General features: G+C 56.5%; 208 protein-coding genes, 1 tRNA gene and 1 pseudogene (1 of these 210 cut by a window edge). 112 read left to right on the top strand and 98 right to left on the bottom strand.

The genetic code is table 11. From position 1 onward, the window contains the following. Both MARLIPOL_RS04275 and MARLIPOL_RS04270 read right to left on the bottom strand, forming a co-directional pair. On the bottom strand, positions 1 to 635 hold the 5' portion of the coding sequence (locus tag MARLIPOL_RS04275) for a branched-chain amino acid ABC transporter substrate-binding protein (RefSeq protein ID WP_012136860.1). It extends 478 nt beyond the left edge of the window; the window shows 635 of its 1113 coding nt (coding positions 1–635); its start codon is at positions 633 to 635; the stop codon falls past the left edge of the window. Between the two features lie 130 nt (positions 636 to 765). Beyond that, positions 766 to 1644, bottom strand: a complete 879-nt coding sequence (locus tag MARLIPOL_RS04270; RefSeq protein ID WP_036190705.1) for a tetratricopeptide repeat protein — start codon at positions 1642 to 1644, stop codon at positions 766 to 768. Between the two features lie 346 nt (positions 1645 to 1990). Between MARLIPOL_RS04270 and MARLIPOL_RS04265 the strand changes: the two genes are divergently transcribed. After that, positions 1991 to 2485: a MarR family winged helix-turn-helix transcriptional regulator gene (locus MARLIPOL_RS04265; RefSeq protein WP_036190703.1), complete on the top strand. Its 495-nt coding sequence runs from the start codon at positions 1991 to 1993 to the stop codon at positions 2483 to 2485. A 168-nt stretch (positions 2486 to 2653) separates the two neighbouring features. Here MARLIPOL_RS04265 and lon read toward each other — a convergent pair whose 3' ends face one another. Then, positions 2654 to 5104 (bottom strand): endopeptidase La, encoded by a 2451-nt coding sequence (gene lon / locus MARLIPOL_RS04260; protein ID WP_012136857.1) that lies wholly within the window; start codon positions 5102 to 5104, stop codon positions 2654 to 2656. A gap of 194 nt (positions 5105 to 5298) precedes the next feature. On the opposite strand from lon, the gene trxA reads away from it, so the two are divergent. After that, positions 5299 to 6162 (top strand): thioredoxin, encoded by an 864-nt coding sequence (gene trxA / locus MARLIPOL_RS04255; protein WP_012136856.1) that lies wholly within the window; start codon positions 5299 to 5301, stop codon positions 6160 to 6162. A gap of 31 nt (positions 6163 to 6193) precedes the next feature. Here trxA and MARLIPOL_RS04250 read toward each other — a convergent pair whose 3' ends face one another. After that, positions 6194 to 7288, bottom strand: coding sequence for a fatty acid desaturase (locus MARLIPOL_RS04250; protein ID WP_012136855.1), 1095 nt, complete (start codon positions 7286 to 7288; stop codon positions 6194 to 6196). Between the two features lie 136 nt (positions 7289 to 7424). On the opposite strand from MARLIPOL_RS04250, the gene MARLIPOL_RS04245 reads away from it, so the two are divergent. Further along, the gene (locus MARLIPOL_RS04245; RefSeq protein WP_012136854.1) at positions 7425 to 8447 is read left to right on the top strand and encodes an AraC family transcriptional regulator; all 1023 of its coding nucleotides are present in this window, start codon (positions 7425 to 7427) and stop codon (positions 8445 to 8447) included. 37 nt (positions 8448 to 8484) lie between these two features. Here MARLIPOL_RS04245 and MARLIPOL_RS04240 read toward each other — a convergent pair whose 3' ends face one another. Then, on the bottom strand, positions 8485 to 9849 hold the full coding sequence (locus MARLIPOL_RS04240) for a KamA family radical SAM protein (protein WP_012136853.1): 1365 nt from the start codon (positions 9847 to 9849) through the stop codon (positions 8485 to 8487). Positions 9850 to 10487: 638 nt separating this feature from the next. On the opposite strand from MARLIPOL_RS04240, the gene aceE reads away from it, so the two are divergent. Together aceE and aceF are read left to right on the top strand one after the other, a co-directional pair. Then, positions 10488 to 13157 (top strand): pyruvate dehydrogenase (acetyl-transferring), homodimeric type, encoded by a 2670-nt coding sequence (aceE, locus tag MARLIPOL_RS04235; protein WP_012136852.1) that lies wholly within the window; start codon positions 10488 to 10490, stop codon positions 13155 to 13157. A gap of 10 nt (positions 13158 to 13167) precedes the next feature. After that, a complete protein-coding gene (gene aceF, locus MARLIPOL_RS04230; RefSeq protein WP_012136851.1) occupies positions 13168 to 14832 on the top strand; it encodes a dihydrolipoyllysine-residue acetyltransferase in 1665 nt (554 codons plus the stop codon). A 43-nt stretch (positions 14833 to 14875) separates the two neighbouring features. Here the strand turns inward: aceF and MARLIPOL_RS18765 are convergent, their stop codons facing one another. Together MARLIPOL_RS18765 and MARLIPOL_RS18760 are read right to left on the bottom strand one after the other, a co-directional pair. Next, complete coding sequence (locus MARLIPOL_RS18765) at positions 14876 to 15454, bottom strand: MBL fold metallo-hydrolase (protein ID WP_228677569.1); 579 nt, start codon at positions 15452 to 15454, stop codon at positions 14876 to 14878. A gap of 6 nt (positions 15455 to 15460) precedes the next feature. Beyond that, positions 15461 to 16738, bottom strand: a complete 1278-nt coding sequence (locus MARLIPOL_RS18760) for a Clp1/GlmU family protein (RefSeq protein WP_228677568.1) — start codon at positions 16736 to 16738, stop codon at positions 15461 to 15463. Positions 16739 to 16934: 196 nt separating this feature from the next. Here MARLIPOL_RS18760 and MARLIPOL_RS04220 point away from each other — a divergent pair, with 196 nt between their 5' ends. After that, on the top strand, positions 16935 to 18200 hold the full coding sequence (locus MARLIPOL_RS04220) for an NADH:flavin oxidoreductase/NADH oxidase family protein (protein WP_012136850.1): 1266 nt from the start codon (positions 16935 to 16937) through the stop codon (positions 18198 to 18200). 521 nt (positions 18201 to 18721) lie between these two features. Here the strand turns inward: MARLIPOL_RS04220 and MARLIPOL_RS04215 are convergent. After that, positions 18722 to 19861 carry a DcaP family trimeric outer membrane transporter gene (locus tag MARLIPOL_RS04215; protein ID WP_012136848.1) on the bottom strand — a complete coding sequence of 380 codons (1140 nt, stop codon included), beginning with the start codon at positions 19859 to 19861 and terminating at the stop codon, positions 18722 to 18724. A 390-nt stretch (positions 19862 to 20251) separates the two neighbouring features. On the opposite strand from MARLIPOL_RS04215, the gene MARLIPOL_RS04210 reads away from it, so the two are divergent. From MARLIPOL_RS04210 to astB, 5 genes are all read left to right on the top strand, one after another. Then, positions 20252 to 21475 (top strand): aspartate aminotransferase family protein, encoded by a 1224-nt coding sequence (locus MARLIPOL_RS04210; protein WP_036190701.1) that lies wholly within the window; start codon positions 20252 to 20254, stop codon positions 21473 to 21475. 168 nt (positions 21476 to 21643) lie between these two features. Then, a complete protein-coding gene (locus MARLIPOL_RS04205) occupies positions 21644 to 22660 on the top strand; it encodes an arginine N-succinyltransferase (protein ID WP_012136846.1) in 1017 nt (338 codons plus the stop codon). Between the two features lie 46 nt (positions 22661 to 22706). Next, on the top strand, positions 22707 to 23795 hold the full coding sequence (astA, locus tag MARLIPOL_RS04200) for an arginine N-succinyltransferase (protein ID WP_012136845.1): 1089 nt from the start codon (positions 22707 to 22709) through the stop codon (positions 23793 to 23795). After that, positions 23776 to 25251, top strand: coding sequence for a succinylglutamate-semialdehyde dehydrogenase (astD, locus tag MARLIPOL_RS04195; protein ID WP_012136844.1), 1476 nt, complete (start codon positions 23776 to 23778; stop codon positions 25249 to 25251). Before astA ends, astD begins: the two co-directional genes overlap by 20 nt. An 11-nt stretch (positions 25252 to 25262) precedes the next feature. Further along, on the top strand, positions 25263 to 26603 hold the full coding sequence (gene astB, locus MARLIPOL_RS04190; RefSeq protein ID WP_012136843.1) for an N-succinylarginine dihydrolase: 1341 nt from the start codon (positions 25263 to 25265) through the stop codon (positions 26601 to 26603). A gap of 103 nt (positions 26604 to 26706) precedes the next feature. On the opposite strand, the gene MARLIPOL_RS04185 is transcribed toward astB, so the two are convergent. Next, complete coding sequence (locus MARLIPOL_RS04185) at positions 26707 to 27366, bottom strand: TetR/AcrR family transcriptional regulator (RefSeq protein ID WP_012136842.1); 660 nt, start codon at positions 27364 to 27366, stop codon at positions 26707 to 26709. A gap of 221 nt (positions 27367 to 27587) precedes the next feature. Between MARLIPOL_RS04185 and MARLIPOL_RS04180 the strand changes: the two genes are divergently transcribed. After that, positions 27588 to 28610 carry an efflux RND transporter periplasmic adaptor subunit gene (locus tag MARLIPOL_RS04180; RefSeq protein ID WP_407638039.1) on the top strand — a complete coding sequence of 341 codons (1023 nt, stop codon included), beginning with the start codon at positions 27588 to 27590 and terminating at the stop codon, positions 28608 to 28610. Further along, positions 28610 to 31636: an efflux RND transporter permease subunit gene (locus MARLIPOL_RS04175; protein ID WP_012136840.1), complete on the top strand. Its 3027-nt coding sequence runs from the start codon at positions 28610 to 28612 to the stop codon at positions 31634 to 31636. Before MARLIPOL_RS04180 ends, MARLIPOL_RS04175 begins: the two co-directional genes overlap by 1 nt. Before the next feature lie 16 nt (positions 31637 to 31652). Here MARLIPOL_RS04175 and astE read toward each other — a convergent pair whose 3' ends face one another. The 6 genes from astE to MARLIPOL_RS04145 form a co-directional block, all read right to left on the bottom strand. Continuing rightward, positions 31653 to 32699: a succinylglutamate desuccinylase gene (gene astE, locus MARLIPOL_RS04170; RefSeq protein ID WP_012136839.1), complete on the bottom strand. Its 1047-nt coding sequence runs from the start codon at positions 32697 to 32699 to the stop codon at positions 31653 to 31655. A 165-nt stretch (positions 32700 to 32864) separates the two neighbouring features. Continuing rightward, entirely contained in the window at positions 32865 to 33587 is a 723-nt protein-coding gene (locus MARLIPOL_RS04165; protein ID WP_012136838.1) for an ABC transporter permease, read from the bottom strand. Between the two features lie 3 nt (positions 33588 to 33590). Then, positions 33591 to 34295, bottom strand: coding sequence for an ABC transporter permease (locus MARLIPOL_RS04160; RefSeq protein WP_012136837.1), 705 nt, complete (start codon positions 34293 to 34295; stop codon positions 33591 to 33593). A gap of 50 nt (positions 34296 to 34345) precedes the next feature. After that, positions 34346 to 35098 carry a transporter substrate-binding domain-containing protein gene (locus MARLIPOL_RS04155; RefSeq protein WP_012136836.1) on the bottom strand — a complete coding sequence of 251 codons (753 nt, stop codon included), beginning with the start codon at positions 35096 to 35098 and terminating at the stop codon, positions 34346 to 34348. A gap of 100 nt (positions 35099 to 35198) precedes the next feature. Further along, complete coding sequence (locus MARLIPOL_RS04150) at positions 35199 to 35969, bottom strand: ABC transporter ATP-binding protein (RefSeq protein ID WP_012136835.1); 771 nt, start codon at positions 35967 to 35969, stop codon at positions 35199 to 35201. Between the two features lie 152 nt (positions 35970 to 36121). Then, a complete protein-coding gene (locus tag MARLIPOL_RS04145) occupies positions 36122 to 36880 on the bottom strand; it encodes an FCD domain-containing protein (RefSeq protein WP_036190337.1) in 759 nt (252 codons plus the stop codon). Between the two features lie 262 nt (positions 36881 to 37142). On the opposite strand from MARLIPOL_RS04145, the gene dctP reads away from it, so the two are divergent. The 8 genes from dctP to MARLIPOL_RS04105 all read left to right on the top strand — a co-directional run bounded on the left by dctP (position 37143) and on the right by MARLIPOL_RS04105 (position 45524). Beyond that, positions 37143 to 38279, top strand: a complete 1137-nt coding sequence (dctP, locus tag MARLIPOL_RS04140) for a TRAP transporter substrate-binding protein DctP (RefSeq protein ID WP_012136833.1) — start codon at positions 37143 to 37145, stop codon at positions 38277 to 38279. Positions 38280 to 38379: 100 nt separating this feature from the next. Beyond that, a complete protein-coding gene (locus MARLIPOL_RS04135; RefSeq protein ID WP_012136832.1) occupies positions 38380 to 39084 on the top strand; it encodes a TRAP transporter small permease subunit in 705 nt (234 codons plus the stop codon). After that, entirely contained in the window at positions 39081 to 40616 is a 1536-nt protein-coding gene (locus tag MARLIPOL_RS04130) for a TRAP transporter large permease (protein ID WP_012136831.1), read from the top strand. Before MARLIPOL_RS04135 ends, MARLIPOL_RS04130 begins: the two co-directional genes overlap by 4 nt. Positions 40617 to 40637: 21 nt before the next feature. Beyond that, positions 40638 to 41063, top strand: coding sequence for a GlcG/HbpS family heme-binding protein (locus tag MARLIPOL_RS04125; protein WP_012136830.1), 426 nt, complete (start codon positions 40638 to 40640; stop codon positions 41061 to 41063). A gap of 40 nt (positions 41064 to 41103) precedes the next feature. Next, a complete protein-coding gene (locus MARLIPOL_RS04120) occupies positions 41104 to 42576 on the top strand; it encodes an FAD-linked oxidase C-terminal domain-containing protein (protein WP_012136829.1) in 1473 nt (490 codons plus the stop codon). After that, positions 42569 to 43633 (top strand): glycolate oxidase subunit GlcE, encoded by a 1065-nt coding sequence (gene glcE / locus MARLIPOL_RS04115; protein ID WP_012136828.1) that lies wholly within the window; start codon positions 42569 to 42571, stop codon positions 43631 to 43633. The genes MARLIPOL_RS04120 and glcE overlap by 8 nt, the downstream gene beginning before the upstream one ends. A 190-nt stretch (positions 43634 to 43823) precedes the next feature. After that, on the top strand, positions 43824 to 45032 hold the full coding sequence (gene glcF / locus MARLIPOL_RS04110; protein WP_012136827.1) for a glycolate oxidase subunit GlcF: 1209 nt from the start codon (positions 43824 to 43826) through the stop codon (positions 45030 to 45032). Between the two features lie 51 nt (positions 45033 to 45083). Next, complete coding sequence (locus MARLIPOL_RS04105) at positions 45084 to 45524, top strand: DUF4124 domain-containing protein (RefSeq protein ID WP_012136826.1); 441 nt, start codon at positions 45084 to 45086, stop codon at positions 45522 to 45524. Between the two features lie 27 nt (positions 45525 to 45551). Here MARLIPOL_RS04105 and MARLIPOL_RS04100 read toward each other — a convergent pair whose 3' ends face one another. Continuing rightward, positions 45552 to 46523, bottom strand: a complete 972-nt coding sequence (locus MARLIPOL_RS04100; protein ID WP_012136825.1) for a calcium/sodium antiporter — start codon at positions 46521 to 46523, stop codon at positions 45552 to 45554. Between the two features lie 90 nt (positions 46524 to 46613). Further along, on the bottom strand, positions 46614 to 47234 hold the full coding sequence (gene rhtB, locus MARLIPOL_RS04095) for a homoserine/homoserine lactone efflux protein (protein WP_012136824.1): 621 nt from the start codon (positions 47232 to 47234) through the stop codon (positions 46614 to 46616). Positions 47235 to 47321: 87 nt separating this feature from the next. On the opposite strand from rhtB, the gene MARLIPOL_RS18620 reads away from it, so the two are divergent. Continuing rightward, the gene (locus tag MARLIPOL_RS18620; protein WP_012136823.1) at positions 47322 to 47477 is read left to right on the top strand and encodes a hypothetical protein; all 156 of its coding nucleotides are present in this window, start codon (positions 47322 to 47324) and stop codon (positions 47475 to 47477) included. Between the two features lie 55 nt (positions 47478 to 47532). Further along, positions 47533 to 48630, top strand: a complete 1098-nt coding sequence (locus MARLIPOL_RS04090) for an MFS transporter (RefSeq protein ID WP_012136822.1) — start codon at positions 47533 to 47535, stop codon at positions 48628 to 48630. Between the two features lie 40 nt (positions 48631 to 48670). Here MARLIPOL_RS04090 and MARLIPOL_RS18240 read toward each other — a convergent pair whose 3' ends face one another. Beyond that, complete coding sequence (locus MARLIPOL_RS18240; RefSeq protein ID WP_012136821.1) at positions 48671 to 48841, bottom strand: DUF3012 domain-containing protein; 171 nt, start codon at positions 48839 to 48841, stop codon at positions 48671 to 48673. 120 nt (positions 48842 to 48961) lie between these two features. On the opposite strand from MARLIPOL_RS18240, the gene MARLIPOL_RS04085 reads away from it, so the two are divergent. Then, positions 48962 to 49714: an NYN domain-containing protein gene (locus MARLIPOL_RS04085; protein WP_012136820.1), complete on the top strand. Its 753-nt coding sequence runs from the start codon at positions 48962 to 48964 to the stop codon at positions 49712 to 49714. Positions 49715 to 49776: 62 nt separating this feature from the next. Here MARLIPOL_RS04085 and MARLIPOL_RS04080 read toward each other — a convergent pair whose 3' ends face one another. Further along, positions 49777 to 50844, bottom strand: a complete 1068-nt coding sequence (locus tag MARLIPOL_RS04080) for a hypothetical protein (protein WP_012136819.1) — start codon at positions 50842 to 50844, stop codon at positions 49777 to 49779. A gap of 285 nt (positions 50845 to 51129) precedes the next feature. After that, entirely contained in the window at positions 51130 to 52134 is a 1005-nt protein-coding gene (locus MARLIPOL_RS04075; RefSeq protein WP_012136818.1) for an AraC family transcriptional regulator, read from the bottom strand. Positions 52135 to 52454: 320 nt separating this feature from the next. Here MARLIPOL_RS04075 and antA point away from each other — a divergent pair, with 320 nt between their 5' ends. From antA to MARLIPOL_RS03990, 17 genes are all read left to right on the top strand, one after another. Then, on the top strand, positions 52455 to 53849 hold the full coding sequence (antA, locus tag MARLIPOL_RS04070) for an anthranilate 1,2-dioxygenase large subunit (protein WP_012136817.1): 1395 nt from the start codon (positions 52455 to 52457) through the stop codon (positions 53847 to 53849). A gap of 3 nt (positions 53850 to 53852) precedes the next feature. Then, positions 53853 to 54341, top strand: a complete 489-nt coding sequence (gene antB / locus MARLIPOL_RS04065; protein WP_012136816.1) for an anthranilate 1,2-dioxygenase small subunit — start codon at positions 53853 to 53855, stop codon at positions 54339 to 54341. Between the two features lie 100 nt (positions 54342 to 54441). Further along, the gene (antC, locus tag MARLIPOL_RS04060) at positions 54442 to 55461 is read left to right on the top strand and encodes an anthranilate 1,2-dioxygenase electron transfer component AntC (RefSeq protein WP_012136815.1); all 1020 of its coding nucleotides are present in this window, start codon (positions 54442 to 54444) and stop codon (positions 55459 to 55461) included. Then, positions 55430 to 55813 carry a 2Fe-2S iron-sulfur cluster binding domain-containing protein gene (locus MARLIPOL_RS04055; RefSeq protein ID WP_012136814.1) on the top strand — a complete coding sequence of 128 codons (384 nt, stop codon included), beginning with the start codon at positions 55430 to 55432 and terminating at the stop codon, positions 55811 to 55813. The genes antC and MARLIPOL_RS04055 overlap by 32 nt, the downstream gene beginning before the upstream one ends. Continuing rightward, on the top strand, positions 55810 to 56733 hold the full coding sequence (locus MARLIPOL_RS04050; protein ID WP_012136813.1) for a catechol 2,3-dioxygenase: 924 nt from the start codon (positions 55810 to 55812) through the stop codon (positions 56731 to 56733). Before MARLIPOL_RS04055 ends, MARLIPOL_RS04050 begins: the two co-directional genes overlap by 4 nt. An 88-nt stretch (positions 56734 to 56821) precedes the next feature. Beyond that, positions 56822 to 58282: a 2-hydroxymuconic semialdehyde dehydrogenase gene (locus MARLIPOL_RS04045; protein ID WP_012136812.1), complete on the top strand. Its 1461-nt coding sequence runs from the start codon at positions 56822 to 56824 to the stop codon at positions 58280 to 58282. 94 nt (positions 58283 to 58376) lie between these two features. Continuing rightward, entirely contained in the window at positions 58377 to 59162 is a 786-nt protein-coding gene (gene dmpE / locus MARLIPOL_RS04040; RefSeq protein WP_012136811.1) for a 2-oxopent-4-enoate hydratase, read from the top strand. A 19-nt stretch (positions 59163 to 59181) separates the two neighbouring features. After that, a complete protein-coding gene (locus MARLIPOL_RS04035) occupies positions 59182 to 60093 on the top strand; it encodes an acetaldehyde dehydrogenase (acetylating) (RefSeq protein ID WP_012136810.1) in 912 nt (303 codons plus the stop codon). 15 nt (positions 60094 to 60108) lie between these two features. Beyond that, entirely contained in the window at positions 60109 to 61137 is a 1029-nt protein-coding gene (gene dmpG, locus MARLIPOL_RS04030; protein WP_012136809.1) for a 4-hydroxy-2-oxovalerate aldolase, read from the top strand. Further along, entirely contained in the window at positions 61137 to 61928 is a 792-nt protein-coding gene (gene dmpH, locus MARLIPOL_RS04025; protein ID WP_012136808.1) for a 2-oxo-3-hexenedioate decarboxylase, read from the top strand. Before dmpG ends, dmpH begins: the two co-directional genes overlap by 1 nt. Before the next feature lie 49 nt (positions 61929 to 61977). Then, positions 61978 to 62169, top strand: coding sequence for a 2-hydroxymuconate tautomerase (locus tag MARLIPOL_RS04020; protein ID WP_012136807.1), 192 nt, complete (start codon positions 61978 to 61980; stop codon positions 62167 to 62169). Positions 62170 to 62480: 311 nt separating this feature from the next. Then, a complete protein-coding gene (locus MARLIPOL_RS04015; protein ID WP_036190333.1) occupies positions 62481 to 63470 on the top strand; it encodes a TRAP transporter substrate-binding protein in 990 nt (329 codons plus the stop codon). 62 nt (positions 63471 to 63532) lie between these two features. After that, on the top strand, positions 63533 to 64081 hold the full coding sequence (locus tag MARLIPOL_RS04010; protein ID WP_012136805.1) for a TRAP transporter small permease: 549 nt from the start codon (positions 63533 to 63535) through the stop codon (positions 64079 to 64081). Next, complete coding sequence (locus MARLIPOL_RS04005; protein WP_012136804.1) at positions 64078 to 65337, top strand: TRAP transporter large permease; 1260 nt, start codon at positions 64078 to 64080, stop codon at positions 65335 to 65337. The genes MARLIPOL_RS04010 and MARLIPOL_RS04005 overlap by 4 nt, the downstream gene beginning before the upstream one ends. 38 nt (positions 65338 to 65375) lie before the next feature. Next, a complete protein-coding gene (locus MARLIPOL_RS04000; protein ID WP_012136803.1) occupies positions 65376 to 66320 on the top strand; it encodes a ketopantoate reductase family protein in 945 nt (314 codons plus the stop codon). A 481-nt stretch (positions 66321 to 66801) separates the two neighbouring features. Continuing rightward, on the top strand, positions 66802 to 67698 hold the full coding sequence (locus tag MARLIPOL_RS03995; RefSeq protein ID WP_012136802.1) for a metal-dependent hydrolase: 897 nt from the start codon (positions 66802 to 66804) through the stop codon (positions 67696 to 67698). Positions 67699 to 68171: 473 nt separating this feature from the next. Continuing rightward, positions 68172 to 68666, top strand: a complete 495-nt coding sequence (locus tag MARLIPOL_RS03990; protein ID WP_012136801.1) for a hypothetical protein — start codon at positions 68172 to 68174, stop codon at positions 68664 to 68666. Positions 68667 to 68952: 286 nt separating this feature from the next. On the opposite strand, the gene MARLIPOL_RS18235 is transcribed toward MARLIPOL_RS03990, so the two are convergent. Continuing rightward, positions 68953 to 69384, bottom strand: a complete 432-nt coding sequence (locus tag MARLIPOL_RS18235; protein WP_407638038.1) for a very short patch repair endonuclease — start codon at positions 69382 to 69384, stop codon at positions 68953 to 68955. Positions 69385 to 69499: 115 nt separating this feature from the next. Here MARLIPOL_RS18235 and MARLIPOL_RS03985 point away from each other — a divergent pair, with 115 nt between their 5' ends. The 6 genes from MARLIPOL_RS03985 to MARLIPOL_RS03955 all read left to right on the top strand — a co-directional run bounded on the left by MARLIPOL_RS03985 (position 69500) and on the right by MARLIPOL_RS03955 (position 77569). Further along, a complete protein-coding gene (locus MARLIPOL_RS03985) occupies positions 69500 to 71077 on the top strand; it encodes a DNA cytosine methyltransferase (RefSeq protein WP_012136799.1) in 1578 nt (525 codons plus the stop codon). A gap of 463 nt (positions 71078 to 71540) precedes the next feature. After that, complete coding sequence (locus MARLIPOL_RS03975) at positions 71541 to 73412, top strand: hypothetical protein (RefSeq protein ID WP_012136797.1); 1872 nt, start codon at positions 71541 to 71543, stop codon at positions 73410 to 73412. Further along, positions 73409 to 74170, top strand: a complete 762-nt coding sequence (locus MARLIPOL_RS03970) for a hypothetical protein (RefSeq protein ID WP_145768730.1) — start codon at positions 73409 to 73411, stop codon at positions 74168 to 74170. Before MARLIPOL_RS03975 ends, MARLIPOL_RS03970 begins: the two co-directional genes overlap by 4 nt. Beyond that, complete coding sequence (locus MARLIPOL_RS03965) at positions 74163 to 74906, top strand: hypothetical protein (protein ID WP_012136795.1); 744 nt, start codon at positions 74163 to 74165, stop codon at positions 74904 to 74906. The genes MARLIPOL_RS03970 and MARLIPOL_RS03965 overlap by 8 nt, the downstream gene beginning before the upstream one ends. Positions 74907 to 74996: 90 nt before the next feature. Next, positions 74997 to 76211, top strand: a complete 1215-nt coding sequence (locus tag MARLIPOL_RS03960; RefSeq protein ID WP_012136794.1) for a hypothetical protein — start codon at positions 74997 to 74999, stop codon at positions 76209 to 76211. Continuing rightward, complete coding sequence (locus tag MARLIPOL_RS03955) at positions 76208 to 77569, top strand: hypothetical protein (protein WP_012136793.1); 1362 nt, start codon at positions 76208 to 76210, stop codon at positions 77567 to 77569. The genes MARLIPOL_RS03960 and MARLIPOL_RS03955 overlap by 4 nt, the downstream gene beginning before the upstream one ends. 72 nt (positions 77570 to 77641) lie before the next feature. On the opposite strand, the gene MARLIPOL_RS03950 is transcribed toward MARLIPOL_RS03955, so the two are convergent. From MARLIPOL_RS03950 to MARLIPOL_RS03935, 4 genes are all read right to left on the bottom strand, one after another. Further along, positions 77642 to 77717 (bottom strand) — tRNA-Phe (locus MARLIPOL_RS03950). A 120-nt stretch (positions 77718 to 77837) separates the two neighbouring features. Next, positions 77838 to 78110 (bottom strand): oxidative damage protection protein, encoded by a 273-nt coding sequence (locus tag MARLIPOL_RS03945; RefSeq protein WP_012136792.1) that lies wholly within the window; start codon positions 78108 to 78110, stop codon positions 77838 to 77840. Positions 78111 to 78192: 82 nt separating this feature from the next. Beyond that, positions 78193 to 79257 carry an A/G-specific adenine glycosylase gene (gene mutY / locus MARLIPOL_RS03940; RefSeq protein ID WP_012136791.1) on the bottom strand — a complete coding sequence of 355 codons (1065 nt, stop codon included), beginning with the start codon at positions 79255 to 79257 and terminating at the stop codon, positions 78193 to 78195. Continuing rightward, a complete protein-coding gene (locus tag MARLIPOL_RS03935; RefSeq protein ID WP_012136790.1) occupies positions 79254 to 81476 on the bottom strand; it encodes an AsmA family protein in 2223 nt (740 codons plus the stop codon). Before MARLIPOL_RS03935 ends, mutY begins: the two co-directional genes overlap by 4 nt. Before the next feature lie 193 nt (positions 81477 to 81669). Between MARLIPOL_RS03935 and MARLIPOL_RS03930 the strand changes: the two genes are divergently transcribed. From MARLIPOL_RS03930 to hisF, 5 genes are all read left to right on the top strand, one after another. Then, positions 81670 to 82131 (top strand): SRPBCC family protein, encoded by a 462-nt coding sequence (locus MARLIPOL_RS03930; protein ID WP_012136789.1) that lies wholly within the window; start codon positions 81670 to 81672, stop codon positions 82129 to 82131. 114 nt (positions 82132 to 82245) lie between these two features. Next, positions 82246 to 82839: an imidazoleglycerol-phosphate dehydratase HisB gene (gene hisB, locus MARLIPOL_RS03925; protein ID WP_012136788.1), complete on the top strand. Its 594-nt coding sequence runs from the start codon at positions 82246 to 82248 to the stop codon at positions 82837 to 82839. 27 nt (positions 82840 to 82866) lie between these two features. Further along, positions 82867 to 83508, top strand: a complete 642-nt coding sequence (hisH, locus tag MARLIPOL_RS03920) for an imidazole glycerol phosphate synthase subunit HisH (RefSeq protein WP_012136787.1) — start codon at positions 82867 to 82869, stop codon at positions 83506 to 83508. Next, a complete protein-coding gene (hisA, locus tag MARLIPOL_RS03915) occupies positions 83502 to 84239 on the top strand; it encodes a 1-(5-phosphoribosyl)-5-[(5-phosphoribosylamino)methylideneamino]imidazole-4-carboxamide isomerase (RefSeq protein WP_012136786.1) in 738 nt (245 codons plus the stop codon). The genes hisH and hisA overlap by 7 nt, the downstream gene beginning before the upstream one ends. Positions 84240 to 84251: 12 nt before the next feature. Then, positions 84252 to 85025 carry an imidazole glycerol phosphate synthase subunit HisF gene (gene hisF / locus MARLIPOL_RS03910; RefSeq protein ID WP_012136785.1) on the top strand — a complete coding sequence of 258 codons (774 nt, stop codon included), beginning with the start codon at positions 84252 to 84254 and terminating at the stop codon, positions 85023 to 85025. Positions 85026 to 85159: 134 nt separating this feature from the next. On the opposite strand, the gene MARLIPOL_RS03905 is transcribed toward hisF, so the two are convergent. The 4 genes from MARLIPOL_RS03905 to gpmM all read right to left on the bottom strand — a co-directional run bounded on the left by MARLIPOL_RS03905 (position 85160) and on the right by gpmM (position 90187). Beyond that, positions 85160 to 85987 carry a divergent polysaccharide deacetylase family protein gene (locus MARLIPOL_RS03905; RefSeq protein ID WP_012136784.1) on the bottom strand — a complete coding sequence of 276 codons (828 nt, stop codon included), beginning with the start codon at positions 85985 to 85987 and terminating at the stop codon, positions 85160 to 85162. Next, positions 85987 to 87387: a S41 family peptidase gene (locus MARLIPOL_RS03900; RefSeq protein ID WP_012136783.1), complete on the bottom strand. Its 1401-nt coding sequence runs from the start codon at positions 87385 to 87387 to the stop codon at positions 85987 to 85989. The genes MARLIPOL_RS03905 and MARLIPOL_RS03900 overlap by 1 nt, the downstream gene beginning before the upstream one ends. A 110-nt stretch (positions 87388 to 87497) precedes the next feature. Further along, positions 87498 to 88631, bottom strand: coding sequence for a murein hydrolase activator EnvC family protein (locus tag MARLIPOL_RS03895; protein ID WP_012136782.1), 1134 nt, complete (start codon positions 88629 to 88631; stop codon positions 87498 to 87500). A gap of 8 nt (positions 88632 to 88639) precedes the next feature. Then, complete coding sequence (gene gpmM, locus MARLIPOL_RS03890; protein ID WP_012136781.1) at positions 88640 to 90187, bottom strand: 2,3-bisphosphoglycerate-independent phosphoglycerate mutase; 1548 nt, start codon at positions 90185 to 90187, stop codon at positions 88640 to 88642. A gap of 143 nt (positions 90188 to 90330) precedes the next feature. Here gpmM and MARLIPOL_RS03885 point away from each other — a divergent pair, with 143 nt between their 5' ends. Continuing rightward, positions 90331 to 90747, top strand: coding sequence for a rhodanese-like domain-containing protein (locus tag MARLIPOL_RS03885; protein WP_012136780.1), 417 nt, complete (start codon positions 90331 to 90333; stop codon positions 90745 to 90747). A 62-nt stretch (positions 90748 to 90809) separates the two neighbouring features. Continuing rightward, the gene (secB, locus tag MARLIPOL_RS03880) at positions 90810 to 91310 is read left to right on the top strand and encodes a protein-export chaperone SecB (protein ID WP_012136779.1); all 501 of its coding nucleotides are present in this window, start codon (positions 90810 to 90812) and stop codon (positions 91308 to 91310) included. 80 nt (positions 91311 to 91390) lie between these two features. Here secB and trmL read toward each other — a convergent pair whose 3' ends face one another. The 4 genes from trmL to traF all read right to left on the bottom strand — a co-directional run bounded on the left by trmL (position 91391) and on the right by traF (position 95632). Continuing rightward, positions 91391 to 91855, bottom strand: a complete 465-nt coding sequence (trmL, locus tag MARLIPOL_RS03875; RefSeq protein WP_012136778.1) for a tRNA (uridine(34)/cytosine(34)/5-carboxymethylaminomethyluridine(34)-2'-O)-methyltransferase TrmL — start codon at positions 91853 to 91855, stop codon at positions 91391 to 91393. Between the two features lie 4 nt (positions 91856 to 91859). Then, positions 91860 to 93038 carry an acetyl-CoA C-acetyltransferase gene (locus MARLIPOL_RS03870; RefSeq protein ID WP_012136777.1) on the bottom strand — a complete coding sequence of 393 codons (1179 nt, stop codon included), beginning with the start codon at positions 93036 to 93038 and terminating at the stop codon, positions 91860 to 91862. A gap of 123 nt (positions 93039 to 93161) precedes the next feature. Then, the gene (locus tag MARLIPOL_RS03865) at positions 93162 to 94283 is read right to left on the bottom strand and encodes a polynucleotide adenylyltransferase/metal dependent phosphohydrolase (protein ID WP_012136776.1); all 1122 of its coding nucleotides are present in this window, start codon (positions 94281 to 94283) and stop codon (positions 93162 to 93164) included. A gap of 83 nt (positions 94284 to 94366) precedes the next feature. Further along, positions 94367 to 95632 (bottom strand): conjugal transfer protein TraF, encoded by a 1266-nt coding sequence (traF, locus tag MARLIPOL_RS03860; RefSeq protein WP_012136775.1) that lies wholly within the window; start codon positions 95630 to 95632, stop codon positions 94367 to 94369. Between the two features lie 257 nt (positions 95633 to 95889). On the opposite strand from traF, the gene MARLIPOL_RS03855 reads away from it, so the two are divergent. Together MARLIPOL_RS03855 and MARLIPOL_RS03850 are read left to right on the top strand one after the other, a co-directional pair. After that, complete coding sequence (locus MARLIPOL_RS03855) at positions 95890 to 96423, top strand: LPP20 family lipoprotein (RefSeq protein WP_012136774.1); 534 nt, start codon at positions 95890 to 95892, stop codon at positions 96421 to 96423. A gap of 52 nt (positions 96424 to 96475) precedes the next feature. Then, positions 96476 to 97669: a flagellar assembly protein T N-terminal domain-containing protein gene (locus MARLIPOL_RS03850; protein ID WP_051123083.1), complete on the top strand. Its 1194-nt coding sequence runs from the start codon at positions 96476 to 96478 to the stop codon at positions 97667 to 97669. On the opposite strand, the gene MARLIPOL_RS03845 is transcribed toward MARLIPOL_RS03850, so the two are convergent. The 8 genes from MARLIPOL_RS03845 to trhP form a co-directional block, all read right to left on the bottom strand. Beyond that, complete coding sequence (locus MARLIPOL_RS03845) at positions 97670 to 98131, bottom strand: SufE family protein (RefSeq protein ID WP_012136772.1); 462 nt, start codon at positions 98129 to 98131, stop codon at positions 97670 to 97672. Continuing rightward, positions 98132 to 98674: a putative Fe-S cluster assembly protein SufT gene (sufT, locus tag MARLIPOL_RS03840; protein WP_012136771.1), complete on the bottom strand. Its 543-nt coding sequence runs from the start codon at positions 98672 to 98674 to the stop codon at positions 98132 to 98134. A 60-nt stretch (positions 98675 to 98734) separates the two neighbouring features. Further along, on the bottom strand, positions 98735 to 99088 hold the full coding sequence (locus tag MARLIPOL_RS03835; protein ID WP_012136770.1) for a HesB/IscA family protein: 354 nt from the start codon (positions 99086 to 99088) through the stop codon (positions 98735 to 98737). Positions 99089 to 99101: 13 nt separating this feature from the next. After that, positions 99102 to 100355: a cysteine desulfurase gene (locus MARLIPOL_RS03830; protein WP_012136769.1), complete on the bottom strand. Its 1254-nt coding sequence runs from the start codon at positions 100353 to 100355 to the stop codon at positions 99102 to 99104. 6 nt (positions 100356 to 100361) lie between these two features. Next, the gene (sufD, locus tag MARLIPOL_RS03825; RefSeq protein ID WP_012136768.1) at positions 100362 to 101660 is read right to left on the bottom strand and encodes a Fe-S cluster assembly protein SufD; all 1299 of its coding nucleotides are present in this window, start codon (positions 101658 to 101660) and stop codon (positions 100362 to 100364) included. 11 nt (positions 101661 to 101671) lie between these two features. Continuing rightward, entirely contained in the window at positions 101672 to 102448 is a 777-nt protein-coding gene (sufC, locus tag MARLIPOL_RS03820) for a Fe-S cluster assembly ATPase SufC (RefSeq protein ID WP_012136767.1), read from the bottom strand. A gap of 65 nt (positions 102449 to 102513) precedes the next feature. Beyond that, positions 102514 to 103962, bottom strand: a complete 1449-nt coding sequence (gene sufB / locus MARLIPOL_RS03815; protein ID WP_012136765.1) for a Fe-S cluster assembly protein SufB — start codon at positions 103960 to 103962, stop codon at positions 102514 to 102516. Between the two features lie 468 nt (positions 103963 to 104430). Beyond that, complete coding sequence (gene trhP / locus MARLIPOL_RS03810) at positions 104431 to 105762, bottom strand: prephenate-dependent tRNA uridine(34) hydroxylase TrhP (protein WP_012136764.1); 1332 nt, start codon at positions 105760 to 105762, stop codon at positions 104431 to 104433. 156 nt (positions 105763 to 105918) lie between these two features. Here trhP and MARLIPOL_RS03805 point away from each other — a divergent pair, with 156 nt between their 5' ends. Then, the gene (locus MARLIPOL_RS03805; RefSeq protein ID WP_012136763.1) at positions 105919 to 106275 is read left to right on the top strand and encodes a helix-turn-helix transcriptional regulator; all 357 of its coding nucleotides are present in this window, start codon (positions 105919 to 105921) and stop codon (positions 106273 to 106275) included. On the opposite strand, the gene fabB is transcribed toward MARLIPOL_RS03805, so the two are convergent. Both fabB and fabA read right to left on the bottom strand, forming a co-directional pair. Beyond that, a complete protein-coding gene (gene fabB / locus MARLIPOL_RS03800; RefSeq protein WP_012136762.1) occupies positions 106262 to 107473 on the bottom strand; it encodes a beta-ketoacyl-ACP synthase I in 1212 nt (403 codons plus the stop codon). The two genes, MARLIPOL_RS03805 and fabB, sit on opposite strands and share 14 nt — an antisense overlap. 11 nt (positions 107474 to 107484) lie before the next feature. After that, positions 107485 to 107994: a bifunctional 3-hydroxydecanoyl-ACP dehydratase/trans-2-decenoyl-ACP isomerase gene (gene fabA / locus MARLIPOL_RS03795; RefSeq protein ID WP_012136761.1), complete on the bottom strand. Its 510-nt coding sequence runs from the start codon at positions 107992 to 107994 to the stop codon at positions 107485 to 107487. Positions 107995 to 108189: 195 nt separating this feature from the next. Between fabA and MARLIPOL_RS03790 the strand changes: the two genes are divergently transcribed. Then, a complete protein-coding gene (locus MARLIPOL_RS03790; protein ID WP_228677566.1) occupies positions 108190 to 108711 on the top strand; it encodes an SRPBCC family protein in 522 nt (173 codons plus the stop codon). 79 nt (positions 108712 to 108790) lie between these two features. Here the strand turns inward: MARLIPOL_RS03790 and MARLIPOL_RS03785 are convergent, their stop codons facing one another. Further along, on the bottom strand, positions 108791 to 109975 hold the full coding sequence (locus tag MARLIPOL_RS03785) for an NnrS family protein (RefSeq protein ID WP_012136759.1): 1185 nt from the start codon (positions 109973 to 109975) through the stop codon (positions 108791 to 108793). Positions 109976 to 110105: 130 nt separating this feature from the next. On the opposite strand from MARLIPOL_RS03785, the gene MARLIPOL_RS03780 reads away from it, so the two are divergent. Then, positions 110106 to 110477, top strand: coding sequence for a SirB2 family protein (locus MARLIPOL_RS03780; RefSeq protein ID WP_012136758.1), 372 nt, complete (start codon positions 110106 to 110108; stop codon positions 110475 to 110477). A gap of 22 nt (positions 110478 to 110499) precedes the next feature. On the opposite strand, the gene MARLIPOL_RS03775 is transcribed toward MARLIPOL_RS03780, so the two are convergent. From MARLIPOL_RS03775 to MARLIPOL_RS03750, 6 genes are all read right to left on the bottom strand, one after another. Further along, positions 110500 to 111330, bottom strand: coding sequence for an ion transporter (locus MARLIPOL_RS03775; RefSeq protein ID WP_012136757.1), 831 nt, complete (start codon positions 111328 to 111330; stop codon positions 110500 to 110502). Positions 111331 to 111408: 78 nt separating this feature from the next. Beyond that, positions 111409 to 111864, bottom strand: coding sequence for an EVE domain-containing protein (locus tag MARLIPOL_RS03770; protein WP_012136756.1), 456 nt, complete (start codon positions 111862 to 111864; stop codon positions 111409 to 111411). A gap of 85 nt (positions 111865 to 111949) precedes the next feature. Then, on the bottom strand, positions 111950 to 113311 hold the full coding sequence (locus MARLIPOL_RS03765) for an MFS transporter (protein ID WP_012136755.1): 1362 nt from the start codon (positions 113309 to 113311) through the stop codon (positions 111950 to 111952). A gap of 90 nt (positions 113312 to 113401) precedes the next feature. After that, positions 113402 to 114994, bottom strand: coding sequence for an MFS transporter (locus MARLIPOL_RS03760; protein ID WP_012136754.1), 1593 nt, complete (start codon positions 114992 to 114994; stop codon positions 113402 to 113404). Between the two features lie 340 nt (positions 114995 to 115334). Then, on the bottom strand, positions 115335 to 116021 hold the full coding sequence (gene trhA / locus MARLIPOL_RS03755) for a PAQR family membrane homeostasis protein TrhA (RefSeq protein ID WP_012136753.1): 687 nt from the start codon (positions 116019 to 116021) through the stop codon (positions 115335 to 115337). A gap of 107 nt (positions 116022 to 116128) precedes the next feature. Continuing rightward, positions 116129 to 116830, bottom strand: a complete 702-nt coding sequence (locus tag MARLIPOL_RS03750) for a Crp/Fnr family transcriptional regulator (RefSeq protein ID WP_012136752.1) — start codon at positions 116828 to 116830, stop codon at positions 116129 to 116131. Between the two features lie 179 nt (positions 116831 to 117009). On the opposite strand from MARLIPOL_RS03750, the gene MARLIPOL_RS03745 reads away from it, so the two are divergent. Next, positions 117010 to 117930, top strand: coding sequence for an AEC family transporter (locus MARLIPOL_RS03745; protein ID WP_012136751.1), 921 nt, complete (start codon positions 117010 to 117012; stop codon positions 117928 to 117930). On the opposite strand, the gene MARLIPOL_RS03740 is transcribed toward MARLIPOL_RS03745, so the two are convergent. The 5 genes from MARLIPOL_RS03740 to MARLIPOL_RS03720 form a co-directional block, all read right to left on the bottom strand. Continuing rightward, entirely contained in the window at positions 117896 to 118561 is a 666-nt protein-coding gene (locus tag MARLIPOL_RS03740) for a cation diffusion facilitator family transporter (RefSeq protein ID WP_012136750.1), read from the bottom strand. The genes MARLIPOL_RS03745 and MARLIPOL_RS03740 overlap by 35 nt on opposite strands. Positions 118562 to 118641: 80 nt before the next feature. Further along, positions 118642 to 119106 carry a Cd(II)/Pb(II)-responsive transcriptional regulator gene (cadR, locus tag MARLIPOL_RS03735; protein WP_012136749.1) on the bottom strand — a complete coding sequence of 155 codons (465 nt, stop codon included), beginning with the start codon at positions 119104 to 119106 and terminating at the stop codon, positions 118642 to 118644. A 26-nt stretch (positions 119107 to 119132) separates the two neighbouring features. Then, positions 119133 to 120191: a TPM domain-containing protein gene (locus MARLIPOL_RS03730; protein ID WP_082446035.1), complete on the bottom strand. Its 1059-nt coding sequence runs from the start codon at positions 120189 to 120191 to the stop codon at positions 119133 to 119135. A gap of 13 nt (positions 120192 to 120204) precedes the next feature. Continuing rightward, positions 120205 to 121551, bottom strand: a complete 1347-nt coding sequence (locus MARLIPOL_RS03725; protein ID WP_012136746.1) for an ATP-binding protein — start codon at positions 121549 to 121551, stop codon at positions 120205 to 120207. Then, positions 121538 to 122203 (bottom strand): response regulator transcription factor, encoded by a 666-nt coding sequence (locus MARLIPOL_RS03720; RefSeq protein WP_012136745.1) that lies wholly within the window; start codon positions 122201 to 122203, stop codon positions 121538 to 121540. The genes MARLIPOL_RS03725 and MARLIPOL_RS03720 overlap by 14 nt, the downstream gene beginning before the upstream one ends. 154 nt (positions 122204 to 122357) lie before the next feature. Here MARLIPOL_RS03720 and MARLIPOL_RS03715 point away from each other — a divergent pair, with 154 nt between their 5' ends. The 9 genes from MARLIPOL_RS03715 (at position 122358) to MARLIPOL_RS03675 (ending at position 131177) form a co-directional block, all read left to right on the top strand. Beyond that, a complete protein-coding gene (locus MARLIPOL_RS03715; RefSeq protein WP_012136744.1) occupies positions 122358 to 122954 on the top strand; it encodes a cupredoxin domain-containing protein in 597 nt (198 codons plus the stop codon). Beyond that, the gene (locus MARLIPOL_RS03710; RefSeq protein WP_012136743.1) at positions 122951 to 124666 is read left to right on the top strand and encodes a copper resistance system multicopper oxidase; all 1716 of its coding nucleotides are present in this window, start codon (positions 122951 to 122953) and stop codon (positions 124664 to 124666) included. Before MARLIPOL_RS03715 ends, MARLIPOL_RS03710 begins: the two co-directional genes overlap by 4 nt. Continuing rightward, entirely contained in the window at positions 124663 to 125406 is a 744-nt protein-coding gene (locus MARLIPOL_RS03705) for a copper resistance protein B (RefSeq protein WP_012136742.1), read from the top strand. Before MARLIPOL_RS03710 ends, MARLIPOL_RS03705 begins: the two co-directional genes overlap by 4 nt. Positions 125407 to 125610: 204 nt before the next feature. Next, on the top strand, positions 125611 to 125838 hold the full coding sequence (locus MARLIPOL_RS03700) for a DUF805 domain-containing protein (RefSeq protein WP_012136741.1): 228 nt from the start codon (positions 125611 to 125613) through the stop codon (positions 125836 to 125838). Further along, a complete protein-coding gene (locus tag MARLIPOL_RS03695) occupies positions 125831 to 127795 on the top strand; it encodes a copper-transporting P-type ATPase (RefSeq protein WP_012136740.1) in 1965 nt (654 codons plus the stop codon). Before MARLIPOL_RS03700 ends, MARLIPOL_RS03695 begins: the two co-directional genes overlap by 8 nt. A 58-nt stretch (positions 127796 to 127853) precedes the next feature. Continuing rightward, complete coding sequence (locus MARLIPOL_RS03690) at positions 127854 to 128312, top strand: hypothetical protein (RefSeq protein WP_012136739.1); 459 nt, start codon at positions 127854 to 127856, stop codon at positions 128310 to 128312. 212 nt (positions 128313 to 128524) lie between these two features. Then, the gene (locus MARLIPOL_RS03685; RefSeq protein ID WP_012136738.1) at positions 128525 to 129046 is read left to right on the top strand and encodes a hypothetical protein; all 522 of its coding nucleotides are present in this window, start codon (positions 128525 to 128527) and stop codon (positions 129044 to 129046) included. A gap of 78 nt (positions 129047 to 129124) precedes the next feature. Beyond that, positions 129125 to 130744 carry a BCCT family transporter gene (locus MARLIPOL_RS03680; RefSeq protein WP_012136737.1) on the top strand — a complete coding sequence of 540 codons (1620 nt, stop codon included), beginning with the start codon at positions 129125 to 129127 and terminating at the stop codon, positions 130742 to 130744. Further along, positions 130716 to 131177 (top strand): universal stress protein, encoded by a 462-nt coding sequence (locus tag MARLIPOL_RS03675; RefSeq protein WP_012136736.1) that lies wholly within the window; start codon positions 130716 to 130718, stop codon positions 131175 to 131177. The genes MARLIPOL_RS03680 and MARLIPOL_RS03675 overlap by 29 nt, the downstream gene beginning before the upstream one ends. Positions 131178 to 131198: 21 nt before the next feature. Here MARLIPOL_RS03675 and MARLIPOL_RS18230 read toward each other — a convergent pair whose 3' ends face one another. Further along, positions 131199 to 131348, bottom strand: a complete 150-nt coding sequence (locus tag MARLIPOL_RS18230) for an oxidoreductase FAD-binding domain-containing protein (protein ID WP_012136735.1) — start codon at positions 131346 to 131348, stop codon at positions 131199 to 131201. 175 nt (positions 131349 to 131523) lie between these two features. On the opposite strand from MARLIPOL_RS18230, the gene MARLIPOL_RS03670 reads away from it, so the two are divergent. Both MARLIPOL_RS03670 and MARLIPOL_RS03665 read left to right on the top strand, forming a co-directional pair. Beyond that, entirely contained in the window at positions 131524 to 133212 is a 1689-nt protein-coding gene (locus MARLIPOL_RS03670; protein WP_012136734.1) for an HAD family hydrolase, read from the top strand. Positions 133213 to 133350: 138 nt separating this feature from the next. Then, the gene (locus MARLIPOL_RS03665) at positions 133351 to 134787 is read left to right on the top strand and encodes a carbohydrate porin (protein ID WP_012136733.1); all 1437 of its coding nucleotides are present in this window, start codon (positions 133351 to 133353) and stop codon (positions 134785 to 134787) included. A gap of 28 nt (positions 134788 to 134815) precedes the next feature. Here the strand turns inward: MARLIPOL_RS03665 and MARLIPOL_RS03660 are convergent, their stop codons facing one another. Continuing rightward, positions 134816 to 136348 carry a cryptochrome/photolyase family protein gene (locus MARLIPOL_RS03660; protein ID WP_012136732.1) on the bottom strand — a complete coding sequence of 511 codons (1533 nt, stop codon included), beginning with the start codon at positions 136346 to 136348 and terminating at the stop codon, positions 134816 to 134818. A 222-nt stretch (positions 136349 to 136570) separates the two neighbouring features. Here MARLIPOL_RS03660 and hemN point away from each other — a divergent pair, with 222 nt between their 5' ends. Continuing rightward, positions 136571 to 137980 (top strand): oxygen-independent coproporphyrinogen III oxidase, encoded by a 1410-nt coding sequence (gene hemN / locus MARLIPOL_RS03655; RefSeq protein ID WP_012136731.1) that lies wholly within the window; start codon positions 136571 to 136573, stop codon positions 137978 to 137980. A 284-nt stretch (positions 137981 to 138264) separates the two neighbouring features. Here the strand turns inward: hemN and moaA are convergent, their stop codons facing one another. Both moaA and MARLIPOL_RS18960 read right to left on the bottom strand, forming a co-directional pair. Then, the gene (gene moaA / locus MARLIPOL_RS03650) at positions 138265 to 139257 is read right to left on the bottom strand and encodes a GTP 3',8-cyclase MoaA (protein WP_012136730.1); all 993 of its coding nucleotides are present in this window, start codon (positions 139255 to 139257) and stop codon (positions 138265 to 138267) included. Continuing rightward, positions 139239 to 139625, bottom strand: a complete 387-nt coding sequence (locus MARLIPOL_RS18960; protein ID WP_407638017.1) for a hypothetical protein — start codon at positions 139623 to 139625, stop codon at positions 139239 to 139241. The genes moaA and MARLIPOL_RS18960 overlap by 19 nt, the downstream gene beginning before the upstream one ends. Positions 139626 to 139675: 50 nt before the next feature. On the opposite strand from MARLIPOL_RS18960, the gene MARLIPOL_RS03645 reads away from it, so the two are divergent. Both MARLIPOL_RS03645 and MARLIPOL_RS03640 read left to right on the top strand, forming a co-directional pair. Then, positions 139676 to 140101 carry a YbaN family protein gene (locus tag MARLIPOL_RS03645; protein WP_228677565.1) on the top strand — a complete coding sequence of 142 codons (426 nt, stop codon included), beginning with the start codon at positions 139676 to 139678 and terminating at the stop codon, positions 140099 to 140101. 30 nt (positions 140102 to 140131) lie between these two features. Beyond that, entirely contained in the window at positions 140132 to 140569 is a 438-nt protein-coding gene (locus MARLIPOL_RS03640) for an Rrf2 family transcriptional regulator (RefSeq protein WP_012136728.1), read from the top strand. A gap of 1 nt (position 140570) precedes the next feature. Here MARLIPOL_RS03640 and MARLIPOL_RS03635 read toward each other — a convergent pair whose 3' ends face one another. Both MARLIPOL_RS03635 and MARLIPOL_RS03630 read right to left on the bottom strand, forming a co-directional pair. Next, the gene (locus tag MARLIPOL_RS03635) at positions 140571 to 141656 is read right to left on the bottom strand and encodes a fatty acid desaturase family protein (protein ID WP_012136727.1); all 1086 of its coding nucleotides are present in this window, start codon (positions 141654 to 141656) and stop codon (positions 140571 to 140573) included. Positions 141657 to 141680: 24 nt separating this feature from the next. Further along, on the bottom strand, positions 141681 to 142784 hold the full coding sequence (locus MARLIPOL_RS03630) for a ferredoxin reductase (protein WP_012136726.1): 1104 nt from the start codon (positions 142782 to 142784) through the stop codon (positions 141681 to 141683). Positions 142785 to 142973: 189 nt separating this feature from the next. Here MARLIPOL_RS03630 and MARLIPOL_RS03625 point away from each other — a divergent pair, with 189 nt between their 5' ends. After that, positions 142974 to 143603: a TetR family transcriptional regulator gene (locus MARLIPOL_RS03625; RefSeq protein WP_012136725.1), complete on the top strand. Its 630-nt coding sequence runs from the start codon at positions 142974 to 142976 to the stop codon at positions 143601 to 143603. Between the two features lie 20 nt (positions 143604 to 143623). Here MARLIPOL_RS03625 and MARLIPOL_RS03620 read toward each other — a convergent pair whose 3' ends face one another. After that, a complete protein-coding gene (locus MARLIPOL_RS03620; protein WP_012136724.1) occupies positions 143624 to 144394 on the bottom strand; it encodes a class II aldolase/adducin family protein in 771 nt (256 codons plus the stop codon). 138 nt (positions 144395 to 144532) lie between these two features. Beyond that, the gene (locus tag MARLIPOL_RS03615) at positions 144533 to 145987 is read right to left on the bottom strand and encodes a WS/DGAT/MGAT family O-acyltransferase (RefSeq protein ID WP_012136723.1); all 1455 of its coding nucleotides are present in this window, start codon (positions 145985 to 145987) and stop codon (positions 144533 to 144535) included. Positions 145988 to 146245: 258 nt separating this feature from the next. Here MARLIPOL_RS03615 and MARLIPOL_RS03610 point away from each other — a divergent pair, with 258 nt between their 5' ends. From MARLIPOL_RS03610 to MARLIPOL_RS03590, 5 genes are all read left to right on the top strand, one after another. Continuing rightward, positions 146246 to 147133, top strand: coding sequence for a bile acid:sodium symporter family protein (locus tag MARLIPOL_RS03610; RefSeq protein ID WP_012136722.1), 888 nt, complete (start codon positions 146246 to 146248; stop codon positions 147131 to 147133). A 107-nt stretch (positions 147134 to 147240) separates the two neighbouring features. Next, positions 147241 to 148365 carry a putative solute-binding protein gene (locus MARLIPOL_RS03605; RefSeq protein ID WP_012136721.1) on the top strand — a complete coding sequence of 375 codons (1125 nt, stop codon included), beginning with the start codon at positions 147241 to 147243 and terminating at the stop codon, positions 148363 to 148365. A 3-nt stretch (positions 148366 to 148368) separates the two neighbouring features. Continuing rightward, a complete protein-coding gene (locus MARLIPOL_RS03600; protein WP_012136720.1) occupies positions 148369 to 150510 on the top strand; it encodes a TRAP transporter large permease subunit in 2142 nt (713 codons plus the stop codon). Between the two features lie 48 nt (positions 150511 to 150558). Further along, a complete protein-coding gene (locus MARLIPOL_RS03595; protein WP_012136719.1) occupies positions 150559 to 150939 on the top strand; it encodes a CidA/LrgA family protein in 381 nt (126 codons plus the stop codon). Next, complete coding sequence (locus MARLIPOL_RS03590) at positions 150932 to 151681, top strand: LrgB family protein (protein ID WP_012136718.1); 750 nt, start codon at positions 150932 to 150934, stop codon at positions 151679 to 151681. Before MARLIPOL_RS03595 ends, MARLIPOL_RS03590 begins: the two co-directional genes overlap by 8 nt. Here MARLIPOL_RS03590 and MARLIPOL_RS03585 read toward each other — a convergent pair. The 4 genes from MARLIPOL_RS03585 to tmpT all read right to left on the bottom strand — a co-directional run bounded on the left by MARLIPOL_RS03585 (position 151663) and on the right by tmpT (position 157619). Beyond that, positions 151663 to 153225: a SpoVR family protein gene (locus MARLIPOL_RS03585; protein ID WP_012136717.1), complete on the bottom strand. Its 1563-nt coding sequence runs from the start codon at positions 153223 to 153225 to the stop codon at positions 151663 to 151665. The two genes, MARLIPOL_RS03590 and MARLIPOL_RS03585, sit on opposite strands and share 19 nt — an antisense overlap. After that, positions 153222 to 154508: a YeaH/YhbH family protein gene (locus tag MARLIPOL_RS03580; RefSeq protein WP_012136716.1), complete on the bottom strand. Its 1287-nt coding sequence runs from the start codon at positions 154506 to 154508 to the stop codon at positions 153222 to 153224. The genes MARLIPOL_RS03585 and MARLIPOL_RS03580 overlap by 4 nt, the downstream gene beginning before the upstream one ends. Positions 154509 to 154547: 39 nt before the next feature. Then, the gene (locus MARLIPOL_RS03575; protein WP_012136715.1) at positions 154548 to 156470 is read right to left on the bottom strand and encodes a PrkA family serine protein kinase; all 1923 of its coding nucleotides are present in this window, start codon (positions 156468 to 156470) and stop codon (positions 154548 to 154550) included. 495 nt (positions 156471 to 156965) lie between these two features. Next, positions 156966 to 157619 (bottom strand): thiopurine S-methyltransferase, encoded by a 654-nt coding sequence (tmpT, locus tag MARLIPOL_RS03570; protein ID WP_012136714.1) that lies wholly within the window; start codon positions 157617 to 157619, stop codon positions 156966 to 156968. Positions 157620 to 157695: 76 nt separating this feature from the next. Here tmpT and MARLIPOL_RS03565 point away from each other — a divergent pair, with 76 nt between their 5' ends. The 3 genes from MARLIPOL_RS03565 (at position 157696) to MARLIPOL_RS03555 (ending at position 161432) form a co-directional block, all read left to right on the top strand. After that, on the top strand, positions 157696 to 158628 hold the full coding sequence (locus MARLIPOL_RS03565) for a D-2-hydroxyacid dehydrogenase (protein WP_012136713.1): 933 nt from the start codon (positions 157696 to 157698) through the stop codon (positions 158626 to 158628). Between the two features lie 149 nt (positions 158629 to 158777). Next, complete coding sequence (gene malE, locus MARLIPOL_RS03560; RefSeq protein WP_012136712.1) at positions 158778 to 159995, top strand: maltose/maltodextrin ABC transporter substrate-binding protein MalE; 1218 nt, start codon at positions 158778 to 158780, stop codon at positions 159993 to 159995. A 117-nt stretch (positions 159996 to 160112) separates the two neighbouring features. Then, positions 160113 to 161432, top strand: coding sequence for a YihY/virulence factor BrkB family protein (locus tag MARLIPOL_RS03555; RefSeq protein WP_012136711.1), 1320 nt, complete (start codon positions 160113 to 160115; stop codon positions 161430 to 161432). Between the two features lie 35 nt (positions 161433 to 161467). Here MARLIPOL_RS03555 and MARLIPOL_RS03550 read toward each other — a convergent pair whose 3' ends face one another. From MARLIPOL_RS03550 to MARLIPOL_RS03535, 4 genes are all read right to left on the bottom strand, one after another. After that, complete coding sequence (locus tag MARLIPOL_RS03550; RefSeq protein ID WP_012136710.1) at positions 161468 to 162487, bottom strand: HDOD domain-containing protein; 1020 nt, start codon at positions 162485 to 162487, stop codon at positions 161468 to 161470. A 96-nt stretch (positions 162488 to 162583) separates the two neighbouring features. After that, entirely contained in the window at positions 162584 to 163813 is a 1230-nt protein-coding gene (locus MARLIPOL_RS03545; RefSeq protein WP_012136709.1) for a DUF445 domain-containing protein, read from the bottom strand. 133 nt (positions 163814 to 163946) lie between these two features. Next, the gene (locus tag MARLIPOL_RS03540; protein WP_012136708.1) at positions 163947 to 164681 is read right to left on the bottom strand and encodes a 16S rRNA (uracil(1498)-N(3))-methyltransferase; all 735 of its coding nucleotides are present in this window, start codon (positions 164679 to 164681) and stop codon (positions 163947 to 163949) included. Positions 164682 to 164683: 2 nt separating this feature from the next. Next, positions 164684 to 166033: an adenosylmethionine--8-amino-7-oxononanoate transaminase gene (locus MARLIPOL_RS03535; protein WP_012136707.1), complete on the bottom strand. Its 1350-nt coding sequence runs from the start codon at positions 166031 to 166033 to the stop codon at positions 164684 to 164686. Between the two features lie 210 nt (positions 166034 to 166243). Between MARLIPOL_RS03535 and MARLIPOL_RS03530 the strand changes: the two genes are divergently transcribed. After that, positions 166244 to 166732 carry a DUF2505 domain-containing protein gene (locus MARLIPOL_RS03530; protein WP_012136706.1) on the top strand — a complete coding sequence of 163 codons (489 nt, stop codon included), beginning with the start codon at positions 166244 to 166246 and terminating at the stop codon, positions 166730 to 166732. Here MARLIPOL_RS03530 and MARLIPOL_RS03525 read toward each other — a convergent pair. Next, positions 166724 to 169966: a type I restriction endonuclease subunit R gene (locus tag MARLIPOL_RS03525; protein WP_012136705.1), complete on the bottom strand. Its 3243-nt coding sequence runs from the start codon at positions 169964 to 169966 to the stop codon at positions 166724 to 166726. The genes MARLIPOL_RS03530 and MARLIPOL_RS03525 overlap by 9 nt on opposite strands. Positions 169967 to 170173: 207 nt before the next feature. Between MARLIPOL_RS03525 and MARLIPOL_RS18755 the strand changes: the two are divergent. The 6 genes and pseudogenes from MARLIPOL_RS18755 to MARLIPOL_RS03500 all read left to right on the top strand — a co-directional run. Next, positions 170174 to 170398 (top strand): annotated as a pseudogene (locus tag MARLIPOL_RS18755) (PAAR domain-containing protein); the annotation flags it as partial. Positions 170399 to 170653: 255 nt separating this feature from the next. Then, positions 170654 to 171667 (top strand): hypothetical protein, encoded by a 1014-nt coding sequence (locus MARLIPOL_RS18225; protein WP_228677581.1) that lies wholly within the window; start codon positions 170654 to 170656, stop codon positions 171665 to 171667. Continuing rightward, positions 171660 to 172058, top strand: coding sequence for a hypothetical protein (locus MARLIPOL_RS03515; RefSeq protein WP_012136703.1), 399 nt, complete (start codon positions 171660 to 171662; stop codon positions 172056 to 172058). The genes MARLIPOL_RS18225 and MARLIPOL_RS03515 overlap by 8 nt, the downstream gene beginning before the upstream one ends. A 20-nt stretch (positions 172059 to 172078) precedes the next feature. Then, the gene (locus MARLIPOL_RS03510; protein ID WP_012136702.1) at positions 172079 to 172513 is read left to right on the top strand and encodes an ABZJ_00895 family protein; all 435 of its coding nucleotides are present in this window, start codon (positions 172079 to 172081) and stop codon (positions 172511 to 172513) included. A gap of 68 nt (positions 172514 to 172581) precedes the next feature. Continuing rightward, on the top strand, positions 172582 to 172851 hold the full coding sequence (locus MARLIPOL_RS03505; RefSeq protein ID WP_012136701.1) for a hypothetical protein: 270 nt from the start codon (positions 172582 to 172584) through the stop codon (positions 172849 to 172851). Next, on the top strand, positions 172841 to 173374 hold the full coding sequence (locus tag MARLIPOL_RS03500) for a hypothetical protein (RefSeq protein WP_012136700.1): 534 nt from the start codon (positions 172841 to 172843) through the stop codon (positions 173372 to 173374). The genes MARLIPOL_RS03505 and MARLIPOL_RS03500 overlap by 11 nt, the downstream gene beginning before the upstream one ends. On the opposite strand, the gene MARLIPOL_RS03495 is transcribed toward MARLIPOL_RS03500, so the two are convergent. Further along, the gene (locus MARLIPOL_RS03495; protein WP_012136699.1) at positions 173364 to 173921 is read right to left on the bottom strand and encodes a DUF6933 domain-containing protein; all 558 of its coding nucleotides are present in this window, start codon (positions 173919 to 173921) and stop codon (positions 173364 to 173366) included. The genes MARLIPOL_RS03500 and MARLIPOL_RS03495 overlap by 11 nt on opposite strands. 178 nt (positions 173922 to 174099) lie before the next feature. Here MARLIPOL_RS03495 and MARLIPOL_RS03490 point away from each other — a divergent pair, with 178 nt between their 5' ends. Both MARLIPOL_RS03490 and MARLIPOL_RS03485 read left to right on the top strand, forming a co-directional pair. Next, a complete protein-coding gene (locus MARLIPOL_RS03490; protein WP_228677564.1) occupies positions 174100 to 174924 on the top strand; it encodes a HipA family kinase in 825 nt (274 codons plus the stop codon). Beyond that, positions 174921 to 175775 (top strand): DUF3037 domain-containing protein, encoded by an 855-nt coding sequence (locus MARLIPOL_RS03485; RefSeq protein WP_012136697.1) that lies wholly within the window; start codon positions 174921 to 174923, stop codon positions 175773 to 175775. The genes MARLIPOL_RS03490 and MARLIPOL_RS03485 overlap by 4 nt, the downstream gene beginning before the upstream one ends. A gap of 136 nt (positions 175776 to 175911) precedes the next feature. Here MARLIPOL_RS03485 and MARLIPOL_RS03480 read toward each other — a convergent pair whose 3' ends face one another. From MARLIPOL_RS03480 to MARLIPOL_RS03435, 9 genes are all read right to left on the bottom strand, one after another. Next, positions 175912 to 177318: a restriction endonuclease subunit S gene (locus MARLIPOL_RS03480; RefSeq protein WP_012136696.1), complete on the bottom strand. Its 1407-nt coding sequence runs from the start codon at positions 177316 to 177318 to the stop codon at positions 175912 to 175914. Between the two features lie 125 nt (positions 177319 to 177443). Next, positions 177444 to 178880, bottom strand: coding sequence for a type I restriction-modification system subunit M (locus MARLIPOL_RS03475; RefSeq protein ID WP_012136694.1), 1437 nt, complete (start codon positions 178878 to 178880; stop codon positions 177444 to 177446). Between the two features lie 141 nt (positions 178881 to 179021). Beyond that, on the bottom strand, positions 179022 to 179768 hold the full coding sequence (locus tag MARLIPOL_RS03470; RefSeq protein WP_012136693.1) for an amino acid ABC transporter ATP-binding protein: 747 nt from the start codon (positions 179766 to 179768) through the stop codon (positions 179022 to 179024). Between the two features lie 13 nt (positions 179769 to 179781). Next, positions 179782 to 180453, bottom strand: coding sequence for an amino acid ABC transporter permease (locus tag MARLIPOL_RS03465; protein ID WP_012136692.1), 672 nt, complete (start codon positions 180451 to 180453; stop codon positions 179782 to 179784). Positions 180454 to 180523: 70 nt separating this feature from the next. Continuing rightward, positions 180524 to 181282 (bottom strand): transporter substrate-binding domain-containing protein, encoded by a 759-nt coding sequence (locus MARLIPOL_RS03460; RefSeq protein WP_012136691.1) that lies wholly within the window; start codon positions 181280 to 181282, stop codon positions 180524 to 180526. A 282-nt stretch (positions 181283 to 181564) separates the two neighbouring features. Then, positions 181565 to 182434 carry a methylenetetrahydrofolate reductase [NAD(P)H] gene (gene metF, locus MARLIPOL_RS03455; protein ID WP_012136690.1) on the bottom strand — a complete coding sequence of 290 codons (870 nt, stop codon included), beginning with the start codon at positions 182432 to 182434 and terminating at the stop codon, positions 181565 to 181567. 12 nt (positions 182435 to 182446) lie between these two features. Next, complete coding sequence (gene ahcY, locus MARLIPOL_RS03450) at positions 182447 to 183841, bottom strand: adenosylhomocysteinase (protein WP_012136689.1); 1395 nt, start codon at positions 183839 to 183841, stop codon at positions 182447 to 182449. A gap of 350 nt (positions 183842 to 184191) precedes the next feature. Next, the gene (gene metK, locus MARLIPOL_RS03440; RefSeq protein WP_012136688.1) at positions 184192 to 185382 is read right to left on the bottom strand and encodes a methionine adenosyltransferase; all 1191 of its coding nucleotides are present in this window, start codon (positions 185380 to 185382) and stop codon (positions 184192 to 184194) included. A 148-nt stretch (positions 185383 to 185530) separates the two neighbouring features. After that, positions 185531 to 186532, bottom strand: coding sequence for a metalloregulator ArsR/SmtB family transcription factor (locus tag MARLIPOL_RS03435; RefSeq protein WP_036190325.1), 1002 nt, complete (start codon positions 186530 to 186532; stop codon positions 185531 to 185533). Between the two features lie 191 nt (positions 186533 to 186723). Between MARLIPOL_RS03435 and tkt the strand changes: the two genes are divergently transcribed. The 4 genes from tkt to fba all read left to right on the top strand — a co-directional run bounded on the left by tkt (position 186724) and on the right by fba (position 192246). After that, the gene (gene tkt / locus MARLIPOL_RS03430) at positions 186724 to 188724 is read left to right on the top strand and encodes a transketolase (protein WP_012136685.1); all 2001 of its coding nucleotides are present in this window, start codon (positions 186724 to 186726) and stop codon (positions 188722 to 188724) included. After that, on the top strand, positions 188724 to 189758 hold the full coding sequence (gap, locus tag MARLIPOL_RS03425) for a type I glyceraldehyde-3-phosphate dehydrogenase (RefSeq protein ID WP_012136684.1): 1035 nt from the start codon (positions 188724 to 188726) through the stop codon (positions 189756 to 189758). The genes tkt and gap overlap by 1 nt, the downstream gene beginning before the upstream one ends. 28 nt (positions 189759 to 189786) lie before the next feature. Beyond that, positions 189787 to 190947 carry a phosphoglycerate kinase gene (locus MARLIPOL_RS03420; RefSeq protein ID WP_012136683.1) on the top strand — a complete coding sequence of 387 codons (1161 nt, stop codon included), beginning with the start codon at positions 189787 to 189789 and terminating at the stop codon, positions 190945 to 190947. A 234-nt stretch (positions 190948 to 191181) separates the two neighbouring features. Continuing rightward, the gene (fba, locus tag MARLIPOL_RS03415; RefSeq protein ID WP_012136682.1) at positions 191182 to 192246 is read left to right on the top strand and encodes a class II fructose-bisphosphate aldolase; all 1065 of its coding nucleotides are present in this window, start codon (positions 191182 to 191184) and stop codon (positions 192244 to 192246) included. A 47-nt stretch (positions 192247 to 192293) separates the two neighbouring features. Here fba and MARLIPOL_RS03410 read toward each other — a convergent pair whose 3' ends face one another. Genes MARLIPOL_RS03410 through MARLIPOL_RS03395 form a run of 4 tightly spaced genes read right to left on the bottom strand, consistent with a single transcriptional unit; the run spans position 192294 to position 196169 of the window. Further along, positions 192294 to 192914 (bottom strand): DUF2894 domain-containing protein, encoded by a 621-nt coding sequence (locus MARLIPOL_RS03410; protein WP_012136681.1) that lies wholly within the window; start codon positions 192912 to 192914, stop codon positions 192294 to 192296. Next, positions 192914 to 193567, bottom strand: a complete 654-nt coding sequence (locus tag MARLIPOL_RS03405) for an OmpA family protein (protein WP_012136680.1) — start codon at positions 193565 to 193567, stop codon at positions 192914 to 192916. The genes MARLIPOL_RS03410 and MARLIPOL_RS03405 overlap by 1 nt, the downstream gene beginning before the upstream one ends. Continuing rightward, positions 193567 to 195480: a coiled-coil domain-containing protein gene (locus tag MARLIPOL_RS03400; protein ID WP_012136679.1), complete on the bottom strand. Its 1914-nt coding sequence runs from the start codon at positions 195478 to 195480 to the stop codon at positions 193567 to 193569. Before MARLIPOL_RS03400 ends, MARLIPOL_RS03405 begins: the two co-directional genes overlap by 1 nt. Beyond that, positions 195477 to 196169 (bottom strand): DUF3348 family protein, encoded by a 693-nt coding sequence (locus MARLIPOL_RS03395; protein ID WP_012136678.1) that lies wholly within the window; start codon positions 196167 to 196169, stop codon positions 195477 to 195479. Before MARLIPOL_RS03395 ends, MARLIPOL_RS03400 begins: the two co-directional genes overlap by 4 nt. 227 nt (positions 196170 to 196396) lie before the next feature. On the opposite strand from MARLIPOL_RS03395, the gene MARLIPOL_RS03390 reads away from it, so the two are divergent. After that, positions 196397 to 197368 carry a DnaJ C-terminal domain-containing protein gene (locus tag MARLIPOL_RS03390; RefSeq protein WP_012136677.1) on the top strand — a complete coding sequence of 324 codons (972 nt, stop codon included), beginning with the start codon at positions 196397 to 196399 and terminating at the stop codon, positions 197366 to 197368. A 15-nt stretch (positions 197369 to 197383) separates the two neighbouring features. Then, entirely contained in the window at positions 197384 to 197728 is a 345-nt protein-coding gene (locus tag MARLIPOL_RS03385) for a chaperone modulator CbpM (protein WP_012136676.1), read from the top strand. A 12-nt stretch (positions 197729 to 197740) separates the two neighbouring features. Here the strand turns inward: MARLIPOL_RS03385 and MARLIPOL_RS18510 are convergent, their stop codons facing one another. After that, on the bottom strand, positions 197741 to 197914 hold the full coding sequence (locus MARLIPOL_RS18510; protein ID WP_012136675.1) for a DUF6435 family protein: 174 nt from the start codon (positions 197912 to 197914) through the stop codon (positions 197741 to 197743). Between the two features lie 211 nt (positions 197915 to 198125). Here MARLIPOL_RS18510 and MARLIPOL_RS03380 point away from each other — a divergent pair, with 211 nt between their 5' ends. From MARLIPOL_RS03380 to MARLIPOL_RS03370, 3 genes are all read left to right on the top strand, one after another. Continuing rightward, entirely contained in the window at positions 198126 to 199559 is a 1434-nt protein-coding gene (locus MARLIPOL_RS03380; RefSeq protein ID WP_012136674.1) for a DUF5666 domain-containing protein, read from the top strand. A gap of 81 nt (positions 199560 to 199640) precedes the next feature. After that, positions 199641 to 200510 (top strand): DUF6502 family protein, encoded by an 870-nt coding sequence (locus MARLIPOL_RS03375; RefSeq protein WP_012136673.1) that lies wholly within the window; start codon positions 199641 to 199643, stop codon positions 200508 to 200510. A gap of 3 nt (positions 200511 to 200513) precedes the next feature. Continuing rightward, the gene (locus MARLIPOL_RS03370; protein ID WP_012136672.1) at positions 200514 to 202031 is read left to right on the top strand and encodes a DUF5666 domain-containing protein; all 1518 of its coding nucleotides are present in this window, start codon (positions 200514 to 200516) and stop codon (positions 202029 to 202031) included. Between the two features lie 71 nt (positions 202032 to 202102). On the opposite strand, the gene MARLIPOL_RS03365 is transcribed toward MARLIPOL_RS03370, so the two are convergent. Beyond that, a complete protein-coding gene (locus tag MARLIPOL_RS03365; protein ID WP_012136671.1) occupies positions 202103 to 203068 on the bottom strand; it encodes an NAD(P)H-dependent flavin oxidoreductase in 966 nt (321 codons plus the stop codon). A 120-nt stretch (positions 203069 to 203188) separates the two neighbouring features. Here MARLIPOL_RS03365 and MARLIPOL_RS03360 point away from each other — a divergent pair, with 120 nt between their 5' ends. From MARLIPOL_RS03360 to MARLIPOL_RS03350, 3 genes are all read left to right on the top strand, one after another. Beyond that, positions 203189 to 203923, top strand: a complete 735-nt coding sequence (locus tag MARLIPOL_RS03360) for a DsbA family protein (protein ID WP_012136670.1) — start codon at positions 203189 to 203191, stop codon at positions 203921 to 203923. Positions 203924 to 204037: 114 nt separating this feature from the next. Then, positions 204038 to 205057, top strand: a complete 1020-nt coding sequence (gene trhO / locus MARLIPOL_RS03355) for an oxygen-dependent tRNA uridine(34) hydroxylase TrhO (RefSeq protein WP_012136669.1) — start codon at positions 204038 to 204040, stop codon at positions 205055 to 205057. Between the two features lie 12 nt (positions 205058 to 205069). After that, complete coding sequence (locus MARLIPOL_RS03350) at positions 205070 to 205798, top strand: DUF481 domain-containing protein (RefSeq protein ID WP_012136668.1); 729 nt, start codon at positions 205070 to 205072, stop codon at positions 205796 to 205798. Between the two features lie 49 nt (positions 205799 to 205847). On the opposite strand, the gene MARLIPOL_RS03345 is transcribed toward MARLIPOL_RS03350, so the two are convergent. The 5 genes from MARLIPOL_RS03345 to MARLIPOL_RS03325 all read right to left on the bottom strand — a co-directional run bounded on the left by MARLIPOL_RS03345 (position 205848) and on the right by MARLIPOL_RS03325 (position 212284). After that, a complete protein-coding gene (locus MARLIPOL_RS03345; RefSeq protein ID WP_012136667.1) occupies positions 205848 to 206795 on the bottom strand; it encodes a YbgA family protein in 948 nt (315 codons plus the stop codon). Positions 206796 to 206878: 83 nt separating this feature from the next. Beyond that, positions 206879 to 209128, bottom strand: a complete 2250-nt coding sequence (locus tag MARLIPOL_RS03340; protein ID WP_012136666.1) for a glycosyltransferase — start codon at positions 209126 to 209128, stop codon at positions 206879 to 206881. Beyond that, a complete protein-coding gene (locus MARLIPOL_RS03335) occupies positions 209125 to 210183 on the bottom strand; it encodes a lysylphosphatidylglycerol synthase transmembrane domain-containing protein (RefSeq protein WP_012136665.1) in 1059 nt (352 codons plus the stop codon). The genes MARLIPOL_RS03340 and MARLIPOL_RS03335 overlap by 4 nt, the downstream gene beginning before the upstream one ends. After that, entirely contained in the window at positions 210180 to 210866 is a 687-nt protein-coding gene (locus tag MARLIPOL_RS03330; protein WP_012136664.1) for a GntR family transcriptional regulator, read from the bottom strand. Before MARLIPOL_RS03330 ends, MARLIPOL_RS03335 begins: the two co-directional genes overlap by 4 nt. Positions 210867 to 210910: 44 nt before the next feature. Then, the gene (locus MARLIPOL_RS03325) at positions 210911 to 212284 is read right to left on the bottom strand and encodes a S41 family peptidase (protein ID WP_012136663.1); all 1374 of its coding nucleotides are present in this window, start codon (positions 212282 to 212284) and stop codon (positions 210911 to 210913) included. Between the two features lie 211 nt (positions 212285 to 212495). On the opposite strand from MARLIPOL_RS03325, the gene gloA reads away from it, so the two are divergent. Continuing rightward, positions 212496 to 213044 (top strand): lactoylglutathione lyase, encoded by a 549-nt coding sequence (gloA, locus tag MARLIPOL_RS03320; RefSeq protein ID WP_012136662.1) that lies wholly within the window; start codon positions 212496 to 212498, stop codon positions 213042 to 213044. Here gloA and MARLIPOL_RS03315 read toward each other — a convergent pair whose 3' ends face one another. The 5 genes from MARLIPOL_RS03315 to atzF form a co-directional block, all read right to left on the bottom strand. Continuing rightward, a complete protein-coding gene (locus MARLIPOL_RS03315; protein WP_012136661.1) occupies positions 213045 to 213980 on the bottom strand; it encodes a DMT family transporter in 936 nt (311 codons plus the stop codon). Positions 213981 to 214098: 118 nt separating this feature from the next. Next, entirely contained in the window at positions 214099 to 214368 is a 270-nt protein-coding gene (locus MARLIPOL_RS03310; protein ID WP_012136660.1) for a ComEA family DNA-binding protein, read from the bottom strand. A gap of 428 nt (positions 214369 to 214796) precedes the next feature. Next, positions 214797 to 215519 (bottom strand): GntR family transcriptional regulator, encoded by a 723-nt coding sequence (locus tag MARLIPOL_RS03305; RefSeq protein ID WP_012136659.1) that lies wholly within the window; start codon positions 215517 to 215519, stop codon positions 214797 to 214799. 159 nt (positions 215520 to 215678) lie between these two features. Continuing rightward, positions 215679 to 219311, bottom strand: coding sequence for an urea carboxylase (gene uca / locus MARLIPOL_RS03300; protein ID WP_012136658.1), 3633 nt, complete (start codon positions 219309 to 219311; stop codon positions 215679 to 215681). Between the two features lie 13 nt (positions 219312 to 219324). Next, a complete protein-coding gene (atzF, locus tag MARLIPOL_RS03295; RefSeq protein WP_012136657.1) occupies positions 219325 to 221169 on the bottom strand; it encodes an allophanate hydrolase in 1845 nt (614 codons plus the stop codon). Positions 221170 to 221516: 347 nt separating this feature from the next. On the opposite strand from atzF, the gene urtA reads away from it, so the two are divergent. From urtA to MARLIPOL_RS03260, 7 genes are all read left to right on the top strand, one after another. Next, positions 221517 to 222827 (top strand): urea ABC transporter substrate-binding protein, encoded by a 1311-nt coding sequence (urtA, locus tag MARLIPOL_RS03290; RefSeq protein ID WP_012136656.1) that lies wholly within the window; start codon positions 221517 to 221519, stop codon positions 222825 to 222827. Positions 222828 to 222942: 115 nt separating this feature from the next. Then, positions 222943 to 224601 carry an urea ABC transporter permease subunit UrtB gene (gene urtB, locus MARLIPOL_RS03285; protein ID WP_012136655.1) on the top strand — a complete coding sequence of 553 codons (1659 nt, stop codon included), beginning with the start codon at positions 222943 to 222945 and terminating at the stop codon, positions 224599 to 224601. A gap of 3 nt (positions 224602 to 224604) precedes the next feature. After that, positions 224605 to 225756 carry an urea ABC transporter permease subunit UrtC gene (urtC, locus tag MARLIPOL_RS03280; RefSeq protein WP_012136654.1) on the top strand — a complete coding sequence of 384 codons (1152 nt, stop codon included), beginning with the start codon at positions 224605 to 224607 and terminating at the stop codon, positions 225754 to 225756. After that, the gene (urtD, locus tag MARLIPOL_RS03275; protein ID WP_012136653.1) at positions 225753 to 226577 is read left to right on the top strand and encodes an urea ABC transporter ATP-binding protein UrtD; all 825 of its coding nucleotides are present in this window, start codon (positions 225753 to 225755) and stop codon (positions 226575 to 226577) included. The genes urtC and urtD overlap by 4 nt, the downstream gene beginning before the upstream one ends. Continuing rightward, on the top strand, positions 226577 to 227275 hold the full coding sequence (urtE, locus tag MARLIPOL_RS03270) for an urea ABC transporter ATP-binding subunit UrtE (protein ID WP_012136652.1): 699 nt from the start codon (positions 226577 to 226579) through the stop codon (positions 227273 to 227275). Before urtD ends, urtE begins: the two co-directional genes overlap by 1 nt. 548 nt (positions 227276 to 227823) lie before the next feature. Continuing rightward, positions 227824 to 229503, top strand: a complete 1680-nt coding sequence (locus MARLIPOL_RS03265; protein ID WP_012136651.1) for a competence protein CoiA family protein — start codon at positions 227824 to 227826, stop codon at positions 229501 to 229503. A gap of 250 nt (positions 229504 to 229753) precedes the next feature. After that, positions 229754 to 230659 (top strand): hypothetical protein, encoded by a 906-nt coding sequence (locus MARLIPOL_RS03260; RefSeq protein ID WP_012136650.1) that lies wholly within the window; start codon positions 229754 to 229756, stop codon positions 230657 to 230659. Positions 230660 to 230686: the final 27 nt, after the last annotated feature.

Below are 230686 nucleotides of genomic sequence, written 5' to 3'. Positions count from 1 at the left end.
TTGGTAATCAGGGATGAGAAGTCCTTGTCACCGGCGGTGATGCCTTCAAACATGGCAATTTCAACACCAGCGTTCTTCAGAGTGTCGCGGACTGCTGTGGCAATGCCTTCACCATATTGCTGCTTGTCGTGAATGATCGCGACGCGTTCGGGGTTGAGGCTGGCGAGGTACTCCCCGGCAACCGGTCCCTGCATACTGTCGAGACCGATGGTGCGAAATACCAGTTCATATCCGCGCTCAGTGATGTCCGGGCTGGTGGAGGCCGGGGTCACCATCAGGATGCCTTCATCCTCGTAGATATCGGAGGCGGGCTGGGTAGAACTGGAGCACAGGTGACCAACCACAAAGCGAACGCCATCATTCACCAGGCGGTTTGCTACGGTGACTGCCTGCTTGGGATCGCAGACATCATCCACTTCGACGGCTTCCAGCATTTCACCGTTGACTCCGCCATCTGCGTTGATGCGTTCAATGGCCATACGAGCACCGGAGAACTGCATGTCACCATACTGTGCAACTGGGCCTGTCATCGGGCCGGCAATGCCAATCTTGATTTCAGCGGCGGCATGACCTGCGCCCATCAGGGCAATGGAAGTACTAACAGCGGTTACGAGTTTCTTTACTGACGTTGTCATTGGGTCTGTCCTGTCGTGTTCCGGGTTATTCTTATGTTCTCAGATAGTTAAACAAACACCACGCCCTGCAACTTGTCAAGCTGATTGGGCCAGTCTTTGCCCCGACGCAAAGATTGTGCCTGGTCCCGCCCTAAGCGTCTGTATTGTTCTCTTCCGTGTCCGGGAAAATGAGCGCCTTGAAGCTGTCGTGATCCCGAAGTTGCTCGAAACTAGGGTCCACAGAGGCGTCATCACGGTAGGCTTCGGATATATCGATGGCCTTCTGCAGGGTTGTCACGGCGTCTTCCCATCGCCCTATTTCGGCGTAGGCGCATGCCAGTTGATAGTGCGCGTGGCCATTATCCGGTGCCAGTTTGAGGGCGCGTTGACACAGGCTGATCGCCCACAGCGGTTCCTGCATTTCAAGCACCGCATCGGCCTTGTAACTCAGAGCCTCCACATCGTCCGGTCGCAAATCCAGAATCTGGTCGTAGGCGGAAATCTTGTTTTGCTGGGACGTTTCCTGGCTGGCTTTGAGCCACAGGGAGTGCACTTCGTTAGTGCGCTCAATTTCCGCCTGGTTCTGGTGGATGATGTCGGATTTCTGCTGCAGCTGTTCCTCAATGGATTTCAACCGCTTCTCGTACTCAATGACCAGTTCGTTCACCCGTTTCTCGGCCAGGCTGGTGAGCTGGTTACGCATGTCGCGAATGGAGTTCCAGCCGATCACGACGAGGATGGAGGTTGCACCGGCGATCAGGTAGAAGAAGTAAGTTACCGTGTCGGTGGCGTAGGACATGGTTTTATCGGCAACGGACAGTTCCTTGTCCACGACTTTCTCAATCAGCTCCGCACGTGTGTTCTGCATCTCCTTGCGCAGGGCTTTGCTCTCCTCAAGCAGGTAGAGTTCCACGAACGGGGTATACATGGGCTTTTCAAGGTTCTCAATGCGTTGCTCGACATCCTCTGCGCTCAGGTCATCGGGTGGTTCCGCGGATTGCTGTGCCTGGGTGCCGGTGGCGATGAACATGGATAGAAAGAAGCCTGCGAGCAATGGCAGCAATCGGGAATTTGCCTGGAGAGCCTGTTTGATGAAATGCGTGATCATTGAGCCTTGTCCATGTACGGAATGTCTGAAAACGGTGACCTTAGCATAGTGGCCGTATGAAAAAATGCGGGAAGATCGAATAGCTGGGTAAAATGCCAACTTGCAATTGCAGGAGTAAAGACCTCTAATAGTTAGTGGTATAAATAAATTGACTGCAAGGACAGTGAGGCTGAAGCCGATGGCGAGTAGCGAAGCGCTTTACTCGAAACCGCTCAACGCCTCCGATTTCAAACAGAATGTGGCCGTGGGCCCGGATCGGAGTAGTGCCGTGAACAATTATGAACAGGTGCTGGTGGCACTGAGGCGCGTTATTCGTGCAACTGACCTGCATTCCAAGCGCCTGAGCAAGCATGCGGGCCTGACGGGGCCGCAATTGCTGATCATGCGAACGATCCGTGATCTGGGCGAGGTGACCATTGGCACGATTGCCGACAAGGTGAGTCTCAGCCAGGCGACGGTGACCACCATCCTGGATCGCCTGGAGCACCGTCAGCTGGTCTATCGGGTTCGTAGCACCCGGGACAAGCGCAAGGTGCATGCGCACCTGACTGAGGGCGGTGCGGATATCCTTGCCCGCGCGCCCCAGCCCCTGCAGGAGGACTTTATCAAGAAGTTCCAGAGCCTGCATGAGTGGGAGCAGACCATGATCATCGCGTCGCTTCAGCGGGTGGCCAACATGATGGACGCCGACGATATCGATGCCTCGCCGGTGCTCGATGTCGGGCCGGTATTGAAGGACGACGGCTGGAAGGAGAAGGCCTGAGTCGTTGGTTGGGGGCTGGTGTCAGGGTGGGGTACCTTTTCTTTCGGGAAAAGAACTCGCTGCGCTCAGACACCTTTGTCCCTGCAGAAAAGGTACCCCACCCTGACACCGATCAGACATTCAGCCACGTAGGTCGGATTAGCGAAGCGTAATCCGACAAACTATCCATCAATGCACCGAGGCCCCTTTCTTCGGCTTGTCGCCAAAACACACCTGGAACACATCGCTATACTGCTTGGCGAAATTCACCGTCAGCCCCTCCTTCAGGTAGTCTGGCAGTTCCTCGTAATCCCCCCGGTTCGCCTCCGGCAGGATCAGGTTGTTGATTTTCTGCCGGCGGGCAGCGATTACTTTTTCGCGAATTCCGCCTACCGGCAGCACCTGACCTGTCAGTGTCAGTTCACCGGTCATGGCGATGTTTTGCTGCGGTGCTTCGCGGCGTGCGATGGACAGCAGGGCGGTGGCCATGGTGACGCCGGCACTTGGGCCATCCTTGGGTGTTGCCCCTTCCGGCACGTGCAGGTGCACGAAGGATTTGTCGAAGAATGTGGGGTCGCCCTTGAAGCGTTTTAGGTTCGACGACACGTAGCTGTAGGCGATTTCCGCTGACTCTTTCATCACATCCCCGAGTTGTCCGGTCAGCTTGAAGCCACGCTGGGAGCTGTGAATGCGGGACGCTTCGATGCTCAGGGTGGCGCCACCCATGGCGGTCCAGGCCAGGCCCGTGACCACGCCGGTGCCCTTGAGGGATTTTTCCTTACGGAAGGAAGGTTGGCCAAGATAGGTCGCCAGGTCTGCCACACCCACCTTCACCGGCGTGTCCGGATTTTCCAGCAATCGAACGATGCCCTTGCGGATGATCTTGTGCAGCATCTTTTCCAGGTTACGTACCCCGGCTTCACGGGCGTAGCCCTCAATGACCTGCTTCACAGCGGCATCGGTGATGTTCAGCTGTTTTTTCAGCAATCCCACCCGTTTCAGCAGGCGTGGTATCAGGAAGTGCTTGGCAATGGCCAGCTTTTCCTCAGCGATGTAACCGGACAGCCGGATCACGTCCATCCGGTCCAGCAGGGGGCGGGGAATGGTGTCCAGTTGGTTGGCGGTACAGATGAACAGGACCTTCGACAGGTCCATGCGAACGTCCAGGTAGTGATCCAGGAATTCCCGGTTCTGCTCCGGGTCCAGGGTCTCCAGCAGGGCGGAGGCCGGATCCCCCTGATAAGAGGCCCCGATTTTGTCGATCTCGTCCAGCATGATCACCGGGTTGGATACTTTGGCGTCTTTCAGTGCCTGCACGAACTTGCCGGGCATGGCGCCGATGTAGGTGCGGCGGTGGCCCTTGATCTCGGCTTCGTCCCGCATGCCGCCGACGCTGAAGCGATAGAACTCGCGGCCAAGGGCATCCGCCACCGAATGACCGATGGAGGTTTTGCCGACGCCGGGAGGGCCCACCAACAACAGGATCGAACCGCTGACCTCTCCTTTGAAGGTGCCCTCGGCCAGGAACTCGACAATACGGTCCTTGACGTCATCCAGGCCATCGTGGTCGCGGTCCAGTATCCGGCGGGCCTCCGTTAGATCGAAGTGGTCTTCGGATGTCAGGCCCCACGGTACCTGGGTCAGCCAGTCCAGATAGTTTCGGGTGACGCCGTATTCCGGCGAGCCCTGTTCCAGCACCTGCAATTTTTCGATCTCGTCGTTGAAACGTTCGCTGACCTGTTCCGGTGGATTCAGTTTTTCCATGCGGGCCTGGAAACGCTCCACGTCGGCGGTTTTGTCATCCTTGGCCATGCCCAGTTCGCGCTGGATCACTTTCAGCTGCTCGCGCAGGAAGAACTCGCGCTGGTGCTTCTGCACCTTGTCGTTTACTTCCTCACTGATTTCCGCTTGCAGTCGTGCAACCTCCTGTTCCTTGCGCATGAGCAGCAACACTTTCTCCATGCGGCGGAGCAGGGGAACGGTGTCCAGTACTTCCTGGAGTTCCTGACCCTTGGCGCTGGTCATGGAGGCGCCGAAATCGGCCAGGGGGGAACTGTCGTCCGGACCGAAGCGGGACAGGTATTGCTTTACCTCTTCCCCATACAGCGGGTTGGTGCGAAGAAGATCCTTGATGGCGCTGATGATGGCGAGGGTGTAAGCCTTGAGTTCGTCAGCCTCTTCCTCCGGCTCATTGGGGTACTCCACCTCCACCAGGTAGGGCGGCTTCCGACGCAGCCACTGGACAATACGGAACCGTTGCAGGCCCTGGGCAATAAACTGGACCTTGCCATTCTCCTGCTGGGCGTGGTGAACCCTGACGGCACAGCCCATGGTTTCCAGCTCTTCGCTGGCGGGGATGTTTCGTTCACGATCCGGGCCGTCGACAAAACAGATACCGAGTACCTTGTGGTCGGTTTCCCCCACACGCTTGAGGGTTTCGTTCCAGGGATCCTGGTTGACCACCACCGGCTGGACCTGCGCCGGAAAGAATGGACGGTTGGACACCGGCAGGACATACATGCGCCGTTGCATCAGTTGCTGGGGCAGGGCCAGGCCCTTGCTGTTCTCATCTTTACCGATGTACTCGGTGACGTCTTCCTCGAATTCTTCAAGAGAGTCATTACGGTTATCTTCGTTCATACCGCGCCAGTATCCATCCGGAAAGTTGGGTGAGGGAGGCAAGTCCCTACGTATCATTAATAGCTTATGTAACGTCAGTTGTGGGTATTTCAAGGACCTCCGCTGAAGATGTGCAAGAACCTTGAAATCCTTCGGTTTGCCCCCAATACCATGGCAAACCCAAAGAACTTTCCCAACCCGTTCAGGTGCCACTGATGAGCAATTCGCCTTTTATCTTTGAAGCCAACATGGAGAACTTCCAGCAGAAAGTGATGGAAGCGTCTTCATCCACCCCCGTTCTGGTCGATGTCTGGGCGGAGTGGTGCGCACCCTGTAAGCAGTTAATGCCTTTGCTGGAAAAACTGGCGGAGGAGTATCAGGGAGGCTTCATGCTGGCCAAGGTCAATGCCGACGAACAACAGCAGCTGACCGCCTCGTTAGGTGTACGCAGCTTGCCCACGGTCATTCTGGTGAAGGACGGCCAGGCCGTGGATGGCTTCAATGGCGCCTTGCCGGAGAGCGAAATCCGCAAGGTGCTGGACAAGCACGTGGAAGCCCCGGAGGAAGACCCCTACGAAAAGGCTCACCGCCTCTGGGAGAGTGGTGACGTGGAGGGTGCGTTAGCGATCCTGACGGAAATGAACCAGAAAGATCCGGACGACCTCAAGGTCCTGATCGACCTGGCTCAGCTGAAAGCGGAGATGGGAGATCTGGAAACCGCCGAGCAGGTGCTCGAAAGTCTGCCGCCAGAGGAAAAGATGCAGCACCAGGCCAAACAGTTGGCCGCTCGCATCAAGTTTCTGAAACAGTCCGCGGAATTGCCGCCCATCAAGGATCTGGAAATGGCGCTGGAGCAGGATCCGAAAGATCCCCACGCCCTGCATCAGTTGGCGCTGCACCATATCCTGAAAGAAAACAACGCCCAGGCGATGGAGCTGCTTATCCGCCTGATGCAGTCGGACAGCAAATACAAGGATGAAGTTGCCAAGACGACACTGATCGAACTGTTCGACAAGCTTGGCAACAACAACCCGGACGTGAGGACCTACCGGCGCAAGCTGTACACCCTGATGCACTGATCCGTTCGGCCAGCCTGAGCCATTTCCGGGTTCAGGCTGCCTGGCGTTCCTCTTCAGAAGTCTCCGTGTAGAAGCGGTTCCCTCTCAGGAAAGTCCCGTAATCGTTGAAACGAACCCCCATCTCTCTCATTACCTTGTGGGCGGTCGGTGCAGTCCACTGCCGGATATAGAAAGGCTCCCGTACCGCAAAGTGGTGAATCGCATGGGTGCTGCCGAAGTTGAAGCAGAAAACCTGCATCGGCATCAGCCACCAGGGGTTGAGGACCTGGCATTGCTGCATCACGTTTCTGGCTTCGACATCGCCGTAATAGTGCATGTTGGAGCTGATGAAGTGCAGGCAGAATGTTCGCAGGAAAGAGGGCAGCATATACACCACCGCAAACGTGTTCAGGGCGTTCATCGCAGTGGACAGCTCGGTGGATAACGTGAGCGGGTTGCCGCTGAGTTGGGCGGTGAACAGGACGGCGTGGATGATTACCCAGCCGTGGAACAGGAAGTAATAGATGTTGCCAAGCGGAGCATAGGCGAGCAGTTGTTGAATGCTCATCTTTCTGGCTTCGCTGCGTGAAGCTGGCTTCTGGGAGCGGATGTACTGGCGCACGGCGCGCTGCATGGCAAATGGGCGGAGGAAAATCGCCATCATGTTGTCCCCGGTCATCAACAGGCGCCGTAGGCCCCACCGCTCACCATTGGTAATGCCCCGCTCTTCCAGATCGCTCTCGGTGCCGCTGAATTTGTGGTGGTGAAGGTGAAGCTTGCGTCGCACAAACGGGCTGACGGTACTGGCCCGTGCCAGCCAGCCGAGCGCCAGCATCAGGTCGTTGGCCCAGGGGCGGTTCTTGAAGTACATCAGATGGATCAGGTCATGCTCCAGTTCATGGATGAAGGAGGCAAAAATGGCCGTTACTGGAATGCACGCCCACCAGGGAATAACGCCCATGATGTAAAGCGTTCCGCTGGCGATCATGCCCAGCAGCGAAACGGCCATAATCGTTGCGCCGATCAGGTTCTGGTGTTTTTCAAGCCAAGGGTGACGACGACGAAGTGCGCGCCCCTCTTCAAGGATGCTTTTGCGGATGTGATCGGTTTTCTCCGCATCGGTCATGGTGCTTGGATCAACAGACATGGTTTTGACCTTTTTAACGGTTGTGGTTGGCAGTCAGGCACCTGTACCTGGTGTAATCTGCTGCTATTGTGAGTGTGTCCATACCGAATCCGGGTATGATTGCACGACAAAAAACGATCATTAGACGACAATTACAATGACAACCGTTTCCATTGTTTCCAGTCAGCCGACTGTTCCTGGCACCTATGTTCTGCTGCTGATAGATGTTGTAGAGCGGTGGAATGTCACTGTGGAACAGCTGTTGTCGGACGAGGGGCTGGCGCTCGAGGATCTCCTGCGCAGCGGCTTCCGCCTACCCAGAGAAGGCTTTTCACGGCTTATCCAGCGGGCAATCTCGCTCACCGGTGAGCCTGGCATCGGTTTCCTGTTAGGGGTGCAGATGCGAGTGTCGTGTCATGGGGTCGTCGGCCAGGCTGCCATGGTGGCAAAAACTTTGGGAGAGGCGCTGGATATTGCCATTGCCTACTTCAGTGTGCCTTCATCCGATCTTGAATTGTGTCTCGAGCGGGAGGGCGGCAAAGCTCGCCTTAGTCTGAGCGAGAAGGATGGGCGCTATCAGCTTGGTGGGGTCGGGGCGCAGTTTCTGCTGACAGGGTTTGCCTCCATGGCCGAAGCGCTTACCGGCCGGAAGCTCAGTGGTGAGGGTGTTGTGCGATTTCCGAAGCCACCCTACATGCACCGCTTTGAGCATCTGATCGCAGGTCGGTTGACGTTTGGTGGCGAGTTCAATGGTTTCATTTTTGATGCGTCAATCCTGGACTATCCGCTGGTTATGGCCGATCCGGTGGCCGCCCGAATTGCGAGGGAGCAGTGCAAGGAGGAGCTCGGTCGGCTTGGCGGCGGGCGAACCCTGACGCAACAGGTGCGGGATCTGGCATTCGATGAAGAATTGGGCTTTGCCTCCATTGAGGAGGTGGCGGGTAAGCTGAATGTCACTCCCCGTACACTGCAACGGCGGTTGCAGGCTGAAGGTGTGGTGTTCCGGGAATTGGTAGAGTCGATCCGTCAGCAGCATGCCAGACGTCTGCTTGCTGTCCGGCAGAAAAGTATTGGTCAGGTGTCGGATTTGCTGGGCTATTCCGATGTCACTAATTTCAGTCGCGCGTTTCGACGCTGGACAGGCTGTTCACCGCGGGATTACATGAAGGCGCCGGACTAGCGGCGCCTTCAATGCAGAATGGAGGGAGGGGGTGGCCTCAGCCATTCCCCTTTTTCATCTGTTCGTACTCATCCTCAAAGAAGAACTTCTCCTCTCCGAGTGCCGGCTCCAGCTCGTGCAGCCACGTGGCGGTCTCGCTGTATTTCGCGAAGAACGGGCGCTGCACCCATTCCGGATTGCGTCCCTGCAGGAAGCGCAGAACGAAAACCTTCTCGCCATTGATCTCGGTGATGCCCTGCACCTCTACCTTGCCGGGGCCAGCGCTCATGCTGGGGCCGCGCGCGGTACGGGCCAGGCCTGAGACCTTTTTCATGGCTTCGCGGTAGATCTGGAAGGCTTCGGCCAGCGGCACTTCGAAGTAATTCTTGGCACCGGTGTCCCGCTCTACAAACATGTAGTAGGGGATGATGCCCAGCTGAACTTCTTTCTTCCACAGCTTGGCCCAGGCTTCGGCATCGTCGTTGACGTGTTTGATCAGCGGGCCCTGGGCGCGAATTTCGGCACCGGTCGCGCGGATGCGACGGATTGCTTCTTCGGCGATGTCGGTGGTGATTTCCTGCCAGTGGTTGTAGTGCGCCATGATCGCCACGTGCTTGCCGGCATCGACCAGGCGGGCAAACAGATCGATCAGCTCGTCCGCGTCCTTGTCAGTCACGAAGCGATACGGCCAGAAGGTCAAGGCTTTGGTGCCGATACGGATGGTCTGGATGTGATCGAATTCCGGCTGCAGCAAGGGTTCCAGATACTGCACCAGGTTCTTGGTTTTCATCACCATGGGGTCACCGCCGGTAACCAGCAGGTCGGTAACCTCGGTGTGTTCCTGCAGGTAGCCATGAAGCTTCTCGGCTTCGGTGCTGGCCATCTTCAGGTCCTTGTCACCGACAAACTGTGCCCAGCGGAAGCAGAAGGTGCAGTATGAGTGGCAGGTTTGTCCCTGGGCCGGGAAGAACAATACGGTTTCCCGATACTTGTGCTGGACTCCGTCCAGAACCTCGCCGTCCAGCTCGGGCATGTTCATTTCCATCTGGCCGGCAGGGTGGGGGTTCAGCTCGTCACGGATTTCCTTGGCAACGGCCTGGATTTCTTTCTTGTCAGCACCTTCCCGGTGCATCTTTGCCATGCGCTCGAAATGTTCGTCCTTCAACATGCCTTTTTGAGGGAAGACAAGCTGGTAGATGGGGTCGTTTGGTACCTTGTCCCAGTTGATCAGTTCGTTGATCACGTACTCGTTGACCCGGAACGGCAGTACGCTGGCGACGACCTTCATTTCGAACAGGGTGTCTTCAGGGAGATTCTGGATAACCTCAATCTTGTCGAGCTGGCGGTCTGTGTAGACCTTGAAGCGCCGCTCTTCGAACTCGGCAGTCGGGATGCGGTTCGGGAACGTGACGATGGAGTTCATAGATCGCCCTCTGGTTGAATGCCAATGTCAGGAGGATGGGCGCTGCCAACGCTCCTCTGGTTAAAAAACGGGCAGGCAAGTATACATAAATCGATATTTATTTTCAGGTCTAATTAAAAAATCCTGGTATTTTTGTGGTAATGACCAATCAAATTCGCTGAAATTCTTGAAAAATCATCTAAATGTGCCGAAAGGTAATTATTGTCAGGGTGCTAATTCGTTTAGCGTGATAAGGATAGGTTGCCCTCCGTAGGAATACTACGACATTGGTCTAGGCTTGGTTGTTTGATGTTCGAAAAAACGTCATTATTGCGTAAGTAATCGCAAGAAAAGGTTTTGGCTTTCCTTTATTGGCCCTCATAGTTGAATGTTTCTCTGGTTTTGTAGTAATAAAACTACATAATGGTGGGTGAGATCCAAGCAGTTTCACGCCAGGCTTGCACCTTTTGGCCAAAAGCCGCGAATACAAAGGTGCCCAGGCAGTAAAGATGGCCAAGCTGTTCTATGCTTGATGACACTAGTCAGGCTGAATTATCCAAAACAACAGATTCTGCAATTCACCGCAGCGAATGACACCGTAGGCGCCAGGCTGCTGATCGTGGCCCGAGCGGCCTTTTTAATGCCAAGGGGAGGGTTTGATGTACCAGGACGATGATCCCATCGAGACCAGTGAATGGCTAGACGCACTGGAATCTCTTATCGAACAGGAAGGCGTGGACCGCGCCAAGTATATTCTGGAACGGCTCTCCGAACGAGCCAGTCGCGACGGTACCGAGTTACCGTATTCGATCACCACCCCATTCCGTAACTCCATCCCTGTGACCCAGGAAGCCCGCATGCCGGGTGACCTGTTTATGGAGCGCCGTATTCGCTCGCTGATTCGCTGGAACGCCATGGCCATGGTGTTGCGGGCCAATCAGCGCCCGGGTGAGCTGGGCGGCCACGTGTCCTCGTTCTCCTCGGCGGCCACTCTATACGATGTCGGCTTTAACTACTTCTTCCATGGTGGTGATGAAAAGCGGGAATCGGACCTGGTGTATTTCCAGGGTCACTCCGCACCGGGTATTTACGCCCGGTCCTACCTGGAAGGTCGCTTTGACGAATCACAGCTGGACAAATACCGGGAAGAAGTGGACGGCAATGGCCTGTCTTCCTACCCGCACCCCTGGCTGATGCCGGACTACTGGCAGTTCCCCACGGTATCCATGGGGCTGGGCCCGATCCAGGCCATCTACCAGGCCCACGTCATGAAGTACCTGCACAGCCGCGAGCTGATCGACATGGGCGACCGCAAGGTGTGGTGCTTTATTGGTGACGGCGAGTGTGACGAGCCGGAAACCCTGGGCTCCATCTCCATGGCCGGTCGCGAGAACCTGAGCAACCTGGTCTTTGTGGTGAACTGCAACCTGCAACGTCTGGACGGCCCGGTGCGGGGTAATGGCAAAATTATCCAGGAACTGGAAGGCGTGTTCCGCGGTGCCGGCTGGAACGTACTGAAAGTGGTCTGGGGCCGCATGTGGGATCCGCTGTTCGAGCAGGACAAGGACGGGCTCATGCAGCGGGTGATGGACGAAGCCGTGGACGGCGACCTGCAGAACTTCAAGAGTAACGGACCGGCTTATACCCGCAAGCACTTCTTCGGTAAGTATCCGGAGTTGTCCAAACTGGTGGAAAACCTCACCGACGAGGACATCAACAAGCTCAACCGTGGTGGCCACGATCCGTACAAGGTATACGCAGCCTACCATCATGCCATCCACAACAATGGCGGACGGCCCACGGTAATCCTTGCACACACCATAAAGGGTTATGGTTTCGGTAGCGCCGGTGAGGCCCAGAATACCGCACACTCCCTGAAGAAGCTCGACATCGAGCAGCTCAAGGCCTTCCGCGATCGTTTTGCCGTGCCGCTGAAGGACGAAGAGCTCAAGGACGTGCCTTATTACCGACCGGCGCCGGACAGCCCGGAAATTGTCTACATGAACAAGCGCCGGCAGGAGCTGGGTGGTTTTTATCCGAAGCGCCGCAAGGACTGTCAGCCGCTGCAGACACCGCCGCTGAACACCTTCAAGGCATTGCTGGACGGTTCCAATGGCCGTGAGATCTCCACTACCATGGCCTTCGTGCGTCTGCTGACGGCGCTGACCAAGGACAAGCGCATTGGTAAGCGGATAGTGCCAATCGTGCCGGACGAGGCCCGTACCTTCGGTATGGAAGGCATGTTCCGTCAGCTCGGTATCTACACGTCGGAAGGCCAGAAGTATGTGCCGGAAGATCGTGACCAGATCATGTACTACAAGGAAGACAAGAAAGGTCAGATCCTTGAGGAAGGGATCAACGAGGATGGTTCCATGGCAGCCTGGATGGCGGCGGCGACCTCCTACAGCACCAACAACTTCCCGCTGGTGCCGTTCTACATCTTCTATTCCATGTTCGGCTTCCAGCGGGTGGGCGATCTGGCCTGGGCGTCTGGTGATATCCAGGCCCGAGGCTTCCTGGTCGGTGGTACCGCCGGGCGCACCACGCTCAACGGTGAGGGCCTGCAGCATCAGGACGGCCACAGCCACATCCTGGCGCAGACCATTCCCAGCTGTAAGGCCTACGATCCGGCCTATGGCTATGAAATGGCCGTGGTGATCCAGCATGGCATCAAGGAAATGTTTGAAGACAATCAGAACGTCTTCTATTACCTGACCATCGAAAACGAGAATTACGAGCAGCCAGCCATGCCGAAAGGCAAGAAGGTGGAAGACGGCATCATCAAGGGCATGTACCTGTTTGAGTCCGTCGAAACCAAGGGCCGTAAAAAGACGCCGCGGGTGCAGTTGATGGGCTCCGGTGCCATCCTCAATGAGGTTCGCGCCGCCGCGCAGTTGCTGAAAGACGATTTCGGCGTTGCCAGTGATGTTTGGAGCGTGACCAGCTTTAACGAGCTGGCCCGCGACGGTCTGCACATCGAACGCTGGAACCGCCTGCACCCGGATGACACGCCCAAGAAGGCGTACATCACCCAGTGCCTGGAGAAACAGCAGGGGCCGGTGGTGTCGTCCACCGACTATATCAAGCTGTTGTCCGAGCAGGTGCGTGCCTATATTCCCAAGACTTACCTGACACTGGGGACCGACGGCTTCGGTCGCAGTGACACCCGCGAGAAACTGCGGAGCCACTTCGAGGTGGATCGCTTCTACGTGGCGGTCACCGCGCTCTCGGCCCTGGCACGGGATGGTGAAATCAAGGAAGAGGTGGTTCTCGAAGCCATGCGCAAGTACGGAATCGATCGCAACAAAACGAACCCGGTGCTGAGCTAAGGAGACCGCCATGAGTGAACAGGAAATCAAGGTTCCGGATCTCGGCGGTGCAGACGAGGTCGAGGTTATCGAAGTTCTCGTCAGCCAGGGGGATTCGGTTGAGGAAGAAGATCCGATACTGACTGTTGAGTCCGACAAGGCGTCGGTTGAATTGCCATCGCCCGGTGCCGGCAAGATCACCAAAATTACCGTCAAGGTGGGTGACAAGGTCAAGGAAGGCGACGTTGTCGGCATGATGGAGGCTGCCGGCGACGCCGGTGGTTCGGATGACGACAAGGGCACTGGTGAACAAGCTGGCACCGACAAGGACCAGGAAGCCAAAGCCCAATCGGAAGACAAGGCTGAGGAAACAAAGCCGGCGCCGAAGAAGTCCGGCGGTTCCCGCAAGGAAACCGTGAAAGTTCCGCCGCTGGACGGCTTTGACAATGTGCCGGTCATCGAGATCAATGTCAGCGTAGGCGACGAGGTTGAGGTTGATGACGCGCTGGTCACCGTGGAATCCGACAAGGCCACGATGGAGATACCGTCTCCGTTTGCCGGCAAGATCGGCAAGATCCTGGTGTCCGAAGGTGACAAGATCTCCGAAGGCCTGGACCTGGTAGAAATGACTGTCGTGGAAGAAGGCGGTGAAGAGCCGGCTTCTGAAGCTGAGGAGCCTTCGGGTGATGCCAGGCAGGAAGGCAAGTCCGAGCCTGCAGGCAAGCCTGAGGAGCCAAAGCCAGCACCGGCTTCTGCGACCTACGAGCCGCCAACCCCGGGTGCCAAGGTGCACGCTGGTCCGGCGGTGCGCAAGCTGGCCCGTGAATTCGGCGCGGACCTGACTCGCATCAAGGGCTCGGGGCCGAAAGGGCGCATCCTGAAAGATGACGTGCAGGCCTATGTGAAGAGCCAGCTGCAGCAGACGCAGCAGGGCAGCACAGTGGCTGGCGGCGGTGGTGCCGGCATTCCCGTTGTGAAGCTGCCGGACTTCAGCCAGTTTGGTGACATTGAGCGCGAATCCATGTCGCGCGTGATGTTCGCGACGGCCAACAACATGCAGCGCAGCTGGCTGAACGTGCCTCATGTCACCCAGTTCGAGGACGCGGACATCACCGACATGGAGTCTTTCCGCAAGGCGCAGAAGGCGGCCGGTGAGAAGAAGGGCGTGAAGATGACGCCGCTGCCGTTCCTGCTGAAGGCCTGCGCCACGGCGCTGGCGGAATTGCCGCAGTTCAACGTGTCCCTCGACATGGAGCGCAAGGAGGTGGTCCGCAAGCAGTACATTCACATCGGGATTGCGGTGGATACGCCCCACGGGCTGATGGTGCCGGTGATCCGCGATGTGGACAAAAAGGGGTTGTGGGAACTGGCTGCGGAAAGTGCGGAGCTGGCCCAGAAGGCCCGGGACAAGCAGCTGAAACCGGCGGAGATGCAGGGTGCCTGTTTTACCATTACCAGTCTGGGTGGTATCGGTGGCACGGCGTTTACGCCGATTGTGAATACGCCGGAGGTGGCGATTCTTGGTGTGTCCAAGGCGGCGATGAAGCCGGTCTGGGATGGCAAGGACTTCCAGCCACGGCTGATGCTGCCACTGTCGCTGTCCTACGATCACCGGGCGGTGAACGGGGCGGATGCGGCGAGGTTCACGACGCTGCTGAGTCAGCTTCTTGGGGATATTCGGTCCCTGCTTCTCTAAACCCTGGCGGTATTGCTCCAGTAGCCTTCGGGCTACGGAGCGATCAACCGGGGGGCGGTGTACGTTTCCTCGGGATCACCAGCCTGTCAGTATATTTCTGTAGTTCCTGGTACACCCGGTCCCTCTGTTTTTCATAGCGGTGGGAGAAGTGAAAGGCAACCAACTGCCTGACGTCGGCCAGGTTGGCGATACGGGCACAGGTCTCGGTGGTCAGGTGCTGTGTGCGTTCGGCCTGGTCTCTGTCGGCGACCAGGAATGAAGCCTCGCAGAAGAGAGTGTGGGCATCTCGCGCCAGCTCGCTCAGCTTGCGAATGTTGTCCGGGCTGTCCCGGAAATCAGTGGCGTACACGACTTTCTCACCAGGTTCCTTCTCCAGGACATCCATCTGATCTCCACGTACCTTGGGCCGACAGCGGGGCTCGTAGGCGTAGGCCATTACCGGGACCCCATGGTCAAGTTGGGTGGCGCGGACAACAAAGCCCGCTTCCTGGTGTACAACGCCGTCCTGGATGACCACGGTTTCCAGGGGCATGGCCCGGGTTTGGCCAGCGGTGATCTGCCAGCGCTTGAGGTGGTCCTCGTACCATTCGTGGACGATGAACTTCGGGGCGCGATCCTCCACCCGGTCCTATAGAATGCCATTCACCATACCTGACACATGCTCATGCAAGCCTGGCGGGCCATATAGGCGGCAAGGCGGATAATGTCCGATGCGGCACCGGATCAGCCACAGTAAGCCGCCAATATGGTCAGCGTGGGCATGGCTGATAAACACATCGCTGATTTGGTGGGCGGCCCGCAGCGGCATCCGGCCGGTATCGCCAATATCGAATAGCAGGCTGCGGGCCTGGTGTAGCATCCGCAGCTGTAGCAAAGGGTCACCGGTAACACCGTTGACCAGGGTGGCTACGGTATTTCCTACCCGCACCGCCACCTGGGGCTCGCTGGTGATGCTGGTGAGTGCACCCAGTTCCACTTTCACTTCTGTGGCGCCAGCGGTTGAAGGGCGTGGAGGCTCGGGTGCGGGAGACCGTTTGGGGGCAGTGCGCAGTCGGTTGTCCCGATACACGGTGTCACGCACCAACAATTGGTCGACGTTGACGGGCCGGCTGGCGGCCTTTACCTGTATGAGTGTCGGCGATGCTTCCAGTACTTCGCCCAGGGTTTGGAATTGGCGCCGATGGAATAAGGCGACCTGGCGGCCACGCCAGGCCTTCGGGTTGTCCAGGGGCGGTGGCGTGCCCAACAGGGTGAGTGGTTCGGGTGTCAGGGTGACAGTGTTGCCCTCGCCCAGGTGCTCTGTCCAGAGTTGGCTACGCTGAAGAACCCGCTGGGTCCGTGGCAGGGGGGTGGCCTGGGGAGGAGAGGTCATGGTGATGACCCTGGCCTGTAGGGATTCCAATTCGTTAACCAGTGGTGGTGGATGGCCTTCGTGGGCCAATGCCAGGCACAGGTCGATATGACCCGTGGCGGCCAGTGCAAGGAGCAATTCGGCGCCTCCGACGCCACGAACCAGCCCGGGGGAGTCCAGAAACAGGGTGGCGTTTTGAATTTGTGGTGCTTGTTGAGCCTGTGGTAACTGCGCCAACAACCGGTTGACGGCCATCATCAGGGGCATTCGAAAACGACCAGCATCCAGGGTACACAGTGGCTCGCTAGCCAGAATTGACCAGTCATCGCCGTCGAGGCGAGCCAGCGCGAGGGTGCCTGGCACCCCAAAGCCGGGCAGGCCGGGATCGCAGTTCAGGCAATAGCTGGCGCGTCCCCTGGTGGTGAGTTCGATCATCAGCCGGCGGATCAGGGTGGTTTTGCCGCTACCGGATTCCCCCACCACCAACACCCGGTGATTGGCGTGACAAAGCCGGTCCAGCAGTTCTGCCTCTGTCGGTTGGTATGGATCAATCACTCCACATCCTCCCTGACGTTCAGTATTCAGGTCCTTTCTATGTTACGCCTGTGTGGCATAGGCTGCAGTCTGGACATTTTGCTTGCGGCAAGAACCGTCGGGGCTGACGGTATTACGGCCAATGCAGCCAACCTGTTTCCTCTCCATGATCGGCGCTTGCTTCGGATAAACTCATGCATCCTACGGAGACCGATCAATGAACGCCGCTGAACAGCTCTCGCAACCCCTGACACTGAAGAATGGGGCAATTATTCCCAATCGCTTTGCCAAGTCCGCCATGAGCGAGACCCTGGGTACCATCGATAACCGTGTCACCAAGGATCTGGTGAGGCTATACCGCACCTGGGCCGAGGGCGGAACCGGACTATCGATTACCGGAAACGTGATGGTGGATCGCCGGCACATTGGTGAGCCGCAGAACGTGGTGTTGGAGGATGAGCGGGATCTGGAGTTGTTGCAGGCCTGGGCGGAGGCCGGGAAGGTCGGGGGGAACCAGATCTGGATGCAGCTGAACCACCCGGGCAAGCAGAGCCCGAAGATGTTGAACAAGGATCCGGTGTCGCCCAGTGCGGTGCCATTTCGCAAGGAAATGCGGAGTATGTTTGCGACGCCGAGGGCGCTGACCGGGCCGGAGATTGAGGACATTGTCCGGCGCTTCGCGACCAGTGCGGCGATTGCGGAGAAGGCGGGCTTCAGTGGGGTGCAGGTTCACGGCGCCCATGGTTATCTGGTGAGCCAGTTCCTGTCGCCGCATCATAATCAGCGCACGGATGAGTGGGGTGGTACGGCTGAAAAACGGATGCGCTTTGTGCTGGAGGTGTATCAGGCGATTCGGGAGGCAACCGGGGAAGGCTTTAATGTGGGGATCAAGCTGAATTCGGCGGATTTCCAGCGGGGTGGCTTTACCGAGGAAGAATCCCTGGCGGTGATCGAGGCGCTGGCGGAGAAGGGCATTGATCTGGTGGAGATCTCCGGTGGCAACTATGAGAATCCGGCGATGGCCAAGGGGGCGGGGGTTGCTAAAGAGAGCGGTGAAGTGAAGCAGAGTACGCTGGCGCGGGAGGCGTATTTTCTGGAGTTTGCCGAGAAGGTGCGTGAGCGGGTGGATGTTCCCTTGATGGTCACCGGTGGCTTCCGCACGGAAACCGGGATGGCGGATGCTATTGCTTCTGGAGCAACCGACCTGGTTGGTATCGCTCGGCCGCTGGCGGTCGAGCCGGATTGTCCGAAGCGGATTATGGCCGGTGAGTCATTTACCAGTGCGGTGAAGCCGATTAGAACCGGTATCCGGTTGATTGACGATATGGCGTTAATGGAAGTGAGTTGGTACACCCGGCAGCTTGGCCGTATGGGGAAGGGCAAGGCGCCGCGTACTCATGATCGGGGGGTGCTTTCTTTGATGGAGGTGATTGGGGTGATGGCTTCGCGTGGGGTTCGGACTCGGTTGCGGGCCGGGGAGTAGGCCTTCCTTCGGCGGATAGGGCGCGGGTGGGGGTGTCTGGAAAAAAGACTCGCTTGAACTCGCTGCGCTCAGACAGGCGATCCTTTTTTCCAGACACCCCCACCCACACCTTGTCGGACTTTGGGTGTGGGGGCCCTTTTAATTTGCGAAGTACATTCCTTCGAAGTAGTCGCGGAGATCCTGTATGACGGCGGCTTCGAAGGGGTGGGTCAGTTCGAAGAGCAGGCTGTAATCGGTTGATGTTTTCATGGTGTCACCTCTGTTGGGTTAAAACAGTGGCGGAGTGTGGTCCGTCACTCTGAGTTCAATAGATGTTCTTGCATCAGGTGTGCCAGATGGCAGAAGTTCCTGCAGGCTGTTGAATAGGCGAGAAATTGGGTTTGTCAGGGAAGAAAGAAGGGTAGCGGTGGTGCTGTGGATTGGTGCGTTTGATCCTGGATGGGGCGTACAAAGTGGGGAGTACAAAAAAAGAAACCCCGGCACTCGGCCGGGGTTTCTCCTGAGTTAACTTCTAAAGGCGCTTAGAAGTTGTACTGGGCAGCGAACAGAATGCGGCTTGCATCGCCGTCGTCACCACTGACGTTTTCACGCTTCAGGAACTGGTATTCAACGCCCATCATGACGTTCTGTACCGGAGTCCACTTGTAGTTGGCCATGGCGGCAGAGTTGGTTTCGCTCTGATCTGCAACAGCAACGCCATCGTCTTCAGCGTCGTCCCAGTCTACTTCGACCAGACCGTAACCGATGTTGACGCTGCGACCGCCACCCAGGTCGATACCTGCACCAATGGTGCCGCCGTAACCAGAGATGGTTTCAACATCACCGCTTCCATCAACGTAGGCACTTGCAGCGCCGAAGTTGTCGCCAGAACGATACAGGTAGCTGTTGGCACCATCGGTATAGCTGAGAGAGCCCTGAACAGTGATCATGTCACTCAGTGCCATCTTGGCAGCAACGAAAGTAGCAAAACCAACGGCGCTTTCGTCGTCACTACCGGTGTCATAGCCTACCTGATGAGCGAGAACCGCAGCAGAGTAGGACATGCCGCCGGCCGAATCCTCAAGGCGAGCGGTCAGAGCTGGGAGCGCATCCTTTTGGGCAAGGTTGGCCGCATCAGAAACGAAAGAACTGTTCGGCTCTTCCAGGGCGATGGACAGGGGACCTGAGGTGTAACGCGCTTGCGCGGTACGTGCCTGGTAGCCAGCAGCACCAGGCATGGAGTCAAAGTCCAGCGTTGCAGTGTTACCCACGAAGCTGGTGAAGTTGGACCAGGTCTGGCCCATCAGAACACCATTGTATTCACCATACGCGTGACGAAGGCGCAGTGAGCCGCCACCGCTGCCACGGAAGTCGCCTTCGACGTTAATCTTTACACCTTGAGGTGTCATGGTGGTTACGCCAATACGGCTCTGGAAGGCATCTGCACCAAAGTGCCCGTCAGGTGCATCGTCGTTGTTTACAAGGCCGTCGAAAGAACCAGAGCGCGTGCTCAGAGCCTGGTCACTGTCTACGTCGTAAGAAGCATTTAGGCGTGCGTAGCCATACACGCTCATCTCATAGTCGCCAGCGTTGAAGCTGACTGCTCCGGCTTGTCCAGCTACCCCCAATACTGCTGCTGCTGCCGTCGCGCGAATTGCCATTCTCAGTTTGTTGCTTTGCATCGTTGTTGTCTCCACACATTATTTTTGTTGGACCCACTTCAAAGTAGTTACCAATCTGTGACATTTCAAATAAATTTGCTCATTAATTAGACGAATGTCTATGTCCGTAATTCGTTGCTTTACAGTCATCTGCGATTCGCAGTTCGGAGTAACATTAAACAATACCCTCCAAAAGTACTGATTCAGGAGCTATTACGCTCGCTTTTCCGGATATCGGAGCTACCAGTGAAAGTCCGGATCGTGACCGGATTACCGGAGCTGATATTCGTTGCTGATGCTTAGGTAAAAGGGTGGTAGGTGTCAGGTGTTGCCCGGGCGGATGTGCTCATGGCCCCAGTGGCGTATGATAAATACAGCTTTAATTCTTTGAACCGTTTTCGAGAGAGCCCGATGAACAGAGAACCCGTCAGTCGCGAACTTTTTGATGAAGTCATGGTGCCGAACTACGCTCCCGGCTCAATCATTCCGGTGCGTGGAGAAGGCTCCCGCATCTGGGATCAGGATGGCCGTGAGTTTGTGGATCTTCAGGGTGGTATTGCGGTGACCTGCCTTGGTCATTCCCATCCTGGCCTCGTGGGCGCGTTAACCGATCAGGCCGAGAAAATCTGGCACTTGTCCAATGTCATGACCAATGAACCGGCGCTTCGCCTGGCCAAGACCCTGTGTGATCTGACCTTTGCCGAGCGTGTGTTTTTTGCCAACTCCGGTGGTGAGGCCAACGAGGCGGCGTTCAAACTTGCCCGGCGCTATGCCTGGGAACATTTCGGTCCCGAGAAGAACGAGATCATTTCCTTCACCAGCTCCTTTCACGGCCGCACCCTATTTACCGTCAGTGTGGGTGGCCAGCCCAAATACCTGGAAGGTTTCGAGCCGGCGCCCGGTGGTATTCACCATGCAACGTTCAATGATCTGGAGTCGGTCCGGAAACTGATCTCAAAGGAGAAAACCTGCGCTGTCGTGGTTGAGCCCATTCAGGGCGAAGGCGGTGTAATGCCCGCAGATCCCGAGTTCCTGAAAGGCCTGCGTCAGCTCTGCGACGAGAATGATGCGTTGCTGGTGTTTGACGAAGTTCAGAGTGGTGTCGGGCGCACCGGCCATTTGTATGCATACGAAATGTACGAGGTGATCCCGGATATCCTTTCCAGCGCCAAGGGCCTTGGTGGCGGATTCCCGGTGGCGGCAATGCTGACCACGGCCAAAGTGGCTGCAAGCCTGGGTGTCGGCACCCATGGCAGCACCTACGGCGGCAACGCGCTGGCCTGCGCCGTCGCCCAGAAAGTCATCGACACCGTCAGCCAGCCCGAGATTCTTAAGGGCGTCAAGGCTCGTTCCGAGCGCCTGCAAAAAGGCATGATGGCCATTGGCGAGCGTTACGGTGTGTTCAGCGAGGTTCGTGGGGCCGGTTTGCTGTTGGGCTGCGTTCTCACCGAAAAGTGGCAGGGGCGGGCCAAGGATTTCCTCAACGCCGGTCTGGACGAAGGTGTCATGGTCCTGGTGGCCGGTGCTAATGTTGTTCGATTGGCGCCGTCCCTGATCATTCCGGAACCTGATATCGAAGATGCTCTCGAGCGTTTCGAAGCGGCAGTGAAGAAGGTAACTGAAACCAGTAAATAACACGGCAGCTGGTTCAGAGAAAGCCAGCACAGGGATAGAAGTGCGGGTGGGGTGACGACTATTTTTTTGAGCCGCCTGTCTGAGCGCAGCGAGTTCCGAGGCACAAAAAAATAGTCGTCACCCCACCTGCACCACCCCCAAAAAGCATCTATCAACAAGGGAGGCCTTATGTGGTTGGTCCGTCCGATTGAAATGGATGACCTGCAAGGCGTACTGGGCATCTCCGGCGAGCAGGGTGCAAAGCTGTCATCGACCCTGCCAAAACAGGAAGACGCACTGGCGGCCAAGATCGGCCACTCCACTCGTTCTTTCGCCGATAAACTCAAGAACGGAGAGTCCGCCCGCTTTCTGTTTGTGCTTCAGGACACCGCCACCGGCAAGATCCATGGCGTAGCGGGTATCGATGCCCGGGCTGGCAACGGCCAGCCATTCTATAATTACCGCCGGGATGCACTGATACATGCGTCCCATGAGCTGGGCGTGTCCCGCCGGGTTGAGGTGCTGTATCCGTCCCATGCGTTGACCGATACCTCGCTCTTGTGTGCCTTCGCCATCGACCCCGAACTGAAGGGCACCGATGCCTTTGAACTGCTCTCCCGTACCCGCTTGATGTTCATTGCCGAGCACCGGGAATGGTTCAGTAGCCGCATGGTGGTGGAAATTCAGGGTGTCCAGACCAGTCATGGAGAAGTGCCATTCTGGGACAGCCTCGGTCGGCACTTTTTCGACATGGATTTTGAAACCGCGGACCAGTATTCGGGCCTGCTGAGTAAAACCTTCATCGCTGAACTGATGCCGCCTAATCCGATCTACGTTACTTTGCTATCCAGTGCCGCCCGGGAGGCACTTGGGCATCCCCATGAGCTTGCCAGTCCAACCTATGAGCTGCTTCAGCACGAAGGCTTCAGCGCCGGGTGTTACGTGGACATTTTTGACGCCGGCCCCGTACTTGAAGCTCGTACCGACTGCCTGAGAACCGTTGTGACCAGCCGCCGTGCCATACTGCATGGCAGTCCTGCCGATACCGGCGATATCTGCCTGATCTCTGCCGGGAGTGGAGAGGATTTCCGCTGCACCCTGACACCCTTGGGTGAAACCCTCAAGAATGAAATCAGGGTGCCGGTGAGTACCTGGAAATGCCTGGAGTGCAGCTCTGGTGATGATGTAAGGGTGGCGCCACTATGACCGTCAATATGACCATCAAAAAGTCTGCAAACTCAGGGAGGTCGCCATGCTGGTAATTCGTCCATTGCAGGAGACCGATCTGGATGCGTTGTACGACATGGCCCAGAACGCAGGGAAGGGACTGACTACCTTGCCCGCGGATCGGGCGTTACTTGAACGCAAGATCCAGCATGCCCGGGATACCTTCAACCAGCGATGTGCACCGGAAGCTGGCCTGTACCTGTTCGCTCTGGAAGATACTGAGCTCAAACGCTGTGTCGGTATCAGTGGCATCCAGGCCCGTGTCGGGCTGGATGAAGTGTTCTATAACTACCGCTTAAGCGTGACGGTCAATGCTTCGCGAGAGCTTGGTGTACATGTGCGGACGCCGACCCTGCAACTGTCCAACGACATGACCGACACGACGGAAATATGCTCCCTGTTACTGTCTGACAGTCATCGCGGTGGCGGAAACGGGCTGCTGCTATCCCGGTGTCGATTCATGTACCTGGACAGTTTCCGCAAACATTTTTCGGAGAAGGTCTTCGCGGAAATGCGGGGAGTGTCGGACAAGCATGGGCGGAGCCCGTTATGGGATGCGCTGGGTAGTCAGTTTTTTGATATGGAATTCAGTGAGGCCGATATGTTGTCGGGCCTTGGCAACAAGTCCTTTATTGCTGAGTTGATGCCGAAATACCCCATCTATGTGCCGATGCTGCCTGACGCGGCCCGGGCCGTTATCGGCAAGGTTCACGACAACACTGCCCCTGCTCTCAGAATGCTGCAGGCAGAAGGATTCAACTTCAACGGACTGGTTGATATTTTTGATGGTGGCCCTGTGGTGGAAGCCTTTGTGCACAATATTCGCACCGTGCGGGAGAGTATCAGTCGGCATGTGCTGATCAGTCACAAACAGATGGACCTGAGTTTGCCAGCATCGGAGCGTGTGATGGTTTCCAATGTCTCCTTCAGGGACTTTCGGGTAACCACCATACCGGTGGAATGTATAGGGCCCGATACTGTCACCCTTAGTAAAGAGGTTGCGGACATTCTGTTGGTGGAATCCGGCGATCAGGTTCACCTGGCCCCTTTGAAAGACACCATATCCAAGACTCACGTACCGGGAGGTGCACGTTATGGCAAACCTGACAGGTGAATTGTTCATTGATGGTCTGTGGCTGCAGGGCCACGGCTTACCGTTTGAGTCGATCCAGCCGGTCACCGGCGACACCGTTTGGGATGGCGAAAGCGCCAGTCTGGAAGACGTGGATGCGGCGGTTCGTGAAGCCCGCAAAAGCTTTTTGAATTGGCGCAGGAAGTCGTTTGTTGAACGCAAGGCCCTGGTTGAGGCGTTCGGTGAAAAGCTTGAGGAGCACAAGGAAGAACTGGCTCATCAGATTGGGCTGGAGACCGGCAAACCGCTTTGGGAGTCCCGCACCGAAGTGGCCGCGATGATTGGCAAGATCGGTATTTCTGTGAAGGCCTACAATGAGCGTACTGGTCATTCGGAGTCCGAGGTGGCTGGTGGTCACGCGGTGTTGCGTCATCGTCCCCATGGTGTGGTCGCGGTTTTTGGCCCCTATAACTTTCCCGGCCACCTGCCCAACGGTCACATTGTGCCGGCGTTGCTGGCGGGTAACACCGTGGTATTCAAACCCAGTGAGTTAACGCCCGGGGTCGCCGAACTTACTGTGAAACTCTGGGAACGCGCTGGCCTGCCGGACGGTGTTATCAATCTGGTGCAGGGTGCGGCTGCTACAGGTAAATCCCTTGCCAGTCACCCGGGTATTGATGGTCTGTTCTTTACTGGCAGCTCCACGGTTGGTCACTTGCTACACGAACAGTTCGGCGGTCAGCCGGAGAAAATCCTGGCTCTGGAGATGGGTGGCAATAACCCCCTGATTGTTCAGGATGTTGCGGACGTTGATGGTGCTGTCCATCACGCCCTGCAGTCCGCATTTCTGTCGGCGGGTCAGCGCTGCACCTGCGCTCGTCGCTTGTTGGTTCCCAAGGGTACAAAAGGGGATCACTTCATCGATCGCCTGACGGAAGTCGCGGCCCGAATCCAGGTAGGAGAATTCGACGCCGAGCCGCAGCCGTTCATGGGGTCAGTCATCTCTGCCGAAGCGGCGGAAAAACTGTTGGCGGCGCAGGGCAATATGATTGAGAAAGGCGCTCGCTCACTGCTGGAGATGAAACAACTCAGACCCAACACCGGTTTGTTGTCTCCTGGCATTCTGGATGCGACCGGCCTGGACGTGAGTGACGAGGAATTTTTCGGTCCGTTGTTGACGGTCTATCGTTACAAGAGTTTCGATGAAGCGCTGGAGTTGGCGAACAATACCCGTTACGGCCTGTCCGCCGGAATTCTCACCGATGACCGCAAGCTCTATGAGCGGTTGGCCGACGAAGTGCGGGCCGGTATCGTCAACTGGAATCGTCCGTTGACCGGTGCCAGCAGTGCGGCCCCCTTTGGTGGTGTGGGGGCCAGTGGCAACCATCGCCCCAGCGCCTATTACGCGGCGGATTACTGCGCCTGGCCGATGGCCTCTCTGGAAGCGAAGAAGAGTGAGGTGCCGGACAGCCTGGCGCCCGGGTTAAATTTCGATTGATGGACTGACACATGCCTAAACATGCAGTTGAAGCCAATTTCGATGGCCTGGTTGGCCCCACCCACAATTACGCTGGCTTGTCCTGGGGGAATGTGGCATCCAAGTCCAATGTGAATGCTGTCTCCAACCCCAAGGAAGCCGCGCTTCAGGGGCTGGCGAAGATGAAGCGGCTGGCGGACCGGGGTTACGTTCAGGGCGTTTTGCCGCCCCATGAGCGGCCCCATATTCCCACCCTGAAAGCGCTGGGATTCACCGGATCGGACAAGGCCGTGCTGGCGGCTGTTGCCAGGGAGAATCCCTCAATTCTGGCGGCCGCGTCCTCCGCTTCGGCGATGTGGACCGCCAACGCAGCCACGGTGTCACCCAGCGCCGATACGTCCGATCATCGCGTGCACTTCACGCCGGCCAACCTGAGTGCCAAATTTCACCGCTCCATTGAGCATGTGGTGACCGGCAGGGTGCTGAAATCCATTTTTGCGGATGATGCCTGGTTTGCCCATCATCCGGCGTTGCCGTCGGTCAGTCATTTTGGTGATGAAGGAGCGGCCAACCATACCCGTTTGTGCAGTCGTTACGGTGAGCCGGGGGTAGAGTTGTTTGTCTACGGCCAGGTAGCGTTCAATGAACAGGCGCCGGCTCCGGCGAAATACCCGGCGCGACAAAGTCTTGAGGCTTCTCAGGCTATCGCCCGCCTGCACGGTTTGAAGGACAGCCACGTGGTCTTCGCCCAGCAGAATCCGGCGGCCATTGATGCCGGCGTGTTCCATAACGATGTGATTGCCGTGGGAAATGCCAACACGCTGTTTTACCACGACATGGCGTTCCTGGAGGAAGAAAAGGTACTGGCTGACATCCGCAGCCGGTTAACCGGTACTGAGTTACAGGCGGTGCGCGTCAGTAGTGCTGAGGTGCCTATTGAGGATGCGGTGCAATCGTACCTGTTCAACAGCCAGTTGCTGAACACCGCCGACGGTATGTTGCTGGCGGTGCCGGGGGAGTGTCGTGAAGTGTCTTCGGTAAGCCGCTATCTGGATGACCTGGTGAAAGGCGATGGCCCAATCACCTCAGTAGAGGTCTTTGACGTCAAACAGTCCATGCGCAACGGTGGTGGTCCGGCATGTCTGCGCTTGCGCGTGGCACTGAGTGACGACGAACTGAAAGCCATGCACCATGGTGTGCTGCTGAATGATGCCCTGTACGAGCGCCTCACAACCTGGGTTGAGGCCCATTACCGCGAGGAACTGTCAACGGAAGATCTGGCGGACCCAATGCTGCTGGATGAAGTTCGCAAGGCCCTGGATGAGCTGACCGGTATTCTGGGGCTGGGTTCCATCTACGATTTTCAGATTTGAGTTGCTTTGTCGGATTACGCCTGCGGCTAATCCGACCTACCTTACGCCGCCCAATCATTGCTCCACGTAGGTCGGATTAGCGAAGCGTAATCCGACAATATTCTTAAGAAGCAATAGAAGAAGTCAGCATCTCCATGGTGTGACGAATCAGTGCGTCTGCGGAGAAAGCCGTGGGCGCACCTCGGGATTCGTCGCCGTCCTGCTCTACCATTTCACTCTGACACAACAGAATCACACCGTGCAGCGCTCCGCGAAGGTAAAGCGCTGTTTGTTCGGGGTCCTGAATCCGCGCGCGATTCATGGTGCCATCCTCCAGCCCCAGGCGAATCGCCCCCACCATCAGCTCCATCAGCTCGGATTTCGAGCACAGCATATCCATGGCCTGTTGTTCGTCCGCTTCCGTCATAGCGGTGGACGCCTTGGTCATGGCTGAAAAGTAGTCAGGTTCTTCCAGGTAAAAGTGGTAGTAGGCTTCGCCCATGGCAGTGATCTGCGCCAGGCCCGTGGTGGCGGTATCCCGCGCTTGCTCGAAACGGCGGCACAGGCTCTGGCCCGCACGCAGCATGATGCCTCGCTGGATCGCCGCCTTGTCCTTGAAGTACACATACAACAGTGCGCGGCTGAGGCTGGCGGTGCGGGCGATGTCATCCATGGAAGTACGGTCGTAACCCTTCTCCGAGAATACCAGTTCAGCGGCATCCAGGATGGCGTCGTAGCGGGCCTGTTTTTCCCGCTCTCTGCGTGTTTTCAACTTCTCGCTCATTCTCGTGTCCGGTCGGTGGGAACTGCTCGTTCATCATACCTTATGACAGATAAAAACCGATTATTGACAATTTGTCAAAGAATGACATTATGTCTGTTAACAACGATTGCTGCCAGGGATTTCGGAGCAGACAAACACCACTAACACGGAAGGAAGGGCCGGTCATGAATCCGAATCGAATCGTCGTCAAACCTTTTCTGATTGCTGCCGTCGTGCTGATCATGGCGGGCTGCAAAGTCCAGGAAACTTCGCATGAGGGCGCCGCCCAGGCTGTCTCCGTTCGAACGGCAGAAGTGGCAGGTGGCCAGACTGAGGGTATTCCACTGAGGTTTTCCGGGATTATCCGTGCTACCCAGCGGGCAACCCTGACGTTCCAGGTGAGCGGAACTCTGCGAGAGCGTGATGTGGAGCTTGGTCAGGAAGTCGCTGAGGGCGATTTACTCGCACGAGTGTATAACCCGGCTCTTGAGCCGGCCCGCGATTCAGCCCGTGCCCGGCTGGACGAACTGAATACCCAGTACGATCAGGCAAAACGGGAGTGGGAGCGTTCGAGCCGATTGCATGAGCGAGGGGTGGTTTCCGAGCAGACTCTGGAACAGATTGCTGCCCGTCGGGATGGCCTGAGAGCCAGTGTTGCCACGGCCCGCGCATCGCTGGCGGAGGCGTCTCGATTGCTGGAAGAGAGCGTGTTGAGAGCGCCGTTTAACGGCAGTGTAGAGGCGGTGCTGGTTGAGCGGGATGAGTTCGTTGCTGCCGGTCAGCCGGTGATAAGGCTGTCCTCCCCCAAGGGCCGGGAAGTGGAAGTCCGGGTGCCGGCTTACATGCTGAGCCACGTCAGTCTGGATCAACTGCTGCCGGTTTGGTCCGTACAGGATCGGAACCGCAAGCCGGAGACCGGTTCCGTCGTCGAGATTGCGCAGGCCGGTGGCGTGCGAGGGGAGTTGCACCCGGTACTGGTGAGCCTGCCCGCTGATACCCTGGAGCCGGGGGAGCCGGTAGAGGTTGGTATTACGCCGACCGAGGTGGTGGCCACCACGGTTCCCCTGCTGTCAGTCATGAAATCCCCCAGCGGTGCCAGTGTGTTTCGGGTGTCGGATGGTATTGCGCGCCGTGTGCCTGTCCAGGTTCAGCGTGTGATCGGTGAGCGTGTGGTGGTCGATGCCCAAGATCTGGAAGCCGGCGATCAGGTCATATACGCGGGCATGACACGGATAGCCGATGGTGACGCCGTGGAGGTGCACTGATGGCTTCCCGGCTGCTGAACTACCAGCGTCTTCTGGGCATGGTGGTGACCATGCTTTGCCTGTTGGGGATCGCCGCCTACAGCACAATGCCAAGGCAGGAAGATCCGTCGTTCCCCTATCGGGCCGGAATGGTGACCGTGAACTATCCCGGCGCCAGTGCGGATGCCGTTGAACGTCTGGTGCTGAATCCACTGGCTGACGAGTTGCGGCAGGTGGAGGAAGTCGATTTCACCCAGGCCACTGCGCGAACCGGAGTGGCCATCGTCCGGGTTCGTCTTAATGACACCATATACGATACCGATTCGGCCTGGGACCGGGTGCGCCAGGCCATGGATCGGGCCCGGCTCGAGTTCCCTGCCGATGTTGGGCAAATGGCGCTGGATGATCGGCTGATCGACATTCCGGCCATCGTACTGGCGGTAGGTGGCTCTACGTCGGTAACCGAGTTGAGCGAAGTGGCGGAACGCCTGAAGCAGAACCTGGCGGATATCCCCGGTGTTTCCAGGATTGAACTGGAGGGGGACGCCGATGAGCAGATCACCCTGGCCCTGGACGATGCAGCCATGTTTCGCCTGGGCATCTCGCCGGCCCGGGTGATGGATACCCTGGCCCGGCGAAACCAGACTATTCCCGGTGGTTTCGTGGTGGTGGACGGCCGTCGCATGTCGGTATTGCCCAACAGTGAATTTGCGGATATCGATGCCATTCGGGCGACACCAATTGAACTGCCGGACGGTTCACAGGTACCGCTGGCCGCAGCCGCCGAGGTGTGGCGTGGTCCGGAAGAACCGCGGCAACCGGAAACCTGGTTTGACGGTGAGCGGGTGGTGCTGGTATCCGTCATTATGGAAGAAGACTCCACCGACGCCATTCGCTTTGGAGAGCGGGTGAGGAAAAGACTGGATGCCATCCGTGGTGACTTTGCTCCATACCAGATACGTGAAATGTTCTTCCAGCCGGACAAGGTGGAGCAGCGCCTGGACAACCTGGCCTGGAGCCTGGTGTTGTCCGTGATCATTATTGTTGCGGTGGTAGTTACCGGCATGGGCATTCGCATGGGGATTCTGGTGGCTTCCATCCTGCCGATGGTGGCATTGATCAGTATTGGTCTGTATGACCTGGGCGGTGGTGTGCTGCATCAGATCGCGGTGATTGGCATGGTGATCTCCCTCGGGATCCTGATCGACAATGCCATTGTGATCGTAGAGAGCATCCAGGGGCACCTGGATAATGGCATCCGCCGGCTGGATGCCCTCAAGCAATCGGTTCGGGAGCTGGCCGGCCCCCTCGGTGCCTCCACCGGAACCACCCTGGCAGCCTTTGCGCCGCTGTTATTGTCCAAGGGTGGGACCGCAGATTTTACCCGGGGTGTCCCGGTGATGATCATGCTGACATTGTCAGTCAGCTATCTGTTGGCCATTTCCGCGGTACCATTGCTGGCTGCGCGGTTCCTCAAACCCCGCAAAGCCACCGGGCAGGATCGCCTGGTGGGGTTGGCTCGCTTACTTGGCGGACTGGTGTATCGCATGCCCGGAAAGCTGATGCTGGCGGGCCTGGTTCTGGTGCTTGTCAGCCTGGCGTTGACCCCCTTCATGAAACAGCAGTTCTTCCCCAATGCCGACCGTCCACAGGTTATTGTAGAACTCTATATGCCGGAAGGCACCGATCAGGAGCGTACCTCAGCCGTAGCCGCCGATCTTGAGCGGGCTATCCGTGAGCGACCCGAGGCGGTCCAGATTCATCGTTTCACCGGGTTCACCGGACCGAGTTTCTATTACAACCTGCAACGCTCGCCCCAGGCACCCAACCGGGGGCGCATTGTGGTGTCGACACCGACACTGGCCGATACCACAGAACTGATTCCCTGGATCCGTGACTACGCGAACATCCATTTGCCGGAACTGAACCTGTCGGTGGGTATCCTGGGACAGGGGCCGCCCCGGGCTGCCCCGGTGGAAGTCAGGGTTTACCATGCCGACGATGACATCAGGGCGGCGGCCGTCGAGCAGGTATTTTCGGCTTTGCGGCGGGTCAAAGGCACGGTGGACGTGCGTCACGACCTGGATATTGGCGTGCCCAGTATTTCTATCAACGTGGATGACGCCAGTGCGGCGCGTTACGGCATCAACCGTTCCGATGTCGCCCAGGGGCTGTACGGCCAAAGCTTTGGTGTGGTTGCGGAACAGTATCGCCAGGAGGAAGACCCCATACCCCTGGTGCTGCGATCCCGGGAAGGCACCAACCTGTCGCTGTCACGCCTGTTGTCGATAAACATCTACAACGACCAGGGTGACGCCGTTCCCCTGTCTGCCGTGACCTCGGTGGAAACCTCCTGGGAACCGGCAGCGCGCTACCTGCGAAACGGGGTGCGAATGAACACCGTCACCGCCAATCTACTGGCCGGTTACTCCTTCAGCCAGGCCTTGCAGGGGCTGGAGGCTGCGCTGGAAGAAAAGCCGCTGCCTGCGGGAACGCGACTGGCCATGGGCGGTGACGCGGAAGGCTCCGACGATGCCAACAATGCGCTGCTGACAACCGCTCCGATTGGCATATTGCTGTTGCTGTTCTTCCTGCTGATCCAGTTCAACTCCTTCCGCCGCGTGGGCATCATTCTGCTGACGGTACCGCTGGCAACAGTAGGCATCTTCCCCGGCCTGGTGTTGTCCGGATCGCCGTTCGGGTTTCAGTCATTACTTGGGGTGATCGCCCTGGTGGGCATCGTGGTGAACAACGCCATCGTGCTGCTGGACGTGATGGATCGCCAACTGGAAAAAGGTGAGGGTATTCGAGAGGCAGTACGCACCGCAGTGGAACAGCGCACGCGCCCGATCCTGTTGACCACCGCCACCACCGTAGCGGGCCTGCTGCCTTTGGCATTCTCCAGCTCAACACTGTGGCCGCCCATGGCCTGGGCCATTATCTCCGGCCTGCTGGCCTCCACCGTACTGACCTTGCTGGTCATTCCCTCGGTCTGCAGCAAGGTTATCCGCTGCAGGGTCGCCGAACCCGAAAACGCGCCGGCCTAAACAGCAGCAGGTGGGATCAGGCCCCGAGCGATTGCCGGGGCCTGATCAGCAACCCGACCCGCTGACCCACCGGTACATTGCGGTTGGGAAATACAATCGACTCCGGCGAATGCCCCACCCGATACTCCATCTCCGCATCCTCCCAGATCAGTGTACCGGGCGCATACTCCGTAAAATTGGCCACATCATCCGGAACATGAAAGCGGAAACTGTCGCCGGAATTGATGATCTCATGCACCACCTCAAACACTGCCAGGTGGTCGCGAGGTGGCGTGGGCGGAACCGGCGGCAGCCCGCTCATGCGCCGACGCAGAGCAGTGCTGATCCCGGTGAATCGGCTCAGATCGTTCTGCCCGAAAGGGCGAACCTTCCCCAGCTCCACCGTAAAACTCTCAGCCTTCAACACAGAAGACGAAAAAGACGAAAACGTCGTCCCTTCCCGATGCTGCAACAGCAACGTTTCGACCCCGGCCTCCAGCAAAAAGTCACACTGAGCCCGCGGTACTTCCCGCCCTGCCACAAACGGGTACAACGCAAACTTCTCCCGACGGGATGGCCGAATCGCCGTATGCAAATCGTAGTGACACAGATTGTGCGGGTGCTGCGCGGCAAACTGCCGGCACGCCTCTTCCAGAAACTGTGCCCGGGCTGCCTCAGGCAAGCCGTGGTATTCCTCTTTGCCGTGAGCACCATGGAACAGCCGGTTCATATTCGCATCAATAAAGCGATCACCGGCGAGCATGGCTGGCGGATTCCCCAGAATCAGCAGCACCGGACAGGCCAGCGTCCATTGCCCGTTCAACAGCTCCGTCACCAGACCGTTCAACACCTCAATGGGTGCGGTTTCATTGCCATGGACGCCGGCAGAAATGATCAATGCTTCATGATTGGGATTAGGACGATCGGTTGGGGGGCAGAGTTCGAGAACCCCAACGGCCCGGCGAATGGCGCGAGTGCCATCAGGCAATTGGGTTTTTACTTCGGGAAGCGGATTAGTGCAGTTGGCGAGTGTATTGACCAACCAGTCGGCATGAGCATCAAAGAGACAATCACTGGCTTTCATAGAATCCCCGCAAAGAGTCTGGGGCCAGCCGGCAGGAGCGCCTCCCGGGAATCTTGAAGGCCAGGGACGGCCTGAAAGAAGCGCACATGGATGTGCTCGTAGCGGTTCCCGGGAGGCGCTCCTGCCGGCTGGCCATGCACCATTGGCGGACCGTTAAAGTTATTGTCAGGAACTCAAAGGCCGCTGATGCTTCAGCAAATGATTTTCCAGCTTGCGGAACGCGAACACCAGTGCAAACGTCAGCAGCATATAGAGCAGAGCCACAAACAGGAAAGCATCAAACGGCGCATAAAACCGCGAGTAAATGTTCCGCGCAGCACCGGTCAGATCCACAATGGTTACCACACTGGCAATCGCACTCGCATGAAGCATGAAAATCACCTCATTGGAGTAAGCCTGCACTGCCCGCCGCGCCGCACTCGGCAACACAATGCGCCGCATCCGCAGGAACCAGTTCATGCCATAGGCCTTAGCCGCCTCAATCTCACCATGGGGCGTCGACACAATGGCACCGCGGATAATCTCGGTCGTGTAAGCCGCCGTATTCAGCGTGAACGCCAGCAGGGCAGGGTAGAAAGGCTCGCGGAAAATTTCCCACCAGAAGGTTTCCTGAATGCCCTCAATCTGCGCCAGACCGTAATAGATAATATAAAGCTGAATCAGCAGTGGTGTACCACGAAACAGATAGGTGTAGAGCCACACTGGTCCCGAGACAAGGGGATTTCTGACCGTCCGCATGATTGCCAGTGGGACGGCAACCACCAAGCCGATCACCAGGGACAAAAACACCAGGTGAACCGTCGTGACCAGACCGTCCCAGTATTCCATGATGGTCATGGCAGTAAAGATGTCGTTCTGGTTCAGCCACTGGGCAATAAAATCAGGCATCACTTAACTCTCCTGAACCACGCCGACATTGGCACGCTTGTTAAGCCACTTGATAAACAACTCCGAGCCCGCAGTCAGGGTCAGGTACACAAACGCCACCGGAATGAAAAAGTGAAACGGCATGCGCTCCGCCTTGGCGGCTTCCTCGGCCACACGGACCATATCCGTCAACCCGATAATGGACACCAGGGCCGTGGTTTTGAGCAGCACCTGCCAGTTGTTGCCGATGCCGGGCAGGGCATGGCGAAGCATCTGGGGAATCATGATCCGGCGGAATGTGTGCCAGCGTGTGAAACCGTAGGCGCGGGCGGCTTCGATCTGCCCGGATTCCACCGCCAGGAATGCCCCGCGGAAGGTTTCGGTCATGTAGGCGCCGAAAATCAGTCCAATCGTGATCACCCCGGAGATGAACGGATCGAACTGGAAGAAAAAGTCGATTTCGTAAGCGTCCCAAAGGTAATCCGAGAGCATATTCACGACAACCTGACCGCCGTAATAGAACAGCAGCATCATGACCAGGTCGGGTACGCCGCGGATCAGCGTGGTGTAGGTGGTGGCCGCACCTTTGGCCGCCCGACTGTTTGACAGCTTGGCAGAGGCGCCGATCAGGCCGAGGGCCACGGCCAGGGCCAGGGAGAGGAAGGCCAGTTCAATGGTGACAACCGCCCCTTCCATCAGGGCCGGGCCATAGCCTTTCAAATCGAGCATGGGAACGTCCGGTAAGCAGGGGCGGTCATTGTGACCGCCCCGAAGCAATTTTACATCTTGATGTCGTAAGCGAAGTACTTCTTCATGATGGTGTCATAAGTACCATCTTCTTTCAGGGTGGCCAGGGCCGCGTTCACTTCCTCAGCCAGGTCCTTGTCACGCTTGCGCATGGCAACACCGACGCCCTCACCGAGCTTGACCGGCTCCGCCACTTCCTTGAAACCTTCTTTGCTCAGGACGGTCTGCTCACCCACTGGGTAGTCCACGAAGACAACGTCCAGACGCTGACCTTCCAGATCCAGCACCATGTCATCAGCGGTGGTGTAGCGCTTGATAGTGACAATGCCGCCCATGTTTTCGGTGACGTAGGTGTCCATGGTCGTGCCACGCTGAACGCCTACGGTCTTGCCTTTCATGGCGTCCATATCGGTAACGTCGGTAGAGAAACTCTCAGGACCGAACCAGCCACCCGGGGTGTTGTAGTATGGTTCGGAGAACAGGACCCGCTCGGCGCGTTCCGGAGTGATGGACATGGAAGACATGATCAGATCGAACTTTCGCGCCAGCAGACCGGGAATCATGCCATCCCATGCCTGGATAACGAATTCGCAGTTGGCGTTCATTTCTTCGCACATGGCTTCGGCCAGTTCAACCTCGAAACCGGTCAGCTCGCCATTGTCGTCCTTGTATTCGAACGGCTCGTAGGGAACATCAAATGCGATACGGAGGTCGCGTTCCTGGGCCTGCACCCCGCCTGCAATCATCGCCAGGGCACAGCTTGCTGCAAAAATCAGATTTTTCATGTGTCACTTCTCCAGTGGTTTGCCTTGTGGGCTTTATTTTTTCTGGAAGTTCGTGGTTCCAGCTTTTTATTTCTTCACCGGTTCAAGATAGCACCGAGTGTCAGAAGTTGGGAGCCAGGAACTGTTTCATGCGTTCCGAATCCGGATTATCAAACACTTTGTCGGGCGTACCCTGTTCCTCAATCACGCCCTGATGCAAAAACAGGACCTGTGTTGACACATCCCTTGCAAATGCCATTTCGTGGGTGACCACGATCATGGTTCGGCCTTCCTCAGCCAGGCTTTGCATAACCTTCAGTACTTCGCCGACCAGTTCCGGGTCCAGCGCTGACGTCGGTTCGTCAAACAGCATGACTTCGGGTTCCATGGCCAGTGCGCGGGCAATCGCCGCCCGCTGTTGCTGACCGCCCGACATCTGGGCCGGGTAGTAATCCTTGCGCTCGTAGATTCCGACTTTGTTCAGGTAGGCTTCGGCGCGCTCAATGGCTTCCTTTTTCGGAACCTTGAGGACATTGATTGGCGCTTCAATGATGTTTTCCAGCACGGTCATGTGGGACCAGAGGTTGAAGCTCTGGAAGACCATGGACAGCTTGGCGCGGATTAATTCAACCTGCTTGTTGTCAGCGGGAATGCGCTCGCCCTTGCGGTTTTTAGTGAACCGGATTGGGTCGCCGTGCACGATGATGTCGCCGGAAGTCGGGGTTTCGAGCATGTTGATGCAGCGCAGAAATGTGCTTTTCCCGGAGCCGGAACTGCCAATCAGTGACACCACATCACCTTTACGAGTTTCCAGCGAGATCCCCTTGAGCACTTCAAGCTGGTCAAAGGTTTTGTGAATATCCCTGCAGATCAAAGGCGCTTGTTCCGCCATGGGCGACTCCTGAGGCTGTCATTCAAAGGCGCATGTTTTACGGACTGTGGCATCGGAAATCAATACCCCTAACGAAGGGTTTTGCCGAGAATCACGACAGATACCGCCAAATCATTGTGTCGCACTGTCCGCACAATGCAAGTTTTTGCCGTTCAGACTGACGGTGTCGCGCCGGAGTTTGTATGCTCTGTATCAATGGGCATCCGAATGACTTCTGCTCCCTGGCTTTCCAGATCCCTCATGGAGTCTGCGACAAAGCGAACGTGATCTATGGCCGCTTTTCTGGCAGAGGCTGGTTTTCCCGCCAAAATAGCCTGATAGATCCGACGATGCTGCTTCATTATTGAATGCCGCATTGCTTCTCGGGGATTGAGATTGGCGACCGATGCCTGTACCGACAACAGCATCATGTTTTTCAGGCCCTTGAGCATGTGTACCAGGATGGGATTGTGGGATGCCTCGACAATAGCCTGGTGGAAGCCGTGATCCGGTTTGGCATTGCTCAGCGGATCGGTTTCTTCGAGCATCCTGAACGCTTTCGTGAGACGGTGGCGGTCTATGTCGGTTGCGCGCTGGGCGGCCAGGAATGCTGCCTGCCCCTCCAGTTGTTCTCTGACTTCGAGGAGGTCATACATTGTCCGGGGATGACCTGCAAAAAGATGCATGAGCGGGCCGTTGTCATCAAGATCCCTGGTTGCCGGAACGATGCTGGCAACAAAGGACCCTTTGCCGTGAAAGGTATCGATCACACCGCGTCCCTGTAACTCATGCAGTGCCTCCCGGATAATGGCTCTGGAGACCCCCAGCCGATCGGCCAGTTGGCGCTCCGAGGGGATCTTCTGATCCGGAGCGAGACCGCCATCCAGAATCAGTTGCTCCAATCGGTACGAAATTTCCTGAGATCTTCCCATCGTTTTTGTCCGTTAGCTTCCACTGGTCTGACCACTGATATGACTTTATGCGTGTGCCAGGTCCTTCTGCCTGATTGCCTTGTAGCCCTTTAACTATGGCTTATCGGAGTGTTCACGTCTATTTCTCACAATTTAAAAACTGGTCAGACCAGTTGGTAATTTTCTGGACTAAACGTGAATCGCCTACGAAGATCTTTTTAATACCGGCACCCGCTGGTGTTGGCCTCACTCTGAGAACAACAATGTCAACGGAGATGTGTCAATGAACATCAAGTGGAACAGGAAATCTGAATGTGATGAGGGCAATCTTCTGCCGCGCAGGAGCTTCCTGAAAAGCATAATGGTCGGCGCTACTTTGTGTGGCGCTCTTCTAATGGGGGCGAGCCAGGCCCAGGCTGCAACAACATGGAAAATCCAGTCCGTGTGGGATGCCGGCACCGTCGGATACGATTTGTTCGAGGAATGGTGTAACAGCATGGAGGAAAAATCCGGCGGCGAGCTGATTTTCAAGCCGTTTCCGGCCAAGGCCGTTGCTGCGGACAACAACGCGCTGTTTGATGCGGTTCGGAATGGCGTACTGCAGGGGATGAACCCGTTCACCCTGTACTGGTCTGGCAAAATCCCGGCTTCGGTGTTCCTGTCGTCCTACCCGGCGGGTCCGGATCAGCCGCACCAGTGGGACACCATGTTCTATTCCATGGGTATGCTCGAGAAGACCCGGGAGATCTACAAAAAGTTTGGTCTCTTCTATGTGGGACCGATCCAGCACGACGCGAACATCATTCATTCCAAGAAACCGGTGAATAGTCTGGCTGATCTCAAAGGGATGAAAATCCGTGTGCCGGGCGGCATGGTGGCAGAGGTGTTTCAGCAGTTTGGTGTTTCCACTGTGAGCCTGCCGGGTTCCGACATCTTCCCTGCTCTTGAGAAGGGCACCATTGATGCGGCCGATTATGTGGGGCCGGCGGTGAACTGGGAGCTGGGTTTTTCCCAGGTAACCGACTACATCCTGTTCGGACCTCCCGGTGTGATGTCCGTTTACCAGCCGGTGGATCTGATGGATCTGACCGTCAACCTGCGGGCCTGGAATTCCCTGGATCCGAAACTCCAGCAGCTGGTTGAGGATGAAGTACGTAACTACTCACAGAAACACTACCTGACCATCCAGAAGCGCAACATTGAGGCCATGAAAAAGTTCAAGGAAGCGGGCGATACGGTCAGTCGGCTGAGCCAGGCGGATCTGGAAGAGTTCCGTCGTAAAGCCATCCCGATCTGGTACAAGTGGGCCAACAAAGACGACGATGCCCGCGCGATCTTTGACATGCAGCTTGAGTACATGATGAACGAAACCGTTGGTTACATCAGCGAGGAAGACCTTGAAGGTGTGCCCGGCAAGTAACGCTGTATGGCATCAATAAAAACAAAACATGGGGAAGGGCCGGGACTGCTCCAGAGGAGATGTCTCACCTTCCCCGTTTTGTGGCTGAGGAAGTAACAACATGTCTGATCTTGAAGGCTTCGGTTTCGTTTTGCCGCACTGGTTTTACTGGGGCTGGCTTGCCGTCATGCCACTGATCATGATGGCCTGGGACAAGTGGAGCAGTCGCCGTGGCGACGAGACTGCCGAATCCGAGTTAACGCCTGCAGAGATACAGGCGAAAGAAGACGACCCGCTGGTATACCTTCAGTTCGAGGGGAACTGGTTTACCCGGATTGTTGACTGGATTTGTGATAAATCCGGTTTGTTCGTGTCCTTCTGGACGGTGAACGCCGTCGTGTTCTATTTCTTCGAAGTGGTCATGCGTTATCTGTTCAACATGCCGACTATCTGGGTGCACGAATCCAGCTTCCTGTTGTTGGGGATGCAGTACCTGCTCGCCGGGGCATTCGCCATGCTCCATGGTGCCCATGTACGGGTCGATGTGATGTACAACTTATTGCCGGTGCGAGGAAGGGTCGGTATGGACATCTTTACGTCGATGTTCTTCTTCATGTTCGCCCTGGTGCTGCTGACCACCTCCTGGACCTTTTTTCAGAATTCCTACTCCATGGGCGAGACTACAGTTGAAACCTGGGGCATTCAGTACTGGCCAGTTAAAGGCATGATGGTATTGGGGTCGTTCCTGCTTCTACTCGCAGGCATCTCCAAGCTGATCAAGGATATCGTTCTGTTCGTCCGTCTTGGCCGGGAGCGCACTGCATGAGTATCAATACAGTATCAGCTCCAGGCAGCAGCCTCGTGGGCAAGCTGAGTACATGGGTGATGGTAATCGCCACCGTGGCACTGGCATTCGTCATCTGTGTCGAGATGATCAACATTCTTTTCTACGATCCGTACAGCGACGAGAAATTCCTCTTCAAGCTGTCGGGCAGTCTTTCTGATGTCAGGATCGGGCCACTGACGTATCTGATGTTCGGCTCCCTGGCGGTGGCGCTGATGATGGGGTTGCCTTTGGCGTTTGTCACCGGTGGCCTCGGGGTGATGTTCGTCTACCTGGTCGGCGACTCGCTGATGCTGAACATTGTGCCGAGCCGGATCTTCCCGATGATGACCAACTCCGATCTGGCCGCGATACCCCTGTTCATTTTCATGGCGTCCATGCTCGAACGTGCGGGCCTGATCGAGGAGATGTTCAGTGTGGTTTACAAGTGGATGGGTGGCCTGAGTGGTGGTCTGGCGACCGCAACCATTCTTGCCTCCACCATCCTTGCTGCGATGGTGGGTGTGATCGGAGCCGCCGTGGTCACTATGGGCATCATTGCCCTGCCGGCAATGCTGAAGCGGGGTTATGACCAGAAGATTGCGCTGGGTTCGATTATGGCCGGAGGAACCCTAGGCATCCTGATCCCCCCATCGATCCTCGCAATCCTGTATGCCGTTGTGGCACAGCAATCTGTTGGGGAACTGTACCTTGGTTCAGTTCTTCCGGGGCTGTTGTTGTCCGGGCTGTATATTGCCTATGTGCTGATTCGCAGCTGGATAAACCCGAAACTGGGTCCTCCAGTACCGGAGGAAGAGCGCATTTCATTGTTGGAAAAGCTGATTCTTCTGAAAAGCCTGATTGCGCCATTGATTCTGGTGGGGCTGGTTTTGGGGCTGCTGTTCGGTGGTATTGCTACACCCGTTGAGGCTGCAGGTATCGGATCCTTCGGAGCCATCGTGGTAGCCATGATGCATGGCAAGTTCTCCATCGGGGGCTTGCGGGAGGCATCAGTGACCACTGCCAAGGCCTCGGCCATGGTGTTGTGGATTATGTTCGGTGCGTCTGTCTTTGTGGGATTCTATATCCTGCAGGGCGGCCAGCAGTTTGTCACCGACGCTATCCTTGGGACAGGTCTCTCCGCCTACGGCATCCTGTTCCTGTTGATGGTGCTGCTGGTGATACTGGGTATGTTCCTGGACTGGGTCGGTATCCTGCTGCTTGCAGTGCCGATTTTTATCCCGATTGTGGAGGCGCTGGAGTTCCCTGGACTACTCGGCTTTCCACCGGTGGCGGGCGAGGACGTCGTGCTCTGGTTTGGCGTGCTTTACCTGGTCAATATGCAGATGTCGTTTCTCAGCCCTCCGTTCGGTTATGCCCTGTTCTACATTCGCGGGGTCTGTCCACCGGAAATTTCCATGGGCACCATCTTCAAGGCTTCTCTGGTGTTCCTGGCCATCCAGGCGTTCGGGCTGTTCATGTGCATCCTTCTGCCCGGCATTGTGACCTGGCTGCCGGGGCTGGTTTACGGTTAATAAATTCAAGGAGTAACTATTATGCTCACAGTCAATAGATTGGATCTGTCTGACGCTCGAATCCTGATTGCAGGGGCTGCCGAAAAAGCCAGGGAAATTGGCGTGCCCATGTGTATCGCAATCGTGGATGAGTCCGGAAACCTGATCGCTTTCGAGCGAATGGATGGCGGCAAGATTACCAGCGTTACCATCGCGCAGGACAAGGCTTTTACAGCGGCCGCTGCAAAGAAAGCCACCCACGACTACAACAAGGTGAACGTACCGGGCAGTCTGGCGTTCGGTATTCATACCGAAGTGGGTGGCCGCATCAGTTCTGTCGGGGGCGGACTGCCAGTGATTGTCGACGGCGAAGTGGTGGGCGGTATTGGCCTGAGTTCCGGTACCCCGCAGCAGGACATGGACTGTGCCCAGGCGGGTATTGACCATTTTGAAACCAAACGCGGTTAATGACTGTCACAGCTACAGCAACGCATACCCAGAGACTGATATGACAATCAATCCGAAAGTCAGCAAAGCCGAACTGGCGGAGCAGTTCCGGACGTTTATCGATCCGGAATACGTCATTACCGATGACGAAACCATGAAGCCCTACGAGTGCGACGGCATGTCCATGTATTGCGAGATGCCGTTACTGGTGGTGCTGCCGGAAACGGTGGAACAGGTACAGCGGGTGATGCGTATCTGCAATGAAAACGCCGTCCCGGTAGTGGCTCGTGGCGCAGGTACCGGACTCAGTGCCGGGGCCATGCCGAACAAGGAAGGCGTGGTGCTGTCGCTGGCCAAGTTCAACCGCATCCTCGACATCGACCCACTGGCTCGCACGGCCAGCCTGCAGCCGGGCGTTCGTAACCTCGCGATTAGCGAGGAAGCGGCCCAGTACGGCCTCTATTATGGTCCCGATCCCTCCTCGCAGATTGCCTGCACCATCGGCGGCAATGTCGCAGAAAACTCTGGCGGCGTGCATTGCCTGAAGTATGGCCTGACCGTGCACAATATCCTGAGTGTGGAAATGGTTACCGCCGAAGGGGATCTGGTCACCGTCGGCAGCGATGGCCTCGATAGTTGCGGCATGGACCTTCTTGCACTGATGACTGGCTCTGAAGGCTTGCTCGGAGTGGTCACGGAAGTGAAGGTTAAGTTACTACCCAAGCCGGAAGTAGCCCAGGTGGTGATGGCCGGTTTCGACAGCGTACAGAAAGGCGGTGATGCGGTGGGTGGCATCATTGCCCACGGTATCATCCCCGGCGGTCTGGAAATGATGGACGGCCACGCCATTATCGCCGCCGATGACTTTGCCCAGGCTGGTTATCCCCGTGATGCCAAAGCCTTGCTACTGTGCGAAGTGGACGGTACTGAAGAGGAAGTCCATGAGCACATCGCCGAAGCGGAAGACGTCTTTCGCAAGCTGGGCGCTACCTCGGTGCGCACTTCCCAGAGTGAGGAAGAGCGAGCGTTGCTGTGGAAGGGGCGCAAGTCCGCCTTCCCGGCCGTGGGCCGCATCTCCCCGGATTACTACTGCATGGACGGCACCATTCCCCGCCGGGAAATCGCCCGCGTTCTGACCGAGATGGAGAAAATGTCGGAAGAGTTCGGCCTGCGGGTGGCCAATGTATTCCACGCCGGAGACGGCAACCTGCACCCGCTGATCCTGTTCGATGCGAACGTGCCCGGCGAGTTTGAACGCACCGAAGCCTTTGGCAGCAGCATCCTGTCCCTGTGTGTGGAAGTGGGTGGCTGTATTACCGGGGAACACGGCGTGGGTGTTGAGAAAGTCCGCCAGATGGCTGTGCAGTTCAACGATGAAGAGCTGCAGCAGTTCCATGACCTCAAAGCTGCATTCGACCCGAAGGGCATCCTGAACCCCGGTAAAGGCGTCCCGGCTTTGCGGTTCTGCCAGGAATACCGCTCACTCGAATACAAATTACACAAGCACGACCATACGGAAGCCGCCCATGGCTGATAATCTCCAGATATTACAGGAGCAAGTGCTCCACGCCCGCGATGGCGGGCACAAACTCAACATTGTTGGCGGTGGCACCAAGGCCTTCATGGGCCGTGCCGCCGATCCGGATGCCGGTACTCTCAATGTGGGAGAGCACACCGGAATCGTCGACTACCACCCGGTGGAACTGGTACTCACCGTGCGCGCCGGCACCACCCTGCAAGAAATTGAAGCAACCCTGGCCGAAGAGGGGCAGGCATTACACTTTGAACCGCCGCACTTTGGTGAAAACTCCACCATCGGCGGCACCCTGGCCTGCAACCTGTCGGGTCCGGCACGCCCCTGGGCCGGTTCCGTGCGTGATCAGGTGCTCGGTGTACGGCTGATCAATGGCAAGGGCGAGCATCTGCGCTTCGGTGGCCAGGTAATGAAAAACGTGGCTGGCTACGATGTGTCCCGACTCCAGGCCGGAGCCATGGGCACCCTCGGCGTGCTGACCGAAATCAGCATGAAAGTCATGCCCAAACCCGCCGCTACCCTGACCCTGGTGCAGGAGATGCCCGCGGACGAGGTCATCCACTATATGAACAGCCGCGCGGCTGAACCCAAGCCGATCACCGCCGCCTGCTGGCTCGATGACAAAGTCTATCTCCGCCTGTCCGGCGCCCGCTCGGCGGTGGACGCAACCGCGCAGAAATGGTCCGGCGACGTGATGGAGAACGGCGACCAGTTCTGGCGCCAGATCCAGGATATGGGCCATGAGTTCTTCACCGGTGACGACCCAGTATGGCGGTTCTCCGTCGGCTCCACCGCCGCTAACTTCAACCTAGACGGCCCCTGGCTGATTGACTGGGCCGGTTCCCAACGCTGGTATCGGGGCGACGCCGAATTGAAACGGATGGAAGCGCTGGCGAAAGAGGCTGGAGGCCAGGTCAGCCTGTTCCGTGGCGGCGACCGTGAGGGTGAAGTGATGCACCACCAGCCGGATGCCCTGAAAGGCATACAGCGGCGTGTGAAAAACTCGTTCGATCCCGATGGCATTTTTAACCCGGGCCGGCTCTACAGCTGGTTGTAACGAATTGAACTGTCCGGAAAAGGAGAGAGGAAGCCCTCTTCGATGCCCGGGAAGCGGGTGGGTAGATCTTCTCTGAAACTGTGCGGAGCCATGGATGGCGGAGCCCAAGCACACATGGATGTGCTTGAAGCGTGTTTCAGAGAAGATCTACCCGCGCGCTTGTGCTCCAAAACATAAAAGCAGGTAAAAAATGCAAACCAATTTAGTTCAACAATTTGCCAACACCAAAGAAGGACAGGAGGCCGAATCTATCCTGCGGGCCTGCGTCCACTGCGGATTCTGCACGGCAACCTGTCCCACCTACCAGGAACTCAATGACGAGCGTGACGGCCCCCGTGGCCGCATCTACCTCATGAAAATGTTCCTCGAAGGCCAGGAAGTCACCGAAAAAACCCGCGAGCACCTGGACCGCTGCCTCACCTGCCGTAGCTGCGAAACCACTTGTCCCTCCGGCGTCCAGTACGGTCGCCTGGTGGATATCAGCCGCGGTCTGATCGATCAGGAAATGCCGCGTCCACCGAAAGACAAGTGGGTTCGCTGGGCACTGGCACGAGTTCTTCCCAACCGCAAACTGTTCGGTTTGCTGCTGCGCCTTGGCCAACTGTTGCGTCCGGCGTTGCCGGAAAAACTCCGCACCAAAGTGCCGCCGAGAAAAGAAGCCAGCCCCTGGCCCGCGGCAAGCCATAGCCGCATCGTGCTGGCGCTGGCCGGATGTGTGCAGCCCTCCGCGACACCCAACACCAACGCCGCTGCTGCCCGTGTACTTGATCGCCTCGGTATCACCATGGTGGAAGCGCCGGAAGCTGGCTGCTGTGGCGCGGTTAACTATCACCTTTCCGAACATGAGAAAGGCCTGGAGCGCATGCGCCAGAACATCGATGCCTGGTGGCCCGCCATTGAAGCCGGCGCCGAAGCCATCATCATGACCGCTTCCGGCTGTGGCGCCATGGTGCAGGACTATGGCCACCTGCTGAAGGACGACCCGGTGTACGCCGCCAAGGCGAAAAAAGTGAGTGAACTGACCATCGATCTGGGCGCGTTCCTGCTCAAACAGGATCTGGAAAAGCTCAAAGTGACCCAGAGCCCGGGTAAAGTGGCATTCCATTGCCCCTGCACCCTGCAGCATGCCATGAAGCAGAATGGTGTGGTGGAGCAGGTCCTGACCAAAGCGGGCGTGAACCTGGCCGCCACCAAAGACAAGCACCTGTGCTGCGGGTCAGCCGGTACCTACTCGATACTACAACCGGAGATGAGCCAGAAGCTGCTGGGTAACAAGCTCAAGGCGCTGACCATCGATCATCCGGATCGCATTGTCACCGCCAACATCGGGTGCCAGATGCACCTGGAAACCAAAGCGGATGTACCAGTTCAGCACTGGATCGAATTACTGGATCAGTAACCTCTGCTATAGTCCCTGGCCTAAAACTGAAACCACAGGGAGTGGAATCATATGCCAGGGAGTTTGGCCGCTTTTCTTATTGTTTCATTGTTCGCATCATCGGTGTCAGCTGGTGTTTACACCTGGACGGACGCCGATGGTGTGGTGCACTTCAGTGATAGACAACCGCTGAGTCGTAATCACGATATCGTAACGCTCACCGAACCTTCGGTGGTGCCCATGTCCGAGAACATCGAACAGGGCCGGCGGGTATCCACCATTAACCAACAGGTAAGTCGCAGCCTTGAGCGATCAAGTTCGGATGGGCGTTCTTCGGGCACTGGAAAGAAAGCGGATGCGCGTCACCAGAAAACATGTGATGGATACCGTAAGCGACTGGCCAGAATTCAGCAGCAACTCAGGGCTGGTTACAGTAACGACAGGGGCAATCGCCTGCGGCGTCAGCGCAGGGAAGTGAGTCAGGCCCTCAGCCGTGAATGCCTGTTGCGGTAATGCGCTTCATTATCGGATTCGGGCAGATTACTGCCCGAATGTCGTGGACACCAGATAGGCGGTGTAACCAATAAAGCACGCTATTAACAGAGTGCCTTCTGCTCTGTTGATCCGGCCCGGACCACGAAAGCCATAGCCAATCACGAACAGCGCAAAGGTAAGTCCTGCCATTACCGGAAGGTCCCGCACCAGTACTTCGCCTGCTACCGGCATTGGCGCAATCATACCGGCAATGCCCACCACCGCGAGGGTGTTGAACAGATTGGAACCGAGAATGTTGCCCAGGGCCAGTTCATGCTCACCCTTGCGGGCAGCAATGACAGACGATGCCAGTTCGGGTAATGAGGTTCCAACGGCGACAATGGTCAGGCCGATGATCAGATCGCTTACGCCAAACGCAGTGGCCAGGTCCACCGCACCCCATACCAGAATGCGGGAGCTGATGATCAGCAGGATCAGCCCGGCCACCAACCAGAACACCGCCTTGCGAATGGACATGGCATGCGCGTTCAGCTCTGCGCTCACTTCACCGGCAAGAGGGTCATCCGGTTTTTTCATGCCCGACCAGATGCTCCAGGCAAGCAGTACCGCGAAGGTCAGGAGCAGGCCAATGGCATCCAGCCGACTGAGGGAACCGTCCAGAAGCTGCCATACCGCCAGAAGCGTCACCAGAATAAGAATGGGCAGTTCCTTTCGCATGACCTGGGAATGCACGGTAATGGGAGAAATCACCGCGGTGATGCCCAGAATCAACGCAATATTGGTGATGTTGGATCCATAGGCGTTACCCAGCGCCAGCCCCGGGTTGCCTTGAGAGGCGGCCAGAGCCGAAACCACCATCTCCGGCGCGGAGGTGCCGAAACCAACCACCACCATCCCGATCAGCAGCGGCGGCATGCCAAAATGCCCTGCAGTGATCGCCGAACCCTCAACAAACCGGTCCGCGCTCCAGACCAGCAGGGCGAGACCGGCAAAAATGGCAAGCAAGGCAATGAGCACGGTGGTGAACTCCTGAATCAAGGATGGTGTATTTCACGGCAGGCGCGTGACCAGCGCAATTACACAATCTACCTACATCCGACCGGTAAATCAGCTGCGTTTGAAACTGGCTAAAGCCACCGCTGCGGTCACGAACAGGCCGCCGAACACCCGGTTCATCTGCCGCTGGCGGTAAGGCGTGGTCATAAAACGGAAGAGCTGGCTGGCCAGCAGGGTGTAGCCCAGCATCACCAGACAATCCACCAGAATGAGGGTGGTCCCCATAGTAATCAGTTGCGGACCATGGGGTTGCCCGGCAATCAGGAACTGCGGGAGCAGAGCGACCAGGAAAACCGTGGCCTTGGGGTTGGTCAAATTGACCAGGGCCGATTGCCAGAAACGTTTTTGTCCGCTCATTGTGGGCTGATCGTCTGCCACACTCTCGACCACCGGCTCGCGCCATTTCTGGATGCCCAGCCAGACCAAATAGCCTACTCCCAGCCACTTGATAACCGCCAATGCCCACACGGACGAGGCGACCAGGGCTCCCAGACCTGCGCCAACCAGTAGGATCTGGGCACCATAACCCAGCTGCAGCCCGAGTATGGCAGGCATTGATTGCTTCACGCCATAGCGGAGTCCATTGCTCATGGTATTTACTGCGCCAGCACCCGGTGAAATGCTGATAAGAACCGCCGCCACCAGAAAAGTCAGCCAGAGTGTGAGTGACATCCCTTATAGTCCCTTTGCTGAAGTGTTAATGGAAGGTGCTAAACTTGGCACCGCAAAGCTATGATAGCGCCAACCGGAGAAATCACCATGGCTAAAAAACGGGCAAAGCCCACACAACACAGCGCTGTGCAGCGCGAACTGAGAACCCCGAAGTATCACATGCGGGTGGTGGAAGACAAAAGCAAGTACAAGCGCAAGCGTGACAAGGCGGTGAGAATCGAGGATTTCCGCAAAGCTGCCTGATGGGTGGTTTTACGGAAATCCTTGATTCTCCTTCCCGCAGAGCGCTCACGTTTTTATGCCCCAGATTCAGTTGGCGATTCTATTGGGAATGACGGTCGCACTGGGACCGTTGGCACTGGACGCCTACCTGCCAGCCTTTCCGGACATCTCTGATGGCCTGGGCGCCTCCGACGGACAGATTGGGTTAACCCTCAGTGCCTACGTCGGCGCATTGGGGCTGGCGCAACTGGTTGGCGGGCCGTTATCCGATCGTTATGGTCGCCAGCAGGTCCTGTTGGGCGGGCTCTCCATATTTGGTGCAGCGGCCCTGATGGTTGCCCATGCCGACACGATTGGTCAGATGTTGTTCTGGCGGGTAGTCCAGGGTATTGGCGGTGCTTTCTGCGCAGTATCGGTTACGGCGATTGTCCGGGATCAGAGCCAGGGTTCCGAGGCGGCCCGATTGTTCGGGCTCATCGGGTTAATCATGTTTATCGCCCCGGCGCTTGCGCCCTCCATAGGATCATTGCTGCTGACCATCAGTGACTGGCCGGCCATCTTCCTGATGCTGACGGGGTACGCGATGGTGCTGGCGGTCATCCTGCATTTCGCGTTGTTCCGGCGCCTGCAGGCGCTGTGTTTCAGCGCCATGCTGGTGTTCATTACCCATGCGTCCTTCATTTACCAGGAGTGGTTTGGATTATCCAAAGCCATGTTCTCAGGCCTGTTCGCCGCCAACATCGGAGCCATGGCCTGTGTTAACCTGTTGAACCGCCGGCTTCTGAATCGTTTTGAGTCCGTCGATATTCTCAGGATGTCGGTTCTTCTGCAGACCATCGCAATTATCGCACTGGTACTTTGCGCTTGGGCCGCGGCTCCTTATTGGGCTGTCGCAGCCTGCATAATCGTTGCCGTGGCCTTCATGGGCGCCATCGTGCCCAACAACATGGCCAACGCCCTGGAGTTCTTCCCGCACCTGGGCGGCACGGCAGCTGCCTTGCTGGGCGCTGCGCAATTCACCATCGCCGGCGCCATCAGTGCGATATCAGCCACGCTCAGCGGCGGTTCACTGCTGCCCATCGTGCTGACCATGGCCGTTTGTGTGTCAGGAGCTGCGGTTCTTGCAGCAGGCGCGCCGCGGGCAGTTCGGCGGGAATTGGCCTTGTCGCGGTAATGTCCGAATACGCCCGCTGTCACACGGGCGGTACAAACTCTTAACGGAAAATGCAGTGCTTGGCAAAATCGCCAGCTTCGTTCGTCGTCCAGTCTCCCTTCGGCTTATCTTCCATATCCACGCACCAGGCTTCACTGCCGACCTCCGGGCTGCAGGCGGTCAGGATGAATATTGCGGTGACTGCGGCAAATGCCTTCAAGGCTGTTGTCATGGGAACTCCCCCTGTTGAAAAGGCGGCATTATGGCAATTTCCGAGGCAGGATGGGAGAGTCTTTCCCCTGAAGACGTGTATGCTCAATGTCTGGAATACAACAACAAAGGAAGGGTGCCGTTGAAAGATCTTGAACAGCATAAAAAGATTGCCGTATTGATCGATGCTGACAACGCCCAGTTGTCGAAATTGCCGTTGATCATTGAGGAGCTGTCCTCTCATGGGCATGTGGTTGTGAAACGGGCTTATGGCGATTGGTCGGTGGACAGTCTCAAGAACTGGAAGACCGTGCTCAATGAACTGGCCATCCAGCCTATCCAGCAGTTCGCCTACACCAAGGGCAAGAACGCGACCGATGCATCCATGATCATTGATGCCATGGACCTCCTTTATTCCTCCAAGTTCGACGCTTTTGCTCTTGTTTCCAGCGACAGCGACTTCACCAAGCTGGCGTCCCGGCTGAGGGAGTCCGAGATCTATGTATTCGGGTTTGGCGAGAAGAAGACCCCGGTTTCGTTCCGCAGTGCCTGTGATGACTTTTTGTTTACGGAAAACCTGGAGTATCCGGAGGAAGTGGCGCCAGATGAAACGGCCAAAACCGAAAAAGAAACCCCTAAAAAGAAATCTGAAAAGCTCCCTGAGGAAGTGGCGCTGCTCAAACGAGCCTGGGAACAAACCCAGGACGATCAGGGATGGGCGACTTTGTCCGCAGCCGGCTCATTCCTCAAGCGCACCCGCCCGGATTTCGATCCCAGGACCTATGGAGCCAAGAAGTTTTCTGATTTGTTGGTCGCGAGATCCGAGTATTTTTCGGTCAAGAAGGGCGCTGACGGGCAGGGGTATCGGGCGTATAAGCCCATAGGTCAGAAGTAAGAGGATTCCATAAACAACAAAGCCCACACAAGGCGGGCTTTGTTCCCAGTATCTTCCTTTTGTCAGAAGCTATATTTTGCCATCAGTTCGACCTGCTGTCCGGCAGGACGGGTCGAATGAGTTGCAACATTCTGGTCGCGCCACTCGACACCAAAATCCAGTCCGGGCAGATAGGTATAAACCAGATTTACGTGAGTCAGTTCAAGGGTATCTTCTGTCCCGGGAGTGGTCTCATCGGCCTTGATTTGGGAATAGCGGACAGCTCCGCGGAGGTTGTCCATAAATTTATGGGATATCCCGCCGACGAGTCCGGTTGTTTTGATGAGCTCGCCATCGGCATTTGCGTCGACAGCCGGCCTGAGGGCTGGATGCCAGGCACCGCCAAAGCCGAAGCCCGAGTATACGCCCTGTCCTTCGCCCGTGTAGCCGTTAAGGTGCAGCGTGGTGTTACCAATACTGTATTTCCCGGCCAGTAATACTGCGCCACCAAACTCTGAATCCGAAGAGTCGTTAGTCACATTACTTTTGGCGACATCACGCCCGGTCACGGCAACACTGATTGCGCTGCCTTTTTCAAACTTTTTGGCATAATTTATGACGAAATCCGGGTAGCCCGCCTCTGCGTTTATCGGATCCTGCATCGTGAATTTAAAGTCGCCCATGTTATATCGCACCACAAGATCTGGACGAACAACCCCACCATTGCCGCCGGCATTCCCCCGGCCTGCGTTAAAAAAGTCGAGGTGTGGTGCGTCATATGGCACAACAGCAAGGAATTGCCCGCTCCAGGTCTGACCGATTGTCAGGTCGTCCACCTGTAAAAAAGCATGACGAACGCGCCAGTCATAGGTAGTGCCAGAGGCATTGCTTCCATAAAAATCGCCTTCGAAGAATCCACTCACTTTATGGTCTCCGATGTCTTTGGAAGCCTTGAAGTTGAGTCTGGACTGCCGGATAGAACCCAGGAATTTGCTGTCATCCTCGTCAGGATTGGAAAAAATCCCTTCAGCTTTAATGTAGCCCCCAATGTTGAACTTTGCGCCATTGAGCTCACCCAGATCCACTGCCAGTGAATGGGATGATGCGGATGCCATCGCGAACGCCAGGAGAAGTTTCTTTGTTTTTGTCATCTGTACTGAGCCTCGGTTTGTTTGATGTTGTTCCTCAAGCAGGGCTCAGTATTCCAACCGTTAGCATTGTCATCTATCCGGATTATCCAGCTTGATTATCCGGAAATTGTCGAGATTTGGTGAGTTAGGGAATAACCGTTGGATGGCGGTAAGTTGCGGCGAGTGTTTCAGCGGTTAACGGTCACCTGCCGAGTAGTGAATCGGCGGGTGACTTTGAGTCGGAAGCAGTAACGTTGCAGAGATTCATTTGCCAGAAGCCGACCGGAAATCATTCGGTGTCGGCACTTATATGTTCGGCTTGGTTCTTTGCAATGTCTCGGAGGGGGATTCGTTAAACTGTTTCTTATAGTCGGCGGAAAACCGGCCCAAGTGATTGAAGCCCCAATTCATTGCGATACCTGAAATGTTTTCGTAAGCCCTGTCCTCAAGAATATCCTGCCTGACACCTTCCAGGCGTATACGTTTCAAGTAGGCGGTTGGAGGAGCACCAAAATACTTCTTGAAGTCGGCATAGAGTTTATTGCGAGAAACCCCGGCAGTGCTCTCTATGTCCTCAATGCTGATGTTCTCTCTGGCTTGGTCACGTATGAAGTTGACCGTTTGCGCCAGATAGCATGGCAGTGACTGACAGACAGTCTGGTTAATGGTTTCTGAATAGTTGCTCGGCTGCGACAGCAAGACCCCTTTGATCAGCGCCTGTTCCATGTCCCGAATAAAGTGGGCGCTCGAATAAAGGCTGTCGGCCTTTCTGAGTTCCGATTCGATATGGCGGACGGTTCGCCACCAGGCGCTGGCCCGACCAATTGCCGCTTCCATATGCGGGCTAAAAACCAGGGGAGCCGTGACTTGACGGTGGATCAGTTTTTCCAAGCCTGCTTCCATTGCCTGACGGGAAATCCGCACCAGGAGTTTGCTGCAATCGCCGCTCATTTGAAGGAGGCAGGGTTGAGCTGGCGAGATGATGATGCCATTTGCCCTGTCCGACGCAGCCTGATCGTTTGCAGTCTGTAATTCCTGAGATCCCTTCAGCGGCAAGCTGATGCTGTAGCTGTTCTGAAGGTCATCGATTTCTATCTCTACGTCAGTGCCGTATTCGATCCGTCCAACGGTTGTAGTGGTTGACGAAAGAAAGGTGCCAATGTGACGGAAGCGCACCGCCTTCGAGTTCCGGACCCGCAGAAAATGGGGACCACAAATAGACTCCATCCATGAGCGTGCCGCATCCGTGTCGAGGATGTCGGTTTTAATCCCTTTTGCGCTGTCGCTAACAGAGCTGGGAGTAATCAGCATGAAAAAAGATCCCCGAATTATTGTTGTTTTCGGTATTGGATGATGTCCTGTGCCTCCCTGAGTGGCGGAACCACGCGTAGGCATATTTATAAGCTACGACTTGTCAAGTGCAAAAGTCAACAAACATTAAAAATGCTCTTCGGGTGGCTCAAAATAACCTGGATAGTTTGTGGGAGTGGCAGTGAAAAGGGGATAAAGCTTCAGGAATATCAGGATAGAGCTAATGGCAGAGACTCTGGTTTCATAGATCCATAGGTGCCGCGAAGTAAACAAATAACGGCATCAACCTCAGAAAATGAGAGTGTTTGGAGACTGAAATCATGAGTAATAACAACAAGCAAGAGCTCCTTAACTGGCGCGACAAGATTGAGAGCTGGGTGGACTTTCGCCCGGAAGAGAATGTGTTCAAGGTCGCTCGCGATATGTTTACCGATCGTGAATTGTTTGACCTTGAGATGGAGCTGATTTTCGAAAAAACCTGGATATTCGCCTGTCACGAAAGCCAGATTCCAAATCCGAACGATTTCTTCACCATGCAGGCAGGTCGTCAGCCGATGATCATTAGCCGTGACAGCAAGGGCGAACTGCATGCCCTGGTAAATGCCTGTCAGCATCGTGGCGCAACCCTGACTCGGGTTTGCCGCGGCAACCAGTCCACGTTCACCTGCCCATTCCATGCCTGGTGCTACAAGTCCGATGGCCGTCTTGTAAAGGTCAAGGCTCCAAGTGAATATCCCGAGGATTTTGACAAGTCCAGTCGTGGACTTCGTAAGGCGTTGATAAGCTGCTACAAAGGTTTCGTTTTTATCAATCTGGATGTCGAAAGCGAGCAGAGTCTGGAAGATTATCTGGGCGATGCACGCATCGGCCTGGACATGATGGTGGCCCAGTCCGAGACCGGCGAACTGGAAGTGCTGCCGGGCAGTTCCTCCTACACGTATGACGGTAACTGGAAACTGCAGAACGAAAACGGCCTGGATGGATACCACGTCAGTACCGTTCACTATAACTACGTCGCCACCGTTCAGCATCGGCAGCAGCTTGAAGCGGAGAACAACAATACCGGCAAGAAGGTTCTGGATTACAGCAAACTCGGTGCCGGGGACAAGGAAACCGACGATGGCTGGTTTGCCTTCGAGAATGGCCACACCATCCTGTTCAGTGACATGCCCAACCCTGAGGTGCGACCGGGTTATGCATCGGTGATGCCCCGCCTGATCGAGGAACATGGCGAGGAGCGTGCCCAATGGATGATGCACCGCCTGCGCAACCTCAATCTTTACCCAAGCCTGTTCTTCATGGATCAGATCAGTTCTCAGCTTCGCATCGTCCGTCCAGTGGCCTGGAACAAGACCGAGGTCCACAGCTTCTGCCTGGGCGTGAAGGGGGAGTCCGATGCGGATCGTGAGAACCGCATCCGTCAGTTTGAGGATTTCTTCAACGTCTCCGGGATGGGGACCCCCGACGACCTGGTCGAATTCCGTGAAGCGCAGCGAGGCTTCGAAGGTCGTCGGGCAAAGTGGAATGACATTTCTCGGGGGTGCGAGAAGTGGACCCGCGAGCCCACCGCCAATACTGAAGCCCTCGGTATTCGTCCTGCACTGACCGGGACCGAGTTCACCCATGAGGGTCTGTACGTCAATCAGCATTCGAACTGGCAGCGCTACCTGCTGGCTGGACTGGACGCAAAACTGAACCAGGCAAAGGAGGACTGATCCATGAGCAACGTGATTTCCAGCATCGAGCAGTTCCTCTACCGCCTATCCGAATACTGCGACCGGCAACAGTGGGATGAGTATTTGGCGATGTTCGACGAGGACGCCGAGTTCCACATTCCGCAGTGGGATTCGGAGCATGTCCACACCACCGACCCGAAGCGGGAAATGTCGTTGATGTACTACCCCAGTCGCGCCGGCATCGAGGATCGTGTCTACCGCATTCGCACCGGAAAATCGGCGGCCTGTACGCCGATGCCACGGACCTTGCACCTGATTAACAACGTCCAGGCGGACGAACAGGAAGACGGTACCTACCTGGCGAAAGTGAACTGGGTGACTCATTACTTCCGTTTCGGCGAGTCCGAGCTGTTCTTCGGTCGCGCCGAATATCGCCTGCGCCCGGATGGGGACAGTTGGAGGATCTGTCGCAAGCAGGCAATTCTGCTGAACGACAAGATCCGCCACGTTCTGGATTTCTATCACGTTTAACGGGAAGAGGGCGCTTTCAGAACGCCCTCGTTCTTTGAGGACAGCGATCGTAACGGCAAGGAAGCCGGTCAGATCCCCAGTGATATAGCAGAGAAAGCTTATGAACAAAGTAGCCTTGAGTTTCAGTGACGGCCGGACCCACTTCATCGGCGTCAAGTTTGGAGAGACCGTACTCGATGCGGCGCTGCGTCAGGGAATCACTATTCCGGTTGACTGCCGCGAAGGCGTCTGCGCCACCTGTAAAGGAACCTGTCAGTCCGGCAGCTACGACCTTGAATATGTCGATGAGGACGCATTGAGCGAAACCGAGCTGGATAAGGGGGCGGTATTGACCTGTCAGATGCGGGTCGACTCCGACTGCGCCATCCGGTTCGATTTCGATTCCACCCTCTGCACCAGTGCAGGGCCGGAGGAGATCGAAGCCATCATCAAAGAGGTCAACGTTGTTTCCGATTCGACCGCCGTGGTCCATATCGACGCCGGCTCCAGGGCCGGGCAACTGGATTTTCTGCCCGGGCAATATGCCCATGTGCAGGTACCCGGCACAGAAGAATGGCGTTCCTACTCCTTTGCCTGCTCTCCCAACGACGGCAATCAACTCCAGTTCCTGATTCGGCTGCTGCCGCAGGGTGTCATGAGTGATTACCTGCGGGACCGGGCCAAGCCAGGCGACAGAATGCGCCTCAAGGCTCCTCTCGGCGCTTTCTACCTGCACAAGATTTCTCGCCCGTTGATCCTGGTCGCAGGTGGCACCGGACTGGCAGCGTTTCTCGGCATGCTTGATGAAATGGCGGCGGCCCCATCACGTAGCAACCAGCCGGTCACGCTGTTCTATGGCGTAACCCAGGTTGCTGACCTTTGCGAGATGGAGCGTATTCAGGGCTATGCCGAGAAGCTTCCGAATTTCAGCTACCACAGCATTGTGATGAAGGAAAACGATGATTGGCAGGGGCCTGTCGGTGTGGTGACTGATCTGTTCGAAGAGCATCACTTCAACGGAGGCGAAATCGATGCCTACTTGTGTGGCCCGCCTCCGATGGTAGATGCGGTCAAGGGCTGGCTGGATCAGCGAGAGATGAGCAACAGCGATGTCCATTACGAAAAATTCTCAGCCAGCTGATCCGGCACCGTTGAAGCGTTTCCGGGTTTGGGTCGCCAACCGGCAGCAGAGTTTCACCGTGACTTCGGATCAGAGCCTGTTGGCTGCCATGGAGCAGTCCGGGGCTCAAGCGATTGATGTCGGTTGTCGCTGCGGTGGGTGTGGCCGGTGCCGGATACAGGTACTGCATGGTCAATATGAGAGCAAGCGAATGAGTAGGGCGCATGTCAGCGAGCACGATGAGGCCCAGGGTCTTGTCCTGGCATGCAGGATACTTGCCCGGAGTGACTTGGTGATCGAATCCGATCAATTTCAGGATCCACGGCAAGCAACCGTCGAGCCGAACAATAACAATGAGGAGTGCAAGCAATGAGAAAAGGTGTGATGAGACCTGGTCACGTCCAGATTCGCGTTCTGGACATTGAAGAAGCCCTGGAACACTACCGCGATCTGATGGGGTTGATTGAGGTCGAGACTGACAGTCAGGGCCGTGTCTATCTGAAGGGCTGGACCGAAGTGGACAAGTTCTCCGTGGTGCTGCGCGAAGCGGATGCTCCGGGAATGGACTTCATGGCCTTCAAGGTGCTGAACAACCAGATACTGGAACAGTTGGAAGGGGAGCTGATCGAGTATGGTTGCGACGTAGAGAAAATTCCCGCAGGAGAACTCAGTGGTTGTGGCCGCCGTATTCGTTTTGTGGCACCCACCGGTCACTCCTTCGAGCTGTTTGCCGAGAAAGAGCAAACCGGTCGCTATGGTATCGGCAATCACAATCCGGAGGCCTGGCCGCGTGACTTGAAGGGCATGAAGGCCCAGCGCTTCGATCACTGCCTGCTGTACGGTGATGACCTCGATGGCACCTATAAGTTGTTCCATGAGGTTCTTGGCTTCGACATCTGTGAGCAAGTCGTCGATCCGGACGGTAATCGTTTGGCTCAGTTCCTGAGTGTGTCGATGAAGGCCCATGACGTTGCCTTTATCAAACACCCGGAGAAGAACAAGTTCCACCACGCCTCGTTCTTCCTGGAAACCTGGGAAGACGTGCTGCGTGCAGGCGACCTGATCTCGATGACTGACACCTCCATCGACATTGGCCCTACCCGCCACGGTATCACCCACGGCCAGACCATCTACTTCTTCGACCCCTCCGGGAACCGTAACGAGGTGTTCTGTGGCGGTGACGCTTTCTATCCAGACCATGCCCCGATTACCTGGGACGCTGACAAGCTGGGCAAAGCGATCTTCTACCACGATCGTCAGCTAAATGAGCGATTCCTGACCGCACTGACGTGATCGTCTGCGCGGGCCTGAACCGGGAGCGGCTGTGTCCCTGCGGTTCAGGCAGGTTTCAACCAACTAGCCATCTGCATGAGAGATTGAAATGAAAGAGTTTAAGCACTTCATCAATGGCGAGTATGTCGGCTCGGCCAGTGGCAAGACCTTCGAGAATCGCAATCCGGTTGATAACAGCCTGATTGGTATGGTTCACGAAGCGGGACAACCGGAAATCGATGCGGCAGTCGCGGCGGCAAGAGCGGCCATGAAAGGTCCCTGGGGCAAGATGACCCAGACTGCCCGCATCGACCTGCTGAACCGGGTTGCTGATCGCATTAACGAGCGCTTCGAAGAGTTCCTGGAGGCCGAGTGCAAGGACACCGGTAAGCCCCGCAAGGTTGCCTCTCACATTGATATTCCACGGGGCGCAGCCAACTTCAAGGCGTTTTCGGAAACCCTGGCCAATCATCCGACCGAAGCGTTCAAGATGGACACGCCGGATGGCCGTGGTGCCCTGAACTACGGTCACCGCAAGCCCAAAGGCGTGATCGCTGTGGTCAGCCCCTGGAACCTGCCGCTGCTACTGATGACCTTCAAAGTGGGTCCAGCCCTGGCCTGCGGCAATACGGTGGTGGTCAAACCCTCGGAAGAAACACCGGCCACTGCGACCCTTCTGGGGGTGGTGATGAATGAATGCGGCGTACCCGCAGGTGTGTATAACGTGGTTCACGGCTATGGGGGCGATTCCGCCGGCGAGTTCCTCACGTCTCATAAGGGCGTGGATGCCATCACTTTCACCGGAGAGACCCGAACCGGCGAGATCATTATGCGTGCCGCATCGGTTGGGCTACGCAATATTTCAATGGAATGTGGCGGCAAGAACCCGGGCATCGTGTTTGCCGACTGTGACATGGATAAAGCGATTGAGGGCACCATGCGCTCTGCATTCGTGAACTGTGGTCAGGTTTGTCTGGGCACCGAGCGTGTTTATGTAGAGCGACCGATCTTCGAGGAGTTTGTCCGGCGCCTGAAAGAGGGGGCGGAGAAGCTGAAGATGGGACGTCCCGAAGACAAAGCGGTCGACTTTGGGCCGCTGGTCAGCCAGGAGCACAAGGAGAAAGTGCTGTCTTATTACCGGCTCGCCGTTGAGGAAGGCGCCACCGTGGTAACCGGTGGGGGCGTACCCGACATGGGGGAAGCACTGAATGCCGGCGCCTGGGTCGAACCCACCATCTGGACCGGTCTGGCCGACGACTCCCGCACCGTAAACGAAGAAATTTTCGGCCCCTGTTGTCACATCCGCCCGTTTGACACCGAAGAAGAAGCGATCGCGCTGGCCAATGACACCGATTATGGCCTGGCGGCAACCATCTGGACAGAAAACACCACCCGTGCCAGTCGCGTCGCGGAGGCGATGGATGTTGGTCTGGCCTGGGTGAACAGTTGGTTCCTGCGAGACCTGCGGACTGCCTTCGGCGGCGCCAAGCAGTCAGGTATCGGGCGGGAGGGGGGCGTGCATGGCCTCGAGTTTTATACCGAACTCAAGAACGTGTGCATAAAGCTGTAGCTATGTGCGATGGGTTGCATACCTGGCCCCAAACCCCGAATTTCATCAGCCCATAGCAGCACGCTGCTATGCAGGCAGAGACGGAATAACGACTATGAATAAAGAAGACATTATCCAGTGTGGTGACCAGTTGTTCGACGCCATGCGTGAACGCACGACGTTACGCCCGTTCACCGAGCGGTTCGCTGATATCACCATCAAAGATGCCTACAACATTTCCCTGCGGATGATCGACCGTCGTGTCGAGACTGGCGAAAAAATCATCGGCAAGAAAATTGGTGTTACCTCCAGGGCCGTGCAGCGGATGCTGGACGTGCACCAGCCGGATTTCGGCTACCTGACCGATCAGATGGCGTTCAACCAGGGCGAGGAGATGCCGATCAGCGAACGGCTGATCCAGCCTAAGGCGGAAGGTGAGATCGCCTTCATCCTGAAAAAAGATTTGATGGGCCCGGGTGTGACTAACGCCGATGTATTGGCTGCCACCGATTGCGTCATTCCCTGCTTTGAAGTGGTCGACTCCCGTATCGAGAACTGGCAGATCCGCATTCAGGACACTGTGGCGGATAACGCTTCCTGCGGCCTGTTCATCCTTGGCGATAAAGCGGTCAACCCGCGCAAGGTGGATCTGGCCACCTGCGGCATGGTGGTGGAGAAAAACGGTTCCGTCATCTCCACCGGAGCAGGCGCAGCAGCATTGGGCAGCCCGGTGAATTGCGTGGCCTGGCTGGCTAACACTCTGGGTGAATTCGGCATTCCGCTAAAAGCCGGAGAGGTGATCCTGTCCGGTTCGCTGGTGCCGTTGGAGCCTGTGAAGGCGGGCGATCATATGAGCGTCAATATCGGCGGCATTGGTTCTGCCTCCGTGCGTTTCGTTTAACTGGTTCAGGGGAATAACAATGAGCAAAAAACTAAAGGCTGCCATCATCGGACCGGGCAACATCGGCACCGATCTGTTGATGAAAATGCAGCGCTCTGAGTGGATTGAGCCTGTCTGGATGGTGGGCATCGATCCGGAATCCGAAGGTCTCAAACGCGCCGGGGAAATGGGAATCAAGACCACCGCAGAAGGTGTGGACGGTTTGTTACCGCATGTACTGGAGGACGATATCCGTGTCGCCTTCGACGCTACCTCCGCATACGTCCATGCCGAAAACAGTCGGAAGTTGAACGAGCTTGGGGTGGTCATGGTTGACCTGACCCCCGCCGCAATTGGTCCTTTCTGTGTACCACCAGTCAATCTGGCGGACCACGCCAAGAACCTGGAAATGAACGTCAATATGGTTACCTGTGGTGGCCAGGCCACCATTCCGATGGTAGCCGCAGTTTCACAGGTTCAGGCAGTGGAATACGGCGAAATCATTGCAACCGTATCTTCCCGTTCCGTGGGGCCGGGAACTCGTAAAAACATCGATGAATTTACTCGTACGACTGCCGGCGCAGTCGAGAAAGTGGGGGGCGCCCAGAAGGGTAAGGCAATCATCATCATTAATCCGGCCGAGCCGCCACTGATTATGCGAGACACCGTCCATTGCCTGGTCGAAGGCGAACCGGATCAGGCGGCAATTACCGAGTCGATCCATGCAATGGTGAAGGAAGTGCAGAAGTACGTACCTGGCTACCGCCTGGTTAATGGGCCCGTATTTGATGGCAAGCGGGTATCCATGTTCATGGAGGTTGAGGGCCTGGGGGACTTCCTGCCGAAGTACGCCGGTAACCTCGATATTATGACCGCTGCTGGCCTGCGGACTGCAGAGATGTTCGCGGAAGAAGCGGCGAATGGCGTCATTACTTTACCAGCGCGTAACTGAGTGGAGGAGCAAACGATGAACCTGAAGGATAAAAAAGTAACGCTCCACGATATGAGTCTGCGGGACGGTATGCACGCCAAGCGTCACCAGATTTCTTTGGAGCAGATGGTGGATGTCGCCACTGGCTTGGACGAGGCGGGCATGCCGCTGATCGAAGTCACTCATGGTGATGGTCTGGGTGGCGCTTCCGTCAACTACGGGTTTCCGGCGCATTCGGATGAGGCGTATCTGGATGCCGTCATTCCGAAAATGAAGAACGCCAAGGTGTCTGCGTTGCTGTTGCCTGGTATCGGAACCGTTGAACATCTGCGCATGGCCAAAGACCTGGGGGTCAACACCATTCGTGTGGCAACCCACTGCACCGAAGCGGACGTATCGGAACAGCACATCGGCCTGTCCGCCAAGCTGGGTATGGACACGGTGGGGTTCCTGATGATGGCGCACATGGCCACGCCGGAGAAGATCCTCGAACAGGCCCGGCTAATGGAGTCGTACGGCGCCAACTGCATTTACTGCACGGATTCTGCCGGGTACATGCTGCCGGATGAAGTAAGCGAAAAAATCGGTCTGTTGCGCGCCGAACTGAATCCAAAAACGGACATCGGTTTTCATGGCCACCACAATATGGGAATGGCGATTGCCAATTCTCTGGCGGCGGTTGATGCGGGCGCGGTCCGAATCGACGGTTCCGTAGCCGGGTTGGGTGCCGGTGCCGGTAACACTCCTCTGGAAGTTTTAGTGGCGGTTCTTGAGCGTATGGGGGCCAAGCACGGTATTGATCTTTACAAGATCATGGATGTGGCAGAGGACCGTGTCGTGCCGCTGATGGATCAGCCAATCCGGGTTGATCGTGACGCGCTGACGCTGGGCTACGCCGGTGTGTACAGCTCCTTCTTGCTGTTCGCCCAGCGTGCCGAAGCGAAGTATGGCATTCAGGCACGTGACATTCTGGTGGAGTTGGGCCGCAGAGGCACGGTGGGCGGCCAGGAAGACATGATCGAAGACCTGGCGTTGACCATGGCAAAAGAGAAAGGGCTGGTGTAATGGGTAATCTGAACAAAGAGCAGATCGAAAAACTGGCGGCGCATCTGGAAAGCGCTGAACTGGAAGCACACGACGTCACCAAGATTACCGACGACTACCCGGAGATGACCTACGAGGATGCGTTTGATATCCAGTGGGAGATCCGTCGCCGCAAGGAAGAGCGGGGTAACAGGATCGTCGGCATGAAGATGGGGCTGACCTCCTGGGCCAAGATGTCCCAGATGGGCGTCGAACAACCGTGCTATGGCTTCCTGGCGGACTACTTTTCCGTGCCTGAAGGTGGCGAGATCAAACGCGATGAGCTGATTCACCCGAAAATCGAGGCCGAATTGGCTTTCGTCACCAAGGCGCCGCTGAAGGGGCCGGGTGTGCATATCGGTGATGTGTTGCGTGCCACCGATTTCGTGTTGCCGGCGGTGGAAGTCATCGATTCTCGCTACCGTGACTTCAAGTTTGATCTCAAGAGTGTGATTGCCGACAACTCTTCCTCTTCCCGATTCATCACCGGCGGCCGCATGGCGGATGTCGCCGACCTGGACCTGAAGAGTCTGGGCGTGGTGATGGAAGTAAATGGGGAAGTGGTCGAGGTTGGTGCTGGTGCCGCAGTTCTGGGGCACCCGGCCGCCTCTGTGGCGATGTTGGCGAACATGCTGGGGGAGCGTGGAGAAGAACTACCCGCGGGCTCTTTCATCATGATCGGTGCAATTACAGCTGCTGTGCAGATGAACAAGGGGGATTCCTTCTGCGTACGTTACCAGGACCTGGGGACCATCTCTGGCAAGTTCGTCTGACGGTGTGAGCGGGATACACCTTGGCTTTATTCATAGAGGAGTGGCGGTTATGCCAATTGCACAGATCAATATCATGGAGGGCCGCAGCGACGAACAAAAGGAAGCGCTGATTGTGGAGGTTACTGCAGCAATTAGCCGCGCGTTGGATGCGCCTGAACAGAACATTCGAGTGTTAATTCAGGAGCTTCCCAGGCAGAACTGGGGAATTGCAGGCCAGTCAGCAAAGAAGCTTGGGCGATAGCGATCGAGTTAAGTCGAAAGTTGTGCTCTCTTGGCCCCTTTCGGGGCCTTTTTTGTGTCCGGCGTCGCTGTTCTGTCGCGGATAAGCTACTTTGAAACGCCCTATTTCCTTCTGGTTAAAGGCATTTTCCGGGCAAAGAATAAGTGGATAGAGGAAGTGGATTATCAGGATAGTCCTGCTGCACAGACTTCTGTTTGAATGAAGGTCGGCTAACCACCGAATGGTTAATGGGAAGAGACGGTTGGCCAGGCCAGTGCTGTCCTCTTCCTGAAAAGTCACATAGTAAGAAAACAAAAACAATGGAGTTCACGATGATACCAATTAAACGTTTGTTCCTGTCTGTGACCACATCCGCGGCCCTTCTGGCTGGAGGTGTCACTGCTGAGGCTCGTGATTTCCGGCTTGGCCTGATCACACCACCGCCCCACATCTGGACGCAGGCCGCGAATGATTTTGCTACTGAACTGAACGAGAAATCCGACGGTGAGCACCGCGTATCTGTTTTCCCTGCGCAGCAATTGGGTAATGAGGCTCAGATGGTGCAGCAGTTGCAGACTGGCGCGCTGGATATGGCGTTTCTGACCATCGCGGAAATGTCCAATCGAGTTCCGGATTTCGGTGCTCTTTATACGCCTTACCTGGTTGAGGATATCGATCAGGCTGCGGCTCTGTTGCGATCGGATGCGGCAAGTAAACTATTGGATCAACTTCCAGGCGGAGTGGGAGTGGTTGGCATTGGCTACGGTATGGCTGGCATGCGGCAAGTATTGAGTCGTGAATCGGTCGACGGGCCTGTTGACCTTGAAGGAAAGAAGCTGCGTATTACGCCGTTCGAGCCGATCCGCGATTTTTATAATGTCGTTGGCGCAGCGCCGACACCACTTCCTCTGCCGGGCGTATACGATGCCCTTGCCAATGGGCAGGTCGACGCCATCGACATGGACTTCGACTCCATCCTGATTCTGAAGTTCTACGAACGTGCCGACAACCTGCTGATTTCCAATCACATGATGTTTCCCATGGTCGGTGTCGTCTCAGGGCGCGTCTGGCGACAGCTCAGTGATGAGGATAAGAGCCTGATTCAGACGACGATGAAGACTCATCTGGATAGCGTGATAGATCGTTTTCAAGCCCAGGAGAAGGATCAGGAACGGCAACTGCGTGAGCTGAATATCAATATCAGCGAAGCTGATCGGAGCATGTTCTCTGAAGCCATTGAAAGCTGGGAAAGTATCTGGTCTGAGAAGGCTCCGGCATTGGACTCGCTTCGCCAGGCTGCGGGTGAGCTCAAGGGTAGCTGAGGCCTCAGTCAAAATGAAAATAGCCCTGGCGCCAAACGGCGCCGGGGTAATAGGGGGACCTCATGCTGAAAGCCGTTTCGGATCTCATTTCTCGTGTGGAGGTTGCTATAGCAGCCTTTATGGCAGGCGCGGTCACGCTGCTGATTCTATTGAATATCGCCACTCGCTCTGCTGGCTATGCCATTTACTGGGTCGACGAGCTGGCCATCTACTGCATGATATGGATGACCTTTCTTACAACATCGGTGTTGTTAAAAAGACGGCAAAGTGTCGCTGTTACAATCCTCACCGATCTGTTTAAAGGGACTACCCGTTATGTCCTCGCTGTTTTCAGCGATTTGATGGTGTTGGTATTCGCGTTGCTGCTGGCCTGGCTGTGCTGGCGGTGGTATGACCCGGTAGCACTCTATCAGGCCGGCTTTGATTTTCAGACGTTTCAGTCTGAAACCTTCAATTTCATGTATGCGGAGAACACCAATACTCTGGGCGTGAAAAAATTCTGGGTCTGGATTGCCTTGCCTGTATTCTCTTTTTCCCTCTCCTTGCATGCCTTCAGTAATCTTTTTGACAAGCAGCGGTTTTCAGATAAACCGGCGGGAGAATCGGAATGACGTTTGTCGTATTTCTCGGCCTCTTATTCCTGGCAGTGCCGATATCATTGGTGTTGGCACTGACCGCACTCTGGTATATCTATGACTCCGGCAATGCAGTATTGCTGGATTCCTATCCCCAACAACTGTTTGGCGCTATAGAAAGTTACGGCCTGCTCGCCATTCCCTTGTTCATGTTGGCCGGGGAGTTGATGAACGAAGGCGGATTAACTGCCCGGTTGATAAACCTGGCTCGTATTATGGTTGGTGGGTTCCGGGGCGGTCTGGCCTACATCAATCTGGTCGCCAACATGATGATGGCGGCAATAATGGGATCGGCCGCATCGCAGATTGCTATCATGTCGCGCGCGATGGTGCCGGCAATGGAAAAAGAGGGATATGACAAACCTTACTCTGCGGCGATCACGGCGGCAGGGGGGCTGCTGTCACCGATTATTCCGCCATCGATGCTGTTTGTGCTGTTCGGGGTGCTGGCTCAGGTGCCGATTGCCGAGATGTTTATCGCAGGTATTATTCCGGGGCTGATCATGGCTTTCCTGTTCTTTCTCGCGATCAGCCTGATGGGATTGGTATACCAGTACCCGAAAGGGGAGTGGCCGAGCCGTCAGCAGGCAAAGGAATATATCCTGATGGGCCTGCCGGCGGGCCTGATTCCGTTGATTATTATTGGTGGGATACTCACCGGGCTGGCAACCCCCACTGAATCCGCAGCACTGGCCTCGCTTGGGGCTCTACTGATTGGCAGATACGTTTACAAGGATCTTCAGTTTTCACATCTCTTCGAGATTCTAAAGCGTACGGCCTTCAACTCCGGCATGGTGATTATGTTGATTGCTGCAGCGGGTGTTTTTGGCTGGGTGATCATATTTGAAGAAATCCCGCAGAGTGCCGCAGCCTGGATCGCTATCCAGACCGCTGATCCATTCATGTTCCTGTTGATGGTCGTTGGTATCCTGTTGCTGGTTGGAATGGTTATTGATGGCATTGCCGCGCTGATTCTGGTGGTTCCGATACTGCTGCCCATCGCCCAGACCCAGTTCGGGATCAGTCCCTATCAGTTTGGTGTGGTGGTATGTCTTACTCTGGTTCTGGGCTTGCTGACACCGCCAGTGGGGGCTGGACTCTTTATCGCCTCAACCATGACGGGCTCGCCGCCAATGGCTATTTTCCGGGCGCTGATTCCGTTTCTGCTAGCAACCTTGTTGACGCTCGTATTGCTCAGCTGGAACGCCGAACTGGTACTTATGCTCGTTTAGCCGCTGCCGTTGCTACGATTTCAACTAGAGATGCTGTTATGAGTCTGACACTCCTGATCATCGGTGCCGGTGGTATTGGTGGTTACTACGCTGCTCGCTTGCTGAGCGCTGGCCATGAGGTGGTGCTGACAGCACGGGGGGAACACTTGAAGGCTATTCAGGGACGCGGCCTGAGAGTGGATTACGAAGGCGGCCAGTTTCACCATCCGGTGAAGGCCTATAATCATGAAGACTTGGTTAGAGCCTTCTACCCGGATCATTTTGACCTGGTTCTGATAGCTCTGAAATCGACTGCTACGGAATCGGTGATGGATGAACTGGCGGGCTGGCTTGAAACTGGTGCCGTGCCTGTCCTGTCTCTGCAAAACGGCGTAGATAATGAACTACTGATTGCTGATGTGATCGGAACGCAAAGGGTTCTGGGCGGGCTCGCTGTTCGTATTGGTGGGCACATTGTTGCACCCGGTGTGGTTACAGCGGAGGGTGTGGCGCAGATTGTCATGGGGGCGTGGCCCTACGTCGCTCCCGACGACGACCCGAGGACCACCCTTCTACAGCGTCTGGAACAGGCGTTCTGCGACGCAGGCATTCCCTCCATCGTCAGCGCGGATATTCGCCGGGAGCTATGGCGAAAGTTGGTGATCAACAATGGGGTTAACCCGCTGTCCGCTCTGACCGGTCTGGATACCCGAACACTGACTCATCATCCCGAGTTAAGCCGGATTGTTTATGGCATGATGGCCGAGACGGTGCAGAGCGCCAAAGCCGATGGAGTTAATCTTGTCCGAAAAGATCTCGATGAGATGTTCGACCTGATCAGCAATTTCAACGCGATCAAAACGTCAATGCTGGTCGACAGAGAAAAGGGCAGGCCGCTGGAACTGGACAGCATATCGGGTGCTGTTCTCCGGCGTTGTCGCGTCCTTGGTATTGAGGCTCCCTACACAGCCACCGTCCATACCCTCCTATCCCTGGCAGGGTAAGGTTAGCCCTGACTGCCCTACATTTCCCATTGGCGACAACCCCTTTTCAGCCAAGCTGAAAGCCTTTAAGGAGTTTGGTGCCGGTGAAAAGTTCTGTGTATCAAATGCTTGGGGTAAACCGAGTAGATCTTATTTGATTGTCTTGAACTCAGTTCAGTAAGCGCTTGGCGCTGTTTTTATGGGTTGGCGTCACCAGGCGTTGTTGGCCAGCGTAAGCTTTAGTGCGTGTCATAGGGGGACAATCTTGATGGGGCAATTGAGGCAGATGTCTGTAATTGTTTGTATTAAAAGATTTTTGTCTTGTTGATTTTATGTGTGTTGGGCGTTTTTGCTAGCCGTTTGGTGCTTTTTCCCATTCCTTTAAGTTCAAGTCGGCCTCTATGATGAATCTCAGTACTCCCAAGGCTGAAGGCGAAGTATTGCCCGTTTCCTACTTGTAGCCTCGGCTAGTATTGGCCTCTCAACGAAGAAGGTTCTTATCATGAGCAAAATAACAAGCATTGAGCCATTCTTGAAAATGGCGAAGCGTAAGCGTTCTGGCCGCCCCATGCTGATCCCTGTGCGCAGAGACCTGGATTTCAAATTGGATGAGAACAAAATCTCAGACTGGAATACAGCGGGTGGTCCGGTATTCACTGCGTTTCTGAATACTTTTTCGGCAATACTCCCTGTGGGCGAGCGGTTCTTTATTGACAGCGTCCGTGCGTATCGAGACCAGATTACCGATCCGGAACTGAAGAAGGCCGTTTCGGCATTTATCGGGCAAGAGGCCATGCACGGCAGGGAGCATGAGGTCTACAACTCGGCCTTCTTTAACAAAGTACCGGCTGCAGCTCGATTCGAGAAGCGGGTCAAGAGGATTCTTGATGGCTTCACCAAGCATTCCAGGCCCGTGTCGTTGAGTGGCACGATTGCCCTTGAGCACTTTACTGCCTTGCTGGCGGACAGTGTGCTAAAAGAGCCCCGTTTGACCAATGGCGCTGACCCAAAATACGCGGCACTCTGGCGTTGGCATGCCCTGGAAGAAACCGAACATAAGGCGGTAGCCTTTGATGTTTTCGAAGCAGTGATGGGGACCGGCATTAAGGCATATAGTCTGCGAAGCTTTGGCTTGGTCCTGGCAACCCTTGTCTTCTGGGGACTGATCATACCGGTTTTCATCGAGGCTCTGCGTGCAGAAGGGCATCTGGGGAACCTGAAGGGGTGGCGCCAGTTCTTCCGTTATACCTTTGGTGATATCGGTATGCTGCGAAAGCAGATCGGAAACTACCTTGATTACTTCCGTCCGGGTTTCCACCCGTGGGATCATGACAACCGAGAATACCTCAAGGAAATCGATGCTTTCCTGGCAGAGCAGGAGCAACTGGCCACCGCGTGAGCCTGGAGGCGGCGTGGGAATTGGCGTTTCGTGAACGCCAGAAACAACAAAGCCCGCACAAGGCGGGCTTTGTCAGAATTCTTAATGGTGCCCGGAGGCGGAATCGAACCACCTACACGGGGATTTTCAATCCGGTGCAGCAACACCTTATTTGTACACAGTGCTGAACAATCAACAATTTACGAAATTTTAGAACCGCTTTAACCCACATAAAAACGTAGTTGCGTGGACACCTGATGGACGCGTTGTAGTTTTCACAACGCTTTTTCTCGGATGGGCCTTTGCAGTTTTCCTTTGATCTGCTATCTTTTTGAATGGCTTTCGAGTGAGCCTGCGGATCCGCAAACGCAAAGCGTAAAAGCAACTCCTGTCTATCCCGTTTCATTTTGCTCATCAGCGTCTGGTGAACTTGGTACGGCTTGCGGATCAGCCACCTAGTCTTCGCGAACCAGATGCTGCAAGGAGAAAATGAAATGCGTATCTTTATTTCTCGTCAAAGCTTCATCAACAATCTTAAGAGCGCGGCAAAAGCTGAAAAGCGGTGTTCGCAGGCTTCTAAGGCGCTTTCCTGGTATCTCGATAAAGCCGCTCGCTCAGCAGGGTTTCAATCCTGGGGCTGGCTGCACAGAAAGCTCCAGGTTGCATCGTCGATTGAATTTGACCACATTCACGCTACGATCGGTCGGAATATCGGCAGAACTTTTCCTAATGCCGCAGCAAAGTACGTTGAGAAGGACGTCATAGGCTGCATCAAATCTCAATTCGAGAGGTGCGAAGAGTTTTCAGCGCCGGTTAGTGGTAGTCAAAATGGCTATTCCCATCCCTCGGTGTCGATCGAAAAAGAGGTAAAGAGCCTGTTTTCGGGGATATACCCTGAAATACTTCTAAGCTCCGCGATTGACCGATTGAAGGATTTGGGACCTTGGTGCGAGGACGATTCTGAGGTCATGTTTGAATACGAATTCTGATTCTGAATAATGTTTGGCCACCCCTTGTTTTGGGGTGGTCTCTTTATGTAGAGGTCTGGGCAATCTTCTCTATAATAGATACGTGCCTGTTTTAAAGGCACTCTCTGGGGCTTGGGGCTTTTCTCTCGGTGTTCTGTGGCGGCAGCGGGAATTGAGCCCGATACCGCAGGCTTTCCTTGTGCCAAATAAAACAATATCCAAATATAAATCAACAATATACAAGAGTCATCAACCACAGGTCAGCACACAAAGCCGCAAACGCGTAGATGCTTTTTTGACACATTGGCTATTGAGATCTGGTTGGGAAAGAGCCAGAGAATTCCGCATATTCTGCCGGGCCTTTTATCCAAGCTTCGAGATCGCTTAGAAGGTTTGCAACCTGCTCGGAGGATTTTGAGCGAAGAGCACACTCCCAGATTACGCAGATTCGCCAGTTATTCTCAGCGAGTAGAGCGAGGTTCCGTTTGTCTCTCTCCATATTTCCATGAATCTTCGTCTTCCAGAATTCTTCCCGGGTGTTGGGCCATTTGAAAAGAGCGCACATGTGACCATGCCAGAAGCATCCGTTTATCTGAATTACTGCTTGGTATCGAGGAAGAACAATATCCGGACGACCCGGAAGGTCCTTTCTGTGAAGCCTGAAACGAAATCCCAACCCGTGTAAAGCAGAGCGAATGACCAACTCCGGTTTTGTGTTTTTTCCTCGTATCCCGGACATCATTCGCGATCGGGTCTGAGAATCGACAATATCACTCATAGATCAGCTCTAAGACCTGGTTTTATAGGGCAGTACTGGTATCCTACTACCTTTTTGAAGGGGCGCTCAGCCTGAAATGAGTAGCAAGATTCATATCGTAGATCTGTTTGCCGGTCCTGGGGGCTTAGGCGAAGGCTTTTCATCATTCGAAGATGCGGAAGGCAGAAGGCCGTTCAAACTGGTCGCTTCGGTTGAGAAAGAAGCCAGTGCCCACCGGACGCTAACTTTGCGGGCCTTCTTTCGTCAATTTGAGAAAGGCGAAGTCCCGAAAGCGTACTACGACTATGTGAAAGCTGGCGACCCCAAGCTCCGGAAGGAGTTGTTTGATGCTTTCAAATCTCAAAGTGAAGCTGCCATAGAGGAGACGCTGGGGACACCCCGGGCATTGGGCTCCGAAGATCACTATGCCATCTTTGATCGTATCAAGGCCGTAAAACAACAGCACCGGGGGCCCTGGGTGGTTATCGGTGGTCCTCCCTGTCAGGCATACTCTGTGGTTGGGCGAGCTCGCAACAGGGGGGTTGAGGGTTACCAGCCGGAAAATGATCCGCGACATTTTCTCTACAAGGAATACCTCAAGGTATTGAGAGAGGTTGAGCCTGAAGTCTTTGTCATGGAAAACGTTCGCGGCATTTTGACTGCCAAAGTTCATGGAAGCCGGATATTTGATTCGATTCTCAGGGATCTCAGGAATCCGGCAAAAAGTCTGGGCGAGTCGTTCGGGGTAGAGTACGACATTTACTCATTATCTATGCCGCTTCCTTACCCCGACGCATTGGGGGATAGGACCTATCAGTCAAATACGGATTACCTTATCAAGGCTGAAGAGTTTGGGATTCCTCAGACTCGTCATCGGGTGATTCTGCTGGGTGTTCGCAAGAATGTTTTAAAAGAGGGAGAGAGCCCACGAATGCTTTCTCGTAGGGAGCCTCCGTATTTTAGAACATCGGATGTAATTAGAGATCTGCCTCCACTAAGGAGTGGTTTGACGAAGATCGAAAACACCTCTGAAAACTGGCACCAAAACCTTCAACAAGCTGCAAAAGCCGTCCAACCTTGGCTGGAGGAGTGTGGGATTGAGTTGCCTCGTGACTTTCTCTTAAATGCGGTGAAGAGCTCTCTCGATTCGCAAGGCGCCAATTATGTTCCCGATAAGAGAGGCAGAAAGGTCGGTTCCTCGCTGCCCACGGAACTGAAAAACTGGTTTTTCGATGAGAATCTTGAAGGGTGCCTAAACCACTTTGCTCGCAGTCACATGCCCTCCGATATTTTTCGGTACCTCTTCGCTAGTAGTTTTGCAGAACACAAAGGTGGGGCCTCGCCAAAGTCTGGAGACTATAATCATCCTGATTCGATTCCCGCCCATAAGAATTGGGGATCGGGGCATTTCGTGGACCGATTCAAGGTTCAGGCTAGAGATCGAACGCCTAGTACTGTAACCAGCCACATCGCTAAGGATGGGCACTATTTCATTCACTATGCCCCCTCGCAATGCAGGAGTCTAACGGTTCGGGAGGCAGCTCGAATACAAACCTTCCCTGATAACTACTTTTTCGAAGGCAACAGAACTCAGCAGTACGTCCAGGTCGGCAACGCGGTTCCTCCGCTGCTTGCAAATCAGATTGCTGATGTTGTTTACGATCTTCTCAAGTAATTGATTTTCCCGGGCCAGCTCTGGCCCAGCGTTTCCCTTTCCTGTTTCTGCGTTTATTGTCAGATACGTTAGTCATCGTAATTTGTCTTATGCTCCTCGTTCTGAACCCCTTTCTTGCTTGTCAAATATTTTAGAGAAAATCGAATTATGGTTGACCTTGGTGGTCTATGTTTCGTACATTTTCAAAATATACTCGTACATATGGTGGATTATGATGGAGACATCTAGAGAAAAGTTTGTAAGGCTAGCGGAGTCTAGGGTCAACAATATTGTCAAAACAATGAGGTTGCTGGGCAATCTTTCCAATAAAAGTAACTACACCTACACTGACAAAGATGTAGAAAAAATATTCAGGACTCTGGAGAGAGAACTTAAAAGCGCCAAAGCGAGGTTTACAGCAGACGGCGCGTCAGAAGAATCGGTGTTCAAACTCGACTAACTCCAGTGATGAAGGGAGGCAATAATGGCCTGGCAGTTCATTCCACAGCTCGCCTGTTACGTTGAAAACGGCGTCACACAGCGGGATCAGTTCCGAAATGATGAGGTTGAGCTTTCCGACACCATCGTGAGGGAGTCGATTCAGAACTCATTGGATGCGACTCTTCCCGGAGAAACCACGCATGTTCGGTTCAGTTTTGTCGATGGAGACAGGCTGGATCCCTCATTCGTTAAGAATATTTTTAAAGGGCAACTTGAGCACGCTGAAGCTGCGGGACGTGATATCCAGGAGGTGGACTTTAGTGCGCCTTCGGCCTTGGTAATTGAAGATTTTGGTACCAAAGGGCTTACTGGCAAAACGAACACCAAGGATAGCGATAATTTCAGTGACTTCTGGCGACGCCATGGCAAGTCTCACAAAACGGGAACAAGTCGTGGGCGATGGGGGTTGGGAAAGCTGGTGTATTCGAGCTCTTCCATGCTGGGGGTGTTTTTTGGATTAACTGTTCGGAATGATGACCCGGACCGCTACCTTATGGGCCAGACTGTTCTGGACCTCCATACCCATGAAGGCGCTGAATACCCCGCCCATGCTTACTATTGTGACATGGAAGGAGAGGGCGATATCTTTCAGCAGATGCCAGTGCCACTGAAAGGGGCTGAGTTTGTAGAAAGCTTCGTAAACCAATTTGGAATTTCTCGCCAGCGGGAATCTGGTTTGTCGATTGTAATTCCGTTCCCCTATGAGGGGCTTCGCCCTGAAAGCATGATTGGGGTGGCAATAGAGAATTATTTTTACCCAATTCTCACGGGGCAGCTCATTCTGCAGTTTGGAGACGTAAGGCTTACGGCAGAGAATATTCGTGAGTTGGCATATAAGCACGCCGATGGAAAAAAACTGAAGGACATCGATGCGCTGTTTGATTTCATTGAAGAAGCCAATCGGTGCATTAACTCTGAAAGCTTTGTTTCGTTGAAAGAGTCGTGGATCAATGACACGCGTTTGGACGAGGATGACTTCGAAGAAGAGGAGCTGGAATCCCTTCGTGAACGATTCTCAAACGGGGATGTGGTTGGTGTCAGGCTTCCCCTCTCTATTAAAACCAAGCCGGCAAAGCAGACCATTCCTACTCAGTTCTATGTGTTTGTTCAGCGCCCGGAAAACATAGAAAAAGGGGTAGATCTCTATGTTAGGGGAGGGCTGACACTTCCTGCGGAATCCAAGTTTGGTGATCGCAAAGCTTTTGGAGCGATGATAGCCAATGACGAAACCATATCGGCGTTTCTTGGTGATGCTGAAAATCCAGCTCATACGAAGTGGATATTCAATGCAGAAAAACTTCGGAAAAACTATGTATCGCCTGGAGATCGGCTCAAAGTAATCAAGCATGCGGTGATCAATTTCTATGACATGTTGATCCAGGCGGAAGAGGAAGAGGACGAAAAAGCGTTGGCAAAGTTCTTTTTCACCGAGGGAACTGCGACCCCCAAGAAAAAAGACCCGAAACCCGATGTGCACCCGCCTGAGCCACCGGAGGATATTCCAGCACCTAGGCCTAAGGTTGCGAGGATCGAGACTACTGCTGATGGTTTTGCAATCCGGCCAGCTAACGGAGCTTCGGAAGCTGAGTACCCCATGACATTTAAAGTCTTGGCCGCATATGACACTGCAGCAGGTAACCCCTTCAAAAAATACAACCGGCTTGATTTTGACTTTGCCAAGCGAAACAGCGCCAAGGTCGAAAGCGGTTCAGATTGTGTAAGCTTGGTGGACGTCAGAGAGAACAGGATTGAGTTTGAAGTGACAGGTCCGGAGTTCAGTGTAGAGGTTACTGGATTTGATCCCCACAGAGATTTGAAAGTGAAGCTGAACGCTGTTGCGCTGGAGGAAGAATGATGCAGATATCCAGGCACATAAACCATACTGGTCGCCAACACATCAAGCGAACAGAAGTTCAGATTGAGCTTTTGGAAGACAGGGATACACCGGAATTTCGGGTTAACCTGAAGCTCGATAGGTCTAAGCTGCCTCCAGACGCTGACATTTATATAGAAGCCTACCATCGGAATACATCTCAACGGTTCGAGTTTGGCACGGTTGCGGCCCCGATACCGCCCGATCATCTTAAGCTGGACCAGATCGATCTGTCCGGGCCTACGCTTTTTCGAGTCAAAGTGGTGGATAATTCCGAACATATCGGTCGGCTTATTGCTTCTGCGGAAGGACTCTCTCCAAGAGCTGAAGATGGTGAGAATAACGAATCACTGATGATATTCAGAAGTGCGCCGGATATGGGCAATCTTACGTGGAAGATGTCATTTGAGGATCAAAAGCCGGTTCTTTGCATCAATAACAAGATTCCTGAAGCAAAGTCACAGCTACTTGAGAATCCCTTTTTCCAGGCTCTGATCCTGCCAGCAGCTTTCCGTGAAGTCCTGTTCTTCATTTACATGAATGACGACCTTCAGGAAGAGGAAGGCTGGCAAAGTGATTGGGTCCGTTTCGCAAATAAAATTGCTCCCGAAGAACTACTCGATGATGAAGACCCTGATAGGGTTGTAGGCTGGGTCAACGATGTAGTCTCTGCTTTCAGCAACCAGCATCACCTTTGTCATCATCTGATAACACGGATGGAGGAGCAGGCCCATGGTTGAAGTAAGACGTCTTAATGAGCAGGGTATTGAGGCCTTTGAAAACTACATTCGGGAATTGTCAGGGGATGGCGGCCTTGCCGTCCCGGTCGGTTATTTGACTGATGACCGGACCTCAGAGTCTTTGGGTGTTGAGCTGAGGCTGGATGAGAGCACGAAATTTGAAACCCGTTATGACATGGGAATCTACCTAGTAGAGCTGTTGAAAAACGTGCGCTCTCAACAGTTGCTGGGAGATGTTGGGTTCTGGACTTGGCTCGCACTTTACTGGTTTGAGCAACTTTGTCCTCTTGATTCAAAAGGCAAAAGAAATCCGAAAAAACCATACAACTACGTACTGAGCCAGAACTGGAATCACAGGCCTAGACATGCGCTTTACACAACTTGGATGCTTGTAGCGAATCATGGAGAGAATGCGCTATTTATGCTCAGTAAGAAGCCGAGTGATCGTGGTGAGTTGATAGAGCAGCTTGCCGCGAGGCAATATTTTATGTCCTGTTGTGGGGTTATTGAAGCTGCCCGCAGAATATACTTTGACCCGGATCGGCGAACATTCAAAAGAGGTTCCACTTCGCAGACACGAGGGGGGAATATACGAAGGTTTGTTTCCTATCTTCAGCAGTTGGATCTGACCTATGACTTGGGAACTGTGACTTCGGACTCTTTGATGTCAATTTTGCCACCTGAATACGACGGCTTCTTGGCGGATCACTCTGGTCGAAATAGCGCTAGCGCTTAATTGGTAACTGATTTTAATAGTGACAGTGTCAGATTGTCGTACAGATAATTTAAATCTCCGGCAATAAAGCTACCACAATTAAGGAAAATAATGAGGCTAAAAATACTAGATTGCAAATCAGAGGATGATGCCAAATGTTATCTTTGTAGGGTGAGTTTGTCGGATTATATAAGATCGATACCAACGGATTATAAGGAATTTGATGTCCAGAGAGGGATTGTAAGTAATAGGTATTTAGATAACTTGGTTGAGACTGTCAGAGAGAAGCGGCATATCCCCCCTATAGTTCTTGTTTCTGGAGGCGAGACAGTCAATGAAGAAAGTATTGAGCTAAAGGGCTATAGGATTCTAGATGGGCTTCAGAGAACGCATCGGCTAAAAGTGATACACGATGCTATAGACGTTGTTATATCCAATAAAAACGAAGGTCTCTCAGAAGAAAATATTAATTCTTATTATAGGAGATTTTCTTCAGAATTCAAGAAGGTAGGGGCTACTCGGAAGCTTGTAAAAATGTTGTTTGATTTTCAGGTTTCTAAGCTTGATTCTGCGATTGAATTTTTTGAAGGGAACTCATTATGGCTTGAGGTTTGGTGTGGGTTATCTAGTGATAATCAAATTAAAAAAATGCTTTTGTTGAATGCTGGGCATAAATCGGTAAACATCAAGCATCAACTTGAACTTTTGTTTTTGGGTACGCTTTTTAAGTTAGAGGAGATATCCAATGACCACATTGAATTTAAAAGAGAGAGGGAGGTTAGCGCTACCCAGTACAGTAAGAGTCGGGGGCTTGGGCAGTATCATTTTTCGCATATAATATCTGCACTCATATCTCTTTCTGCTGGTAAAGTCGTGAATACAAACTCGGATTTTATTAGCGGTCTGCAGTCTGGAAACCTTCCAGAAGTTGAGCTTATTGAAGGGTTTAATATAGAGTTTCTTCGGAAGTTTATCGAATTTGTCTATAAGTTGGACGCATCCCTTAATGAAAATTATGGCGTAGATGGTCTCAGATGGCTTGGGAGGGAAGTGGTTCTTGTCGGTGTTTTCGGAGCCATAGGAGCTTCTTCGAAAGAGAGAGGAGTGGGCCTCTATGAGTTTTTTGATGGTTTAATTTCATCGGTTGATCAAATGGTTAGAGAGCTGTCAGTTGATGAATTTGAGCATCACAGAAATAGGGTTGAGTTAAATAAAGTAAATGTAGGGTCTATAAACAAAAAGGCTGTTTATAAGGCTGTTTATGATATTGTTTCAGGGAGGGGGTTTGCATCTTGGGAGGAATACTTCGGAGGTGCGTTGAAGTGAAATATAAGGATATACTTTACCCTGCTGCCATTGGCTGGATTGATAGGCTGCTCGCTAGTGTTGACGAGTATTTTGAAGTTAATGAAGACCCCGAAGAGTTCGTAGAAAATTCATACGATATATTGGATAGCTGCAGAGATAAGATTGATAATGTCTATATGGAGGATCTAGGTGATCCGTGCATGATGGCAGTTCTTGATGAGTTAGAGGGTGAGTCTTGCTTTGATGGTTTTCCCATTGAAGAGGATTTCATAAGGCTAAAAAAAGTTCTTCAGCTATCTGGTTTTATCGAGAGTGATGGTGATATTGATTTAGATGACGACATAGTTTTTGATGATGCGGCGTTTTCTCTCTCTGAGTGTAGAGGGGCGTTCAGTAATTTTTCTATATTTGGATACCATAACAGTGCAAGGTTAAAAGATTCTCTGGTGTTTATTGATCTAAGTGCGCGAGATCTTCATTCAAATATGGAGGATTCTGGTTTATCTAACGGATTGATAGCTTTGTTGATTAAAGTAATGTCGAAGATCGAGGAGGATGAGGGGCTGGACTTTTCAAAAGCATATATTCTTTTCTCGAGCGAAGGGTCTAGTATGTGTGCCGAGTCAGCTCTTAGAATGCATGCAGCTTTGCAGGGAAAAATAATCCATACAGAAATTTCCGCAAACTCATTGACTTCATCCTCTGTTTATTTGGACAGAATTTCCCCGCGTGATCCCTATTCCCAGTTTGAAGAAACTCTAATCGTGCTGAGTGAGTTTAATAGTGCTAGTGATTTACTTAGAAAATATATTTCTTTGTATCATGTTATAGAGAATTTCATGTTTAAGGTTCCTCTTGCTAATTTGGGTAGAGATAATAATGGAGATGTCTTCTCTCTAAGGGACTTTCGTCGACTGAGTGAGGCTGTTCAAGGGAGGGAGCTAGATGCATTGACCAACGTATTCAAAAAAGAAAGTTATGGTAATTTCTGGAAGAGATCTGTTAATGGAGACTCCTTCGAGAATATAGTAAATGGTTCTATAGCTAGGCTTACTGCTATTCAAGGCTGGGATACAGTTGATTGCAATCAATTTCTTTCTAGGCTTGCTATAAGAGGGATTTCCTCATATACGAATCTGTGTAACGATCTAAATGTAAGAAAATATTGCGAAATTGTTTATAAGGTTAGGTGTTCAGTAGTCCATAACAAAGAGACCGAGCTACACCTTTCGTATTCCAACATGAATCCGACAATTGCGGTTTTTATCGAAGAGGCCTTGATGAAGCCATTGTATGCTTTGATTAGTGATTTATTGACGGATAAAAATAGTAAAGTTTGGTATACGGGGCCTGAACTAAGGCTCTATCCAACATAAGGTATTTTGTTATCGGCGAGGATGCTAGAAACAACAAAGCCCGCACAAGGCGGGCTTCGTCAGAATTCTTAATGGTGCCCGGAGGCGGAATCGAACCACCGACACGGGGATTTTCAATCCCCTGCTCTACCGACTGAGCTATCCGGGCGTGTTGCGCTACTGCTGTGCAACGGGGCGCTATTAAACCGGTTTCGTTGTTTTGAGTCAAGGCTGAGGGGTAAAAATTTCCGGATCTTTTGCGGATTGCTCAGCCTTTGATCAATAAGGCTTATTTTTCCGGCGGTACGTAGCCTTCGGCCTTGTCGAACGGCTCGTTGTTGAAGAAGCGCTCCATCTGGGCCTGCAGGTACTTGCGAGTGTTGGGGTCCATCAGGCTCAGGTGTTTTTCGTTGATCAGCATGGTTTGCTGATTCTGCCATTCTTCCCAGGCTTTCTTTGAGACGGTTTCCCAGATTTCCTGGCCTTTCTTGCCGGGCATGGGCGGGAAGTCCAGTCCTTCCAGTTCTTCCTGGTACTTGCGACAGAAAACGGTGCGGCTCATGTCTGCTCCTGTTGGAATTGGCCGAGTTAATAACTGGCGTCGATGATAACAGATCGGGGCGGGGGCCGGTCAGTGTGTGAACTCAGAGCAGGGCGGTCTGCTCCGGGTTGGTCAGCAGAGTGCGTATCGGCGCAGGAAGGCCCAGGGTGAGAGCCTGATCCCGGTGGAGCCAGCGCTGGCTGTCATTGTCGGCGATGTTGCTGCTGGCTGTGACTGAAAGCCTGGCGGGCTGGATGTGCAGGTGGTAGTGGCTGAAGGTGTGGCGAAAGCCACCTATCAGTTCGGCATCACTGCAGTCAAAGCCAAAGGCCTGCTCACAGGCCTCAGGAAGCTCATCGGGGCTGAATGCGGGGTCAAGCTCGGGCAGGCTCCACAAGCCACCCCAGATGCCGCTGGGAGGGCGTCGTTCCAGCATGATCCTTCCGTCGCTGTCTTCGAGGATGACCATCCAGGTGGTTTTCTCCGGTTTGGCCTTTTTGGGCTTGGATCCCGGGTAAAGGCTGACTTCGCTATTCCTGTAGGCAAGGCAGCCGCTTTGCAGTGGGCAGGACTCACACGCGGGGCGCGAGCGTGAACACACCATGGCACCCAGATCCATGATGGCCTGGGTATAGTCCCGTACCCGGGTATCCGGGGTGTGTTGTTCGGCATGTTCCCACAGCGTATTGAGTACTCTGGTTTGCCCCGGCCAACCGGGGACGGCGTGGTAGCGGGCGAGTACGCGTTTGACGTTGCCGTCGAGAATGGCCGCCCGTTTGCCGAAGGCCTGGGCCAGGACAGCAGCCGCTGTGGAGCGACCGATACCGGTGAGGGATTCCAGCTTTTCCTGGTCAGCCGGGAATTCACCGCCAAAGTCGTTCACCACGGTTCTGGCGGCTTTTTGCAGGTTGCGGGCGCGGGCGTAGTAGCCAAGGCCGGACCAGTGGCTGAGTACGTCATCCTCCGGCGCTTCCGTCAGGGCTTGAACATCCGGAAACCGTTGCATGAAGGCCCGAAAGTAGGGGATCACCGTGGTGACCTGGGTTTGCTGCAGCATGATCTCCGATACCCAGACCCGGTAAGGGGTGCGGTTGTGGTGCCACGGCAGGTCATGCCTGCCGTGTTCGTCGTACCATGCGAGCAAATCCCGGGCGAAACGGTCACTCATCGGTTGAACAGCCCCTTCACCGCGTCCTTGATCTTGTCGCCTTCCTCGCCCAGTTGTTCGTCGATCTTTTCCTGAACTTTTTCCTTGGCTTTTTCTTTGGCGCGATCGGTCTCTTCCTTGACCTTTGCCTTTGCAGCATTGGCGGCAATGTCCTTCAGGGTGTCGCGGAAGCGGGAACCGTCGAAGGAGCACAGGCCGGCAGGGTCTTCGGAGAAGTTACCGCGGCACTCAACCGGGATGACGGCGTTTTTGACGTATTCCGTCACGCGGCACGCTTCGTCGCGGTGAATCTCGCCGACGACCCTCAGGCCCAGTTCATAGTCCAGATCGGTTTGCTTCAGGTCGACGGTGCCGTTGCCTTCCAGGCGCATGCCGGCCAGGGCGGCCACCAGGTCGGTGTTGTTAAGGGTGTTGCCGTCGATTTTCAGTGTGCCCTTCATATCGTTGAAGGGGGTTGTGGTGCCCCAGTCACTGGTACTCAGGGTGTCCTGGTTTGCCAGTGCAATGCCCTGGCACGCCATGCGAGTCAGGTTCATTTTGCGGAACTCGCCTTTGGCCAGGTTGAAGCCGACTTCGCCTTTGGCGTTGTCACGCAGCACGGAAATCCGGTTACCGGTGGTTTTCACGTCCACGGACAGGTTGGCGCCACCGGCGAGCATGTCGACTTCGGCCAGGTCCGTCAGCAACGGTAGTGTTTGTACATTATTTACCTTGGAGCCAATCGCCCATTTCGGGTTATCCGTGCGGGCATCCAGGGTGACGTTGGCGCCGAAGCTGCCGTCGTACAGCTTGCCGCTGAACTCGTCCACTTTCAGCACGCCGTTTTTGGCGGTAATGGAAGACTTGATCTCGTTGATGGTGAGATTGCTGATGATCAGTTGGCCCAAGCCGAGATCAATATCCAGCAGCAGGGTGCGCAGGGTTTCCAGGGGCAGCAGGTCGCTTTCCTCGGCAGATGCCTGAGCTGTGCCGCCGGTCTTCTCCCCGCTGTCTTTTTCTTCCTCGCTGGCGGCTCCGCTGTGGTCCTCTTCCGGCGTGGGCGGCAGGTAGCGGTCTGCATTAATGGCGTCCCCTTGCAGGTTCAGGGCAACGGCGCTGTTGCTCAGGGTGTAGCTGCCACCGCCGGTGAAGGTGGTGTCATCAAGACCGATGGATAGGTCACTCAGAGCCACCGAGCCGGCTGGGCCGCCGATTTTGGTGGAAAAGGATATGGCCTTGAGGACTTCCGGATCCTCGGTTTCGATGGCTGGCTGCCCAAGGGCTGCCAGCAGTTCCCTGAGTGAGAATTCGTCAATGCTGAGTGTGCCCTCCAGCTTTGGCTTGTCGCCAAAACCCTGAACCGACAGGTCGGTGTTGAGCTTCAGGTCAGCGAGGCTGGCGGTAAAACCATTGATATTGGCTGTCTCGTTCTCAAGGTTGGCTTCGATGGCACCGGCCAGTTTGGCGGTCACTGCCTTTCCGCCAAACGGTTCGCCCTTCATGTCGAATACCGCTTCGAGGTCAGAGATGCCAAATTCGTTGAGGGCTTCGTTTGCGGCGAGAAGGGCGCTCAGGCGGCCATCCACTTCCAGCTGGGGTTGATTGGTTTCAACGCGGAAGCTGATGTCCAGCGGAAAGCTGCTACCCAGGGTGATATCGCTCGCATTAACGGTGAAGTCTTCCAGGGTCACGGACTGGCCAGTGCTTGCATCGTTGTAGTGAACCTGGGCGTTGCTGATTTCCACGTTCTCCACGTTGAAGTTCAGCGGCTCGCTGCCCCCGGCTTCGGTATCCTCCTGGGCTTGCTCGCTTTGCTGCTCTTCAGCCGGTGTCTGGCTTTCATCCGCCTCACCTTCCGGCATTATGCGGGTCCAGTTGTCGTTGCCGTCTTTATCCACATTCAGGCGTGCGTCCAGGCCATCCAGCAGGAAAGTGTTTACTCGGGGTGACATGGCGATCAGTGACCAGAAGTCTAACTGAGCCACCAGTCGGTCCAGTTTTACAAAGCGTTCGCCCTCAAGCGTGGCTTCCACATCATTGAGTTCCAGGCCGAGGGGGATGAAAGACCAGCCGATGTCACCCTCGAGGATGAGGTCGAGGTTGGTGTTGTCTTCGGCGGCTTTTTCGATTTGGGGTTTGTAATCGTTGGGGTCGATGACCATTACGGCGACCGCAACAGCAGCAATTGCCAGGATAATCAGGCCGACGATGGCGAAGGCGATGTAGCGAACAGCTTTCATAATTCAGGCTTCCTTCCATTTTATGCGTTCGGGCAGCGCAGGGCGAACAGCCTTAAGGATAACGCAGGGTTAACAAAATAAAAGCGTGTATGTATGACAATACGTTAGTGATAGGCCAAAATAGCGAACTGTTTTCTGACAATAACGTGTAATAACTTTAATAACTCTACAGAGACAAAAAAAGGAGCTGGCTGTGGCTATCACTGTATCGATCGAGCTGAACCGGGAACTGGACATACCGGGCAGTTACGATGATGTATTCGACCTTCTCGCCGACGTGCCCCGTTCTGCCAGCCACTTTCCGAAAGTGGACAAGTTGGTGGACCTTGGAGACAACACTTATCGCTGGGAAATGGAGAAGGTGGGTGTCGATAAACACGCTATCCAGTCCGTCTATGCGTGTAAGTATTCCGCGGACAAGAGCAGTGGCACGATTGCCTGGGAGCCGGTGAAAGGTGAAGGCAACGGTGTGGTTCGTGGATCCTGGACCATTACCTCCAAGGGGGATGACGTTACTGCAGTCAAGTTCAAGACCAATGCCGAGCTCACCGTGCCGCTGCCGAGCCTGTTGAAGCTGGCGATCAGTCCTGTCATCAAACACGAGTTCAACAGTTTGGTGGATACGTACATGAGTAACCTGAAAAAAGCCTTCTGACCGTTGGGCTATCGACGCCATTGAAGGTCATGGTAGGACTCGGGGATGCAGAAAAGGTATAATCCGCAAATAATCAGTTTCCGGCACTTTGCCTATTCATAACCTGGAGTCCCCATGGCCGAACGTAAGGCTCGGGTAGAGAGAAATACCCTTGAAACGCAGATCACCGTTGAGATCAATCTCGACGGTACTGGGCAATCCACCTTTGATACCGGTGTGCCCTTCCTTGAGCACATGATGGACCAGATCGCCCGCCATGGCCTGGTGGACCTGAATATTGTCTCCAAAGGTGATCTGCACATCGATGACCACCACACTGTGGAAGATATCGGCATCACCCTGGGTCAGGCCTTCAAACAGGCTGTTGGCGACAAGAAAGGTATTCGTCGTTACGGCCACGCCTATGTGCCACTTGATGAAGCCCTCTCACGGGTCGTTATTGACCTGTCGGGCCGGCCTGGCCTGATGATGGACGTTCCCTACACCCGGGCTGCCGTGGGTGGATTTGACGTGGACCTGTTCGAGGAGTTCTTTCATGGCTTCGTGAACCACTCCATGGTGAGCCTCCACATCGATAACCTGAAGGGCAAGAATACCCACCACCAGATTGAGACGGTATTCAAGGCCTTCGGTCGCGCACTGCGTATGGCTATCGAGATGGACGAGCGTATGGCGGGTATCACCCCGTCCACCAAAGGCTCACTGTAACCGGTCACCGAAGGACACCGCATTACCATGAAAACCGTTGCCATTATCGACTACGGCATGGGCAACCTTCACTCTGCTAAAAAAGCGGTAGAGCACGTAGCCCCGGACACCACCGTACTGGTCACTGACAATGCCGATCAGATCCGCGAAGCCGACCGGGTGATTTTGCCCGGTGTCGGTGCCATCCGCGACTGCATGGCTGAAATCCGCCGTTTAGGGGTCGACACCCTGGTGCGCGAAGTGTCGCAGGATCGCCCGTTCCTGGGCATCTGCGTTGGTATGCAGGCGCTGATGTCCCGCAGTGAGGAAAACGGCGGGGTCGACTGTATCGACCTGTTCCCGTCTCAAGTGCGTTACTTTGGTGACAATCTGACGGAAAACGGCGAACGCCTGAAGGTGCCACACATGGGCTGGAATGAGGTCTATCAGACTATTGAGCACCCGCTCTGGCACAACATTCCGAACGGTGACCGTTTCTATTTTGTGCACAGTTACTACGTCGAAGCCGAAGGCAACGCTGACATCGCAGGCCGCAGCCGTTACGGCGTTGATCTCGCCGCAGCGGTGGCGAAGGACAATATCTTTGCAGCGCAGTTCCACCCGGAGAAAAGTGCCCGGGCGGGGCTGCAGTTACTGAAGAACTTTACTGACTGGACTGGAAAATGCTGATTATCCCCGCCATTGATCTGAAAGACGGCAAATGTGTTCGCCTGCGCCAGGGTCGCATGGACGATTCCACCGTATTCGGTGACGACCCCGTCGATATGGCCACCCGCTGGGTGGAAGCCGGCGCCCGTCGCTTGCACCTGGTCGACCTGAACGGTGCCTTCGCAGGTGAGCCGGTCAACGGTGAAATCGTCCAGGCCATCGCCCGCAAGTACCCGGATCTGCCTATCCAGATTGGCGGCGGCATTCGCTCGGCAGAGACCATCGAAGCGTACCTGAAAGCTGGCGTACAATGGGTGATTATTGGCACCAAGGCGGTGAAAGAGCCGGACTTCGTTACCGAAATGTGCAAGAAATTTCCGGGACACATCATTGTTGGGCTGGACGCCAAAGATGGCCGTGTCGCGACCGACGGCTGGGCGGAAGTGTCCGAAGTCATGGCCACTGACCTGGCGAAACGCTTTGCCAACGACGGCGTCGATTCCATTGTCTATACCGACATCAGCCGTGACGGCATGATGCAGGGAGTGAACGTCGAGGCGACTGCGGCGCTGGCGGAAGCCGGCGGTATCCCGGTCATTGCCTCGGGCGGCGTCACCAACATGGATGACCTGAAGCGCCTGGCGACCGTGGCAGACAAAGGCATCCTCGGCGCTATCACCGGTCGCGCCATTTATGAGGGTACCCTGGATGTGGCAGAGGCCCAGGCCTACTGCGACAGCCTCAAGGCATAAGGACACACGACTATGGGCCTGGCCAAACGTATCATTCCCTGCCTGGACGTGGATAAGGGCCGCGTCGTGAAAGGCGTGAACTTTGTCGATATCCGCGACGCGGGTGACCCCGTTGAGGTGGCTCGCAAGTACAACGAGCAGGGTGCGGACGAGATCACCTTCCTGGACATCACCGCCAGCCATGAAAGCCGTGACACTACCTATGAAACCGTGGAACGTATGGCGGCGGAAGTCTTTATCCCGCTGACCGTGGGTGGTGGTGTGCGAACCGTCGAAGATATCCGCAAACTGCTGAACGCAGGGGCAGACAAGGTATCCATCAATACCGCTGCCGTGTTCAACCCGGAGTTCGTGCGGGAAGCCGCCGACCGCTTCGGCAGCCAGTGCATTGTGGTAGCGATTGATGCCAAGCGGGTATCGGCCGAGGGTGAAGCGCCGCGCTGGGAAATCTTCACCCACGGCGGTCGCAAACCGACCGGACTGGATGCAGTGGAATGGGCCCGCAAAATGACCGCACTGGGCGCCGGGGAACTGCTACTGACCAGCATGGATCGGGATGGTACCAAGATTGGCTTTGATCTCGGCTTGACCCGTGCGGTTAGTGACGCGGTATCGGTACCGGTGATTGCATCCGGCGGGGTTGGGGAGCTGCAGCATCTGGCGGACGGGGTAACAGAGGGAGGCGCGGACGCGGTGTTGGCGGCCTCGATTTTTCACTTTGGTCAGCACACGATTCCTGAGGCCAAGGCGTTTATGAAAGCTCAGGGGATTGAGGTCAGGGAGTAGGCCGAAGGTTTTGTCGGATTACGGCTTTGCCTAATCCGACCTACTCTCGGAATCGGTTTGTAGTTTGGTGGGCCCCACCGTAGGTCGGATTAGGCGAAGCCGTAATCCGACAATCCAGGCTTAATTTTGTAGACCTACTCGCCCTTGGCGTAGGTTGTCCGGATCGGCTGTTTCTCACCTTCCGCAAACATCTGCTGGTTGTTATTTCGTATCGCCCACAGACCACTCACCGTTGCGACCGCGATGCCCTGCTCATCCAGCATCGGCAGGTTTTTCTCAAGGTAGTCCACCGTCACTTTGTGTGGGTGGCCAATACCGATGGCGCTGCCATTTTCCCTGGCGCGCTTGATCAGTAGCTTGAACTGCCGGTCCACGTACTCTTCGGTTTGCTCGTGATCCAGAAAGACATCCCGGGTGAGGGTTGGAATGCGGTAGGCGTCAGCCACCTGGCCGGCGATGGACGAGGCGATGGTGCGGCTATCGACAAAATACACCGGATAAAGGTCCAGTTCGGACATCACCCAGTCCATGGGCTGTAACTGCTGGGTCAGCAGGCTGCCCATGTGATTGTTCACGCCTTTGACGTGAGGAATTGACTGCAAGGCCCGGCGGAGGGTGGTTTTCAGGCTTTGCCTGTCCATATCCGGCGTTAGCCCGCCGGGGCCGAGCCCGAAGTTCCGGGTATTCGCCATCGGAGCATGAAGCATGATTTCCTTGTGCATCCGGTGAGCCTGCTTTGCCAGGGCGACGGTGTGCCGCCGATAGGGCAGGAAGGCCAGGGTGACCGGTTGCTCCAGATTGATCAGGCGTTTGCCCTCATGCAGGTTATGCCCCATGTCATCAATGATGATGGCGATGGTCGGTGGCATCTCTCCCTCGCGGGTTGGTCCGGGTTCTTCAGCCCGGGCCACGGATGTCAGCAGCGTTACAATCAGCAGTGGTATCAGCAGTCTCAAGGGCATTATTCCGCTTGGTCGGCGCGGGCCTTGTTACCGCGCTTATCCAGAATCTTCAGGCCTTTGAGCAGGTTCAGCGCTGAGCGTAGCTGGAAATCCTGTTCTGCCGCGGACGTATCCTGTTGCTGTTTTGTTGTCGGGGCTTCCTCTCCCTCATTCTGGCCTTCCAGGTGGCCGCTCAGGTCCGCTTCGGTGAAGAATGGCCGGCCATCAATCTCCTGAAGTTCCGCGGGCTTGACTTCAATGTCTGGTTTGATGCCTTTGGCCTGGATGGAGCGACCATTCGGGGTGTAGTAACGGGCGGTGGTCATCTTGATGGCATGGGTCTCGTCCAGGGGAATGACGGTTTGAACGCTGCCCTTGCCGAAGGATTGGGTGCCCATGACGACCGCGCGCTCATGATCCTGAAGTGCGCCGGCGAGGATTTCCGAAGCGGATGCGGAGCCGCCGTTGATCAATACCACGATCGGTGTGCCTTCCATAATATCACCGGCCTTGGCATTGAATCGCAGGCGGGAGCTCTGGATGCGGCCTTCGGTATAGACAACCAGGCCACCGTCAAGAAGGGCGTCCGCCGCCTCAACGGCCGCCTGCAGGACTCCGCCCGGGTTGTTGCGAAGGTCAATTACCAGGCCGTCAAGGTCGTCGCCGTACTCTTCTTCCAGTTTATTGAGCGCATCGACAAACTGACTGCCAGTATCAGCCTGGAACTGGGTAATGCGGAGATAGCCATACCCGTTATCGATCATGCGGGACTTGATGCTGGTTACCTTGATGATGTCTCGCTCGACATCGATTTCGATCGGGGCGCTCTCGCTTTCACGCATGATGGTCAGGGTCAGAATGGTGCCGGGTTTTCCGCGCATCAGCTTGACCGCTTCTTCCAGGGACATGCCCTTGACCGGCTGGTCGCCGAGTTTGATGATCAGGTCGCCAGCCTGCACGCCTGCTTTTTGTGCCGGAGTGTCGTCAATGGGTGCAATCACTTTGACGAAGCCGTCTTCCATACCGACTTCAATACCGAGGCCGCCGAATTCACCGGACGTACTTTCTTCCAGTTGCTCGTAGTCTTTGGGAGCAAGGTAGGTGGAGTGGGGGTCCAGCTCGGACAGCATGCCTTTGATCGCGCTTTCCAGCAGTTCCCGATCTTCTACTTCCTCAACATACGCGTCCTTGATGCGGCTGAAGACTTCGGTGAACTTGCGAAGGTCGTCGAGGGGGAGCTGCTTTTCGGGGTCGGGGAGCTGGATCTGGACCCGTTCGCCATTCTGGACGCCCTCCGGAAGTTCGCCGGTGCGGTCATCGGTTTCCTGGGCATGAATCAGGCCGGGAAAAGCAATAAAGCAGGTAATCAGAGTCAATGCGCGGATGGTTTTGGCGTTTTGTGTACTTCTGGCCCGTCTCATTCACTTATCCTGTGTTTATTCCGATGGTTGAGCAGTCCCCTGCATACCGGGACAGTATGGCGTCACTGGTCGGGTTTGTCAGCCCTCGCTCCCGATAACCGGAAGTGTGTCTATTTTGCCAGCCAGCTACGGGGATTCACCGGCTTACCATTATGGCGAATTTCAAAGTACAGTGCCGGATCCTCTGTGCCGCCGGTGCGTCCGGCAGCGGCAATGGCCTGGCCGGGGGACACCCAGTCACCGGGGCTGGTGTATAGGCTGCTGCTGTGGCCGTAGAGCGACATGTAGCCATCGCCGTGGTCGACAATCGTCATCAGACCGAAGCCTCGTAGCCAGTTGGCAAAGACGACCCTGCCAGAGTGTATGGCCTTTATGTCTGCGTTTTCGGACGTGTTCATCATCAGGCCGTTGCGGCGGAGTTTGCCCTCGGCATAAGGCGCGCCAAACCCACTGAAGACCTTGCCTTTGGCGGGCCAGGGTAGTTTGTTCCTGAGTGACTTGAACGGAGCGGACTCGTTGGGTACCGGGATGTTGGCAATGGCCTCTTCTACCTCGCGCAGCAGCTTCTCCAGACGCTCCCGGTCAGCTTCCAGTTCCTGGCGTTCATCTTTCCTTGCGCTGATTTTATTATCCAGGGCGGCGAGTGTCTGTTTACGTTGAGACTTGTTGCTGGTGAGTTCTTTCTGGCGCTCTGCCACATCGGCTTCCAGCTTGGCCAACCGAACGCGGGCGGCTTCAGCTTCCTGTTGGGTTTCTCTCAGCTGGCGCAGATTGGCATTGAACACCTCAAGGCGCCGGACGGTGTCCTGGCTGAGGTATTCGTAATAGGTCATGGTACGGGCAATCTTGTCGGGATCGATTTCATTGAGCAGCACCTTCACCGCAGGTGCATCGCCTTCCATCCAGGCGGCTCGAATCTGCCTTTTCAGGCTCTCGCGCTGGCTGGCCAGGGTCTGATTCAGGTCTTTTTCTTGCTGCTGCAATTCCGCCAGGCGCTGTTGCTGCACTTCCGTCTGTTGGCGCAGTTCCCGGCGCTCCCGGGTCAGGCGGCTGATAGCTTGCTCGATACCGGTCAGTTGCCGTTCCAGGGATGATCGGTCCTTTTCGGCTTTGGCCAGCCATTGGTCAATGTCGGCAATCTGTTCTTTCAGCTCTTCAATCTGGCCGGGAGTGACTTCCTGGTTGGCCAGCACTGGCAGCGCACTGAATATCAGTGCCGCTGCCAGTGTCCGTGGGGAAAGCAATCGAACTCTCAATCGATGGTTACCAGGCTGTGCCCGGTCATTTCCGCTGGCGGTTCCAGACCCATCAGGGTCAGCAGGGAGGGCGCTACGTCGCTCAGGCTGCCGTCGTCCTTCAGGGTGACCTGACGGGGGCCAGTGTAGATCAGTGGCACGGGGCCAATGGTGTGGGCAGTGTGAACCTGCCCGGAACTGGGGTCCGTCATCTGTTCGCAGTTGCCATGGTCCGCCGTGATCAGCGCTTCGCCACCCACTTCGTCCAGCGCTTCCACGATGCGCTTCACGCACTGGTCAAGGCACTCTGCAGCCTTGATGGCGGCGTCGAGTTTGCCCGTGTGGCCAACCATATCGCCGTTGGCGTAGTTGCATACCACCAGGTCGTACTTGCCGCTCTTGATGGCTTCCACCAGTTTGTCCGTGACTTCCGGTGCACTCATTTCCGGCTGCAGGTCATAAGTGGCCACTTTAGGCGACGGCACCAGAATGCGCTCTTCTCCCTCAAATGGTGTTTCAAGTCCACCATTGAAGAAGAAGGTAACGTGGGCGTATTTCTCGGTTTCCGAAATGCGCAGTTGGGTTTTGCCCAGTTTGGATACGTATTCACCCAGGCCGTTGACCAGCTGCTCGGGCGGATAAGCGCAGGATGTTTTGATATCGGCGGCGTACTCGGTGAGCATGACAAAATCAGCCAGCTCCGGGTGCTTACGGCGTTCAAAACCATCGAAGTCCTTGTCCACGAAGGTGCGGGTCATTTCCCGGGCACGGTCAGCGCGGAAGTTCATGAACAGCACGGCGTCACCATCGTTAATGGTACCTTCCGGTTCGCCTGCTTCATGGATGCGTGTCGGTGCGACGAATTCATCGTTCTCGCCACGCTCGTAAGCCAACTCCAGGGCGGACATTGGGTTTGTGGCTGTAAACGCGGAATCACCGGTGGTCATCAGGTTGTAGGCGGCTTCCACGCGGTCCCAGCGGTTATCGCGGTCCATGGCGTAATAGCGCCCGACAATAGAAGCCACACGACCAACGCCCAGGCTTTTCATCTTGGCAGCGGCTTTCTCCAGGGATGGCTTGGCGCTGCGCGGCGGCATATCGCGGCCATCGAGGAAGGCGTGAATGTAGACTTCTTTTGCACCCCGGGCCGCGGCCAGTTCGGCGGCGGCCAGAATGTGTTCTTCGTGGCTGTGTACGCCGCCGGGCGACAACAGGCCCATCAGGTGCACAGCTCGACCGCTGCTGACGGCCTTGTCGATGGCATTGCACAGGGTCGGGTTGCTGGCGAAGGTGCCGTCTTCCAGATCCTTGTCGATGCGGGTCAGGCTCTGATACACAACGCGGCCGGCGCCAAGGTTCATGTGGCCGACTTCGGAATTACCCATCTGGCCCTGTGGCAGCCCTACAAACATACCGGAGGTGTTGATCAGGGTTTTGGGTTGCTGCTGCCAGAGCTTGTCCCAGAACGGGGTGTTGGCGTTGCTGATGGCATTGTCTTCGGCGGGGTCGCGGTGGCCCCAGCCGTCCAGAATAATCAGTGCAGTCGGCTTACGCGTTGCGGTCATCACTCAATCCGGTATGTTTTTGAAGTTTGTAAACAGGAGTGCAGATTCTAACCGTTTTCATTCCGCTAGGCCACGGAGGTCTGCCTTCTGTCACTGGTTCAGGGTGTGTATAATCCCGCCAAACTAATTAACTGGGTGTTTTCATGGACAGGTTTATTGAATTTGCCGTCAACCACTACGTTCTGGTTTCGCTGTTTGTGGCGTTCCTGCTAGCGATTCTTGTGCTGGAGTCCCGTCGTGGCGGGCAGAAAATCTCAGCCCAGGGTGCGGTAAGCCTGATCAACCGTGATGAAGCCGTTGTCGTGGATATCCGGGATCGCAAGGAGTTTGGTGAAGGCCGTATTGCCGGTTCTGTGAACATTCCGCTCAATGCGATCAAGAGTCGCGCCAGTGAGTTGAAGAAGTTCAAGGATAAGCAGATCATTGTGGCGGATAAAATGGGCCAGCATTCCGCTATGGCGGTGAAACAGCTGAAAGCGGAAGGATATGAGAACGTCGTCCGCCTCAATGGTGGCATTGCCGACTGGAAAGGCAGTAACCTTCCTCTGGTCAAGAAGTAAATTACTTAATATAAAAATGGGCCCCCTGGCGGTCACTATCAGAGAAACGAAAAGGATTGAACATGGCTGAGAATCAGCAAGGCGCAGCAGGCAGCGACAACCAGAACCAACCTCAGTTCGCGCTTCAGCGTATCTATGTGAAGGACCTGTCCTTCGAATCGCCGAATTCACCGCTGGTTTTCCAGGACCAGTGGAAGCCGCAGGTGAACCTGGATCTGAATACCTCTCACAATAAGGTAAGCGACAATCAGTATGAAGTAGTGCTGTCGCTGACAGTGACTGCGAAGGTGGGCGAAAAAGTGGCCTACATCGTAGAGATTCAGCAAGCGGGTGTGTTCATGGTTCAGGGTATTGAGGGCCCTCAGTTGGGACAGATGCTGGGTGCCTACTGCCCGACGATTCTGTTCCCCTACGCCCGTGAGTCAATCGACGGCATCGTTAACAAGGGCAGCTTCCCGGCCCTGATGCTGGCGCCAGTGAACTTTGATGCGATCTACGCCCAGGCGCTCAAGCGTAAGCAGGAAGAGGGCGAAGGAACAGGAAAAGAAGAGCAGACTCACTGAGGTTATTGTTCAGGTATCTGCTTTCATAAAAAAACCGGCTTTTGCCGGTTTTTTTATGTCTCGCCGACGTGAGTCGGGGGTCAGAGCGCACCTTCAAATCCCAGTTGTCGCCAGGCTTCGTAAACCACCAGTGCGGCTGTGTTGGACAGGTTCAGGCTCCGGCTTTGTGGTCGCATGGGCACCCGCAGGCGATGTTCCGGCGGCAGTCCGTTCCGAATGTCCTCCGGCAGCCCGCGGGTTTCCGGGCCGAACATCAGGTAATCGCCATCCTGGAAACGGGCTTCATGATAGTGCTGGCTGCCCTTGGTGGTGAGCCCGAACAGCCTTTCTGGCTGTTCGCTATCCAGGAAGGCCTGATAGTTTTCATGCACTTTCACCGTGGCGTATTCGCTGTAATCCAGGCCGGCCCGTCGCATCTGTTTGTCCTCCAGGTTAAAGCCCAGGGGTTCAATCAGGTGCAGTTGGCACCCGGTATTAGCGCAGAGCCGGATGATATTCCCGGTGTTGGGCGGAATCTCCGGCTCGTACAGCACCACATGCAGCATGCAATCAGCGCTCGACCGCCAGGGCAACACCCATGCCGCCCCCAATGCACAGGGTGGCCAGCCCCTTCTTCGCGTCGCGGCGCTGCATCTCGTGCAGTAGCGTGACCAGAATGCGGCAGCCGGAGGCACCAATCGGGTGGCCGATGGCAATGGCGCCGCCGTTTACGTTGATCGTGCTGGTATCCCAACCCAGTTCTCGGTTAACGGAGATCGCCTGGGCGGCGAAGGCCTCGTTGGCTTCCACCAGATCCAGATCATCGACACTCCAGCCGGCCAGTTTCAGGCAGCGCTGGCTGGCGGGAATCGGGCCGGTGCCCATAATGGTGGGGTCAACGCCCGCGTTGGCGTGTGCCTTGATGGTAGCCAGGGGGGTCAGGCCCAATTCCTTGGCTTTCTCGGCGCTACACACGATAACGGCCGCTGCACCGTCGTTCAGCGATGACGCGTTGCCGGCTGTCACTGTGCCATCCTTCTGGAAGGCAGGGCGCAATTTGCCCAGGCCTTCGGCAGTGACACCTTCACGGGGATTTTCGTCCGTGTCGATGACGATCGGATCGCCTTTGCGTTGAGGGATGCTGATCGGAACAATCTGGCTGTCGAAATAGCCGGCCTGACGGGCTGCAACCGCTTTCTGCTGGGATGCAGCCGCAAACGCGTCCTGCTCTTCGCGGCTGATGCCGTACTTGCCGACAATATTCTCGGCAGTGACGCCCATGTGGTAATCGTTGAATGCATCCCACAGGCCGTCCTTGATCATGGTGTCGACCATGTTCCAGTCACCCATGCGTTGACCGTTGCGGCTATTGGGCAGCACGTGGGGCGCCTGGCTCATGCTTTCCTGGCCGCCGGCAATCATCAGTTCCGCGTCACCGGTGCGGATGGCCTGGACCGCCATGTGAACGGCCTTGAGGCCGGAGCCGCAGACCTTGTTGATGGTCATGGCGGGCACCGAAGCCGGAATACCGGCATTGATTGAGGCCTGGCGAGCCGGATTCTGGCCGCAGCCGGCGGTCAGAACCTGTCCCAGGACAACCTCATTGATCTGTTCCGCCGGCACGCCGGTTTCTTCAAGCAGTGCCTTGATAACAGCGGACCCCAACTGGTCGGCGCGCAAGCTGGAAAGGCCTCCGCCAAAGCTTCCTACGGCGGTACGTTTGGCAGCTACGATGACAACATCACGCATGGATTCTCTCCGGTTCTGAAAGGCGCAGGGCTAACCTGGTGTCCCGCGCAGGCAGGATGAAAACTGACCACATTGTAGCGGAAAGCGGGTGCGCACCAAAGCCACGGCGTGAGTTCCCGGGGTTTAGTGCGGGTGTTTTGGTATCAGTCCGGCGATGCGGCGCAATCGTTCCTGCCGGATCGCTTCCCCCAACGCCTTGCCCTTGTGGCCCTGGGCCATCAGCTCCCGCGCATTGACCTCGGACGCTGCGTTGGCAGACTCCTGCAGCAGGGTAATGGCAGTACCATATTGGCCGGGCTGCAGGCAGGTGAGTGCAGTCAAAAGTCGCACGAACCGTTCAGGGCGCCGCCAGACATCCGCCTCATCGAGCAGGGTCAGGATGCCCTGCTCAGTCATTCCTGTGTCCGACTGTTCGTGAAGTTGCGGTGCGAGACGGCTGGCAAGGCGTGCCAGATCCTGGCAATCGTTGGGTGCCTTGAGTGCTTGTGCACGTTGACTGGCCCGGGTTTCGGGCAGGTGGGCGAGCAGCACCGCGAAGCGGGTCGCTGTATCTGCATCCCTGGCACAAGCGCAATTCAGTGATCTCAACGCTGATGCCAGTGTAGGAGGGGCGGAGAGTTCTGGGGCCAACACCGAAAGGGCGTCGCTGGCCTGGAGCACCTCAAAGAAGGTGCCTGGATCGTTTTCATGAAGGGCTCGCTGTATCTCCTGCCAGACTCGCTCCGGTACTAGGTGGTCCACCTCACCGGATGCGGTCATCTGCCGCATAAGCGTCATGGTGCTGTCGGCGACGCGGAATCCCATTGGGGCCAGGCGGGCCGCGAAACGGGCGGTACGGAGTATTCTCAGGGGGTCTTCCGCAAAGGCTTCTGAAACGTGGCGCAGTTGCCGTGCCTTAATATCGGCTTTGCCGTTGAAAGGGTCTATCAGTTCCCCTGACGTGGACCTGGCCATGGCGTTGATGGTCAGGTCGCGACGTTTGAGGTCGTCTTCCAGGGTAACGTCGGGTGCGCTGTAGACCGCAAAGCCGTGATAGCCCCGGCCAGCCTTGCGTTCGGTTCGGGCCAGAGCATATTCCTCGCGGGTGTCGGGGTGCAGGAATACCGGGAAGTCAGCGCCGACCTGTTTGAAGCCCTGTTTCAGCATTTCTTCAGGTGTGGCGCCAACAACAACCCAGTCACGGTCCTTGACCTCGAGGCCCAGCAGTTCATCTCGTACCGCGCCACCAACCAGATAGGTTTCCATGGGTCCCGAAGTTCTCCAATGCCGGAAATTGATCCGGGGATTATCGGTGGTAGCGCGGGTCGAGGCAAACCATTCTCCTGGTTTTAGAAGGCCACTCCCAACTCGATGGCGGCGCCCAGATCCGCATCACTGAACAGCGCGCCGATATCCAGGCGAGCGCCAAATGGCGACAAACCAATACCAGCGGTGAACTGGGTTTCTTCCTCAATGCCCTCGTTGTCATCGTTGCTGGCCAGATTCTGTCGAACGCCGGCACGCAGCTGGGCATAACGGAGCACATCGAATTCCGCACCGAGGGCCAGCCACTGGGTATCATCCTCGTAGCCAAAGGCCTCCTTCTCGGTCAGGTCCAGTTCGGCGGTCAACACATGGAAGTCGCCTCGGTGGGCAATACCGGCGGTGACCATCGGATGGAGCTTTAGCTTTCGCTTTTTTTCACCCAGCTCAGGACGGCTGGCTGCCGATTCCAGATCCATCGGGATCACATTCTTTACAACGGCGCCGGTGGTCCATTCGTTGTCGTCGCCAAAGGTATAAGCCATCCCGAGATCGAAGTTCAGCCCGCTCTTGGTGGTTTCGGATTCGCTGCTGTCGAAATCATCATCGTCGAAGCCGGATACCCGCTCAGTGTACTGGAAGGTGCGAAGTTGAACGTACTTTGGCGAAAAACCGATCTGTAAGGTATTGCCATCTGACAGTTCCATGGATCGGGCGAGAGAGACGCCAACCTCAATCACTGCCGAGGCCAGAATGCTGCCGCGGGACTGCAGGTCACGGTCCAGATCAGCCGTTGCCAATGTCAGCTCGTCTGCTGTTTCCAGCTCCCGGAGAAACGCATCGTCCTGATCATCCAATTCGCCGCGAACCGTTGTCCGCAAGTTGCCGGTGGTGAAAAAGCCGATCGAGTACTCGTCAGTAGGAATGGCAGCAGCAATGGTCAATCCGGCATCAACCCGAACAGTGTCTTCATCGAACTCATTGAGTTGGCGGCGCAGGTCACCTGCAATGCGACGGGCCTCGTCGGATTCCGATACACGATTCAGCTCCTGAAAGTCATCGATGGTGTCCTGGATATCGTCAATCTGATCGATAGTCTCTTCTTCATCCGCGAATCGGGCGTTGACGGAAGGCAGAATCAAACCAAAATCATCGGACCAGTTATGCTGATCGGCAGCCAGCATTGCGGGGTTGGATAACCCTGCGGATGCGGGATGTGCCACGGCCACACCGGTGCCACCCATAGCGAAAGAACGGGAGGACATGGGTTGTTGGGGGCTGGCTATGGCAGTGGTGGTGGCCAGTGAGATTCCGATAGCAATAGCCAACTTGGTCAGGTGGTTTTCGGTCATGTATTTTCCTGTTGTGTCTTTATAGTTTTCATGGGGGTCAGACGTCACACGAGGTTCAGATTAAGGAAGTTCCTGATATTTCGCATCGGTGAACCGGTAACGGTTTGTTTTATTGGTGTAAGTGGCGGTGGATTTTTGCCGCTTATGATGGAAAGAAAAGGGGGCTTTTCGGTTTATTTAAAAATTATCAAGCACCTATGTGACATGGCGTGATTTTTTCATGGTGTCATGGAAATAAGCGTTTGCGGAGAATGAACATGACCCTGCGATGGATATTCGTATCGGTATTGGCTGCTGTAATGATTGGGTGCGCGCCGGTCGGCCAGTATCAGAATGGTAGCGACAATCGCGATCTGGAACCGATAACGGTTCGGGTCAGCGGTTTCGGAACCTATGAGGATGCGTCCAGGGACCGTTCGAACACCCGCAAGAGATTGCTTGCACGTCGTGCGTCTCAACTCGATGCCTATCGCAATCTGGCGGAGCGGGTCTACGGGACCGTCATCTTCGGTAGCTCTACCGTCAGTGACTTTGTGCTGAGCAATGACATGTTCCGTACCTACGTGGACAGCTATATCCGTGGCGCAAAAATGGTGGCGGTCAATGAACACAGTGATGGTGTGTTCGAAACTGTGATGGAGCTGAAACTGGAGACGGAATTTCGTTCCTGTGTGGCTCAGGTGTCCGACATTCAGGTTCAGGACCTGTGTCCGATTCCCGTGCCTCGTGACAGTGACAGTACGGGGGATGTGCAAGCCCGCAGCGTTGACTCCCTGTACTATCTTGATTAACCAGCTTGATTGATCCGCTCGCCTGAAAGTCCGATTGGGTAACTGAATGAATATGAACACCATCCGTTTACTGCTTGTGCTGATCCTGCTGGTTACACCGATGGCAAATGCCGTTGTGCTGGAGGGGGTGGGGCATGCCACCATCTACAGCGGTAACGTGGACGCCGCCCGGGACAAGGCCCGCGAAGCCGCATTGCGGGACGTCGCGTTGCAGTACGAAGCACAAATCACCAGCCGCGACACGATGGAAAACGGTGTCATCACGGAATCCCGCCTGCGGGTGGCGTCTTCTGCCCGTGCCCGGGATGCCCGTATCGTCGATGAGTACCGTAGTGGGGATTTACTACGCATAACAGTCAGGGCGGAAGTGTCTGAAAGCAGCCGGTGTAGTGCCGGAGACGCAGCTGGCCTGAAAAAACGGGTGGCCGTCACCGGCTTTCCGATTCTGTATCCGGATCAGGCGAGAGTTGGCCGCATTGGTGACGCCGGCGAAATCTTGCCGCAGCAGTTGCAGGCATCCCTGAGAGAGAGCGGTCGCCTTCAGGTCTACGGCGCCACAACTTCCCGTCTGTTCCAGGATCTTTTGAATGCACCTACTCAGCAGAAATTTGATAACCGGCTGACCAATGTCATCCAGGTGGCCCGCGAGCTGGATGTACAGTTCGTGGTAACGGGCGTGATTCGCGATCTCGGTGTGTCGGATCCTTCGGCCTGGGGTACGTCGGTTCTGGACAGGATGCAGCGTGGTGTTGGTATGGCTAATCAGAACCGGCGCTTTGTAGCGGACATGATGGTGTTTGACGGATTCAGCGGTGCGCCGGTCTATCAGCAACGTTTTGCCACCGAAGCACAGTGGGATGCCGGTCCCGGTGTGTCTGCCGGTTTCGACTCGGCGGGCTTCCAGGAAACCCAGTACGGTCAGGCGGTGGATAAGGTAATGGCGAACATGGGCGCGGCGGTTCAGGAAGCTCTGGCTTGCCAGCCATTCATCACTCGCATCACTCGTGTCGATGGCAGCAAGGTGACGCTGGCATCCGGCGCTACGGCCGGGCTGCGTCCGGGGGACGAGCTGCATTTGTATCGGAGTGAGAGTTTCTTCGATTCGCTCGGGGGAACGCCGGAGCTGTCTGACAGCCAAACCCGGCTAACCCTGAACAACGTCCACCCGGATTTCAGTAACGGCACGATGCCGTTGTCCGGCGGTGAGATCAATATTCAGCGGGATGATGTTGCCATCGTCTGGTGATCAGGCGGTGGCAACCCTGGCAGCGGTATCGCGGATTTTGCCCACCATGGCACGCAGGCCGTTGCCTCGGGTCGGGGAGATGTGGCGGAACAGGTCCAGCTGCTCGAACAGCTCATCAATGTCCGTGGCCAGCAGGTCCCTTGGGGTCTTGCCGTTCAGTGCCACCAGGATGATGGCGGCCAGGCCGCGCACGATCATGGCATCCGAGTCGATCAGCAGATACAGTTTGCCGCTTTCTTCATCGTAGTGATGAATCAGCCAGACCTGGCTCTGGCAGCCGTGCACATAATTTTCCTCGGTACGGGCTTCATCAGGGAATGACGGCAGTTGCTTGCCAAGGTCAATGATAAAGGCGTAACGCTCTTCCCAGTCGTCCAGAAACTCGAAGCCATCCAGAACATCTTCCAGGGTGGTGTCTTTTCCGAGCGGATTGTTCAGAAACGTTTGTTCGCAGGCAGTCATTTACAACATCCCCAGTTCAAGCTTGGCTTCGTCGGTGAGCATGTCGTTGTTCCAGGGCGGATCAAAGGTCAGCTCAACCGTCACCTTGTCGACGTTGGGGACGTACTCGACCTTGCGCTGGACATCATCGGTGATCACCGGACCCATGCCGCAACCCGCGGCGGTGAGGGTCATTTTGATGTAGACGTGGTTGCCATCTTCGGTGCCATTCTCGATCTTGCATTCGTAGATCAGGCCGAGGTCCACCACGTTGACCGGAATTTCCGGGTCGTAGCAGTTACGCATGGCTTCCCACACCTGGTTTTCGTTAACGGTGCCGTCTTCCGGGGTATCAAAACTGCTTTCCAGAGGCTGTTTGCCAAGGGCATCGGCGTCGTGGCCCTCAATGCGGGCAAGGTTGCCGTTAACCGCAACGGTAAAGGTGCCGCCCAGTGACTGTGTGATGGTCACAAAGGTATCCGACGGAATCATGATTTCGGTTCCGGCAGGAACAAGGCGGGCTTCCACCTCGCGTTTGGTCAGGACAACTTCCCGTTCTTGCATGCCTGTTCTGGCCTCGCTGTTTTCTGTCTTTGGTGTCGGATTACGCTACGCTAGTCCGACCTATGCTACGGTAAAACTCTCGCCACATCCGCACTCGGCGGTCGCATTCGGGTTGCGGAACTGGAACATGGAGTTCACACCTTCGGTGACGAAATCAATCTCGATGCCGTTCACCAGCGGCAGGTGTTCCTCTTTGACGTACACGTCCACGCCATCAATGTGAAACACCTTGTCATCGGAGGCGGCTTCTTCCACCCAATGTGTCTCGTACTTGAAACCGGAGCAGCCACTTTTCTTGATGGCCAGCCGGATACCCTTGGCGTCCGGCTTCTTGTCCAGTTGTTTGCGCACGTGTTTGACCGCACTTGGCGTCATGGTGACGGCAACGGTCGGGGTGAAGACTTCGGCTGTCATAATTCCACCTCCATCAGGCAAACAGACGCTGGATTTTCTGCAGGGCTGTGAACAATTGTTCCACCTCATCCAGCGTATTGTAAAATGCAAAGGAAGCCCGGGCTGTACCGGGAACTCCGTAGAAAGCCATCAGCGGCATGGCGCAATGGTGACCGGTGCGGATTGCGATGCCTTGCTGATCCAGCAATGTTCCTATATCGCTGGGGTGTAACCCGGCGATTTTAAAGGACATGACCGGTGCCTTATGCTTCGCGGTGCCAATGATTTCCATGCCAGGCACGGTTTCCACCAGCTGATTGGCGCGGTCCAGAAGGGCCTTCTCGGCGATTTCCATGGCGCGGCGGTCCAGACGACCCACATAGTCGATGGCGGCGCCCAGGCCGACAGCTTCGGCCACCGCTGGTGTGCCGGCCTCAAACTTGTAGGGCAGGGTGTTCCAGGTGGTGCCCTCAAACGACACACGCTCAATCATCTCGCCGCCACCCTGATAAGGGGGCATTTCTTCCAGAAGCTGCGCCTTGCCGTACAGCACACCGATGCCGGTCGGTCCGAACAGCTTGTGGGCAGAGAACGCGTAAAAATCGCAGCCCAGTGCCTGAACATCCGGCTGATAATGTGGCACTGCCTGGGCGCCATCGACCAGGGTGATAATGCCCCGGGCCTTGGCTTCCTTGATCAGCGTGGCCACCGGGTTGACGGTGCCAAGCGCGTTGGATACGTGAGTAATGGCAAATATACGGGTACGTTCATTCAGCAGGCTGTTGAATGAATCCAGATCCAGTTCGCCTTCAGGTGTGATCTGAATCGGCACGACTTTGGCGCCGGTTCTCTCGGCCACCATCTGCCAGGGCACGATATTGGCATGGTGCTCCATCTGGCTTACCAGGATCTCATCACCGGCTTTCAGGCGAGGGGCCAGGCCGTTGGCTACCACGTTAATGGCTTCGGTGGTGCCACGGGTCCAGATAATTTCCCGGGTACTCTCGGCATTGAGGAAGCTACGGACGGTTTCCCGTGCGCCTTCGAATGCCGCTGTGGCGCGGTCGCCCAGGGTGTGGGCGCCACGGTGAACATTGGAGTGCATCTCCCGGTAATAACGGTCCATGGCATCCAGCACGGCCACCGGCTTCTGGGCTGAGGCACCATTGTCCAGATACACCAGCGGCTTGCCGTTCACCTGCTGTGACAGGATCGGAAAGTCACGGCGAATGGCGTCAACGTCAAACGCTGTTTTCTTGGCTGTGTTGGCCACGGACAGATCTGTCATAACCGGTCACGCCCCCTCGAAGGTCTGATCAAAGAACTGGTTCAGTCGGGTGTGGGCGGTATCCCGTACCTGCTCCACCGGAATCTGCTCAACCAGTTCATTAATGAAGGCCATGGTGAGCAAAACGTTGGCTTCCCGCCGGCCTATGCCGCGGGATACCAGGTAGAACAACGATACTTCATCCAGTTGCCCTATCGTTGCGCCGTGAGCACACTTGACGTCGTCCGCGTAGATCTCAAGCTCAGGCTTGGTATCTATCTCTGCACCGTTAGACAGCAGCAGGTTCTTGTTGTTCATGTCCGCATTGGACTTCTGGGCGTCCTGATGAATATGGATGCGGCCATTGAAAACGGCATGTGACTGGTCGGCTGCAATGTTGCGATAGGTTTCTTGGCTGTTGCAGTGGGCCGCCACGTGCTCGATGGTGGTGTGGTTGTCGTAGTGCTGTTTGCCCTGGGTAACAACCACGCCGTTGAGCTTGCACTCTGCGCCTTCGCCTTCCAGGCGAACCTGCAGATCGTGCCGGCGCAGTGGGCCGCCAAAGCCGACGCAGTGGCTTTCAAAGCGCGAATTGCGCTGTTGACTCACACCGGTTGCTCCGATGTGCTGAACATTTTCGCCTTCCATATTGAGGCGGACGCTGGTGACATTGGCGCCGTCCCCCAAAGTGAACTCCGTGACGGTGTTCACCATGACGGGCTCACCGCCGCTGGAGATATACTCCTCCACCAGGGTGATCTGGCTGTGACGACCGGCATCCACGAATATGCGGGGATACGCGGAACCACTGGCATCGGCGTTGACTTCATGAACGATGAACAACGGCTGGTCCAACACGGCATTTGGCTTCAGGCGGATCAGCAGGCCGTCCTCGAAACGGGCGGAGTTGAGCCGGGCCATCTGCACGACGCCCTTGTCTGAAGAGCTGTTCAGCGTGCTGTCCATGCGATCCGCCAGGCTGGCGGCCTCGACGTCATCCAGGTCGCCAAAGCGTTCAATGGAGATGCCGTCCAGGTCCGGGTAATCACTGGCTTCCGGCAGCATTACGCCGTTCAGGAAGGCCACCTTGTAACCAGGTACTGCCAGTCCGCTACCGGTTTTACCCTCGGCGGGCAGCGAGATGGCCATGTCGTCGGTCAGCTTCAGGTACTTGCTGGAGTACTTCCAGTTCTCAGTTTTGCGAGTCGGCAGTGGCATGTCGACCAGTGCTGTACCCCTTTGTTTACGCAGCGCCAACAGCGGCTCAGGCAGGGATTGCCCGGCCGGATGAAGGAACGCGGCAGAAAGTGTTGGTGCTGGTTTCATTCCGCTCTCCCTCAATTGGCTGAGTTGGCTGCTGCTTCTTCTTCGTCTTTGATGCCGAGCCAGCCGTAACCGCGCTCTTCCAGTTCCAGGGCCAGTTCGCGACCACCAGACTTGACGATCTTGCCGCCGGCCAGCACATGAACGTGGTCCGGCACAATGTGGTTCAGCAGGCGCTGGTAGTGAGTCACCATCAGGATGGCGCGATCCTCAGCGCGCAGGGCGTTGACGCCATTGGACACCACCTGCAGGGCGTCGATGTCGAGACCGGAATCGGTTTCGTCCAGGATCGCCAGCTTCGGTTGCAGCAGCAGGGCCTGCATGATTTCGTTGCGTTTTTTCTCACCACCGGAGAAGCCTTCGTTAACGCCACGCTTGAGGAAGGCCGGGTCCAGATCGACCTGCTTCGACACTTCCTTCGCCAGTTTCATGAACTCAGCGGCGTTCATTTCGGCCTCGCCCTTATGATGGCGCATTGCGTTCACAGCGGTACGCAGGAACTGAAGGTTGCTGACGCCGGGAATCTCCACCGGGTACTGGAACGCCAGGAATATGCCTTCACGGGCACGCTCCTCGGTTTCCAACTCCAGCAGGTTTTCACCGTTCAGGGTGATTTCACCTTCGGTAATCTCAAATGCCTCATTGCCTGCCAGCACCTGGGACAGGGTACTCTTACCAGAGCCGTTGGGGCCCATGATGGCGTGAACTTCCCCGGCCTTGATTTCCAGGTTGATGCCCTTGAGGATTTCCTTGCCCTCAACGGAGGCGTGCAGGTTCTTGATACTGAGCATTTGTCGGGTTCTCTCTTCTCTAAACTGTATGAGTTCGTTTTTCTGCCGGTGTGTGCAGACCGCTGTTAACCAACGGAGCCTTCAAGGCTCACTTCCAGCAGCTTGCCGGCTTCAACCGCAAATTCCATCGGGAGCTCTTTGAACACTTCTTTACAGAAGCCGTTCACGATCATGGATACCGCCTGCTCCGGATCGATACCACGCTGACGGCAGAGGAACATCTGCTCGTCGCTGACCTTGGAGGTGGTGGCCTCGTGCTCAACAATGGCGGATTTGTTCTTGCTCTCGATATACGGGAACGTGTGGGCGCCGCAGCGGTCACCGATCAACAGCGAGTCACACTGCGTAAAATTGCGGGCGCCTTCCGCGCCGGGGCCGAATTTCACCAGGCCGCGGTAGGCGTTGGAGCTTTTACCAGCAGAAATACCCTTGGAGATGATGGTGCTGGAGGTGTTTTTGCCCAGGTGAATCATCTTGGTTCCGGTATCCGCCTGCTGGTGGTTGTGGGTCAGTGCCACCGAGTAGAACTCGCCGACGCTGTTATCACCACGCAGCACGCAGCTCGGGTACTTCCAGGTCACGGCGGAACCGGTTTCGACCTGGGTCCAGGAGATCTTGGAGTTCTTGCCAATGCAGGCACCGCGCTTGGTCACGAAGTTGAAGATGCCGCCTTTACCATTCTCATCACCGGGATACCAGTTCTGAACGGTGGAGTACTTGATCTGGGCGTCATCCAGGGCAACCAGTTCCACAACAGCAGCGTGCAGCTGGTTTTCGTCGCGCATGGGCGCAGTACAGCCTTCCAGGTAGCTGACGTAGCTGCCTTCGTCGGCGATGATCAGGGTGCGCTCGAACTGCCCGGTGTTAGCCGCGTTAATACGGAAATAGGTGGACAGCTCCATGGGGCAGCGCACGCCCTTGGGCACATAGACGAAGGTACCGTCGGAGAATACGGCAGAGTTAAGTCCGGCAAAGAAGTTGTCACCGTGAGGCACAACTGAGCCCAGATACTTCTGTACCAGTTCCGGGTAGTCGCGGATGGCCTCGGAAATGGAGCAGAAAATCACCCCGGCCTTGGCCAGTGGCTCCTTGAAGGTGGTGGCCACCGATACCGAGTCGAACACGGCATCAACGGCGACGCCGGCGAGCTTTTCACGCTCGTGCAGCGGAATGCCCAGTTTTTCGTAGGTTTTCAGCAGTTCCGGATCCACTTCGTCCAGACTCTGGGGCATGTCTTCCTTACGCTTGGGCGCGGAATAATAGGAAATCGAGTTGTAGTCGATCTTCGGATAGCCCACGTGAGCCCAGTTTGGCTCATCCATTTCCTGCCAGCGACGATAAGCTTTCAGGCGCCATGCCAGCATCCATTCCGGTTCTTTCTTGATCCCGGAAAGGCGGGCGATAACGTCTTCATTCAGTCCGGGCTCGAACGTATCGGATTCGATGTCTGTTACGAAACCGTGTTCGTATTCCCGTTTGATCAGCTCGTTCACCTCTTGGTCGGTGGTCGCCATGATCGTCGCTCCGTATTCTCTCATCGTGGGCTTGTAGCCCTTGGTGTCGCCGTCAGTCGCGTTGTCGGATCTGACTGGCGGATGTCATCAGTTTGGGTGTTGCAGCGGTCGCTCATCCTGTGAGTGCGCCCTGCAATCGGTTTTTGGATGCTGGATTTTCCTCGCCCGCCTGCCGCTCTGGGGCAGGGTAAAGGGGCGGATCCACCTCTTCTGGCGAGCGATTATACAATACCATAGTAAAATAGTCAGGTATTAAATTGAACGCACGGTGATTATACCTTAATCGACCCACGGGGCACTAAGGGGCTGGCAATCGGGGTGATAGTCTGGTCGTTTTCAGAACTGAATTGGTTGGGGAGAGCGTCGGGCGGGTCTGCCTCCCAAAACACGCCGTGAACCCATCCATGGGGGCTCCGTCTTGCCATCCTTGGCAAGACAGGGTTTTGGGAGGCAGACCCGCCCGACGCTTCAGACTAATTGCTGTTCTCCGGTGGGCAGGATTCGGGTGAGGTAGCTGTGATCAAGTGATGCCGGGAGTTGCCCGGGTGTGGGAATGCGAACGATATGGCCGCTGCCGGGCGCATAACTCATAGCTTCGCCATTTCGGTTTTCCATCGCATCAGCAGAGAAACGAATGTTGCCCGCAGGTGTGATCAGTTCCAGTTGATCCCCCGGGGCGAATTTGTTTTTGACGTCGATGGTCAGCCAACGGTCGTCCGTGTCGGCGATGGTTCCGACAACTTGCTGGGTGCCGAGGAAAGAAGAGCCCTGTTCATAGGTCTGGTATTCCCGGGGCAGGTGGCGGCGCAGGAAGCCCTCGGTGTAGCCGCGGTTGGAGAGGGCTTCGAGTTCGTTCATCAGGCTCATATCAAAGGGCTTGCCATTCACTGCTTCGTCGATGGTCCGGCGGTACACCTGGGTGGTGCGGGCAACGTAGTAGGTGCTTTTGGTGCGGCCTTCGATTTTCAGGGAGTGCACGCCCATCTTGGCCAGTTCCGCTACGTGCTGGACCGCACGCAGGTCCTTGGAGTTCATGATGTAGGTGCCATGTTCATCCTCGTAGGCGGGGATGAAGCTGCCGGGGCGGTTGGGCTCTTCCAGCAGGATCTCTTTTGGCTCCATTTGTTGAACACCGTGGCTGACGGAGGTGGCGATCAGGTCGCCGGTGTGATCATGGGTGTGTTGCACTTCCTTGTAGTTCCAGCGGCAGGCGTTGGTGCAGGCGCCCTGGTTGGCGTCGCGATGGTTCATGTAGCCAGATAGCAGGCAGCGGCCTGAGTAGGCCATGCACAGTGCGCCGTGTACGAATACCTCCAGTTCCATTTGCGGCACTTTTTCGCGGATTTCGCGTATCTCGTTGAGGGCCAGTTCTCGTGACAGAATCACGCGGCTGATGCCCTGGCGCCGCCAAAATTCCACGGTGGCCCAGTTGACGGCATTTGCCTGCACTGACAGGTGAATAGGCTGCTCTGGCCATTTTTCCCGTACCAGCATGATCAGGCCAGGGTCGGACATGATCAGGGCGTCCGGCTTATGCTCAAGCACCGGTTCCAGATCTCGCAGGTAACTTCGTACTTTGTCGTTGTGTGGTGCGATGTTGGACACCAGGTAAAACTGTTTATCCAGTTGGTGGGCTCGCTCGATTCCGGTGCCCAGGGCCGCAATATCCCTGAAACTGTTGTTGCGTACTCTCAGTGAATAGCGCGGCTGGCCTGCATATACAGCGTCGGCGCCATAGGCAAATGCGATTTCAAGATGCTCGGGAGTGCCTGCAGGGGCGAGTAGTTCCGGGATATTCATGGGAGCTCCAAGGAAGATTTGGCCGGGCATTCTGCCTTATCGGAAATTCCATTCCCTTGATCCTGCTCAAAGGTCGTATTGATTGTTTTCGGCTAACATGTGTACGCTATTTGCATTGGCATATCGGGCCATAGCCCAGGTTAGGAGGAGCAACAAATGTCATCAGAGCCTCTGAGGAAAGAGGTAGCACGGGCGACCCTCAGTTCAAGAGTGAGTTCACTGATCAGTGTGCAGCTGACTCGCGGTAAGGTGGGGGTTGAGGCGGTGGCGTCGCAGCTGCATATGAGCCGCTATACCCTGCACAAGAAACTGAAGCGGGAGGGGCTGACCTTCGCGCGCTTGCTGGAGGACGTTCGCCGCAGGCAGGCATTATCCTACATGCAGGACAAAACCAAGCCGCTGGTGGAAATTGCCGAGCAGCTTGGTTTCTCTGAGCTCAGTGCATTCAGCCGGGCATTCAAGCGCTGGATGGGCACTTCTCCGGCTGAATACCGTTCAATCAGGCTTTCTTGAACACCAGTGTACCGTTGGTGCCACCAAAGCCGAAGCTGTTGCTCATGACCAGGTCGAGATTCTGGTTATCCATGCGTTCCCGCACGATAGGATAGCCTTCTGCACCAGGGTCCAGATTCTGGATGTTGGCGGACGGGGCGATGAATCCTTCCCGTTGCATGATCAGGCTGTAAATGGCCTCATGTACGCCAGCGGCACCCAGGGCATGTCCACATAGTGGCTTGGTGGAGCTCAGTGGTGGGATCTTGTCGCCGAAGGTTTCCCGCAATGCTTTCAACTCGGTCACGTCACCGGCAGGTGTGCTGGTGCCATGGGTATTTACGTAGCTGATTTCGCCTTCCACGTTCTTCATGGCGTGCTGCATGCAGCGTACTGCACCTTCACCGCTCGGGGCGACCATGTCGGCACCATCCGATGTGGCACCAAAGCCAACAAGTTCGGCCAGGATGTTGGCGCCGCGCGCTTCCGCGTGCTCAAGGGCTTCCAGAGCCAATACTCCGCCACCACCGGAGATAACAAAGCCATCCCGGTCCGTATCGTAGGTGCGGGAAGCCAGTTCCGGTGTGTCGTTGTATTTGGTGGACAGTGCTCCCATGGCATCAAACAGCAGGCTCAGGGTCCAGTGGATATCCTCACCGCCACCGGCAAACATGACGTCCTGGCGGCCCAGGGCAATCAGATCTGCTGCGTGGCCAATGGCATGCGCGCTGGTGGCGCAGGCGGAGGTGATGCCATAGTTGATGCCGCGGATGCCAAAGCCCGTTGCGATGGAGGCATTGATGGCGCTGCCCATGGTGCGCGGCACCCGATAGGGGCCAACACGGCGGAGACCACGGTCACGATGGGTATCGATGGCATCCAGCAGTTCAACCGTAGAGGCACCACCCTGGCCAAAAATGATACCCGTGGTATCAGCTTTGATGTGCTTGTCGGTCAGGCCAGACTGTTCGATTGCCTCACGCATGGCCAGGTAGGTATAACCGGAGGCCGGACACATGAAACGCCAGAGTTTACGGTCGATCAGTTCCGGAAGGTTCAGGTTGATCTGACCGCAGACATGACTGCGCAGGCCGTTGTCCCTTGCTTCCTCGCTAAACCCGATGCCGGGACGGGATTCCTTCAGGGATTGGGTCACTTCTTTCTGATTGGTACCTAGGCTGGAAACAATGCCCATGCCGGTAATTACAACGCGACGCATCTGGTTAACTCCTAAAAATCATCAGTCGAGGTGAACATGCCAACCCGGAGGTCCTTGGCAGTGTAAATTTCCCGGCCGTCCACTTCCATCCGGCCATCGGCAATCGCCATGGTCAGTTTGCGCCTGATCACGCGTTTGAGATCCAGGCGGTAGGTTACCTTTTTGGCGCTGGGTAGCACCTGACCGGTAAATTTCACTTCACCAGCACCTAGAGCGCGTCCCTTGCCTTCACCTCCACCCCAGGCGAGGAAGAAACCGACCAATTGCCACATGGCGTCCAGGCCCAGGCACCCGGGCATAACGGGATCGTCGACAAAGTGCACCTTAAAGAACCAGAGGTCCGGGTTGATGTCGAGTTCGGCTACCAGACTACCCTTGCCATACAGGCCATCATCGTCTGCGATATGCGTGACGCGGTCGAACATCAGCATTTCATTAATGGGCAGCCGCATGGAGCCAGGGAAGAGTTCGCCGTGGCCGCATTTGATCAGCTCTTCTTTATCAAAATGATCCGGGTACATAGTGCCGTTATCTCTGTTACAGAATGGTTTACTGATACTTTAGCTGTTATTTCGCGAGTCGCTATTGACCTTTAGTGGATGATTTCAGGAAAAGGTTCAGCTGTTGGGGGTGGTGTTGACCGTCATCAATGACCAGTAGGGAGGCCACTGTTATGGTGCATGAAACGACGAAATAAGCGGTCTATTGGGGGGTGAATGCCTATGTCCGGTGAGTGTCGCGATATTTACGGTGATATCCGGTGTGATGGCAGTCGAATCTGCGTGACGTTGCATCGAGAGCTTGGTCACTCTCCGGAATCCGTCTGGAAGATGTTGACGGATTCGGTATGCCTGAGTCAGTGGCTGGCTCCCGGGGTACTTGAGCAGGAAGTGGGTGGCCGAATCAAACTGGATTTTGGCAACAGTGGAACCCCTATTGATTGTCGAATCAGGGCGTTCGAACCGAATCGGTTGCTTTCCTATTCCTGGAGTGCCGGAGAGGATCCGGAAAGGCCGCTGACCTGGGAGCTGAGGGAGTATCGGGGAGGCACGCGGCTGAGTCTCACGCTGTTGCTGCCCAATGACCACCTTCTGGCCATTTCCTGTGCTGGCTGGGACGCCCATCTGGAAATGTTGATGGCAGCGCTGGAAGGCATCAGCATTCATTTCCCGGCCGCCCGTTTTCGGGAGGCCAGGGCTGTGTTTGCAGAGCTGTTGAAGCAAAAGCTGGTCGCCTGAATGGTGCCAGCCTCGTCGTTCATGTAAAAACGGGCCTCAGTAGAGGCCCTTTTTTTTTGATTCTATGTGGGCGAGGGTATCAGCCGGGACGACCGTCCGGCCTGGGGCTGGTGAGTATTCCGGTGTACTGGATCAGAAAAACACTGTAAGCGAATAGCCACAGGGCGGTACTGCCGCCAATACCCGGGTGCCATGGAATGACACCGAAGGCCGTCAGGACGCGCACCAGCACAGCCAGATGGATGGCAATGAACGCCGCCACCATACCTTTTGGCAGCACCAGGGGCCGCCCGGTATGCCCCAGAGAGACCCGCGCGATAACGCCAAGTATCAGGCCGCCAACTGCGCCGGTGCCGGCAGCATGGGTCCAGGCCGCCGCCGGCCAGCCAGCGACTATGGACCCGGCGAGCAAGACGAGGGCGACGGGTACCCAGAGTATGGACAGGTGCAGAATCCAGAGTAGCGGTTCTTTCCGGACCAGCCAGCCTTTCCAGCCTGCCAGACGAACCAGCATCAATGTGGCTGCCAGTATGGCGAGGACTGCTGTGGCTGTCTGCCAGCCTGTGACCAGCGAAACCAGTAACAGGACCATGCTGAACAGGGTTGCCATATCCAGGGCAGGGATGGTCTTGACCGCTGAGCTATCCAGTCCCCGCTGGCGTAGCCATCCGGTCGAGAAAGCGGGGGTAATGCGGCCTCCGATAATGCTGATCAGCGTCATGGCGACGATCAGTGCGCCGTAACTGAAGGCGGCATCCAACCGACTGACGAAACCGATTTGCATCAGCCACAACAACCCCAGCACCACCAGGATCATCAGTTGCCGTTTCTGCCTGGCCCGCCAGATACGCCAGCCGGCATCCACCATAACCAGTGGCAGGAACGCCAGGTTGACTCCCTGTACCAGCCAGTCGGGCAGGTCCGCACCCAGGGCCAGCAACAAACGGCCTGCCAGCCAGACGCTCCAGAGCAGGGCCAGGCGAATGCCATGGGTGCGTTCTGTTTGTGTCCATACACAGACTGCTGTGAGAAGGAAGCCTGCAATCGCTGCAGACAGGAAACCAAACAGCATTTCGTGCTGGTGCCAGAACAGTCCCGGCATGGCCAGTGGGAGTTGAATGGATCCGCTGACCTGCAATACCCAGACGGGAATGGCGAACAGTGCCAGCACCGTCATTGACAGGAAGAAGATGCGGAAAGGGTAGCCGAAGAGTTGGCTGATCCTGTTGATCCCGCCGAGTGCGGACGTTGAGGTGGCCTGCATGGGTATGGCTCCACTGGTGGTGCATTTATAAGAATCATTCTGCATGAATGTTATTGGGGAAAGATATACCCAGTTGGCGGTATCTTTGCGTACAATGCCGCTATCACTTTGATTGACAAAGGAATGAAGTATGAGTGCCTACCTGATCCTGAAACAGGTTCACATGACCACGGCGTACCTCACCGTTACCCTGTTCGCCTTGCGGTTGTTGCTGGATGCGGTGGGCAAGCCTGACTGGCGACAAACGCCATTACGCTGGATTCCTCACGCCAACGACACGATTCTGCTGGTGGCCGCTATCAGTCTGTTGTTTGTCACGCCCTGGATGCCGTTTGTCCACGGCTGGCTGACGGCCAAGATTTTCCTACTGGTTGGCTACATTGTGGCGGGGGTGTTCGCAATGAAGCTGACCGCAAGCCTCACGGTCCGGTGGGTGGCATCGGTTCTGGCGCTGGTTCAGATCATGGCCATCTTCCACCTGGCCATGACCAAACCGTTCTGAACGGGCGTATTACTGGCGGAGACTATCGGCCCCTCGAATTCTCCGCTACTTCCCGGGTCAGCTCCTGTAGCTGCTGTTGCACGGCCCTGAGCTGACGGGTAATTTCATCCCGCTCGTCGTGGGCTTGCTGAGCCTGCTTGGCATTCTGCTCTTCGCTCATGACTTCCAGGATCGCTCCGATCATCATGTTCAGGAATACAAACGCGGTCAGGAAGATAAAGGTCAGATAGTAGATCCAGCTCAGAGGGTACTGCTCCATGGTTGCGTACATGACATCCGTCCAGTCCTCAAACGTGGCGACCCGGAACAGCGTGAGCATGGCGATGGCCACATCTCCCCAGAGATTTTCGTCCACATTGGCGAAGAACATCGACCCCATGGCGGCGTAGATATAGAAGATGATAAACATCAGCAGGGCGATGTAGCCCATGCGCGGAATGGCCTTAAGCAGTGAGTTGATCAGGAACCGAAGTTCCGGTACCACTGACACTAGGCGCAGTACCCGGAATACCCGCAACAGGCGGCCTAACAGCACGGCTTCGGAATTATCCAGCGGGATCAGGCTGCCAATGACCACCAGCGTGTCGAACAGGTTCCAGCCATCAAGGAGGAATCGCTTCTTGTCGGCACAGACGCTGAAACGGAAGAGAATCTCGATCAGGAAGAACAGCGTGATGGCACTATCGAGAACACTCAGCACCTGCTCGACCAGGGGTGGCATATCATAGGTTTTGGCGCCAATGGTTAGCGCCGACAGAATAATGATGGCGATGACTGCGCCCTGAAAAACCTTGCTGGTTTCAATGCGGCGCAGTTGTTCAAAACCGTTGGTCGGACTCAGTTCGGACGACATGGACGTCAGCGGCTCCAGATAGTTCGCGGAGCCCGAATTCTAAAGGCCAAAGGCCCGGTTGGGTAGCGCATTGTTCAATCAGGCGCTGGAGAGAATGATCTGCCACTGCTCATCGGTAACGGGCATTACTGACAGTCGGTTACCGCGCCTGATCAGTGGCAAACCCTCCAGTCCGGACATGGACTTGATCTCATCGAGGGAGATCAATCGCTTCAGCTTCCGTACATAGGTCATATCCACCGCCTGCCAGCGGGGTTTCTCTTTTGTACTTTTTTCATCGTAGTAAGGGGAGTCGGAATCAAACTGGGTTGGATCCGGGTAGGCACTGTGAACCACCCTGACGATACCGGCGATCCCAATGTGTTTGCAGCTGGAATGGTAGATGAAAACCTCGTCTCCCTCTGCCATCTTTGCCAGAAAATTCCGCGCCTGATAATTGCGTACGCCGTCCCAGGGGATGGTCTGGTGTTCTGCCTTCGCAAAGTCATCAATGCTGCATTCAGACGGTTCGGTTTTTACCAGCCACTTTGACATGTTCAGCTCCGCACGTTTGGAAGCTTGCCATTATATAGAAAAAAGCCCCCGACTAGCGGGGGCGAAGATAGCGCAAGTGAGGCCGTTACTTCAGCGGCGCGTGGCCGTTTGCGGTATGGGAATCCTGTCTGACCGGCCGGTTGAGCGGGTAAAACAGTTGTGGCGAGGCCAGCTCCGGCAGATCGGTTTTGGTCTCATGGGCCGCCCACTCCACACGCTCGGCAGAACGGATGGCGTAGTGCATCCAGGCCAGCGCTGCCGCCACGATCACGAACATCAGCATGAAGCTGCTTTGCCATACCCCGGTGATGTCATTGAGGATGCCGAAGGTCAGAGGCAGAAGGAAACCGCCAAGACCGCCAATCATCCCGACAACGCCTCCAACTGCGCCGACATGACCGGGGTAGTAGACCGGAATATGCTTGTAAACAGCGGCCTTGCCCAGTGACATGAAGAAGCCAAGTATGAAGATGAGTGCTACAAACGGCACCAGACTGATCTCCAGGAAGAAGCGAATGTCGCCGTTTATTCCCTGGACCACGTATTCGGTTGGCGGATAGCTGAGCAGGAACGTGCACACCACAGACGCCATAAATGTCCAGTACATGACGCGACGGGCACCGAAGTGATCCGACATCCAGCCGCCAAGGATGCGGAACAGTGACGCAGGAATCGTATAGAGCGCGGCGATCATTCCGGCAGTTTTCACATTCAGGCCGTACACCCCGATCAGGTAGTGAGGCAGCCAGAGAGCCAGGGCTACAAAGGCCCCGAACACGAAGAAGTAGTAGAGCGCGAAGCGCCACACCCGCAGCTCTTTCAGGGGCTTCATCTGCTCCAGGAAGGATCGGGATTGACTTTGGGCGCGCTCGGCGGCGAGGGGATCTTCCTTGGCCAGGATGATGAACAGTACGCCCATGATGGCAAGCACCGTGGCGTAAACCTGGGCTGTACCCTGCCAACCGAGAGCCACCAGCAGGAATGGCGCACCAAAGTTCGTGACCGCGGCGCCCACGTTACCGGCCCCGAAAATGCCCAGTGCTGTTCCCTGACGCTCCCGTTCAAACCAGGCTGCGGTGTAGGTTACGCCCACGATGAAAGAGCCGCCCGCCAGGCCCACTCCCAGGGCTCCAACCAGCAACATCAGATAACTGTTAGCGAAGGTCAGCAGATAGACGCACAGGGACGTCGTCAGCATCAACACACCAAACACCCAGCGGCCACCGTAGCGGTCCGTCCAGATTCCCAGGAACAGCCGGCTGATGGATCCGGTGAGGATAGGTGTGGCCATCAACAGGCCAAGTTGCGTATCCGACAGGCTAAAATCCTGGCTGATCTTGATGCCGATGATGGAAAAGATGGTCCAGACAGCGAAACACAGGGTGAAGGCAAATGTGGATATGCCAAGCGCCCGATTTTGCTCTGGTCTTGATGGGGTTGTGGCCATGACCTTTCCTCTTAAAAGTCGATAGACAATGTTGCAAAAGCCGGCTTTTTAGAGAGAGCCGGCCAAAGCTCTGAGTGTTCCCGTCGCTTGTTATGGGTTCTTGATGTAAGCCCCCTTGCGCAGGTAGAACCACCAGTTCACCAACAGGCACACGGCATAGAACACAGCGAATCCGTACATGGCTAATTCGGGGGTGCCAGCCTGGATTTCCTGGCCCATCACTCTTGGGGCAATGAACGCGCCATAAGCGGCAACAGCGGAAGTCCAGCCAAGCACCGGGCCTTTTTGCTGCTGGTCGAAAATCACGCCTATGCTGCGGAAGGTAGAGCCGTTGCCAATACCGCTGGCGGCGAACAGCACGATGAACAGAGTCAGGAACACCGGGAAGTAGGCGTTGGGATCGGTGGAGTTGTAGGCCAGCATCATCACATAGCCTGTTGCCACAGACGCCACCACCATGACCGCAGAGATGACCTGGGTGACGATGGAGCCGCCCATCTTATCGGAAATCCAGCCACCTACCGGGCGGATCAGGGCGCCCACGAACGGTCCCATCCAGGCCCAGGTCAGGGCGCTGGGGGCGTCTGGGTTGGTCACGCGGGTCACGGTGCCATCCGCAGCCACCTCCATCATGTTGCCGAAGATCACGCTGATGGACAGGGGCAGGGCAGCGGAGAAACCGATGAATGAACCGAAAGTGAGAATGTACAGCACGGTCATTGACCAGGTGTGCTTGTTGCTGAAAATGGCAAACTGTTTCTGGATGTTGGGCTTGATGTCACCCGGAATAAGCCGCAGGAGAACCAGTGTCAGGATAATGGTCAGCGGCAACGCCACCCACATGTTCAGGATGCCCAGCGCATAGACGCCGACCAGTGATGTGCCAAGGCCAACGCCGTAAAGACCGAGAATTTTACCGAATGCCGAAGCGGGCTTGCCGGGGCTCGGGGTAATGGTGCGCAGATTGTTCATGCCGAACCAGCCAGCGAGCGCCAGTGGGATCAGGAAGATTAACCAGATAAAGCCCGCATTCTGAATCCAGGTCTCGGTACCGGCTTCGATTCGCCCGATCAGGGTGCCGCTCGGACTTTGCAGTTCCATTGGTCCGCCTGCCACAGCGCCAAAAACGCCAACAGTCATCACCAGTGGAATCAGGATTTGCATGGTGGTGACGCCAAAGTTACCGAGCCCGGCATTCATGCCCAGTCCATACCCCTGTTTGCTCTTCGGAAAGAACGAACTGATGTTGCTCATGGAGCAGGCAAAATTACCGCCGCCAATGCCTGATAACAGCGCCAATGCCTGGAACACGATGAACGGTGTGTCCGGATTCATCAGAGCGATACCGGTGCCAAGGGCAGGGATCATCAACAGGGCCGTGGTCAGGAACACCGTATTCCGACCGCCGGCAATCTTGATCATGAAGGAGGCGGGAATCCGCAGGGTGGCGCCGGAAAGCCCCGCAATAGCAGTGAGAGTGAACAGTTGTTCGACCGTGAAAGGAAAGCCCAGATTTTTCATCTGGGTGGTGATCATCCCCCACATCAGCCAGACAGCGAAGCCGATCAGCAGGCTGGGGATGGAAATCCACAAATTGCGGGAGGCGACCTGCCTGCCCTCCTCCTCCCAGAATTCTTCATTCTCGACATCCCAGGTTGCGATGTCAGCGTTGGTTTTTGCCATGATAGCTGCTCCTTGAGTTGCAAACCCCTGGCCACGACAACGGCGGCAGTCAGGTAATGGGGCCATTTTGCAAACGGAAGGAGGGAGGGGATCGTGATAAATATCAAGGACAGGATCGACCACATGATCCTGGTGTTTTCGATTGATCAGAAGGTGGGAAAAGGCTCTTTATAATCTTTTAAAAACAATCTTTTATGGCGGTAATACACCCAATGGAGTAGTTGGTTTGACTTCCGGCGCAGTAGAGGTAGCCAATCATTTCCGGCGGTGAAGACTGCGACAACGCACGACAGCTTCCCTGCTGTCTGCGAGTTAACCTGGTGGTGATCGGGCAGCCAGATCAGGCTGCGTGGGGAAGCACGCCGTAGTAAATGGCGCTGAAATGCAGTGCGCTGCCGCCGACGACAAACAGGTGCCACACGGCATGCATATAAGGAACGCGGTCGGCCAGGTAGAAAATGACGCCCGCGGTATAAGCCACGCCACCGGCTATGGTCAGGTGCAGGGCCGTTTCACTCAGGTTGGCCACCAGATCTGATGAGGCAAAGGTGATTAGCCAGCCCATTGCTACGTAGATGCCCACTCTCGCCAGTTTGAAGCGGTTCTTGAAAATCACCTTGAGCACGACACCGGTGATGGCCAGGGACCAGATGATCGCGAACAGCGTCCAGCCGGTGGTGCCACGCATGTTAACCAGTAGAAACGGAGTGTAGGTACCCGCAATAAGGAGAAAGATGGCGCAGTGATCCAGTGTTTTGAACGCGGCTCGCCATTTCGGGTGACGGACACCGTGATACAGCGCTGAGGCCATATACAGCAAGATCAGCGACGCACCAAAAATGCTGAAGCTGACAACCTTCCAGACGTCTCCCATCTGGCTGGCGGCGACAATCAGTACCACGGTGCCGATAACGCTGAGAATCGCACCCAGTCCGTGAGTAGCGCTGTTCAGCCACTCCTCAATTCGGTGATGTATGGTCTGTACGGTTTCCGGGGTTTTCATTGCTTTGGGATCCAAGTCTGTCATGGCTGCTACCGTACTTCAGCGTACAGGTGTACGCAATGGCTAAAGTGTGATGGTTGTGTGAAGTCATTCAAAAGTGCCGGGCAATGCTTGGAAATTCTCCCCCGGGGCTATTTGTGTTCCGGTTTGAGTGCACTCTTGATCCGGGAAAACGTGGCCGGCACGACGCCCAGCCAGGAAGCCAGCTGATTATCAGGCACCCGTTTGACCAGTTCCGGGTATTCCTCCAGTAGCAGCAGGTATCGCTCCCGGGCAGACATGGTCTGCTTGCGGAATTCACGCATGCTGGTGAGCTCGGCGAGTTCTTCGGTCAGTGCCAGGGCAAAGCCATTCCATACGCCTTCCCCCTGTTTTTGCAGGGTTGAGCGGAAGGCTGTGAAATCTGCTACCCACAGGGTTGCCGGTGTTACGGAGGTCAGGCAAAGGGTATTACGGGCTGTCCGGCTGCGGCCGAATACTGGCCAGACCATGTCTCCCTCGGTGAAAAAATGGTGCACGGCGGTCTTGCCACTTGGCGATTCACGAAAGAGCCGCAGAATACCGTACTGGATCAGATACACGTGTTCCCAGGGGGCATCGTGCCGTTCCAGCGAGTGTTCCGTGTCCACCCTGCGTTGATGGAACAGGCGAGACAGGTCACTGAGGAACAGGTGCTCCGGCGATGTTGGATTGTTGCTCAGGTGTATGCCAAAAACCCGGCTGAGGCTGTTGACCAGTGCCTGCTGGGCTCCGGCCGCCTGCACATTGAGGATCTCCGGGTTGTTGTCGCTCAGATAGCAGGGAGCGGATGACAGAGATGAGCCGGTTTGCATTCTCGTTACCTGTAAGCTCTATTACGGTCAGTTATTCTGGAGTATTCCAGTAAATAAAACGCATGTTAAATGACTTGAATCATTAAGCATTATAGGCGGAATCAATAACACCGAAAGCGTAGAGGGAGTGATAGACTTTCCGGCTTGAACTCATCCTTCAGGTACTCTCCGGAGCTCCCATGGCAGCGGCCCTGGCCCTTTTCTACAAACTGCTTCCCCTCTACGTCACGGTTGCGCTCGGGTGGGTAGCGGGCCGGTATCTCGGGGCCAGCGGCAAGCACATTGCCGGGATTATGCTTTACATTGTCACCCCCTCGGTGGTGTTTTCCGGCGTGATGGCTGCGCCGCTCTCAGCGGAAGTCATCCTGCTGCCGTTCCTGACGTTTGGTTTGTGTTCGGTCATCGGGGTGGGGCACCTCTGGATCGCAAGGCGGTTAATTACCGATGGCAGTGCCAGTCTAATGCCCTTGTCCGTGGGGACAGGCAACACCGGTTACTTCGGCATTCCGGTGGCTCTGTTGCTGTTCGGGCAGGAGGGACTGGCGCTCTATATCGTGTGCATGCTCGGCACTACGCTGTTCGAGAATTCCGTGGGCTTCTATCTGGCCGCACGGGGCCGCTATGGCCTTAAAGATGCCCTGGTGAGGGTAGCCAGGCTGCCGTCGGTGTACGCGTTCCTGCTGGCGGTTGTGCTGAACTTGTCCGGCGTATCCATTCCCCAGGTTTTTATCCCCCTGTTTGATAACCTGCGGGGCACCTACAGCATCCTCGGTATGATGATCATCGGCATGGGCATCCTGAGTTTCCGCGGGCTGGCGGGTAATCTCCGGTTTACCGGACTGGCATTCCTGGGCAAGTTCGTAACCTGGCCAGTGGTGGCGCTGCTGTTCTGGTGGCTGGACGCCAACATTTTCGGGGTGTACAACCTGGCGGTCTACCAGGCCATTTTCCTTATTTCCATCACGCCAATCGCTGCCAACACGGTGGTGATTGCCACGCTACTGGATACCGCACCGAGACAGGCGGCGGGCACCGTGCTGCTCAGTACGCTGTTTGCGTTGGCATTTATTCCTGTGATGGTGGCGTTGGTTCTGCCGTAAATGTCCGGGAGGCCAGTGCGTTTTGGGCTCCCCGGATATCATCGCGGGCGTGGCGCACCACGCTGATGCCTGAGGTAATGGCCAGGCCGCCCATCACCGCTGCGACCGCCAGGTCCGGCCACGCGGTTCCAGTGCCGAAGACCCCCAGGGCTGCGACCATTACCGCCATATTGCCAATGGCATCGTTGCGGCTGCACAGCCATACCGAGCGCATGTCGGAATCACCTTCCCGGAACTTGAACAGCATGATGGCGACGCCCACATTGGCCACCAGTGCGAGTAAGCCGACGGCGCCCATGGTCAGGGGTTCCGGCGTAATGCCGCTTTGCATTACCCAGATCGCCCGGCCCAGCACGGCGATGCCGAACACCGTCATGGTTATGCCTTTCACCATGGCGGCGCGGCCGCGCCAGAGCATGCCCATGGAGAGCACGGACAGCGACAGCACGTAATTAGCGCTGTCGCCGAAGAAGTCGATGGCATCGGCCATCAGGGACACGGAACCTGACTGAAGGCTGGCAATGCCCTCCACCAGGAACATGGCCAGGTTAACCCACAGTGCAATCCACAAGGCTTTACGAAAGCCCGGAGCGGGAGATTTGGGTTCGGGAGCAGAGCAATTACACGCCATGAATACCTCCTGTTGTCAGAATGTATTCATTAAAAACCCTGTAGTAACTACAGAGTCAATGGATGGCTTGCGGAAAAACTTCAACGAGTTCCCGGGGTGTGGTGATGAGTGCCGGGAATATGGTTGTGGTTGCTGGCTGGCGGTTCCTCGTCAGCTTCTGAGGTCAGGCCACCGAGAATACCGCATTCACTGACCGTTCGGCCTTCCGAACAGGCTTTCTGCAGCCGTTCGAGGGTATCCTCCAGGCTGGCCAGCTCCCGCAGACGCTCGCGTACATGATTGAGGTGGCGGGCCAGCAGGGCGTCCACTTCGCTGCAGTCGGCGTCCGGCTGATCGGCCAGGCGGATCAGTTCGCGGATTTCATCCTGGGCCATGTCCAGATTGCGGCAGCGTCTGATGAAGAGCAGGCGGTCGAGGTGGCTTTGCCGGTATTGCCGATAACCGCTGGCCTGCCGATCGGGTTCTGGCACCAAACCGATCTTCTCGTAATAGCGGATGGTTTCTACCGGAATCCCGGTCGCCCTGGAGATTTCACCGATTTTCATGGCACGGGTCCTGGCGGATGATCGGGTTATTGTGGATAAGGGTAGCCATTGCGGTCAAACCGCAGATCCCTGAAGGCAAAACCATAGGGGCCCGAGTACCCCGGCACCAGGCGCCATTCGTTATTGCGTCCGAAACGGATGGCGTTGATCATTACGGTAAAATCCAGGCGCCACTGGTTGTCCTCCCGCAGAAAGAAATACGGTGGGCAGGTGCGGGCCTTGATGGGGTAGCGCAGAACGGCACGATTGTCCTGGTGGAACAGTTTTTCGGGCTGGCAGTTTCGGAGGCTTTTCGCCACGTTGTCCATCTGTGCCGGCGTCATTACCCGTTGGCCCAGCATTTCACGGGTTTGCTCTGAATAGATCGACAGCCGAGGATTGTTGTTGCGGTCTTCCATCGCCCGCCGGTAGCGATCCAGGACTTCCCGTGGAGACGCGCTCCCACCAATGGCCACGTTATCTTCCCTCCTGGCCGCCGTTCCCTCGCCAATTCTGGCGTCCACCCGCGCGCCACCCCCGCCGGAAGAGGCTGCCCAGCCCTCCGTGTCGAGACCCAGGCCGCTAGCCGCGTTGTTAGCCCGGGTGATGAGCATTTCCGTGGTGGCGAGGATGCCGTCTGCGACCCGGTCGGCGGCGAAAAATTCCGTCATCTGGTTATGTTCAACGTAGAAGACAAATGCGTCGGTATAGATAGGCTCCAGGGCGTAACTGACTTCCAGGCGAACCTGGTTGGCCTGGGCATCAATCACCAATAAAAGGCCGCGTGCGCTGTTGCTGGCCGCCCCAATGTTGCCGTCACGAAAGTAATTCACGGCAAACTGATTGATGTCGTCAATGCCCCTGGCGATCAGAATCCGGTAGTCGATATCGTGATCGGACAACAGGTAATCGTGGAAGCGGGCGATCCGGTCACGTTCGTCCGGACTCAGCAGATTGATGTGGTCTGTCACCCGCGGAACGGTCGCCAGTCGCTCGTTGCCCTGGTAGGCAATCGCTAGCACGACGGCTGCAAAGAGTCCCAGCATCACCAGTAATTGTATCCGTCCCGCCTGCCGGGCCTGGGGGAAGTGTCTCGAGGTATTCATAATAGGAGCTCCACTATTCTCCGGCCCGGGGCAGTTTCACAAGGGCAACCAGCCCCTGTGCTGGCGCAGAGGTGAACTGCAGGGTGCCACCATAACCAGCCAGAATATCCCTTACGATGGCCAGCCCCAAGCCATGCCCCGGTGTCTGCTCGTCCAGTCGCAACCCCCGCGTACCGAGTGTATCGAGTTTTTCTGGCGCGACTCCGGGGCCATCGTCACGGACTTCCAGCATCAACTGATTGTCTTCCCGGCTCAGGTTCAGGGAGATTTGGTGCGAGGCCCACTTGCCCGCATTATCCAGTAGATTGCCCAGAATCTCGTTCAGGTCATGCTCTTCGACAGGCCAGCGGGTTTCCGGTCCCAGTTCCGTTTCCAGTTCGAAATTTTTGTCGGGGTAGAGCCGGCCCAGCATCCATAGCAGGTCGCGGGCCTGGCTGACGGGTTGCGCGGCTTTGCCCGCCTGGGGGCCGGCGAACCGGCTGCGGCGCATTTCGCTCTCGAGCTGACGATCGATGTCGGACAGTCGTTGGGCCAGCTGTTGTCGCATGTCCGGGTCCAGAGCACGGGTGTCATCTTCCAGAACCTGGCGAATGGCGGACACCGGTGTTTTCACGCTGTGGGAGAGGTTGGCCAGGGCATCCCGGGAGCGGGTAAGCCTTTGGTCCAGGGTGTCCAGTAGCTGGTTCAACTGACTGATCAAAGGCTGGAACTCCGCAGGGGCGTCCACATCCAGTCGGTTGCTGGTGCCGGTTTGCAACGCTGTCAGGCCTTGTTGAAGACGGGAAACCGAGCGCAGGGACCAGCGGATAGCCAGCCATATCGCAAGTATCAGCAAGGTCAGAAGTATTGCGGACACGATGCCGGTCCAAAGATGCAACTCCTGCTGGCTCTGCTGCAGGTTGGTCAGATCCTCTGCCACCACGATGACGACCGGCTCTCCGTTCAGGGTCAGGGCTTTGCGGTAGGCTAGAAACTCGGCGCCGGATGCAGTGGGCTCCGGAGTGGTTCGGCGGACAAATCCGGTCTCCGTTTCCTTCAGCAAGGGTTCGAGAGCCCTCGACCATTGGGCCGGGGAGCTGTGAATCTGGCTGCCTGTGCGCAGGGCAAACGCATGGTGGAAAACTTCTTCAAAATAGTCGCCCTCGGCGATATCCCGGATTTCCTGCGGGCCGGACTGCCGCAACTGGTGCTCCAGGAATGACACTTCGTCCTGCAGCCGGTCTTCAACGAATCCGCGGGCCATGCGTTCCAGTAGCAAGCCATGAACGATCCAGGCTGCAATCATTAAAGCAATGGCGGCTGGCAGCAACAGGGTGAGCAGGCTTTTACGGATGGAGCGCCGGGGGTTAATCCATGGCATTGAAGATGTACCCCTGGCCCCGGCGGGTAGTGATGGCCTCGGCCCCAGTGATCTTTCTCAGCCGGCGGACATAGGCCTCAATGGTGTTATCGCTTGGGCTGTCGTTGAGGTTGTAAAGCTGCTCCAGCAACTGTTCCTTGGAGAACAGCTGGCCCGGGCGGCTCATCAGGCAACGCAGCAGACGGAACTCGGTTCCGGTCAGGGAGTGCTCCCGGCCGTCGGGTGTTTGCAGGCACTGGCGGTATTCATCCAGCTCGAAGCCGCCCGCAGCCAACTTCGCTTCAACCCGGCCTTCACTGCGACGAATCAGGGCATTCAGCCGTGCCAGCAGTTCCTCGGTCTGGAATGGCTTGGCAAGATAATCGTCCGCGCCAGCCTTGAGACCGTTCACCTTGTCCTGCCAGTCACCCCGGGCAGTCAGGATCAGCACCGGCATGGTCAGTTTGTCGGCGCGCCAGCTCTTGAGGACATCCAGCCCGCTGCCATCAGGTAGCCCCAGGTCCAGCACAACGGCCCGGTAGTCTTCCTGCTTCCCAAGACGTTCTGCCTGTTTTGCGGTACCAGTTTCGTCAACGGTAAAGCCCGAAGCGGTCAACTGCCGGTTCAGGCTTTCGGCGATGAGGGAATCGTCTTCCACCAGAAGCAATCGCATGAATATTCCTGTTTTTTGAAGTCGATTGAAGTGTAAGGCCCTTTGCTGAATGTAACCTGAAAAAGTGTTCATCGGAAAATTCAGCAAGAATTCAGATTACGAGGGCAAAGTAGGGCTCACATTTGAACGATTACTTTATTCCGTGGAGAAAACGATGAATCCGACACTCAAGATTGCAGCGCTTCCAGCCCTGGTTCTGGCATTTGCTTCAGGTGCCCATGCAGCCGGAAGTCACGGTGGTGGGCACCACGGCGGCAATGTCATAGGCGAGCCCGGCAATGCCGGTAACGTGTCCCGCACGGTTGAAGTGACCATGCGCGACAACTATTACGAGCCGGAGTCGATTCATGTGCAGCGGGGTGAAACCATCCGTTTCAAGGTGACAAATGAAGGCGGGTTGGTGCACGAGTTCAACATTGGCACCGCCGATATGCACGAGGCCCACCAGGACGAAATGCAGATGATGGTGGAACACGGCGTGCTCAAGGGCGATCACATTGACCACGAGATGATGAATATGGACATGGGCAATGGCCATTCCATGAAGCACGATGATCCCAACAGCGTATTGATGGAACCGGGGGAGTCCAGGGAGATCATCTGGAAATTCACCAACGCCACCGATCTTGAGTTTGCCTGCAACGTGCCTGGCCACTACCAGGCGGGCATGTACGGCGACATCAAGATTGATTCAACGGTTGCGGCCAAAGATGGCGCGGAAGGGGAATCTGACAGTGAGTCTGTGCAATGAATAAGGGTTTTCTTCTTACCATCCTCGCCGGGCTGCTGCCGTTGACGTTGTTGGCTGGCGAGTACGATATTTCCGTTGACCGGGTCCAGATTGATACCGGGGATTTCGTCAAGGAAGGTATTGGCTACAACGGTGCTTCCCCCGGGCCGGTATTGCGGTTTCAGGAAGGGGAAGAGGTGACCATCAATGTCACCAATAACCTGGACGAAATGACGTCTATCCACTGGCATGGCCTGATTCTGCCCTTTGAGCAGGATGGTGTGCCGGGTATCAGCTTCCCCGGCATCAAGCCGGGAGAAACTTTTACCTACAAGTTCCCTGTCGTCCAGAACGGTACCTACTGGTTCCATAGCCATTCCGGTTTCCAGGAGCCCAACGGTGCCTACGGTGCGATTGTTATTGAGCCCGAAGGTCGTGAGCCGTTCCGCTATGACCGGGAATATGTGGTGCAGCTTACCGACAAGCATCCCCACTCTGGTGACCGCATCATGCGTAACCTGAAAATGTCCGCGGATTACTACAATCGCCAACAGCAGACCGTAGGCGACTTCTTTTCCGAATCCGCTGAGAAAGGCTTTATGGTGACGCTGATGGACCGGATGATGTGGGGTGATATGCGCATGATGAAAGCGGATATCGAGGATGTGCAGGGCTTTACCGGGCTGATCAACGGCAAGGGCCCGGAACAGAACTGGCTCGGACTTTTCAAACCGGGTGAGCGGGTTCGCCTGCGCTTTATCAATTCCTCCGCCATGACCTATTTCGACATTCGTATTCCCGGGCTGGAAATGACGGTGGTGCAGGCCGATGGCAACAACGTGCAGCCAGTCAATGTGGATGAGTTCCGCATCGGCGTGGCGGAAACCTACGATGTAATCGTTCATATCAAGGATGAAGAAGCCTACACCATCTTCGCTGAATCCATGGGCCGCTCCGGCTATGCCCGTGGCACCCTTGCGCCGGAAGACGGCATGACAGCAGAGGTGCCGGAACTGAGACAGGCGCCGCTGCTGACTATGGCCGATATGGGCGGACACATGGATCATGGCGGGATGGATCATGGCGACATGAACGAAGACGACATGGCCGGCATGGACAGCGGTGATATGGCCATGGGCGCTGAAGTGGACCACGGCGCCATGGGGCATGGCAGCATGGACCACGGTGATGATGCCTCCCTTCCGGAAGATCCCTTCTATGCCAAGGGCAGCGGGCTGGTTCCCACTGCCAGCAATGGCGGCAAATTCCTGTCCTACTCGGACCTGAAAGCCCAGAAACCATTGTATGAAGACCGGGAACCCACCCGTGAAATTGAACTGCGCCTTACCGGCAATATGGAGCGCTACGAATGGAGCATCAATGGCACCAAATACGAGGATGCCGATCCAATTGTGCTGCAATACGGTGAGCGGGTCCGCTTCAAGTTTGTCAACGAGACCATGATGACCCACCCGATGCACCTGCACGGCATGTGGTCCATCCTCGAGGTGGGCGAAGGCAAGTGGAACCCCCTCAAACATGTGATCAGTGTGGCGCCGGCCACTACTGTTTACATGGAGACCGAAGTGGATGCACCCGGTGAATGGGCCTTTCATTGCCACCTCTCGTACCACGCGGCTTCCGGCATGTTCCGCAAGATTGTGGTTGAGGGTGGTCCGGACAGTACCGTGGCCGAAGGCAAGCTGAGCGGCAAACAGGGAGGTGAATCATGAGTCGGTTGACGGCATCCATGTGTGGCCTTGCCCTGACAGCGACAGCACTGGCTACTCCAGCCATCGCCCAGGAAGACGCCGGCAAGGAAACCCAGACTTCCAGGACCTTCTGGGGCGTGTCAGCCGAAAAGTTCGAGTACCGCTACAGTGATTCAGATGAGGAACTGGCGGTTATCGAGGGTGATGCATACTACGGCTCCGATGAACTCAAATTCCTCTGGTTGTTCGAGGGCGAATGGGAAGAAGCCCACAACGCCTGGGAAACCCTGGAGAACCAGTTCGTTGCCCAGACACCGGTGAGTGACTTCTGGGACGCCAAAGCAGGTATCCGTGTCGATACTCCGGAGGGGCCGGACCGGGTATTCGGGGTGCTCGGGTTGACCGGTCTGGCTCCTTACTGGTTTGAGGTGGATACCAATCTATACGTCAGTGATGAGGGCGATGCGTCAGTGGACTTTGAGGCGGAGTACGAATTGCTGATTACCAATTACTGGATTGTCTCGGCTACCTTCGAAACCCTGGTGGCCTTCTCCGAGGACAAAGAGATTGGTGTCGGGCAAGGGCTGAACTCCACCGAGGTGGGAGTACGTCTGAGCTATGACCTCATCGATCGCGCCTTCTCCCCGTATGTTGGCGTTGTTCACGAGCGCAAATACAGTGATACGGCGGACCTGGCCAGGGACGCCGGTGGCAGTACCGAGGACTGGTTTGCCGTGGTCGGCGCCAGAATCTCCTTCTGACCTTTCGTTGACGGGCCCTGGGTGTCTCCCTGGGCCCGTGATTGCTCTTTGATTTGAAGCGAGTCAACAGAAACATACGCTGGACTACACTTAGGTTCTGGGGCTCATTCTGACGGCACTTTTCGATCTTTCCCGGATTGCCGCGCTGGGCTGTGTCCGGGCCCATCACCACTGAAGTTTCACCTCGGAACGGAGACTCATACCATGATGGGAAATAACATGTTTGGTAACACCATGTGGGCAGGGCACTGGCTGTGGATGCTGGTGATCGCCATCGTCGTTGTCATTCCGGCCTGGCGCATATGCCAGCGTACCGGGTATCCAGGCTGGATGGGCCTCCTGATACTGATTCCGGTCATTAATCTATTTCTACTCTACTTTATTGCTTTTACGGATTGGCCGGCAGACAAAACCGGATACCGTAATGGCTGAGCATATACACGCCCACCACCATGATCATCACGGCCACCAGAAACGGGAAGAACCGGTAGCACCTGGCACCATGTACACGTGCCCCATGCATCCGGAAATTCGACAGCAGGGCCCCGGGGATTGTCCTATCTGCGGTATGGCCCTGGAGCCAGAGGAAGTGAGCCTGGAAGAAGGGCCCTCCGAAGAGCTCAGGGATATGACCCGCCGATTCTGGATCGGACTGATTCTGACCTTGCCGGTACTGGTGCTCGAAATGGGTGGGCACCTGACCGGGCTTGATCACATTGTCGCGCGGCAAATGTCCAACTGGATTCAGTTGGTGCTGGCAACGCCGGTTGTCCTCTGGTGTGGCTGGCCCTTCTTTGTCCGGGGCTGGAAGTCCGTGGTCAGTCGTAACCTGAATATGTTCACACTGATTTCCATCGGTACCGGTGTGGCGTTGGTTTACAGCCTGGTGGCGACTCTGGCGCCGCAGGTTTTCCCGACGGCTTTCCGGCAGGATGATGGCTCGGTGGCGGTGTATTTCGAGGCCGCAGCCATCATTGTGGTGCTCGTGTTGCTGGGGCAGGTGCTGGAGCTGCGAGCGCGAGAGAAAACCTCCGGTGCCATCAAAGCCTTGCTTGATCTGGCTCCCGCGACGGCGCGGAAGCTGGACGATGAGAGCGGCGAGTCCGATGTGTCGCTGGACCAGGTGAAGGTTGGCGACCGCCTGCGGGTTCGCCCCGGGGACAAGGTGCCACTGGACGGCGAGGTGCTTGAAGGCAACTCCAATGTGGATGAGTCCATGGTGACCGGCGAGCCCCTGGCGGTTAGTAAAAAATCTGGCGACCAGGTGATTGGTGGCAGCATCAATCAGCAGGGTAGCTTTATCATGCGGGCCGATAAGGTTGGCCGGGATACCATGCTGTCCCAGATTGTGCAGATGGTGGCCAGTGCCCAGCGCAGTGTGCTGATCCGCGATGCGGAAGCTCTGGAGCGGATGGAGAAGGTGGACACGGTCGTGGTGGACAAAACCGGCACACTGACCGAAGGCAAGCCCCAGGTAACACAGTTGGTTACCGCCGAGGGGTTCAGTGAGGAGGATCTGATGCGATTTGCCGGCGGCCTGGAAAAAGGCAGTGAGCATCCGCTGGCCCACGCCATTCTCGACAAGGCCAAAACGATGGACTTGCAACTGCCGGACGCCGAAGGCTTCGATTCCCCGAACGGCAAAGGTGTGACGGGCAAGATTGAGGGGCAGCAGGTACTGATTGGCAATCGTTTGCTGATGGAAGCCGAAGGCGTCGAAACCTCGGATTTTGAATCTGAGGCCGACCAGCTCAGAAGGGATGGGGCCACCGTTATTTTTGCAGCCTTCGACGGCAAAGTGGCCGGCTTGCTCGCCATCGCCGACCCGGTGAAGGAAACCACCGAAGCTGCCATTTCAGCCCTGCAGAAAGATGGCATCCGGGTAGTGATGCTGACCGGTGACAACCGCACCTCGGCCGAGGCGGTTGCCCGCAAGCTTCATATCGATGAAGTTGAGGCGGAAGTCCTGCCGGAAGACAAGGGCAAGATTGTTCAACGCCTGAAAGACGAGGGTCGTATTGTGGTCATGGCCGGCGACGGCGTGAATGATGCGCCCGCCCTGGCGACCGCCGATGTGGGAGTGGCCATGGGTACCGGCACTGATGTGGCCATCGAAAGCGCCGGTATCACCCTGTTGCGAGGCGATCTGATGGGGATTGTGGAAGCACGGCGGTTGTCGCTCGGGACCATGCGCAATATCCGGCAGAACCTGTTTTTTGCCTTTGTATACAACTCTGCCGGCGTTCCCATTGCAGCGGGTGTCCTGTATCCGTTTTTCGGCATACTGCTGTCTCCTATTTTTGCGGCGGCCGCCATGTCCCTTTCCTCGGTCAGCGTGATTGTGAATGCGCTGAGATTGAGGGTGATCAAACTCGGGGATAACAACTAGACTTCTATATTGAAGCCGGTGTTCATACACCGTGGGCGCGGAAAGAGGAAATGACAGTATGGAGATCAAGACATTCGGTGAACTGATCGACTGGACCCGGGACTTGCACCAGCATCTTGCGCGGTGTCTTGGACATTGCGCAACACTGCATGAGGAGGAGAGGGCGAGAGCTTTGCTTGATTACCTCGCCTCCCACGAAGCTGAGCTGGCCCAGATTGTCACAGAGTTCGAGAATCAGGGAGATGCAAAGGCCATGGACACCAGGGTTTACGACTACCTCTCACACAACCCTGTCAAAACCCACAGAACCTGCGAAAAGCCATACGAGAAACTTGATTTTGAATGCATCTGCCATGAGGTTTTCGACTTTCATGATCAGATTATCGATCTCTATAAAACATTGATTGGAATAGCCGTGATTCCCGAAGCAAAAGAGCTGTTGGAGTCGCTCTTAACCATGGAGAAAAACGAATCCATGCGTCTGGCCCATCAGATTGGCCGGATGGAAGATCTCTGACGGCCTGTTTGCTCTCCTGGCTATTCTTACATGGGAGCAGTGGCGCTCGTGGTCACCGCAATACCCAGGAGCACCTTGTTGCGCTGCTCCATGATTCAGATCAAGAGGCGTTGATTTAACCTCGCTGCAAGATCACTTTTCAGCCTGAATTCAGTTTCATGAACTTTACTGAGAGTAACGCAGACATTTATTCGAATGTTGAGGAGGATCTCATGAACAGATTTACGCTTTTGGTGGCGTGCTCCGTTCTGATGGCTGCGCCTGCTTTGGTGCTTGCACAGAGCAATACCGGGCAGATGCCCCGCGGTGGCATGATGAACCAGGAACAGATGCAGCAGATGCAGAAAAACATGTCGCAAATGCAGGGGATGATGCAGCAAATGCCCAATGCAGGCTCACCGGAAGAGCGTCAGCGGCTGCTGCAACAGCACATGGAATCCATGCAGGATCACATGGGTATGATGCGCGGTGGCATGATGGGGCCGGGCATAATGGGTCAGGGCATGATGAATAACCAGGGCATGATGGGTAACGGCCAGGGCATGATGAACAATCAGGGCATGATGGGTAATAACCAGGGCAAAAAGCAGCCTGGTAACGCCCCGGGCAAAGGCTCTGTTGGTGCAGGGATGGGTTATGAGGAACGTATGAACATGATGGAGAATCGCATGAACCAGATGCAGCTTATGATGGAGCAGATGCTGGAGCATCAGCGGCAACTGAACCGGAATTGATCTCCGTCCCGCACCCCCTCGGCGCATGTGGTAGCGTAGGGTCTTTCGTGGATCGTTCCTGAAGAAACGGAGGCGCGTGTGCTGGAACGGCTGCAACGCCGATTGGGGCTGCAGACCATACCCGGGGTGTTTTTCACCTCTGCCGGGGTGGCAACGCTGTTTGTTGCTCTGGCTGTCCCTTTTGACCAGACCGTCGCTGACAGTTTTGGCCTGCTCACGGGTTGGGTGGCTCGAAACCTGGGCTGGTTCTACATTCTTGCGGTTACCTCTCTATTGGTGTTTCTGCTTGGCCTGGCAGTCAGCCGCTATGGCGCCATTCGTCTGGGATCCGATGACAGCCGCCCTGATTATTCCAACCTGACCTGGTTCACCATGTTGTTTGCCGCCGGCATTGGAACCATCCTGATGTTCTGGGGGGTGGCGGAACCAATTTCCCACTTCGCCAACCCACCTTTTGAGGGGGTGCGGCCGGGGTCGGAAAGGGCTGCCAGCGACGCCATGACAGTGGCGCTATACCATTTCGGCCTGCACACCTGGACCATCTTTGCCCTGCCAGGGCTGGCCATCGGTTACTTTGCCTACCGGCACAACCTGCCCATGCGTATTAGCAGTCTGTTTTATCCAATTCTCGGGGATAGGGCGTTCGGGCCCTGGGGCTGGGCAGTCGACGTGATTGCCGTCCTGGGAACCCTGTTTGGCGTGGCTACCTCATTGGGCCTGGGGACGCTGCAGTTGAACAGCGGCCTGAACTTTCTGTTCGGTGTACCTTCCACCGGTGTGATTCAGGTGATTCTGATCACAATCATTACCAGTATCGCCGCTACCTCGGTTGCCCTTGGTCTGGACAAGGGCGTGCGTCGGCTATCGCAGCTCAACATCATACTGGCCATGGCGTTGCTCGCATTTGTGCTCTCCGTTGGCCCCACCGTGTTTATTGCCGAAGGTCTGGTTCAGAGTGTGGGCGACTATTTCGACGCGTTGCCCTGGCTGGCGTTCTGGACCGAAACTTTCAGGGAATCCGACTGGCAGCGGCAGTGGACCCTGTTCTACTGGGCCTGGACCATTTCATGGGCTCCTTATGTGGGGATCTTCATCGCCCGGATTTCCCGGGGGCGCACCATCCGTGAGTTCGTTGCGGGAGTTCTGTTTGCGCCCACGGCGTTCACTCTGGTGTGGTTCGGGGTCTTCGGGTTATCTGCTATCCAGGTCGAGATGAATGGACAGGTAGCCCTGGCCGAACAGGTTCAGCAGGACCCCTCCGTGGCGATCTTTGCTTTTCTGGAAGCCTTCCCGCTGGCTGAAGTGGCGTCGGCCCTGAGTGTGGTCATCATCGTCATCTTCTTTACCACTTCTTCGGATTCGGCCTCCCTGGTGATCGATATGTTGACCCGTCGGGAAGATCAGCCTTCGCTCGTGCGCCAGCGGATTTTCTGGGCCGCAGCCCAGGGGGTTATCGCAGCTACTTTGCTGTTAGCGGGTGGGCTGGATGCGCTGCAGAATGTCATTACCTCCCTGGGTCTGCCCTTCTGTATTTTGCTGATTTTCATGGCGGTCGCACTTTTCCGGGCACTCAGGGCGGACTATCGGGGATACAGCATGAACGAACTGGTTCAGGGAAGAGCCTTCCCGGAGGTGGAAGCCATCTCCGAAACGACACAGGAGAGCGATTATGTATCAGAAACTGTTGATCGCCATTGATCCGGAAGACGACGGTGAGGGCAAGCGGGCCCTGGAAGCGTCCATGGATCTGCTAGCCGAGGATGGTGAGCTCCACCTTGCCAGTGTTTTCAGTCCCGGTGGTGGCGGGTTCTTCCCTCATGTAGCGGAACAGGCGCCAGAAGAGAAAGAAGCAAAAGTCAGGGAAACGCTGGATCTCCTCGTGCGCAAGTATCTGCCTTTGAACCGCAATGCGACCCTGCATGTGGTGGCAGGCAACGCCGGTGAGAGGCTGGTGGGCCTTGCGGGCCAGCTTTGTGCCGATCTTATGCTACTGGTATCCCGTGGCAGCAGTGGGCACTGGCCTCTGCGCCGGGCGACTGTGGAGTATGTTTCGGTGAATGCACCGTGCCCGGTACTGGTGTTGCCAGCACTGGGAAAAACCGAGCCGGAGGCAAGTGAAGACAGCGATTAGAAGAGCGAATGGTGTCCGAGGTTATTGTTCCACGAACGTGCGTTCAATGACGTAGTCGCCAGGCTCCCCTTGATGGCGCGAGGCTTTGAACCCAAGACTGTCGAGCATGGCGGACAGGTCTTTCAGCATGGCCGCGCTTCCGGAAAGCATGACCCGGTCAGTGTCCGTCATAGGGTATTCCTCCGTACGTCCATTGTAGTTGATGTCAGGGTGAGTATGTGGCCATCGACGCCATGGCCGTGGTAACGAGCAGGGTGCTGAGCAACAGTTCTTTGTAGTCCGGATGGAAATGGTTTTTACTGAAAGCAGACTCTTAAAAAACGCCCGACACCACGGGGGATTGTTGATGGCCCGATTCAGTGACGATATCCAACCTCCATCCATATTGATCTTTGACTGGCACGGCACCCTGGTCGATACCCACGATGCCATGTTCAGCGCTATGGAGGAGATGCTGCCGCAACTGGAGGACCTGGGGCTGGTGGAGCGGCTGTTGCCGGAAGATAAATGCCGCACCGCTGACGACGCCCGCCTGGTGCGCTATATCCGCATTTTTCGCAGGTTGCATCCGCGGATACTGGCGGAACGGCGGGTGTCGCGAACCGATATCTTCAACGCCATCTTCGGTGACGATAAGGACGCCAAACTGATCGCCCACAAGGCTTATAATGCCTGTTACCGCAAGTACTTCGGCAGGGTAAAGCCCTTCCAGCCTGGCGCCTATGACTATCTCACCGCCCTGAAGGAAATGGGCATACGCCTGGCAGTGTCCACCAACCGCAACCGGGAGTTTCTCGACCAAGAACTGAAAACCGTGGACGAGGGCCGCTGGCAGGATCTGTTTGACGTAACCGTGTGTGCCGATGATGTCACCGAATACAAGCCGGACCCGGAAGTCATTCTCAGGGCTCTGGAAAAGGCCGGGTTACCGGCGGATCAGCGAGCCTGGTATGTGGGTGACAGTTATGTGGACATGCTGACCGCCCATAAAGCAGGGGTGGCTGGAGTGTTCTATAACGGCGCATGCTGGGAAGCCGGCCGCATCGACAGCTGGTTCTCCCACCGCGATGCGCCGGTTGCGATTCTCGACAGTTTCGAGGATCTGGTAGACCTGCTGGCATTGTTGGAGCGGAGGTTTCCGGACTCATTCAGTTGTTCCCCCGCAGAAGTTCGGCCTCGACCGTTTCCGCCACCCGAGCGACCGGCGCCGCGAATTGAGCCGGACTGGCACCCGGCGGTCGTTCGACTGATTCGTCCCTCGGTGGTGCTGTTCGACTGGCACGCGACCCTGGTGGATACCCTGGACGCGATGTACCACGCCGTGGACGATATGCTGCCGGACTTTCACAAGCTTGAGTTGATGGATCGGATGGTCGCTCCAGAGGACAGCAAGACGCCGGAGGACGTCAAGCTCGTGGCCTATGTCCGGGAGTTTGCGAGGTTACATCCCAAGGTGAAGGCGGACCGGAAGATTTCCCGTACCGATATCTTCGAGGTGCTGTTTGGTGAGGATCACGATGCCAAGCAGATTGCTCACCGGGTCTTCAACCATCACTACCGGAAGCACTATGGCACGGTAAAGGCTTTTGAACCGAAGGTGCGGGATGTGCTGGAAGGGTTGCGTCGTCTGGATATCCAGGTGGGTGTGATTACCAACCGGGACCGGGAGTTCTTCGAGCACGAACTGGCGGCGGTGGAGGATACCGGCTGGACGGAGCTGTTTGAAGTGGACGTTTGCGGCGATGATACGCCGCTGCGCAAGCCCCATCCTGACCAGTTATTGCTGGCGGTGCAGAAACTGGATTATCCTCCCGATCCCAGCGTCTGGTATGTCGGGGACAGCACCACGGATGTGATCGCAGCCAAACGGGCAGGCATGACCTCCGTATTCTTTAACGGGGCGCAGTGGGATCAACCCTGGCTTAACAAAATCTTTCCCGGAACCCATAAACATCCCGACAAACCCGATGTGGTGGTGAATGATTTCTCCGAATTCTGGGCACTGATGCTGGCGTGTGAAATAGGACCGCCGTGAGAACAGTTGGGCTGTTGCGTCAGGACGTTAACATTGCCATTGGGAAACTTGGTCACATCGGCCTTTTCGTTTGATCCTTTCCCTTTCCGGGTAGTGCCTTAGGCTCACGTTGTTAATAAAAAAAAACAAGGAGTCATCATGAAAACCCGTAATTCGTCTGGTATTGCTTGGACAGAAAACGTCAGGGCCGACCGCCGATTAATGGTCGCCGCCGGTGTGGCTATTCTGGGATTGCTTGCCGGCCAGGCTTCCGCACAGGAAAGCGTGGAAGAGCGCCTGTCTGCCCTGGAACAACAATTGGCGGAGGTTGAGCCCCATGCCCGGGGTGACCAGGGCTTTTCCTTCAACACCTACGCCCGCTCCGGACTGCTGCTCAACAGCGATGGCAAAAGTGCCCCTGGCGGCCCGTACCTGACCCCCGCAGGATCTGTCGGCGGTGCCGTGGGCCGGCTGGGGAACGAACCCGATACCTATCTGGAAGCTATCCTTAACTACAAGAGCGTGGCGGACAACGGCACCAAGACTCACTACCGCCTGATGATTGCCGATTCCACTACCTCCAGCAACGACTGGACCGCCGGCGACGGCGCCCTGAACGTGCGGCAGGCCTATGTCGAATTCAGTAACCTCATCAGCTTCACCGGCATTTTCGAGGATTCTTCCATCTGGGCCGGTAAGCGCTTCGACCGAGACCTTGGTTTCGACATCCACTGGATCGACAGCGACATCGTCTTCCTCGCGGGGACCGGTGCCGGTATCTACGACGTAGCTTTCAACGAGTCAGTGACGTCGAGTTTCTCTATCTACGGTCGTAGCTTCCTGGATTTTCCCTCCGATCCCGATACCACGGAAGGTACCTCTGAAACCGACAACCTGATTTTCACCGCCAATAACTATTTCGGCAACGTCCAGTGGCTGATCAACGGCATGTCCGCTGCCGATAACGATGAGCGTGTTGTCGGAGGCGTTATGGAAGTGGCCGACACCGGTGTGCAAGCCATGCTGGCCTACCACGGCGACAGTTTCTTCGGAGTCTCCGAAGGCAACTTCAAGGTGGCGCTGCTGCACGGCCAGGGCCTGGGTGCGGAGGTCAAGAACATCGGTGCCGATGGCGACCTGCATGAAGACGCGGCCAGCACCCGAATAGCCGCCTACGGTACTACCCGGCTGGCCGACAGTTGGCGGATTGCCCCGGCGATCCTGGCGGAAACCAGCAAGGACCGTTATGTGGAAGGAGACGAGTACCAGTGGCTCACCTTCAACACCCGCCTGGCCAACGAATTGGGAGCCAACTTTGAAATGCAGTACGAAGCCTCCTGGCAGGTGATGGACCTGAACCCGGAAGGCTACGAAGGGCGCGAGGGCGTGGACGGCGACTACGCCCGCGTCACCATTGCACCAACCTTCAAACCACAGGTTGGCGGTTTCTGGAACCGCCCGGAAATCCGTGTCTTCGCCAGTTACTCCACTTGGGATGATGAGCTCAATGGTTTCGATGGCGATGACGCCCTCGGCCAAGAAGATTTTGCCAGCAGCCAGTGGACCTTTGGTACCCAGATGGAAGTCTGGTTTTGATTCTGATAAACGTCTCCATTACGCCTGCTCAAAGTTGCTCCAGACGTGCCAATAATGTGTTGGCACGGTGGAGCAACGCCTCCCGCCTCTCCGGTTTTTGCTTGTCCCAGTTCCGGTACATCATGCCCATGCGAGGATTGCTGGCAAAGTCGTCCCGATGACGGTCGATGAAATGCCAGTACAGGGCGTTGAAGGGGCAGGCATCTTCTTCCGTGGATTTGTTCACGTTGTAGTGGCAGTTGCTGCAATGATCAGACATGCGCTGGATGTACTTGCCGCTGGCGGCGTAGGGTTTCGAGCCCAGGTAGCCGCCGTCGGCGTGCATCACCATGCCGAGCACGTTGGGTAGCTCGACCCAGTCATAGGCATCGGCGTACACCGCCAGGTACCAGTCACAGATCTCCTCCGGTTGGACGCCGGCCAGCAGCGCGAAATTACCGGTGACCATCAGACGCTGGATGTGGTGGGCGTAAGCGTTGCGGCGAGTGGCATCAAGGGCCTTGTGCATGCAGCGCATTTTTGTTTCCCCGGTCCAGTAGAACCAGGGCAGGGCACGGGTATTACCGAGCCGGTTTTCCCTGGCGTACTCCGGCATATTGAGCCAGTAGATCCCCCGCACAAATTCCCGCCACCCCAGAATCTGCCGGATAAATCCCTCCACCGCATTAATCGGCGCTCGCCCGGCATACCAGGCCCGGGCAGCGGCTTCGCACACGGCTAACGGGTCAAGCAGACCGCAGTTGATGTAGGGAGACAGAATGGAGTGGAACAGCCAGTCTTCATTATCGGACATGGCGTCCTGAAAATCGCCGAAACAGAGCAGTGCGAAATCGATAAAGTAGTCCAGCGCCTGCTCCGCGTCTTCCGGCGTCACGGCAAAATGGAAGTCCTCGGTGGTGCCGAAATGATCAGCAAAATGCTCCTCCACCAGTGCAATCACCTCCTGCGTCACCTCATCCGGCTCCACACGGAAGGGCGCGGGAGCTGGTGGCTTGCCGGCCCATTTGCGCCGGTTGTCCGCATCGAAATTCCACTGCCCACCTTCGGGCTTGCCATCAGGCGTCATCAATAATCCGGTTTTTCGCCGCATTTCCCGATAGAAGAACTCCATTCGAAGCTGTTTTCGACCTTTTGCCCAATCCGCGAACGCCTGCTTGCTGGCAATAAATCGGGTATCCGGGCGAATCTCCACCGGCACACCCAGCCGTTCATGCCATTGGCTGACCTGCTCATGCAGCCGCCATTCGCCACATTCGGTGGTGATCACTCTATCTGCGCCGGTTTCTGTGAGTTGACTGGCGACAACCGCTTCCAGGCTCTGGGCATCGTTCTGTGGGTGGTAGGTCTGGTAGTGAACTTGCCAGCCCTCCGTCTCAAGCCGCTGAGCAAAGTGCCGCATGGCGCTGAACAGCAGAACCAGTTTTTTCTTGTGGTGGTTGGTATAGCTGGCCTCATCATGGACCTCTGCCATCACGATCCTGTCCCGTTTCCGGTCAGCGTTTTCGAGGGCGCTGATGTCGGTGGTCAGTTGGTCGCCGAGAATCAGGATCAGGTTTGGCATGGCAAAATTGTGCTCCGTTGTCTGGTTTGCGGACGGCGGACACCGAGCATTCCCCAAAGGGGGTAGTCAGAGTACGCCAACGGCACAAGGGTGGTTCAGATTGAAGGTTGATAAAATCCTGAGATCGGTGAGCTGACCCACATCAAGATATGGCGGTCCGGATTGTCATAACATGGCGTCTGTTCCCCGCTTGCCCCCATTTTGACATTCAGAGTTTCTGCTATGATTTCCACCTCCACATTTGAGTCCACCCTCCCACAATTTATCTGGGATGAAGCACTGATCAGGCGTTATGACCTGAGCGGTCCGCGCTACACCTCCTATCCGACGGCTGTGGAATTCAACCAGAACTACCCGGTGGAAGACATGGAAAAGGCTGCGGCACGGAGTAAGGCCAGTGACCGGCCTCTGTCCCTGTACACGCACCTGCCGTTCTGTGCCCATCTTTGCTACTACTGCGCCTGTAACAAGGTGATCACCAAGCAGCGCCACAAGGCCATTCCGTACGTGGAAAGATTGCTGAAAGAAGCCGCGATACAGTCCCGGCTTTTCGGAGCGGACCGGCCGGTGAAGCAATTGCACTGGGGCGGCGGCACCCCTACTTTCCTACCGAACGATGTCATGGCGCATTTGATGGCGGGTTATGGTGAACAGTTCAATCTGCAGACCGATGAAGATCGTGATTACAGTGTAGAGATTGATCCGCGCGAGGTGGACCAGGATACCCTGGCCACGTTGTGGCAGTTGGGCTTTAACCGTATCAGTCTGGGTGTGCAGGATGTAAATCCCCAGGTGCAGAAAGCCGTTAACCGTATCCAGCCCCGGGAAATGACCGAGGCCGTGCTGAACGAGGCCCGCCGCATTGGTTTCCGCTCCATTAATCTGGACCTGATCTACGGTTTGCCACACCAGACCCCGGAAAGCTTTGCCGAAACCCTCGAGGCGGTGATTGAGATGTCGCCGGATCGTCTGTCGGTGTTCAGTTACGCCCATTTGCCGGATCGGTTCTATCCGCAAACCCGAATTCTGGCGGATACTCTGCCAACGCCGCAGCAGAAGCTGGCAATTCTGCACAACACCATCAACCGGTTGCTGGAGGCTGGTTACGAATACATCGGCATGGACCATTTTGCCAAGCCGAATGACAGTCTCGCGGTGGCCCAGAGGGAAGGCCGGCTGCGCCGGAATTTTCAGGGCTATACCACTCACTCCGATTGCGACCTGGTGTCCTTGGGGGTGTCCGCCATCGGCCAGACTGACGACGCCTACTTCCAGAACAATCACGACCTGCCGTCCTGGGAAGCCGCTCTCGATGCCGGTCACCTGGCGATTACCAAAGGTGTGAATCTGACACGGGACGACCGCATTCGCCGCTGGGTCATTGGTCAGCTGATTTGTCAGTTCCGTCTGGATCGCCAGCAGTTTTCGGATGCGTGGGGTGAGAATCTGGATCGTTACTTTGCTGATGAACTGCACCGACTGACGCCGATGATTCGTGACGAACTGATTGTGGATGACGGTCAAAGGCTACAGGTGCTGCCAGCAGGGCGCTTGCTGATTCGGGCCATCTGTCAGATCTTCGATCTGTACAGGAAGGAAGGGGCGAGTCAGAGGTTTTCGCGGATTATCTGACAGGTCTGGCCTGCTGATAATGATCAAGGCGGTTGTTTCGGATCGGCGGTAGTGTTGCATGATCTGATCAGCGGAGATGGATATGGAACTCGTCTGCCCGCCAGTTTGCCGGCCTCAACCTCAATGCCAAGCGCGCAGGCGAGGGCATTGAGTATGCCCACTCCAAAGGCAGCCGCGTGTTTTGCGCCATTAACACTTACCCCCAATACTCGCGGAGTTTGCTCGCCGGCACAAGGCTGTGCGTTGGGCGGAAACGGGCCAGGGGCTTGAGTCACGCCAGCGCGTCAACCACCCGTCATATTCATAAACCGAAGAATCTGTACATCACCCTCAGAGGAAAAGTGATGACGCTCAGGCTTCAGGTCCATGGCGTTGATGATGGTTTCCCGCAGTTTGTCGTCAGTCACCGGGTGCCCACGCAGAACACGGCGCAGGTCTACGGAGTGCTCATTGCCAAGACAGAGCAGCAAGCGGCCCTCTACCGTCACCCGTACCCGGTTGCAGGTAGAGCAGAAGTTGTGGGAGTGCGGAGAAATAAACCCGACGCGCACATCGCTGTCCGGCATGCGGTAATAGCGGGCTGGCCCGCCGGAGTCTTCCGGTGTGGGGATCAGCTCATGCCGCTGGCCAATAATGTCGCGGACTTCATCGCTGGTACATAGCACCTGACCACGATCATGCTCGGAAATCTCGCCCAGGGGCATTTCCTCAATAAAGGTAATGTCCACCTGCTTTTTGCGGGCAAACTCGATCAGCTCGGGTACTTCCTGATCGTTGCCACCTTTCATGACGACCGTATTGAGTTTTATGCCCTCAAAGCCAGCGTCTTGTGCAGCCTCAATGCCTTCCAGAACATGGGAGAGTTTACCGGTACGGGTAATACGGCTGAATTTCTCGGCATCCAGAGAGTCCAGACTTATATTGAGCCGCTTAAGGCCGGCTTTCCGAAGAGGCTCTGCCATGGTAGCCAACTGGCTGCCATTGGTGGTCATGGCAAAATCACGCAGGCCGTATGTGCCGATTTCCTTGACCAGTTCCAGAATGCCCTTCCGCACGAGCGGCTCGCCCCCGGTCAGCCGAATTTTCTCAGTGCCGAGTGATACGAAGGTTCTGGCAACGCGGGCTATCTCTTCAAGGGTAAGCACCTGCTGGCGGGGCAGGAAGGTCATTTCCTCAGCCATGCAGTAGACGCAACGAAAGTCGCAGCGGTCTGTGACAGACAGGCGCACATAATTTACAGTGCGACCGAAACGGTCAGTCAGCTTGGCTTGGGGCATGGGCAGGTTTCCCTGTCTGAAAGATTGATTAAATATAACCCAAGTATCGCAGAATAGCGGCACGATTCCGATACCTCTCGCGGGGTAAGCCTTATGGAACCGGAGTGAAGTAGCGTCATCCACAAACGAAAAGCGGGCCGTCCCTGGCCCGCGAGGATGGGTGAATCAGGCCAGTGCTTGCTCTGAATCGGGCAATGCGGATTCCGGTTTCTGATCCGGGAAGAACACGCCTTTGACCTCCTTTCAGTCAGTGTCTCCTGGGGCCAGTTGTTGGTATAGGTCGCATCGCTGAACAACCTGCTGTAATAGTCCGCACTCCAGTCCGGCGCCTGGTAGGTGCCTTGCCCCCAGATGCCACCCGGCTGCATACCGCCGATGGATTGCCTGGCAGTCTGGCCGTAACCAAACGGGGAGGCCCTTGCATAGATTGCTGGTAGACTATGGAGTATCTAATCAGGCGGCAGAGCTCTTGCAAATGAACGGTGCTCCGGGGAAAACCGTATTCAAATTTCTTGCGTATATGTTCGCTGGACTCGGTTTGCTGGGTGTTGCTCTTCCGCTACTGCCGACCACCCCGTTCATACTGCTGGCGGCCTTCTGCGCCAGCAAAGGGTCGCCGGAGTTTGCTTCATGGCTGGAGAATCACCGGACCTTCGGGCCAGCTATCGAGAACTGGAGGGAACGGAGGGCAGTGCCCCTGCGTGGGAAGGTTTTAGCCTGCGTTATGCTGGGGATTAGCTGGTCGATTCTGTTCCTGTCAGGTGCGTCTTTAGCCCTGCTGACCGGGCTTGGCGTGTTTTTCTGCGGGCTGGCTGCATTTTTATTGTCCAGACCGTCGTGTTGAGTTTTCCATTCGCAGTCTTGGAGCAAATGAATGCACATCACCCGCTACACTGACTACTCAATGCGCGTGCTGATTTATCTGGCGGTTCAGGGTGATCGTCTGGCTACCATTCAGGAAATTGCCGACAGTTACGATATCTCGAAGAATCACCTGATGAAGGTGGTTCATCAGCTTAACAAGAAGGGTTACATCGAAACGATTCGCGGGAAGAACGGTGGCATCCGTCTGCATATGGCACCGGAAGAGATCAATATCGGCGTGCTGGTCAGGGAAACGGAACAGGATATGAACATTGTCGAGTGTTTTTCCTCGAGTAATGCCTGCCGGATTACACCGGTATGCGGATTGAAATCAATATTTGCCGAGGCCCTGAAAGCATTCCTGGAAACCCTCGATAAATACACGTTGGCCGATGTGGTACAGAGCCAGCATCGGCCGCAGTTAATCAGATTGTTGCAGATCGCCTGAATCAGGCGGTCTGTGGCTGAGCTGTCCACTTCTCGCGGAGGCGATCAGGCAGGGAGTAGCTGAGGATGCGCTTGAGCACCGTGCCGTACTGCCTGGCGAAACTTCCGGTGTTGTAGTGAATGCCGTGCTTTTTGCACACCGCCTGCACTTTCTCGGAAATTTCCGGATAGCGATGGGCAGGCAGGTCCGGGAACACATGGTGTTCCATCTGGTAGCTCAAGTGACCGCTGAGCAGGTGTACAAACCGGTTGCCGGAGAAGTTGGACGACCCGGTAAGCTGGCGCAGGTACCAGTGGCCCTTGCTCTCACCTTCACACTCTTCCTCGGTAAAGGTTTCTGCATCCTGGGTAAAGTGGCCGCAGAAAATTACCGTGGATGACCACAGGTTGCGGATCAGGTTGGCGCCAATGTTGCCGGCCAACACGATCGGTGCAACCGGGAAGGTGACCAGCGGGAAGAACACGTAGTCCTTGAATGCCTGGCGACCACCCTTGCGGACGAATCCCTTCAGGAACGGCAGCTTCTCTTTCAGGCTGACTTCACCACGGCGGATCCGCTCGAACTCCAGTTCATGCAGTCCCACCCCCCACTGGAAGAACACGCTCAGCAGAATGTAGTTGATGAACTGCAGGCTGTGGGCCGGGCGCCACTTGTCATCATCGCTGAGGCGGAGCAGGGCATAGCCGTAATCCCGGTCCTTGCCGATGATGTTGGTGTAGGTGTGGTGCTCGTAGTTGTGGGTCAGGCGCCAGGAATCACCGGTACACACAGTGTCCCACTCGTAGGTCTGGGAGTGAAGGGATGGATCGTTCATCCAGTCATACTGACCGTGCATCACGTTGTGGCCAATTTCCATGTTCTCGATGATTTTGGAAATGCCCAGCGCTGCCGTGGCCGCGACAAAAACCGGGGGAATAAAGCCAAAAGGCATCATCACCCGGCCGGCCACTTCCAGCGACCGGTGCAGGCGCACGACGCGGCGAATGTAGTTGGCGTCACGCTCACCCAGGTCGGCGAGGACCTCGTCGCGGATGGCATTCAGGTCTTGTTCAAGCTCATTGAGCTGTGCTTCGTTCATCTGTTTCATTGTTAGTGCTCCTGTTCTTTTAAATTAAAGCTCGACGGTAACGGGGCCATGGGGAACGGATACGCACAATTGAATGTTCTCCTCTCCGGGCCCGGAGCTTTTTCCGGTTAAACGATTAACGACGGTGCCACTGGTTTTCTTGCAGCTGCACTGGTGGCAAATCCCCATGCGGCACCCGTAGCGGGGTGACAGTTTTGCGGCCTCGGCAATGTCCAGTAACGGTGCATCGCCTTCGGAGGAGACGCTGATGTCACTGTTGCTGAACCTGACCTCGCCCCCCAGGGCGTCGGTATCCAGGGCGGCTTTTGGCGTCGCGAAGAAAGTGCTGTGCATCCGGTCTTCGGTGATGCCGCGTTGGGTAAGCAGGTCGGTGGCCAGGTCCATCAGACCCTTCGGGCCGCAGAGGTAGCAACGACGCGTTTCAATACCGTTCACTTCATCAAGGTCGCCGTCCTTCAGGAAACGTGGTGTCTCGCTCTCATTGGTGGCAATGATGTTGAGAGTGAGCGCGTCCCAGTTCTGGCGAAGCTCGTACAGCTTTTGCGCGGCAATGATGTCCGCCTGAGTCCGTACGAAGTACAACAGTGTAACCGGCGCTTCGTAGTTGGCTGCAGCCAGGGTTTCCAGTTGGCTCAGTACCGGTGTGATACCGCTGCCGCCCGCGATGTAGAGCAAAGGCTCGCCGGCTTCGGGAATCAGGAATTCGCCGAATGCCTCGCCCAGACCAATGGTGGCGCCCGGTTTCAGGTTGTCGTGCATCCAGTTGGTAACCAGTCCACCCGGCAGGCGCTTGATGGTCAGAGTAACGGTTCCGTTGTCGTGCCATTGTGCTGGAGCACTGGACAGACTGAAGGTCCGGTTGCGGCGAATGCCGTCAACATCAACACAGATGTTCACATGTTGGCCGGCCTTGAATCCGTCCCAGCGTTTCGCCGGCTTCAGAACGAAGGTTTTGGTGTCGGCGGTCTCGTCTTCAATGCGTTCAACCCGGGCTGGTGTGTACTGTTGTACCCACATCGGATTGATGCGCTCCAGCAGTGGGTCGAAAAAGGCAGCCGGGTCTTCCCGGTTAAAAAGCTGCTTTCCCAGCCACTGAAGTGCGGATGTTCTTTCGGTTTTGGATAACATAATTGGTCTCTCCGTCTGCACCGTTGTGTACAGTTGTTCACTAATGTGTACGACTGTACACACGGAATGAGGTGTCGGCAATCGGTCTTTTGTTGTTGGCATAAAATGACAAGCATCGTGTACTTTATTTTTCCGGAATGTGTACACTTGTGTGCCTTGTATGACTGAGACAGGCGGTACGGTGACGGCATGGCAGAACGACAGCGGCGAAAACCTGGGGAGACCCGGGACAAACTGATGAATGCGGCGTTGACCCTGGTTGGTAAGGGGCGCCATTTTGCCAGTCTCGGTATCCGTGAGGTGACCCGGCAAGCGGGAGTGGTACCTACCTCCTTCTATCGCCATTTCCGTAACATGGACGACTTGGGATTGCAGCTCGTTGATGAGCTGGGGCTTGTGCTCCGTCGAATGATGCGGGAAGCGCGCGAGAACGTGTTGCAGGCGGACAAGCTGATGGACGAATCCGTTGGCATTTTCATCAGCCACGTGCAGGCGAACCGGAGTTTCTTCTTCTTTATGGCTCAGGGGTTGGCGGGAGAGAGCCGGGCCGTGCAGGAAGGAATTCGAAGTGAATTGCGGTTTTTCGCCAGCGAACTGGCTAACGACCTGAGGCGTTTACGACTGGCGGATCACCTGAGTGACGCCGAACTGGAAATGACCTGTGACCTGATCGTGCGCACGGTAGCCTTCAGTCTTACTGACCTGTTGGGCGTGTCACCGGATGATGACTACCAGATTGACCAGATCCGGAAGCGGACAACCCGCTTCCTTCAACTGATCTTTGTCGGCGCTGCTCACTGGAAGAGTGAGGGCACTTGATCAGTTCAAGCTGATCTCCCTCAGTCCCGGAAGCTCGCGTCAATGCGGTCCAACTTGCGCAGCAGGCCCGGCCATGCCAGCTTGCCTCCGAGCCCCTTGGTGACCTGTTCAGCCTGCTGTTTTATGGTGTCCACAATACCGCCGGGGATTGGTGTCAGCGGGCGATTGCCCGATAGAGCACGGACCTGGATTTCGCAGGAGCTCTGCAGGATGTACATGGCCAGGAAGGCATCAGCAATGCTGGTGCCGGTGGTCAGCAGGCCATGATTGCGCAGAATCATGAAATTGGCATTACCAAGGTCTTTTTGCAGTCGTGCCTTCTCGTCCTCTCTCAGTGCAACACCCTCGTAGTCGTGGTATGACAGGCTGGCCAACGCAAACAGGCTTTGCTGGGACAGCGGCATCAGGCCTTCCTGTTGGGCCGAAACGGCAATGCCGTCAGTCGTGTGCAGATGCATGACACAGGCGGCATCTTCCCGTACCGCGTGAATGGCGCTGTGGATGGTAAAGCCGGCGGGGTTGATATCGAAATCATCGGGGTCAATCTTGTTGGCATCCTGATCCACACGCACCAGGCTGGAGGCGGTAATCTCCTCGAACATCATGCCGTAGGGGTTGATCAGAAAATGATGCTCGTCACCCGGAATCCGCGCGGATATGTGGGTAAAAACCAGGTCGTCCCAGCCGTAAAGCGCGACCAGACGATAGGCGGCGGCGAGGTCAGTACGAAGCTGCCATTCTTCTTCGCTGACGGAATCCTTTTTCGACGGAATTGAAAGCTGTGCTGACATGGCGTGCCTCTCTTGTGAGATGTTGCGGCGTAGGTTACTGAAGCTGAGTTATGGCCGGATCACGCTGACTAACCCGGCCGCGATGCAACGTCATATGAACACTGTTGATTAGTCCGGCCCCTTGGGGCCGGAGCGGCTTCATGCTTTGGCGTTGACTTTTTTACGGGACGTTTTTGCAGGGTTGTCGGCGGTTTGGTTAGCCGGCAGAAGCAGACTCTCCAGTTCGTCCAGCGCCTCACCGGTATATACCGCAAGTTTCTGCATGCTTGGCAGCGTGTCGCGACATCCCGTGAAGCCAAAGTTCAGTGAGCCCGCATAACTCAAACAGGTAATGTTGAGCGCGCCGCCATGGGCTATAAGTGAGACTGGATACATGGCTTCCAGCTTTGCACCTTCGTAATAAAGGGTGCGCTGAGGTCCCGGAACATTGGAAATGGTGACGTTGAATACCGGCCGCATTCTTCCCCCCAGGCCAGACATCAATTGCAGGATGTAGGGAGACATCAACAGCATGGTGTATTGGTTCAAGGCGCTTTTCGGCAGTTTCTGCAGGTGTTCCTTGGCTCGTCGGGTAGACTGCTTGATGGCCTGAAGGCGAGCCAGGGGGTCGTCGGTATCGGTAGCCAGTGAGGCAATCATGAAACTGATCTGAGTGCCGGTACCCTCGTCATCTGCTGGGCGGATATTGACCGGGATTCCGGAGGTCAGCGGTGTATCGGGCAGGTTATCCTGTTCAAGCAGGAACCGGCGAAGTGCAGTGCCACAGAGGTACAACACAATGTCGTTGAGTGACCCGCCGGACACATGGGCCAGTTCCTTGAGCCGGTCCAACTGGTAGTGTTGGGTGGCAAACCGGCGCTGGCCGGTGACCCGGTGGTTGAGGGTAGAGACCGGTCCGGTGAACGGTGCCGTCAGCCCATCCTCCGGATGCCTGGCTGAATGCACCAGCCGGTTCATCGCCTGCCACAGCCGCGGCGCCAGGTCCGCCTGCAGTTTCAGGGCGGACCTGGCCTGGGAAAACGCTGCGGGAAGGGTGGCTTCCTTGTCGGTTTTACTACCGCGGCGACGTTCCGGCCGGACACACCACGGCGGTTGCATGTTGGTTTTATGAGGGTCGGTGGTAAGCACCCTCTGCATCAGGCGGACGCCGCTGACGCCGTCAATCATCGAATGATGCATCTTGGTGTAAAGGCCGAAGCGGTTATTCTCCAGGCCCTCAATTACATGGCATTCCCACAGCGGGCGGGAAAAATCCAGTGGGTTGGAGTGCAGGCGTGATACCAGAATACCCAGCTCACGCTCTCCACCGGGCTTTGGTAGCGCCGAGTGCCGAACGTGATAATCCAGGTCGATGTCTTTGTCGGTTTTCCAGGCGGGAGCGACCAGTCGCCCCAACAAGCCAGAGTAGGCCAGCTTTGAGTTCCAGGGCGGCGCAACATCACCGGTTTCTTTCATCCGGTTGACCATATCCCGCAGGAAGGTATCGGGGGCTCCTTCGGGTAATGAAAAAATCTGCAGGTTACCGACATGCATCGGGGTGTCTTCAGATTCAACGGCTAACCATGAGGCATCCAGGGTTCCCAGGCGTTTCATTCGTGTCTCGTCCTTATGTCCTTATTGTGCTTCGGCTACTCGCTGTTAGCCCGCACGGATTATTAGTTATTTTGCGAAAGTATACGCAATATTACGAATTAATCACACGAATAACCGGGGCGATGGTTCCCTGTGAAGAACTGTGTTGGGCGGGGCATCCGTTACATGTTGTTGCGAAATCCCTGTCACGGAGAGCAGCCGGCTTGTGCTAACTTCCATAGCTGACTAACTTCATAAAAACAAGAATCTGGAGGCAACGTGGAGTCCAGTCCACTGATTTCAGCGGGGTTACCGATCGCCCTCTTTATTATCATGATCGGTATAGGAATGACCCTTACGGTTCGTGACTTCCGTCAGGTCGCGGTGTATCCGAAGGGAATGATCGTCGGTACCGTGGCGCAGATCTTGGTGATGCCGCTGGTGGCTTTTGCCCTGGCAAGTCTGCTGGCCGTGTCGCCCACCATCGCCGTGGGGCTGGTGATTATTGCCGCCTGCCCCGGGGGGACGACCTCTAATCTGTTCGTATTGCTGGCAAGGGGCAACATCGCGCTGTCCATTGTTCTCACGGTCAGCGCCAGCCTGATCACGATCCTGACCTTGCCGATGTTTACCAACCTGGCCCTGGATTTCTATATGGGCACGCAGGAAGCCGTTGTGTTGCCGGTATGGAAGACCGTCGGGATGCTGATTGGCATCGTATTATTCCCCGTCGCCATTGGCATGGTGGTGCGGACCAGGAACCCGGCGATGGCAAAAAAGGCGGAAGGTATGGTCAGCATCTTCGGTGGTATTGTCCTGGCGGTTTTGATTGTCGGGTTGATTTACGGTGTGCGTGACCAGATCTGGGATTTGCTGAAACAGGCGGGCCCGGCCACCTTCCTGCTGAACATTGCCGGCATCACCCTGGGGTTGTTGGTTGGCCGGGGCGCGGGGCTCACCCAAAGGGAATCACTGGCAGTGGCTGTGGAGCTGGGCATCAAGAATGGCACCATCGCACTGATGGTGACCCTGACGCTGCTTGAATCCAGTGCCATGTCGATTCCCGCCGCGGTGTATGGGGTCTTGATGTTCCCGATCGGTTTTATTCTGGCAATGTATGGTCGAAGCATTATTCCCCAGTCCTCTATCAAGGCACCCGCTTCCTGAAAGGGTTATTGACACTTTTGCCATGCCCCCCCTGCCACGAGGGACAGAGGGGGTGATGCTGTTCACTGGTACCCTTAGGCTTCGCTCTGGAGCTCAGGACAATAACAATGACTTTGTACCCCACCCAACATTCCGCGATCTTCCTGCGGGCGATGGCCGCCTGCATGCTGTTCCTGCTGTCCACCGTTGCCTGGTCTGACGATGACCAGTTGCGGTCCACGATCTATAACCAGTCGCTTCCCTTAAAAGAGCGTGTTGCTGCATTCCAGGAACTGACCGGGCTGGAACCGGATCCGGATCGTGTTTACCGGGTGTGTATCTGGGACATTTTCGGGCGTTCCGGCCCCGTTTTTGCGGCAGCTCAGGAGCAACGCAAGAAGATCCTGGAATTTGGTGTCAATGTTGAAATGGTGCCCTATACCAGTGAGTCGGTGATGGTGGAGGAACTGAAATCCGCGACTTGTGATGCAGCCCTGATGAGCGGGCTTCGTGCGCGGATATTCAATCGCTACACCGGTACCCTGGACTCCATCGGCGGGTTCCCGGAAAGGGAGCAGATGCGTCTGGCGCTGAAGCTGATGGCCGATTCCCGCAGTGCCGACCGTATGGTCAGTAACGGCTACGTGGTGATGGGTATTGCACCGGCCGGGGCGGCTCATGTGTTCGTTGATGACCGTAAAATCAACACTCTGGCGAAGGCGGCGGGTAAACGGGTGGCAGTGTTGGACTATGATCCGGTCCAGGCCGAAATGATCTCTGGCATTGGGGCAACCCCGGTGGTGGCTGACATTGTTAATGCCCCGAACATGTTCAATACCGGCGTCGTGGATGTACTGGCAGCACCCCTGGCGGCCTATGAGGTTATGGAACTCTACAAAGGGCTGGAGCCTGATGGCGGTATTGTCGATCTGCCCCTGACCCATATCTCCGCGCAGCTGATCGGTCGATCGGAAGTGGTTCCCAATGAACTGGCACAGTTCGTCCGGGAAGCATTTTACCAGGGGTTCGATGAAATCATCAGCCGGGTCCGCATGGAAGAAGAGAAGGTTCCGGATAAGTGGTGGATTGAGATTCCTGCTGAGGATCGTCTGGAATACGACCGAATGATGCAGCAGGCACGGTTGGAGTTGCGTGATAAGGGCTATTACAGCGCGGACATGCTGACCCTGCAGCGCAAGATCCGATGCCGGGCGAATGGCGCCCGCGAGGAATGCACTGATCCGGTAGAGTAACCGATGACCACCGACGCCCGAAGCCTGCCGGCCAGCCAGGGCCGTTCCCTGTCTGTCACTCTCGCCAGCTTGCCGATGCTGGTTATCCTGGTGCTCACCCTGCTGGCCTCGGTAGGGGAAACACTGCATTCCCGTTTGCTTGAGATTGGCGGAGAGACCTGGCCGGATTACTTTAACCTGCGGGTGATTGATCAGATTCGGGCGCCGGACTGCCAAGTCGTGGCTGACCCTGACGCGGCCGTTGAACTGGCGGTGGCGTCGAAGAAAGCAGAAATGGCCGCAGATCCGTTCGCCGATGTCTTTGGTGGCAATCTCAACCGCGATGAAATCCGCTCATCGATCATGGCGACGTCGGAGGCCTGCCAGCAGCGGATCGCCGAATGGGGGCGCCTGCAATCCCTGGATGGTCCCGCTGTGCGGGCCTTTGCATTGATGGAAACCGGTCTGTCCCGGGCGGTTGTCCTGATCACTGGTAACCGCCGTGTCCTGCTGGGCTTAATGTTGCTGTTCTGTGCCGCAGCGGCGACGCTCGGTCGACAGCACATTGCGCTGCGTCCGGTCGAATCCCAGCGGGACGACCGGGTAGCCACCCTTGCCCAGTTGATTGCAAACAGCCTGCTCACAGCGTCCGCATGGCTTTATCGCCAGCAGGAACTGGCCCAGGCTGAGGCCGGTATCCCTCTGGCTCATCTCTTCATGCATGATATCTGGGTGGCAGGGTTTGGTGCGCTGACGCTGATTTCTCTCTGGCAACTCCGGCAGCCAAGGGCGGACCTGGTGCCTGGCGGCAGCTGGCCCCGTTCGCTGCTGAGTGTGCCGCTTTACAGTTTCATGTGTATAAGCGCCACCATTCAGTTTGCGTTTCATGGTTTCTACCATGGCATCGCTGTTTACCTGAACATGATGGCGGAGCTGTCTGCGTTATTCCTGAACCTCGGGCTCTATGTCTGGGTCGGCATGCTACTGGCCAGAACCCACTTGCCCCGTAAGGTGTTTGATCTTATCCGTCCGTGGCAGTTGCCGCCCAAATGGCTGGGTGTCGTGGTACTGCTGCTGACAGCGCTGCCTACCGCCTACAGCGGTGCTTCCGGTATCTTCATTCTCGCCGCCGGTCTGACGTTATACCGTGAGTTGCGGCGGGCAGGTACTTCCGAACAGTTGGCGCTGGCAACGACGGCCATATCCGGCTCCATGGGCACCATGCTTCGTCCCTGCCTGCTGGTGGTGATTGTTGCTACGCTGAACAACAGCGTTACCACAGATGAACTGTTCAGCGCCGGTGCTCGCGTACTGTTACTGACCGCCTCGGTCTATGCAATTTACGTATTCCTGTTGGGCGGTGCATCCACTGGCCGTATTGCACCACTGCGGGATGCCATTCCGGGAACCCTGCGGGCACTGTTACCGTTACTCCCGTACATTGCGATTTTTGCGGCTGTGGTGGTGCTTTGGAATGTTCTGCTGGGGCGGGGGCTGGATGAGTTCTCGGCGCCCGCGATCCTGCCGGTGATTCTGTTGCTGGTGCTCGGTTATGAGCGACTGGTACTGAAAACCGGTGACCCGGATGCGGACGACTCCAATCTTCAGAGTGAAATACTCCCTCCCAGTGGATTCTCTCAATCGGTGATGCGGGCCACCCGCGAGTCCTGCGCCCTGATTGGCGCCCTGTTGATGCTGATGGCGTTATCAGTGAGTGTCGGCGGGCTGATCGAACGTTCGGGTCTGCTGGAGCTGTTCCCGGAGCAATTGGGCTCGGTCTGGCTGACCCTGACGCTGCTGATGGGCCTGCTGGTGTTTATCGGCATGATCATGGATCCCTACGGCGCAGTTCTGCTGGTCAATGCCACCCTGGCGCCGATTGCGCTGAAGAATGGTATTGATCCCCTGCATTTCTGGGTCATGACCGTGCTGGCTTTCGAGATGGGCTATCTGACGCCGCCGGTTGCCCTCAATCACTTGCTGACCCGACAGGTGGTCGGTCTGCCAACATCGTGGGAGAGTTTGCACGGCACCTTCTGGCAGCGGAACTTCCGCTTTATTTTCCCGGTACTGGTGATGGGTACCGCGTTGCTCGTCGTGACGTATATCCCGGCTGGGTGGGACACCGGCTTCCGACTGTTGTTGGGTATTCAGCCGTCACCGTAATGGTTATGCTCTGGTTTCAGGCACGGTCGGAAACCCGGAGTGACAGGTATGAATTTTCTCAATGGCATTACGCTGTTGCTGGTGTACCAACTGGTGGGGGAAGTCACAGTCCGTCTGCTTGACGTGCCAATTCCCGGCCCGGTGCTGGGCATGGTCATGCTGTTCGTGACGCTGCTGATCCGGGGCCAGGCACCTGAATCGGTTGACCAGGCTTCCTCGGCGCTGCTCAGCCACCTGTCGCTGCTGTTCGTTCCGGCAGGGGTGGGCATGATGGTGCATTTCGATCGCATTGCTGAGGAATGGGTGCCGATTACACTGGCACTGCTATTGAGTACCATCATCACCATGGTGGCTACCGCCCTGATCATGCAGTTGACCAGCCGCTGGCTGGTCGGGGCCCGTCAGGGCAAGGAGCCGGACGGTGACTGATCCCGGTCTCAAGGATATCTGGGTTTATCTTTCGGCGTCTCCGCTGCTGGGCCTGACCATGACCCTGGTAGCCTACGGTCTGGCTTACCGCCTGTATCTGCGGACGCGATCCAACCCGCTGGCGAACCCTGTCGTCACCTCGGTTGTGATGCTGATCGGGGTGCTGGTGTTGACCGGAACCCCCTATAACGATTATTTCGAGGGCGGGCAGTTCGTGCACTTCCTGCTGGGCCCCGCCACTGTTGCCCTTGCGGTACCGTTATACCAGCAGTTCACCAGACTGCGACAACTATGGTTACCGGTGACTATCTCGCTGGTGTGTGGCGTAACGATTGCTGCTGGCAGTTCCATTGGTCTGGCTTGGCTACTCGGCGGTTCCACCGAAATACAGATGTCCCTGGCTCCGAAATCGGCGACGGCTCCGGTGGCCATGGGTATTTCCGAAAAGATCGGCGGTCTGCCATCCCTGACAGCGGTGCTGGTGGTGATCACCGGTATCACCGGTGCGGTGCTTGGAACCAAACTGTTCGAGTGGATTCGGGTGACCGACGATACCGCCAGGGGGATTGCCATGGGGGTTGCTGCCCACGGTATCGGAACGGCGCGGGCCTTTCAGGTCAGCCCGCAGATGGGCGCGTTCTCGGGGCTGGCGATGGCATTATCCGCTTTTGCCACCGCGTTGTTGGTGCCCTGGCTGGTGGACTTGATGCAATTTCTGGTCAGTCAGTCTTCTTCGTCCTGATCCTTCGGCGGACAGTGGTAATCTTCCACCACCGTGCCCTCGTCGACACTTTCCAGGTGTACATCAAACCCCCACAGGCGATGGGCATGCCGCAGTACTTCCTCGGTTTCCTTGCTGAGCGGAACCCTATCGACGGGGATATGTCGCAGTGTCAGAGAGCGGTCACCCCGGACGTCCACATTCCACACCTGGATATTCGGCTCGCGGTAACTGAGGTTATACTGGCGCGCCAGTTTTTCCCGAAGTGCGCGGTAACCGTCCTCGTCGTGAATGGCGGTGATTCGGTACACATCTTCCTGATCATCGTTCTGGATCGAGAACAGTTTGAGATCACGCATGACCTTCGGCGACAGGAACTGCTGGATGAAGCTTTCATCCTTGAAGTTTTTCATGGCGAAGTGCAGTGTTTCCACCCAGTCACTGCCGGCAATATCCGGGAACCAGTGACGGTCTTCTTCCGTGGGGTTTTCACAGATCCGTCTCAGGTCCGAATAGATCGAAAAGCCAAGGGTGTAGGGGTTGATACCGGAGTACCACGGGCTGTCAAAGGGAGGTTGATAAACCACTGCCGTATGGCTCTGCAAAAATTCCAGCATGAAGCCGTCATTAACCAGGCCTTTTTCATACAGGCTGTGCAGCAGGGTGTAATGCCAGAAAGAAGCCCAGCCTTCGTTCATCACCTGGGTCTGGCGCTGGGGGTAGAAGTACTGCGCCAGCTTGCGCACGATACGAATGATTTCCCGTTGCCAGGTTTCCAGCAACGGGGCATTTTTCTCAATAAAATATAGGATGTTTTCCTGCGGATCCTCCGGGAAGCGTTTTTTGCGCCGGACCGGATCGTCGTCATCGTCCATTTTGGGAATGGTGCGCCACAGGTCATTGATGCGGCGTTGCTGGTACTCCTCCCGTTCCTTCTGGCGCCTTGATTCCTCTGCTGCCGAGATGGGTGCGGGCCGTTTATAGCGATCGACACCGTAATTCATCAGCGCATGGCAGGAGTCGAGAATTTCCTCCACCGCATCCACCCCGTAGCGCTCCTCGCACTCGGCGACATAATGGCGGGCAAATACCAGGTAATCGATGATCGCACTGGCATCGGTCCAGGTGCGGAACAGGTAATTGCCCTTGAAAAACGAGTTATGCCCGTAGGAGGCGTGGGCAATCACCAGAGCCTGCATGGGCAGGGTGTTCTCTTCCATCAGGTACGCGATGCAGGGGTTGGAGTTGATGACGATCTCGTAGGCCAACCCCATCTGTCCACGTTGATAGCCTTTGGACGTGCTCAGGAACTGCTTGCCAAAAGACCAGTGATGATAGCCCACGGGCATACCCACGGAGCTGTACGCGTCCATCATCTGCTCGGCACTGATGACTTCAATCTGGTTGGGGTAAGTGTCCAGGCCGAATTCTTCGGCGCATTTGGCGATTTCCTCATCGTATTGCCGGATCAGGTCGAAGGTCCATTCGGAGCTGTTGGAGATGGGTTCCCTGGCCTTTGACTGATCGTTGTCCGGAATGTTCGGGCGGTCGATGATGTCACTCATGCGGCTTTCCTCTCGAACAACTGGCGGAACACGGGGTAGATCTCGCCAGGATCGGCGATTTGTTGCAGGGCGAAGCTCTGGGGATATTGCTCTTGGATTTTTTCGTACTCATACCAGAGCATCTGGTGGTCCTGCGGGGTGATCTCCACGTAGGCAAAATATTGCACCAGTGGCAGTAGGCTCTCCGACAGGATCTTGCTGCACACAGGGGAGTCGTCGTTCCAGTTATCCCCATCCGACGCCTGGGCGGCGTAGATGTTCCACTCACTCGGAGAATAACGGGATTCAATGATCTTGTGCATCAGTTTCAGCGCGCTGGATACAATCGTGCCACCGGTTTCCCTGGAGTAGAAAAATTCCTCCTCATCCACTTCTTTGGCACTGGTGTGGTGGCGAATGAAGACCACTTCAATCTTCTTGTAGTTCTTCTTGAGGAACAGATACAAGAGAATGAAGAAACGCTTGGCAATGTCTTTGTGCATCTGCGTCATCGAACCGGACACATCCATCAGGCAGAACATCACCGCACTGGTGGCCGGCTTGGGTTGCTTGACGTGCTGCCGGTATCGCAGGTCGATTTCATCAATAAAGGGAATGCGCTTTACATTGGCTTTGAGTCGCGCAATTTCCTCCTCAAGCGCCTGGACCTGATCATCATGGCTGAACGCCGCATCCAGGTCTTCCGGGGCGGACTTCAATGCGGCGAGCTGCTCTTCCAGGTCACGAATTTTCTTCTTGCGAGCACCGCCCAAACCAAGTCGACGGGCATGAGCGCCCCGGAGGGAGCGCACGACATCAAGCTTGGCGGGTATGCCCTGGCTGGTGAACCCCGAGCGGACATATTTGAAGGCTTCGGTGTCCTTGAGTTTCTTGCGGGCGAGGTTGGGCAGTTCCAGATCATCAAACAGGAAGTCGAGGAATTCCTCCTGGGTGATCTGGAAAGCAAATTCGTCCATGCCTTCGCCATCCGGGCTGGCTTGTCCTTGCCCCTGGCCTTGGCCGCCCCCCTTAGGTTTCGGCAGGGTGTCGCCAGCAACGAACTCCTTATTGCCGGGGTGAACGATCTCCCGCTTTCCACCCTGGCCGTGGTGGAAAATGGGCTCCTCGATATCCCGGGAGGGAATGCTGACTTTTTCGCCGCGCTCAATATCCGTAATTGAGCGACGTTGTACTGCATCGGCCACCGCTTTCTTGATGTGGTGCCGGTAGCGGCGCAGAAACCGCTCCCGGTTCACTGCGCTCTTGTTTTTACCGTTCAGGCGGCGGTCGACTATGTGGGTCATACCCATAGTGTTACTCCAGTTCAGTGAGCTTTCACTGACTTAGTGAGACTTGCGGACGCGCAGATACCATTCGGCCAAAAGCCGTACCTGTTTCTCCGTGTAGCCTCGATCGACCATACGCTCGACGAACTGCTTGTGCTTCTTCTGATCTTCCTGGCTGGCTTTCGGGTTGAAGGAAATAACCGGCAGCAGATCCTCGGTGTTGGAGAACATTTTCTTCTCAATCACGCTGCGCAGCTTTTCATAGCTGAGCCAGGAGGGGTTGCGGCCCTGATTGTTTGCCCGTGCCCGCAACACGAAGTTGACCACTTCGTTGCGAAAGTCCTTCGGGTTGCTGATACCAGCCGGTTTCTCGATTTTCTCCAACTCGTCGTTGATAGCGGAACGATCAAGAATTTCGCCCGTTTCAGGATCCCGGTATTCCTGGTCCTGAATCCAGAAGTCGGCGTAGGTTACATAGCGATCGAAAAGGTTCTGACCGTATTCGCTGTAGCTTTCCAGGTACGCGGTCTGGATTTCCTTGCCGATGAACTGGACGTAGTGTGGCGCCAGGAATTCCTTGATGAAGCGCAGGTAGCGCTCCTGGGTTTCCGGCTGGAATTGTTCCTGCTCGATCTGTTTCTCCAGGACATACAGCAGATGGACCGGGTTGGCCGCCACTTCCGAGGTGTCGAAGTTGAACACCTTGGACAGGATCTTGAAGGCAAAGCGGGTAGAGAGACCGTCCATGCCCTCATTGACCCCCGCAGCATCCCGGTACTCCTGAATGGATTTTGCTTTTGGATCTGTGTCCTTGATGTTCTGGCCGTCGTACACCCGCATCTTGGAGAAGATGCTGGAATTTTCCGGTTCCTTGACCCGCGACAGCACCGAAAACTGGGCCAGCATATCCAGTGTATCCGGGGCGCAGGGCGCACCAGCGAGTGAACTGTTCTTGAGCAACTTTTTGTAGATCTCGATCTCTTCCGATACCCGCACGCAATAGGGCACCTTGACGATGTAAACCCGGTCGAGGAACGCCTCGTTGTGCTTGTTGTTACGGAAGGTCTGCCATTCGGATTCGTTGGAATGGGCCAGGATAATGCCGTCAAACGGCACCGAGCCCATGCCCTCGGTGGTGTTGTAGTTACCTTCCTGTGTTGCGGTCAGCAGCGGATGCAGTACCTTGATCGGTGCCTTGAACATCTCCACAAACTCCAACAACCCCTGGTTGGCCCTGCACAGCCCCCCACTGAAGCTGTAGGCATCCGGATCGTCCTGGGAGAAATCCTCCAGCATACGGATATTCACCTTGCCCACCAGAGCGGAAATATCCTGGTTATTATCATCACCGGGCTCGGTCTTGGAGACCCCGATCTGGTCGAGCACCGAAGGGTATTTTTTCACCACCTTGAACTGACTGATATCACCACCAAATTCGTGAAGGCGTTTCACTGCCCACGGTGACATGATGTTCTGCAGGTACCGCAGGGGGATGCCGTACTCTTCCTCCAGAATTGGTCCATCCTCGTCCGGATCAAACAGGCCCAGTGGGGATTCGTTCACGGGCGAGTCCTTGATGGCATAGAAGGGCACTTTCTGCATCAGGAACTTGAGCTTCTCCGCCAGTGACGACTTACCGCCACCGACCGGACCGAGCAAATAAAGAATCTGTTTCTTTTCCTCCAATCCCTGGGCGGCATGCCGGAAGAAGGACACAATGTTCTCGACTGCGTCTTCCATGCCGTAGAAGTCGGAAAATTCGGGGTAACGTTTGATAACCTTGTTGGAAAAAATGCGTGACAGCCGGGAGTCACGGGACGTGTCTACCAATTCTGGCTCGCCAATGGCCAGTAACATCCTCTCCGCGGCAGTGGCGTATGCCGTTGGGTCCTTTTTGCAGATCTCCAGGTATTCCTCAAGGGAGTATTCCTCCTCCTGAGTTGATTCATACCGGTCTTTGAAGTGCTGCACAATGCTCATAGATGGCCCCTCGCTCGCTGTTCTTCAGCTTTCAGTTCACGCAATATCCCCATTGCAGTTGGCGCCGCCAATCTGGGCGGTGTGTCTGGTTATTAGTGGAAGAAATGGATACTACAAACCGATTTACGGTTCGCGGCCGAATTCGGTTTGGTTACCTAGAGCTTAGTCCACGCTCGGAAACTTGGACAGCCTGTTTATGGTATCGGTTCATTAATTTGTGTTGTGTTTTGGTTTTTGTTCTGGGGTTGGGGGGGAGGGAGCATGGGGGAGGTCCTTTTTTAAAAACTCCGCTTTAACTCGCTTCGCTCAGACAGGCGGTGTTTTGAAAAAAGGACCTCCCCCACACTCCCACAAACCCAATGGGGAGACCGGAAGAAGAAACATAATGAGAGTTGGAGTTGCTGGAAATGGTGTGGGTGGCTCCGCGACAACATGCAGTCGTAAAGTGTCAGTTACACTGGGTAAACGTAGCCGCCGATCCCCGATACCAGAAGGCTACTTTTTAACAAGCCGAAACACACTCTCAGTAGCCCCAGCCAACCCCTTCCGTTTGGTAAAAGGATGATCCTTGGCCAGCGTGTTGGTCAAGATATGTTCGATGTCGTAGTCATCGGAATAGAGCTCCCGAACCTCCTCGTCGCTGACGTTGAACGGCGGTCCCTTGATCTCGGTGTCGTAGTCCAGGGTGATCAGCAGAATTCGGGTACCGTCAGGGATGACGGCCGTCAGGTGCTCTACATACTGCTTGCGCATTTTCGGAGGCAGGGCGATCAGTGCGGCGCGGTCGTAGACCAGACGGATGTGTTTCAGGTCATCGGGGACCAGCTGGAAAAAGTCGCCGCACCAGAGCTCCAGATTGTCGTGCTTGAAGCGGGTGAACGGCTCACCCGGCCGTACCATGGCTTTCTCGCCGGCTTCCTCAAAAAAGTCCTTGCAGGCGATGTCGCTGAGCTCCACACCGATGATCGGATGGCCGCGATCGTGCAGCCACCACATATCGTGGGCCTTGCCGCAGAGCGGAACGAGCACCGCTGGTGTGCCTTCGCCCGCCAGTTCAGGCCAGTGGTCGTGAAGATAGCTGTTGATGGTCCCTTCGTGGAAGCCTATTTCCTTCTTTGCCCAGCGCTCGTGCCAGAATGCATGTTCCATCGTCTACCCATCCTTACAATTGGAGGTTTTTCTCAGTCTATCCTAATCTGTGCCTTTCTTGGTTAAGGAGAAACGAATGAAAGCGGTTTTCCTCGATGCTGATACGCTCGGAAATGACGTCGACCTGACACCCATTGAAACCGTCGCCGGGGGCCTCGTAAAGCACGAACGAACAGCACCGGAACAGGTGCTTGAACGGATTCGTGGTTTCGACACCGTGGTAGTGAATAAGGTTGTGCTCAACCGTGAACACTTCGAGGCCTGCCCGGACCTTAAAACCATAGCCGTGGTGGCGACGGGACTCAATAATATCGACCAAGCCGCTGCCAAAGAGCGTGGTATCCGGGTGATGAATGTCACCAATTATGGCCGCTCCACCGTGGCTCAGCACACCATGGCGCTGATGCTGGCATTGGCAACGAGATTGCTGGACTACGATCGGGATGTGCGGGCCGGGCGTTGGGGGCAAAGTCCGATGTTTTGCCTGATGGATCATCCGATCATGGAGCTGGAAGGTCGGACCCTGGGTATTGTCGGCTATGGCGATCTGGGCCAGGGTGTTGCGGAGCGGGCCCGGGCTTTTGGTATGAAGATTCTGCTCGGCGCACGCCCCGGACAGGAGCGGGGCGAAGTGGATGGTTATCCCCGGATACCGCTGGACGAGTTGCTGTCGCAGGTGGACGTGTTGTCGCTTCACTGCCTGCTGACTGATGATACCCGGAATATGATCGGCGCCCGGGAGCTGAAGATGATGAAGAGGCATGCACTGCTGATCAATACCAGCCGGGGCGGTCTGGTGGACGAGCAGGCGCTGGCGGATGCCCTGCGCGCCGAAACGATTGGTGGTGCCGGTTTTGATGTGCTGACCGAGGAGCCTCCGCGCCATGGCAATCCGCTGCTGGCGGACGATATACCCAACCTGATTGTGACGCCACATTCCGCGTGGGCGAGCAGGGAGGCAAGGCAGAGGATCGTTGAGATTACGGCACGTAATCTGTCTTCAGTCTGAATCAGGGTACTCCCCCCATACTCACCCCCGAAAAAACCGCAGCCGTATGACGCGGCTGCCGTTCCCTGTTGCTTACACTGCCTGCGAAATGCCCCAAGTGAGGGCATAAGTTTCACTAACGCTCCAACAATAACAACAGGGCGATACCTATGATCAGACCCATCCTGGCTCTTGCGCTTTACGCTCTTCTCTTTTCTGTACCGGTTCTCGCCTTTGAACGCGATGAACTGCTTATCTGGATCAACTCCGACAAGGGGCATCAGGGCCTGGCCGAAGTCGGCCGGCGCTTCGAGGCGGAAACCGGCATTCCGGTCACCGTGGAAACCCCGGATGATCTCACGTCCGAGTACGATCATTACGGCTATTCCTCAAGGGCGCCGGATATTGTGATCTGGCCCCACGATCGTTTCGGTAGCTGGATCAATGAGGGGCACCTGCGGCCTATCGAACCTTCGGTTAACGTACGTGATGCTGTAGCCCCCTTCGCCTGGCAGGCCGTTTCCGTGGGTGAGCGGGTGTATGGTTATCCGATCGCCCTGGAGGTGGTCAGCCTGCTCTACAACAAGGATCTCGTGGCAAAGCCGCCTGCCACTCTGGAAGAACTGAAAACCGAGCACCGTCGATTGAGTGCCCAGGGTATCGAGGCTATCTCCTGGGACTACAAGAATGTGTATTTTTCCTGGCCGGTATTTGCCGGATCGGGTGGGTACAGTTTTGGCGTGGAGAACCAGGTTTATGACCTTTCTGATGTGGGTGTCGCTACTGGTGGCGCCATCAGTGCGGTGAAGGGAATCAAGAATCTTCTGGATTCCGGAGTGTTAGCGAAAGATGCGGATTACGGCTCCATGATGGATGGCTTCAAAGCCGGTGAGACGGCCATGATCATTAATGGCCCTTGGGCGTGGAGTGAAATACGGGAAGCCGGCATCAATGTGGGCATCGCCAATGTGCCCACGGCCACCGGTGAGCCTGGAAAACCGTTCGTGGGGGTACTGGCGGCTGGAATCAGTGCTGTCTCCACCAATCACGAGTTGGCCAGGCAGTTCCTGGAAGGATACTTGCTGACGGGCGAGGGGCTGCACGCGGTAAATGACGACAAACCTCTGGGAGCGGTAGCCCATCTGGGTGTGGTGGAAACCCTCAGTGAGGACCCGTTCATCGATCATACATTCCGCTCCGCCAGTCGTGGCGAAATCATGCCTAACATCCCTGAAATGAAACGTTTCTGGGACCTGATGACCATCCGCTTTGCCGGCATGCTGGCAGGTGAATATCCGATCAAGTCCACGCTGAACGAGGCCGCCGACCGACTCAAGCGCCTTGATGACATGCGAGGCTGGACGCGTCGACACTACGTTACAAACTGAGAGCGTTTCCGCTACTGGCTCGAAACCACTAGTAAAAGCCACGCAATCGGCCATACTTTGTTGTGATTTGGTATCTGACTGATAATCTGTACAAAACACTGGCAAACAGGACGTTGTGTGGCTTCTTTTCAACTGAAAGACCGGCTTCAGGCGGCGGAAAACTGGATCCTCGCCAATCCCAATCCACCTCAGAACTGGCCGTGGACCTGGCTATATAAGACCGGGCGCAGCCTGTACGCGCTGATCCGGGATGTGGTCAGTGGCAACCTGACACTGCACTCCATGAGCCTGGTGTACACCACGCTGCTCAGTATTGTGCCGCTGCTGGCCCTGAGTTTTTCGGTGCTCAAAGCTCTCGGTGTCCACCAGAAAATGGAGCCGTTTCTATTTCAGTTTTTCCAGCCCATGGGGCCCCAAGGGCTGGAGATTGCTGAGCAGATCCTGAGTTTTGTCGACAACATGAAAGTCGGGGTGCTTGGTTCCGTGGGACTGGCGTTGCTGGTGTATACGGTGATTTCGCTGGTCCAGAAAATCGAGCGTTCTTTCAACATGATCTGGCGTGTCCCGGACATGAGGTCCATGGCGCAAAGGTTCAGTAACTACCTGAGCGTGATCATGGTTGGCCCCCTGTTGATGGTGTCCGCCATTGGCGCCACCGCCACCATCTTCTCCTCAAAATTCGTGCAGACATTGGTGGAGATTGAGCCTTTTGGCATGTTGATCATTGCCGTCAGTCGGTTTACACCATTCCTCCTGGTGGTGGGGGCATTCACCTTCGTTTATGTGTTCATTCCCAATACCAGGGTCAAGCTGCGTTACGCCTTTATCGGCGGCCTTGTGGCAGGGGTATCCTGGCAGGCGGCAGGAATGCTGTTTGCTTCCTTTGTGGCGGGGTCTGCCAAGTACGAGGCCATTTATTCCAGTTTCGCCATCGGCATCATTCTGCTGATCTGGACGTATCTCAACTGGATGATCCTGCTGCTGGGTGCCAGTCTGTCGTTCTATCTCCAGAATCCCGGTTCGGTGGCGAAGCGTCACCAGGTTCAACTGTCTCCCGAACTTCAGGAAAAGGTGGCTCTTGCGTTGATGTGGATGGTCGCCAAACCGTTCAGTAAGGGCGATCCGGCGCCTCAGCAGGAATGGCTGGAGCACCAACTGCGAGTTCCCGGAGAAGTCACCCGGGGGGTCAGTGACAAGCTCATCCGGGCGGGTTTTCTGACGCTGGCCGGTAGTCAGGGGGACAAGTTGATTCCCGGGCGCGCGCTCAACCTGATTTCTGTGGGAGGCTTGCTGGCCGCAGTTCGAAAAGATGAGGATCGGGTGGTGGATCGCCTGCCGGCCGTCATACCGGAGAGCCTGAGGATGCGCTCGGCGGCCGATGAGTCCGTTACCTTTGCTGAACTGCTGAGCGACGAGCAGGGCAGCAGCAATGCCTGATCCGTTGTAGCCATCGGTCTGGCGTGGGAGCGGCCTCAGTCTTCAAGCATCCGCAACAGCGCTTTGCGAACCCGTGCCAACTGGTTTTCATCCAGGCGAACCAGGTACAGCAGTTTCTCCTCCGCCATATTACGCTGGTGGGCGTGACGGAGCGCTTCACGGGTTCCAATGATCATCCCGTCATTCAATGGAGTATGTTCCTGATCTGGCGCAGGCCGCTCGGCGGCCAGCAAGTAAGCATGGTATTTCGGGGGCAGGTTCCACTCATTGGCCAGCAGTTGGGTCGTCGTCCAGTGATAGCGTGCCAGAGCTTGCCGCATAACCGCTGGCGCGGGTTCTTGCCTGTCCCCGCTGGCCAGGTGGATTCGGTGAACCTCTCTTCGCAAGGTGATATAGGACAGCGCCGGAAGCAGGCCCACCATAAAATGCGCGCTGGTGTCCTGGCCCTGGATTCTGGCGATCATCTCCGCTGCGCGGGCACAGGCAAGCCCCCATCGCCAGACACGCTGGGCAAAGAGCGCCTCGCGACTGTTGCGGGCGGCCATCATCGGTCGCATGATCGCAGCCGAAATGACACTGCGGATACCATCGAGACCCAGGACAAACACTGCGTGGTCCACGGATTCTATGATCTGGTCGCCGGGTTTGAAATAGGGGCTGTTTGCGATCTGCAGGAGCTGGTCGGTGAGTGACGGATCACTGAGAATGATGTCCGTCACCTCATGACGGTCCGATGATTCGTCCGACAGGACCTGCATCAGCATGGGTAGTGTCAGCGGACGGCGTGGCAATTCTTCGATGGTCTGGTCGTGCAGGCGTTGTTCCAGCTGCTCAAGTACCGGGCTGATCTTGTGTGTGCATGTTTTGAGTGCAGCAGGTGGTGAGTCCAGCAGCCAACAGAACAGATGGCCTTCCAGATTCTGAACCAGAGCTGCATTCTGCTCTGTGGTCGGGGAGTCGCCACTTACCGGATTGAACAGTCTTGGTTCTTGGGCCTGAAGCTCAGGCCCGGTGGCCGCAAAGAAACCTGATATCCAGGAGAAAATGCCTGGCATCCAATGCCTCCAGGTAGGTGAGTCGTCAATTAATACGTACCCGCTACCTGCCAGTATAGAGGCGTCATTGTTCTATGCACAGAAAAAGGGCCCCGGTTATCCCAGGGCACCACCAAATACGAAGATCAATTGGCCGACGCCTGCCACCATACCCAAAAACGCCCCGACCAGAATGAGTTTGATCTCATCCTCCTGGAAGCAGGGACGCAGCAGGTCCTGGAATTCCTCCGACGACAACGCGATCATGCGCTCAACCATGATGGATTTAACTGCCCGGGCCCGGTCTTTTTCAAACATCGGGTTGTTGAACGATGACTGCGAAATTTCGATGGCTTTCAGTCCCACCTTGTTCTTCAGGGTGGCGAAGCCGGTTGGCCCAAATGCCATCTGAGTCAACGCCTTGCCCATGCCGGCGGTTTCATCCACCAGCGGTTTGATGTGCTTCTTGACCATATTGCGGGCACGTTCTCCCTTGGGCCCCTCAATGATGGCGTTGATGATGTTGCCAACCGTCAGGATTTCGTGGGTCACGATGTGGCAGAAGGACTCAGCTACTTCGTTCTGGCGTTTGAGGAACAGGCCCTGCAATCGTATTGGTCCGAATTTCTTCTCGTACAGGGGGCGGAAAATCACGTTCAGCGCAATCCAGTTGGTGGCGTAGCCCACCAATAAGCCAAAAAACGGAAGTACCCACCAGCTCTGGTAGAAATACCACACCGCCATTTGCACCAGGCCGAACAGGAAGCCGAAGTAGAGACCGGAATTGACGATGAAACGAAACTCGGCATCGCCACATTCCAGAAAGATGCGGTTAAGCAGTTGCTTGTCCTTGGCAAGACGGTCGATGACCATGCCCTTGATGTCCAGCAGATCCTCAATATTGTCGGAAATATCATCGACCAGGTTGTCCACCAACTGGGGCGTCGCCTTGCGAACCCTGTCGTAGACCATGTTGCGGGCGGAATTAGGAAGGTTTTCCCAGAAGGTCGGGTATTCCCGCAGCATCATTTCGTCAACGTATTCCTCGATGCGGGGGTTGGCGGAATGCACGATGTGTGCAGCCAGCACTTTGGGGTCGATCTGCTGGAAGATTTCGTCGACTGTTCCGATCTTCGAGATGGTTGCGTCCACGCTGATGGCGGCCATCTTCCGTGCTTTGGACGGGATGATGCCCTGCCAGCCGAGCAATGGCGGTTTGCCGATAAATTCCAGGGGGTAGAAGGTCATTTTGATGGCAAGCCAGTTGGTGCTCCAACCGATCAATGCAGCAATGACTGGGATGCTTAGGTACTGCCAGAATTCGGGATTGGTAAACAGACTTGTCATCCGGTACTCGCGTTTGTTCGTTGTTGGTGTTTTGGTTCCCGCTACTCTTCTGCTCGACAGCGATAATGTTTGCCAGCCTGCGTCCTGTCAATGACTGATACGCCAGACAAAGGCGGCTGCACAGTCGGTTTTGTCAGCTTCCGATATCGCCCCAAAGCCATTGGCACAGCGACATGGCGGCGATCGGGGCAGTTTCTGTTCGCAGAACCCGCGGCCCGAGAGCGACCGGCAGGAAGCCGCTGTTTTCAGCTGCCGCTATTTCTTCAGGGCTCAGCCCTCCTTCCGGACCGATCATCAGGGCGACGCGAGCCGGTTTGTTCATGGAATCCAGGGACTGTTCGGTGCGGTGGTGCAGGACCAGCCTCAGGTCGCAGTCCGTGGTGTGTTCAAACCATTCCACCAGGGTCATGACCGGGAGAATCTCCGGCACGCGAGCCCGGCCGCATTGTTCGGCGGCGCTGATGGCGACGGATTGCCAGTGGCGCAGGCGTTTGTCCTCACGGTCACCCTTGAGCTTTACATCGCAGCGTTCGGTGGTGAGTGGGACGATGCGGGTCACCCCCATTTCCACGGCTTTCTGCACAGCGTAGTCCATGCGGTCGCCTTTGGAGAGGGTCTGACCAAGGACGATATCCAGGGAGGATTCAGTGGCGTTCGCGACCGGCGTTCCCACCTGAACGTCGACCTGTTTCTTGCTGGCGTTGGTAATGGTGGCGGGGTAGTCGTGCCCGTCACCGTTGAAAAGCCGCAGCTCCTGGCCGGGCTGCATGCGCAGTACCCGGCCGACGTGCTGCGCTGCGTTTTCGTCCAGCGCGGTTGTGCAGCCCTCACTCAGGGGGGAGCTGGTGTAGATTCTGGGAACGCGCATGCTCAGTCCCTGACGGCAATCTCAATGCCTTCGGTAGCTACCTGACCGAGATGGCGGATCTGCTCCTCGGTGATGATGTACGGCGGCATGAAATACACCACGTTACCCAGCGGACGAAGCAGGGCCTGGCGTGTGAGGGCGTGTTGGTAGACCTTGATGCCGCGTCGTTCCTGCCAGGGGAATGGCGTCTTGTCGGCCTTGTTCTTGACCATCTCCACGGCCAGCGTCATGCCGTGCTGGCGGATGCCGCCGACGTTCGGGTGATCCGCCAGGTGGGCTACCGAGTCGGCCATGCATGCGGACAGGCGCTTGTTATTCTCAATAACGTTGTCATCCCGGAAGATATCCAGGGTGGCCAGGGCGACGGCACAGCCAATGGGGTTGCCGGTGTAACTGTGGGAATGGAGAAACGCCCGCAGCGTCTCATAATCGTCGTAGAAAGCCTGGTAGACGTCATCGGTGGTCAACACCACGGACAGCGGCAGGTAGCCGGCCGTCAGTCCTTTTGACAGGCACATGAAGTCCGGGGTGATGTCTGCCTGTTCGCAGGCGAATAGGGTGCCAGTACGGCCAAAGCCAACGGCAATCTCGTCGGCGATCAGGTGCACACCATAACGAGTGCAGGCTTCCCGCAATTTGGTGTGATACACCGGATGGTGCATGCGCATGCCCCCGGCGCACTGGATGAGCGGTTCCACCACGACAGCACAGATTTCCTCGTGCTTTTCGGCGAGCAACTTTTCCATGGCCTCAAACTGACGCAGGGCGTATTCCTCGTCGGTTTCACCGGCCTCCTTGTTCCAGGCGTCCGGAGAAGGTGCGGTGAGCACCTCCATCAGCAGCGGCTGATAGGTGTCCTTGTACAGCGCAACATCGCCAAGTGCCAGGGCACCCAGGGTCTCGCCATGGTAGCTGTTGCCGAGGTTGACGAAGTTCTTCTTGCCGGGTTTGCCCTGATTCTTCCAGTAGTGGTAGCTCATCTTCAGCGCAGCTTCGATGGCGGACGAACCGTTATCGGCATAAAAGCATTTATTGAGGCCCGGAGGGGTGACCTCGATCAGGCGTTCTGAAAGGTTGACCACGGGCTCATGGCTGAAACCGGCCAGGATCACGTGTTCGAGCTTCCCGATCTGTTCCTGGATGGCCGCATTAATACGCGGGTTGGCGTGGCCGAACAGGTTGACCCACCAGGAGCTGACGGCATCGATATATCGGTTATTCTCGAAATCTTCCAGCCAGACCCCTTCACCCCGTTTCACGGGAATCAGTGGCAGGGTTTCGTGATCTTTCATCTGAGTGCAGGGATGCCAGACGGATTTAAGGTCCCGTGCGACGAGATCGGCGTTGCGCATCTGTAAGTCTCCTCTCGGCCCGGTGAGGGTTTGGGTAGCTGATAAATCAAAAGGTGCACCATGATACTTGGCAGAGGTGTGGCCGGCTAGTGGCCGGCAAGAGTGTGACCTGAATCACTCTGGCTACGCAGCCATCAGCAGCTGACCTGACGGCCAATGTTTGCCGGCACTGCCCCCGTAACAATCTCCTTATACTTTTTGGAGGCCGTTATGAAACTGGAGCTGAAACATCCCTACGAGGCGGGCCTTGAGCATGTGCTGGGCGCCTTCTTCGACGAGAGCCGCATCATCGAGAAAAACCGCAAGCTGGGTTCCCGAAATGTGCGTGTTGTGGAACTGAAACGCGATGACCTTTCAGCAAAGCTTGTGATAGAGCGCGAAATGATGACGTCCGCAGAAGTGCCGGGCATCCTGGCCAGCTTTCACCGTGAGTGGAACCAGGTGCGTCAGGAGGAACACTGGTTTCGCAAGGACGATTCCGAGTGGCACTGTGAATTCCGGGTGCGCATTGAAAATGTGCCGGCGAAGATTCAGGGCATTATGAAACTCCAGGGATCGTCTGAGAATTGCACCAACCACGTCAGCCTGAACGTGCGGTGTGACGTGCCGTTGCTGGGGAAAAAAGTGGCCAGCTTCCTGGCGGAAGACTCCCGCGTCAAAATCGAGCAGGAATACGAAGTTCTCCGCCAGTTATTGTAAGCGGGACGGTTGATACTTCTTGAAATTCTCGGCTTGCTCGAAGATTTCCTTGTACACCTCATCCCGGTCAATGGGGGGATAACCATGCTTCCCCAGCAGCAGGATGAGGTCCACCTTCAGTTCTGCCTTGATGTCCTCGCGCCGGTTCCAGTCGGTATACTTCATCTTATCGTCCACCACGGCTTTCACCGCCTCAGAAAGCGGGAGGAGCTTCTCTTCGGGATAAGTAAAGTCATACTTGGTCGCCAAGTCTTTCAGGATGTCATAAAAGGCTTTGACTTCCAGATCGATCCCCAACTCCTCAAAGGAGCCAACTTCATGTTTCAGTGAGTGGATCATGCCCATGTAGCGGTCAATAATCTCGTCCGTGAAATCTTCAACTACTTCGCCTCGCAGAACGTCCGCTTCTTTTCGTTCATTGTATTTTTCTACCAGTGCCTGGAGTTGCTTGGAGAAATCGACACCGCGAGCTTTATTCACTCGCTTGAAGTCCTCAATCGCTTTGGTAAGAAGTTGTTGGAGAAGTTTGATCTTCGTGTTTGGAAGTTTGATTTTCTCGATCTTCGCCAGATAGTCATCGTCGAAAATGTTGCGCGCCTCGGCGCCGGCCTCACCCAGTTTGAAAACCTCTTCAACGCCGTCGGCTTTCAGGGCCTCCGTCATCATCTCCCGCACTCGAGCATTCATCTGGGCAGTGTCCGGGGCATGGCCGCGGGTCAGTTTGAAAACGATGGAGCGAACGGCCAGATAAAAGTGAATGCGATCCCGCTCGGGCTGCGTCACGCCTTCCGAACCGCTGCAGATGTCATAGGCCGCCTTTAGGCGCTTCACCAGTGCCATAAAGCGCTTTTCAATCTTGTCGGTAAGCTGGGCATATTCGGCGGCCTGGTTCAGGCAATTCAGTTGTTCCAGCGGGCTGCCCTTGAAGTACGCGCGTGCGTCAAACTTGTGAAAGAGTTTGTTCAAAAGGTCCAGGTGGTCTTTAACCACAATGATCGACTGCTCGATTTCTTCGATATTCTGCTGGTCGGCCTTGTTGTAGTGGGCCAAGGCAAGGTTCATCTGCTTTTTGATGCCGATATAGTCGACCACTAGCCCTTTGCGTTTGCCCTCGAATTTTCGGTTGACCCGTGAAATGGTCTGAATCAGGTTGTGGCGTTGAATAGGCTTGTCGATGTAGAGGGTATCCAGAAACGGCACATCGAAACCGGTGAGCCACATGTCCACCACGATGGCGATCTTGAAGTTGGATTTCGGGTTCTTGAACTGACGGTCCAGCTCCTTGCGGAATTCCTGGGTGCCCAGCATGTCCCAGAGCGGCTTGGGGTCGTCCTTGCCCCGGGTCATGATCAGTTTCACCCGCTCCATTGGTTTGATCTCCCGCCGGTCTTTGTCAGAAAGCCGGGCGCCGGGTTCACACACCAGTACTTCGTTCCACTGTGGGCGAAGTGCAATCAGCTCCTGCCAGAAACGGTAGGCAATGGCGCGATTGCTGCACACGAACATGGCCTTGCCTTTGACGGTGGCGCCTTCCTCGACCCGCTGCTCGTAGTGATGGACAAAGTCCTTCGCCAGCGTCCGCAACCGGTCCGGGTCGCCCAGGATGATGCTCATGTTGGCGCTGGCTTTCTTGCTCTCCTCAATCTGGTACTCGCTGGCGCCGTCCTCCGCGCACTGGTCGTAGTAGGCCTCGATTTCCTGCAGTTTTTCGTTGTCCAGAATCACCTTGGCCGCCCGACCCTCGTAGACGATCGGAACGGTGATCTCGTCCTTGACCGATTCGGTCATGGTGTAGCTGTCCACCACCTCGCCAAACACATCCAGCGTGGCGTCGATGGGGGTGCCGGTGAAGCCGACGTAGGTGGCGTTGGGCAGCGAGTCGTGCAGGTACTTGGCAAACCCGTAACTGCGCCGGACGCCGTTCTCGGTTACCCGGACTTTCTGGTCCAGGTTGACCTGGCTGCGGTGCGCTTCGTCGGAAATACAGATTACGTTGTACCGATCCGTCAGCAGTTCGGTGTCTTCGGTGAATTTGTGGATCGTGGTCAGAAAAACCCCGCCACTGGTACGACCTTTCAACAGCTCCCGCAGATGGCTGCGGCTCTCCACGCTGATCACGGTCTGGTCGCCGATGTATTCCTTGGCGTTGGTGAACTGGCCGGATAATTGGTCGTCCAGATCGGTTCTGTCGGTAATCAGCACAATAGTGGGGCTTTCAAAGTCCACGCTTTTCATCAGCAGCCGGGTGAGAAACAGCATGGTAAAGCTCTTGCCGCAGCCGGTGGCCCCGAAGTAGGTGCCGCCCTTGCCGTCACCTCCCGGTTTGCGGTGTTCCAGAATGTTCCGGAACAGCTTACCGGCGGCGTAAAACTGCGGATACCGGCAAACAATCTTTTCCTCCCGGTGGGATTTGTCCGGGAAATAGATGAAATGCCGAATGACTTCCCGCAACCGGGTGTGATTAAACAATCCCTGAATCATCGTGTGCAGCGCTTTGATGCCGTCCTGTTCGATGGTTTCGTTACCCGTCACCTTGCGCCAGGTATAGAAATACTCATAGGGCGCGAACAGGGAGCCGAGGCGGGAGTTGACTCCATCGCTGATCACGCACAGGGCGTTGTACTTCATCAACTCCGGAATATCCCGGGCGTAGCGAACGGTAAGTTGCTTCCAGGCATCGTAAATGGTGGCGTTCTCACGGGTGGCGCTTTTGAACTCGAACACCACCAACGGCAGGCCGTTGATGTAGAGAATAGCATCCGGGATGCGCTTCTCCAGCCCTTCAACCTCCAACTGGTTGACCACGCGGTAGATATTGCCGCCGGCGTTATAATCTTCGCCGTCATCCGCAATGAACGTATCAACGTCGCCAGGCCCTGGCTCACGCTGCTCCGGAAGCCCGTTATAGCCCACCAGTTGAATGTAAAGGTCTTTCCGGGTGTGATCTTCCCGCTTTAGCAGGAAACCGTCGGCCACCCACCTGTGGATGGTCTTGTTGGAGGCGTAAAGATCCGAGGCGGAGAGGGCATCCAGCTGGTTGATGATGATGCTGATCTCATGCTCCGTGATGCCATCGTTGGCGTAGCGACTGGCCAGGAAAGACCGCAGGTCGTCGAAGATAAGAACGTCGTCTGGTGAGCGTGAAAGGGAAGGGCCAGGCGTATGTGGAAATCCCTGTTCACCCAACAAAGTGATAATGGCCTGTTCCAGTTTGTCCTCGGTGAACTTCGGCATTCCCTATCCTTACTGCGTGAACTGGCGTCCCGGACCGGCTGAATCCGCATGGTTTATTAGCATGTTACCTGATTGTAGCCATTTTTTGCCCGCCCGACGGCATCACACTCTGAAATCGCAGAATTTGGCCGGGCGAGCACTTACGTATAAACTGCGTCTGTCAACTCACAGAGCCAGGATGGCTCAGCAAAACGCAAAGGATGCTACATGAGTAAAGCAATCGTCCTGCTCGGAGACCTCGGCTCCGACCACGAAGGTTTCCCGCCCACGCCAGTGATTGCTGGCTCCCCGGATGTACTGATTGACGGCAAGCCCGCTGCCCGCGTGGGCGATCCGCTGGCACCCCACTCCAAACCGAAGCATCCACCCCATCCCCGAACCATCGCCGGTGGTTCTGCAACGGTCATGATCAATGGCAAGCCGGCCGCTGTGACCGGCGGTGCTATTTCCTGTGGTGGTGTGACGATTGGGTCGGGGTCTGTGGTGATTGGTGACACTCACACGCCTGCGCCATTTTCGGGAGTATCCCCAGCCGCCGCAAGAGCAGCAGTGTCTTCAACGACCGCCGGTGAGGCTGTTCAGGCAGCACCTGAGAGGGTGAACTCCACAAGCCGGGCTGAGTCTATTGCTTCTCCGGCTAACTCATCATCAGCAACTGCGCCCGGAACGAACAGTACGGCAAGCGCAATGCATCCTGATGCTAGCGACACTCGTGACCTGAGTGAACCCGGATTCCATGTTGTTCGCGAACCAATGAGCCGCAATGAGCTGTTGTCTCAGCTTTATGGTGATGCATCTGCGAAACCTGATAATTTTGAGCGTTTGAATCCAGGGCTGGGTAACCGGGTTCTACCCGGGGAAATGATCGTTATTGCAGACCCTGAAAGTTTGGAATGCACGGTCGAAGAAAATGACCTGATGACCGTGGCGGCCCAAGTAAATCAGGAGGTGCGACAACTGAGCGAGCAGGAGGCTCAGTTTATCGTTGATCATTACGACCTTCTGGAACTGATGACGGCGAATGCCGCAACCGGCATGGGTGCAGGCGCGGCGATGATTGGCCAACAGATAAAGAGCATTGACGCGACACTGAAAGACATTGAGGCGCTGTATCAGAATACCTTCAGAAAACACGGCAGGCTGAATGTGCCGGAATTTTATGAGCAACGCCAGTCGTTATTCACCAAACTGGATTTCGCCCTCGGAAAGATGGCGCGAAAAGGCCTTTCGCTCGATGACAACCCCAAGTTGAAGAGGGCTCTTGGGCTTTCAACGAAAGGTACAGCTCACCATTGGAAAGAAGCGGGTGTCGGACCGATTCCGGGCTATGGAGCGCACTATTCAAGAGCTGCGGGCGCTGCACGGTTTGTGGAGCATGGCGGGCGATTGGTTGTGGCGCTGGATGCTGGGCTGGCTGGGTACAAGATTTACGAGGCGTGTTCGACTGGGCGCACCAATGAATGTGAGCAAGTGGCCTACGTCGAGTCTGGGCGATTTGCTGGTTCCGCCATGGGTGGTGCTGTTGGAGCTTCATTAGCGCCGGTATTGTGTACAGTCGTCGGCATTGGTACGGGCGGGATAGGTGGGGTGGCCTGCGGAATCATCGCTGCCGGCATCGGTGGTGCGGCAGGCGGAAAAATCATGGGTGATGCAGGGGCCGATGCAGGCCAATTGGTTTACGAGGTTCGGAGCGATGAGTAACCAACTGGTTTATGCGCTAGCGCACATAGGATATCTGAGTCTTTTTGTTGGTCTTCTACCATTGTTTGTCATCATTACGTTTGGGTTCCGCTATGTGTCTCTAATCGAAGATCGCGTGGCGACTAAACGAGGGGGTATTTCAACAGCAAGGCACATTTGGCAAGGAAAGATCATTGGACGGTTGATGAGAAGCAGCAATGTGTTTGCTTATCTGATTTTCCGGGCGATCCCATTTCCGTTCTTCCAACAGCGCGCATCTCTGCTGGGCGATCCGGCCGTGCCCTTGCCGAGAAGCTGGCAGGCCTGGGTCATTGTTCCTGTGCTACTTATGTATCTGGCTGTTCTAACCACACTCCTTACCAACTTGGTGGTGTCCCAAAATATCCATTGAAAAAGCACGGAAGCTTAAACATGATCACAAAGACCATCCTCAACTTTACCGGCCTCTACGCAGCCCTGCAGCTCTGCATTATTACCATCGGTGAGGTATTCAACATTGAGATGAATTCCGGCGCGCAGATCGGGGCGATGATTGGTGCCGCCTATGGCGCAATGGTCGCTTCGGTTTCGGCGTTCGGTCGTGCACCGACGTTCCGGGAGAACTGGATAATGTCGATTTCTGTGAACATCATTGCGCTGGTTGTCTCGTTCATTTTCCTTATCGTCCTGCTATTCGTATCAGCCGATGCCCCTGCGATTGATGAAGTCATGATGGTTATCTCAGAATTTCCGCTGGGCATTCTGATGATCGGCTTTGCGGTTGCAGTACTGGTGCAGACCCTTGTGTGCTTGCTGATTTTTGGCAGGGTGGCGCGCCGTTATCTCGCGAAGCTGAATCCGGCCTAACTTTTCGACACAGCAAGGTTGTCTTATGACAACGTTGCTGTGTATTATTTGCCCAAGGAATGGCGAGAATGCCCCGCAAGAGACACGCGAACAAAGATATTGAAGCGGCGCTGGCCTTCGCGGAACTGAATGGCTGGCGGATCGAAAACAGGAACGGCCATGCGTGGGCGCGAATGTATTGTCCATTCAATACGAGGGATTGCCGGTGTGGAGAGTTCTGTGTTGCCAGTATCTGGAGCACCCCCAGGAATCCACAGAACCATGCCAGGCAGATTCGCCGCATCGTTGATAACTGCACGGAGAACCGAGCTGACGGAGGTGAAGACCATGAATCGTGAATACGACTTCACGCTTAAATTTTCAGTTCCGCCAGATCTTGCACAGGACCAGATTGAGAGCTCATTGTTTCAAGCGGGGTGCGAGGACGCCATCATCGGCCTCGGCCAAAAAGGCCGGCTTGCTCTAAACTTCACCCGCGAGGCTGAATCAGCAGAACAAGCCATCCTGAGCGCGATACAAGATGTGCAACGGGCGGTTCCTGAGGCCCGTCTGGTGGAGGCCGGGCCGGATTTTGTGGGTATTTCCGACATGGCGAGCCTGCTGAAGTTTTCCCGCCAGAACATGCGAAAACTCATTCAAACCCATCTGGCCAGTTTTCCACTGCCGGTCCATGAGGGCGCGTCAGCAATCTGGCATTTATTTGATGTCCTGGCCTGGTTCTCCGAGGTACAGAAACGGGCGATTCCGACGGATTTAATGGACGTGGCTCACGTAAGCATGGGCGTGAACCTGACGCGGGAAGCAGGGCGGATCGATCAGCAATTACAGGCGCAGCTAAGCCAACATAGTGCTATCGTTTAATGGTATCCAACAATGCCAGCATCTCCCGCTGAGGCCAGATCGCGCCTTTGACACCCTTCACGGTGTAGGGCCTGTCTGCCAACCACGCTCCGGTTCTGTAGGGTGCCAGGTCGCTGATCGAGAGCCGGTCATACGAGATCTGATGCTCAAGATCCTGCCCCATCCGGTTCATGGTTGCCTGCACGGAACGGTCACATTCTGAATCGCATGTCAGGTAGGAGAGGGCGCCTGCGGCGGCGTCCATCTGCGCCTCATTCGCGCCGGATTTGAGCAGGGTGTTCATCAGTGCATCCTGAAACCACCAGTCCAGCTCTGCGAAGTCCGGTTTTGTGAGGCAGGTGGCCAGCACCGGAAAGCAGGTGCTGTCATGGACGAACAACACGCAACTGCGTCGCTGGATGGTGAGCAGGTTGGCGTGCCAACCGCTCAGCGGGCTCTCAGGCCCGTCATTGGCGGCGTGCGGGAGTGGAAGCTTGCGTTTGAGTCGATCGGATGAATCCAGAGGCAGTTTTGCCAGAATCTTCTTTGTGCAGTGGAGGCGGATCATGGGTTTCTGGTTATACACTCTATTAAAGCTTTGTTTCGGCCGACTTTGATTTGCGGTGAAATGAGAAATGCATGGAATTCCAATCAGTTACCAGTCACGGTGTGCCGAGAAACGATTAGTGATGAAATAAACTTTCTGGCATATGTGCGCTTTCACAAGAACAGAATATGGGATACGGTTGAGCCGTTCCACGTTTACCTTTATTAGGATGTGTCGAAGTAATCGCTGTGTAAAAGGGAATTTCATACCTGTGCCGAGTTTGCCTCACCATGAAGTCGAGATCATCGAAGTGTTGCGCCGCTCGGAACACGGCATGACTCTGCCCTTTATCTGCAGAGGCAATGATGGAGAGATCTATTTCGTCAAAGGCAGCGGGGCGGGCAGGCAGAGTCAGATCAACGAATGGATATCTGGCAACCTCGCTCTGGCCATGGGAATTCCCGTAGCTCCATTCAGCCTTGTTGATGTTCCCGAAGAGTTAGCCGAAGTGTTATCAGCAGAAGATGCGCTTGAGTTGGGCCGGGGCTCGGCTTTTGGATCGGTGGAACAGAGGATAACGGAGTTGGCTTTCTCCCAGATTCCTGATGTCCCGCCTGAAATACGTGGCTCTCTACTCGTTTTCGATTGGTGGATATCCAATGTCGACCGTCAATTGACGAGAAACGGCGGGAACGCCAATCTGTTCTGGGATGCGGAAGAGCAGCGCCTTGTGGTTATCGACCACAACCAGGCGTTCGACCCGGATTTCGATCCAGATCATTTTTTCCGGTACCACGCCTTCAAAGACAGCGTGCCAGATGTGTTCGATGACTTGATTGAGCGTCAGCACTATACTGATCGGATGGAACAGGCTTTGAGGGAGTGGGACGGCATTATTCAGGCCATTCCCGAGGAGTGGTTTTACATAGACCCCGAAATGACGTTGAAACTGGACTTTGATCCGGATTCATTCCTGAAACACTTGCAACGTTTTCGTAGCGACAACTTTTGGAACCGGAAATGACCAGGCTAGCCTGCCAATACGCCATCGTGCGGTTTATGCCTTATATCGAGACGGGCGAGTTCGCCAACGTCGGTATTTTGCTGTGGGCGCCAAAAAACCGCTACCTGGGCTTTAAACTGCTTCGGAAAAAACATGCCCGTATCACCCAGTTTTTTGAAGAGCTGGACCGGGGGGTGTACCTCAAAACGATGGCGAACCTGGATGCAGAGTTGTGCAGAGTGCAGGGCATGCTCAAGGACCAGATCGCCGAGTTTGGTGATAAAGACCGGGAGTATGGATTTCATAAAGGACTTTTTCAGGAATTGATTCGGCCCCGAGAAACCATCGTTCGGTTCAGCGAGCAGCGGGCAGTGCTGGCGGAGAACCCTGAGCGAGCACTGACTGAGCTTTACGAACATTACGTTGGCAGGAACTTCGTCACCCCGGAATATCAGGAGACTGTTCTCGAGAGGGGCATCAAAAAACTTCTGGAACAGCGGGATCTGGCAAAGCGTTTTACCAAGCGTCGGATTGAAGATCAGCTTTACCGAGTCACCTTCCCCTTCGTTGAACAAAAAGACAACGAGGCCATCCGGGTGATCAAACCCCTGTTCCTGGGGCAGAACGAATCCACCGCTATCATTGAGCATGGCGGCAAGTGGAAGCTGAGAGTGGATCAGCTCCGCGAGCGCGATCTGCTGAGAGGCCCTGTGCTATTTCCGGTGAAAGGTCCGGAGCCTAGTCAGGTTAATGGCGTGCGTTTTGAAGCGTTCGAAGAAGCCCTTGCTAACTTGGCGGGAGACGGCATCGAGATAGCGCTCCACACTGAAAAGGACAGAATTCTCGAGTTTGCGGGATGGCGCGCCCATTAGCGATTTCGGGTTCTTCGGCTGGCCTGAAAGCATCCGTTGTCTGCCCATCCTGATGAACTTGTAAGTAATTCTTACAGGTTGGACCCAGACCGGATTCGCATTTGTCGGTGATGTGAAGCCTGACCATCTAGACAGGCTAGATGGCCTCCTCCACTTGTTTCTCCGCCTCCGGAATCCGAAGTTCGCCGGAGAGGAGTTTGGGGAGCAGGGTGTTGCGGAGGCGACTAAGAGTTTCCGACTGAAGATTGTTTTTGAGAATTCTTGCCATTAAATCTCCAGCAATCGCGTCGAACTCCTTCGCGAGGGTTGGTGGACAAGCTGGAACTTTTATTGTCTTGAAAGTATTTCGGGTGATCGTGCTGAACACTGATCCATGGCTCCGTTGTTGGAGGTCTGCAACCCTGAGAAATACTGTGTAGTAAGTGAAGTAGTCAGAGTAACAGTCTTTCCCTTTGACCCCGTAGCAGGACTGATTCATCGCCATTGGTCGTCCCACGATAGCGCATTTGCCAACGGTGCCCCGAGCACTGATTATTGTCGTTCCTTTGGGCAGCAGCTTCGCGGAAGAGTTGTCGAGCCCGGACTGAGTGATCGACTTTTCCGTTCGCGATACGAAGACACCAGACGCGGAAGGAGCGTCTACGACCGAGAACCACGGAATATCACCATCCCAGTAATCAGCAATTGAAGTCTTCGGAGTGCCGCCTCCGATCAGTTCAATGATTGACTCAAGCGATTTGACAGGCCACCCCTCCGGCACCCATCCCATTTCCGCCGTCTTCACAAACCGATCCGGGAACTGCTGGCGGATATGATCGGGCAGGAGTTTGCGCTGGTCGCCGAGGGCGGCTCTGGTCTCGGCGCGGGCTTTCAGTTCCTCGGGGATGGGGTTGCCGGCGGCCAGGGCGTTGTCGATCACCGGGTCGAAATCCACGAACCAGCTTTTGAAAAGGGCCTGGGCCATGGACTCGAGTGTGGTGTTGATTTGGTGGTTTAGGGCGATTTTGTCGTCAAAAGAACCAAGAATCGTGGCTACTGACTTTTGTACCCCCAATGAGGGCAGCCTTATCGGAAAATTTTTGATGTACTGCAAGTTGATTTTCGGGACTCCGGTTGCCTCCGAGTCTCGTAAAATTTTATCAACGCTAGCTTTGGAAGATACGTAGTAATAGACAAATAAAGGGTCAGCAATCGTTGAGTCGACGGTCAGTTTCATTTGATTAGATGAAATCAGATACTTCTCGAACTTGCCTTCTGGGATTATCCCCGTTTGCCCAATCGTGCCCTTTTTTGTGAAAACAATATCGTTAGGACCACATAAACTCCTTGATAATCTATTCGCGGTGTCTTCGGAGACAAAGACGAAAGCACTATCAACGAAGCGGCCCAAGCCGAGCGTTAAATTACTGCCTCGAATAACTGGCACGCCATCTTTAGTGTATGACGAGGCTGGCAGATTTGAGCCAAAGGGACCATCCACGAGTCCATTCTTAACCTTTGACGCAATTCCTCCCAGCGTGCTGAGCGGCCACTCACTCCCCATAACCCAGTCCCTCCAAATTCCGCCGAATCACCGTATCCAGTTTCTTCCCCTCAGCCATCTGCCGATACAGCGTCTGACTCAGCTCCGCCATCTTCACCTCAAACGGCACGCTATCATCTTCAATTTCAGCAGCGCCCACGTAGCGGCCGGGGGGTGAGCACGTAGTCGTTGGCCTTGATGTTATCGAGGGTGACGGCTTTGCAGAAGCCAGGTACGTCCTCGTACTCGCCGTCCTTAGCCTCACCGCGCCAGGCGTGGTACGTGCGAGCGATGTGGGCGATGTCGTCGGAGGTGAGTTCCTTGTGTACGCGGCTGATCATGCTGCCCATGTTGCGGGCGTCGATGAACAGGGTTTCGCCTTCCCGGTTGCGGTGGTTGCTGTCGCTGTGACCGGAGATGGTCTGTGCCTTTTTGTTCTTGGTGAGGAACCACAGGCACACGGGAATCTGGGTGGTGTAGAACAACTGGCCGGGCAGGGCGATCATGCAGTCCACTAGGTCGTTCTCGACCATTGTCTGGCGGATTGCGCCCTCACCCTTGGTGTTGGTGGACATGGACCCATTGGCCATCACGAACCCGGCGGTGCCATGTTCGGACAGCTTGGCGATCATGTGCAGAATCCAGGCATAGTTGGCGTTGCCGGTGGGCGGCACATCGTAGCCTGCCCAGCGAGGGTCGTCGGTGAGTTCGTCCGGGGCGCGCCATTGATCCATGTTGAAGGGCGGGTTGGCCATGATGAAGTCCGCCTTCAGGTCCGGGTGCTGGTCTTTGAAGAAGCTGTCGGCCGGTACATCCCCCAGGTTGCCGGCAATGCCGCGAATGGCCAGGTTCATCTTGGCCAGCTTGTAGGTGGTGGCGGTGTATTCCTGGCCGTAGATGGAGATGTCTTTCTGGTTGCCCTGGTGGCTCTCCACGAACTTGATGGACTGCACGAACATGCCGCCAGACCCACAACACGGGTCGTAGATTTTGCCCTGGAACGGCTCGATCATTTCGGCCAGCAGGTTGACCACGCACTTCGGCGTGTAGAACTCGCCACCGCCCTTGCCTTCAGTGGCGGCGAATTTGCCGAGGAAGTATTCGTACACCCGGCCCACCACGTCCTGCTCGCGGTCTTCCACCGTGTCGATGTTGTCGATGGAGTCTATCAGGGCCGCCAGTTTGCTGACATCAATGCCCAGACGGGAGAAGTAGTTGTCCGGCAGGGCGCCGCGCAGGGACTTGTTGGTTTTCTCGATGGTGGAGAGCGCGGTGTCGATCTTCAGGGCGATGTCGTCCTGCTTGGCGTGTTTGCGGATAAAGCTCCAGCGGGCCTCCGGCGGCAGGTAGAACACGTTTTTCATGGCGTAGAATTCCACCATGTCCACGTAGTCGCCCTGGCCTTCATTAACCAGTGCCTTTTTGCGCTCCTCGAACTTGTCGCTGACAAATTTCAGGAAGATCAGGCTGAGTACCACGTGCTTGTACTCTGAGGATTCTACCGTGCCGCGGAGTTTGTCGGCGGTGTCCCAGAGGGTTTGTTCGAAGCTTTTGGTGGTTTTCTTGCTTGGTGCTTTTGCCATGGAATTTACTGCATCCTGTGCCGGCGATGAAGTTGAAGGCTGCCGGATGGTTAATCTATTTGGAGGGCATTGTTGCGGTTTGGAGAGAGGCATTCAAGAAAAAAGCCCCCAGGAGCGGGGGCTTTTTCAACTCGGCTCACTTCAGTGCGCCAGCACCCGTGACAGGAACGCCTGGGTCCTCTCGTTTTGCGGGTTGTCGAACACGTCCTGAGGCTTTCCTTCCTCGACGATCTGGCCTTCGTGTATGTAGATAACCCGATCCGCCACTTCCCTGGCGAAGCCCATTTCGTGGGTGACCACCATCATGGTCATGCCTTCTTTGGCCAGCTCGCGCATCACATCCAGCACCTCCCCGATCATTTCCGGATCGAGCGCTGACGTTGGCTCGTCGAATAACATCAATCGTGGTTCCATAGCGAGCGCCCGGGCAATGGCTACCCGCTGTTGCTGGCCACCGGACAGCTGGCTGGGGTACTTGTTCGCCTGGTTGCCGATGCCCACGCGGTTAAGCAGTCGCTCGGCGGTGGCGTTGGCGATTACCTGAGAGGCGTTCTTCACTTTCATCGGCGCCAGCATAATGTTTCTTTTCACCGTCAGGTGAGGGAACAGGTTGAACTGCTGGAACACCATGCCTACTTCCTTGCGGATCGCCGCCAGGGATTTCTGGTTGCCTCCTTTCGGTGCGAGTTCATTGCCATCGACCACAAGCTTGCCGGATTCATACTCCTCGAGGCCATTCACGCAGCGAATCAATGTGGACTTGCCGGAGCCACTGGCCCCGATGATGACGACAACCTCGCCGGCTTCCACAGTGAGATTGATGTCCTTCAGAACATGAAGTTTGCCGAAGTACTTGTTCATGTTCTTCATTTGCACAATTTGTGTCATGGGTACCTTTCCTTCAGACAGAAGCCAGCCCGCGACGCTCAAGGAGTCGCAGCAGTAGTGAGAGGGAGAGGGTGATCATCAGGTACAGGCAGGCCACCACAAAGTAGACCTCAAAGGCGGTAAAGGTGTTGGCAATATAAACCTGACCCTGGCGGACCAGTTCACCGACACCGATGACTGAGAACAGGGAGGTGTCCTTGATGCTGACAATCCCCTGGTTGCCAAGTGGCGGGATCATGCGACGGAAAGCCTGGGGCCAGATGATGGACCAGAATGTCTGGGATCGGGAGAGACCCAGTGACAGGCCTGCCTCGGTCTGGCCCCTGTCGATTGACTGAACGCCGCCGCGCACTACTTCCGAGATATAGGCGCCGGAATTGAGGGCGATGGCCGCAATGCCCGCAGCCAGCGGGTCAATCGGATTGCCAATCAGGTCGGGCAGGCCGTAGAAGATAAACAGCACCTGAACCAGGATAGGGGTGCCGCGGAATATTTCGATGTAGATGGTTGCCGGCCAGCGCAGGAACCATTTTTTGTTAATGCTCAGCAGACCGAAAATAATGCCCAGAACAAAGCCGATGGCGAGACCGCCAAACGATATCAGCAGAGTGTAGGGAACCCCTTTTAGCAGGTAGGGGATGGAATTGATGGCCGCTTGCCAGTCAAACTGAAACTGGAATTCCACAGTGGTTGTCTCCGTTGGATGGGGAGTTACCTGCCGGGGCGCCTGGCGCCCCGGCTATGGCGCCAGTGGGTTACATGTCTTCCGGCATCGGGCCGAACCACTTCTCGTAAATTTCCTTGTAGGTGCCGTCCTCTTTGATGGAGGCCAGTGCTGCGTTAACCTCGTCAAGCCATTCGCTGCCTTTCTTCAGAGCGATGCCATACTGCTGGCCTTCATACAGGGGACCAACGGTTTTGACCTTCCCCTTACCCTTGGTGCTGGCGAAATAACCGACGTTGGGCGCGTCGTAGAAAACCGCGTCCACCGCACGGGACATCAGCGCCATGTACATGTCGGAGCTGCCCGGGTAGGGGGTAACCCCATCGTTTTGATCCAGCGTCCTGGTCAGGTAGTCATAGCTGGTGCTGCCGATCTTTGTGCCGATTTTCTGACCGTTCAGGTCCTCCATGGCTTCCACGGAGTCATTGTCTTCGCGTACCAGAATGCGCAAACCGGAATCGTAATACGGATCGGAGAAATCAACGATCTGCTGGCGCTCTTCGGTAATCGTGATACCGGCAATCGCAATGTCCACGTTGCCGGTTTGAAGGGCCGGAATGATGCCATTGAAATCCATGGTGTTGAGGTCAATCTCGAACCCCGCCCGGTCAGCCACCTCGCGGATGATCTCCATGTCGAAACCAATCATCTCACCGGTTTCCTGGTCCATCATTTCAAAGGGAACAAAACTGGGGTCGGTCACGACTTTCAGCGTTTCAGCGCTAACGGTTCCCGCAGCCACGGTCATAGCCAGTGTGGCACCGAGGGTTTTCAGCCATTTCGTGCTCATGCTTTCTCCTTGTCTTCTTATGGAGCTCCAATTGCCCGGTAAGGCAAGCCAAAAGGCACGGTTGGTGACAGTGTCTTTCGGGGAGCGTTAATGGAACTGCATCAAATTAACCTTAGACCATTAACGGGAGAAATGCAGGAAATCAAATGCTTGGGGCGGAGGTGCTGCGAAGGAAGGATTGTTGGATTACGGTCCTGCGGACCTAATCCAACCTACGGTTGAGGCGGAACTCCGTAGGTCGGATTAGGCCCAGCGGGCCGTAATCCGACATTGGAAGGGCAATCAGAAAGCAATCTTCTCCCGCTCACCAATTCCCAGGTTCTCCCATATACGGATGCTGGGCTGAGCCTGGTTCAGGGTGTAGAAATGCAATCCGGGCGCGCCGGCCCTGAGCAGCTTCTCACACATCTCGGTCACCACTTCCTCGCCGAACTTGCGGATCGAATCGCTGTCGTCGCCGTAGGCTTCGAGCTGCTTGCGGATCCAGCGCGGAATTTCCGCGCCGCACATGTCGGAGAAGCGCACCAGGTTGGAGAAATTGACGATCGGCATAATGCCCGGTACCACCGGTATGGTGATGCCCATTTTCTCCAGGCGGTCGATGAAGTAGAAGTAGCTGTCCGCATTGAAGAAATATTGGGTGATGGCGCTGTTGGCGCCGGCATCCACCTTGCGGGCAAAATTCTTCAGGTCTTCCTCGGCACTGCGGGCCTGGGGGTGAAACTCCGGGTAGGCCGCCACTTCCAGGTTGAAGTGGTCGCCGCTGTGCTCGCGGATAAACGCCACCAGCTCGTTGGCGTAACGAAGTTCACCCGCGGCTCCCATACCGGAGGGCATGTCGCCCCGGAGGGCGACAATCCGGTTGATCCCGTTTTCTTTGTACAGATCCAGCAACTCGGCGATGTCCTTGCGGGTGCCACCCACACAAGACAGATGCGGAGCCGTGGAAATGCCCTGCTTGTGCAGACTCAGTACGGTTTCAATGGTGCGGTCCCGGGTGGAACCACCAGCGCCGAAGGTGACCGAAAAGAAATCCGGATTCTCCTCGGCGAGCTGGTTTCGCACGTTCTGCAGCTTTTCCTTGCCCTGATCAGTCTTGGGCGGGAAAAATTCAAAGCTGAAACGGCGCTTGAACTGTTTCTGGGATTCCATCTTGATATCCGATCAGTATTTGTAGCTTTCCGGCTTGTACGGGCCTTCGACCGGTACACCGATGTATTTGGCCTGCTCCGGGGTCATCTTGGTGATCACGCCATCAAAGCCTTCTACCATCGCGCGGGCGACTTCCTCGTCCAGCTGCTTCGGCAGTACCTGAACGTATACACCTTTGGCGCGGGCGTCTTCCGGCAGGTCGGCGAACCTGCGCTCGAACAGGTACATCTGCGCCAGCACCTGGTTGGCGAAAGAACCGTCCATGATCCGTGACGGATGGCCGGTGGCATTGCCCAGGTTCACCAGGCGACCTTCGGACAGCAGAATCAGGTGGTCGTTGACCGCCTTATCGCGATACACCACGTGCACCTGCGGTTTGACCTCGTCCCACTCCCAGTTCTTGCGCATGTAGGCGGTGTCGATTTCGTTGTCGAAGTGACCGATGTTGCATACTACGGCGCCGCTCTTCAGGGCCTTGAGCATGTGAGCGTCACACACGTTCATGTTGCCGGTGGTGGTGACCAGCAGATCGGTGTTTTGTAGCAGGTCACGATTGATGCCGGCCTCGGTGCCAGTGTTGACGCCGTTAATGTACGGGGACACCACTTCGAAACCGTCCATGCACGCCTGCATGGCACAGATCGGGTCGGCTTCGGTGACCTTCACGATCATGCCTTCCTGGCGCAGGGAGGCGGCAGAGCCCTTACCCACGTCACCGTAACCGATCACCAGGGCTTTCTTGCCGGCCAGCAGGTGGTCGGTAGCACGCTTGATGGCGTCGTTCAGGCTGTGACGGCAACCGTACTTGTTGTCGTTCTTGGATTTGGTAACGGCGTCGTTGACGTTGATGGCCGGTACCTTGAGGGTGCCTTCGCGTAGCATCTCCTGCAGGCGGTGAACGCCGGTGGTGGTTTCTTCGGTGACACCGTGGCAGTTGGCCAGGATTTCCGGGTACTTTTCATGGAGCAGGGCGGTGAGGTCGCCGCCGTCGTCCAGGATCATGTTGGGTTCCCAGCCGTCCACGTCAGCACCGACGGTGCGCTCGAGGCACCAGTCGTATTCTTCGTCGGTTTCGCCTTTCCACGCGAACACGGGAATGCTTTGCGCGGCGATGGCGGCAGCGGCCTGGTCCTGGGTGGAGAAGATGTTGCACGATGACCAGCGCACATCGGCGCCCAGCTCGACCAGCGTTTCGATCAGTACGGCGGTCTGGATGGTCATGTGAATACAGCCCATGATGTTGGCGCCTTTCAGCGGCTGCTCGGCTTTGTACTTCTCGCGGAGCTTCATCAGGGCAGGCATTTCGCCTTCAGCAATTTTGATCTCTTTACGGCCCCAATCGGCCAGGGAGATATCGCGGACTTTGTAGTCGTTGAAACTGTTCAGTTGTTCTGCCGGAGTGCTCATTTGTGTTCTCCTGTCAGCTCTTTTTAGCCTTGGGGTATGGGGGCCCTTGGCCTTTGAATTTGGTGGTTGGGCGGTGGGGGAAGGTCTTTTTTAAAAACTTCGCTTTAACTCGCTTTGCTCAGACAGGCGATGTTTTTAAAAAGACCTTCCCCCACCACCTTCCGGACCTTCCGGATTTCTTTGCTTGATCAGCCTTCGCCAACTGTTCAAAGCGGTGGTGAGGTCCAGCCTTCGGGGACTATCTTCGGCCATGGATGGCCGAAGCTAAGCGCCCAGGGATGGCTTGAGCGTGTCCCCGAAGGCTGGACCTCAGCGCCGCCGCCCCCGAAAGTGACGGGCTGAATAACAACTCAGATGCCTGCAGCGTCTTTCAGGGCTGCCGCACGGTCCGTCTTTTCCCATGGGAAAGCGGTGAACGTCTTGCCGCCAACGGTCATCTCATACGGCTCGCGGCCGAAGTGGCCGTAGGCTGCGGTGGCCCGGTACATCGGGTGCAGCAGGTCGAGCATGTTGGTGATTGCGTATGGACGCAGGTCGAAGTTCTGACGGATCAGTTCGATGATCTTGTCGTCGCCGATCTTGCCGGTGCCGAAGGTGTTCACGGATATGGATGTCGGCTGTGCCACGCCGATGGCGTAGGACACCTGGATCTCACACTGGTCGGCCAGGCCGGCGGCGACGATGTTCTTGGCGACGTAACGGCCAGCGTAGGCGGCGGAACGGTCAACCTTGGACGGGTCTTTGCCGGAGAAGGCGCCGCCACCGTGGCGTGCCATGCCACCGTAGGTGTCAACGATGATCTTGCGACCGGTCAGGCCGCAGTCACCTACCGGGCCGCCAATCACGAACTTGCCGGTCGGGTTGATGTGGAACTGGGTGTCTTTGTGCAGCAGCTCTGCCGGCAGGGCGTGCTTGACGATCAGTTCCATCACCGCTTCTTTCAGGTCTTCCTGGGAGACGTCTTCGTCGTGCTGGGTGGACAGAACCACGGCGTCGATGCCGGAAACCTTGCCGTTTTCATAGCGGCAGGTGACCTGGCTTTTCGCATCGGGGCGCAGCCACGGTAGCAGGCCGCTCTTGCGGGCTTCGGCCTGGCGCTGGACCAGACGGTGCGAGAAGGTGATCGGTGCAGGCATCAGCACGTCGGTTTCGTTGCTGGCGTAGCCGAACATCAGGCCCTGGTCGCCGGCACCCTGGTCTTCCGGCTTCTGGCGGTCGACGCCCTGGGCGATGTCGACGGACTGTTTGCCGATGATGTTGATGACGCCACAGGTGTCACCGTCGTAGCCCACGGTAGAGGAGGTGTAACCAATGTCCTTGATCACGCCGCGCACAAGATCTTCCAGATCGACCCAGGCGCTGGTGGTGATTTCACCGCCAACGATGGCGACGCCGGTTTTAACCATGGTTTCACAGGCCACACGGGCATGGGGATCTTCTGTCAGGATGGCATCCAGAACGGCGTCCGAAATCTGGTCGGCCAGTTTGTCCGGGTGGCCTTCAGAGACCGATTCGGAAGTAAAGATGCTGTAATCAGCCATAGCGTTTGCTCCTCTGTGAGCGTTTCAAATTCGTACCGGCAAGTGACTGTCGTGACACATTCCGGTTACCGGGTTTGTTGGTTTCTGTAAGGATACGTAAAACTACGTATCTGTATATCAAAATATGTTGATATTGCTTTTGTCCGGCTCAGCCGGGGGTCGTGGTTTTCCAGAATTCACGCACCTGCACCTGAAAGCCGTTGCGCAGTCCTATAAATAGCTGCTCGCCAGCCGTCAGTCCGGCGTCCGCCGCCCAGGCGGTCAGTTCCTCGGGTTCGAAGCCCAGCCACAGGTCACCGCAGTTGTCCTTGGCCCAGTCCTGGTCGTGACTGCACAGGTCGCTGACGACAAAGCAGCCGCTGCCATTCATCAGCGCGGCGGCGTCAAGAAAAATGTCCGCCGGGCTGGGCACGTGGTGGAGCACCATGTTGGCGACTACCAGGTCAAAAGCGTCGCCCCGGGCCAGCAGGTTGTCGGTGTCTCCCTCAATCAGGTCAACGTTGTTCAGTCGTTCATCAATGCAGGTTCGCGTGGCCTTGGCCAGCATGTCGCGGCTGTTGTCCAGGGCAACCACGTGGTCGCACAGCCCGGCCAGTGTTGGCAAAAATGCGCCTTCACCGGGGCCGATTTCCAGGGCCGTTTGCCATGGGTGTTTGTCGGCCCGCTTGCGAATCAGCTCTGCCACGGGCTCGGCGTAAAGGTCAAAGGCGGCAATCAGCTCCTGTTGTTCGCGAAACTGCTCGGCGTGGCGCGAGAAAAAAACCTGCGACTGGTTCGCCCGCTGGGTGCGGATTGCTTCAATTTTTTCCTCCAGGTGTGAAGGCAGGGGAACCTGGTCCACTGTCTCGAATACCTGGCGGATGGTCTGGTCCGCGAGTTTGTCACTGTCCAGGCTTAGCGGGCGGCGATAGAAAATCGCGTTGCCTTCCCGCTGGGGCTCCAGTAGCCCGGCCTTGTGCATCACCTTCAGGTGGTGGCTCATGCCGGACTGGCGCATATCGAACAGATGGCTCAGCTCGAGCACCCCGAAGGTATCGCGACGCAACACACGCAAGATCTCCAGGCGCAATGGATCCCCGCTCGCTTTATAGATCGGGGCCAGGGCGTCCAGGGAGGACAAATCGACAGCGTGTGTGGTCATGGAAGTCATGGTTGGCAAGTTTAGGGGTGTTTGGTTGGTCAATCAATAGCCATATCAAAAAATATTGATATAGTTTTCGGTTCGTCGAAATCCACCTGTTTCGGCAATCCCGATTTGCCCCGGCACACACTAATCGGCGAAAATACGCGCCTTATTTTTGAGCAGCTCTATTTGTCCCGATAAACACTGGAGAAACGTCAATGCCGTCTCGTAAAGATCTCGCCAACGCCATTCGCGCGCTGAGCATGGATGCGGTTCAGAAAGCCAAGTCCGGCCACCCGGGTGCGCCCATGGGTATGGCGGATATCGCCGAGGTTCTGTGGAACGATTACCTGAGCCACAACCCGGCCAACCCGCAGTGGGCCAACCGTGACCGCTTCGTGCTGTCCAACGGTCATGGCTCCATGCTGCAGTACTCGCTGCTGCACCTGAGCGGGTACGACGTTTCCATTGACGACCTGAAGAACTTCCGCCAGCTGCACTCCAAAACGCCGGGCCACCCGGAATACGGTTACACCCCGGGCGTTGAAACCACCACTGGCCCCCTGGGGCAGGGTTTTGCCAACTCCGTGGGTTTTGCCCTGGCGGAAAAGGCTTTGGCGGCTCAGTTCAACCGTCCCGGTCACGAGATCGTTGATCACTACACCTATACCTTCCTGGGCGACGGCTGTCTGATGGAAGGTATCTCCCACGAAGTGGCTTCCCTGGCCGGCACCTTGGGACTGGGCAAACTCATCTGCTTTTACGACGACAACGGCATCTCCATCGATGGTGAAGTGGAAGGCTGGTTCACCGACGACACGCCCAAGCGTTTCGAAGCCTATGGCTGGCAGGTAATTCCGGCGGTAGACGGCCACGATGCCGACGCCGTCCGCGCTGCGATCGAAGCCGCCCGCGCCAACGCCGATCAGCCCACCATGATCTGCTGCAAGACCATCATCGGCTTCGGCTCTCCCAACAAGCAGGGCAAGGAAGATTGCCACGGCGCCCCGCTGGGTGACGACGAGATCGCCCTGACCCGCGAACAGCTGGGCTGGGCTCACGGTTCGTTCGAGGTGCCGTCAGAAATCTACGCCGAGTGGGATGCCAAAGAGAAAGGCGCCGCCGCACAGCAGGCGTGGGACGAGAAATTCGCTGCCTACGAAAAGGCCGAGCCGGAACTGGCTGCTGAATTCAAGCGCCGCATGGCCGGCGATCTGCCGGCCGATTTCTCTGAAAAGGCTCAGGCGTACATCCAGGAGTGTCAGGACAAGGGCGAAACCGTCGCCAGCCGCAAGGCCTCCCAGAATACCCTGAATGCCTACGGCCCGCTGCTGCCGGAACTGTTGGGTGGCTCCGCTGACCTGGCCGGCTCCAACCTCACCATCTGGGGTGGCTCCAAAGGCGTGACCAAAGAAGACGCCAGCGGCAACTACATCTACTACGGTGTGCGCGAGTTCGGCATGGCCGCCATCATGAACGGCATCGCCCTGCACGGTGGTTACGTCCCTTACGGTGCCACCTTCCTGATCTTCATGGAATACTGCCGCAACGCCGTCCGCATGGCGGCGCTGATGAAGCAGCGTTCCATCTACGTGTTCACCCACGACTCCATCGGCCTCGGTGAAGACGGCCCCACCCACCAGCCCATCGAGCAACTGGCCAGCCTGCGCACTACGCCGAACATGAGCACCTGGCGCCCGGCTGATACCGTGGAATCCGCGGTGGCCTGGAAAGCCGCTCTCGAGCGCAAAGACGGCCCGACTGCCATGGTGTTCTCCCGTCAGGGGCTGCCACACCAGGAACGCGATGCCCAGCAACTGGCCGATGTGGCCAAAGGCGCCTACATCCTGTCCGACAGCGAAGGCACGCCGGACCTGATCCTGATCGCCACCGGCTCCGAAGTGGCCCTGGCTCAGGACACTGCCGCCAAGCTGCGGGAGCAGGGCAAGCAGGTGCGTGTGGTCTCGATGCCGTCCACCGACACCTTTGACGCCCAGAGCGCCGAGTACAAGCAGAAGGTGCTGCCGCTGGAAGTCACCAATCGCATCGCCATCGAAGCCGCCATTGCTGACTACTGGTACAAATATGTGGGCCTCGACGGCCGCGTGGTTGGCATGACCACCTTTGGTGAGTCTGCGCCGGCTGGCGAGCTGTTCAAGGAATTCGGCTTCACCGTCGACAATATCCTGGAAGTCGCCGCGGAACTGCTGGACGCCTGATGAGCAACGCAAAGCCTTTTCGTATCGCGATCAACGGATATGGCCGGATTGGCCAGTGCGTTTTGCGCGCGCTGTATGAAAATGGCTATCGCGATCACCTTCAGGTGGTCGCGATCAACGAGCTGTCAGACATTGACACCATCGCTCACCTGACCCGTTATGATTCAACCCATGGCCGATTCCAGGGTGAGATTGCGGTGGACGGTGACAATCTGGTGGTGAACGGCGATCGCATCCGCGTGTTGCGGCATCCGGAACCCTCAGACCTGCCCTGGCGTCTGCTGGATGTGGATCTGGTGCTGGAGTGCTCCGGAGCTTATTCCGACCGCGCGACTGCTCAAAAGCAGGTGGACGCAGGTGCCCGGCGCCTGCTGTTCTCCCAGCCCGGGGAGCCCGATGTCGACCGAACGGTAGTGTTCGGCGTTAACGAAGGCGAGCTGACCAACGAGGACGTGATCGTCGCGGCGGCCTCGTGCACGACCAATTGCCTGGTGCCCGTTATCCAGGTGCTGGACGATGCATTGGGCGTGGAGCAGGGCAGCACGACCACCATCCACGCGGCGATGAATGATCAGCCGGTTATCGATGCCTATCATCATCAGGATTTGCGTCGCACCCGCAGTGCGCTGCACAACATCGTACCGGTGGATACCGGACTGGCCAAAGGCATTGAGCGCTTGTTGCCCCACATGGAAGGCAAATTCAGCTCGGTTGCCATGCGGGTACCGACCATGAACGTATCCGCCATCGACATGGTGGTAAATGTCCGCAAGCCAACCACGATTGATGCGGTGAACGAATTGCTGAAAAGCGCGGCCAGAGGACCGCTGAAAAACATCCTCGGATACACAGACGAACTCCTGGCCAGTTCCGATTTCAACCACGACGCCCATTCCGGCGTGGTTGATGGCGGCCAGACCCGGGTGACCGGGGAAACCATGGTGAAAGTGCTTTGTTGGTTCGATAACGAATGGGGCTTCGCCAACCGAATGCTGGATGTCAGCGAATGCTGGCTCAAGAAAACAGGCAACTAAATCAAGATCAGATCAAGGGAAGAAGCCAATGGCCATCAAAAAAATGACCGACCTGGACCTAGCCGGCAAGCGGGTCCTGATCCGCGAAGACCTCAACGTGCCGGTAAAAGACGGCCAGGTCTCCAGCGACGCCCGCATCCGCGCGTCACTGCCCACCATCAAGGCAGCCAGAGACGCTGGCGCCAAGGTCATGCTGATGTCACACCTGGGTCGCCCGGAAGAAGGTGTCTACGACGAAGCCTCCTCCATGAAGCCCGTCGCTGACCACCTCACCAAAGTGCTGGGCCAGGAAGTACGCCTGATCAAAGACTACCTGAACGGCGTTGAAGTGGCTGACGGCGAAGTCGTCCTGTTCGAAAACGTCCGCTTCAACAAAGGCGAAAAGAAAGACAACGAAGACCTCGCGAAACAGTACGCCGCCCTGTGCGACGTCTACGTAATGGATGCCTTCGGCACGGCTCACCGCGCCCAGGCCTCCACCCACGGTGTCGCAAAATTCGCCCCCGAAGCCTGCGCCGGCCCACTGCTGGCGGCTGAACTGGATGCCCTCGGCAAAGCCCTGGATAACCCAGCCAAACCGGTCGTTGCCATCGTCGGCGGCTCCAAGGTCTCCACCAAACTGGACGTCCTCAACGCCCTGGAAAAAGTCTGCGACCAGATCATCGTCGGCGGCGGCATCGCCAACACCTTCCTTGCCGCAGCCGGTCACCCGGTCGGTAAATCCCTGTGCGAACACGACCTGCTCGACACAGCCAAGGAAATCGCCTCCCGCGTGGAAATCCCGCTGCCGGTAGACGTGGTTGTGGCCAGCGAATTCGCCGAAACCGCCACCGCCACCACCAAAAACATTGCTGACGTCAGCGACGACGACATGATCCTAGACGTCGGCCCCGAAACCGCCGGCAAATTCGCTGACGTACTGAAAAACGCCAAAACCATCCTCTGGAACGGCCCGGTCGGCGTCTTCGAATTCGACCAGTTCGGCAACGGTACCAAGGCTTTGGCGAAAGCTATCGCCGAAAGCGACGCTTTCTCCCTGGCAGGTGGCGGTGATACCGTGGCGGCCGTTGACAAGTACGGCGTTGCTGACAAAATCTCCTACATCTCCACCGGCGGCGGCGCGTTCCTGGAATTCGTGGAAGGCAAAACCCTGCCGGCTGTAGCAGTACTGGAAGAGCGCGGCGAATAAAGTTTTGTATGGGCCTGAGCCAAAGCCCGGGTTTTAAGCAAAAAGTCAGAATCGCAAGGAGGGTGGGGTAAGTCTTTCGCGGAATTTCGGAGGCCATGGATGGCCGGAGAGAAGCGCACAGGGAAGTGCTTGTAGCGGTTCCGCGAAAGACTTACCCCGCCCTCCGAAGCAGACTCCCAAGTCTGCAATAAACCAGAATTAAACTACTCGAAAGACCAACGAAGGAGAAAACCCATGGCCCTGATTTCGATGCGGCAAATGCTGGATCACGCCGCCGAGCATGGTTACGGTGTGCCAGCCTTTAACGTCAACAACCTGGAGCAGATGCGCGCCATCATGGAAGCCGCCGACAAAACCGACTCCCCGGTAATTGTCCAGGCCTCCGCCGGTGCCCGTAAATACGCCGGTGCCCCCTTTCTGCGCCACCTGATCCTCGCGGCCATCGAAGAATTCCCCCACATCCCGGTCGTCATGCACCAGGACCACGGCACCAGCCCGTCCGTGTGCCAGCGCTCCATCCAGCTTGGCTTCAGCTCCGTCATGATGGACGGCTCCCTGGGTGAAGATGGCAAAACCCCGACCGACTACGAATACAACGTCGACGTCACCCGCCGCACCGTCGAAATGGCCCACGCCTGTGGCGTCTCCGTCGAAGGCGAACTGGGTTGCCTGGGCTCTCTCGAAACCGGCCAGGCCGGCGAAGAAGACGGTATCGGCGCCGAAGGCACCCTGGACCACAGCCAGATGCTGACCGATCCGGAAGAAGCCGCCGACTTCGTCAAGAAAACCCACGTGGACGCCCTGGCCATCGCCATCGGCACCAGCCACGGTGCCTACAAGTTCACCCGTCCACCGACCGGTGACATCCTGGCCATCGACCAGATCAAAGCCATCCACGCCCGCATCCCGGACACCCACCTGGTCATGCACGGCTCCAGCTCCGTTCCCCAGGACTGGCTGGAAATCATCAATCAGTACGGTGGCGAGATCCCGGAAACCTACGGTGTACCGGTTGAGGAAATCGTTGAAGGTATCAAGCACGGCGTTCGCAAGGTCAACATCGACACCGACCTGCGTCTGGCCAGCACCGGCGCGGTCCGTCGCTTCCTGGCCGAAAACCCGGCCGAGTTTGACCCGCGCAAATTCCTCAAGGAAACCATGAAGGCCATGACCGACGTGTGCGTCGCACGCTACGAAGCCTTCGGTTGTGCCGGCAACGCCAGCAAGATCAAACCGATCAACCTCGAGCGCATGTTCGAGCGTTATGCGGCTGGCGAACTGGACCCGAAGGTCAAGTAAGCATTCGCGTTCTGCCCGAAAAGCCTCCGGAGTCTCCGGGGGCTTTTTTATCCCTTCCTTCCCAGTCGTTCCAGCGCCAACAGCGTATCCGCGTAATTCACAAACCGGTTCAGATACTCTGGCGACAGCTTCTCCATGGTCGCAATCGCACGGCTGACCAGCCGGTGGGCGTTCATCGGACCGGCGTTTTCCGGGGTCTGTTCGATGGCCTGGCGAATGCGATCCTGAAGAGCCTGAGTACCCTGATCCGCCTGCACCCTGGCCATGGCCTTGAGTGGGCGTGGCGAACCATTGGTTACCGCAGTGGGTGCCGGCCCATCCTGTTCGCCGAAGATAAGCTTTTCCACGGGTGAGGGCGAGGTTAGTACCTGTGTATCCGGCGCCTGATTCAGGGTATCCAGCAGAAGCTGCAACGGGGAGGGGTGTCCTGTCTGGGCAGGTTGTTCCGGTTGTTCGGCCCCAGCCTGCTGTCCGGATCTTGCCTGAAACTCCGCCACAGCCTTCTCCAGCTTCTGCCAATGGCGGGTGCCCTGCAGTCCTTTTGCCCGCAGCCTTTGCTCCAGAGCTTCCAGATAACGGAAACGGACCGAATCCAGCCGATCCGCGCCGGAGTGCTTTAGCTCGGCAAGTTGTTGCTCCATGGTGGTCGCTTCCGCAGCGGCAGACATCAGTTCCCGGCTCCGTTATCGGTCTCGGCCGCCATAGCCGGCGCCCGTGGCACCGTGCTGATCTCCACTCTTCGGTTCTGCGCCCGGGATTCCGGATCCACATTAGGCACCGCCGGGTGGTGGGGGCCAAAGGCCGCGGCAAAGACCCGGTCTTCGGGCAGGCCCAGTTCCATCAGGGTACGGGTGACCGTCAATGCCCGCTGGGCGGATAGTCCCCAGTTATCCTGATACCGGTTGCCACGGTGCATGGGCAGGTCGTCGGTGAAGCCGCTGACCATCAGCAGCTCATCGTGTTGGGTCAGGTAGGTTTGCAGGGGGACGACCAGGGATTGCAGCACGGCCACACCGTCCGCCTGTAGCTGATCCGAGTTCAGCTCAAACAGCACGTTACCGCTGATGCCGATACGGCCGTCCCGGAACGTCACCAGGCCTTTGGTGAGGGGGTCTTCCAGTGCCTGCTCTAGCGCCATGCGGCGCTCTTCCTCGGCCACCCGGCGCTCCTTCTCCTCCGCCAGGGATTGGCTGAGTTCCAGCTGAACGCCGATCACCCACACCAGAATCAGCACCAGAATACCCACCAGCGCCGCCATCAGGTCAGAGAAAATTGCCCAGATCGGTGTGGACTGCTGTTCGCCGCCTTCCAGGTGCTCCATCAATTGGCTCCAGCAGTCTCTGGCTGTCCCTTGCGCAGGGCGGTGACGGCATCGATGACGTCTTTCTGGGAGCTGACAGACAGATCAATGACCTCGCGGGCCTGTGCCACGTAGTAGGCCAGTTGTTCATCGTGTCGGCTGCTGGCGTTTTCCATCGCCTTCTGAATGTTCGCGAGGCTTTCCTGCAAGCTGCTATTGGAAGTGCTGAACAGCTCTACCGCCTGATGGAAGGCTTCGCTGAGGGCGCCCACTTCCTGGCTGCTGCCGGTAATGTCGTCACCCAGTTTACCAAGCTGTTGGCTTTGCTCCTCAATCAGGGTGTTGAAACGCTCGCTGATCCCGGTAAGGGTGTCACCGGCGCCGCTGATCAGGGAATCCACTGCGTGGCGCTGACTGTCGGCATTGCTGCGCTGGGATTCCAGCAGGCTGTCCAGTTCTTCAACCAGTCTTTGGCGTTCCTCCAGCAACTCGTTTTCCCGTTCGCTGTTGCGGGCCATTTCACGTTGCAGCTGGTTGATCACTTCGGCGGCGGCTTTCGGGGTTTCCGAAGCCGTTTCAATCAGACGGGTCATCGGCGCTTCCAGACCCGTGCCCAGGCGGGACAGGTGGTTTTCTGCCGTCGCTTCCAATTGCGCCAGTCGTTTAGTGGCTGCTTCGCCTCTGGCGGCTTCCTGGTCCCGAAGTACTGTGAGCTGCTCGCTGATTCTGCCGACCAGCGTATCCAGGCCTTGCTGCTGGTTACTCGCCATCTGACGGCTTTCCTCGCGGAAGAGAGACTGATACTGCTGAAGCTGGTCACGCAGATCGGCCATGAAGGATTCTGCGGTCCGCTGCTGTTGTTCCAGGCTCGTTTGCCAGCGCTGAGTGCTCTGTTCTGAAGCCTCCTGCTGGGTCACGAGGTTCTGCTGCCAGCGCTCTCCGGCGTCAATTGTGGTTTTCTGGAAGGCTTCGGCGATGTCGGTCAGTTGCTGTCTGGTGGCATCGGTCCAGCTCTGATGAAGTTCCCCGGCATCGTCGCGCAGTTGGGTCATCGCCTTCTCTACAATCGGTTCTACGCGCTCTGCCGCAAGGCGGGTGCTGGCATCCAGAGCCGACTCCAGCGACTGCGCCACGGAATCCGCCAGTGTCTGGTAATGGTTTCCGACGGTGCTGTGGAAATCCTGCTGATTGCGAGTCAGGGATTGCTCAAGGGTCTGGCCGAGCTGTTCCATGCGCGTGGTCATGGCTTCCATGGCAGACGTCAGCTCCGGCAGGGCCTGCGCCTGGGTTTCCAAAGCCTGGAACGCCCGCTGTTGCTGGTAATCGGCCGACAGATGATGCAGCCGCTGGCGCAGGGTTTTGTCCAGCTGGCGGGAGACCAGTAACCGTTCGCGCCGGCTGAGGGTGGAGGCCAGGCCCAGCATGGCCGAAGCTGCTACACCGGCAATGGAGGTTCCGAACGCCAGGCTGAGTCCGGCAATGGGTGCGGCCAGGGCACTGCGAATCACGCTCAGCTCGGTACTGCCGTCGAGTGCTGAGGCGGCACCATTGAGGGTCACAATCATGCCAGCAAAGGTACCGAGCAGGCCCAGCATTACCAGCAATCCAACCAGATAAGGCGTGAGCTGCGGGCTGGGCAGCGCAGCGGAGTGGCCGTCGAGGCGTCTCTGCACCGCAAACTGAACCGGTTCCGGCAGGCCTGACAGCCAGCTGTCGACGTGTTCGCGGCTATCCGGAGCTGTATTCAGGCGTGCGGCAAGCTGTTGGGTGGTACGTCGAAACCCGATCAGCTCGGCGAAGCCCAGCCCATACACCGCTGCGATAATGGCGGTCACGGTCAGGGCCAGCAGATCGGAACCGAGAAAACCCCGGCCAATCCAGGCCACTACAGCCAGGCCGACGGCGAACGCGAGAAAAAAGAAAAGTCTGGTCATGGTGAATCACTAACCTCATTGTGGCAGGCCTCCAGTAACCCCAGCACCGGCTCCAGCCGAACGTCCAGTTCAGCGAGTAACAGAGTCTGCGCTTCCTCGCAGTAACGGTGGAGCCAGTCACCGGGTTGGGTGCCCGGTTCCGGGGATTGCTCAGAGGCTGTCTTCAGGGTCTGGAACCGCTGCTCCAGTACCTTTGAAATTTGGGAAAAACACTGGCTGGTATAACCGGCCATGGTGTGATCAAACACCGAGTCCAGTTCGGCCAGCCGGGCCAGGTCCTGGCCCTGATCTTTCATGGTCTTGCGTACCTTGTCCCGCAGTTGGCGGGAGGTGGCGGCGATTTTACGTTGCAGTGTAAGCCAGGCGTTCAGGTAGGGCTCATGTGCAATCGGGTCTGCCTGCTCAATCTCATCCCCGTAGCTTTGAATCCGCTGAATCAGAGCCCGGCGCGTGGTGGCCAGTTCCCGCGACAGTTGCTCGATGACGAAACCCTGAGCCATGGCCGGCTGACCGCCGCGGAATGCCAGCGCCGAATCCAGGTTCATGGTGTCCCCAAGCCCGAATAACCGGCCCAGGCGCTCGGAAAGACAAGGCAGACTGTCATTATCCACCTTGCCTTCTGCAGGCGTCGCCAACTGTAACAGCCGTGACCGGGGATGGCCGGTTTGTCGGGGTCGTGCTTGAGTCATGGGGTTGGTGCACCGTTTGCCGTTATCACGGGGAGCGTACATTGCCGATAGTCGGCGGGTGCCTATACTAATGGCTATTCAGGGGGAATGATAATGACCGTTTCTTAGTGCGGTTGCTGCCTCCAGGCCCAGGCGTGTGTCTGCCAGCACCTGATCCTTGTATTTTTGCTGTCAGCGTCAACTATAAGTACTTAGAGATCCATCTTTGGTCAGCTGTGAGGAGATCCATGGACTTCAAAGACTATTACACCGTCCTCGGTGTGAGCGAGTCTGCCTCCCCCGAGGAGATCAAAAAGGCCTACCGCAAGCTGGCGCGGAAGTATCACCCGGATGTCAGCAAGGAAGAAGATGCCGACACCAAATTCAAGGACCTGGGCGAGGCCTATGAAGTCCTGAAAGATCCGGAGAAGCGGGCTGAGTACGATGAGCTGCGCAAGTACGGTGCTCGTCCGGATGGTTCCTTTGAGCCGCCACCCGGATGGCAGAGCGCGTCCGGATTTGGCCGTGGCGGCTACACTGAAGCTGATGCGCGGCAGTTCAGTGACTTCTTCGAGGAGATATTCGGTGGCGGCCGTGGTGGGTTTTCCAGCCAGGGATTTGGCGGCGGCGGATTCCGCCAGAGTGCCCGCATGCGTGGCGAAGATGTGCATGCCAGGCTGGCACTGTTTCTGGAAGAGATTTTTCACGGCTGCGAGAAGCAGGTGTCTTTTACAGTCCATGAAGCCGACGACCATGGCCGGATTATTGCCCGTCAGAAGAACCTGAAGGTCAAGATTCCCGCTGGTATGCGGGAAGGGCAGCATCTGCGCCTGAAAGGCCAGGGCTCTCCCGGTATTGGCGGAGCGGATCCTGGTGATCTGCTGATCGAAGTCGAACTGGCACCTCACCCCCTATTCAGTGTTGAGGGTCGCGACGTGGTGGTGACTGTCCCCATTTCTCCCTGGGAAGCGGCGTTGGGCGCATCCGTCACGGTGCCGACGGTAGGCTCCAAAGTGAGCGTGAAAGTGCCCAAGGGTTCCTCCAGCGGGCGCAAACTCCGCCTCAAGGGTAAAGGGTTGCCGGGCAAGCATCCCGGTGACCAGATCGTGGTGCTGCAGATCGTGATGCCGGAGCAGCACACTGAAGCGGCCGACAAGCTCTATCAGCAGCTGGCCGAGGCGGAGAAACACTTCAATCCGCGCAGCAAACTTCATGTGTAAGCGGGGGAGCAGGGCATGACCAGCAAAGATCCGATTCATACTGTGGAGGTGGCCGAGCCGCAAATGACGCTGACACTGACCGAAATTTGCGAGCGCGGTGAGTGCCACGCCGAGTTTGTTATCAAACTGGTCAGCTACGGTGTCATTTCGCCAGTGGAAGATATCCCGGAGGAACGCTACTGGCAGTTTGACCTGGCGGCACTGGCAAGATTGCGAAAGGCGTTGCGGCTGCAACGCGACCTCAAGATGAATCTGCCTGGACTGGCGATGTCTCTGGAACTGCTCGATGAAGTTCAGGATATGCGTCGTGAGGTGGATCGCCTCAACCAGCAGCTCCGGCAACTGATGGGGGAGTGGTAGCTCCCCTTTTCTTTACTCCCGCTTTTCCAGGGCCTGTATTTCCGCGTAAATCTTTTCCGCCTCTTCCATGAGCGTGCCATGGGTGCGCAGATCGCCGTTACGCTGCGCGTGGAGCGCTTTGGCGAGCTTGTCTTCGTAAGCTTTTTGCAGCTTTTTCTTCGGATCGCCTTTCAGAAATCCCAGCATGGTTCCGCACCTGTTTTCGGTTGTGTGTAGACAGCTTACGCACTCGGGAGTCAAAAGTTCATAAATTCTTAATGATGAGAAGCTGGACATTTCGAAAATGTGGGAATAAATTCCCAAAATAACAGTTGGGAAAATTATCCCAAAGTATGTGAAAGAGAGCGGGCCCCAAAAGCCTTGTGGGAAAGCGGAAAAGCAAGCCTGGAGAATCGAGATGAAACGTAATGCCTTGTCTAAAGCAATCAAGTTCGCCATTGGCGGCGCACTCGCGGGTATGTTGGCAGCCTGTGGTGGTGGGGGCAGCAGTTCCGGCAGCTCGGACAGTGCCGACACATCCAGCGGTTCCAGCGTGGGTCCGGTGTCCGGATTCGGCAGTGTCTACGTCAACGGCACCCGTTTTCATACCGATGGTGCTGTAAACAGTGACGACGGGGTGGAGCGGGAGACCCAACTGGAAAAAGGAATGATCCTCAAAGTTCGCGGCAGTTGGGACGATAGTGGAGAGGGTGAAGCGCAAAGTGTTGACTACGATGACACGATCCGTGGGCCTCTGACATCTGCCACATGGGACGATGTTGCAAAAACCGGGACACTGAGCGTTGCAGGTCAGACGATACATCTGGATGGTCAGACTGTCTTCAAAGGCCTGGGTCCGGTGGAGCTTAACGGCGTGTCTGCCGACACCTATCGTGTGCGCGTCAGCGGCTGGCAACTGAATGATGGTTCTTTCCGCGCCAGCTTCGTAGGCGTAAAGGCTTTCAGCGTGGATTTCGATGATGACAACGAAGTGGAAATTGAAGGCGTCGTCGAGAATCTGGATACCGACGCCCAGACCTTCACTATTAATGGCTTTCCGGTGGACTACACCAGCGCGGTCTTTGACGATGACATGATCAGGGACGACCTTCGCGATGGCCTGGCAATTGAGGTTGAGGGCAGCCTGGAAGGGGGCGTGCTGATTGCCCGGAAGATTGATGATGAGGACGATCTGTTCGACGACGATGACGACGTGGAGATCGTCGGCGCGGTCTACGATTTTGACGCGGCTAATCGCACGTTCTTTGTCAATGGCGTCCAGGTTCAGATTGACGGCAGTACCGAATTTGATGACGGGCTCAGTGAGGGAAGCGTGGTCAATGGCCTGCTTGTAAAAGTGGAAGGCGAGTACCGCAATGGCGTTTTGATCGCTGATGAAATCGAACCCCGGGATGGGGATGCCGAACTCGAGGGTGTTATTGAGTCAAAGCCTGACAGTGAAACCCTGATCGTCAGTGGAGTGCGTGTGGTAATAACCAGCGGTACGCTGATTGAAGACGACGATGATGACGACCGCATCACCATGCGTACCCAGGATATAGAAAGCCTGAACGTGGGTGACTTCCTGGAAATCGAGGGCCGTCAGCGTCCGGATGACGGCGGCTTTCTGGAAGCTATCACGGTCGAACGGGAAGACGATAGTGACGATAGCTATGAAATGGACGGTCGGGTGACGGGGCTGTCCAGTACCACCATCACCGTCCTGGGCCTGGAAATGTTGCGGGGCAGTGCGGATTTCACCGGTATTGAGGTCGGCAGTGAGGTGGAAGTGGACTACTTCCGCAATAGCGGCGGTGATTATGTCGTCAATGAGATCGAGGAAGACGACTGATCGTACCGGAGCCCGGCCGGGTTTTTACCTGCGGCCGGGCAATTCTGGTCTTGATGGCGCCATGGGAATACAATCCCAAATATGAAACATTCCAACACCAATGCCCTGCATCAGGCGCTGTATCGCATTCTTCGACCGCTTGCCCGGCTCCTGCTTCGCAATGGCGTCCCCTTCGGGGAGTTTGCGGACCTGGTCAAGCGAGCCTACGTGGAAGCGGCTCTTGAGGATTTCAGCGATGACCGCAGAAAAACAACGGACTCCAGGGCCGCTGTGATGACGGGGCTGACACGCAAAGAGGTCAAACGGCAGCGCGAGATACTGACGGGCGAGCATTCCGGCACGTCCAAAGTGCTCCATGCTAATCGGGCTTCACGCGTGGTGTCTGGCTGGGTTCACGATACGGCATTCCAGAATCGCAAAGGCGAGCCTGCGTTGCTGAGCTTCGATGGGCCGCTCAGTTTCAGTGAGCTGGTGAAGCGATACAGCGGGGATATGCCGCCCCGTGCGGTACTGGATGAACTTCTGCGGGTGGGCGTGGTCTCTGTGGATGGATCGTCGGGTGACCTCGTCCTGGAGCAGCGTGCCTACATCCCGGCTGGTGATAGTGAGGAAATGCTTCAGATTTTTGGCGAGGACGTATCTGATCTGGTGGCAACCATCGACTATAACCTGGTCAGTGGTGAATCTGGCCATCAGCCCCTGTTCCAGAGAACACTGACGTACAACAATATTCCGCCTGAGATAATGGACCGCTGGCGTCGACACGCAGCTGAGCAATCGCAGCAACTGCTTGAGCAGCTGGACCGATGGTTGGGGCCCCACGACCGCGATATTTCTGGGAAAAAGGATGTCGGAAGCAACGCACAGCCGGTGAGAACCGGCGTCAGTATCTTCTATTTCGAAGACCCGATGACCATTAACCCGGCCCGAAAAGCCGGTGAGGGAGAGTAACCCATGAAGCCGAACACAATGTACCGCTACCGTTCCGTCTCTGCGGGTGCGCTCGTGGTTGTGTTGATCTCTGGTTGTGGGGGCGGTGGCGGCGGTTCAGTGGATGTTGCCGAGGGTGGCATTCGGGGTACTGGTGCCAGTGTGGGGCCGGTATCCGGCTTTGGCAGCGTGTTCGTCAATGGTATTCGCTTTGAGACCGACGGCTCGGTCACCAGTGACGATGGCATTAGCCGCGAGGATCAGCTTGACGAAGGTATGATCCTGAGGATCGACGGGCAATGGCGCGCCGATGGTGAGGGTACTGCCGAGCAGGTGGAGTACGACGACACCTTCCGCGGCGAGGTGGTGATTGTCTCCGAGACATTCGATCCGGACGATAGCAGCATTCGTGAGAGTGTCACGTTCACCGTCTATGGCCAGACCATCGTTGCGGACAAACAGACGGTGTTCAAGGGGATGTCGTTGCAGACTATTGATAGCGGCGCATTTGTCCGTGTCAGTGGCTGGCGTCTGCCGGATGGCCGTTATCGGGCCAGCTATGTCGGCTCACTGGAAGTGTCTTTGGATGACGTCGAGATCGAGGGACGAATCGACGATAGCTCCGTGGACGTCGACCTGAACCGGTTCTCGATCAACGGATTTCCGGTTGAGTATGACAATACCACCAATTTCGGTGATGGCCTGACAGAAAGTGATCTGAATGCTCCTGGGCTTGTGGTTGAAGTGGAGGGCCGTATCGGTTCCGTTGATGGCGCCTCCGGATTGATCGCCAATAACATTGAGCAGGATGAAAGCCGGCGTTACCAACGCGGGGATGATGACGACATCGAGTTTGCCGGGCCGGTGGCAACAGCATTTGACGACGCTGACAGCACCTTCACCATCAATGGGCTGACAGTGCTGGTCCCCGATGATGCGGTGTTTGAGGATGGCCTGACCAGCGCGGACCTGCAACCGGGCCTGTTGATCCAGGTTGAGGGGAACTTCCTGGCAGATGGACGCGTTGAAGCGGAAGAAATCGACATCCGGGACGCCAACGCGCAAGTCGAAGGGCCTATCAACCAGGCGTCTATCGATTTCAGTAACCGCACATTTCTGGTGGGAGGCGTTCTGGTTCGAGTCACGCCATTAACCATCATCACTGATGATGACGATGACCAGAGGATCGGTCTGGCAGATCTGAGCGGCGCGTTTGATGTGGAAGTGGAGGGCATTGAGCGGTCTACGAACGGTGGCGGCGTGATTCTGGAAGCGACTAAGGTTGAGCGTGAAATCGAAGATGAAGCGGGTAATGAATTCGAGGTCACCGGACGTCTGGGCGCCATTGATGACACCACGGTCACCGTATTGGGTGTCCGGATACGGGCGGTGGAAGGAGAAACCGAATTTGATGGCATTCAGCGCGATCAGCTGATGGCTGACTTTGAGAGTGGGGAGCGTCCGCTCATCGAAGTGGATTACGTTGAACAACCTTCGGGCAGCAGCAACTTTGTTGCTGACGAGGTCGAGCTGGAGGACTAAAACTCCGGCAGCATTGCCGGAATGCTGGCATGAAACCGGGGCCAGCGGGCCCCGGTTTCATGCTGCAGGTGTCAACCGCACAGGGCCGATCTGCCTAAGTGATACTCGTCACTTAGCCGGGCTACCAGTGCTTCCACCGACACCACATCATGAATCTGGCTCACGCCCTGGCCAGCAGACCAGACGGTTTTCCAGGCTTTCGCTTCGTCATCGATGGGTTTGAGCTTCTCTCCATAGTTGATATCGCCGGCCTGATGCAGTTTATCCATCGGGAACCCCGCCGCTTCCAGACTCTGGCGCATGAAACTCGCCGGAATGCCGGATACCGCCGGGGTATGGATGATGTCCGCCGAAACCGCTTCGATGATCATGTTGCGGTAGGCGTCTTCCGCCTGGGACTCCGTTGTATTGATAAAACGGGTGCCCATGTACGCGAGGTCGGCGCCCATAGCCTGTGCCGCCAGGAGATCTTCACCGTGGGATAACCCGCCAGCCAGAATAATGGCGCCATCGAACACCTCGCGGATTTCGTGCACCAGCACAAACGGGTTGATGGTGCCCGCATGGCCGCCGGCTCCAGCCGCGACAGCAATAATGCCGTCCACGCCGGCTTCGGCCGCCTTGCGTGCATGCTTCTGGTTGGTCACATCATGAAAAACCAGGCCGCCATAACTGTGTACCGCTTCCACCACCTGACTTGCCGCCCCAAGTGATGTAATGACGATGGGCACCTGATGTTTGACGCACAACTCCAGGTCGGCCTGCCAGCGGGGATTGGTTTTGTGAACGATCAGGTTTACCGCGTACGGCGCGACCTGCTGATCGGGGTTCTGCTCCCTGTACGTAGACAGTTCCCGGTTCATCTGGATCAGCCATTCCTCGCATCCCTCACTGGTGCGCTGGTTCAGTGCCGGAAAGCTTCCGACAATGCCCTGTTTGCAGCAGGCCAGCGCCAGTTCCGGGCCGGAGATCAGAAACATGGGCGCGGCAACCAGGGGCAGGGATAATGTATTCCTGAGAGATTCGGGCAATGCCATGAGTATTCCTTAATTTTTGTTGGAACTTTTGTAGGATATAAAGGATCTTAGCGTGCTCACCAATCCCTGAACACAGGCTTTGACAATCAATAACACACCAACGAATAAAAAGGAGTACTCATGGGTGAAGCCAAGCGACGCAAGGAAACTGGTGCCCCTCCCCCCAGGAGAGGCGACAATCGCAAGCCTCTGATTATAGGGGCGTCGATCCTGGTCATTGTACTGGCCGTTATTGGCGTGTTTTTCCTGACAGCCGCTCCGGATCCGACGTCCAACGAATTGCCGGTGGCAGCTCCGAACGCCGATGCATTTCCGGCGGAACTGGATCGTTATGGCGTTTCAGTGGGTGATGCCGAAGCTCCGGTCGTTGTCCGGGAGTTTGCGGACTACCAGTGTCCGGCCTGCGGTCGGTTTTCCGATGCCAGCCAGCAGCTGAAAGAGAAGTATGTGGAGTCCGGACAGGTACGCTTTGTCTATTTCGACCTGCCATTGCAGCAACACCAGAATGCCATGCCTGCGGCCCAGGCGGCCCGATGTGCTGGCGACCAGAGCGCATACTGGGCCATGCACGATCAGTTGTTTGACAAGCAGAGTGAGTGGAGTGATTCGGGTGATCCGGTGGCAACCTTTAGCCGGTACGCCAACGAACTGGGGCTGGAAGAGCGCCGCTTCCGCCGCTGTATGAACACCGAACTGCACCGGGAAGCGATAGAGCAGAGCCGGGAAGTGGCCATGCAACTGAAGGTGACCAGCACGCCGACGGTACTGGTCGACAACATCCGCCTGACCCGGCCGGGCTGGGGGCAGTTATCCGCTGTGGTTGAGCGTGAATTGGCGGACAGTAACCAGGATTAACTTGATCAGACCGTTCAGTTGGTTAAAATCTGCGCCCTCCCGCAATCCTGGTTCTGCGGGAGGCTGACGCAAATACATGCTCCGGATTTACGATCCGGCCCGCAGGAGAAAACCATGAGCAATGACGTTGTCGTCTGCGCGCTATACAAGTTCGCAGTGTTGAATGATTACAAGACCCTTCGCCAGCCGTTGCTGGACCTGATGCTGGAGAAAGACGTGCACGGCACCCTGTTGCTGGCCCGGGAAGGCATCAACGGCACCATCGCCGGCAGCCGCGAAGGCATTGATGCCATCAAGGGATGGCTTGGCAGCGACGAGCGTTTTGACGGCATTGATTACAAGGAATCCTTCGTGGATATCCAGCCGTTCAAGCGCACCAAGGTGAAACTCAAGAAAGAGATCGTCACCATGGGCGTTGACGGCATCGATCCCAAGCGCATCGTCGGCACCTACGTGCAGCCGAAAGACTGGAATGATCTGATTTCCGATCCGGACGTAGTTCTGGTGGACACCCGCAACCAGTACGAGGTGGAGATCGGAACGTTCAAAAATGCCGTCAATCCGGCCACTGAAACCTTTCGTGAGTTCCCCGAGTATGTGCAGCAGAATCTGGACCCTTCCAGACACAAGAAGGTCGCCATGTTCTGCACCGGTGGAATCCGCTGCGAAAAGTCCACGGCGTTTCTGAAAGAACAGGGCTTTGAAGAGGTCTACCACCTGCAGGGTGGCATCCTGAAGTATCTGGAAGAAGTCCCGGAAGAAAAAAGCCTGTGGCAGGGCGAGTGCTTTGTTTTCGATGATCGTGTCACCGTCAACCACAAGCTTGAGCGCGGCGAGTATGACCAGTGCCACGCCTGCCGGCGGCCGATTACCGAGGAAGACAAGCAGCGCCCCGAGTATGAACAGGGTGTGAGTTGCCATCGGTGCATTGAGTCACTGACGGAAGAACAGAAAGCACGGTTTGCAGAGCGTGAGCGGCAGATGCGTCTGGCGGAAGAACGTGGCGAAGCCCATGTGGGCGGCGAGGCGGCCCGCATCATTGCCGAGCGCAAGGCCCGCAAGAAAGCGGAGCGCGAGCATCAGGCCCGCAAGAGTCTGGCGGGGGAGCAGACCGGGAAATCCGCAAAAGCATAGCAGGGAGATTTCATGGGACTGAAGCAGGTAACGGCCATCACCGCGATTCTGATGTCGCCCCTGGCGATGGCTGAATCGAAAGACTGGTCGGGTGAGGCGGAGCTGGGTGTGCTCAAGACCACGGGTAACACCGAGGAAACCAATGTCAATGGCCGCCTGGGTCTGGTGCACGAGGTAACCGAATGGCGAAACATCGGTGACTTCCGGTCAGCCTATTCCGAGGCCGAAGACGAAACCACGACCGAACGCTATCGGGCCGACCTGGAAACCAACTACAAGTTCGACGAAAACCGCTACTGGTTCCTGCGTGGTGGCTATGAGGACGATCGTTTCTCGGGTTATGACTTTCAGTCGTCCGCGACGACCGGTTACGGTCATCGCCTCATGAACTGGGGAGAGCGCTCGTTTCTCGATCTGTCCGCCGGTCTCGGTTACCGGTTCAACAAGCTGGAAGAGCCGGACGAAGACGGTAACCGGGATGAAGAAGAGGCGATTGCCCGACTGGCGGCGCAGTTTGATTTCGCACTGTCCGAAACCTCCCTGTTCCGTCAGAAGCTGAGCTCGGAAATCGGTCTGGACGAGAACAACGTCATCACCGAGTCAGAAACATCGCTGCAGGCCAGTGTCGTCGGTAATCTGTCCCTGAAAGTGGCTTACCGGGTCAAGCACGTGTCCGATGCCCCACCAGATTCTGATGACACCGATACCGAGACGTCCCTGACTCTGTTGTACGGTTTCTGAAAGCCGGGAATTAAAAACGGGCCTCAAGAGGCCCGTTTTTTGTGAACGGCTATACCTTGTTGCGTAAACCCAGCTCATCCGGGTAAGGCGTGAGATATTGCTGGGTGTGGAGGTAATCCACCGGTTCCCGTCGTTGTGCCATTCGCAGCAGTGTCATCGGTACCACCAGGGGAATCTCCCCACGGTGATAGGCTTCAATCTGTTCCATCAACACCTTGCGATCCTCGTCGGCCATGGAATCCCGCAGGTAACCCATCAGGTGTTGCATGGCATTGACATGGGAACCGCGGCTGACTTTCTGACTCATGGCTTCCATGAAACGATGGATATAGCGATCGGCCAGTTCCGGCAAAGGTTCGGACTTGAGATCGCCCAGCATCGGACCAAGCTGGCGGTAAATGCGTTCCGAATGCGCCAGCAACTGGAACTTGTGGCGGGTGTGGAACTCGATCAGCGCCTGCGGTGAGAGTTTGTCGCCCACCACGTTCTGCATCCAGTCGTCATAGGCGAACACCCGCTCAATGAAATTCTCCCGCAGCATGTCATCGTTCAGCCGGCCTTCTTCCTCGACGGGCATCAGTGGAAACGCTTTGATCAGTGCCTCGGCAAACATACCGCGACCATCACGATGCATGACCCGGCCTTCCTCGTTATGGATCTTGATACGTTCCATGCCACAGCTGGGGGACTTCGCCATCAGGATGTAACCACGAAGGTTGGCCAGTGAGGGCATCACCTCGTCAATGAAGGACTGCATGGCATCGGTGTGGTCCGCCGTCCCTTTGGTTTCAATCAGGCGCAGTCCTTCCGAGTGTTCCCGCAGGTGAATGGCCGGACGTGGCACGCCCAGGCCAGCCTCCAGCTCCGGGCATATGGAACGGAACTCAAAATGCTTCGAGAGCACCTGGGTGCAATAACGGGAATGCTTGTGGCCGCCATCGTGGCGAACCTCCTTGCCCAGCAGACAGGTGCTGATCCCAACTGGTATACCGCTCACGTGTTGCCTCCCGGTGGTGACTGTTCACAGGAAATACGTGATTGCAGTGTAAATCGATCAGAGGGCTCTGGGGAAACGTATTTCTACTCACCTCCGGAGGTAACAGGCGATCGGCGTCGTTTCTTGGCTGTCAGCGCCAGGGTGGTTGCGTATATGTCGTGGACATCCCGGGCAAACTGTTCCACGGAGAAATCTCCGGCAAAGGCGAGTGCCTGTTCCGCCAAAGTCTGTCTCAGCTCATCGTCCTCAAGCAGGCGCTTTACCTGGGCGCACCACTGGTCCTGTCGCTCCGGGGTCTTGAAGCCGTTTAATCCATCGCGGACCACGTCTTCGATGCCGCTGGAGCGCACCGCGACAACGGGTAACCCGGCTGCCATGGCTTCCAGGATCACCATGCCCTGGGTCTCGGATTTGGAGGCAAACAGAAATGCATCGCCGAGCCGATACCAGATTGCCATGTCCTCCGGTGGTACAGAGCCCACCAGAGTGACGTGCTGCTCGAGGTTGAGATCCCGTATCTTCGCCTGCAGACGGTCCCGTTGATGACCATCCCCGATCATCAGGAAACGGAAAGGCACGTTCGTCTGCTGCCGCAATGAGTCAATCGCCTCGATCATGAAGTCGATGTTTTTCTCGTTGGACAGTCTGGACACGCTGATAAAGACTTTCTCTTCTTTCAGATTCAGTGACTGGCGCAGCTGGTCTATGTCGTCCTGGCTTACTTGCTGAAACTGTTGGTATTCGATGCCGGTCGGCTGAACAAATGTCGGGGTCTTCACCCCGATCATCCGCAGATACTCCTCCGTAGAGTAGGTCGGCACGATGACCCCATCGCACTTGTTGGCAAAATGCTTGATCAGTGCATGGGAAATCAGGTTACGAAACAGCATGCCGGGCAGGGGCACGAAGTGGGCGTAATGTTCCAGGCGAGTATGGTAGGTATAGATAGCAGGCACCCTTAGCCGCCGCGCCATGAAGAGCCCGAGGGATCCCAGCCAGAACGGGTGGTGCAGATGGATAATATCCGGACGGAAAGACCGCACCCTCCTGCGAATGCGTGCCAGGAAAATATTCGCCAGCCGGAATTCCCGTTTCTGCCCCATGGCGAGCAATGAAGGCACCCGCACTACCTGTTCTTCCGCCTCGGGCTGATCCTTGTAGCTGGGCGCAACCACCAGCAACTTGTCGCCCAGGTGCTCAAGCCCCCTCCGCAGCCGCTCGATTGAGAGCGGAACGCCACCAATAAACGGCAGGTAGTTGTTGGTAAACATCGCCACTTTCAGCGATTTCTCCTGCCAGGGCGTCGGGTCCAGATCGTAATCCGGGTAGTAATCCTTGCCGACAAATATGGCGACATAGAGCTTGATGGTAATGGCGGCAAAAATCGTGACGATAAGGATAAAGTTGACGTAGCCGGTGTAGAGCAGGGCGTAGATAAAAAACCAGAGACCTTCGAGGCGTTTGAGGATGGGGTGCTGGCCAACCTCCAGGCGCCGGAGCGAGTGACTGACTTCGCCATTCGGGCTCACGTCCACCTGCACGAAATGGTAGAAGCTGGTGTCGTTGTTCAGAACCAGGCCGCCTGCGCCACCGGTGGTGATAAACCGGGCATCTCCCACCTGACGGTCGGAATACAGGGAAACGTTGGCGGAGAACACCAGGTCAATGTTGTGTTTTTCCACGGTGTGCAGCAGCGCTTTCCGAAATGCCTCCGGGGCCAGATAGTCGGCCTGCTCGTCAAACGGCGCATCGACTTCCGGTTCAACCGGCGGATGCCCGATGAACAGGATCCTGGCAGCAGAGGTATCCTGGCTCAGCAGGTCGTCCAGCCAGCGCATCTGCCATTGCCAGGAGGTTTTCCCGGTGCTGTCCAGGAAAATCAGCCGGCTGTTGCCCGCCTGAATGCTGTAGAAGTGCGGACCGAAGTGGTCGTAGAACCGGAAACTGCCAAACTCCTCGTACTCATGAGCGCCAAAGGTGAGCAGGTAGGGGATAGCAAGGTGGCTGAGGGAACCATAAAGCGCACGATACTTGTCCTCACCGCCACCGCTGACGGCATTGCCCGCAGACACCAGGAAATCGATGCCCGAGTGGTTGAGTTCCGGGATCATCCGGTCCTCGAAAATGCCCACAGAGTTGTTGATATTGCCAACAACGGCGAAGCTGAAGGGCGTGTCTTTCTGGATTTCCCGATGAATTCGCTCCACCTGTTCGGTGTGTATGCCGTCAAAGTCCTCCATGAAGAGGTTCAGGTAGGCCTTATAGCCAACCAGCAAGAGCACGATGGTGAGGCAGAGGTAAAAGAGCCATTTTAACGGGTTTCGGAAAATCATCCTGATTTCCTGCGGTTCTTGATAAGTTCCCTCTGGAGTACCACCAGGCCGATAAGCATGCCCAGATAAATGGTCAGCAGGCGCCAGCTCACGATCACCAGAATCAGGTGGTTGCCCGACAGGATATCCCGGAAGAAGCTGCCAAAGACACCCTCGGAAATACCGGATGCACCGGGGGTTGGTGCGAAATACATGATAAACGTGGTTACCACCAGCAGTCCCAGGGAAATCAGATAGTCCACGTCGTAGCCCAGCCCATGAATCAGCAGTGCGGGAAAGCTGAACAGGCTGAGGAGGAAAATGGCAGTGAACAGGATCGACAAACTGATGTAGAGAGGGCGGCCGCCGAGGTAGTCCCGGAAGCTGTATGAGAACCTCAGCATTTCCCGTCTTGCCTTGAATTGCCAGCGCCGGTGCCGGGCATCACCGAGCAGGTGGAAATGATGGAGTTTCTCCAGAAAAAAACTGAGTGGCCGGATCAGCCAATGGCTACGGATCAAAAGAACGGTGAAAAAGCTCAGGTAAATGAGCACAAATATGACCAGCGCCATACTGATATCACCGATAAGGGTGCCGCTATCAAGGGCATCCAGAGTGACCAGGAAAACCGGTGTCAGGGAGAATATGAAAAAGACCGCCAGAACCGTCCGGATGGTGGTGGCCGCCGTTGCCCGCCCCACCGGCACGCCGTGATGGTGGAGATACCAGATCTGCGCAAATCCACCCCCCGTGGCCATGGGCGTAACATTGGAAAAGAACAGGTTAAGGAATACCAGGCGGAACATCGTTCCCATTGGCATCCGATGCCCGAGTGCCCTCAGGGTAAAGTACAACCGCAAGCCATCGGACAGGAAATAGACAAACAACAGTCCGGCGACGGCAGCCAGTATTTTCGGAGACAACAGGTCGGAATCGAAACTGAAGCTGCGTTCGGCAAACAGATCGTAAACGACATACAGACCGACAGCAGTCAGTACGATAAACGTCAGGCTGAACGCGGTCAGTCTCCGCCAGGAGGTGCGCTTCGAATAGTCGACGTCGGTTTCATCGGTCATCTGGCGCCTGCTCGTTCTCCATTCTCGGGGGCAAGTGCCTGCTGGATCAGGGCTTTCTGGTGCTCGGCAAAGTCCTGTATCAGAGCCCGGGCCTTGTCGGCATCCCGTGCCAGAACCGCCTGTGGCAATTGGGTAAAGAACTGACTGGTCTGCGCCAATCCCTGACGATACCGTTCCGCGCTCAGATAGTAGGCGCGGCTGACCGCAGGCTTGAAATTCGAGAGAGCTTCAGTGAGGTAGGGGTTCCCGACCAATTCACAGCAGACTTCCATCACCTCGAAGCTCGCTTCCACCACCGCCGTAATGTCGGCCGATGGTTTTTTCATTTGCTCAATCACCGCCCCGACGACATTCAGCATCCGCGGCTTGTCCTCTTCCTGCCAACGGTCACAGAGCCTGTCTGCCAGCATTAACAACAGGTGCATGTAGACGTCATACAGCTCAGACGCATGCTCTGCATCCAGACGACTCGCTGACGCCCCTTTGCGTGGTGTGATGTCCACCAGGTGCCAGCGCTCAAGGGTATATAGCGCCTCCTTGACCGACGCCCGGCTGACCTTAAGTTCCGTGGCAGTGGTAGCTTCATGAATCCGTTCACCGGGCCGGATCTGGCCAGTCATGATGCGTTCGGCGAGATAGTTGGCTATTTGCTCGGCAAGGGTATTGGGAACCTGAAAATCCATAAGGGCTCTCTGAACGGGACGTAAAGGCCGAGTTTATCACAGCCTCACAACTTCCTGCCGGCTAGGCCACCATGGCGATCCTGCCTCAACACGTGGTCCAACATCGGGTCCCGGCCGGCTTCCCGGCCACGGCGACCCAGGAACCTCAGGCGAATGTGGGGCGGGATGCCCGCATCCTCGTAGATCTCTCCATCAAACGCCCGGTAGATCTCGTTCGATAGGGTCAGTTCCCAGCCGTTGGTCAGGTGGCGTTCCAGCGTGTCTGAAAGGATGCCCTGGGTGGGCTCGCCTATCAGCGTCACGCGGGGATGTTGCAGCAACGCAAGCACGAAAATTTCAGCGGCGCTGGCGGTGAGCTCGCTGGTCAGCACGAACAGGTTCCCACGATAGGTCCCGGTGCTGGCGGGCGCGACATGGATCGCCTGCCGGCCGGTGTAACCGTTGCCCTGCCGGGCGGACTTGGTGAAGGCCAGGCGTTTCCGGTCCATCAGGTAGGAGGCGAAGCGGAGCGCCACGCCGTCGTAGCCGCCACCGTTACCCCGTATATCCACCACCAGGTTGGGCAGGCCGCCCACCTCTGCCATCACCTGTTGCATCAGGGCGTGGACGGCGGCCAGGTCGTCCGCCGGATAACCGATCCTGCCGCTTTGGCCCGCCATGGCCCGGATGTTGAGGTAACCGGTGTCGTCGCTCAGGCGGCCCCACTCAACCAGGTGATTGCCACCCTGGTGGACGCGGCCACCCAGGTAGTCGTCGTGAATCACCTCACGGAGCCACGCACGCAGCCCGCCCAGGTAGCTGGCGATATCCTCGGTGGTGTCGGCCGCCTCCAATTCGTCGTCAAGGCGCTTGTAGATGGCGGGCAGGGGGGCGGAGTTGTACTGGCCCCAAGGCGAGTGCAGGTGGACGTGGCCGTCCCGTAATAGGTGAAGCATGGCGACCACGGTGGCGTAAAGTACCTCCGGGTGACAGTCCGGTGTGATCCTGGGGCGGAAATCCCGATACGCCTGATGCCAGTCCACGCCCTTGAGGTCGAACAGCGCGTATTGCTCCGCAAAGGTGTGCCAGAACACCTCGAAATTGTACTCCGGATCTTGTGGTTTCCGGCCGCGGGTATCGGCGATGGTTGCGGGCAGAGTCTTGAGGCGGCGAAAACCGATGCGGGTGACCCCCGTTGCCCGGTGCGCGCTGAAGGCCTGTCCGCCGGGTGATACCGTCAGGGTATCGTAACGCTCGCTCAACTCGTCGAGCGACCCGGAAAACAGCGGCAGGCAACTGATCGAGGTTTCCTCAAAAAAGGTGTACTGGTCTTCCTCGATCAGCAGCACCTTGCCATAGCCGAGGGATCGCCAAACGCCTTGCAGGTGACCGAAATCGGTTGCAGATGGGGACCTCTGGGTCCGGCGGGCGATTTTCATGGCAAGGGTCCAGAAAGCAGGAGGCTGAAAACGTCGTCGACTATTAACAGAGGATAGCTGAGTCCTCGAACCGTCGCCGGCGGTCATCCTGCCGGGTAGTGCCGATCCGTGATTGGAAGCCTGCACCGAACACTTTATCATCGGGTTCAGTCACCGCCTTAAGGCGACCTGTTTAATATTTGAATCCTGAATGCATAAAAGGGAGCACCCCATGCCCAAGCACTTCGAACAAGCCCCAGGCCTGCACGAAGCACCCGTGCCCGAAACCGAAGGCTATGTCTTCAACCAGACCATGCTGCGTATCAAGGACCCCGAGCGCTCCATGGACTTCTACACCCGGGTAATGGGCATGCGCCTCGTCAGAAAACTCGATTTCCCGGAAATGAAATTCACCCTGTATTTCCTGGCCTATCTGGACGACCGCCAGGCCAACACCGTGCCCACCGACGATGCCCACAGAACCACCTTTACCTTTGGCCGCGAAGCGATGCTCGAGTTGACCCATAACTGGGGTACCGAAGACGAAGAAGGCTTTGCTTATCACAATGGCAATGACCAGCCCCAGGGATTTGGCCACATTGGTATCGCGGTGCCGGACGTCTACGCAGCCTGCGATCGGTTTGAGCAGCTGGGTGTGGAGTTTGTGAAAAAGCCTGACGACGGCAAGATGAAAGGCCTGGCCTTTATCATGGATCCGGACGGCTACTGGATCGAGATCCTGCAGCCGAACATGCTGGAAAAGCAGCGCAAGGACAGCTGATCAGTCAGTGTTGGCAGTGCCGGGAGCCCTCCCGGCACTGCTCCTGGACGCCACGATGACCGCCGTGGTGAGGATCAGTGCCCCTGCGATACCAGTCACCCCGAGTACCTCCCCGAGAATCACCCAGGCCAACAGCGCCACAAACAGCGGCTCCAGGGTCACGATGATGCTGGATAGCGACGCTGGTGTGGTTTTCATGCCGGTAAAGAAGCAGACATAACCGATGCAGGTTGGCACCACGCCGATGTAGACCACCATCAGCCAGTGCCGGGGGGCGAGAGTGGTCAGCCCGTCAATACCGCCTGTCAGTGCCACCACAGGCAACAGGATCAGCGCGGCGGTCAGGAAACAGATAAAGGCCGTGGTGAACACCGGCGTGCCGGCGGAATTGTAGCGGCTGGTCAGAGTGAACCCGGTATACACCACCGCAGCGAGCAGGGCCATCAGGATGCCCGCCAGGCGCAGTTGGCCCGTGGTGTCCATATCGCTGATCACCAGCATACCGGTCCCCATGATCGCCGCGATCAGCGCCAGCAACGTCACCAGCCCAGGTCGCTCGCCCAGCAGTGGTGCCGCCATGATGGCCACCAGCACCGGTGGCAGGCAGAGCGCAATCAACGTGGCAATGCCGGCGCCGGTCAGATCAACGGCCAGCAGGTAACTGCCCTGGTAGAACGCCTGGAATAACCCCAGTGCCGTCAGAGGGATCAGGGCTTTCAGAGTCAGGTCTCGGAGAGAAATGGCCGATGCAGTGCCCGCCAGGTCACGTTGTTCACGGCGCATCAGAACATAGAAGAAGGGTAGCGCGACCACCAGGCGCAGGAAGCCCAGAGTGATGGCCTGTAGCTCTGTTCCGGTGAACAGGAATTTTGCCACGATGCCGGTAGTCGCCCATAACAGGGCTGCCAGGGCGATCAGTATTGCACCATGAATCATCGGGTAACCACCACGTTCTCTACCTCAATCCCTTGTCAGCAGGGCGAGAGGTTAACAGCGCGTTGGCGGCGACACCAGAGAAGAGGGGCGGAACCCGGATGGCTCCGCCAGGACAGCGTTACTTTACGGTAAGGCTGTCAGCGTTCTTCTCAATCGTACGCTCACCAATGCCTTTCACATTGGCCAGATCTTGCGGTGCCTGGAATGGGCCGTTGGCTTCGCGGTAAGCAACAATGGCTTCTGCCTTGCTCTGACCAATGCCGTTGAGGCCGGCCAGGGTTTCGATGTCGGCGGTGTTGATGTTGATTGCAGCCGGTTCAGCGTGGGCAAAGCCTGTGAACAGGCTGAACAGCAGTACCAGTGTGGCAATCATTGGGGTGCGTTTCATGGATTCGAACTCCTGAGTCTGAAAACGATCGTTATGGTTAAGTGCCAGAACGCAGTCAGCTGGAAGTTCGCTTTGAGAGTGATTGCCGCAAGTGAGCAAAACTGGAAGGTATAAGTGCACGGAACAGGACCACATTCCATGTGGCCCCAAATCCGTGGCTGACCCCCGCCTGATCCTTCAGGCTGCACACGTCCTGTGCGCTTCATCCCTGGTGGTCGTCCCTGTCAGCCCATTTCCGTGGGCAACTCCTGATCCGTGGAGTTATCATCCCTGAACCAACTTCCCTGCTGGCTTGTCATCCCTGACAGTTGTCATTCTACAGGGGGTTGGGGTTGTACAAATCGGAGATTCGCTCCCGATGGTGTGCGATATCTCCTACAGATCTGTGAGCCCGTGGAGTAGGCGTAAAATGAACCTGAGTTCAGTGTTTATGCGCTCTCCGGAGCAATTTTTCGCCCGCCACGATGAGCTTCTGCGGCCTCGCGAATTCGTTCCATGGTGATTTCGCGAACGGCTTTTTGTGAGGTACGAATGTGCTGGGTCAGTTTGTCCGCGGCAACGGTTGCCTCGCCAGCCCGAATTGCTGCCAGGATCTCGGAGTGTTCTTTGTAGGTCGCATCCACCCGATCATCCCGGGTGAAGTCCAGCCGGCGGATAATCCGTAGTCGGTCAGTTATTTCCCGATGAATGCGGGTCATCTCCCTGTTGCCAGCAGCGGCAACCAAATCGCAATGGAAGCTTTCGTCCAGAGCACGAACGGTGCTTCCCACTGCCCGCTCTGACGGGTGATCCGGGTTCCAGATAGCCGTTAAAGTCCTCAACGCTTGTGGTGGCTCGTCGAGGGCGCAGATCTTGTGCATTGCAGCCCGTTCCAGCGTTATACGAAGATCGTAAAGTTCTTCGACTTGCTGAAAATCAAACGGCTTGACCTGCCAGCCACTACGGAACAGGACTTCGACGTAGCCTTCTCTCTGCAATCGATAGAGCGCTTCTCTCACCGGCGTTCGGCTAGCGCTCAATCTGGTTCCAACATCACCTTCACTGAACTTGTCACCAGGAATTAAACGAAACTCAAAGATGTCATCTTTAAGGGCTTCGTACACCCGGTCGGCCATACTCTCTTTACGTTTAACCGCAGTCTTGCGAGTCATAACATAGCTCTTTAGTGACCATTGCACTGAACTTTGGGGGCGGCGGCGATGGGGGGAGTCTTTTTTAAAAACGTCGCTTGAACTCGCTTTGCTCAGACAGGCGACGTTTTTAAAAAAGACTCCCCCCACCACCGCTACATACTCTAGTGTTGGAGTCCCTTAGATTTTAATGCTTAGTATAGGTTCTCCGGGGGTTACGGCTTTGCCTGGTGAGGTATGTAATGCGCTGATCTCACCGGATAGAGTGGCGTTTATTTCGAACTCCATTTTCATGGCCTCTACGATGACCAATGGATCACCCTCATTGACCGTATCACCGGGTTTAACCAAACATTTCCAGATATTGCCTGCGATTTCGGCACTGACCAACTCCCCGAATTTTTCCAGATCGGATGCATCTGGTTTCGGAGGTGCCTTGGCCAGTTTATCAAGCTCTTCTGCTTCGCTGTCTTTCCAGAGTGCGACTTCTTTTGCATAAGCGGCTTGCTGCATCTTCCTGAATTCAGCAATGGAGTCGGCGTTTGCATCCAGAAACGCCTGGTGAGATTTCAGATCGAAAGTCTCTTCTTCAATCTTCACTTCCAGTTGGCCAGCGCGGAACTCGTCACGCATTTCGTCCAGCTCAGCCTCGGTGACCGGGTAATAGCACACCTGATCGAAGAATCGTAACAGCCAGGGAGCGCCTTCGGCGAACTGGGGGTTCTTCAGGTATTTGTTCCAGATGGGCAGTGTGCGGCCTACCAACTGGTAACCACCGGGGGAGTCCATGCCGTAGATGCACATGTAGACGCCGCCGATACCGACGGTGCCTTCCGCCGTGTAAGTCCGGGCCGGGTTGTATTTGGACGTTAACAGGCGGTGCCTTGGATCGAGGGGCACGGCACACGGAGCGCCGAGGTAAACGTCACCCAGGCCCAAAACCAGATAACGGGCCGAGAACAGTACATCCCGAACCTCTTCCCGCGTCTGCAGGCCGTTGATGCGCTGCATGAAGTCGACGTTGTTGGGCAGCCAGGGCGCGGTGTCGCGCACGGACTGGCGGTATTTGTCGACGGCTTCGAGGGTGGCGCTGTCTTCGAAGGCCATGGGCAGGTGGATGACGCGGCTGCGGACTTTCAGTTCGTCCGTGGGCGGCAGGGTGCCTTCCAGGTCCAGCAGGTATTCCATCAGTGCCTGTTGCGGCAGAAGCCGCGCGTCATAACGTAGTTGCAGGGAGCGTACGCCCGGGGACAGTTCCAGCAAGCCGGAGGGTTGCACGTCGGCGATGGCTTCCATCAGGGCGTGAATGCGCATGCGCACACCCAGGTCCATCACATTAGGGCCGTATTCCAGCAGGATGTACTGGTCGCCGGCCTGGCGGTAGGTGACTTCCGGGCGGCCTTCTTTCTCGGGCAGGTACGCCAGGATGGTGGCGGACAGGTCGTTCAGCGGCGCCAGGTCCGGGGCGATCAGGGCCACCGCCGGCGGGGCCATTAAACTGTTGATGGCCAGTTCCTGGCGTTCGGACAGTTTCACGGCGGTGTCGTTGTCGATGGCGACGAAACGGATGGTGTCGCCGGGTTTCACCTGGCCGACTTTCCACAGCTCGGCCTTGGCGATGGTCACCGGGCACACGAAGCCGCCCAGGCTGGGGCCGTCCTTGGTGAGGATCACGGGCATGTCGCCGGTGAAGTTGATGGAGCCGATGGCGTATTCGCAGTCGTGGATGTTGGACGGGTGCAGGCCGGCTTCGCCGCCGTCTTCCCGGGTGAACTCCGGTTTCGGGCCGTTCAGGCGGATGCCCAGGCGGTTGGAGTTGTAGTGCACTTCCCAGTCCTGCTCGAAGAACTTCTCGATGGACTTTTCGGTGAAGAAATCCGGGGCACCATGGGGGCCATAGAGCACCCCGATTTCCCAGTGGTCCGGGTAGTCGGGGATCAGGTCCGGGTCTGCCGGCGCGGGATCGTGCGTGGGTGCCGTGGTGGTGCAGGCCGGCAGGTCGATCTGGCTGATGCCCAGCATGTCACCGGGGCGTAAGGGCCGGCCGCCGTGGCCGCCGAACTGGCCGAGGGCAAAGGTGGAACGGCTGCCCAGATACACCGGCACATCAAACCCGCCTCGCACAGCCAGGTACGTGCGGCAGCCCTTGATGGCCTTGCCAACGGCCAGCACCTGGCCGGCTTTTACGGTGATGGGTTTCCAGAACTCCACCGGCTTGTCGTCCAGCGTCGCTTCCGTCAGCGCACCAGTCAGCGCCACGACCGAATCCTTGTGGAACTTCAGGCTGGGGCCGATCAGGGTGGCTTCCAGCCCCGCCGCCTCGTGGTGGTTGCCGACGATACGGTTGGCGATGCGGAAGGCGTAGTCGTCCATCGGACCACTGGGCGGCACGCCGATGTTCCAGTAGCCCATTCGGCCGGGGTAATCCTGCACGGTGGTGTAGGTGCCGGGTTTCACTACCTCCGCCACCGACGGTTTGAACTCGAAGCTTTCCAGCGCGCGGGTGGAGACAACCCCATCGGCAAAGCTCTGCTGGGCCACCACCTGGCGCAGGTAATCCAGGTTGGTGGCGATACCCATCAGCCGGGTTTCAGCGAGGGCGGCTTTCAGTTTGGCCAGGGCGTCGTCGCGGTCTTTGCCGTGTACGATCAGCTTGGCGATCATCGGGTCATAGTGGGCAGAGACTTCGCTACCGTTTTCCACCCAGGTGTCCACACGCACGCCGTCTTCCGGCCAGTGCACGTCGGTCAGCTCGCCCGGGGAGGGCTGGAAATCCTTCAGCGGGTCTTCGGCGTAGATGCGCACTTCCATGGAGGCGCCATTCAGTTCCGGCTGGACGTTCGCCAGATCCGGGCTTTCACCGGCGGCAATTTTAAGCATCCACTCGATCAGGTCCAGACCGGTGACGGACTCGGTCACCGGGTGCTCTACCTGTAAGCGAGTGTTTACTTCCAGGAAGTAGAATTCGTCCCGTTCCTCGTCGTAAATGTATTCCACGGTACCGGCGGAACGGTAATTCACCGACTGGCCGAGGGACACGGCGGCGTCCAGCATCTTCTGGCGGGTGGTCGCCGGCAGGTTCGGGGCCGGGGTTTCTTCCACCACCTTCTGATTGCGGCGCTGCAGGGAACAGTCCCGCTCGCCGAGGGCGACGACATTGCCTTCGCCATCCCCGAACATCTGCACTTCCACGTGGCGGGCGCGGGCGATGAAGCGCTCCAGGAACACGCCGCTGTCATTAAAGAAGCTCTGGCCCTGGCGGCGCACGGTTTCAAACGCGTCCCGCAGTTCGCTTTCGCCGTTGCAGCGGGTCAGGCCGATGCCGCCACCGCCGGCGGTGCTTTTCAGCATCACCGGGTAGCCCAGCTGGTTCGCCACGCCCAGCGCTTCGTCCAGCGTTTCCAACAGGCCGCTGCCCGGCGCCAGGGGCACGCCGGCGGCTTCCGCCAGTTCCCGTGCCCGGTGTTTCAGGCCGAACTCCCGCATCTGCGTGGGTGTGGGGCCGATGAAGGCAATGCCGTCGGCTTCGCAGGCTTCGGCGAATTCCGCGTTCTCTGACAGGAAGCCGTAGCCGGGAATAATGGCGGTCGCGCCGGTTGCTTTGGCGGCGGCCAGAATCTGGGCCTTGTCGAGGTAGGTTTCGCTGGCGCCGTTACCGGTCAGCGCCACGGCTTCGTCCGCGAGGGTGACGTGCAGGCTGTGGCGATCCTGATGGGAATAGACCGCGACGCTGCCCACGCCCATGGCCTTGAGGGTACGAATGGTGCGTACAGCGATTTCGCCACGGTTGGCGATCAGAACTTTGTTAAACATGGGGCAGATCTCCTTAAGCCTGGCCGGATTTGAGTGCAGTGATGTAGGCGCGCCAGCCACCGAATTCGGTCACATCGCGGGCGCCTTCAAGGCCGTAGCCTTCGCAGATAAAGCCGTTGACCCAGCGGCCATCGGCCAGCTCGACATTGCCGATGCCCAGAGGCGCGGGGATAAGATCGACAAAGGAGCCGAATTCGGAACTGGCCATCTGCCATACCTCCACAATCATTTCGCAGCCGTCCTCCGGGCCGACGCGCTTGAGGCCGGGTTTTGGAGGCGTGGTGTTGGGCAGGGCGTAAAGCCGGTAGTTGGCCGAGGTGGTGGTTTGTTCCAGCAGCACCGCGTTGCGCTCGGTAAGTTGAGTATTCAGGGGCATGCCGGTGAGATGGGCGCCTACCACGGCCACAGTGATGGTGTCCGCCGAAGCCGGGCTGACCGGGAGTTCCTGCGGTCGCTTGCAGTCGGTTGCACCCAGGGGTGTCGGGTGGGCGTTCAGCCACTGACAGGCCAGTCTTTGCAATTCCGCGTCTTTCCAGGCGCCGCTGATCAGGGTGATGCCGAAGGGCAGGCCGTCATCCCGGAAACCGGCCGGCACCGCCAGGGCGCAGAAGTCCGCCAGATTGACGAAATTCGTGTAGGTGCCCAACTGGCTATTGAGCGTCACCGGGTCCGCATTCACTGCCGCTATGGTGGGCGCGGTCGGTGCGGTGGGCACCAGCAGGGCGTCGACAGCCTGCAACCGTTCATCAATGGCGCGCACCAGCTCTTCCTTGCGGTACTGGGCCTTGAAGGTGTCGGTGGCGCTGAAGTTGCCCGCTTTCTCAATAATGCCTTTGACCACCGGGTTCATGTCACTGGCGTGATCCGCCATAAACGCTTCCACGGCAGCCTGGCGCTCAGCCACCCAGGGGCCTTCGTACAACAGCGCGGCCAGCTCCAGCATGGGGGCAAAATCCATCGGCACCAGTTCCACATCCTGCTGGCGCCAGTTGCTGACGGCGGTGTTCCAGGCCGCTTCCGATTGCTGGTCACCAAACCATTGCGGGTGCTCGGGAATCGCCAGGCGTTTGATCGGCCCGCCACGGCGAATCGCGGGGCCATCGGTGGGCAAGCTGGTTGGCGTCTTACGGGAAAACGCATCGCTGGACTGATAACCGGCCATGATGTCCTGCAGCGCACCGGCATCGCCCACCGTCAGCGCAAAGATGGACACGCAATCCAGGGATTTGCACGCCGGCACCACGCCTTCAATGCTGAATAGGCCCTTGGTGGGTTTCAGACCCACCAGATTGTTCAGCCCTGCCGGTACCCGACCGGAGCCGGCGGTGTCGGTTCCCAGGGCAAACGGCACTAACCCGCGCGCCACCAAAGAAGCAGAGCCCGAACTGGAACCACCGCTGACCACCTCCGGTTTGAAGGTATTGGGCACCGCACCATAAGGGGAACGGGTACCCACCAGCCCGGTGGCGAACTGGTCCAGGTTGGTTTTACCGATCAGTACCGCACCGGCGGCTTTCAGGCGGGCGACGGTGGCGGCGTCCTGCCCTGGTGCATAGGCGTAGGCGGGGCAGGCGGCGGTGGTCTCGAAGCCCACGGCATCGATGTTGTCCTTCACCGCGAATGGCACACCGTATAAAGGCAGCGCTGCCAGATCGCCGCCGGCTTGCTCCCGACGCTGCTCCAGCTCGGCCAGGGCCTTCTTTAAACCGGCCTGGTCGATCAGCGAGATCCAGGCAACGTCCTTTTTATTGGCAGTATCCAGGCTGGCGAGCAAATCGCCCAGCAGTGTCTTCGGTGACTGGCCCTGTTCATAGGCGGCGCGCCAGTCCTGAAGTGTCCATCCACGTGTTGAAGGCATGGGTTGTCCTCGTGCAGGTTGTCATCTTGTATACATCCTGATTGGCAATGCCCGTGCCATTTGGCGAATTTTATTTAAAATACATATAAAACAATTGCTTAGTAAAATAGCGTTCAAAGTTGGTGCGAAACGGAATGCCCAAGTACGGTGCGATCGCACCAAAACTGAACCGGAAAACAGGGGGTTGGGAGGGGTTTAGCCCTGCTCTGTGGCGGGAGTGGTGGCTTGTATACTAGATAACGTGCTGTTTTTACTGAATATACAGGCAATGTGGAACGGCAGATGCAGAGAGGGAAGTGCGTTTACGACGAACGGCATAACCCAACGAAGATAAAAGGACTCACAACATGAGCATCAAAAAACACGTGAAGCTGGGCCTCTCTGCACTGGCGCTGTCGGTATCCTTCCACGCCATGGCGGCGGAAGATCCCATTAAGGTCGGTATCCTGCACTCCCTGTCCGGCACCATGGCGATCAGTGAAACCGCCCTGAAAGACACCATGGAAATGCTGATCGAACAGCAGAACGCCAAAGGCGGCATCGACGGCCGTCAGCTGGAAGCCGTGGTGGTCGACCCCGCCTCCAACTGGCCGCTGTTCGCAGAAAAAGCCCGCGAGCTGCTGGAAAAAGAAAAAGTGGACGTGATCTTCGGTAACTGGACCTCGGTCTCCCGCAAATCCGTACTGCCGGTGGTGGAAGAGCTCAACGGCCTGCTGTTCTACCCGGTACAGTATGAAGGCGAAGAGTCGTCCGAGAACGTGTTCTACACCGGTGCGGCGCCCAACCAGCAGGCGATTCCGGCGGTGGACTACCTGAAGAACGAACTGGGCGTTGAGCGCTGGGTTCTGGCGGGCACTGATTATGTGTATCCCCGCACCACCAACAAGATCCTGGAAACCTACCTGAAAGACATGGGTGTGGCCGAAGGCGACATCATGATCAACTACACGCCTTTCGGTTACTCCGACTGGCAGTCCATCGTCTCCGACATCAAGAAGTTCGGCAGCGCCGGCAAGAAGACCGCCGTGGTCTCCACCATCAACGGTGACGCCAACGTACCATTCTACCGCGAACTGGGTAACCAGGGCATTGCCTCTTCAGATATCCCTGTTGTGGCCTTCTCCGTGGGCGAGCAGGAACTGGCCGGCATCGACACCGGCCCGCTGGTCGGTCACCTGGCGGCCTGGAACTACTTCATGAGCGTGGACAGCGACGCCAACTACGACTTCATCGACGCCTGGATCGACTACAAGGGCGACGAGAAAGCCGTTACCAACGATCCGATGGAAGCCCACTACATCGGCTTCAACATGTACGTGGAAGCGGTCGAGAAGGCCGGCACCACCGATGTCGACGCGGTGAAAGACGCCATCATCGGCGTGAGCGTACCCAACCTGACTGGCGGCTACGCCACCATGATGCCCAACCACCACATCACCAAGCCGGTGCTGATTGGTGAGATCCAGGACAACGGCCAGTTCTCCGTAGTCTGGGAAACCTCCTCCACCGTGGCCGGCGATGCCTGGTCTGACTTCCTGCCGGGTTCCCGTGACCTGATTTCCGATTGGCGCGCCCCGCTGAAGTGCGGCAACTTCAACGTCAAGTCCGGCACCTGTGGTGCTTCTGCCGGCGAACAGGCCCTGGCTGACGCTGAATAATCACGCGGCAAACCTGTAAAGAGAACCCCGGGGCGGCGTGATCGCCCCGGGTGTTCCGGACCCCGGAACCAACGATTCATTGCCAACCTTTTATTTCCAACAACAGGACGGACACATGGGCATCTTCCGATGGCTCACGCCTCTTTGTCTCAACGCCCTCTGCCTCAAAGCCCTCTACCTTAAACCGCTGGGCCTTGTCTTGCTGCTGGTGCTGAGCCTGCCGGCTCACAGCCAGACCGAAGCCGATCCGGGGCAGGCGCTTCTCACCAACCTGGCAGACGCCTCATCCAGAGAGATAGACGCCGCCATTGAAGCCATCGTAGACAGCGGTGATCCCCGCGCCAGAGACTGGCTGGACGCCTTTGGCAACAATCGCCTGAGCCGTATCAAAGACACCGGGCAGGTGGTGGAAGTGCTCCGCAACGTGGGCCGCAACTGGACCATCGCCGACCCGCTCACCGGTGAGAACCTGGGCGAGATGTCCCGCCGGGAGCTGGACCGGGTCAACATCAACAACGCCATCCGCGGCAAACTGGAAGGCGTGCTGGCCATGCTGGACCTGTACTCGGACGACCCCGAGGTGCAGGAAAAAGCCGCCGAAGCCATGATGGGCAAAGTGAACGCCAGCGTGGTGAAACCACTGACCAAATTACTGGAACGGGACCTGCCGGGTCCGGTTCGCAATCGCATTGAAGAATCCGTTGCCATCTACCAGCTGGAGCAGGGCGATGCCGAAGCTCAGGCCCAGGCCATCACCGTACTGACCGGCAGCCTGCACAGCAACGCCCGCGCCGCCCTCAACAACGCGGCAGTCGGAGACGATCCGGCCCTGGCGGCCCGCGCCCAGGAAGCGCTGGTCTCCATCGAACAGAAACTGAAAATGAACCGCGCCGCTGAGACCCTGTATTTCGGGTTGTCCCTCGGCTCGGTACTGGTGCTGGCGGCCATCGGCCTGGCCATCACCTTTGGCGTGATGGGTGTGATCAACATGGCCCACGGCGAACTGATCATGCTGGGGGCCTACACCACCTGGGGCATGCAGCAACTGTTACCCGGCCAGCCCGGGCTGGCGCTGATCCTGTCCATCCCCGCCGGGTTCCTGGTGGCGGCGCTGGCGGGCATCGCCATCGAGCGCAGCGTGATCCAGCACCTCAAAGGCCGCCCGCTGGAAACCCTGCTGGCCACCTTTGGTGTCAGCCTGATCCTGCAGCAACTGGTACGCACGGTGATTTCCCCCCTCAACCGCTCGGTGACCACCCCGGAATGGATGAGCGGCTCGCTGGTGATCAACGGCGCCCTGTCGCTGACCCTGAACCGCATGTACGTTATCGGTTTTGCCCTGGTGGTGTTCGCTGGGCTGATGCTGATCATGCGCAAGACCCGCCTCGGCCTGGAAGTGCGGGCGGTGACCCAGAACCGTGCCATGGCCCGGTCCATGGGCATTCGCGCCACCCGGGTGGACATCCTCACCTTCGGCCTGGGTTCCGGCGTGGCCGGACTGGCGGGCGTTGCGCTGTCGCAGATCACCAATGTCGGCCCCAACCTGGGCCAGAACTACATCATCGACTCGTTCATGGTGGTGGTGTTCGGTGGCGTGGGTAACCTCTGGGGCACCCTGCTGGCGGGTCTGTCACTGGGCACCATCAACCAGATCCTGGAACCCTGGGCCGGTTCGGTACTGGCCAAGATCATGGTGCTGGTGCTGATCATCCTGTTCATTCAAAAACGCCCCAAGGGACTCTTTCCCCAGAAGGGCCGGGCCGCGGAGGGCTGAGCTATGCCGACATCACAAACCTGGCTGCTCCGGCCATTACAGGAGCGTTCCACACAGATATTCCTCGGGGTGCTGTTTGCCGCGGTGGCGCTGGTCACCCTGCTGCACCTGATCATGCCGGAAGGCCATGCGCTGCACGTCAGCGCCTACACCGTCACCCTGCTGGGTAAATACCTGTGCTACGCGCTGCTGGCGGTGGCGGTGGATCTGGTGTGGGGTTACCTGGGCATTCTCAGCCTGGGCCACGGCGCCTTCTTTGCCATCGGCGGCTACGCCATGGGCATGTACCTGATGCGCCAGATCGGTGATCGCGGCGTGTACGGCGACCCGGTGCTGCCGGACTTCATGGTGTTCCTGAACTGGGACTCGCTGCCCTGGTACTGGCAGGGCTTCGACATGGCCTGGTTCGCCTTCATCATGGTGCTGCTGGCCCCGGGCCTGCTGGCGCTGGTGTTCGGCTTCCTGGCGTTCCGCTCCCGGGTGACCGGGGTGTACCTGTCGATCATCACCCAGGCACTGACCTTTGCGCTGATGCTGGCCTTCTTCCGCAACGAGATGGGCTTTGGCGGCAACAACGGCCTGACCGACTTCCGCGACATCCTCGGCTTCAACCTGCGCACCGATTCCACACGGCTGGGGCTGTTCATCGCCACCGGCATCGCGCTGGCCATCGGCTACGTGATCTGCCGCGGCATTGTCACCAGCAAACTGGGCCGGGTCAGTGTGGCCTGCCGCGACGCCGAAGCCCGCACCCGTTTTCTGGGTTACCGGGTGGAACGGGTGCAGCTGTTTGTGTTCGTGGTCTCCGCCATGCTGGCGGGCGTGGCCGGCGCGCTGTATGTGCCGCAAGTGGGCATCATCAACCCCAGTGAATTCTCACCCCTGTTCTCCATCGAAGTCGTGGTGTGGGTTGCGCTGGGTGGCCGTGCCACCCTCTACGGCGCAGTGATTGGCGCCATTCTGGTGAACTACGCCAAAACCGTGTTCACCGGCGTGATGCCGGACGCCTGGCTGTTCGCCCTCGGCGGTCTGTTTGTGCTGGTCACCGTGTTCCTGCCCAAAGGCATCGCCGGCCTGCTGCAGAAGCGCCAGAAGCCAGATGAGGACAGCAACGCCGATCCATCCAAACCCAAACCACAGGAGGCCACCGCATGAGCATGTTCGAGCAACTCACCAACCGCGAGCGCGTGTTCGAATTCCTCGCGCCCGAAGCCTCCCCGGTGGACGTGCGCCACGGCCCGATCCTGTACCTGGAAGACGTGAACGTGAGCTTTGACGGCTTCAAGGCCATCAACAACCTCAACCTCACCATCGACGACGGCGAGCTGCGCTGCATCATCGGCCCCAACGGCGCGGGCAAAACCACCATGATGGACATCATCACCGGCAAAACCCGCCCGGACACCGGCTCCGTATGGTTCGGCAGCCGCCACAACCTGCTCACCAAGAGTGAGCCGGACATCGCCAGCCTGGGCATCGGCCGCAAGTTCCAGAAACCCACGGTATTCGAAGCCCTCACCGTGTTCGAAAACCTGGAACTGGCCATGGCCACCGACAAGCGCATCCTGCCCACGCTGACCGCCATCATGAAACCGGAATTCCGCGACCGCATCGACGAAGTGCTGGAGATGATCGGCCTGAAACAGCTGCGGGACAAACCCGCCGGCATCCTCTCCCACGGCCAGAAACAGTGGCTGGAAATCGGCATGCTGCTGATGCAGAAACCCCGGCTGCTGCTGGTGGACGAACCCGTCGCCGGCATGACCGAACAGGAAATGGAACGCACCGCCGAACTGCTCACCAGCCTCGCCGGCAAACAGTCCGTCGTGGTGGTGGAACACGACATGGGCTTCGTGCGCTCCATCGCCCGCCAGGTCACCGTGCTGCACCAGGGCAGCGTGCTGGCCGAAGGCACCATGGACCAGGTCTCCAACGACCCGGAAGTGATCAAGGTATACCTCGGGGAGGAGGCGTAATGCTCAAGATCCAACAGCTCAACCAATACTACGGCGAAAGCCACACCCTCTGGGATCTGGACCTGGACGTACCCCAGGGCCAGTGCACCTGCGTGATGGGCCGCAACGGCGTAGGCAAAACCACCCTGATGAAATGCATCATGGGCGAGGAAACCACCAAAAGCGGCAGCATTGAATTCGCCGGTGACGTGGAACTGACCAAAAAGAAAATCGAAGACCGCTCAAGACTGGGCATTGGCTACGTGCCCCAGGGCCGGCAGATCTTCCCGCTGCTGACTGTGGAAGAAAACCTGCGTACTGGCCTCGCTGTGCGCAAGGACGGCAGCAAGCAGATACCGGAGCGGGTGTATGAGCTGTTTCCGGTGCTGAAGGAAATGAAACACCGCAGAGGGGGCGACCTTTCGGGTGGGCAGCAACAGCAATTGGCGATTGGAAGAGCGCTGGTGATTGAGCCCAGACTGCTGATTCTGGATGAACCGGGGGAGGGGATTCAGCCGAATATTGTGGCGCAGATTGGGGAGGTTATTCGCCGATTAATCGAAGAAGACGGACTGACGGTGCTGCTGGTTGAGCAGAAGTTGCCGTTTGCGAGGAAGTATGCGGATCGGTTTGCGATTTTGGATCGGGGGCGGCGGGTTGCTGAGGATGAGATTGCGGGGCTGACGGATGAACTCATCAAGAAGCACCTGACGGTCTAGCCACCTGGGTATTCTCTCGCTTCGAGAGTCCTAAAAGCCCTGACTATAATGACTCCGTGCCGAGTAATGCTTGGCACGGAGTTTTTGTTTTCGAACTAATTGAGGCGAACTACGCAAATTTGCGGGCAGCTCGACAAACCATCGGCGATTGGCTATTAAACAAAAGCGAACTTTCGCGCGCCCAAGATCCAATAGAGGGCTTGTCACCCTGGGAATACCTTGCGAAGCACCAACGTGTAGAAATCTCTGATCAGCGGTGCCACTGAAATAGGGATGTTTACAAACAAGGTAAGGGTAACGGCGTTACCGGTCGGGACCTGGAGACTGCTCTTAATTTCCCGCACGCAACTGCCGCAAGACAGCTGCGGTACTTCGATCGATTGGTCAGAGCTGGCACGCCACCAGGACTGGACTTGTTCAAAGTTGAACTGGACTCGGTGGACTACAAAGCTAAACTACGGCCTGTGAATGATAAAGGCGAAGCGCTGATGAAACGGCTGAATGCAGCGCTCACCTCTAATTAGAAACGTTCTCCGGATGGAGGAACAATGGCGGGATATGGAGATCTCAGAGTTCCGTTTGGTGAGAAGAACGGTCGCCTGTACACACCGGACGAAGTTGACCAAGGCAAGGCCTGCGGCTGCCATTGCCCGTCTTGCCAGTCCCCCCTGATCGCAAATCTACCCAAAGTGAAGCGAAACTACTTCTCTCACCATCGAGCGAAGGAGTGCCCCGGTGGCTACGAAACCGCGCTTCACCGAATGGGTAAGCAAATCATTGAAGACGCCGGCTACGTCTGGCTTCCTTCGAAATCCTTCCATTTCCGAGCCCATGTGGCCGAGGACGTATACATCTCGGAAAAAGTTGTGTTCGAACCCCACAGAACGGAATTGCTTGATGTGGTTTCGGAGCAGATGGCCGAGATCTGGCGTCCGGACCTCACCGCCAACCTCAAAAACGGCTCAACGGTCTACATCGAAATTAAGGTGTCCCACGAAGTTGACGAGCCTAAGGCCGGAGCGCTCGACAACCTTATGGAGATTGACCTGGCCACGGTATCCCCAGAAGAGGTTCGGGATCTGGATGCGCTGCGAGAAATCGTTCTTCGCGCCGCACCCCGACACTGGTACCGCTGCTCGCTTTACGACGACCTGCCGCGAGTGCGCGCCGCACGGAAACGCCTCGAAGACCGGCTACCTGCAGCCAAGGCCAAGTTCGTGGCCGAACGTGAAGCTACAGAGAAGCGTGAACTGGAAAAGTTTCGCTACGAAGAAAACAAAGAGCGCCAACGAGAGCTCTATGCCCCTGACGTGGAGAAGGCGTTCCGAATGCAAAGTGAGGAGGCTCAGACAAAGCTCCACCAGCAAATGGAAGAGAAATGCGCCCCAGCCATCAGGCAAGAGCTTGCGCGGCTGCATGCCGCAGGCCACGCTTTACCGGACCGATTGCCCTTCGGCACGGGAGTTCGCCTCAAAGGGGATTGGATCGTTAGGTGTCATTACTCGCTCTGGCAAATGTTCGTCCTGGAGCATTTCATCATCAACGTGCCGGTTGGCCATCATCTGACGGTACGGGCCGTTGTTGACGCAGTGAGATCCCGATTCGGTTACATCAAGTGGATGGATCGACTTGCAACCATGAAGCTGGAAGGGAAGAAAAAGGGTCGGAAGCGTGGCACCTGGTACGCGGATACTGGCGTCTGGTTCTTGAGCGAATCAGAGAATCAGGCCATCAAAACGCCCTATTTTCTAATGCTGCAGTACCTTCGTCGGCTTTGTGACTGGCCATATAGCCTTCTGACTGAGACCGGTGAGGGGTATCGGTTCACCATAATCTCAAACAGGCCCCATGCCCGGTATCTCGAATACCAGGGTGCAGAAGCCAGAGCCGAGCAGCAGCGCGAGGCCCGGCGACGGGCAATTAAGCGTGAAGCCGAAATGATCGAGACGCAGGACGCTAAGGCAATACTTGATAAGCTTGAGGCCGAACAACGCGAGGCAGAGGCGGAAGCTCGGAGATTTAACAGAAATTTGGAGATTGCCGAGGGGCTTTACCGACGCGGTGTCTCCAAGGGTTATATCTGTAATCGCTGTCACGTGCTCATGGAACAACTGGACGCGATGAAGTGCGTTGAATGCGGTAGCCACGCAGTTCAGAGCAAAGAACTCTCGACTGAATACTATGAAAGTTATCCCTTCCGACTACGTACCATGCCAAAAATGAAGTAATTGCCACAGTTGGAGCTCTCGCTGGCGTTTCCCTATGCCTTCAAGTACCGTCGCGACAACCATCAGAGCCTCCCACTCAAGCCATTGGAGATCGAATGGAATTTACCCAGCTGGGTTCTATCCCGTTACAGCGGACATTCCCAAAGAGGCTGGGGTGTATCATGCGTATCGGGGGAACTCCAGGCAGCGCTAGATTTCTCTATTCACCATACGCAAGACAAACACGGTACAGACCCTGTAAGGATTAAAAATGGGACCAATTCTGGGAATAATCGTCCTGATTGTGATGGCGATCATCTGGTATGTCGATTGGAGTCAACCAGACAAAAAGGCGGAGAGCCTCACTCCCAACGACCTTCATACAGTAACGGCCAACAATAAACGCAAGGCGGACCAAATCGCTGACCTTGAGAAGCGCGTTGACATCTTGAACGCCAAGTATCCTGATAAAGAATTTTATCGTGATGGCCCCTACGTTAAGGAGCGCTCGGGATCAAAAATACCGCCAACTAAAGGCTTCAAAAAGTACCAAGGTGATTCGTATCTAGCGAAACATGAAGTACCACATCTTCTTTCCCGTTTGCTACGAGGTTGTGGTAAAGAGGAGCTTTTCTGGGATGATGACAAGCGGCGCATCATTTTCAGACTTGACTGCGTTGCAAAGCAACACGAGAACTACGCCGAGTGGACACAAATGTTGCTGGCTGACTTTGAGCAACCCTATGACGACAGAGAGAGATTCCTGGAGTGGGTCGACCAACTCAACATAACTCAACTTGAACCCGACGAATTAACCATGAGGCCACAAGTGGCAATCGAACCTAAGCCAGGCCTTCTTGAAGATCAAGAATACCTCAACATGGAAGTTGCTAACCACGGTCGACGCTTTATAAGAAACGTTGGAAACAGTCATCGATGGCTGATTGGGGCTTCTAATACCTCAGAAAACAAGATCAACAGAGGCTCGAAAGGCTGGGAAATCAGTGTAACCACTTCATTCCTTAAGCCGGCGACAATGAATCCTTTCGAAGATTACAGTCCTGCAAAAATGAAGCGCAAAGAAATTATCGAGAATCTGGAGAGTAGGCTTTGGAATAGGAAGTGCGTCCAGTCATTTAATGAAATCGATGATATTGCTCACATGAATGTTTCGTAGCCATTTATGTAACCAGGCTGCGGCATA

The organism is Marinobacter lipolyticus SM19, from assembly GCF_000397065.2.
GTDB lineage: Bacteria > Pseudomonadota > Gammaproteobacteria > Pseudomonadales > Oleiphilaceae > Marinobacter > Marinobacter lipolyticus.
This window is presented reverse-complemented; position numbering and strand designations above follow the sequence as displayed.

Coding starts and splice junctions, on each gene's coding strand:
- MARLIPOL_RS04270 (WP_036190705.1), bottom strand. CDS start 1,644: ATGTTCATCGCCACCGGCACCCAGGCACAGCAATCCGCGGAACCACCC.
- lon (WP_012136857.1), bottom strand. CDS start 5,104: ATGAACGAAGATAACCGTAATGACTCTCTTGAAGAATTCGAGGAAGAC.
- trxA (WP_012136856.1), top strand. CDS start 5,299: ATGAGCAATTCGCCTTTTATCTTTGAAGCCAACATGGAGAACTTCCAG.
- MARLIPOL_RS04250 (WP_012136855.1), bottom strand. CDS start 7,288: ATGTCTGTTGATCCAAGCACCATGACCGATGCGGAGAAAACCGATCAC.
- MARLIPOL_RS04245 (WP_012136854.1), top strand. CDS start 7,425: ATGACAACCGTTTCCATTGTTTCCAGTCAGCCGACTGTTCCTGGCACC.
- MARLIPOL_RS04240 (WP_012136853.1), bottom strand. CDS start 9,849: ATGAACTCCATCGTCACGTTCCCGAACCGCATCCCGACTGCCGAGTTC.
- aceE (WP_012136852.1), top strand. CDS start 10,488: ATGTACCAGGACGATGATCCCATCGAGACCAGTGAATGGCTAGACGCA.
- aceF (WP_012136851.1), top strand. CDS start 13,168: ATGAGTGAACAGGAAATCAAGGTTCCGGATCTCGGCGGTGCAGACGAG.
- MARLIPOL_RS04220 (WP_012136850.1), top strand. CDS start 16,935: ATGAACGCCGCTGAACAGCTCTCGCAACCCCTGACACTGAAGAATGGG.
- MARLIPOL_RS04215 (WP_012136848.1), bottom strand. CDS start 19,861: ATGCAAAGCAACAAACTGAGAATGGCAATTCGCGCGACGGCAGCAGCA.
- MARLIPOL_RS04210 (WP_036190701.1), top strand. CDS start 20,252: ATGAACAGAGAACCCGTCAGTCGCGAACTTTTTGATGAAGTCATGGTG.
- MARLIPOL_RS04205 (WP_012136846.1), top strand. CDS start 21,644: ATGTGGTTGGTCCGTCCGATTGAAATGGATGACCTGCAAGGCGTACTG.
- astA (WP_012136845.1), top strand. CDS start 22,707: ATGCTGGTAATTCGTCCATTGCAGGAGACCGATCTGGATGCGTTGTAC.
- astD (WP_012136844.1), top strand. CDS start 23,776: ATGGCAAACCTGACAGGTGAATTGTTCATTGATGGTCTGTGGCTGCAG.
- astB (WP_012136843.1), top strand. CDS start 25,263: ATGCCTAAACATGCAGTTGAAGCCAATTTCGATGGCCTGGTTGGCCCC.
- MARLIPOL_RS04185 (WP_012136842.1), bottom strand. CDS start 27,366: ATGAGCGAGAAGTTGAAAACACGCAGAGAGCGGGAAAAACAGGCCCGC.
- MARLIPOL_RS04180 (WP_407638039.1), top strand. CDS start 27,588: ATGGCGGGCTGCAAAGTCCAGGAAACTTCGCATGAGGGCGCCGCCCAG.
- MARLIPOL_RS04175 (WP_012136840.1), top strand. CDS start 28,610: ATGGCTTCCCGGCTGCTGAACTACCAGCGTCTTCTGGGCATGGTGGTG.
- astE (WP_012136839.1), bottom strand. CDS start 32,699: ATGAAAGCCAGTGATTGTCTCTTTGATGCTCATGCCGACTGGTTGGTC.
- MARLIPOL_RS04165 (WP_012136838.1), bottom strand. CDS start 33,587: ATGCCTGATTTTATTGCCCAGTGGCTGAACCAGAACGACATCTTTACT.
- MARLIPOL_RS04160 (WP_012136837.1), bottom strand. CDS start 34,295: ATGCTCGATTTGAAAGGCTATGGCCCGGCCCTGATGGAAGGGGCGGTT.
- MARLIPOL_RS04155 (WP_012136836.1), bottom strand. CDS start 35,098: ATGAAAAATCTGATTTTTGCAGCAAGCTGTGCCCTGGCGATGATTGCA.
- MARLIPOL_RS04150 (WP_012136835.1), bottom strand. CDS start 35,969: ATGGCGGAACAAGCGCCTTTGATCTGCAGGGATATTCACAAAACCTTT.
- MARLIPOL_RS04145 (WP_036190337.1), bottom strand. CDS start 36,880: ATGGGAAGATCTCAGGAAATTTCGTACCGATTGGAGCAACTGATTCTG.
- dctP (WP_012136833.1), top strand. CDS start 37,143: ATGAACATCAAGTGGAACAGGAAATCTGAATGTGATGAGGGCAATCTT.
- MARLIPOL_RS04135 (WP_012136832.1), top strand. CDS start 38,380: ATGTCTGATCTTGAAGGCTTCGGTTTCGTTTTGCCGCACTGGTTTTAC.
- MARLIPOL_RS04130 (WP_012136831.1), top strand. CDS start 39,081: ATGAGTATCAATACAGTATCAGCTCCAGGCAGCAGCCTCGTGGGCAAG.
- MARLIPOL_RS04125 (WP_012136830.1), top strand. CDS start 40,638: ATGCTCACAGTCAATAGATTGGATCTGTCTGACGCTCGAATCCTGATT.
- MARLIPOL_RS04120 (WP_012136829.1), top strand. CDS start 41,104: ATGACAATCAATCCGAAAGTCAGCAAAGCCGAACTGGCGGAGCAGTTC.
- glcE (WP_012136828.1), top strand. CDS start 42,569: ATGGCTGATAATCTCCAGATATTACAGGAGCAAGTGCTCCACGCCCGC.
- glcF (WP_012136827.1), top strand. CDS start 43,824: ATGCAAACCAATTTAGTTCAACAATTTGCCAACACCAAAGAAGGACAG.
- MARLIPOL_RS04105 (WP_012136826.1), top strand. CDS start 45,084: ATGCCAGGGAGTTTGGCCGCTTTTCTTATTGTTTCATTGTTCGCATCA.
- rhtB (WP_012136824.1), bottom strand. CDS start 47,234: ATGTCACTCACACTCTGGCTGACTTTTCTGGTGGCGGCGGTTCTTATC.
- MARLIPOL_RS18620 (WP_012136823.1), top strand. CDS start 47,322: ATGGCTAAAAAACGGGCAAAGCCCACACAACACAGCGCTGTGCAGCGC.
- MARLIPOL_RS04090 (WP_012136822.1), top strand. CDS start 47,533: ATGCCCCAGATTCAGTTGGCGATTCTATTGGGAATGACGGTCGCACTG.
- MARLIPOL_RS18240 (WP_012136821.1), bottom strand. CDS start 48,841: ATGACAACAGCCTTGAAGGCATTTGCCGCAGTCACCGCAATATTCATC.
- MARLIPOL_RS04080 (WP_012136819.1), bottom strand. CDS start 50,844: ATGACAAAAACAAAGAAACTTCTCCTGGCGTTCGCGATGGCATCCGCA.
- MARLIPOL_RS04075 (WP_012136818.1), bottom strand. CDS start 52,134: ATGCTGATTACTCCCAGCTCTGTTAGCGACAGCGCAAAAGGGATTAAA.
- antA (WP_012136817.1), top strand. CDS start 52,455: ATGAGTAATAACAACAAGCAAGAGCTCCTTAACTGGCGCGACAAGATT.
- antB (WP_012136816.1), top strand. CDS start 53,853: ATGAGCAACGTGATTTCCAGCATCGAGCAGTTCCTCTACCGCCTATCC.
- antC (WP_012136815.1), top strand. CDS start 54,442: ATGAACAAAGTAGCCTTGAGTTTCAGTGACGGCCGGACCCACTTCATC.
- MARLIPOL_RS04055 (WP_012136814.1), top strand. CDS start 55,430: ATGTCCATTACGAAAAATTCTCAGCCAGCTGATCCGGCACCGTTGAAG.
- MARLIPOL_RS04050 (WP_012136813.1), top strand. CDS start 55,810: ATGAGAAAAGGTGTGATGAGACCTGGTCACGTCCAGATTCGCGTTCTG.
- MARLIPOL_RS04045 (WP_012136812.1), top strand. CDS start 56,822: ATGAAAGAGTTTAAGCACTTCATCAATGGCGAGTATGTCGGCTCGGCC.
- dmpE (WP_012136811.1), top strand. CDS start 58,377: ATGAATAAAGAAGACATTATCCAGTGTGGTGACCAGTTGTTCGACGCC.
- MARLIPOL_RS04035 (WP_012136810.1), top strand. CDS start 59,182: ATGAGCAAAAAACTAAAGGCTGCCATCATCGGACCGGGCAACATCGGC.
- dmpG (WP_012136809.1), top strand. CDS start 60,109: ATGAACCTGAAGGATAAAAAAGTAACGCTCCACGATATGAGTCTGCGG.
- dmpH (WP_012136808.1), top strand. CDS start 61,137: ATGGGTAATCTGAACAAAGAGCAGATCGAAAAACTGGCGGCGCATCTG.
- MARLIPOL_RS04020 (WP_012136807.1), top strand. CDS start 61,978: ATGCCAATTGCACAGATCAATATCATGGAGGGCCGCAGCGACGAACAA.
- MARLIPOL_RS04015 (WP_036190333.1), top strand. CDS start 62,481: ATGATACCAATTAAACGTTTGTTCCTGTCTGTGACCACATCCGCGGCC.
- MARLIPOL_RS04010 (WP_012136805.1), top strand. CDS start 63,533: ATGCTGAAAGCCGTTTCGGATCTCATTTCTCGTGTGGAGGTTGCTATA.
- MARLIPOL_RS04005 (WP_012136804.1), top strand. CDS start 64,078: ATGACGTTTGTCGTATTTCTCGGCCTCTTATTCCTGGCAGTGCCGATA.
- MARLIPOL_RS04000 (WP_012136803.1), top strand. CDS start 65,376: ATGAGTCTGACACTCCTGATCATCGGTGCCGGTGGTATTGGTGGTTAC.
- MARLIPOL_RS03995 (WP_012136802.1), top strand. CDS start 66,802: ATGAGCAAAATAACAAGCATTGAGCCATTCTTGAAAATGGCGAAGCGT.
- MARLIPOL_RS03990 (WP_012136801.1), top strand. CDS start 68,172: ATGCGTATCTTTATTTCTCGTCAAAGCTTCATCAACAATCTTAAGAGC.
- MARLIPOL_RS18235 (WP_407638038.1), bottom strand. CDS start 69,384: ATGTCCGGGATACGAGGAAAAAACACAAAACCGGAGTTGGTCATTCGC.
- MARLIPOL_RS03985 (WP_012136799.1), top strand. CDS start 69,500: ATGAGTAGCAAGATTCATATCGTAGATCTGTTTGCCGGTCCTGGGGGC.
- MARLIPOL_RS03975 (WP_012136797.1), top strand. CDS start 71,541: ATGGCCTGGCAGTTCATTCCACAGCTCGCCTGTTACGTTGAAAACGGC.
- MARLIPOL_RS03970 (WP_145768730.1), top strand. CDS start 73,409: ATGATGCAGATATCCAGGCACATAAACCATACTGGTCGCCAACACATC.
- MARLIPOL_RS03965 (WP_012136795.1), top strand. CDS start 74,163: ATGGTTGAAGTAAGACGTCTTAATGAGCAGGGTATTGAGGCCTTTGAA.
- MARLIPOL_RS03960 (WP_012136794.1), top strand. CDS start 74,997: ATGAGGCTAAAAATACTAGATTGCAAATCAGAGGATGATGCCAAATGT.
- MARLIPOL_RS03945 (WP_012136792.1), bottom strand. CDS start 78,110: ATGAGCCGCACCGTTTTCTGTCGCAAGTACCAGGAAGAACTGGAAGGA.
- mutY (WP_012136791.1), bottom strand. CDS start 79,257: ATGAGTGACCGTTTCGCCCGGGATTTGCTCGCATGGTACGACGAACAC.
- MARLIPOL_RS03935 (WP_012136790.1), bottom strand. CDS start 81,476: ATGAAAGCTGTTCGCTACATCGCCTTCGCCATCGTCGGCCTGATTATC.
- hisB (WP_012136788.1), top strand. CDS start 82,246: ATGGCCGAACGTAAGGCTCGGGTAGAGAGAAATACCCTTGAAACGCAG.
- hisH (WP_012136787.1), top strand. CDS start 82,867: ATGAAAACCGTTGCCATTATCGACTACGGCATGGGCAACCTTCACTCT.
- hisA (WP_012136786.1), top strand. CDS start 83,502: ATGCTGATTATCCCCGCCATTGATCTGAAAGACGGCAAATGTGTTCGC.
- hisF (WP_012136785.1), top strand. CDS start 84,252: ATGGGCCTGGCCAAACGTATCATTCCCTGCCTGGACGTGGATAAGGGC.
- MARLIPOL_RS03905 (WP_012136784.1), bottom strand. CDS start 85,987: ATGCCCTTGAGACTGCTGATACCACTGCTGATTGTAACGCTGCTGACA.
- MARLIPOL_RS03900 (WP_012136783.1), bottom strand. CDS start 87,387: ATGAGACGGGCCAGAAGTACACAAAACGCCAAAACCATCCGCGCATTG.
- gpmM (WP_012136781.1), bottom strand. CDS start 90,187: ATGACCGCAACGCGTAAGCCGACTGCACTGATTATTCTGGACGGCTGG.
- MARLIPOL_RS03885 (WP_012136780.1), top strand. CDS start 90,331: ATGGACAGGTTTATTGAATTTGCCGTCAACCACTACGTTCTGGTTTCG.
- secB (WP_012136779.1), top strand. CDS start 90,810: ATGGCTGAGAATCAGCAAGGCGCAGCAGGCAGCGACAACCAGAACCAA.
- trmL (WP_012136778.1), bottom strand. CDS start 91,855: ATGCTGCATGTGGTGCTGTACGAGCCGGAGATTCCGCCCAACACCGGG.
- MARLIPOL_RS03870 (WP_012136777.1), bottom strand. CDS start 93,038: ATGCGTGATGTTGTCATCGTAGCTGCCAAACGTACCGCCGTAGGAAGC.
- MARLIPOL_RS03865 (WP_012136776.1), bottom strand. CDS start 94,283: ATGGAAACCTATCTGGTTGGTGGCGCGGTACGAGATGAACTGCTGGGC.
- traF (WP_012136775.1), bottom strand. CDS start 95,632: ATGACCGAAAACCACCTGACCAAGTTGGCTATTGCTATCGGAATCTCA.
- MARLIPOL_RS03855 (WP_012136774.1), top strand. CDS start 95,890: ATGACCCTGCGATGGATATTCGTATCGGTATTGGCTGCTGTAATGATT.
- MARLIPOL_RS03850 (WP_051123083.1), top strand. CDS start 96,476: ATGAACACCATCCGTTTACTGCTTGTGCTGATCCTGCTGGTTACACCG.
- MARLIPOL_RS03845 (WP_012136772.1), bottom strand. CDS start 98,131: ATGACTGCCTGCGAACAAACGTTTCTGAACAATCCGCTCGGAAAAGAC.
- sufT (WP_012136771.1), bottom strand. CDS start 98,674: ATGCAAGAACGGGAAGTTGTCCTGACCAAACGCGAGGTGGAAGCCCGC.
- MARLIPOL_RS03835 (WP_012136770.1), bottom strand. CDS start 99,088: ATGACAGCCGAAGTCTTCACCCCGACCGTTGCCGTCACCATGACGCCA.
- MARLIPOL_RS03830 (WP_012136769.1), bottom strand. CDS start 100,355: ATGACAGATCTGTCCGTGGCCAACACAGCCAAGAAAACAGCGTTTGAC.
- sufD (WP_012136768.1), bottom strand. CDS start 101,660: ATGAAACCAGCACCAACACTTTCTGCCGCGTTCCTTCATCCGGCCGGG.
- sufC (WP_012136767.1), bottom strand. CDS start 102,448: ATGCTCAGTATCAAGAACCTGCACGCCTCCGTTGAGGGCAAGGAAATC.
- sufB (WP_012136765.1), bottom strand. CDS start 103,962: ATGGCGACCACCGACCAAGAGGTGAACGAGCTGATCAAACGGGAATAC.
- trhP (WP_012136764.1), bottom strand. CDS start 105,762: ATGAATATCCCGGAACTACTCGCCCCTGCAGGCACTCCCGAGCATCTT.
- MARLIPOL_RS03805 (WP_012136763.1), top strand. CDS start 105,919: ATGTCATCAGAGCCTCTGAGGAAAGAGGTAGCACGGGCGACCCTCAGT.
- fabB (WP_012136762.1), bottom strand. CDS start 107,473: ATGCGTCGCGTTGTAATTACCGGCATGGGCATTGTTTCCAGCCTAGGT.
- fabA (WP_012136761.1), bottom strand. CDS start 107,994: ATGTACCCGGATCATTTTGATAAAGAAGAGCTGATCAAATGCGGCCAC.
- MARLIPOL_RS03790 (WP_228677566.1), top strand. CDS start 108,190: ATGCCTATGTCCGGTGAGTGTCGCGATATTTACGGTGATATCCGGTGT.
- MARLIPOL_RS03785 (WP_012136759.1), bottom strand. CDS start 109,975: ATGCAGGCCACCTCAACGTCCGCACTCGGCGGGATCAACAGGATCAGC.
- MARLIPOL_RS03780 (WP_012136758.1), top strand. CDS start 110,106: ATGAGTGCCTACCTGATCCTGAAACAGGTTCACATGACCACGGCGTAC.
- MARLIPOL_RS03775 (WP_012136757.1), bottom strand. CDS start 111,330: ATGTCGTCCGAACTGAGTCCGACCAACGGTTTTGAACAACTGCGCCGC.
- MARLIPOL_RS03770 (WP_012136756.1), bottom strand. CDS start 111,864: ATGTCAAAGTGGCTGGTAAAAACCGAACCGTCTGAATGCAGCATTGAT.
- MARLIPOL_RS03765 (WP_012136755.1), bottom strand. CDS start 113,311: ATGGCCACAACCCCATCAAGACCAGAGCAAAATCGGGCGCTTGGCATA.
- MARLIPOL_RS03760 (WP_012136754.1), bottom strand. CDS start 114,994: ATGGCAAAAACCAACGCTGACATCGCAACCTGGGATGTCGAGAATGAA.
- trhA (WP_012136753.1), bottom strand. CDS start 116,021: ATGACAGACTTGGATCCCAAAGCAATGAAAACCCCGGAAACCGTACAG.
- MARLIPOL_RS03750 (WP_012136752.1), bottom strand. CDS start 116,830: ATGCAAACCGGCTCATCTCTGTCATCCGCTCCCTGCTATCTGAGCGAC.
- MARLIPOL_RS03745 (WP_012136751.1), top strand. CDS start 117,010: ATGGCAGCGGCCCTGGCCCTTTTCTACAAACTGCTTCCCCTCTACGTC.
- MARLIPOL_RS03740 (WP_012136750.1), bottom strand. CDS start 118,561: ATGGCGTGTAATTGCTCTGCTCCCGAACCCAAATCTCCCGCTCCGGGC.
- cadR (WP_012136749.1), bottom strand. CDS start 119,106: ATGAAAATCGGTGAAATCTCCAGGGCGACCGGGATTCCGGTAGAAACC.
- MARLIPOL_RS03730 (WP_082446035.1), bottom strand. CDS start 120,191: ATGAATACCTCGAGACACTTCCCCCAGGCCCGGCAGGCGGGACGGATA.
- MARLIPOL_RS03725 (WP_012136746.1), bottom strand. CDS start 121,551: ATGCCATGGATTAACCCCCGGCGCTCCATCCGTAAAAGCCTGCTCACC.
- MARLIPOL_RS03720 (WP_012136745.1), bottom strand. CDS start 122,203: ATGCGATTGCTTCTGGTGGAAGACGATTCCCTCATCGCCGAAAGCCTG.
- MARLIPOL_RS03715 (WP_012136744.1), top strand. CDS start 122,358: ATGAATCCGACACTCAAGATTGCAGCGCTTCCAGCCCTGGTTCTGGCA.
- MARLIPOL_RS03710 (WP_012136743.1), top strand. CDS start 122,951: ATGAATAAGGGTTTTCTTCTTACCATCCTCGCCGGGCTGCTGCCGTTG.
- MARLIPOL_RS03705 (WP_012136742.1), top strand. CDS start 124,663: ATGAGTCGGTTGACGGCATCCATGTGTGGCCTTGCCCTGACAGCGACA.
- MARLIPOL_RS03700 (WP_012136741.1), top strand. CDS start 125,611: ATGATGGGAAATAACATGTTTGGTAACACCATGTGGGCAGGGCACTGG.
- MARLIPOL_RS03695 (WP_012136740.1), top strand. CDS start 125,831: ATGGCTGAGCATATACACGCCCACCACCATGATCATCACGGCCACCAG.
- MARLIPOL_RS03690 (WP_012136739.1), top strand. CDS start 127,854: ATGGAGATCAAGACATTCGGTGAACTGATCGACTGGACCCGGGACTTG.
- MARLIPOL_RS03685 (WP_012136738.1), top strand. CDS start 128,525: ATGAACAGATTTACGCTTTTGGTGGCGTGCTCCGTTCTGATGGCTGCG.
- MARLIPOL_RS03675 (WP_012136736.1), top strand. CDS start 130,716: ATGTATCAGAAACTGTTGATCGCCATTGATCCGGAAGACGACGGTGAG.
- MARLIPOL_RS18230 (WP_012136735.1), bottom strand. CDS start 131,348: ATGACGGACACTGACCGGGTCATGCTTTCCGGAAGCGCGGCCATGCTG.
- MARLIPOL_RS03670 (WP_012136734.1), top strand. CDS start 131,524: ATGGCCCGATTCAGTGACGATATCCAACCTCCATCCATATTGATCTTT.
- MARLIPOL_RS03665 (WP_012136733.1), top strand. CDS start 133,351: ATGAAAACCCGTAATTCGTCTGGTATTGCTTGGACAGAAAACGTCAGG.
- MARLIPOL_RS03660 (WP_012136732.1), bottom strand. CDS start 136,348: ATGCCAAACCTGATCCTGATTCTCGGCGACCAACTGACCACCGACATC.
- hemN (WP_012136731.1), top strand. CDS start 136,571: ATGATTTCCACCTCCACATTTGAGTCCACCCTCCCACAATTTATCTGG.
- moaA (WP_012136730.1), bottom strand. CDS start 139,257: ATGCCCCAAGCCAAGCTGACTGACCGTTTCGGTCGCACTGTAAATTAT.
- MARLIPOL_RS18960 (WP_407638017.1), bottom strand. CDS start 139,625: ATGCAGCCGGGTGGCATCTGGGGGCAAGGCACCTACCAGGCGCCGGAC.
- MARLIPOL_RS03640 (WP_012136728.1), top strand. CDS start 140,132: ATGCACATCACCCGCTACACTGACTACTCAATGCGCGTGCTGATTTAT.
- MARLIPOL_RS03635 (WP_012136727.1), bottom strand. CDS start 141,656: ATGAAACAGATGAACGAAGCACAGCTCAATGAGCTTGAACAAGACCTG.
- MARLIPOL_RS03630 (WP_012136726.1), bottom strand. CDS start 142,784: ATGTTATCCAAAACCGAAAGAACATCCGCACTTCAGTGGCTGGGAAAG.
- MARLIPOL_RS03625 (WP_012136725.1), top strand. CDS start 142,974: ATGGCAGAACGACAGCGGCGAAAACCTGGGGAGACCCGGGACAAACTG.
- MARLIPOL_RS03620 (WP_012136724.1), bottom strand. CDS start 144,394: ATGTCAGCACAGCTTTCAATTCCGTCGAAAAAGGATTCCGTCAGCGAA.
- MARLIPOL_RS03615 (WP_012136723.1), bottom strand. CDS start 145,987: ATGAAACGCCTGGGAACCCTGGATGCCTCATGGTTAGCCGTTGAATCT.
- MARLIPOL_RS03605 (WP_012136721.1), top strand. CDS start 147,241: ATGACTTTGTACCCCACCCAACATTCCGCGATCTTCCTGCGGGCGATG.
- MARLIPOL_RS03600 (WP_012136720.1), top strand. CDS start 148,369: ATGACCACCGACGCCCGAAGCCTGCCGGCCAGCCAGGGCCGTTCCCTG.
- MARLIPOL_RS03595 (WP_012136719.1), top strand. CDS start 150,559: ATGAATTTTCTCAATGGCATTACGCTGTTGCTGGTGTACCAACTGGTG.
- MARLIPOL_RS03585 (WP_012136717.1), bottom strand. CDS start 153,225: ATGAGTGACATCATCGACCGCCCGAACATTCCGGACAACGATCAGTCA.
- MARLIPOL_RS03580 (WP_012136716.1), bottom strand. CDS start 154,508: ATGACCCACATAGTCGACCGCCGCCTGAACGGTAAAAACAAGAGCGCA.
- MARLIPOL_RS03575 (WP_012136715.1), bottom strand. CDS start 156,470: ATGAGCATTGTGCAGCACTTCAAAGACCGGTATGAATCAACTCAGGAG.
- tmpT (WP_012136714.1), bottom strand. CDS start 157,619: ATGGAACATGCATTCTGGCACGAGCGCTGGGCAAAGAAGGAAATAGGC.
- MARLIPOL_RS03565 (WP_012136713.1), top strand. CDS start 157,696: ATGAAAGCGGTTTTCCTCGATGCTGATACGCTCGGAAATGACGTCGAC.
- malE (WP_012136712.1), top strand. CDS start 158,778: ATGATCAGACCCATCCTGGCTCTTGCGCTTTACGCTCTTCTCTTTTCT.
- MARLIPOL_RS03550 (WP_012136710.1), bottom strand. CDS start 162,487: ATGCCAGGCATTTTCTCCTGGATATCAGGTTTCTTTGCGGCCACCGGG.
- MARLIPOL_RS03545 (WP_012136709.1), bottom strand. CDS start 163,813: ATGACAAGTCTGTTTACCAATCCCGAATTCTGGCAGTACCTAAGCATC.
- MARLIPOL_RS03540 (WP_012136708.1), bottom strand. CDS start 164,681: ATGCGCGTTCCCAGAATCTACACCAGCTCCCCCCTGAGTGAGGGCTGC.
- MARLIPOL_RS03535 (WP_012136707.1), bottom strand. CDS start 166,033: ATGCGCAACGCCGATCTCGTCGCACGGGACCTTAAATCCGTCTGGCAT.
- MARLIPOL_RS03530 (WP_012136706.1), top strand. CDS start 166,244: ATGAAACTGGAGCTGAAACATCCCTACGAGGCGGGCCTTGAGCATGTG.
- MARLIPOL_RS03525 (WP_012136705.1), bottom strand. CDS start 169,966: ATGCCGAAGTTCACCGAGGACAAACTGGAACAGGCCATTATCACTTTG.
- MARLIPOL_RS18225 (WP_228677581.1), top strand. CDS start 170,654: ATGCATCCTGATGCTAGCGACACTCGTGACCTGAGTGAACCCGGATTC.
- MARLIPOL_RS03515 (WP_012136703.1), top strand. CDS start 171,660: ATGAGTAACCAACTGGTTTATGCGCTAGCGCACATAGGATATCTGAGT.
- MARLIPOL_RS03510 (WP_012136702.1), top strand. CDS start 172,079: ATGATCACAAAGACCATCCTCAACTTTACCGGCCTCTACGCAGCCCTG.
- MARLIPOL_RS03505 (WP_012136701.1), top strand. CDS start 172,582: ATGCCCCGCAAGAGACACGCGAACAAAGATATTGAAGCGGCGCTGGCC.
- MARLIPOL_RS03500 (WP_012136700.1), top strand. CDS start 172,841: ATGAATCGTGAATACGACTTCACGCTTAAATTTTCAGTTCCGCCAGAT.
- MARLIPOL_RS03495 (WP_012136699.1), bottom strand. CDS start 173,921: ATGATCCGCCTCCACTGCACAAAGAAGATTCTGGCAAAACTGCCTCTG.
- MARLIPOL_RS03485 (WP_012136697.1), top strand. CDS start 174,921: ATGACCAGGCTAGCCTGCCAATACGCCATCGTGCGGTTTATGCCTTAT.
- MARLIPOL_RS03480 (WP_012136696.1), bottom strand. CDS start 177,318: ATGGGGAGTGAGTGGCCGCTCAGCACGCTGGGAGGAATTGCGTCAAAG.
- MARLIPOL_RS03475 (WP_012136694.1), bottom strand. CDS start 178,880: ATGGCAAAAGCACCAAGCAAGAAAACCACCAAAAGCTTCGAACAAACC.
- MARLIPOL_RS03470 (WP_012136693.1), bottom strand. CDS start 179,768: ATGACACAAATTGTGCAAATGAAGAACATGAACAAGTACTTCGGCAAA.
- MARLIPOL_RS03460 (WP_012136691.1), bottom strand. CDS start 181,282: ATGAGCACGAAATGGCTGAAAACCCTCGGTGCCACACTGGCTATGACC.
- metF (WP_012136690.1), bottom strand. CDS start 182,434: ATGGAATCCCAGAAACAGTTCAAGCGCCGTTTCAGCTTTGAATTTTTC.
- ahcY (WP_012136689.1), bottom strand. CDS start 183,841: ATGAGCACTCCGGCAGAACAACTGAACAGTTTCAACGACTACAAAGTC.
- metK (WP_012136688.1), bottom strand. CDS start 185,382: ATGGCTGATTACAGCATCTTTACTTCCGAATCGGTCTCTGAAGGCCAC.
- MARLIPOL_RS03435 (WP_036190325.1), bottom strand. CDS start 186,532: ATGACTTCCATGACCACACACGCTGTCGATTTGTCCTCCCTGGACGCC.
- tkt (WP_012136685.1), top strand. CDS start 186,724: ATGCCGTCTCGTAAAGATCTCGCCAACGCCATTCGCGCGCTGAGCATG.
- gap (WP_012136684.1), top strand. CDS start 188,724: ATGAGCAACGCAAAGCCTTTTCGTATCGCGATCAACGGATATGGCCGG.
- MARLIPOL_RS03420 (WP_012136683.1), top strand. CDS start 189,787: ATGGCCATCAAAAAAATGACCGACCTGGACCTAGCCGGCAAGCGGGTC.
- fba (WP_012136682.1), top strand. CDS start 191,182: ATGGCCCTGATTTCGATGCGGCAAATGCTGGATCACGCCGCCGAGCAT.
- MARLIPOL_RS03410 (WP_012136681.1), bottom strand. CDS start 192,914: ATGTCTGCCGCTGCGGAAGCGACCACCATGGAGCAACAACTTGCCGAG.
- MARLIPOL_RS03405 (WP_012136680.1), bottom strand. CDS start 193,567: ATGGAGCACCTGGAAGGCGGCGAACAGCAGTCCACACCGATCTGGGCA.
- MARLIPOL_RS03400 (WP_012136679.1), bottom strand. CDS start 195,480: ATGACCAGACTTTTCTTTTTTCTCGCGTTCGCCGTCGGCCTGGCTGTA.
- MARLIPOL_RS03395 (WP_012136678.1), bottom strand. CDS start 196,169: ATGACTCAAGCACGACCCCGACAAACCGGCCATCCCCGGTCACGGCTG.
- MARLIPOL_RS03390 (WP_012136677.1), top strand. CDS start 196,397: ATGGACTTCAAAGACTATTACACCGTCCTCGGTGTGAGCGAGTCTGCC.
- MARLIPOL_RS03385 (WP_012136676.1), top strand. CDS start 197,384: ATGACCAGCAAAGATCCGATTCATACTGTGGAGGTGGCCGAGCCGCAA.
- MARLIPOL_RS18510 (WP_012136675.1), bottom strand. CDS start 197,914: ATGCTGGGATTTCTGAAAGGCGATCCGAAGAAAAAGCTGCAAAAAGCT.
- MARLIPOL_RS03380 (WP_012136674.1), top strand. CDS start 198,126: ATGAAACGTAATGCCTTGTCTAAAGCAATCAAGTTCGCCATTGGCGGC.
- MARLIPOL_RS03375 (WP_012136673.1), top strand. CDS start 199,641: ATGAAACATTCCAACACCAATGCCCTGCATCAGGCGCTGTATCGCATT.
- MARLIPOL_RS03370 (WP_012136672.1), top strand. CDS start 200,514: ATGAAGCCGAACACAATGTACCGCTACCGTTCCGTCTCTGCGGGTGCG.
- MARLIPOL_RS03365 (WP_012136671.1), bottom strand. CDS start 203,068: ATGGCATTGCCCGAATCTCTCAGGAATACATTATCCCTGCCCCTGGTT.
- MARLIPOL_RS03360 (WP_012136670.1), top strand. CDS start 203,189: ATGGGTGAAGCCAAGCGACGCAAGGAAACTGGTGCCCCTCCCCCCAGG.
- trhO (WP_012136669.1), top strand. CDS start 204,038: ATGAGCAATGACGTTGTCGTCTGCGCGCTATACAAGTTCGCAGTGTTG.
- MARLIPOL_RS03350 (WP_012136668.1), top strand. CDS start 205,070: ATGGGACTGAAGCAGGTAACGGCCATCACCGCGATTCTGATGTCGCCC.
- MARLIPOL_RS03340 (WP_012136666.1), bottom strand. CDS start 209,128: ATGATTTTCCGAAACCCGTTAAAATGGCTCTTTTACCTCTGCCTCACC.
- MARLIPOL_RS03335 (WP_012136665.1), bottom strand. CDS start 210,183: ATGACCGATGAAACCGACGTCGACTATTCGAAGCGCACCTCCTGGCGG.
- MARLIPOL_RS03330 (WP_012136664.1), bottom strand. CDS start 210,866: ATGGATTTTCAGGTTCCCAATACCCTTGCCGAGCAAATAGCCAACTAT.
- MARLIPOL_RS03325 (WP_012136663.1), bottom strand. CDS start 212,284: ATGAAAATCGCCCGCCGGACCCAGAGGTCCCCATCTGCAACCGATTTC.
- gloA (WP_012136662.1), top strand. CDS start 212,496: ATGCCCAAGCACTTCGAACAAGCCCCAGGCCTGCACGAAGCACCCGTG.
- MARLIPOL_RS03315 (WP_012136661.1), bottom strand. CDS start 213,980: ATGATTCATGGTGCAATACTGATCGCCCTGGCAGCCCTGTTATGGGCG.
- MARLIPOL_RS03310 (WP_012136660.1), bottom strand. CDS start 214,368: ATGAAACGCACCCCAATGATTGCCACACTGGTACTGCTGTTCAGCCTG.
- MARLIPOL_RS03305 (WP_012136659.1), bottom strand. CDS start 215,519: ATGACTCGCAAGACTGCGGTTAAACGTAAAGAGAGTATGGCCGACCGG.
- uca (WP_012136658.1), bottom strand. CDS start 219,311: ATGTTTAACAAAGTTCTGATCGCCAACCGTGGCGAAATCGCTGTACGC.
- atzF (WP_012136657.1), bottom strand. CDS start 221,169: ATGCCTTCAACACGTGGATGGACACTTCAGGACTGGCGCGCCGCCTAT.
- urtA (WP_012136656.1), top strand. CDS start 221,517: ATGAGCATCAAAAAACACGTGAAGCTGGGCCTCTCTGCACTGGCGCTG.
- urtB (WP_012136655.1), top strand. CDS start 222,943: ATGGGCATCTTCCGATGGCTCACGCCTCTTTGTCTCAACGCCCTCTGC.
- urtC (WP_012136654.1), top strand. CDS start 224,605: ATGCCGACATCACAAACCTGGCTGCTCCGGCCATTACAGGAGCGTTCC.
- urtD (WP_012136653.1), top strand. CDS start 225,753: ATGAGCATGTTCGAGCAACTCACCAACCGCGAGCGCGTGTTCGAATTC.
- urtE (WP_012136652.1), top strand. CDS start 226,577: ATGCTCAAGATCCAACAGCTCAACCAATACTACGGCGAAAGCCACACC.
- MARLIPOL_RS03265 (WP_012136651.1), top strand. CDS start 227,824: ATGGCGGGATATGGAGATCTCAGAGTTCCGTTTGGTGAGAAGAACGGT.
- MARLIPOL_RS03260 (WP_012136650.1), top strand. CDS start 229,754: ATGGGACCAATTCTGGGAATAATCGTCCTGATTGTGATGGCGATCATC.